This window comes from Streptomyces sp. NPDC006691, assembly GCF_042869955.1.
Taxonomy (GTDB): domain Bacteria; phylum Actinomycetota; class Actinomycetes; order Streptomycetales; family Streptomycetaceae; genus Streptomyces.
The window spans coordinates 169,880-361,946 of the sequence record NZ_JBIAGW010000007.1 but is presented as its reverse complement, the minus strand read 5'-3'; the positions used below and the strand labels follow the sequence as shown (position 1 = coordinate 361,946).

Sequence of the window (192,067 nt, the reverse complement as noted above, 5' to 3'; positions counted from 1 at the left end):
GGGCCCCGGCCCGGGGGGGGGGCGCCCCGCCCGCCCCCCCCCCCCCCGGGGGCCCCCCCCCCGGGGGGGGGGGGGGCGGGCCGGCCGGGGCCCCCCGGGGGGGCGGGCCCCCCCGGGGGGCCCCCCCCCCACGACTGGTGGGGAGAAGGCCCGGCCGGCTAGCGGCGGGCCACGCCCTCGGCGCGGGCGGCGGCCGCGACCGCCGCGGTGACGGCGGGGGCGACCCGCTCGTCGAACGGGGACGGGATGACGTAGTCCGCGGCGAGCTGGTCGCCCACGACGTCGGCCAGCGCGTTCGCCGCGGCGATCTTCATGCCCTCGGTGATCCGGGAGGCCCGGACCTGGAGTGCGCCCGCGAAGATGCCGGGGAAGGCCAGCACGTTGTTGATCTGGTTCGGGTAGTCCGAGCGCCCGGTGGCCACGACCGACGCGTACTTGTGCGCGATGTCGGGGTGCACCTCGGGGTTCGGGTTGGCCATCGCGAAGACGAAGGCACCCGGCGCCATGGAGGCGACCGCGGGCTCGGGGACCGTACCGCCGGAGACGCCGATGAAGACGTCGGCGCCGGCCAGGGCCGTCTCCAGGGAGCCGGTCAGGCCCGCCTTGTTGGTGAGCTCGGCGAGCTCGCGCTTGACGTCCGTCAGGTCCGTACGGTCGCTGCTGACGATGCCCTTGCGGTCCGCGACCGCCACATCGCCGAGGCCCGCTTCGAGCAGGAACTTGGCGATGGCGACACCGGCCGCACCGGCGCCGGAGATGACCGCGCGCAGGTCACCGAGGGTGCGTCCGGTGAGCTTCGCGGCGTTGCGCAGGGCGGCCAGGGTGACCACGGCCGTGCCGTGCTGGTCGTCGTGGAAGACCGGGATGTCCAGGGCCTCCTGGAGCCGGCGCTCGATCTCGAAGCAGCGGGGGGCGGAGATGTCCTCCAGGTTCACCCCACCGAAGGACGGGGCGAGCCGGACCACGGTCTCGATGATCTCGTCCGTGTCCGTGGTCGCGAGCGCGATCGGGACCGCGTCGACGCCGCCGAACTGCTTGAAGAGGATGGCCTTCCCCTCCATGACCGGGAGGGATGCCTCCGGGCCGATGTCACCGAGGCCGAGCACCGCGGTACCGTCCGTCACGACGGCGACCACCTGCGACTTCCAGGTGTAGTCGTGGACCAGCTCCGGGTTCTCCGCGATCGCGCTGCACACCTTGGCGACGCCGGGCGTGTACGCGAGGGACAGGTCGTCCCGGTCCCGGATCGGCACGGTGGCCTGCACGGCCATCTTGCCGCCGCGGTGGAGCGCGAAGGCCGGGTCGAAGGGTTCGTCCGAACCCTCCGTGCTGCTGTCGCTGCGAGGATTGACGATCTCCGCTGCCATTGTGTTTTACCCCTTAAGTCTTCATCAGTTGAGGGTGGCCACTCCTTGTTGAGGAGGGGTGGGCGGACCCGCGTACGTTCCCCGCTGAGGGCGGTTGGCCCGCCCCGCGGGGTGGAGGTACGTACGCGCGGGCGCGCCGCACACGCGCCCTGAGCCCCGGATGAGGGGTGTAAGGATCCTTCTTACCGGACAGAAGCGTCCGCCGACGAGTCCATATTGGCTCAGCGGGGCCGCCCGGTCGGAGCCGGCCTCCGTACCGTGACACGACTCTTGGTGGGATGTCACGACAAGTCGGCTACGCGGCACGAAACGTGTCCAGAACCCGAGATGAACCGGAGGATCTCCGGCCTGTGGGGACGGTTTCCGCACATGGTCCGGCCCGGTGTGCCTTGGGGTAGCGGGCTTGTGGGCTTCGGGGGGTGACCCGTTATCCGATTTTGACATGGCTGCGACCCTGAATTCAGAGGTCCGAATGGCAAGATGCGACTTCACACGCGGTTCACACCGCGGTCGCGACACCCGAGGATGCGTGCACGACCACCGCCCAGGACCTGTGCGTTCGTTGTCCGTACGCACTCCATGGCCACTCCACTCAACACCTGCCGGAGGAACCCGACCATGACCGCAAGCACCACCCGCCGTACGACCGCCTCCAAGTCCCGGATTGCCGCGGTCGGCGCGATCGCGGTCGCGGGCGCCCTGCTGGTGACCGGCTGCGGTGACCAGACGAAGAAGGGCTCGGCCCCCGAGTCCTCGGGCTCCAGCTCCGCCCCGCTCTTCTCGAAGCTGCCCGCGAACATCCAGAAGGCCGGCGTCATCAAGGTCGGTACGGACGCCACGTACGCGCCCATGGAGTTCAAGCAGGGCGAGACCATCGTCGGCATCGACCCCGACATCGCCGCGGCCCTGGGCAAGCAGCTCGGCGTGAAGTTCGAGTTCACCAGCGGCACCTTCGAGACCCTGCTCGGCGCGCTGCCGACCGGCCGCTACGACGCGGTCATGTCCTCGGTGAGCGACACCAAGAAGCGCCAGCAGGGCCTTGACGACAGCGGCAAGAAGACCGGTACGGGCGTCGACTTCGTCGACTACTACACGGCCAGCACCGGCATCCTGGTCAAGAAGGGCAACCCGGAGGGCATCAAGTCCACCGACGACCTGTGCGGCAAGACGATCGCCGTGCAGCGCGGCACCACCTACGAGCAGGCCGCCAAGGACCTCGTCGCCAAGTGCGCGAAGGACGGCAAGGGCAAGCTCACCGTCGAGGCCTTCGCCAGCGACGCCGAGGCGCAGACCCGCGTCAAGGCCGGCGGCGCCGTGGCCGACCTGAACGACTCCCCCGTCGCCGCGTACATCGCGAAGACCGCGGGCGGCGGCGCCGACTTCGAGTCGGTGGCCAACCCCTCGGACGCGGGCCCCTTCGGCATCGCGGTGGACAAGAAGAACACCCAGCTGCGCGACGCCCTCTCCCAGGCCCTCGACGCGATCATCAAGGACGGCTCGTACAAGACGGCCATCGACAAGTGGGGCGGCGCGCAGGGCGCCGTCACCAAGGCAGCCATCAACGGCGGCTCCTGACCCGCGCACCACTGAAGGGCAGTCGCTGTGACTGACAAGCTCGACAAGACTCCGGGCCCGGCGGACGCCGCCCCGGAGCAGGTCCCGCCGGACATCATCCGCGCCATCCCGGTGCGCCACTACGGCCGCTGGGTCAGCGCCGTGGTCGTCGTCGCCGTGCTCGGCGCACTGGTCTACGCGTTCGCCCAGGGCAACGTCCGCTGGGCGACCGTCACGGACAAGCTGTTCGACGGCAGCATCCTGACCGGCCTCTGGCACACCATTCTGATCAGCGTGGTCTCCATGGCCGTGGGTCTGGTCCTCGGCGTGCTGTTCGCCGTGATGCGGCTCTCGAAGAACCCGGTGACCAGTTCGGTCGCCTGGCTGTACATCTGGTTCTTCCGCGGCACCCCGGTCTACGTGCAGCTGTTGATCTGGTTCAACCTGGCGCTGATCTTCCCGATCCTCAACCTCGGGTTCTACAAGGACTACATGACCGCGGTCATGACTCCGTTCCTCGCCGCCCTGCTCGGCCTCGGCCTCAACGAGGGCGCGTACATGGCGGAGATCGTCCGGGCCGGCATCCAGTCGGTGGACGAGGGCCAGACCGAGGCCTCGCACGCGCTCGGCATGACCCAGATGCAGACCATGCGCCGCGTGGTGCTCCCCCAGTCGATGCGGGTGATCATCCCGCCGACGGGCAACGAGTTCATCAACATGCTGAAGACCTCGTCCCTGGTCGTCGCCGTCCAGTACCAGGATCTGCTGCGCAGCGCCCAGGACGTCGCGGCGACCTCGTTCGCGGTGATGGAGATGCTCTTCGTCGCATCGATCTGGTACCTGGCCCTGACCAGTGTGTTCAGCGTCGGCCAGTACTACCTGGAGCGCCGTTTCGCCCGTGGTTCGCTGCGCGCCCTGCCACCCACGCCGTTGCAGCGCATCAAGTCGAACCTGCTCTCCCTCTCCCACTGGCGGCGGTGACCCCATGACTGCACAACCGATGGTCAAGGCGGAGGGCGTCCACAAGTCGTTCGGCCCCGCCCACATCCTCAAGGGCATCGACCTGGAGGTGGCCGAGGGCGAGGTGTTCTGCCTGATCGGCCCCTCCGGCTCCGGCAAGTCGACGTTCCTGCGGTGCATCAACCACCTGGAGCAGATCAACGCCGGTCGTCTGTACGTGGACGGCGAGCTGGTCGGGTACCGCCAGAAGGGCGACAAGCTCTACGAGCTGAAGGACAGCGAAGTCGCCCTGAAGCGCCGGGACATCGGCATGGTCTTCCAGCGCTTCAACCTGTTCCCGCACATGACGGCCGTCGAGAACGTCATGGAGGCGCCGGTCCAGGTCAAGCGCGAGCCGAAGGCGGTGGCCCGCGAGCGGGCCCTGAAGCTGCTCGACCGGGTGGGCCTCGCGGACAAGGCGGGCAACTACCCCTCGCAGCTCTCCGGCGGCCAGCAGCAGCGCGTGGCGATCGCCCGCGCACTGGCGATGGACCCGAAGCTGATGCTCTTCGACGAGCCGACCTCGGCGCTCGACCCCGAGCTCGTGGGCGACGTCCTGGACGTCATGCGCGGCCTCGCCGAGGACGGCATGACGATGATCGTGGTCACCCACGAGATGGGCTTCGCACGCGAGGTCGGTGACTCGCTGGTCTTCATGGACGACGGCGTGGTGGTCGAAGCGGGCAATCCGCGCGATGTCCTGACGAACCCTCAGCACGACCGGACGAAGTCGTTCCTGTCGAAGGTGCTGTAACCAGCCCATGGACAAGGGGGGTTACGGGCCGATGCCCGCAACCCCCCTTTCCCGTGCGCTACTTCAGGGCGAGCAGCAAGGTGTCCGAGGGCGAGGCCCAGACCGGGCGGGCCTCGGCGAAGCCGGCCGCACGCAGGGTCTCGGCGTGCCAGCCGGGGGCGGGCATGTCGCCGTCGGCGTGCTCGCCGTAGATCTCGTACCGCTTGGCGGTGGGCCCGGCGAGCACCGGGTCCTCGGCGGCGCGCGCCCACCAGTCGGCCCAGTCGAGGGCGCCCCCGGCCTTGGCGCGGTCCATCAGGGCGTGCCGGTGGGCGCGTTCGGCGGCGTTGATGCGCGGGGTCGCGGGGTCGATCATGTGGTCGGCGTTCATGAACACGCCGCCGTCCCGGACGAGCCCGGAGATCTGCCCGTAGAGCGCGGCGAGCGGCTCGGCGTGCAGCCAGTGCAGGGCGGTCGCCGTGAGAACGGCGTCATAGGAGTCGTACGGGAGCTGCGCGATCCAGTGCGGATCCTTGAGGTCGGCGGTGACGAAGGTGACCCGGCCGTCGCCCGCGAAGGTGCCCTCGGCGATGGCGAGGAGCGCGGGGTCGAGGTCCACCCCGGTACTGACCGCGTCCGGGAACCTCTGGAGGAGCCGGTCCGTAATACTCCCCGTACCGCACGCGAGGTCGAGCACGCGCGGCGCGGGACCGACGCAGGCCTCGACCATGTCGAGCATGACCCGGAAGCGCTCCTCGCGGTCCGGCATGTACCACTCCTGCTGCCGGTCCCAGCTGTTCTGCCAGCCCCGCCAGTCGGTGCCCGTACCGGCCCCAGTGACAGTCTCCGACACCGCGATCCCTCCCATACAGCCAGTCTGTAATACCCTCAAAGGGTATCCAGTCGTTACTTATGAACACCTCAGACCCTAGACCGCCGCCGTAAGGACTACAAGTGGAACTGGCCTATTACTCGGACTACGCCGTGCGCCTGGTCAACACCGAGGAGCCGGCCCGCAACAAGGACGCCCTGACCTCGGTCGAGGCGGTCCGGGACCTGTTCGGCGGGAACCAGTCGGCGGCCCGCCGGGCGACGGACGCGGACGTCACGCGCTTCCGTTCGGTACGGGCCCGGCTCCGGGCGGTCTTCGAGGCGGCGGACCGGGGCGAGGAGGTCCAGGCGGTCGACCTGCTGAACTCGCTGCTGCTCGAATTCCCGGTCAGCCCGCAGGTGTCCGGCCACGAGCACCGCGACGAGGACGACCGCCCGCTGTGGCACATGCACCTCGCCGACCACCCCTCGAACGCGACGGCGGGGTACGCCGCGATCGCCTCCATGGGGCTCGCCTTCCACCTCACGGAGTACGGGGTCGACCGGCTCGGCCTGTGCCAGGCGGCGCCCTGCCGCAACGCCTACCTGGACACCTCGACCAACCGGTCGCGCCGCTACTGCTCGGACCGCTGCGCCACCCGCGCCAACGTGGCCGCCTACCGGGCCCGCAAGCGTCTGGAGACCGAGCGGTCGGACAGCACCGGCCGCACCGAGGAGACCACCCAGGACGCCAGGTAGCCGACCGTGCGCCGGCGCCCCGCCGTCATCGGCCGGTAGCGCCCGCGCACCCGGCCGAGCACGAGGTCGACCGGCACCGCGCCGAAGGCACGGCTGTCCACGACCTCGTCGTCCGTGTTGTCGCCGAGCACCCACCAGCCGCTCTCGCGCAGCTCCATGAGCCGCTTGACGATGAGCAGATCCTGCTGCAAGGGGTGCCGCAGCACGGCCACATCCCCGGTCCGCAGCTCCGCGCCGTAGTGCACGAGCAACTGATCCCCGTGCAGCAGCGTGGGAACCATCGAGGTTCCCAGCACCTCGGCGATCCCCAGCGGAACCCTCGGCTCCCGCCCCTCATCCGTCATACCTCACCCACCTCCAGGCCACCGGCACCCCTCCGCCGATCCCACGGTACGTTCCGCCACGAGTCCCGGGGTGCCCCTGGACTTTTGACCTAAGCCCATGGGGGCACCCGCGAAATACCGCCTCTCACCGAGTAATGTCCCACCTGAGAAGACGATCACGAGGAAGGACAGCTCAATGCTTTCCCGCCTGTTTGCCCCCAAGGTGAAGGTCAGCGCCCACTGCGACCTGCCCTGCGGCGTGTACGACCCGGCCCAGGCCCGCATCGAGGCGGAGTCGGTCAAGGCCGTGCAGGAAAAGTTCCAGGCCAACGAGGACGCGCACTTCCGTGCCCGTGCCGTGGTCATCAAGGAGCAGCGCGCGGAGCTCGCCAAGCACCACGTGTCGGTGCTGTGGAGCGACTACTTCAAGCCGCCGCACTTCGAGAAGTACCCGGAGCTGCACCAGCTGGTGAACGACACCCTGAAGGCCCTCTCGGCCGCCAAGGCGTCGACCGACCCGGCGACCGGCCAGAAGGCGCTCGACCTCATCGCCGAGATCGACCGCATCTTCTGGGAGACCAAGAAGGCCTGATCCAGGCCGAGTTCGCGGACCGGGCGCCTTCGGGCACCCGAGCACCGGCGAATCGAGAAGGGCCCGACCGGGGTTGCCCGGGCGGGCCCTTTCGGTGTCCGCCGGCCGGTGGGGGGGGACGCTGTGTGCGGGGGGGGGCGGGGCGGCCGGATTCGAACCGGCGTCCTCCTCCATGATGTGCAGGCGCACTACCTCTGTGCTACGACCCCGCCTTGATCGGCATCGTAGGCGGCACGCAGTGCACCGCCTAGCGGATTTCGAGCGTGCTCAGCCACCTCCGCGTCTCGCGCGGCTCCGTGAAGCGGAGGGTGTGCAGCGGGGTGAAGGCGGGGTCGGTGGTCAGGGCGGTCAGGGTCGCTCTGCGGGGGGCGTACTGGGACCAGGCCCAGCGGGCCGGGTGGTCGGGGCGGAACCACTCCGTCAGGGTCTCCCGGTTCCCGTTGAAGATGCGCTCGCGCCGTACGGTCCGGCGCAGCGAGCGGCGCAGGACGCGGAGCATCACGACGCGCCTGGGGTAGTCCAGCCAGAGCACCGTGTCGGCGCGCTCCCACAGCAGGGGGCGGACCTCGGGAGTGCCGTACGAGTCGAGCACCCACGCCGAGGTGGCCGCGATCTCGGCCACCCGGGTCGCGAAGTGCGGGTCCTCGGCCCAGCCCGGGCCGGCGAAGTGCAGCGCGTCCAACTCGTGGTACGGCACATCGAGCCGCTCGCCCAGGGCGCGGGCCAGGGTGGACTTGCCGGCTCCGGTGCTGCCGACCACGAGAACGCGCCGCATCGGGGCAGGCTATCCCGCGCGGAATTCGGTTGGCCGGGGAGGGGCCCGCGCCTACTGTGGCGCGCGTGACGGATCAGATGCGTACGCCCCGGTGCCGGGTGATCGTGCTCAACGGCGGGTCCAGCTCCGGCAAGTCGGGGATCGTCCGGTGCCTCCAGGCCGTGCTGCCCGGCGCCTGGCTCGCCTTCGGCGTGGACTCGGTGGACGCGGCCATGCCCGCCTCGCTCCGCGGCGAGGGCGGTTTGGAGATCGGCGCGGACGGCACGGTGACCGTGGGCCCCGACTACCGCAGGCTCTCGGACGCCTGGGCGCGCGGGGTGGCCGCGATGGTACGGGCCGGCGCCCAGGTGGTGCTCGACGAGGTCTTCCTGGACGGCGCCGACGGCCAGAAGCGCTGGCAGCAAGCCCTGGACGGACTCGACGTGCTCTGGGTCGGGGTGCGCTGCGACCCCGATACGGCCGCCGGCCGCGAGACCGCCCGCGGTGACCGCGTCCCCGGCATGGCCCGCGGCCAGGCCGAGTTGGTGCATGTGGGAGTGCGGTACGACATCGAGGTGGACTCGGCGGGCGCGGAGTCCATGGCGTGCGCCCTGCTGATCGCCGATCGGTACGCCCGGCACACCTGAGTCAGCCACCGAGTCCGCCGAGTCCGCCGCGCGGGCTCAGGGATGGTCGACGCCAGGGACAGCCTCGATCCGGCCGCCGTGGCGCGGCGCTTCGTCAGCGCCTGGGAAGCGGGCTGGGCCCGGCACGACGTGGACGCCGCCTTGGCCCTGCGCTCCGAGGGAATCGTCCACACCTCCCTGCCGTTCCGGCCGCCGCACCGGGGCCTGCCGGAGCCGGCCGCCCATCCGCGCCGGCCGTTCGAGGGGGAACGGTCCAGGAGGTGCGGTTCGGCGAGCCCGTGGTGGGCCGCGAGGGCGTGGCCGCCGCCGAGTTGCGCGTACTCGCCTTCGAGGAGGACACCCCCCGGTCTCCCTCGCGGGCTGTGTCTTCGTACGCTTCGGGGCGCACGCGTACGCGTGCGGGACGCGTGACCACCGGCACACCGCGGAGGGTCGTCTTCCGGGTTAGGTTCGAGGGCATGGACCCTCTGGAGCCTCCGTACCCCCGGCTTCTCGTCGATCCCTACGAGCCGGCGTTCCGCTTCTACGAGGCCGTGCTGCCGGACCTCACCGGCTGCACCCTGGCCCGCGGCAACTCCGTCTCCGGCTACGCCAGTTGGGACACACCCGGCGGCCGCACCGCGCTCGCTCTGTTCACCCGCTCGGCGATGGTCGACGCCCTCGGCGAGGACCGGGTGCCAGGCGGGGGCGCGTCCTTGGTGATCCACGTGGCCACGCGGGACGCCCTCGACGCCGCGGTCTCGCTGTGCGCGAAAGCGGGCGGCACCGTGGCCGCCCCCGCCCGCGACCTGCCGCAGTGGGGCCCGGGAATGCGTGCCGCTCATGTCCTGGACCCGGCCGGGAACCTGGTGGAGCTCCAGACGTACTGACCGCCTCGCGCCGGCGGGACACCGGCGCGGGGCGGGCGCCCCTCAGGCAAGGCCCTGCCGCACCAGACCCACCACTTCTTCCTCCGTCAGCCCCAACTCCCTTGCCTGCTGGACCAGTTGCCGTACCTGTTGCATCAGCGCCGCCCGGCGCCGCGCGCCCCCGTCGTCGACGACGACCGCGCCACGGCCCCGGCGTAGCTCGATCAGCCCCTCCTCGCGCAGGCGCTGGTAACCCCTGAGCACCGTATGGAGGTTGACGCCCAGGGAGTCCGCGAGGGAGCGGGCGGAGGGCAGGCGTTCGCCCGGGGTCACCTTGCCCTCGGCGATCGCCCCGCGCACCGAGGCCGCGATCTGGTCGCCGAGCGGCTGGGGCGATGCGGGGTCCACCCGGAAGAGCATCAGCCACTCGCCCTCTCGCGCCGGGCCAGTGTGTTCAGGAGGGCGGCGGCCGTCTCGGCGTCGTCCACCGTCACCGCGAACTCCCGCCCGTCCGTGCGCCGTATGACGATCGCGTCACCGGAGCGCAGCATGAGGCCCGACTTGCCCGGACGCATCCGGTAGCCCCAACCCCCGTACTCCGCCGTGACCTTGATCTCGCGGCTGACCGCCCGGGTCACGTCGGACAGCGGGATCCGGATCCGCGGCCAGGGCAGCACGGTGGGCCGCGCGGTCAGGCCGCGCCGGTCGACCGTGACGTACGGGCACGAGAAGGCGAGGCACACCACGGCGCCGAAGAGCGCGCCGACCGCATGGCTCCAGCCACCGGCGTACAGCAGGACGCTTCCCGCGACGAGCAGCACCGCCCCGCAGCCGAGCAGCACGCGCGAGGGCGCCCGCCGCATCCACCCCGCCACCTCACCCTCGGCGAGGTCGAGGCGCGGGGCCCCGCCCGGGGCCGCGTCCCGCACGGAGGACGGACCCGAGGAAGGCGCGGAGCCCGGCGGGGGCAGGGGCACGGGCAGCAGCCGCCCGAGAGCCGCCGCGAGCGCCGCCACTCCCACGCCGACGGCGAGCTGCCACAGCGGCAGCCGCACCCGCGTCGGGTCCGTCGCGTCCACGTTGGCGAGGAGCGTGGCGGCCAGGAGGTAACCCACGAGCCCGGCGACCGCGTACCCGGCGGCGTTCAGCCACCGGAGCCGGCGTACGGCGGGCTCCCCGGCAGCCATCAGGGCGGCCCACAGCGCGCCGAGCCCGAGGTGCAGCACGCACACGAAGAGCACGGTGGAGCCACGGCTCTGGGTGCCGTCGGAGCTGCCGTTCGCGGCGAAGTGACTGGCCAGCGGGTCGGGCAGCCGGTCCCGGAGAAGTGCGTACAGCGTCAGGTCGACGGCCAGGGCGAGCAGGAACGGCAGCACGGCGAGAGCCATCAGGCGGTGGCGGACACGGTTCATCGAGGCCTCCTTGTTCGCATAACAGTAGAACAATGCGCGAGCGCGCACGGACCCCGACCCGCCGTGATCCGGGTCCTGACGGAACACCCCGCACCATGGGAGCGGCCGCCGTGCACCGGGGAGTCGGACGGACTCCCCGATGCGCGGCGGCCGCGGGAGAAGGGACGAGTGGGTGGGGCTATATGGCGTCCAGGGCGGACGGCTGGAGGCTTGAACCGGACGGGAGTTGGCGCCGGATGTCGGCGAGCACCGAGCCGAAGTCGACTTCGGCCCGCCCGCTGGCGTACACCGCTCCCCCGAAGTGCAGGGCGACCCCGAGGTCGGGTTCCGGCGGCTTCAGGGAGAGCAGGCAGCTGAGGGTGGCCTCCTGGACGGCGCCGTCGTCCGAGGCGATGGGAACGGGCATGTCCCATTCGAGTACGAAGTCACGGAGGTTCCCGCCGTCGAGCGCGAACGTGCCGCTCTCCGTCGGTATCCCCGGCACCTGGCCGAGCGAGTCGAAGCTGGCTCCGGCGAAGTCGACCCCCCTGATGCGGGTCCGCAGTTGCGTCCCGTCAGTGGTGATCGTCAGCGCTTCTGATCCTAGGCGGTCTCGATACCAACCCGCCCATGACTGTGGTGTCATGGGCGGAGATTAGCGGCGCACCCTGCTGTTCGTCACAGGGGGTGACCGAAATGAGTGTTACCGCTTCCTTGCGCACTTCGACACGACCGCCCCGTTGTCGAACGAACGGGTATCGGTCAACTCGAAGCGCCGAGGGACGAATTCGGCGGAGATGACCGGGATTCCGACACCTGCCGGCACCGGGTATGCCTTGATGACCAGCTCGTCGATCTCCTCGGCGAGCCGCCCGGCGAGGCTGCCCCCACCGCACAGCCAGATTCGGGCTCGCGCCGCACGAAGGGGAGCAGCCGTACGCCGCCGCGTCCGCCCGGCTCACTCGCTCCGCATGCCCGTCTCCGCCGCCCCCGGCGAGCGGCATCGCCTCAACCCACCGTCACAAGAACGGAGTTGGACCTTTCGGCCCACCGCACGGCCGGGCCCAGCGCGAGGCCGGCACCGAGGAACAGCGTGCCGAGCAGCAGCCAGCCCGGCACGCCCCAGTCGATGACGAGCGCGGTGAGCAGCAGCGGGCCGAGCATTCTGGCCAGCGGCACACCCATGCCGAAGAAGCCCTGGTACTGGCCCTGCTGGTCGGCCGGGGCGAGGTCGAAGCCGATCTGCCAGGCGCCCGCGGACTGCATCATCTCGCCCGCCACTTGGAGCCCGCCCGCGACCAGGAGCACGGCCACGGCGCCCCAGGGGGACGCCCCGGCGGCGCTGAGCGCGAACACCGCGCACGAGGCCAGCATCAGCACTCCGCCGCGCGCGACGGTCCGCCGGGCGCTGGACAGGTCGCGGACGGCGGAGGCGGTCCGCACCTGGAAGAGCATCACCGCACCGGTGTTGAGCACGAGCAGCGCGGACACCAGCCAGCCCGGGGCGTCGGTCCGGGTGACCGTCCACAGCGGGACGGCGAGACTGATCAGCGGCATCCTCAGCAGGAGCAGGGTGTTCAGGAGGGTGATCACGGCGTACGGGCGGTCGCGCAGCACGGCGAACCGCGGACTCCCGCCGGGCGCCACGGGCGTGGGCGGCACCTGGGGCAGCCGCAGCAGGGCGAGGGCGCAGAACAGGAAGGCCACCGCGTCCAGGGCGAACACGGCGAGGTAGGCGGTGCGGGTGCCGTAATGCAGGGCCACCCCGCCGACCGCGGCGCCGACGGCGAGCCCGGCGTTCAGCGTGGACTGGAGGTGCGCGAGGACCCGGGTGCGGTCCCGGCGGTCGACGACCGCGGACAGGAGCGCCTGGCGGGCGGCGGAGAGCCCGGTCTGCGCGGTGGCGTAGCAGCACGCGGCAAGGACGAAGGGGAGGAAGCCGCGGACGAACAGGAAGGACGCGACCGAGGCGCCCGTGGCCACGGCCAGCAGGACGGCGACGCCCCGCGGGCCGCGCCGGTCGGCGAGCTGCCCGAGCGGCACCCCGGCGAGCGCACCGACCGCCCAGGCGAGGGTCAGGCCGAGGCCTATGCGGGTGGCCGGAAGGCCGACGATCCGGCTGAAGTACAGCGCCGAGGTGACCAGGAAGGCGCCGTCGCCGAGGGAGTTGACGAGCTGAGCCGCGGCGAGACCGCGGGCGGGGCCTGCGGGCGGAAGGAGGCGGGAGGTCATGTGCTCATCAAACCAAGCCCAATGGCCCACGGGTGGGGCCACTTGGCATCGGGTTCAGTGGGCCACTTTCGGCTCCGGCGGGCCGCTCCCGACCTGGGCGGGCCGCCTCCGGCTCCGGGCAGGCCACTTTCGGCTCCGGTGGCCCGCCTTCGGCTCCTGGAGGCCGCCTCCGGCCTCCAGCGGGCCGCTTCACCCCGCCCGCGAGACCGGCCGCTTCATCCCGCTCGCGAGACGGCCGCGATATCGCCCGCTTCGGAGGTTCAGCGGGTCCGGCGGGTCACGAACTCGGCCAGGGCCAGCAGTTCGCCCGCGGCGGCGAGGTCGGGCACCGCCCGCGAGAGGTGGTCGACGGCCCTGGCCATCCGGTCCGCGGCATGCATCTGGGCCCAGTCGCGGCCGCCGGCGCGGTCCACCGCGTCAGCCGCTCTGCGCACCGCGTCGGCCCCCATCGGGCCCCGGTACAGCTCGGCGAGCTCGGCCGCGGCCGGAGTACCCGAGTTGAGGGCGGCGACGACCGGGAGCGACTTCTTGTGCGCGGCGAGATCCGCGCCCGCGGGCTTCCCGGTGCGCCCGGGGTCGCCCCAGATGCCGATGAGGTCGTCGATGAGCTGGAAGGCGAGCCCGGCCTCCCGGCCGAACGCGTCCATCGCCGCGACCTCCTCGTCGCCCGCGCCCGCGTACAGCGCGCCCAGCGCGCACGCGCAGCCGAGCAGGGCGCCGGTCTTGGCCATCGCCATGGCGAGGCACTCGTCGAGCGAGACGTCCTGCGGGCCGCGCCCCTCGAAGGCGCAGTCGGCCTGCTGGCCCGCGCAGAGTTCGATGACGCAGGCGGCGATCCGCGCGGAGGCCGCCCCGGAGGCCGGGTGGCCGTCGTCGGCGATCAGCCGGAGCGCGAGGGCGAACAGCGCGTCCCCGACGATGATGGCGTCCGGCGTGCCGAAGACGGTCCAGGCGGTCGGGCGGTGCCGCCGGGTGGCGTCCTCGTCGATGACGTCGTCGTGCAGCAGCGTGAAGTTGTGGACGAGCTCGACGGCCGCAGCGGCCCGTACCGCGGCCTCCGGGCGGCCGCCGAGCGCGGTGGTCGCGGCGAGGACGAGGGCCGGGCGTATCGCCTTGCCCGACTGGCCGCCGGACGGGGTCCCGTCCGCGTGCTCCCAGCCGAAGTGGTACATCGCCACCCGTCGCATGGAGCCGGGCAACGACTCGACGGTGGCGCGCAGTTGGGGGTTGACGACGGTACGGGCCCGCTCCAGGAGGTCGCCGGCCTCGCGGCCCTCCATGGCTTCCGGCATGGCCAACTAGGTTGCCTTTCCTCGGAGTTGACGTCGGCACCGGGCGCACCGGGGTCGGCACGCCCGGACCGGGGCTCACCGCCAGCGGCTTACCTCGACGTTCTCCAGGACACCGAGCGCGTCGGGCACCAGGATCGCGGCCGAGTAGTACGCCGTGACCAGGTACGAGATGATCGCCTGCTCGTCGATGCCCATGAAGCGGACCGACAGGCTCGGCTCGATCTCGTCCGGGATGCCGGACTGCTGGAGTCCGATCACGCCCTGCTCGGCCTCGCCGGTACGCATGCAGATGATCGAGGTCGTCCGCGCGTCGCTGACCGGGATCTTGTTGCACGGGAAGATCGGCACCCCGCGCCAGGCCGGGACGTGGTGGCCGGCGACCTCCACCGACTCGGGCACCAGGCCGCGCTTGTTGCACTCGCGCCCGAAGGCGGCGATGGCGCGCGGGTGGGCGAGGAAGAGCTTGGAGCCGCGCCGCCGCGAGAGCAGCTCGTCCATGTCGTCGGGGCTGGGCACGCCGTCGTGCGGCTGGAGCCGCTGCTCGTAGTCGCAGTTGGTCAGGAGGCCGAACTCCCGGTTGTTGATGAGCTCGTGCTCCTGGCGCTCACGCAGCGCCTCGACCGTGAGCCGCAACTGCTGCTCGGTCTGGTTCATCGGCTGGTTGTAGAGGTCGGCGACGCGGCTGTGGACCTTCAGGACGGTCTGCGCGACGGAGAGTTCGTACTCGCGGGGCGAGCCCTCGTAGTCGACGTAGGTGTGCGGGATGATCGCTTCGCCCACGTGGCCGGCGGACAGGTCGATCGCGGCTTCGCCGTAGTTGTTGGTGCGCTGCTCGGGCAGCCCCGAGACCGAGGCGAGGTGATCGTGCAGCGACTCGGAGCGCTCCGCGAGGTTGAGCACGTCGGCCCGACTCAGGACGAGCACGGTGCACCCGGTGGTGGCTCGGTAGGTGCACTCCCAGACGGCGTCGCCGGAGACGAGCGCGTCCTCGCCGAAGTGCGCCCCGTCCGCGAGGAAGCCCAGCTCCGTCTCGTCGCCGTACTGGCCGGTGCCGATCTTCTCGACCCGGCCGTGCGCGAGCAGGTACACCCGGTCGGTCGCATCGCCCGCGGTGGCGATGACCTCGCCCGCCGCGTACTCGCGCTGTTCGCACCGGTTGGCGAGCTCGCCCAGCGCCGCCTCGTCCTCGTAGTCCCGCAGCGCGGGCAGCTCGCCCAGCTCGGCGGGGATGACCGCGACCCGCTCACCGGTCTGGACGAAGGTGATCCTGCCGTCCCCCACCGAGTAGCTGAGGCGTCGGTTGACCCGGTACGTACCGCCCTGCACCTGCACCCATGGCAGCATCCGCAGCAGCCAACGGGAGGTGATCTCCTGCATCTGGGGGGCGGACTTGGTGGTGGTCGCCAAGTTCCGCGCGGCGGCTGTGCCGAGACTCTGCTGGGTGCGGTTCTCGGGACCTGCCTCGACCGACATGTGACTCCTTCTGAGCGCTCTCACGATCTTCAAGCTGACTGCGCCGAGAACACTTCCAGCACGGAGAGTCCCCGCGCCATTACTCAAATGAGTGGGATTAGAACATCGACAGTCCGGGCAGTCGTTCCCGCTTAACTTGCATCAGGGATGACAGTTATCTACGGTTCGGGGCATGCGGCTCACCAGATTCACCGACCTGGCACTGCGCGTCCTGATGCGTCTCGCGGTGATCGAGAACGCGGCCGACCAGGCCCCGCCGACCACACGCGAGGTGGCGGACTCGATGCGCATCCCGTACACGCACACCGCGAAGGTCGTCGCGCGGCTCCAGCACCTGGGTCTGATCGAGGCGCGACGCGGCCGGGGCGGCGGCCTCGCGGTCACCGCGGCGGGCCATCTCGCCTCCGTGGGCGGCCTGGTGCGCGAGCTCGAAGGGCCGGGCGACGTCGTGGAGTGCGAGGGGGCCACGCCCTGCCCGCTGGCCGCGGCCTGCCGCTTGCGCCGGGCCCTGCACCGCGCGCAGGAGGCGTTCTACGAATCCCTGGACGAGCTCACCGTGGACGACCTGGTGACCGCGCCGACCGGCCCGCTGCTGCTCGGCATCACCAGACGCTGACAGCACGCCGGACAGGGGCGGCGCCGCGCGTCCCTGTGTCTTTAAATACGCATCCGATATGCATATTAAGCGGATCCATCAGAGACGTACCCAGCACCAGAGATGTTGACCAAGAGGAGCCCCTCGATGTTGTCCGAAAAGTCGACCGCGACCGTCCGCGCCACTCTGCCCGCCGTGGGGGCGGCCATCGGGACCATCACGGAGCGCTTCTACGAGCGCCTCTTCGCGGACCGGCCCGAGCTCCTTCGCGACCTGTTCAACCGGGGCAACCAGGCGGCCGGCCTGCAGAAGCAGGCACTCGCCGGTTCCATAGCCGCGTTCGCCACGTACCTGGTGGACCACCCCGAGGACCGCCCCGACGTGATGCTGAACCGCATCGCCCACAAGCACGCCTCGCTCGGCGTCACCGCCGACCAGTACGAGCTCGTCCACCGGCACCTGTTCGCCGCGATCGCCGAGGTGCTCGGGGAGGCCGTCACCGCCGAGGTCGCCGAAGCGTGGGACGAGGTGTACTGGCTGATGGCGAACGCCCTGATCGGCATCGAGGCCCGGCTCCACGCGGAGCGGGGCGTGCTCGCCGGGGACGTCTGGCGCGAGTGGACGGTGACCCGCCGCACCGAGGAGACCGCCGACTGCGCCACCTTCCGCCTGCGCCCCGCCGACGGGTTCCCGGCCCCCGCCTTCAAGCCCGGCCAGTACGTCTCCGTCCAGGTCGAACTCCCCGACGGCGCCCGCCAGATACGCCAGTACAGCCTGACCTCGGCACCCGGGGGCGAGCTCCGCTCGATCACCGTCAAGCGCGTCAAGGGCGACCCGGACGGTGAGGTTTCCGGCCACCTGCACACCCACCTCCGCGAGGGCGACCGGCTGCGCGTCTCGGCGCCGTACGGCGATCTCGTCCTCGAAGCGGACGGGGTCCCGCTGCTGCTCGCCTCCGCGGGGATCGGCTGCACGCCGATGGTGGCGATGCTGGAGCAGTTGGCGGCCGACGGCCACCGCGCCCCGGTGACCGTCGTGCACGCCGACCGCTCCCCCGCCGAGCACGCGCTGCGCGAGGCCCACACGTCGCTCACGTCCGAACTCCCGGACGCCACCGCGCACTTCTGGTACGAGACGCCCGAACCGGGCCATCCGGCCGACCGCACGGGCCTGGTCGACCTGACGCGGCTGCCGGTCGCGCCGGGGACCCGCGCCTACCTCTGCGGGCCGCTCCCGTTCATGCGCGCGGTCCGCACCCAGCTCCTCGCCAAGGGGGTCCGGGCGGCCGACATCCATTACGAGGTGTTCGGCCCCGACCTGTGGCCGGCCCAGGACTGACCGCCTTCGGGAGGGTGCGCGGGACTGTCCGGATCGGATCGCACGGCAAACCGAACAGATCGCCCCATAGCGGGAGTTGGGGTACAAGCGGTACGAGATGTTCCGCACCGCTCTGGAAGGAGCCGGCCATGGCCCCACCCATGTCCGCAGACCAATTCCTCGCCGCCCTGCGCGCCGAGGGCCTCCGCGTCGTCGAGGTCGGCCAGTGGCGCACCCACAACCGGGCCGGCCACGGCGGCTGGGGTCCGGTCAACGGCGTCGTGATCCACCACACCGCGACCAGCGGCGCCGACGCCACGGTCCGCATCTGCTACGACGGCTACGACTCCCTGCCCGGCCCGCTCTGCCACGGGGTGATCACCAAGGACGGCACGGTCCACCTCGTCGGCAACGGCCGCGCCAACCACGCGGGCGCGGGCGACGGCAACGTGCTGCGCGCGGTGATCGCCGAGAAGCGGCTGCCGCCGCCGCTGACCAACGACACCGACGGGAACACGCACTTCTATGGGTTCGAGTGCGAGAACCTGGGCGACGGCGAGGACCCGTGGCCAGCGGCCCAGCTCGACGCCGTCGAGAAGGCGGCCGCGGCCGTATGCCGCCACTACGGCTGGACCGAGCGTTCGGTCATCGGCCACAAGGAGTGGCAGGTCGGCAAGATCGACCCGCGCGGCTTCACGATGGACTGGCTGCGGGAGCGTGTGCACGAGCGTCTGAAGTGACGGCAGGTGACTGAGGTGACGGGCGGTCGACCGAAGTGGCGGCAGTTGACTGGAGTGGCGGCAGATGACTGCCGTGACAGCCGGTGACTGATGTGACAGTGAGCGACTGCCATGACAGCGGGTGGCTGACGTGACAATGGGTGCATGACCCCGGAAGCGCTCACCCCCCGCCTCCCCTCCCCCCTCCAGGAGGTGACGGACGAGCGCTTCGCCCGGTACGGGGTGCGGCTGCTGCTCAAGCGGGACGATCTGATCCACCCCGATCTGATCGGCAACAAGTGGCGCAAGCTGGCGCCGAACCTGCGCGCCGCGGCCGGCCGGCCGGTCCTCACCTTCGGCGGCGCCTACTCCAACCACCTCCGCGCGACGGCCGCGGCGGGGCGGCTCCTCGGCTTCCCCACGTTCGGCGTCGTACGGGGGGACGAGCTGGCCGGCCGGCCGCTCAACGCATCGCTCGCACGGTGTGCGGCGGACGGCATGCGGCTCCACTTCGTGGACCGCGCGACCTACCGCCGCAAGTCCGACCCGGCGGTCCTGGCGGGCCTCCTGGACCTCCTCGCGCCCCGGGCGTACGTCGTGCCGGAGGGCGGCAGCAACTCCCCCGCGGTGCGGGGCTGTACGGAGCTGGGGGCGGAGCTGCGCGGTCTGACGGACGTGGCCGCGGTGGCCTGCGGCACCGGCGGAACCCTGGCGGGCCTCGCCGCGGGCCTCGCCCCCGCCCAGCGGGCCATCGGCGTGCCGGTCCTGAAGGGCGGCTTCCTCGATGCGGAGGTCCGCGCCCTCCAGCACGCGGCCTTCGGCGGGCCCCGGGGCGCCTGGAGCCTGGCCGACGGCTTCCACTTCGGGGGGTACGGGCGTGTACCCCCCGAACTCGACGCGTTCGCGCGGGACTTCGAGGGGCGGCACGGGGTGGGGGTGGAGCGGGTGTATGTGGCGAAGCTGCTGTTCGCGCTGCTCGCGCTGACGGAGGAGGGGGTCTTCGCCCCGGGCACGACGCTGGCGGCGGTCATCACTGGCCGCCCGTGAATCGCCCCACCCGGCCGGGCCGGGATGCGCGGGCCGGGATGCGAATTCGGCCGCGGACCGTGCGTGGCTGGTCGCGCTGTTCCCCGCGCCCCTGTAGGTGACCCCCATGCGTCGCCGGGCAACTGGCGGGCGGGTGCGCAGACACCCCCAGGGGGGTCAGGTGTCGGCGTCGCGGTAGGCCGCCGCCTCTTCCAGGTCCAGCCTGCGCAGCAGCGTCCGCATCATCTCGTCGTCAATGCGGCGATCGTCCCGCAGGGCCACGAACACCTTCCGCTCCGCCTCGATCATCTCCCGCGACAACCGCCGGTACGTCGCGTCCGCCGACTCCCCCGTCACCTCATTGACCGCCCCGAGCCGCTCCCACACCGCGTTGCGTCGCCGTTCAAGGACCGTCCGCAGCCGGTCCGCGAGCGGCGGCGGCAGCGTGCTGCGCGGGTCGGCGAGCAGCTCGTCCAGGCGCGCCTCGGCCGCCTGGGACGCCTCGCTCTGGGCCTGCGCCTCGGCCAGCGTCTCGGCCTGGGTGTCCCGCCCGGGCAGTTTCAGGAGCCGGATCAGCGGCGGCAGGGTGAGGCCCTGCACGACCAGCGTGCCGATGACCGTGGTGAAGGTCAGGAACAGCACCAGATTGCGAGCCGGGAAGGCCGAACCGTCCGCCGTCGTCAGCGGGATCGAGAAGGCGATGGCCAGCGAGACCACCCCGCGCATCCCGGCCCACCCCACGATCACCGGCGCCGTCCAGTCCGTCTCCGGCTCTCGGCGCCGGATCTTCTCGGACAGGGCGCGCGGCAGGAACGTCGCCGGGAAGACCCAGACGAAGCGGGCCAGCACCACCAGGACGAACACCCCGATCGCGTACCAGACCGCCTCGCCGACCCCGTACTCCCCAAGTCCCCTGAGAACCACCGGCATTTGCAGTCCGATCAGCGCGAACACCGCCGATTCGAGGAGGAAGGAGACCATTTTCCAGACCGCCTCCTCCTGGAGCCGGGTGGCGAAGTCCACCTGCCAGGACCGGTGGCCGAGGTAGAGGGCGACCACCACGACGGCCAGCACCCCGGACGCCCCGACCTGCTCGGCCGCCGCGTACGCGACGAACGGGATGAGCAGCGACAACGTGTTCTGGAGGAGCGCCTCGCGCAGATGGCGGCGCAGCCAGTGGAGCGGCAGCATCAGGACGAGCCCCACCCCGACGCCGCCGATCGAGGCGAGCGCGAACTCCTTGATCCCGCCGCCCCAGGTGGCGCCCGCGCCGACGGCGGCCGCGAGCGCCACCTTGTACGCGGTGATCGCGGTCGCGTCGTTCACCAGGGACTCGCCCTGGAGGATCGTGGTGATGCGGCTCGGCAGCCGCAGTCGGCGCGCGATGGCGGTGGCGGCGACGGCGTCCGGCGGCGCGATCACCGCTCCGAGCACCAGCGCGGCCGTCAGCGGCAGATCGGGCACGAGGAGGTAGGCGAGATACCCCACCGCCACCGTCGCGAACAGCGTGTAGCCGACCGAAAGCAGCGCCACCGGCCGCAGGTTGGCCCGCAGATCGAGGTAGGAGCTCTCCAGGGCGGCCGTGTGCAGCAGCGGCGGCAGCACGAGCGGCAGCACGACGTGCGGGTCGAGGGTGTAGGCGGGCACCCCGGGCACGTACGCCCCGATCAGTCCCACCGCCACCAGGAGCAGGGGCGCGGGTACCGGCGTCCTGCGGGCGGCCCCCGCGACCGCCGCGCTCGCCGCGATCAGCCCCACCAGCGGCAATGCATCCATCAGATCCGTCCGTCCCCGTCCACCAGCGCCCCGCGCTCCGTCGTAACCTGGCCATCATGAGCGAGTGTCCGCACGTTGCAGAACTGCCGCGCCCCGAGCCGGCCCCGCTGAACGACACCTGCCCGGAGTGCCTGAAGGACGGTACGCACCCCGTGCAACTGCGTCTGTGTCTGGTCTGCGGGCACGTGGGCTGCTGCGACTCCTCGCCGCACCAGCACGCCACGGGCCACTTCAAGGAGACCGGTCACGCGGTGATGCGGACCTTCGAGCCCGGCGAGAGCTGGCGCTGGTGCTTCGTGGACGGCCTGCTGGTGTGAGAGTGACCTCCCGCGTTCCACGTCCGATGCGCGAGGGACGTGCGGGAAGGTTCGAAGCGCCCGGCGCCTGGGTACGTCAACCCGGTCCCGCTTCACCGCAATTGGGCACTGCAAACCTCTAGCCACTGTCCGTACTCATAGGCTTACCATGAGTGACAGCCGCCGGGAGAGCTCCCGGCGACAGGGCACCATGGATCGCGATAGCGTCGCCAGTCCAGGTACGGACCCCGTACCCACGGCCCCGGGACCTCCCCCCTCCTTGGGCCTCGACAGAGCTTGTGCCACCTTGGAGGTGAGGGTGTCCCAGATCGCAGGCGAGCCCGGGAATCAGGACTTCGTGGAAGTCCGGCTGCCGGCCGCGGGTGCCTACCTGTCGGTGCTGCGTACGGCCACGGCCGGACTCGCGGCACGTTTGGACTTCACCCTCGACGAGATCGAGGACCTGCGCATCGCGGTCGACGAGGCCTGCGCGATCCTGCTCCAGCAGGCCGTTCCAGGTTCCGTACTGAGCTGCGTCTTCCGCCTCGTGGACGACTCCCTGGAGGTCACCGTCTCGGCGCCGACCACCGACGGCCGGGCCCCGGAGCGCGACACCTTCGCGTGGACGGTGCTCTCCGCCCTGGCCGGCAAGGTCGAATCCACCGTGGCCGAGGACCGTACGGTCTCCATCAGCCTGTACAAACAGCGCGGCGCGGGACCCGGACCGGCGTGAGCGGGGAGGGTCCGGTGCGGGACGGCGAGCGCACTCCGGAAGCGGTACGCCCCGTGGGCATTCCGGAGCAGCAGGCCCGGCCGCACCCGGTGGACAGCCCTGTGGATGGCCCAGATGGCGTTTTGTACGCGGCGGAGCAGGCAGAGCGGGCGGCCCTTATGAGCGAGCACATCGAGCACAGGCATCACGATCCCCACGATCGCAGCGGGGCGCGGGCGATGTTCATCGAGCTGCGCAAGCTGCCCGACGGCTCGGCCGAGAAGGCGGAACTGCGCAATCAGCTGGTACGGATGCACCTGCCACTGGTCGAGCATCTGGCCCGGCGCTTCCGCAACCGTGGTGAGCCGCTCGACGATCTGACGCAGGTCGCCACGATCGGTCTGATCAAGTCGGTGGACCGGTTCGACCCCGAGCGGGGCGTCGAGTTCTCGACGTACGCGACCCCCACCGTCGTCGGCGAGATCAAGCGGCACTTCCGCGACAAGGGCTGGGCGGTGCGGGTGCCGCGCCGGCTCCAGGAGCTGCGGCTCGCGCTCACCACGGCGACGGCGGAGCTGTCCCAGCAGCACGGCCGTTCGCCCACGGTGCACGAACTGGCCGAGCGGCTCGGCATCTCGGAGGAAGAGGTCCTGGAGGGCCTGGAGTCGGCCAACGCCTATTCCACGCTCTCCCTCGACGTGCCGGACACGGACGACGAGTCGCCCGCGGTCGCGGACACCCTCGGCGCGGAGGACGAGGCGCTCGAAGGCGTCGAGTACCGCGAGTCCCTCAAGCCGCTGCTTGAGGACCTGCCGCCGCGAGAGAAGCGGATCTTGTTGCTTCGGTTCTTCGGCAACATGACCCAGTCGCAGATCGCGCAGGAGGTCGGCATCTCGCAGATGCACGTCTCGCGACTGCTTGCCCGCACACTGGCCCAGCTGCGGGAGAGGCTCCTCGTGGAGGAGTAGCCGCTTGCCGTGGAGCAGCTTGCCGTGGAGGAGTAGCCGCTTGTCGCGGAGCAGCTTGCCGTGGAGGAGCGGCGGCTTCCGGGCCGCTCCTCATGAAGGGCGCGGCGCTTCTCGTGCAGGGCGCGGCCGACCGCTCCTTCACCGGGAGAGGCCGGGGTCCGGGGGCGTGCCCGCGGACCCCTCCGTGCTACGCGTCCCGCATCGGCCCGCGGATGCCCAGCGCCTGCGTGGTCGCCGGGTTCACCAGGAGCACAAGACCGGTGACGGCGACAGCGGCGAGCGCGATGCCGGCCGGGATCCAGGGCGCCCCGTCGGAGTTGAGGAACATCCAGGCCACGGGCAGCGCCATGATGTGGGTGATCATGGCGGGGCCCCGGCTCCAGCTGCGACGGCGCAGCAGCCCGCGGGCGGCGATCAGCGGGATCAGGCCGAGCACCACCAGCGTCAGGCCGCCCATTTCGGCCTGGGTGGGCTTGTCGGGCTTGCCGGTCAGGCCCAGCACGAGCATGAAGAGGCCACCGGCGACCAGGGCGAGCCCTTCCAGCGCGGACACTGCCGCCGCGGCGGTCAGCCGGCCGGGGCGCGGTTCGGCGGGGGCTTCGGGGGTCTGCTCAGTACTCACCCGGCCAGGGTAGCCCGGTCGCGGGGGCCCGCCCCGGGGCGGGCGGTCCGGCCCAGGTGCGCCTCGGTACCCCTCGGTAGGTAGTCTGGCGCCCATGCGTGCACTTCTCGTGGTCAACCCGGCGGCTACCACCACCAGTGCGCGTACGCGTGACGTCCTGATCCACGCGCTGGCCAGCGAGATGAAGCTGGAAGCGGTCACCACCGAGTACCGCGGGCACGCGAAGGACCTCGGCCGGCGGGCCGCCGAGAGCAATGACATCGATCTCGTGGTGGCGCTCGGTGGTGACGGCACGGTCAACGAGGTCGTGAACGGTCTGCTGCACAACGGGCCGAGCCCCGAACTCCCCGAATTCGCCGTGGTTCCCGGCGGGTCGACGAATGTGTTCGCGCGGGCACTCGGTCTGCCCAATGACGCTGTGGAGTCGACCGGTGTCATTCTCGACGCGCTGCGCGAGGACCGCAGCCGCACGGTGAGTCTGGGTCTCGCATCCGGAGTGGCCGGCACCGTCGACGAGGGCGTACCGGAACGCTGGTTCACTTTCTGTGCCGGGTTCGGATTCGACGCGGGTGTGGTGGGCCGGGTCGAACAGCAGAGGGAGCGCGGCAAGCGCTCCACACACGCGCTCTATTTGCGCCAGGTGGCGCGCCAGTTCTTCGGCGAACCCCATCGCAGACACGGCCAGATCACGCTGGAGCGGCCCGGCGCCGAGCCCGTCGAGGATCTTGTCCTCTCGATAGTCTGCAACACCTCCCCCTACACCTACCTGGGCAATCGTCCGCTGTACGCGTCCCCCGAGGCCTCCTTCGAGGCGGCCCTGGACGTCCTGGCCCTGACGAAGATGACCACGCCCACGGCGACCCGTTACGCGACCCAGCTGCTCACTTCGACCCCCGATCGGGGTCCGCACGGCAAGCACGCCGTATCACTGCACGACCTGACGGACTTCACCTTGCATTCCAAGGCCCCGCTCCCCTTCCAGATGGACGGCGACCACCTTGGTCTGCGTACGAGCGTGGCGTTCACAGGCGTACGCCGTGCACTGCGTGTGATTGTGTGAGTGGAAGGGCCCAAAGTCCTTTCACTCGAACGTTTAGGCTGGCATCCACCCCATGGAAGTACGACTGTGACCCAGTCGACACCGAGGAATCCAAAAAAACTTTCCTGAAGGGGTTGTATCCGCCGCCGAGGTTTGCGAATCTCTACATGGCGATCGGGACGGCCCGCAACACCGGCCTCCACTGAAAGCCAGAACCCCTCCTCAATCAAGGACCACCACCAGTCCAACTGGAAGATGGCCCTTCCCTTGTTGAGGGATTCGTGAAAGCGTTCACATTCACAAGCACCCCCCTGCACGTAACACCAAGAGAGGTAGCAGCCATGGACTGGCGTCACAACGCCGTTTGTCGTGAGGAAGACCCCGAGCTGTTCTTCCCCATCGGCAACACCGGTCCTGCGCTGCTGCAGATCGAGGAAGCCAAGGCCGTCTGCCGCCGCTGCCCCGTCATGGAGCAGTGCCTGCAGTGGGCGCTTGAGTCCGGCCAGGACTCCGGCGTCTGGGGTGGCCTCAGCGAGGACGAGCGCCGCGCGATGAAGCGCCGTGCCGCTCGCAACCGGGCGCGCAACGCGACCGCCTGAGCCCCCACTTCCCGCCTTAGCAACGCGCGGCGCGTACAGAGCGTACGCACTCACCGCCCCCCGAGCCGCAGCGCGCAGCAGTAACCCACAGCATTCGAGCCCCGAACCGTGTCTCACGGTTCGGGGCTCGCTGCTGTGTGCACGCCGGTGCGGGTGAGCCGGTGGGTGTACGCCGTGGGGCGCGGGGTACCCGCTACTTCTCGGGGCCCACCGGGATGTCGAGCACGACCTTCGTGCCGCGGTCGGGCGCCGGCACCATGTCGAAACTTCCGCCCAACTCCCCTTCCACCAGCGTCCGTACGATCTGCAGGCCCAGATTGCCGGTGCGCTGGGCGTCGAATCCGTCGGGCAGTCCCCGGCCGTCGTCCCGCACGGTGATCAGCAGCCGGGACTCCTCGCGGGTGCCGCCGCGCAGCGCCGAGACCTCCACCGAACCCTGCTCCCCCGGCGCGAACGCGTGCTCCAGCGCGTTCTGCAACACCTCGGTCAGGACCATGGCCAGCGGGGTGGCGACCTCGGCGTCGAGTATGCCGAAGCGGCCGGTGCGGCGGCAGTTGACCTTGCCGGGCGAGATCTCGGCCACCATGGCGAGGACCCGGTCGGCGATCTCGTCGAACTCGACGCGCTCGTCCAGGTTCTGCGAGAGCGTCTCGTGCACGATGGCGATCGAACCGACGCGCCGGACCGCCTCGTTGAGGGCCTCGCGGCCCTGGTCGGAGTCCATCCGGCGGGCCTGGAGGCGGAGCAGGGCCGCGACCGTCTGGAGGTTGTTCTTCACCCGGTGGTGAATCTCCCGGATGGTCGCGTCCTTGGTGATCAACTCCCGCTCGCGGCGGCGCAGTTCGGTCACATCGCGCAGCAGCACGAGGGAGCCGATGCGCGTGCCCTTGGGCTTCAGCGGGATGGCGCGCAGCTGGATCACCCCGCCGTTGCCCTCGACCTCGGCCTCCCTCGGCGCGTATCCGCTGGCGAGCTTGACGATGGCCTCGTCGACCGGGCCGCGGGCGGGCGCGAGGTCGGAGGTCAGCTGGCCGAGGTGCTGGCCGACGAGGTCGGAGGCGAGGCCGAGCCGGTGGTAGGCGGAGAGCGCGTTGGGCGAGGCGTACTGGACGATGCCGTCCGCGTCCAGCCGGAGCAGGCCGTCGCCGGCGCGCGGCGAGGCGTCCATGTCGACCTGCTGGCCGGGGAACGGGAAGGATCCGGCGGCGATCATCTGCGCGAGGTCGGAGGCGGACTGAAGGTAGGTGAGCTCCAGGCGCGAGGGCGTACGCACGGTGAGCAGGTTGGTGTTGCGCGCGATGACGCCGAGGACCCGCCCCTCCCGGCGCACCGGGATCGACTCCACGCGGACCGGCACCTCCTCGCGCCACTCCGGGTCGCCCTCGCGCACGATGCGGCCCTCGTCGAGCGCGGCGTCCAGGAGCGGGCGCCGGCCGCGCGGCACCAGGTGGCCCACCATGTCGTCCTGGTAGGAGGTGGGGCCGGTGTTGGGCCGCATCTGCGCGACCGACACATAGCGCGTGCCGTCCAGGGTGGGCACCCACAGGACGAGGTCGGCGAAGGAGAGGTCGGAGAGCAGCTGCCACTCCGAGACCAGCAGATGGAGCCACTCCAGGTCGGACTCACTCAGAGCGGTGTGCTGGCGTACGAGGTCATTCATGGAGGGCACGCTGTGAGCGTACCCGCGTACCAGGACAAGAAATGACTGCGGGCCGCGGCGCCAGGACAGGACCCTCAGCCCGTCCGGGCACCGCAGCCCGATTGCCGGCCGGCGGGTGTGCGGTCCCTCCGGCCTCAAGAGAGGTCACGGCGCGGTCAGGGCAGAGAGCGCCGGGGCCTCGGTCCCGCCCGCCTGTGCGGGGTGGGCGGAAGCTCGATGTGTTCATTGTGGACTAGACCATTCTGCCCTGTCCATCCGTCTGCACCCCGCAATATTCCGCGCCGGGCCGCCTCCCGCAACCCTCAGTGCGTCCGTGTCCGCTCGGAAGGCCAGGCCAGCATGGCGGCCTCGGCCACGGCTTCGAGCTCGGCGCGCCCGGCCCCGTCGCGGGCCTGCTGGGACATGCCCTGGAAGACCGCTCCGCTGAACCGGGCGAGCGCGCGCGCGTCGGTGCCCTCGGGCAGGTGCCCGGCGGCGATGTCCGCGGCGATCCGGCTCTCGATGACGTCCAGACTGGCGTTCCGCTGCTCACGCAGGCCCGCGCTGACGGCGTCCGTGGTGCAGTTGGCCGCGGCACTGATGACCAGGCAGCCGTACGGGTGCGCCGGGTCGGTGAACTCGGCGGCGGCCTCGCGGAGCAGGCGGGCGACGGCCCGGCGGGCGGTCGGCTCCTCGGCCAGGGCCCTCGCCGAGAAAGCGCCGTAGGTCGCCCCGTAAGCGGTCAGGACCTCCTCGAAGAGGGTCCGTTTGTCGCCGAAGGCGGCGTACAGGCTGGGTGCGCCGATGCCCATGGCCCGGGTCAGATCGGCGACCGAGGTCACCTCGTACCCGTGCCGCCAGAACTCCATCGTGGCCTGCTCCAGGGCCTTGTCCCGGTCGAAGGAGCGGGGGCGGCCGCGCTGTTTCGTCGCCATGCGCCGATCCTACCCCGCTTCTGTAGCGCCCACTAAAGAATGTGCTAGGTTCATTTCCGTAGCGACCGCTACATAAATCTTCGGGGTGGAAGGAGCGCGGCCATGGGCTCGCTCGACGGAAAGACGGCACTGGTCACGGGCGGCAGCAGGGGCATCGGGCGGGGGATCGCCGAGCGCCTCGGCCGGGACGGGGCGCGGGTGGCCGTGCACTACGGCACGAACGAGGTGGCGGCCAAGGAGACGGTCGCCGCCATCGAGGAGGCGGGCGGCTCCGCCTTCGCGATCGGCCAGGAGCTGGGGGTTCCGGGGGACGCGGCCGCCCTGTGGGAGGCCTTCGACCGGCAGGCCGACGGGGTCGACATCCTGGTGAACAACGCCGGGGTGGGGTACCCCATACCGTTCGGCGAGGTCTCCGAGGAGGCCTACGACCGGTTCTTCGCGGTCAACTCCAAGGCCCCGTTCTTCGTGACGCAGCTCGGCCTGACCCGGCTGCGCGACGGCGGCCGCGTCGTCAACATCTCCAGCGGGCTCTCGCGCGCGGCCCTGATGCCGGAGACGCTCACCTACGCGATGACCAAGGGCGCGCTCGACGTGTTCACCCGGAACCTGTCGAAGCTCCTCGGCCCGCGCGGGATCACCGTGAACTCGGTGGCGCCCGGGGTCGTCGACACCGACGTCAATGCGGGCTGGCTGCGCGGCAACGACGACGCCTGGGCGGCGACGGCCGCCATGTCGCCGCTCGGCCGGGTCGGCGAGGCGTCCGACATCGCGGACGCCGTGGCGTTCCTGGCCTCCTCGGACGGGCGCTGGATCACCGGCCAGTGGCTGGACGCGACCGGTGGCGTGATCGCCTAGGACCGGGTGCGTCGGCCGGCGGGACCGGGGGCACCACCGGCCGACGGGCCGGCGCCGGGGTGCCCCTCCGGCCGCACTCCGGACATGTGCCATGCCTCCGAATGGCCGTCTTCGTATGCGTTCCGGCAACCCGGGCGGCCGACCATGGGAGCAGGCGCCAGCCTGCTCCTCGGGGCCGTCACTCTGCTAGATTGGTCTATACCACGCCCGTTGTAGTTTCACGTCTCCAGATCGGCAGGCCCACGTGGAAGTTGTCATCGTCCCGGACGCCAAGGCAGGCGGCGAGCTCATCGCGGAGTCGATCGCCGCCCTGTGGCGCCGCAAGCCCGACGCGCTGCTCGGGGTGGCCACCGGCTCGACCCCGATTCCGATCTACGACGCGCTGACCGCGAAGGTCTCCGCCGGTGACGTGGACGTTTCGCGGGCCCGTGTGTGCCAGCTCGACGAGTACGTGGGGCTGCCGGCCGGGCACCCCGAGTCCTACCGCGCCACCGTGATCCGCCAGGTCGTCGAGCCGCTCGGGCTCGGCGCGGACTCCTTCATCGGGCCGGACGGCTCCGCCGAGGACGTCCAGGCCGCGTGCGAGGCGTACGACCTGGCGCTGGCCTCGGCCGGCGGGGTCGACCTCCAGATCCTGGGCATCGGCACGGACGGGCACATCGGCTTCAACGAGCCCTGCTCCTCGCTCGCCTCGCGTACGCGGATCAAGACGCTGACCGAGCAGACCCGGGTCGACAACGCGCGCTTCTTCGACGACGACATCGAGCAGGTGCCGCACCACGTGATCACCCAGGGCATCGGCACGATCCTGGAGGCGCGGCACCTGGTGCTGCTCGCGACGGGTGAGGGCAAGGCCGAGGCGGTCGCGCAGACCGTCGAGGGGCCGGTCGCCGCGGTGGTGCCCGCCTCGGCGCTCCAGCTGCACCAGCACGCGACGGTTGTCGTGGACGAGGCGGCTGCGTCCAAGCTGAAGCTCGCGCCGTACTTCCGGCACACCTTCACGAACAAGCCGGTGTGGCAGGGGCTCTAGCCCCCGCCCGGGCCCGGGGCCGCCTTAGGCGCGGCCCCGCGCCCCTGAACCCGGCTTCACCCTTGCACCGCGCGTGGCTGATCGCGCAGTTCCCCACGCCCCCAAAAGCCCCGACTCCGCCCGCGGACCGTGCTGGGCCGTTCGCGCAGTTCCCCGCGCCCCCAAAAACAGGCCTTCATCCCCGGGCCGCGCGTGGCTGATCGCGCAGTTCCTCGCACCCTCAAAAGCCCGACTTCGACCTCGGACCGCGCTGGGGCGCTCGCGCAGTTCCCCGCGCCCCAAAAACAGGCCTTCCTCCCCGGGCCGCGCGTGGCTGATCGCGCAGTTCCTCGCACCCTCAAAAGCCCGACTTCGACCTCGGACCGTGCTGGGCCGTTCGCGCAGTTCCCCGCGCCCCAAAAACAGGCCTTCATCCCCGGGCCGCGCGTGGCTGATCGCGCAGTTCCTCGCACCCTCAAAAGCCCGACTTCGACCTCGGACCGTGCTGGGGCGCTCGCGCAGTTCCTCGCGCCCCTCAAAGCCCCGATGCCGCCCCCGGACCATGCGCCGCTGGTCGCGCACTTCCCCGCGCCCCTTCAGGGCGCTTGCGCATCCCAGGGGTGCGGGGAAATGCGTGGCCGGGCCACGCCGGGCCGCAGGCGCGCCCGGAACCGTGGACCGGCGGGGCCGTTACGCCGTGGTCAGGGCCGGGAAGCGGATCCGGGTGCTGCACAGGGCGACGACCAGGGCCGAGGCCGCCACCGCTCCCATCCCCCACGCCAGACTCGTACCGTTCGCGATGAAGCCGATCACCGCGGGGCCACCGAGCAGCCCCGTCGTGCCCATCGCGGCGACCAGCGCCAGGGCGTCCGAGCCCTGGCGGGCCGCGGCCACGTACACGCACGGCGTCACCGCCGCGATGCCGAGCCCGACGCAGGCGAACCCGAGCAGGGCCGGGACCACCCCACCGGCCAGTAGGGCGAGGGCGAGGCCCGCGCCGGCCAGCACGCTGCCGACCCGCACGATCCGCTCGTCGCCCCACTTCGTGCGCCAGCCGTCGGCGAAGAGGCGGGCCAGGACCATCATCACCGAGACCACGGCGATGCCCAGCGGAGCCAGCTCCGCCGCCGCACCCGCCGTGTCCTTCAGATAGAGCGCCGACCAGTCGTTCATGGCGCCCTCGGTCACCGTGCCGAACGCCATCGCCAGCCCCATCCAGATCGTCACCCGGGTCGGCAGGGTCAAGCCCTTCCGCTTCTCTCCGGTCGGGCTGGGATTCGGCGATTCAGCTGTACCTGAGGAGAGTTGATCCTCCGTCAGCAGATTTCCGCGCGCGGCGAGCACCAGCGCCGCGAGCAGTGCCGTCGCCGTGAGGAAGTGGGCCGGCAGCGCCGAGGAGAGCGAGGTGACGCCGGAGGCGAGCAGCGCGGCGAACAGCGACCCGGCGCTGAACGTCGCGTGCATCTTCGCCATCGTGGTCCGCTGGTACTTCACCTCAAGCGCCGCCGCCTGCGCGTTCATCGCGACGTTCAGACAGCCGACCGCGACCCCGTCGCAGCAGACGATCAACAGCGTCACCGCGTAGTTCGGCGTGACCGACAGGGCCAGCAGGACCGCCCCGAGCGCGAGGGCGGACCCGACCGCGAGCCGGCGGGAGCCGAACCGCCTGGTGAGGACCGCCACCAACGGGAAGGAGATGGCCGCGCCGGCCCCGCAGACCATGAGGAGCAGGCCCAGTTCCGCCTCAGACAGGTCGAGCCTCGTCTTCAGCGCGGGAATCCGCGAGACCCAGGTGGCGTACTGGAAACCGAGACAGCAGAACAGTGCCGCGATCGCCGCCTGTGACCGCCGGTATTCATCGCGAAGGCGATACATGCGCGTTTCAGCCTACTTCCATGGACATGTACATCGCGTTCGTGCCGTAGCTCTCCGGCAGTTCGACCTCGGGGTGGGCGCGGTAGCCGAGCTGGGCCCACAGGACGTGGGCTCCTCTGACGGCCACCAGGGAGATCTGCTCGTAGCCCAACTCCCGCGCGGTGTCGCGGAGATGGGTGAGCAGGCGGGGGCCGAGACCCCGGCCGCGCAGGTCCTCGGCGATGACGAGGTCATGTGCGTGGAGGTTCGGCGAGGGGTGGCCCGACCCCTCGGCGCGGCTCAGGTCCGGGCTGGAGAAGGGCGGGTAGGGCAGCGCCAGGAGGTAACCGCCGACTCGGCCGGACTCCTCAAGGACGAAGCAAGTACCGTCGAAATAACGGGACTTGAGGGCTTCACTGCCCTCGGACAGGCCGTCCTCGGTGTAGGCGTCCGCTTCCAGGGCCACGATCGCGTCCCAGTCGCGCTCGGCCAGTGGGCGGACGACGACGTCCGTGTCCGGCAGCAGCCCGGTGTTCGACGGAGGCATCCGCTCCGCACCTCCGATGCAGGTGTAGGGCAGCGGGTCGAAGCCGTTGAAGCCCTGGGTGGTGTAGCCCACGGCGTACGCGCCGCAGGAGTGGATCCAGACCGGATCGCCGGAAGCCGCCCCTGCGGGGACCTGGACACGTCCGGACTCGTGGTCGTAGGCGTCGTCGCTGTCGCACGTGGGGCCCGCGATCACGGCCGGCACATGACGGTCCCCGGCGTGGCCCGGGAACTCCAGGCGGTACTGCAACTCGTCCATCTCGTACAGGCCGTTGAACTTGCCGCAGCTCAGGTAGAGCCAGCTCTGCCGCTCGCCGTCGCGCTGGCGGCGGGTGGAGAGGCGGGAGACGCGGGCGCGGATGGCGCCGTGGTCGGCGACCAGATGGCGGCCGGGCTCCATGAGGAAGGCCAGCGGTGACGCCGACTCCTCGCGCAGGCGCTGCATGCCCTCGCGGAGCACCGCGAACATCTTGTCCAGCGGCGGCTCCAGCGGCCGGCCCCGCTTGTCGAGACAGCCGAGGGCGGGCAGCCCGCCGCCGAGGTTGATGTGGTCGAGCAGGATGCCGCGGCCGCCCAGGACCGCCACCAGGTCGACAAGATCGTCCAGCGCGCCCCGCCAGGCCTCCGAGGTCATCTGCTGCGAACCGACGTGCACCGACAGGCCCGCCGGGGTCAGGCCCGCGTCGCGTGCCGCTTCCAGGACGCGTACGGCGTCGTCGGCCGAGCAGCCGAACTTCTGGCTGAGGCCCCACAGCGCGCCTTCGCCACTGGTGGCGAGACGGCAGAACACCCTTGCTCCGGGGGCGTGTTGGGCGATCGCCGCGACATCCTCGACGCTGTCGGTCGCGAAGTCACGGATGCCCATCCGGAAGGCGTCGGCGATGTTCTCGTCCGACTTGATCGTGTTGCCGTAGTGGATCCGCTCGGCCGGCACACCCGTGCCGAGGGCCTGTTCGATCTCGCGGGGGCTGGCCGCGTCGAAGCCCGCGCCCTGGCGGGCCAGGGCGCCGAGCACCTCGTCCACCGGGCACGCCTTCATGGCGAAGCGGACCGCGATGCCCGGCAGTTGCCGCAACAGGGCCGCGTACTGGGCCTCGATGCCGCTGAGGTCGAAGAAGATCCGGTCGTCGGTGGCGGCGGCCAGGGCCGCTCTGAGGGCCGCGCTCTCAGGCATCGTCGACACCCCGGGCCGGGCTCTCGGATCTGCTGGCCGCCACCAGCGGACCCCATGCCTCGATGAGCAGCGCGAAGTCCTCCATGTCGGCCTGCGCCTCGTCGAGCAGCCGCTCGCGCAGCGGCAGGATGTGGTCGGCGAACTCCGCGTATCTGCCGCCCAGTTGACGGTAACAACGGTCGACCACGTCGAGCCTGCGGATGTTCTCGGCCCGGTCCGTGCCCGTGCTGCGCCCGACGAGCTCGCCGATGGCGGCGGCGCGTACGTGGTGGTTCTCGTCGAGCAGTGACCCGCGGGCCTCCTCCATCGCCGTGTAGACGGGGTAGAGGTAGAGCATCGACAGGAGGAACTTGACGAACCGCAGCTGGTAGGCGGTGAACCCGGCACCGGTCCGGCGCTCGGGGGTGTAGTAGTTCACGATGTTCCGGTTGTGCACCACACCCGGCAGCGTCGCGTCGCGCACCAGGTGCAGCAGGAAGTAGTCGCTGCCGATGGTGCTGGTCGCGGGCGGCAGCGGCACCCGCTCGTAGACCTCGTGGTCGAGGCCGATGTTGCACATGTCGATGCGCCAGATGTCGGGGGTGCCCAGGGTCGACTCGTCGTGGGTGAACGGGTCGGTGCCGGCCCCGACGAAGGACTCGTCGACCAGCTCGCGCCGCTCCTCGGCGGACGCCCCCTCCTCGGCCCACAGGCCGACGACCTCGTAGTAGAGGGCCGGGTCGAGCTCGCGTATCTCGCCGATGTCCACCGACAGCTCGCCCACGAAAGAACTGCCCACCATGGCCACCGGCTTGTGGATGTCGGCCGGGTCGAGCCGGGTGCGGGTCACGTCGGGGACGGCGTCCACCGCGCGCTTGCCGAGCGAGAGGAGCTCGTGGTGAATGGGGTGGACGGGCTCGCCGTCCAGGACCTGGTAGACACTGTCGGAGTCGCGGCGGTGCACGGAGGAGCAGCCGAGCGCGCTCGCGATGAGGAACGCACGGTTGGTGCAGGCCCCGTACGACACCTCGGCGGGCAGCATCAGATCGAGCAGCAGATCGGGCTTGGTGACACCGGCGCGTTCGATGACGCGCTGGAGGAAGTCCCGCTGCCGCGCCTCGTCGAGGTGGTGCATGACGATCCGCTCGTGCGGTGTCAACTGAGCCATGGCCGCGGCGTGTTCGGCGCGTATCGACTCCGCGCACGAGTCCAGGACCAGCAGGTGGACCTCGACGTCGAAGTGCTCGACGGCGTACGCGGCCTCGTCGGCGAGTGCCGTGATCGTGGCGGCGCAGGGCCGGTTGGTGGGCAGGGTCAGGCAGATTGCGCGCATGACTGGTCTCCGGTCGGCCGCTCGGTGTCCTGTCCTGCCGCGTCCTGTGCGTGCCAGGATTCGAGGCCGAGCAGTTTGGCGCCGAGGTCGTTCAGGGTGGCGGTGGGGTACCTGAGGGACTCGTGCCGCCGGGCGTCGCCGACCAGCGTCTTGTTCCAGTCCGGGGTGCTGAGGCTGCGCCAGGATTCGACGCGGGACTTGCGCACCTCTTGGTCCGACTCCAGGGCGGGCATCATCGAGAGGTACTGGACCGCGCGGACACCGTTGTCAGAGGTGTTCCGGGCCACGCCGTGCGCGAGCAGGCCGTTCCAGATCAGCAGGTCACCGGCCTTGAGCCGAGGCCGGACGACCGGGAACTCGGAGCGGTCGGCGTCGGGCCTGATGGGGTCCCGGTCGGCGGGCTGGCCGATCCTCCACTCGTCGAAGCGGCGGAACAGCTCGGGCGAGCACTGGAAGCCGCCGTGGTCGTCCTGGGTGTCGTTGAGCGCGATGATCCCCTGCACGCGCTGGGGCAGCACGCCGAGCGTGGTGTCGACGTCCCAGTGCAGCTCGATGTCGAAGCCCTTGTCGGTGGGTTCGATCAGCGCGCGGTCGCGGTCCTTGATGTTGGGCGGGTTCAGGTTGAGCCGGTCGAGGGTGACCCAGAGCTCTTCGCAGTCCCACACGTCGGCGAACGCGTCGTAGACCCGCTGCGACTGACGGCTGTCCCACAGGAGCTGGTGGTGGTAGGCCTCGACGAACCCGTAGACGTGCAGGTGCTGTTCGAGCTCGGTGGCGAACTCGCGGTCCTCGGAGTACCAGGTCTCGGGCCGCTCGGGGTCCAGGCCCTGGAAGTCCCAGGTGAAGTCGAGCAGACGCCGGGCGGCTTCGGCCGGGATGGCCTCCTTCACGACGACGTAGCCGTACGTCTGCCAGAACGCGAAGTCCTCCTCGGACAGGACGCGCAGCGGGCGGGACTTCTCGATGTCCCGCAGCGGGGTGCGGGCGAGGTAGGTCTCGCCGCCGTCCGAGCTGAAGTAGGGGACGTCCGAGGCGGCTCGGAACAGATATCGGTCGGGGGCCGTCATGCGATCACTCCAGGGTCAGGATGGCCGGTGGCTGAGCGGGTCCCCGGCGGCGCGGGGAGGCGGCCCGGGCGCGGGCGTGCCGAGGACGGGGGCGAGTGCGGGAAGGGTGCGGCCGCCGGAGCGGATCGCGCGGGCCGGGTGAGGTCACGGTCGGCGGCGAAACGCTGCGGGCGGATGGGTTCGGCGGACGGGGTGCTCGCGTCCGGCTGCGCCGTGCGGCCGTCCGGGGCCGGGGGTGCGGGGTGCCGGGCGATGCGGGGCGCCCTCGGCACGGTCCTGCGCCGACCGGTTCTCGGCCGGCATTGCAAGGGCAAAGAGGCACGGAGGGAACGGAGTTGGCGACATCGGCGCACCGTCGCGCCGGCCGGTCAACCGGTGGAGCACGTACGTCTCCACGAAGACTGAGCCGGGGTTGCCACCTCCTTGGACCCGGTGCCGCTCGTGAGCCGGGGACACCTGCACCGATCTTGCGTACCTCAAAGGTGGACTAGACCAACTTCCGGTGTCAAGCCCCAAGTTGACGGGGTGCAAGGCGCAAAAGGGACGGGTTCACGCACCGGACACACAAGGGATACGTACTGTCAAGTAGACCTCCCCAAAGTCGAGTTGAGGCCCGTCGGGCGGGCCAAGCGGAGTTCCTCACTCCGGGGTGCTGGCACAAGTCGGCCCTCCCGGACATCGGAACTCGGCCCCTTCGTACACCTCCTCCACGCGGCCTTGGCCATACCCGCACATGCAAACGTGGCGGGGTGACGGCCCGCCGGCCGTCACCCCGCCACGTGATCGTGGGGCGTGTCAGACTCCCGCGATGGCTTCCGCCGCCGCCCGTCCGCACACGCGTGCCGCGCCGTGCGTGGCGATGTGCAGGGCGCCGCGCGGGGTCGCCCGCGGCACGCCCATCTCCACCACGACCGTGTCCGGGCGCGCCGCGAGCAGCGCGTCCAGGGCCGCCGCCATCCACGGGTGGCGGTGCTCGTCACGGACGACCGCGACGATGCGGCGCTCCCCCGCGGCCGCGAGCACGTCGGCCGCGCCGGCGTCCGTGCCGAAGGTGCCGCTCTCGGTGCCGGGCAGCAGCCCGTCGAGTTCGGCGCCGATGCTCCAGGGGGTCTCGCTGCTCACCGCGATGTTCATGACGGGCGTGAACGTGGCCACGTACGGGGCCTGCTCCAGCGGGCGCCACGACGGCGACGCGGTGACCTTGGCCGCCCGGCGCGCGGCCACCAGGCCGATGTCACCGGAGACACCGGTGCCGGTGCCGGGCGCGGTCCCCTCCTGCACCGCCGCGCCCGGAGCCGTCACGTCCCCCCTGGCCCGCTGGGCCCACGCGGCGAGCGCACGGACCCGTGCGGCGGCGTCGGCCAGGCGTTCCTCGGCCAGCTCGCCGTCGCGTACCGCCGCGACCAGCGCGTCGCGCAGCCGCAGTACGGTGCCCTCGTCGGACAGGCCGCCGCCGACGCACAGGGCGTCGGCGCCCGCCGCGATCGCGAGGACCGAGCCTCGCTCGATGCCTACCGTCCCCGCGATGGCCTGCATCTCCACCGCGTCCGAGACGATCAGCCCGTCGTAGCCGAGCTCCTCGCGCAGCAGTCCGGTGAGGATGCGCGGGCTGAGCGTGGCGGGACGGGCGGGGTCGAGCGCGGGAAGAAGGATGTGCGCGCTCATGACCGACTTGGAGCCCGCGGCGATCGCGGCCCGGAAAGGCACCAGTTCACGAGCGTGCAGCGTGTCGAGATCGACGTCGATGCGGGGCATCGCGTGGTGCGAGTCGACGTTGGTGTCGCCGTGGCCGGGGAAGTGCTTGGTGCAGGCGGCGACGCCGGACGCCTGGAGGCCCTCGATGTAGGCGGCGGTGTGCCGGGCCACGAGCTCGGTGTCGGCGCCGAAGGCCCGGACGCCGATGATCGGGTTGTCCGGGTTGGAGTTCACGTCCGCGGACGGGGCCCAGTTGAGGTTGACGCCGCACTCCGCGAGCCGCCGGCCCAGTTCGCGGGCGACCTCGCGGGTCAGGTCCAGGTCGTCGACCGCGCCGAGTGCCAGGTTGCCGGGGAAGGACGAGCCGGTGCGCACCTCGATGCGGGTGACGTCACCGCCCTCCTCGTCGATGGCTACCAGGAGGTCGTCCCGCACGCCCCTCAACTGGGCGGTCAGCGCGGCCACTTGGGGGGCCGAGACGATGTTGCGGCCGAACAGGCCGACGGAGGCGAGGCCTTCGTCGATGCGGCGCAGCAGCCAGTCCGGCGCGGTGGTGCCGACGAACCCGGGCTGGAGCACGGCGAGGGCGTCGCGGGTCAGAGTGTCGGAACCCGTGGTCATAGTCGTCATGGGGCGGGGTTATCCCTTCACTGCGCCGGCCGTCAGACCCGCGGCCATCTTGCGCTGGACGAGGAGGAAGAGAATCACGATGGGGACGGCCATCATGGTCGATCCGGCCATCATCGGGGCGTACTCGGTGCCGTGCTGGGTGGTGAAGTTGGAGAGCCACACGGTCGCCGTCTGATGATTCTGGCTCATCAGCATGAGGGCGTAGAGGTACTCGTTCCAGGCCTGGATGAAACCGTAGACCGAGGTGGCCACCATGCCGGGGGCGAGCAGCGGGAAGACCACGCGGAGGAAGGCGCCGGTGCGGGTGCAGCCGTCGACCATGGCCGCCTCCTCCAGCTCCTTGGGGACGTTGACGATGAAACCGCGCAGCGTCCACACCGTGAAGGGGAGGATAAAGGTCAGGTACGTGATGATCAGGCCCGAGAGCTTGTCGTACTGACCGAGGTCGTTGAGCAGCAGGAAGACCGGGATGATCATGGCGACGAGCGGGACCATCTGGACCGCGAGGATGCCGATGATGACGATCTTGCGGCCGCGGAAGGCGAACCGGGAGATGGCGAGGGCCGCGAGCAGCCCGACGACGATCCCGATGAGCACCACGACGACCGAGACGATCAGGGACCGGCCGATCGAACCCCAGAAGTCGCCGATCTGGAGCGCCCGCCTGAAGTTGTCGAGCGTGAAGTGCGTGGGGAACAGGTGCGGATCGGGGTCGATCGCTTCCTTGGCGGGCTTGAACGCGGTGTTCAGCATCCAGTAGACCGGGAAGCCCGCGGTGACGAAGACGAGCAGGCCGAGCAGGTTCCAGCCGAGCCTGGTCTTCTTGCGGGTGGGCTTGGCGCGCAGCGCGGCGGGCGCCGTGGCGGTCGAGGCAGCCATCGTTACTCCGTCTTGTCCGTTCGCGATGCTCACTCGACTTCCCCGATCTTGAGCATCTGGCGCATGTACACCGCGATCACACCGAGCAGCAGGAGCACGGTGAGCAGGGCGATCGCGGAGCCCTGCGAGTAGTCGTTGACGACGAAGGCCTTGTCGTACGAGTACGTGGTGAGGAGTTGGTACTCCGGCTCGGGGTGGCCGCCGCGCATCACGAAGACCTGCGGGAAGACACCCATGTCCCAGATCACCGAGAGCGTCGCGAGCATCACGATGATGGGCTTGAGGATCGGCAGCGTGACGTGCCGGAACACGCCCCAGGAGCCGGCGCCGTCGAGCCTGGCGGCCTCTTCCAGCTCCTTGGGGACCTGGGTGAGACCGGCGCTGAGGGTGATGACCACGAACGGCACCGCGCCCCAGACCACGAGCAGCATGATCACGGCGAGGCCCTGGGTGCTGCTGATGAACCAGTTGTGTCCGGTGACATCGACCCCGGGCAACTGGCTGAGCAGCCAGTTCAGCACGCCGTAGTCGCTGTCGAACATCCACTTGAAGATGGTGATCGCGACGACGATGGGCATGCCCCAACTCGCCACCAGGGCAATGTTGATGAGGGTCTTGACCCAGCCCGAGACCCGCTGGAGCAGCAGGGCTATGAACATGCCGATGACCATGGTCAGGACGACCGCGGTGGCGGCGAAGACGACGGTGCGCACGACGACGCGCCAGAACTCGCTGTCGCCGAGGACGTTGGTGAAGTTGTCGAGGCCGACCGACTCGGCGGCCTGGAAGCCCCACAGCTGCGGCTGCCCGAACTTCTCGAAGGACAGGGTGACGAGCCGTACCAGCGGATAACCGAGGACGAGCGCGAGGACGATCAGACAGGGCGCGAGCAGTGCCCAGGGCACCGCCGCTCCTCCGCCCGTGCCGCGCTTCTTCCCCGGCTTGCCGGGATGACCGGATCCAGCACCCGGTAGTGGGTCGCGCCGCGCCGGCGGCACCTTGGCGGTGGTTGTCTCTGCGGCACTCATCGCGCGCTCCTGGTGATCCCTCTCTGGAACTGGCCAGGCAGGGCCCCGTCACCGTGACGGGGCCCTGCCCAAAGGTCACTTGTTGTTGATGACCTTGTCGATCGCGGCGTCCGCGTCCTTCGCGGCGGCCTCGACCGTCTTCTTACCGGTGCCGATGGCCTGGAGCATGTCCTGGAGGATCTTGGCCTTCTCGACCTGGCCCCAGCCCGCCGCCATCGGGACGAACCAGCTGGACTCGGCCGCGGTGGCCGGGACGGCCGTCTTCGGGTCCGACTTCAGCGGTGCGAGGTCCGTCTTGTTGTTGGGCAGGTTGCCCTTGGCGATCAGGCCCTTCTGGCCCTGGGTGCCGGTGAACGCGTTGATCCACTCGGCGGCGAGCGCCTGCGCCTTGGACTTGACCGGGACCGCGAGGTCCGAGCCGCCGAGGAAGACCGGCATGGCCTTGCCGGACGGGGCCGGCATCACGAAGGACTCGATCTTGTCGGCGAGCTTGCCGACCTTGTCGTTCTCCGGCAGGGCGGCGTTGGCGCCCTCCCAGGCCGGGCTGAAGACGAGGAAGGACTTGCCCTGGCCGTAGACGATCGGGCGGTCCGCCTCGTCCTTGGTCTTGTCGCCCTTCATGTACTTGTCGACGACGTTCTTGAACTCGGTGAGGCCCTTGATGGACTCCGGCGAGGACAGGTTGGCCTTGAACTTGTCGCCGTCCTGCTTGGCGATGGAGCCGCCGGCGTCGTACACGAAGGACATGGCCGCGTACCAGTCACGGGTGGGCTGGTACCAGGCGCTGAACTTGTCGCCCTCCTTGGCCTGCACCTTGTCCAGGTCGGCCGTCAGCTCGGCGTAGGTCTTCGGCGTCGCGGTGATGCCCGCGTCCTTGGCGATGTCCTTGCGCCAGGTCGCCGTGCGGCCGCCGGCGTAGTAGGGGACGCCGTAGGTCTTGCCGTTGGACGTGACGGACGCCTTGAGGGCGTCGAGCCAGGTGGCCGAGTTGTCGAACTTCGACGGGTCGACCTCGGCGAAGGCGCCCTTGCCGGTGTAGGACGGCATCTCGGAGTTGCCCATCTCCACGACGTCCGGCGCCTTGTCGGTGGCGAGGACGGCGTCGAGCTTGGCGTTCTTGTCCGGCCAGCCGTAGTACTCGTGGTTGATCTTCAGGCCGGGGTGCTTGGCGACGATCGCGTCGTCCGCCGCCTTCACCAGCTCGGGCCAGTTCTTCTGGGCGTCGACCGTGAGCCAGACCGTCAGCTCCTTGGCGTCGCCCCCCGCGGCGCCGTCCTTCTTGTCACTGCCGCCGCATGCCGCGGCACCGATCATGATGCCCGCGACGCCGATCGCCGCGATGAGCTTGCGCTTCACGCCACTCTCCTCAGGGATGACTGAAACCCCCCGCCCACCGCGATGCCACATACGACGAGTACTGCCCGTGGGGCTGGGATCTGGTCTTTAATGGTTTAGACCAGTACCGGGAGCTTGGCCTAGACCTATTGGGGTGTCAAGAGTCGATAAGAACGCTGAGACCGTCCGTTATCGGACCGACACCTCACCGCCCCGGACGCCCCTCAACTCCGCCCCCACGCGCCCGATCGGCCCCACCGCGGGCCGCCCCGGAGAGCCGGCTGGGCTTTAATGGTTTAGACCAACTTGCACACTTCCCCGCACGTCCGCCGCGCGGCGGTGTATAAGAAGGGCTTGTCGATCGCGTTACCGGACCGACACCCTGACGGAGGGCGACGACCCGTGACCGGTCCGTGCCACCATGTGAGCCGCGACAGACGGAGGAGCCGGTGACGGCAGCAGCGCAGCACTCGGGAAGGCAGACCATGGCCGCCGACGCGGGCGGGAACGAGACGGACGCGGGCGCCGGCGCCCGGACCGCTCGCGTGCCCAAGTACTACCGCCTCAAGCGCCACTTGCTGGAGATGACGGAAACCCTTCCGCCCGGCACCCCGGTGCCGCCCGAGCGGACGCTGGCCACCGAGTTCGACACCTCCCGCACCACCGTGCGCCAGGCCCTCCAGGAACTGGTCGTCGAGGGCCGCCTGGAGCGCATCCAGGGCAAGGGCACCTTCGTCGCCAAGCCCAAGGTCTCCCAGCCGCTCCAACTCTCCTCGTACACCGAGGACATGAGGGCCCAGGGCCTTGAGCCGACCTCCCAGCTCCTGGACATCGGGTACGTCACCGCCGACGACACCCTCGCCGGGCTGCTCGACATCGGCGCGGGCGGCCGGGTCCTGCGCATCGAGCGGCTGCGCCTGGCGAGCGGCGAGCCGATGGCCATCGAGACCACCCACCTGTCCGCCAAGCGCTTCCCGGCGCTGCGCCGCTCCCTGGTGAAGTACACCTCCCTCTACACCGCGCTCGCCGAGGTGTACGGGGTGCATCTCGCGGAGGCCGAGGAGACCATCGAGACCTCGCTCGCCACCCCGCGCGAGGCCGGGCTGCTCGGCACCGACGTGGGCCTGCCGATGCTGATGCTGTCGCGGCACTCGCTCGACGGCCAGGGCGAGCCGGTGGAATGGGTGCGCTCGGTCTACCGCGGCGACCGGTACAAGTTCGTGGCCCGCCTGAAGCGCCCGACCGACTGAGCCACCCGCCAAGCACCGACCCGCCGAGCACCGCGGAAAACGGCCACGCCCCCCGGGGCGTGGCCGTTCGGCGTTCCGGAGCCATCGGCTCCAACTCCAGCCCGTCTCAGGCACGTTGTGCCTGGCAGCAAGGTGCCCGCACGGGCATATCCGCTGCTCGGCGCGGGGCCCGCGGCGCCGGAGGGGGCAGGGGGTGCTGGCACCGTCCTGCCGCGCGGATGTGGCCACCCGTTTTCCGATGACACCCCGCCCGGTGTCGGCCAGTCTTGAACTCGCCAAAGGAAATCCGATCGGCCCGAAACTCCCGCCGAAACCCTCACCAAAAGGTGGTCCTCATGCGTGCCAGATTCCGTTCGATCGCGGCTCTTCTCCTTCCGGTCGCCGCCTCGGTCGCCTGCGTACTGACCGCACAGGGAAACACCTCCGGGCCGGCCCACCAGATCGCCGATCCCGCCGCCACCGCCGTCACCGCCCCCGCGCCCGTTCCGTCCGGTGACTCCGGCGACGGATTCTCCTGGGGCTGACCCATCTATCTCGTCGGCATTTCGATGACCGCCGCTCCCGGGGACGACGCGGAACCCCCGACGAAGTCACAGGTGATCGAAACGCTCCGGCGCATCGACCCGCCCCGGGAACACGACGGGCCGGCCCGTGCGCTCGTCATCGGGCGGTCGATCCGGCTGGCCCTCTACCTCAGGAGTCCGGACGAGAGCGAGGCCGTGAGCCGCGCCCTGGACATCTGCGCCCGACTGCTCACCGCGTCGCCGGAGTTCGCCCGCTTCCACATCACGGACTTCAGGCTCCTCTGACACCGCCGTATCGCCGGCGCCTCAGAAATACGGCACCCGGTATCCCCCGCGCCTCCGTACCCTCCCCGTACTCCGGAAATGGAATCGCCATGCCCAGGGCCCGCCCGAGCGTGTCCGTCATCATCCCCAATTTCAATTACGAGAAGACCCTGCGGGCCTGTCTGGAATCGGTGTTCGCCCAGACCTGCGCGCCGCTCGACGTCATTGTCGTCGACGACGCGAGCACCGACCGGTCACGCGACATCGCACGGGAATTCCCCTGCGTGCTCATCGCCAGTCCGCGCAACGGAGGCGTGTCCGCCGCCCGCAACCTCGGCGCGGCGGCCGCCCGCGGCGAGGTCCTCTTCTTCCTCGACTCCGACACCGCGCTCGCCCCGGACGCCGTGGCGAACGCCGTCGACCAGCTCCAGGCCGACCCCGGGCTCGGCTGTGTGCACGGGGTGCTCGACCCCGAGCCGCTCTTCGACGACGGCCCCGTCGAGCGCTACCACGCCCTGCACGCCCACTTCTGGCGCCGCCGCGGCGCGGGGGAAGTGCGCACCGCGTTCTTCGCGCTCGGCGCGATCTGGAAGCACGTCTTCGAGGAGATCGGGCCGTTCGACGAGAACCTGCGGGATTCCGAGGACGTCGAGTACAGCGGCCGGCTCGTCGAGAAGTACCGCATCCGCATGTCGGAGACCGTCACCGGGCGGCACGACGACGTCGACCGGCTCGGGCCGATGCTGAGCGAGCAGTACCGGCGCTCCCAGCTCCTGGTCGCGGCCGTCGGGCAGATGCGGGCGGGCGGGCTCAGCGCCAACCGGCCGCTCGGCGTGCTCGCCACGGCCCTCGTGCCGCCCACGCTGCCGCTCGGCCTGCTGTCGCCGTGGCTGCTGCTCGTGCCCGCCCTGTGCGTCCTGGTCTTCGCCTGCGCCGACCCGGGGCTCAGCCGGTTCGTCCTGCGCACCAAGGGGCCCGGGTTCCTGCTGTGGTTCACCGGCGTCCACTTCGTACTGCACCTCGCCCTGGTCCTCGGCGCGGCCCGCGGGGTCGTGCGCTGGCTCACCGAACCGGACTTCGGGCCCACCGTGCGCCGCCGGACCCCGGTCCCCGCCGCCGGCCGCAGGTGAGCGACCGCCCCGCGCGTCACGTCCGCCTCCCCACCCGGCGTCCCCCCGCCACCGCCCGTCAGCAACTGGAGCCTGTCCATGGCCACTCTCGGCCCCACGCTCGCCCAGCAGCCGGCCCGCACCCAGCAGGCCCGGCCTCCCGGCCTCCTCCGTGATCTCCTCTCCCTCGTCCGGCCCGGCCAGTGGTCCAAGAACCTGGTGGTGGTGCCGTTCGGACTGCTCGGCGCCCAGCGCCCGGCCGGGCAACTGCTCGGCGGCGCCGCCGCGGCCGTCCTCGCCTTCACCCTCGCGTCCGCGCTCGTCTACCTGGTCAACGACATCAGCGACCGGGACCGGGACCGCAGCCACCCGCAGAAGCGCAACCGCCCCATCGCCGCGGGGCGGGTCGGGGTGGGCACGGCCGTCACCTTCGCCGCGGCGCTGGTCGTGCTGCTCGGTGCGGCAGTCACCGGCTGCGCGCTGCTCGGCGTGACCCCGGTCGCCGCCTGGTGGCCGGTCGTCGCCTACCTCGGCCTCAACGCGGCGTACAGCAGGGGCCTCAAGCACGTGCCGCTGCTCGACGTCTTCATCGTCGCGCTCGGCTTCGTCCTGCGACTCGTCCAGGGCGCGCTCGCCGCGTCCTCGCCCGTGCCGAACTGGCTGGTGCTGTGCGTGTTCTCGCTGTGCCTGATGCTGATCCTGGGCAAGCGGCGCCACGAGATGACCGTGGGCGGCGTGCTGCACCGGCCGGCGCTGCGCGGCTACACGGTCGGCTTCCTCGACCAACTCCTCGGATTCGCGGCCGTGTTGACCGCCATCAGCTATGTGCTCCAGGTGCAGGGCAGCGCGATCTTCGGGCACCACGGCACCGCCGTCGCGATGCTCACGGCGCCGTTCGCCCTGTTCGGGCTCGCCCGCTACCTCCAGCTGCTCATGGTCGACTCGGGCGGCGGCAACCCGTCCCGGGCCCTGTTCCGGGACCGCGTGACGGTGTCCAACGCGCTGCTGTGGTCCGCTCTGGTCGGCGGCTCCGCCCTGTTCGTGCACACCGCGTCATGACGGCCGCCGAACTCGCCCCCGCCGCCCCGCGGGGCCCGCTGCGCCGGGCCGTGCCCGTCCTGTTCCCGCTCGCCGTCGCCACCGGCATCGGCTTCGCCCTGCACGACCGGATCGGCGACCTGGCCGACCTGGTGGTGCGCCCCGGGGCCGTGCCCTATCTGCTCGGCGCGCTCGCCGCCAACGCGGGCGCCGTGCTCCTGTCCATGGCCACCTGGCGCACCCTGCTCGGCGACCTCGGCCCGAGGATTCCGGGCCCGGTCGCCACCCGGATCTTCTTCACGTCCTTCCTCAGCAAGTACCTGCCCGGCGCGGTGTGGGGGGTGCTCGCCCAGGTCAGGATGGGCCGCGCGGTGGGCGTGCCGGGGCCGGTGGTCGTCGCCGTGTTCCTGCTCAACCTGATGGCGGCCGTCCTCACCGGCCTCACCATCGGCCCGGTCGCGGCGCCCTGGACGCTGGGCGGCGACGCCTGGTGGCTGCTGCTCCCGGTCGCGGTCACCCTCGCCTGCGCCGCCCGGCCCGGCCTCATCAACTCCCTTGCCGCGCTGGGTGCCAGGCTCGCCCGGCGCCCCGCACCCACCGCCACCGCGAGCGATGCGGGGATGCGCCGGGCGATGGCCTCGGCGGCCGCGTCCTGGGCGGTGTCCGGGCTGCATCTGTGGGCGCTCGCCGTGATGCTCGGCGCGCCCGCCGCCAAGGCGCTGCCGGTGTGCGTGGGCGGGTTCGCGCTCGCCACCGCCGCCGCGAGCCTGGTGGTCGTCCTGCCGGACGGCTGGGGCGCCCGCGAGGCCGTCCTGATGCTCGCGCTCTCCGCGGTGCTGCCCTGGCAGGCCGCCGCCGCCGCGGCCGTCGCGAGCCGGGTCGTCTGCACCCTGAGCGAGGTCCTGGTCGGCGGGGCCGCGCTGCTCCTCACCCGCACCTCCGGCCGGCCCGCCGCCCTGGCCACGTCCACCTGACCCCCGCCGCCGCCCAGCTCCCTGAACGTCACGAACCTCATGAACCTCCACGAAGAGGGACCGATCACATGCCCCAGCTGTACTCCGTCGACGACTGCGAGTCGCTGACCACCAAGCAGGTCCACGGCCTGTACAAGGACCACGTCAACCGCAGCCAGGTCTCGCTCATGACCTCCTTCGGCTTCGGCCAGGAGCTCGTGGAGCGCGCCGAGGGCGCCTACATCCACCAGCGCGACGGCCGCCGCGTCCTGGACTTCACCGGTGGGGTCGGGGTCCTCAACCACGGCCACAACCACCCCCGCATCCTGGCCGCCCGGCAGCGCTTCCAGGCCGAGCGGCGGATGGAGGTCCACAAGACCTACTTCTCGCCCTACATCGCCGCCCTCGGCCACAACCTGGCCGAGCTGCTGCCCGGCGACCTCACCATGTCGTTCTTCCCCAACTCCGGTGCGGAGGCGGTCGAGGGCGCGGTCAAGCTGGCGTACAAGTACCACGGCGGACGCCGCTCCCGGGTGCTGCGGGCCGACATCAGCTTCCACGGCAAGCTGCTCGGCTCGGGCAGCCTGACCGGGCAGAACCAGTCCACCTTCCAGTTCCCCGGCATCCCCGGCGTCGGCGTCTTCCCGTACGGCGACCTGGCGGCCGTCGAGCGCGAGGTCGCCAAGTCCCGTACGGCGAAAGGGGATTCGGACGTCTACTGCATCCTGATCGAGCCGCTCAGCGCCTCCACCATGAACGTCTGCTCGGAGGAATTCCTGCGCGGACTGCGGGAGTTGTGCACCCGCGAGGACATCGTGCTGCTCTTCGACGAGATCTACACCGGCTGGGGAAAGACCGGCAGCCTCTTCTACTTCATGCGCTACGAGGGTCTGGTCCCGGACATCCTGACCACGTCCAAGTCGTTCGGCGGCGGCAAGTCCTCCATCTCGGCGTTCATCGCCCGGGAGCCGGTCTTCCGCAAGGCGTACGACAACCTCACGGACGCCCTGCTCCAGTCGACGAGCACCACCTACTACGGCTTCGGCGAAGAGGCGGTCACCGCCATCGAGGCGGTCAACATCGCCGTCGAGGACGACTATCCGGCCCGGGCCCGGGCCATCGAGCGCATCCTCGGGCCCGGCCTGGAACGCATCGCCAAGGAGCACCCGGACACGGTGTCCGAGGTGCGCGGCGCGGGCGCGCTGCACGGGGTGTTCCTGCACAAGGGACCCAAGGTCCTGGAGCTGGCGACCAAGCTGGTGCCGGGCGCGATGACCAAGGACCCGCGCTTCCGCACCAAGCTGATCACCTCCTCGGTGGTGAACGCGCTCTACCGCGACCACGGCATCTACGCCTACTACACCCTCAACGGCGACAACCCGCTGATGGCGGCCCCCTCGCTGATCACCGAGGACCACGAGGTCGAGTACTTCCTGGAGTCCCTGGACGCCACCCTCGCGCAGGGCCTGCCGCGTCTGCTCACCCGTTTCGTCAAGGAGAAGGTGTCGTCGCTGTGGTGACCAGGACAGTCGTGACCGGCGGTGCCGGGATGCTCGGTTCGACGCTCGTACGCCGGCTGCTCGCCGACGGGCACGAGGTGCACTGTGTAGACCTGCGGGCGCCGGCCACTCCGCACGACCGCCTCACCCACACGGTCACGGACGTACGGGACGCCGTCGCCATGAAGCGCGCGACGGCCGATGCGGACGTGGTGGTGCACTGCGCGGCCGCGCTGCCCAGCTACCCGGCAGAGCAGATCCGCTCGGTGATAGTCGGCGGCACCGAGTCGGTGCTCGGCGCGGCCGAGGCCAACGGCGTACCGCGCTTCGTGCACATATCGTCGACGGCCGTGTACGGGCTCCCCAAGGTGGTGCCCACCCCCGAGGACTATCCGCGCGAACCGGTCGACACCTACAGCGCGGCCAAGGCGGAGGCCGAGGAGGTGGCCGAGCGGTTCCGGGGCCGGGAGATGTGTCTGCCGATCCTGCGGCCCAAGACCTTCCTCGGGCCCGGCCGCATGGGCCTGTTCGCGATGCTCTTCGAATGGGCCGAGGAGGGACGACACTTCCCCGTCCTCGGCAAGGGCGACGTCCGCATCCAGATGTTCGACGTGGACGACCTGGTGGACGCGGTCGTCACCGCGATGGAGGCGCCGGCCGAGCGCGCGGACGGCACCTTCAACCTGGGCGCCACGCGATTCGGCACCCTGCGGGAGGACTTCCAGGCCGTGCTCGACGCGGCCGGGCACGGCAAGCGGGTCCGCTCGCTGCCCGCCAGGCCCGCGCTCGCCACGCTCAACGCACTCCAGCGCACCCGGCTCTCCCCGGTCTACGGGCGCCTGCTGCACAAGCTGCTCGACGACTCGTACGTGAGCACCGAGCGGGCCCGCGAGCAGCTCGGCTTCAGCCCGCGCCACTCCAACCAGGACGCCATCCTGCGCACCTACGCCTGGTGGCGGGAGCAGCGGCGGACGAAGCGCGCCCCGGCCAAGGGGCAGGGCGTCACCAGTGTCGAACCGTGGCGGCAGGGAGCCCTCTCCCTGGCCAAGGTGCTGTTCTAAACGATCCGAGGAGTAACGACCGTGTCCAGCGACCACCAGCCCTTGGTCTCCGTCATCATCCCCAACTACAACTACGGCCGCTCGATCGGCCTGTGCGTGGAAGCCGCGCAGAACCAGACGTACCCGCACACCGAGATCATCGTCATCGACGACTGCAGCACCGACGACTCCGCCTCGATCGCCGCCGCCCTCGGCGCCCGGGTGGTGAGCACCGGCCGCAACAGCGGGGTCGCGGTGGCCCGCAACCTCGGGGCGGAGCTCGCCCGGGGCGAGGTGCTCGTGTTCCTCGACTCCGACGTGGCGATGCACCCGGACGCCGTCGAGCGCTCGGTCGCCCTGCTCGCCGATGGCCTCGACGGCGTCAAGTACGGTGCGGTGTGCGGGACTTACGAGCCCGAGCCGCTGATCCGGGACAGCCTGATCGAGGAGTACCGCTCGCTCCAGCAGTACTACCTGCTGCTGAGGTCCGAGGGTGTCATCGACACCGTGCACACCGCGATCCTGGCGATACCGCGCGCGGTCTACGACGAGGTCGGCCCGTTCAACCCGCTGCTGCGGCACACCGAGGACCAGGACTACGGGCGCCGGATCTCGGAGCACCACAAGGTGCTCAGCTCCCTTGAGGTGCGCGGCCGGCACGACCACGACGACACCGTGCGGATCGTCCTGGACAAGGTGTTCAGCCGCGCCCGGCTCGCGGTGCCGCTGATCCTGAGCCGCCGTGCCCTTCAGGGCGGCTTCGTGACCGGTCCGCGCGCGGGCGCCAGCCTCGCGGCGCCGCTCGCGGTGGCCGCCCTGGCCGCGCCGCCGCTGTGGGGCGCGGTGTGGTTCTGGCTCCCGGCGGCCCTGTTCGCCCTGTCCGTCCTGGGCGATCTCGACATGTACCGGGTGGTCCGCGGACACCGGGGGCGCCTCTTCCTCGGATACTTCGTGGCCGTCAACTTCCTGGTGAACCTGACGGTGTTCGCCGCCATCGGGGTGGCGGGGGTGCAGTGGTTGTTCTCGTCCCGCTTCCGGCGGCTCTACGCGCCCCGGCCCCGGCCGTCGCAGAGCGCGGCACTCGGCTCGGCGGTCGGTGTTCCCGGTGTCTGACCTGCGGACCGCGTCCGCCGAACCCCTCACCGGGCCGGCCCCCGCCGGCGCCGCACCCGTCCGGCAGGCCCGGCGCCGGGCGGGGCGCCTGGTCTGCTGGGCGGCGCTCGGCTGGCTGGTGTACCTGGTGCTGGAGTGGTGCGTCGACGGCCGGTACTGGTTCGGTGAACTGGCCGGTGCCGTACCCCCCTTCCTGTTCGTGCTGCTGCCGCTGCTGCTCGCCGCGCTGATCCCGCTGGCGCGCGGCGCCGACCGGTGGCGTACGGGGGCGGCGGTGGCCGTGGCCCTCGTGGTCGGTACGGGCCAGTCGGGGATCAACTTCGGTGCCCTGTGGTCCCCGGACCACGAGCCCGGCCCGGACTCGGTGCGCGTGGTCGCCTGGAACACCAACTCGTGGAACCAACTCCTGGGCACTCAGGACCACTTCTACGCCTTCCTGAAGTCGAAGAAGGCGGATGTGTACCTGCTGCATGAGTACCAGCACCTGACCCCGGACCGCGAGAACCGGCAGCCCGTCGACGATCTCGCACGGCTGCACGCGGAGTTCCCCGGGTACGAGGTCGCCGTCCAGGGCGAGCTGGTCACCGTCTCCCGCTTCCCCGTCGTGGCGAAGCCCGCGGTCGGGCCGGCTCGCGCCATCGCGCCGGACGCCGACTGGGACACGCGCTACCGGCAGGCCAAGGTGCTGCGCACCGATCTGCTGGTCAAGGGCCGGACGGTGTCGTTCTACAACCTGCACATGCCGGTCTGGAACAGCATGACCGACGGCCCGCTCTCGGGCGCCTTCTACCGCCACATGCGGGAGGGCTTCGCCCCCCGCGAGGAGCAGTACGCCGGTCTTGAGGACGATGTGGCCCACAACCCCAACCCGGTCGTGGTGGCCGGGGACTTCAACACCACGGCCGCCATGTCGGAGCTCGACGGGATGCGGTCACGGCTCACCGACGCGGTGGGCGCGAGCGACGACCTCTACCCGACGAGCTGGGAGGAGGGCGGCTGGAAGCCCTTCTGGCGTACGGACTGGGCGTTCACCGGCCATGGCGTGACGGCGGACAAGTACGCCTTCGACCCGCCGGAGAAGCTGTCCGACCACGCGGTGCAGGACCTCTGGGTGACCGTGCCGCCGCCGCCGGGTCCCACGGACGCGTCACCGGCGGGGCCGGCCCGGCCGAAGGCGGCATCGGGCCCCCCGAACACGTCACAGACCAAGAGCGAAAGGTAAGTCCACCGTGTCCCCCGCTACCGCCGTCGCCCTCTGCGCCCTCGCGTGGGCCGTCTTCCTCGGCGCGCATCTGGCCCTCAACGGCCGCTGGTGGCCCTGGCTGGCCGTGTCCCTGCTGCCCCCGCCGCTCTTCGCCGCCGCCCCGCTCGCCCTGCTCCTCGCGGCGGCGGCCTCGGGAAGCGTGCCCGGGGCGGTGCTCGCGGCCGGGTGCCTGCTCGCCGGGTGGCGGCAGAGCGGCGTCAACCCGTCCGCTGTGCGGCGCGGTTCGGCGGGGCGGGCGGGGATCCGGGTGGTGTCGTGGAACACCCAGCACTGGAACCAGGGCCGCGAACCCGACCGGTTCTACGCCTTCCTGCACTCGCTGCCCGCCGATGTCTACCTGCTCCAGGAGTACCTGAACGGGTTCGAGGGCGGCGAGGTGTGGGACATCGACGACGAGGAGCGGCTGCGGCGGGAGTTCCCCGGCCACCACCTGTCGGTCGACAACAACTCGGTGACCCTGTCCCGGTTCCCGCCAGCCGGTCCCCCCGTGCCGGTCGGCGCCTGTTCGCTGCGGGTCGATGTACGCACCCCGGACGGCATCCTGTCCACGTACAACGTGCACATCCCCGTGCAGCTCACGGTGATGAACCCGCTGAGCCGGGCGTTCTTCGCGGACATGCGGCGCCGGCACGAGGCGCGGCGGCGCGAGTACGACGCGCTGGTCGCCGATCTGCGCGCCAACCCCCATCCGTTCCTGGTCTCCGGGGACTTCAACACCAGCGCGGCGATCGGCGACATCCGCCGGATGCCGAGGACCGCGCACGACGCCATCGGGGCCAACCGCTCGCTCTTTCCGGTGAGTTGGCATGCTCGATGGAGACTGCGGCTCTGGCGCATCGACTGGGTGTTCACCAGCACCGGGGTCCGCGCCGAGCAGTACGCGTTCCGTGACCCGGGCGGTCTCTCCGACCACCTGGCGCAGGACGTCACGATCACCACCACCGCTATCGAGGAGATGAACCGTTGATGCAGTACCGACAGCTGGGCGGCAAGGACGGCCTGCGGGTGAGCACCCTGTGCCTGGGCACCCTCCCCTTCGGCACCCGGATCGACGAGGCGACCGCCTTCTCCGTCCTGGACCGCTTCTACGAGGCGGGCGGCACCTTCCTGGACACCGCGAACACGTACGCCTTCTGGGAGCCGGGCGCGACCGGTGCCGAGAGCGAGCTGGTCATCGGAAAGTGGCTGGCCAGCCGGGGCGTCCGGGACGAGATCGTCCTGGCCACCAAGGTCGGCGCACTGCCCGAGCCGCTGGACGCGCCGTGGCCGGAGGCCGCCGAGGGCCTGTCCGCGCCGGTGCTGCGCCGCCAGGTGGAGGCCAGCCTGCGCAATCTGGGCACCGACCGGATCGACCTCTACTACGCGCACATCGACGACCGGAAGACGCCGGTCGAGGAGACGATGGGCGCCTTCGCGGACCTCGCCGACGCGGGGAAGATCTCGCTCTCCGGGTGCAGCAATTTCGCGGCCTGGCGCATCGAGGAGTCGCGCGCCGCCGCCGAGCGGGCGGGCGGTCCGGCCCATGCGGCGGTGCAGCAGCGCTACACCTACCTCCAGCCGCGCCCCGGCGCCGAGTTCGGGGTGAACCCGCACGCCTCCGAGGAACTCCTCGACCATCTGGCCGCCCGGCCGGAGCTGACCTTCGTCGCCTACACCACCCAGCTGACCGGGGCCTACAACAACCCCGCGAAGGAGATCCCCGAGCAGTACCGGCACGCCGGTTCCGCCCGGCGGCTCGCGGTGCTCGGCGAGGTAGCCAAGGAGCTCGGGGCGACTCCCGGGCAGGTCGTGCTCGCCTGGGCGCTCGGCGGGCGGCTGCCCGTCCTGCCGGTGATCGGGGCGAGTTCGGTGGGTCAGCTGGAGGAGTCCCTGGACGCGGTGGACCTGGTCCTGGCCGACGAGGTGAGGGCCCGACTGGACGCGGCGGGTGTCGATGCGGCGAGTTTCGACCGTGCGGGGTTCGACACCGCGAGGCCCGATGCGGCGGGGTTCGATGCGGCGGGTTGAGCGGTACGCCGTCGGTCTCGTCCGCCGCTCCGTCGGTCATCGCAGGCTCGTGTGCCTGCTGTGGCTGGCGGTGCTCCTGGCGGGCGGGGCCGCGACGGCGGCGAACCTCGGGCGCCTGGACCAGAGCTTCACGGCCTCCGGCCAGGACGGCTCCCGGGCCAACGCGGCGATCACCGAGCGGTACGGGGCCGGCGCGGGCGTCGCCCCGCTGGTGGCCGTGGTCACCTGGCCGGCCGGCACCAGCGGCCGTTCGGCCGGCGCGGTGGCGAGTCTGAAGTCCGGCCTCACCGCCGCGACGGCACCCGGCACCCGGGTCCTCTCGTACGCCGACACCGGCGACGCGGCGTTCCTCTCGCCCGACGGCCGCACCACGTACGCCCTGGTCTATCCCCGCTCCGGCAAGCCGGACCTGGCCGGGCTCTCCGCCGTGCGGGATGCCACCGAGCGGCTGCGCACGGGGCTGCGTGCGGCGCTGCCCCAAGCGCGGGTGGAGGTGACGGGCGTGCTGCCGCTGCAAGAGGACAGCGCCGCCTCCCGGCCGGGCCTGCTGCTCCAACTGGCCAGGACGGCCTGCGCGTTGGCGGCCGGCCTGCTGCTTCTGCGGACCTTCCGGCCGCTGCTCTCGCTCCTCCCGCTCGTCCTGACGGCCGTGTCGTCGGTGGCCGCTCTCACCGTGGTCGTCGCGCTCGCGGGCTCCATGGAGCTGAGCTTCTTCGTGGTGTACCTGATCCCGGTCACGGCCCTCGCGCTCTCGGTGCGGCGCTCGGCGACCCTGGTGACGGCCTGGCGCGCGGAACTCTCCCACGGCCGCGACACCCGGCTCGCCCCACTGCTGGCCGGATCCGTGCTGGCGGGCCCCGCGACGGCCGGCGCGCTGGCCGGGGCGGCGGCCCTGGCGGGACTCGCCCTGTTCCCCGCCCCCTTCCTGCGCTCGGTCGGCATCGCGGGGGCCACGGTCTGCCTCACCACCACGCTGGCCACCCTGACGCTGGGCCCGGCGCTCCTGTCGTGGGCACCCGGCCGGCCCCGGGAGCAGCGGACGGGCAGACGGGCTCGGCTCCAACTGGCTGTCTACGCCGGGAGGTTGGACGCCACGGCCGCACTTCCCCACGCACCGCGCCTGCTTGCCGTCACCGCCCTTGTCGCCGTCGCCCTCCTCACCGGCACGGCCGGGTTCCTGACGGCAGGGAATCCCCGGGCCGAGGCGCTGGTGCGCGGCGGCCCGGCCCGGGACGGGCTCGACCAGCTGACCGCCGCCGGGTTCCCGGCCGGCGTCCTCAACCCCCTTGAGGTGCTTGTCCCTTCGGGTGTCGATCCCGCCGGGGTGGCGTCGAGGGCGGCCCGGGTTCCCGGAGTCGTGACGGCCGCCGCACCCGATGCCGCCGCGTGGCACCGCGGGGGAACCGCGCTGATCGCCGTGGTCCCGTCCGGCGAGCCCATGACCGGCTCCGGGCGCCGCGCGATGACGGACCTACGGTCCGCGCCGGCCGGCACGGGGACGCGGATCGGCGGCTCGGGGATGCCCGAACTCGACCTGGTCCAGGGCGTGTACCGCCTGGTTCCGTTCTCCCTCGCGGTCATGGCCCTGCTCGGCTTCGCCGTGGCCGCCCGGCTGCGGTCCGCCGGGGCGGCCGTGCGGGCGGTGGTGTGCGCTCTGGTGTCGGCGCTCGCGGTGAACGGACTCCTGGTGCTCGTCTGGCAGTACGGTCCCGTCGCCCGGCTGCTCGGCGGGGTCGCGGCGACGGGGGCGGTGACCGGGTGGATTCCGCTGGTGGCGGGTGCCCTGGCGTTCCTCGACGCGCTGGACCGGTCCGTGACGTCCGGCGCGGGACCCCGCGTCCGGGCCGGCCTCGGCCCGGTGACGGCCCTGTCACTTTTGGCCATCGGGCTCGGGCCGCAAGTGGAACTGGCCATTCTGGCCACGGGACTTGGCGGAGCCGTGCTGCTGAGCACTGTGCTGCTCCGGGCCCTCGCGGCGCTGCCCGCAAGGCCACGTCCACACGGAGGCGAACGGTCCGCGGAACCCGTCGCCGGTGCCCTTCCGGCCATCCCGGCGTCACCTTATTGGTCTAGACCTAGATTGCCGCTCGGCCATACGATCCCCCTGGCCGAACCGTCGGACCACGCGCAGTGACATCACGGCATACGCGAACCTGGGGGAACCCGCATGCTAGAGGCACTCGGAATCCAGCAGTCCACCGAAACCGTCTACCGGCTCCTGCTTGAGCAACCCACGTATGGCATACCGGAGTTGGCCGGGCAGCTGGGGTGGTCCGAGAGCGAGGTCCGGTCGGCCCTCGCCCAGCTCGCCGATCTGCGGCTCGTCCTCATGGACGACGCCTCGCAGCCGGTCGCCCCGTTCAACCCGGACGTCGGCTTCGCGTTCCTGCTGTCGCGGGCCGAGGCCGAACTGACCAAGCGCAGACGCCAGGTCGAGGTGGCCCAGCAGGCGGTGGCCGCGATCCTCGCCAAGTTCAGCGAGCGCGGCACCTTCCGGCACGACGTGGTCGACCGCATCCAAGGAGTGGACGCGGTGCGCGAACGCCTGGAGGACCTGGCCTCCAGCGCCCGCGCCGAGTGCCTCTCGCTGCTGCCCGGCGGCGCCCAACTGCCCGACACCATGGACGCGAGCCAGCCCCTGGACCAGTTGGCCCTCGAACGCGGAGTGCGGATCCGCAGCATCTACCAGGAGAGCTTCCGCAACGACGCGCCCACCCTGGAATACGTGCGCTGGTACTGCGATCTGGGCGGCGAGGCGCGTACGGTGCCCATCGTCCCGATGCTCATGGTGATCGTGGACCGCAGCGCCGCCCTGGTCCCGGTGGACCCGGAGGATGCCCGGGCCGGCGCGCTGGAGGTGCGCAGCCGGGGACTGGTCAACGCACTGGTCGTCCTGTTCGACCATCTGTGGGAGTCGGGCACCCCGTTCGGGGAGGCCCCGCGCCGCAACGAGCACGATCTCTCGCCCCAGGAAAGGGAGTTGCTCCTGCTGCTCGGCATCGGCTGCACCGACGACATCGCCGCCCGGCGGCTCGGGGTGTCGCTGCGGACCGTACGCCGGATGAGCTCGGAGCTCATGTCCCGCCTGGGTGCCCGCAGCCGCTTCGAGGCGGGCGTCCGGGCGGCCAAGGAGGGCTGGCTCTGACACTCCGTCAGGTCAGGACGAACGCGCTCGCACCCCGTCCGGATTCCGGACGGGGGTTCCCTTGGCCGGGTCTCTCCCCTAGATTTCCTGCGCATTGCCAAGTGATCCGCAATGCCGAGAGATCCACCGCGCAGGTGATCGTGAGGGGACGGAACCACCCATGCCGGAATCGACGGAAGTGAAGAGACCGGTGATCACGCCCTTGCGCGTGGTCATCGCGCTCTGCCTGATCGCGCCCTTCGTGGCCATGCTGTGGGTGAGTTCGTACGCCAAGACGGATCCCGCGCTCGGCGGCATCCCGTTCTTCTACTGGTACCAGATGCTCTGGGTGCTGATCTCGACGGCGCTCACGATGATCGCGTACAAGCTGTGGCAGCACGATCAGCGTTCGCGCACCGCGTCCGCCTCCGGCACCTCCGACGACACCAAGGGGGGTGCGTCCCAGTGAAGGACGGCGTGAACGGCGTCGCACTCGGCGTCTTCATCTTCTTCTTCCTGGCCGTCACGGTCATCGGCTTCATGGCCGCCCGCTGGCGCAAGGCCGAGAACGAGGCGAGCCTGGACGAATGGGGCCTGGGCGGGCGGTCGTTCGGCACCTGGGTCACCTGGTTCCTGCTCGGCGGCGACCTCTACACCGCGTACACCTTCGTGGCGGTGCCCGCGGCGATCTACGCGGCGGGCGCGGCCGGGTTCTTCGCGGTGCCCTACACGATCCTCGTGTACCCGCTGATCTTCACCTTCCTGCCGCGCCTGTGGTCGGTGTCGCACAAGCACGGCTATGTCACCACCTCGGACTTCGTGCGCGGCCGGTTCGGCTCCAAGGGTCTCTCGCTCGCGGTCGCGATCACCGGAATCCTCGCGACGATGCCGTACATCGCGCTCCAACTGGTCGGTATCCAGGCCGTGTTGGACGTCATGGGCGTGGGCGGCGAGTCCGGCAACTGGTTCGTCAAGGACCTGCCGCTGCTCATCGCGTTCGCGGTGCTCGCCGCGTACACCTACTCCTCGGGCCTGCGCGCCCCCGCACTGATCGCGTTCGTGAAGGACGGCCTGATCTACCTCGTCATCGCGGTGGCGATCATCTACATCCCGATCAAGCTGGGCGGCTTCGACGCGATCTTCAGCGCCGCGCAGCACAAGTTCGCGGGTCCGCCCGGCGGCAAACCTACGGGGGCCCTCGCACCGGGAGCGTCGAGCCAGTGGACGTACGCCACGCTCGCGCTCGGCTCGGCCCTCGCACTGTTCATGTACCCGCACTCGATCACGGCGACGCTGTCCTCGCGCAGCCGCAACGTGATCCGCCGCAACACCACGATCCTGCCGCTGTACTCCCTGATGCTGGGGCTGCTCGCGCTGCTCGGCTTCATGGCGATCGCGGCGGGCGTCAAGGTGAGCAACGGCCAGCTGGCCATCCCGCAGCTCTTCGAGGACATGTTCCCGGACTGGTTCGCGGGCGTCGCCTTCGCGGCGATCGGCATCGGCGCGCTGGTCCCGGCGGCGATCATGTCGATCGCGGCCGCGAACCTTTTCACCCGCAACATCTACAAGGACTTCCTCAAGCCGGACGCGTCGCCCGCGCAGGAGGCCAAGGTCTCCAAGCTGGTCTCGCTCGTGGTGAAGGTCGGCGCGCTGGTCTTCGTCCTGACCATGGACAAGACGGTCGCGATCAACTTCCAGCTCCTCGGCGGCATCTGGATCCTGCAGACCTTCCCGGCCCTGGTCGGCGGCTTGTTCACCCGCTGGTTCCACCGCTGGGCGCTGCTCGCCGGCTGGGCGGTCGGCATGGTCTACGGCACGCTCGCCGCGTACGGGGTGGCCTCGCCCACCCAGAAGCACTTCGGCGGCTCCTCCAAGGAGATCCCCGGCATCGGCGAGATCGGCTACATCGGCCTGACGGCCTTCGTGATGAACGTCGTCGTCACGGTGGTCCTGACCTTCGTCCTGCGCGCCGTGAAGGCCCCCGACGGCATCGACGAGACGTCCCCCGCCGACTACACGGCGGATGCCGGCGACCCGGGCGTCGCCGTCGAGCTCCCCCCGGCGACAGCGGGCTCGGCCCACTGATCCCGGGCCGCAGCCAGTACGGCCAAGGGCCGCCGCATCCACCAGGGTGCGGCGGCCCTTCCGCATGGCGACACAACATGTGGGGGGTGCTTCATGAAGCACCCCCCACATGTATGCTCGTCCTCGCTGTCGCCGCAGGGGAATCCGGTGGGAATCCGGAACTGTCCCGCAACGGTATGACCTGTACGTATCTGTACGGGTCGAGTCCGAGCACCTGCCGACGGTGCGTCCGGGTCGTCCGAACCGGATGCCAGACGTCCGGGCCTCGCGGTTGGGCCGGCGGACGACGCGCTGCGGGCTGCCCCGACGCGCGCCGACGCCTCCCCCGTAGGCCCCGTGCCGAGCGAGGGAGTGCCCCCACGTGACCATCGCCCCAGCGGATCCCGCTTCAGCGATCACCGAAGAGCTCGCGGATGCCCCCGGGACCGCGTTGCTGCGGACCCTGACGGAGCTCACCGCCGATCTCGCGGACACCGACCCCGGCCGGGTCGCCGCCGCCGCGCTGCGGGGCCGCAACGCCCGCTCCGACGAGGGCGAGCTGCGCGAGCTGGCCACCGAGGCGGCCGCGGGGCTCATCTCCGAGGACCCGGCGTACTCCCGGCTCGCCGCCCGGCTCCTGACGATCACCATCGCCGAAGAGGCCGCCACCCAGGGCGCGGTGTCCTTCTCCGACTCGGTCGAGGTCGGCCACCGCGAGGGCCTGATCGCCGACCGGACCGTCGCGTTCGTGCGCGCGCACGCGGACCGTGTGAACGCCCTGGTGGACGCGGCCCTCGCCGACGGCGCCGACGACCGCTTCGGCTACTTCGGCCTGCGCACCCTCTACTCCCGCTACCTGCTGCGCCACCCGATCACCCGCAAGGTCGTCGAGACCCCCCAGCACTTCATGCTGCGCGTGGCGTCCGGCCTCGCCGAGGACGAGTCGGTGCGCGCCCTGGACGAAGTGGCGTCCCTGTACGGCCTGATGAGCCGCCTGGACTACCTGCCGTCGTCCCCCACGCTCTTCAACTCCGGCACCCGGCACCCCCAGATGTCGTCCTGCTACCTGCTCGACTCGCCGCTCGACGAGCTCGACTCGATCTATGACCGCTACCACCAGGTGGCCCGGCTGTCGAAGCACGCCGGCGGCATCGGCCTCTCGTACTCCCGCATCCGCGGCCGCGGTTCGCTGATCCGGGGCACCAACGGCCACTCCAACGGCATCGTCCCGTTCCTCAAGACCCTCGACGCCTCGGTGGCCGCGGTCAACCAGGGCGGCCGGCGCAAGGGCGCGGCCGCGGTCTACCTGGAGACCTGGCACTCCGACATCGAGGAGTTCCTTGAGCTGCGCGACAACACCGGCGAGGACCAGCGCCGCACGCACAACCTGAACCTCGCGCACTGGATCCCCGACGAGTTCATGCGCCGCGTCGACGCCGACGGCACGTGGTCGCTGTTCTCGCCGGCCGACGTGCCCGAGCTGGTCGACCTGTGGGGCGACGAGTTCGACGCCGCCTACCGCAAGGCCGAGGCCGCGGGGCTCGCCCGGAAGACCATGCCGGCCCGGGACCTGTACGGCCGCATGATGCGCACCCTCGCGCAGACCGGCAACGGCTGGATGACCTTCAAGGACGCCTCCAACCGCACCGCCAACCAGACGGCGGAGCCCGGCCACACGGTCCACTCCTCCAACCTCTGCACCGAGATCCTGGAGGTCACGGACGACGGCGAGACGGCGGTCTGCAACCTCGGCTCGGTGAACCTGGGCGCGTTCGTCGTCGGCGACGGCATCGACTGGGAGCGCCTCGACCAGGCCGTCCGCACCGCGGTGACCTTCCTCGACCGGGTCGTCGACATCAACTTCTACCCGACCGAGCAGGCCGGCCGCTCCAACGCCCGCTGGCGGCCGGTGGGCCTGGGCGCGATGGGTCTCCAGGACGTCTTCTTCAAGCTGCGGCTGCCCTTCGACTCCCCCGAGGCGAGGGCCCTTTCCACCCAGCTGTCCGAACGGATCATGCTGACCGCCTACGAGGCCTCGACCGACCTGGCCGAGCGCAACGGGCCGCTGCCTGCCTGGGACAAGACCCGCACCGCGCGCGGTGTGCTGCACCCCGACCACTACGACGTCGAGCTGACCTGGCCGGAGCGCTGGGCGGCCCTGCGGGAACGTATCGCCAAGGTCGGCATGCGCAACTCGCTGCTCCTCGCGATCGCCCCGACCGCGACCATCGCCTCCATCGCGGGCGTGTACGAGTGCATCGAGCCGCAGGTCTCCAACCTCTTCAAGCGCGAGACGCTCAGCGGTGAATTCCTCCAGGTGAACGGCTACTTGGTGGAAGAGCTCAAGAAGCTCGGCGTGTGGGACGCGCAGTCCCGCGAGGCGCTGCGCGAGGCCAGCGGCTCGGTGCAGGACTTCGGCTGGATCCCGGCCGACGTGCGCGCCCTGTACCGCACGGCGTGGGAGATCCCGCAGCGCGGCCTGATCGACATGGCCGCGGCCCGCACCCCCTTCCTCGACCAGTCCCAGTCGCTCAACCTGTTCCTGGAGACGCCCACCATCGGCAAGCTGTCGTCGATGTACGCGTACGCCTGGAAGCAGGGCCTGAAGACGACGTACTACCTGCGCTCGCGCCCGGCGACCCGGATCGCCCGCGCCGCCCAGGCCGCCACCATCCCCGTCCAGCAGGCGGCCCCCGACGCCGACGCCGACGCGATCGCCTGCTCCCTGGAAAACCCCGAGTCCTGCGAGGCCTGCCAGTAATGTCCAGCACCACCGACAAGAACCTGCTCGACCCGGGCTTCGAGCTGACCCTGCGCCCCATGCGCTACCCGGACTTCTACGAGCGCTACCGGGACGCGATCAAGAACACCTGGACCGTCGAGGAGGTCGACCTCCACTCCGACGTCGCCGACCTCGCGAAGCTGACGCCGGGCGAGCAGCACATGATCGGCCGGCTGGTCGCGTTCTTCGCGACCGGTGACTCGATCGTCTCCAACAACCTGGTGCTCACGCTCTACAAGCACATCAACTCCCCCGAAGCGCGGCTCTACTTGAGCCGTCAGCTCTTCGAGGAGGCCGTGCACGTCCAGTTCTATCTGACGCTGCTCGACACCTATCTGCCCGACCCGGAGGACCGCGCGGCCGCGTTCGACGCGGTCGAGGAGATCCCCTCCATCCGCGAGAAGGCGCAGTTCTGCTTCAAGTGGATCAACGAGGTGGAGAAGCTCGACCGGCTGGAGACCAAGGCCGACCGCCGCCGCTTCCTGCTCAACCTGATCTGCTTCGCGGCGTGCATCGAGGGCCTGTTCTTCTACGGCGCGTTCGCCTACGTCTACTGGTTCCGCAGCCGGGGTCTGCTGCACGGCCTCGCCACCGGCACCAACTGGGTGTTCCGCGACGAGACGATGCACATGAACTTCGCCTTCGAGGTCGTGGACACCGTCCGCAAGGAGGAGCCCGAGCTCTTCGACGACGAGCTGGAGCAGCAGGTCACCGACATGCTGAAGGAGGCCGTCGCCGCCGAGCTCCAGTTCGGCCGCGACCTGTGCGGCGAGGGCCTGCCGGGCATGAACACCGAGTCGATGCGCGAGTACCTGGAGTGCGTCGCGGACCAGCGGCTGACCCGCCTCGGTTTCCCGGCGGTCTACGGCTCGCAGAACCCGTTCTCGTTCATGGAGCTCCAGGGCGTCCAGGAACTGACGAACTTCTTCGAGCGCCGCCCGTCGGCCTACCAGGTCGCGGTCGAGGGCTCGGTCGGCTTCGACGAGGAGTTCTAGGCTCCTGGCCCATCACGTGCGAGGCCCCGCTCCCTCGGGGGGAGCGGGGCCTCGACGCGCTGGTGGTGTACGTCAGTCGTTGGGCACGGTCTCGTAGCGCGGGGTGCCCTCCGCCATCTGCTTCAGCGCGTCCTTGCGGTCGCGCTTGGAGAGGCGGTCGATGTACAGGTAGCCGTACAGGTGGTCCGTCTCGTGCTGGAGGCAGCGCGCGAAGTAGCCGGTGCCGCGCACCTTGATCGGGTTGCCCTCGGCGTCCTGGCCGCTGACCACCGCGTAGTCGGGGCGGGCCAGCTCGGCGTACGCGGTCGGCACGGACAGGCAGCCCTCGTTGGACTCGTCCAGGACGCGCTGCTCGGCCGGGAGCTCTTCGAGCACCGGGTTGCAGACGACGCCCACGTGCCGCACGCCGTCGTCGTCCGGGCAGTCGTACACGAAGACCTTCAGGTCCACGCCGATCTGGTTGGCCGCGAGGCCCACGCCCTCGGCCGCCTTCTGGCTGGCGAACATGTCGTCGATGAGCCGGGCCAGCTCGCCGTCGAAGGCGGTGACGTCCTTGCACTCCTTGTGGAGCACCGGGTTGCCGACGACCGTGACCGGGCGGGCGGTGCCGCGCTCGCGGTAGGCCAGCTCACGCGCCTCGCAGTCCTCCGTGTCCACGACGAACCCGTCGTTCGCGACCTGCTGGTCCGTCTCCTGCTGCGCCATGTCCGCCGTACGCCTTCCTGAAAACCCGATTCGATCCGTACAAGCCTAAGGCCGGTTCAGCAGACTTCTTCCAGATCACGCCACTCCCGGCTGTCCGGGTTGTCCGCCACCCAGCCGTCGAGCAGGCCGCGCACCAGGCCCGCGGGGGCCGCGATGCCGCATTCGCGCTCGGGGACCCACAGGTCGCCGTTGGTGCGGTGGCCGAGCGGTCCGGGGTGGCCGGGCTCGCTGTGGTCGTGCGGGTCGAGGTGCTCGCCGTCGCCCTCGTCGCTGGGCATCTCCGACTCGGAGCAGGCCCGGCACAGCAGGCGTACGGAGGAGGACCAGTCCTCGGCGGCGAAGCCGGCGTCGGCCGCGAGGCGCTCCAGGGCGTCCCGGTCGGTCTCGGTGGCGGCCTCCAGGAGGACCACCCAGGTCGGCACCGGTGAGGGCGCCCACAGCTCGATCTCGTCGAAGACCGGGAAGGACGGCCCGGCGGCGGTGACGCGCTCGCCGTGCGGGACGCCGTCGTGCAGCACGACCTCGCCCCAGCGGCGGCCCGAGGAGGGCAGCGGGATGGAGAGGACCTCCATCCGGGCCGGGTCCAGCCTGCGGCCCCACACCACCTCGGCCTCGCCCTCGGGCGACAGGCGCACGGCGGCGCTGCCCAGCTCCATGCCGACGGGCTCGCCGCTGCCGGTGGCCTCGCCCGGCACCTTCAGGCCGTAGGCCTGCCAGGCGCGGCGGGCCAGCGGCCAGTCCTGGAGGGCGGTGGCCGCGATGCCCACGTTCCACCAGTCGGGGGCGCCGCTCTCCTTGTCGAGCAGGGCCACGGCCCGCAGCCCGGCGGCCCGTGCCTGCTCCCAGTCGTGCCGGAACTTGTGCAGGAGCGCCAGGTTGAACCAGGACTCGGACAGCCAGGGCTCCAGGTCCGCCGCGCGCGTCAGCAGCGCCCCTGCGTCCTCGTACCGGCCGTCGCCGATCAGCGTGAACGCACGGTCTGTGGCCTGCCGCCACGAGGCGGAGGGCCGGTGCCGTCCCTTGCCGAAGATCCTCACGATTCCCGCCTGCCCAGACCGGCCCCGACTACCGGGTCGGTCTTACGGTCTCCCAGTTTTCTGGGTTCTTTTCGCATCCAACCATGCCCGGCCGGAAGGCCGCTCATTACTCCTGGGTTACCCAGGAGGCACCCGGGTCAGACAGCCTCGGGCCAGCACGCGTGCCAGGGATTCGACAACCTGGGGATGGTAGTCGTGGCCGGTGCCCAGACGCAGCTGTTCGAGTGCGTTCAGGGACCCGCCGGGCCCCTCCGCACCCTCCGCCAGATCGTCGTAGGCGTTCACCGCCCGGACGATCCGGGCGGGCAGCGGCTGCTCCCGGTACGGGTCGGCCTGCCGCTCGACGATGAGGGCCACGTCGGACGGCACCCCGGTCTGGCGCACCACCGCGCCGCCGAGCAGCGCGATCCGGCGCTGTTCGGCCGCGGGAAGCCGGGCGGTGGCCCCGGCGGGGACCGGGTCGAGCAGCGAGAGCTGCCCGATGTCGTGCATGAGGGCCGCGTACTCCAGGACGGTCAGCTCGCCCTCGGACAGGCCCAGCTCGCGTCCGACGGCCCGGCTGAGCTCCGCGACCCGGCGGGCGTGGCCCGGCTCGGTGTACCCGGCGATCTCGGTGGCGCGGGCCAGTGAGGTGATGGTCTGGCGGTAGGTGGTCCGCACGGCCGCGTACCGCCGGAAGGCCAGCTGGGTGAGGAGCAGCGGCACACAGAACACCGGCAGCGCCCACAGCCCGGCGACCGCGACCGCCAGGGCGATCACGGTGCCGGTCGCACACACCGCGGAGGCGATGCCGAGCAGTCCGCGCAGCTCGTCCCGGAGCAGCGGCCCGAAGGGGTAGCGCGTACGGGCGCGCAGGAGCAGCGCGGCCACCACCGCGTCGCACAGCGCGGTGAGCAGGAGCAGCAGCAGGAGGACGAACGCGAAGTACGGGCCGCGCCCGAACCAGTCGTCGAGCAGTCCGGAGTTGTACAGCGGCTGGAAGCAGACCGCGGCGAACGCGACGGTGAGCACCCGCCGGGCCGCCTGGTCCGGGCGCGGCCCGCGTCCGGCGGCCACGTGCGGTACGGATCCCAGCAGCGCGGAGGCGACCACCACGGCGATCACCTGGAGCACCCCGTGCCCACTGGCGCGCCCGGCGTTCTCGCCGAGCAGCGCGTAGCCGAGCGCTCCCGCGGAGGCGAGCGGCGCCGGATCCCGCTCGCCCTCCCGCGCGCCCCAGCGGGCCAGCTCGCCCACCGCGATGAGCGTGCCGAAGGCGGCCGCGGTGCCGGGGTCGGCGAGCCCGTCGCGCAGGGTCGCCCAGATCGCCCAGACGCCGAGCGCCCCGGCGAGGGCGTGGACGGCGAGCGCGGTGGCCGGCGGCCGGGGCGCCATGTCAGGCCCCCCGGACGTCGGAGGGGCGGGGCTCGGGGCGCCGCGCGGGTCCGGCGGGGCGGTCCGGACCTGGACCCGGACCCGGGTCAGCCTCGGGGGCGTGGGCCGGCCGGGGTGGAGGCACGTTTCCGCGCGCGGCCGAAGGTGCGGGCCGGTCCGCGGTCACCTCCGCGTGCCAGCCGTACCGGGACAGCGCCCGCACCAGGCCCGCCACCATCCGGGGGTCGAACTGCGCGCCCGCACAGCGCTCCAGCTCGGTGACGGCGGCGGCGACGGGCCTGGCCCGCCGGTAGGAGCGGGTGGAGGTCATCGCGTCGAACGCGTCGGCCACCGCCACCACGCGCGCGGCCTCGGGGATCTGGCCGCCGGCCAGGCCGTAGGGGTAGCCGCTGCCGTCGAGCCGCTCGTGGTGGTGCAGGATCGCGCCGCGGGCCTCGCCGAGGAAGCCGATGCCGCGCACCATCTCGTGGCCGTACTCGGGGTGCAGTTCGATCACCGCCCGCTCCTCGGGGGTGAGCGGCCCGTCCTTCCTGAGGACCCGGGTCGGCACCCCGAGCTTGCCGACGTCGTGCAGGATCCCGGCGAACCGGATGACCTCCAACCGCCCTTCCTCCATGCCGAGTTCGCGCGCGATCATCTCCGAGGCGCGGCCCACGCGTTCGCTGTGGCCGCGGGTGTAGCGGTCCTTGATGTCGACGGCCTGGACGAGGGCGCGGATGGTGGCCTGGTGGGCGGCGCGCTCGCGCTGGTACTGGGCGAAGACCCAGCAGGAGATGTACATCGGCAGCAGCACGAACAGCGCCGCGGGCGGCCCGAAGCGGCTGCGCCACAGCACCGCCATCATCAGTCCGGCGAGCCCGTGCACACAGTGCGGGGCGAGCGAGCGCAGCAGGAGACCGCGCCAGGCGGTGCGCACCGGGCGGCGCTCGGCGGTGGCCAGGATGAGGCCGTCGAGCGCGGTCAGGACCAGGCAGAAGACGAGGGCGGCGGCGGCCGCGGGCAGCAGGGCGTACGGAAAGTCGGGGGCCGCCGCCGAGCTGCCGCCGCCCAACGCCTCACGCCCGCCGAGGAGTTGATGGGTGCGGGCCGCCGCGGCGGCGGCGATGGCGAGCTCGGCGGCCCGCCAGGCCCGGCGCACCCGACGCGGCTCGTCCTCGACGTACGCGATGAGCGCACCCGGCACCGCCACGAGGGCGGCGGCGGGCGGCGGGAGCAGGAAGACGGCGGCGAGCAGCACCGGGAAGAACGAGCCGGAGGCGATCGGCACACTGACCCGGCCGGCCAGGATCGGGCAGCGGGCCGGCCATTCGCAGAGCGCGTACAGGCCCGCGAGCAGGGCGACGGCCGCCCAGGGCACGTCCCCGCGCACGACGGGCAGGGCGCAGGCGCCCGCCCCCACGGCTGCGCCGGCGACGGCGAGGCGCGCGCCGACCGGAACGTCCCGCAGTCCCCTCGACTCCGCCATGGCCCCCACCTCCCCATCCGCCCGGGCAGTCCATTGCGTACGGCTTCGCGAGGATAGGCCCGTGGGCGGCGGCGTTCAGGCGCATGGTCGGAATAGGCCGTTTCGGGCCACCCGGATTAGCACCTTCGGGTGACGCGTCGCGGGGAAAGCGGAGAGCGGCCCGGGCCGATGGCCGGGGCCGCTCTCAACTGTCCTGCCGGGGGCGGCAGTTCACCGTTCTTGATCGTCCGCGTCACAGCGGCGGACGGCCGGGGCACTCGGGACCCGGGTCACTCGGGACGCAGCGTCGGAACCTCTCCGGTGACGACGTCCTGCTCCGGCACGGCCTGGCCGGAGCGGATCAGATCGATCCGGCCCATCACCTTGGACCGCAGGTCACTCGGCACGTCGTCCGAGCCGCAGCAGCGCTTCACCAGCTTCTTCACGGCCTGCTCAAGACCGTACTTCTCCAGGCACGGCGAGCACTCCTCGAAGTGCACCTCGAACTTGTCGCAGTCCGTGGGGGGCATCTCGTGGTCGAGGAACTCGTAGAGATGGTCCAGGACCTCAGAGCAGTCCGTCTCGTGCGGCTCTCCGCAGCTCATGAGCCCGAGCCTTTCGCTTCGTCCGACTCGCCGGCGCCGGCCGGGACGAGCCCGCGGTCACGGGCGTAGTCCTCCAACATTCCGCGCAGCTGGCGGCGGCCCCGGTGCAGTCGGGACATCACCGTACCGATGGGTGTACCCATGATGTCGGCGATCTCCTTGTACGCAAAGCCCTCTACGTCCGCGAGATACACGGCGATGCGGAACTCTTCCGGGATGGCCTGGAGGGCCGCCTTCACGTCCGAGTCGGGCAGGTGGTCGAGTGCCTGCGACTCGGCTGAGCGCAGACCTGTGGACATGTGCGACTCGGCGCGTGCGAGCTGCCAGTCCTCGATCTCCTCGGCGGCGCTGCGCTGGGGCTCGCGCTGCTTCTTCCGGTAGGAGTTGATGAACGTGTTGGTGAGAATCCGGTAGAGCCAAGCCTTCAGGTTGGTGCCCTCGCGGAACTGGTGGAAGGACCCGTACGCCTTGGCGTACGTCTCCTGGACCAGGTCCTCCGCGTCGGCCGGGTTGCGCGTCATGCGCAGGGCCGCGGAGTACATCTGGTCGAGGTAGCCGAGCGCGTCCCGCTCGAAGCGCGCGTTGCGCTCGGCGGTGGTCTCTTCCACGTGGCCGTCGTCGGTCCCTGTGACCGGACCCACCTCCTCGAACGGTGTGACGGGTCCGAATGCGGACCCACTCGAATCGGAGGATAGACGACGATCCGCTCCGCCCGCCGCTCGAACAGGAGCGGTCCTGGCCGCGGAAAGCACCGTCCACTCCAGGTCAGAGGCGGCCTTGCGGCTCGGGCAGATGGTCGAACCCATGCGACGGACTCCCTCTCCACAGCTGGTCTGCGTATCCCTTACGTCCGCCATAACAGCGGCCCCGCACCGCGCATTCCCGGGGCCGACGGAGGGTCAGAGGGGCAGACCGGCGAGCCATGCGCCGACCGACCCGGTGATCACGTCCAGCGCTTCCCGCTGGGTGAGGGTGGCGCGCTTGGGCACGGCGAACCCGTGGTCGGCGAACGGCACTTCCACGAGCCCGTACGCCCCTTCGGGGAATTCGGCGGGCTTCCCGAAGGGGTCGTTGCCGCCCTGCACCACGAGGGTGGGCGCGCCCGCGCCGAGCAGCTCGGGCGCCCGGGACTTCTCCGGCCTGCCCGGCGGGTGCAGCGGGAAGCTCAGGGCGAGGACCCCGGCCGCGCCCAGCTCCGCCGCGGTGCGGCAGGCCACCCGCGCCCCGGCGCTGCGGCCGCCCGCGACGACGGGCAGGCCCTTCTTCGCGACGGCCGGCCACAGCTCCCGCCACCCGGTGTCCAGCGTCTTCGGGGCCGGGGCCAGCCTCTTGCCGGCCACCCGCCAGGGCTGCTCCACCAGGGCCACGCTCACACCGAGCGGCGGCAGCGCGCCGGCCAGTGCCTGGAGGTCACGGGCCTCGATGCCGCCGCCCGCGCCGTGGCTCACGGCCAGCACGAGGCGGGCCTTCTTCGCGGGGTGCCAGGTGATGCGCGCGTCCCCCGCGCCGGTCTCGATGATCTCGCTGTCGGTCACGGGGCCATCCTGCCCCGCGCGACAGCCGGGCCCGGGCAGGGCGGTCAGAACAGCGTGCCCTCCTCCGGGCCCGCCAGTTCCGTCAACAGCTCCGGCCCGTTGTTGCGGACGTTGCTGACCGCCGTCGAGACGGGGTAGGCCCGCATGAGGCCCTCGGGCGGCGGCGCGAGCAGTCCGCGCAGCTCCTCGGTGTCGACCCGGGCCGGGTCGAGCCACGACGACCAGCGGTCCGGCGTCAGCATCAGCGGCATCCGGGGATGGATCTCGGCGAGGGAACCCGGGCCCTCGGCGGGCGCCACGGCCAAGGGGCCCGTCTCGGCCTCGGTGGTGATCACCGAGCAGGTCACCCACCAAGCGGAGGGGTGGTCGTCGGGCAGGGTCCGGTCGCGCCAGAACTCGTACAGACCCGCCATCGCGAAGACCGATCCGTCGGCCGGGGTCACGAAGTACGGCTGCTTGCGGGGCCGCTTCTTCTTCCCCTCGACCTCCAGCTCGCGCTCCCCGGCGCCGGTGACCCATTCGTAGTAGCCGTCCGCCGGGATGATGCAGCGGCGCGCGGCGAAGGCCTTCTTGAAGGACGGCTTCTCATGGATCGTCTCGGCCCGCGCGTTGATCAGCCGGGCCGCACCCTCGGGTGATGTCGCCCACGAGGGGACGAGCCCCCACCTGAGCCTGCGCAGCTGGCGCACCGGACGGGGATCGTCGGCGTCCTTGAGGGGACGCTCCAGCACGACGTAGACCTCTTTGGTCGGAGCCACGTTGAAGTCGGGCTCCAGGGCCTCGGCCGGCTCCCTCCCCCCAGGGCTCGGCTCCGCCCGGCCAGAGGGGACCCCCATCTCTATCTCGAAGATGCCCGAGAGGTCCTCGGGACTCCGGCTCGCCGCATACCTGCCGCACATCTGGGGCTTCTCCCCTCCGGGCCGCGTCCCGTTCGGTCGTGCGGCCGTGTCGCCGTGTCGCCCGTCCGCGCCGCTGGGCCGGCCCGGACACGTCCCAGGGTGGCAGACCGGGGCCGGGGGCCGACGGCGGGAACCCCGGGCACCGCACCGTTCGTCCTACTCGCCACACGCCAGCGCGGTGCCCGGTGCCAGACTGCCACGGCGTCCGTCCCCCGTGAGGAGCCGTCCCAGACATGTCCGCCCTGCAAGACTTCCAGCTCTTCGGCACCCAGAGCGCCCCGGCCCCGTGGCTGGTGGTCGCGACCGGCATAGCCGCACTCGTCTTCGTCGTCCCGCACGGCCTGTGGCGGCTTTCGCGGAACGCCATCACCATCGCCCACGAGGGCGGCCACGGCCTGATGGCCCTGGTCACCGGGCGCCGCCTGGACGGGATCCGGCTGCACTCCGACACCAGCGGCCTGACCGTGAGCCGGGGCAAGCCGCACGGCCTCGGGATGATCCTCACGGCCGCCGCCGGGTACACCGCTCCCCCGCTGCTCGGCCTCGGCGGCGCCTGGCTGCTCGCCGCGCACCACGTCACGCTCTTCCTGTGGCTGGCCACCGCGCTGCTCCTGGCCATGCTGGTGATGATCCGCAACGCGTACGGCGTCCTGACCGTGGTACTCACCGGCGCCGCGTTCCTGCTCGTCTCGTGGCTGACCGGACCGGACGTCCAGTCGGCGTTCGCCTACACCGCCGTGTGGTTCCTGCTGCTCGGCGGGGTGCGCCCGGCGTTCGAGCTCCAGCGCAAGCGGCGCCGGTACAACGACGGGGACTCGGACGCCGACCAGCTCGCCCGGCTCACCCACGTACCACCGGCGCTCTGGCTCTTCCTCTTCCACGCCGTCTCGGTGTGCTCCCTGATCGGCGGCGGCCGCTGGCTGCTCGGCCTCTAGTGCGCGGCCCCACTAAAGTAAGGGCCATGACCGAAACGCCCGTGCACCCCGCCCTCTGGCCCGCCCCCCTCGCGAGCGGAACCGTCGACGCGACGGTCACCGTGCCCGGATCGAAATCGGTCACCAACCGCGGGCTCGTCCTGGCCGCGCTTGCCGCCGAGCCCGGCTGGCTGCGCCGCCCCCTGCGCTCGCGCGACACCCTGCTGATGGCGGAGGCGCTGCGCACCCTCGGCGTCGGCATCGAGGAGGGCGTGGGCCCGGACGGCTCGGGCGAGGCCTGGCGCGTGATCCCGGCCGGCCTGCACGGCCCGGCCACGGTCGACGTCGGCAACGCCGGTACGGTCATGCGCTTCCTGCCCCCGGTCGCGACGCTCGCCGACGGCCCGGTCCGCTTCGACGGCGACCCGCGCTCCTACGAGCGCCCGCTGGGCGGTGTCATCAACGGCCTGCGCGCGCTCGGCGCCCGCATCGACGACGACGGCCGCGGCGCGCTCCCGATGACCGTGCACGGCGCGGGCGCCCTCGAAGGCGGCCGGGTGGAGATCGATGCCTCCTCCAGCTCCCAGTTCGTCTCGGCCCTGCTGCTCTCCGCGCCCCGCTTCAACCAGGGCGTCGAGGTCCGGCACGTGGGCGCCACGCTGCCCTCCCTGCCGCACATCCGGATGACGGTCGACATGCTGCGCTGCGTGGGCGCCCAGGTCGACGAGCCGGAGACGGGCGGTGAGCCGAACGTGTGGCGGGTCTCGCACTCGGCGCTGCTCGGCCGCGACCTCACCGTCGAGCCGGACCTGTCCAACGCCCAGCCGTTCCTGGCCGCGGCCCTCGTCACCGGCGGCACGGTCGTCATCCCCGACTGGCCGGCCCGCACCACCCAGCCCGGCGACCAGCTGCGCGGGATCTTCACGGAGATGGGCGGCACCTGCCAACTGGCCGACCGCGGGCTCGTGTTCAACGGTTCCGGGCGCATCCACGGCATCGACGTGGACCTGAGCGAGGTCGGCGAGCTGACCCCGGGCATCGCGGCCGTCGCGGCTCTCGCCGACTCCCCCTCGACGCTGCGCGGCGTGGCCCATCTGCGGCTGCACGAGACGGACCGCCTGGCCGCGCTCACCAAGGAGATCAACGAGCTCGGCGGCGATGTGACGGAGACCGCGGACGGTCTGCACATCCGCCCCCGCCCGCTGCACGGCGGTGTCTTCCACACCTACGACGACCACCGCATGGCCACCGCCGGCGCGATCATCGGCCTCGCCGTCGAGGGCGTCCAGATCGAGAACGTGGCGACCACGGCCAAGACGCTGCCCGACTTCCCCGACATGTGGAGTTCCATGCTGGCGGGGTCCGGAAGCTGAGCGGGACTTAAGATCATGCGCCGCTACGGCAAGAACCCCGACGAGGACGACATCCGCGTCCGCCCCAACCCCAAGGGCAACCGCCCCCGCACCAGCATCCGCCCCAAGCACGAGGACGCGGCCGAGGGCATGGTCCTCACCGTCGACCGGGGCCGGCTGACCTGTCTGGTCGGGGACCGCACGATCCACGCCATGAAGGCCCGCGAGCTGGGCCGCAAGGCGGCGGTGGTGGGCGACCGGGTCGACATCGTGGGCGACCTGTCCGGCAAGAAGGACACGCTCGCGCGGATCGTACGGATCGGCAAGCGCACCTCGGTCCTGCGGCGCACGGCCGACGACGACGACCCGTACGAGCGCGTGGTGGTCGCCAACGCCGACCAACTCGCCATCGTCACCGCGCTCGCCGACCCCGAGCCGCGCCCCCGCCTCATCGACCGCTGCCTGGTGGCCGCGTACGACGGCGGGCTCACCCCGCTCCTGGTCCTGACCAAGTCGGACCTGGCTCCGGCCGACGAACTCCTGGAGATGTACGGGGCGTTGGGCGTCCCGTACGTGGTCACCTCGCGCGAGGAGCTGTACGAGGGCGACGCGGCGGACCGGGTGCGGGAGCAACTGCACGGCAAGGTCACCGCGTTCGTGGGCCACTCCGGCGTGGGCAAGACGACCCTGGTCAACGCGCTGGTCCCGGAGGCGCGGCGGCGCATCACCGGCCATGTCAACGCGGTCACCGGGCGCGGCCGGCACACCACCACGTCCGCACTCGCGCTGCCCCTGGACAGCGCGGACGGCGGCTGGGTCGTCGACACCCCGGGCGTGCGGTCCTTCGGGCTTCACCACGTCGACCCGTCCCGGGTGATCCTGGCCTTCCCCGACCTCGTACCGGGCACCGAGAACTGCCCGCGCGCGTGCAGCCACGACGAGGCGGAGTGCGCGCTCGACCAGTGGGTGGCGGACGGCCACGCCGATCCGGCCCGGCTGTACTCGTTGCGCCGACTGCTCGCCACGAGGGAGCGACGCGAGGGCGACTGACCCGTTTCCAGGGGCGTGGGCAGGGCCTCCGTTGCATAATCGCACCAAGTGTTGACCATGCAGTCAGCGACGACGATGCGTTGTGGAGGCCCTGGACATGGCGTGGCTGCTGGTCGTGGTGGCGGGAATCCTGGAAACGGGCTTCGCCGTCTGCCTCAAGCTGTCGCACGGTTTCACCCGGCTGTGGCCGACGATCGCCTTCGCCGCGTTCGCGCTCGGCTCGTTCGGTCTGCTCACTTTGTCGCTGCGGAAACTGGACGTGGGTCCGGCGTACGCGGTGTGGACCGGCATCGGCGCCGCCGGTACCGCGATCTACGGCATGGTCTTCCTCGGTGACGTGGTCTCCACCCTCAAACTGGTGTCCATCTCGCTGGTCATCATTGGCGTGATCGGGCTCCAGATCTCCGGCTCGGCCCACTGATCCGCCCCCTCAAGCAAGTTGAGGGAGCGTCAGATCCCGTAGTCGGCTACCCCACCGCACGTACCGGGAGCCGCGCGAGCACCGCGCGGATGTATCCGGCGTGCCCCTCGCCGCGCCCGGGCGGGGCCACCACACAGGACAGGCCGAGCCGCACCGCCGTCTCGCAGTACCGGCCGAGCTCCACCGGGTCCGCGCCCGGCACCTGCTGCTCCAGGGCCGCGAGCGCCCGGTCCCGTACGACGGCCACGAGTTCGCCGGGGCCCGGCACCCCGGCGTCGGCGCGGCGCTGCGCGGGTACCGGCGAGACGGCCACGACGGCCCGGTCGGACGGCGCGGGGAGGCGCTCGCTCCAGCAGCCCGTGAGCAGCGCCCGCACCAGAGCGCTGGAGCGGGCCGAGCCGAGCGTCCACTCCGCGACCTGGACCATCCGCTCGGCGGGGCCGCCCCGCTCGGCGAGCGCCCGGTCGACGCCCCGCAGGTAGACATCGGCCTCCCGGCGCACCAGCGCCCTGGCCAGGCCCTCCTTGCTGCCGAACTCGTTGTAGAGGGTCTGCCGCGAGACCCCGGCGGCGGACGCCACGTCCACCATCCTGACTCCGGACCAGGGCAGCCCCGCGAGCGCCGAGAGAGCGGCGTCCAGCAAGGATTCCCGCGCTGTGGGCATGGTCGCCTCCCGAGCCCCCGCGGCCTTGCGAGCGGCTCCGCGTTCAGAGTTGACGTGCCCGGCGGGAGTGTCAAGGGGCGCCGGGGGCGGGCGCGGGGGCGTTCCGGAGTGCGGGCGCCGTGGCCCGCACCGCGGACGGTCGCTACGGTGGTGACCATGCCCGACTATCACGACGATCTGCGTCTCGCCCACGTCCTCGCGGACGCCGCCGACGCCGCCACCATGGACCGGTTCAAGGCACTCGACCTGGTGGTCGAGACCAAGCCGGACATGACACCGGTGAGCGAGGCCGACAAGGCGGCCGAAGAGGTCATCCGGGGGCATCTCCAGCGCGCGCGGCCACGCGACGCGATCCTCGGCGAGGAGTACGGCCTGGAGGGCACGGGCCCGCGGCGCTGGGTGGTCGACCCGATCGACGGCACCAAGAACTACGTCCGGGGCGTGCCGGTGTGGGCGACCCTGATCTCGCTGATGGAGGCGGGCGAGAACGGCTTCCAGCCGGTCGTCGGCGTCGTCTCCGCGCCCGCCCTGAACCGGCGCTGGTGGGCCGCGAAGGGCCACGGCGCGTTCACCGGTCGCAGCCTGACCTCGGCGACCCGCCTGAAGGTCTCCAGCGTCTCCAAGCTGGCCGACGCGTCGTTCGCGTACTCCTCGATCGGCGGCTGGGAGGAGCGGGGCAAGCTGGACGACTTCCTGGACCTGACCCGGGAGTGCTGGCGGACCCGGGCGTACGGCGACTTCTGGCCGTACATGATGGTCGCCGAGGGCTCGGTGGACTTCTGCGCGGAGCCGGAGCTGTCCCTGTGGGACATGGCGGCGAACGTGATCGTGGTGCAGGAGGCCGGTGGCGTCTTCACCGGCCTCGACGGCCGGCCGGGCCCGCACAGCGGCAACGCGGCGGCCTCCAACGGTCTGCTCCACGAGGAACTGATCGGCTACCTCGGGGACGCCCCGCAGTCCTGACGAGTCGTCATCAGGCGTACGCCGGGGCCGAGTTGGACCTCGTCGCGGCAGGCACACCTCATCACTGAGGCGCACGAGGGGCGTGAGTCGTACTTTTACGCGCCCCTCAACTGGCCTCTACCAGCCCCTTGTTGACGGGCGGTCCGGATGCAACTCTAGGAGTTCCCCCACTTGTGAACTTGTGAATTCCTTCCGGAGCGGGCTCGGTTCGCCGCGCCGGGAGACGAATCCACCAAGGAGGTGGCTCCCTTCATGCTCGTCCGTGACGCCATGAGCACGGTGGTCCTCACCATCGGTCCCGCCCACACCCTCCGCCAAGCAGCCCGGCTGATGTCCGCACGCCGGGTCGGCGCGGCCGTCGTGCTCGACCCCGACACCAGCGGGCTCGGCATCCTCACCGAGCGCGACATCCTCAACTCCGTCGGCCTGGGTCAGAACCCGGACCACGAGACGGCCAGCAAGCACACCACCACCGACGTCGTCTTCGCGGCGCCGTCCTGGACCCTGGCCGAGGCCGCCGACGCGATGACCCACGGCGGCTTCCGGCACCTGATCGTGCTCGACGACCACGGACCGGTCGGTGTCGTCTCGGTCCGCGACATCATCCGCTGCTGGGCCCCGGCCCGCCGCGAGAGCGCACTGGCCGGCTGAGGCCACCCCCGCGACCGGGGCAGCCGCGGCCCGGCACGCCAGAAGGCCGGACCCACGACGGAGTCCGGCCTTCTGTCCACCTTCGGCAGGCGACCGCGTATCAGCCGCGGAGGGCCTGGACCGCGGCTTCGAGCCGCTTGCCGAAGTCACCGTCCGCCTGGCGGAAGTTGTTGATAGCGCGCTCGGCGATGTCGTCGCGCGAGACCTTGGCGATGAAGCCCGCCAGGTTGTCGATCAGCCGGGCCTTCTCGTCCTCCGAGTACAGCCGGTAGAGGTTGCCGGCCTGCACGAAGTCGTTGTCCTCGGCGTGCACGGGGGCCGCGATGGTGCCGGTCACCCCGGTGACCTGGCTGCCCTGCCACAGCGGGCGGTCGGTCTGGAAGGGGCCGCCGAAGCTGTTGGGCTCGTAGTTCTTCGCGCCCTTGTGCCGGCCGTCGTACAGGTAGCCGTCACGGGAGTTGGTGCGCGCCTCGGTGGCGTGCGGACGGTTCACCGGCAGGTGGTCGGCGTTGATGCCGACGCGGTAGCGGTGGGCGTCGCCGTACGCGAAGAGCCGGCCCTGGAGCATCTTGTCCGGCGAGGGACCGATGCCGGGCACGAAGTGCGCCGGGCTGAAGACGGACTGCTCGACCTCGGCGAAGATGTTCTCCGGGTTGCGGTTGAGCTCCAGCTTGCCGATCTCGATCGGCGGGTAGTCCTCGTGCGGCCACACCTTGGTGAGGTCGAACGGGTTGAAGCGGTACGTCGCCGCGTCCGCCTCCGGCATGATCTGCACCTGCACGGTCCAGGACGGGAAGTCCCCGCGCTCGATGGCCTCGCGCAGATCGCGCTGGTGGCTGTCCGGGTCCTCACCGGCGAGCTTGTTGGCCTCGTCCTGGGTGAGGTTCTTGATCCCCTGGTCGGTCTTGAAGTGGTACTTGACCCAGAAGACCTCGCCGGCCTCGTTGTTCCACTGGAACGTGTGCGAGCCGTAGCCGTTCATGTGGCGCAGGGTCGCCGGGATGCCGCGGTCACCGAAGAGCCACGTCACCTGGTGGGTGCTCTCGGGGCTCAGGCCCCAGAAGTCCCAGACGTTGTCGGCTTCCTGGCTGCCCGTGTACGGGTCGCGCTTCTGGGTGTGGATGAAGTCGGGGAACTTGATGGCGTCCTTGATGAAGAAGACGGGCGTGTTGTTCCCGACCAGGTCGTAGTTCCCCTCCTCCGTGTAGAACTTCAGCGCGAAGCCGCGGGGGTCGCGCACGGCGTCGGCGGAGCCGAGGTTGCCGGCCACGGTGGAGAACCGCAGGAACGTCTCGGTCTGTTTGCCGACCTCGGAGAGGAACGCGGCGCGCGTCCACTGGGTCACGTCACGGGTGACGGTGAAGGTGCCGTACGCACCGGCGCCACGGGCGTGGACGATGCGCTCCGGGATGCGCTCGCGGTTGAAGTGGGCGAGCTTCTCCAGGAGCGACTGGTCCTGGATCAGGACCGGACCGCCGGCGCCCGCGGTCGCGCTGTTCTGGTTGTCGGCGACCGGCGCGCCGGCCTCCGTCGTAAGCGGTCCCTGTGTCACGTGCGCCTCCTGCGTCATTCCTGCGAGTCCTGTCCCTCGGCCTGAGCCTGGGCTCGATCCTACAATGGACATTGTCTAAGTCAAGCAAGCATCCAAACCCACACCGATTCGGGACTGGCCCTTCCCCCTGTTAGGCTGATGTCCATGAGTGACCTGTTGGAGCGACTGCGCGGCCGCGGCTGGCGCATGACCGCACAGCGCCGCGTGGTGGCCGAGGTCCTCGACGGCGACCACGTCCACCTGACGGCGGACGAAGTGCATGCCCGAGCCGTGGAACGGCTGCCCGAGATCTCCCGGGCGACGGTCTACAACACCCTGGGCGAGCTGGTGACGCTCGGCGAGATCCTGGAGGTCTCCACGGACCGTCGCGCCAAGCGCTACGACCCGAACGCGCACCGGCCGCACCAGCACCTGGTCTGCGCCCAGTGCGGCGCGATCCGCGATGTGCACCCGCAGGGCAACCCGCTGGCCGACCTCCCCGACACCGAGCGCTTCGGCTTCACGATCGCGGCCGTCGAGGTCACCTACCGCGGCACCTGCCCGAACTGCGCGGCGGCCTGACCCCTGCGGCCTGATCCCACCACGCGAAGAAGCCCTCCGGCCGGTGGCCGGAGGGCTTCTTCTCTGCCGCCTCGTCGACGACGCACGCATACGACCGAGGCCCGAATCCCCCAAAGGATTCGGGCCTCAGCCTGCAAGTAGCGGGGACAGGATTTGAACCTGCGACCTCTGGGTTATGAGCCCAGCGAGCTACCGAGCTGCTCCACCCCGCGTCGGTGAACACAACCTTACGGGACGCCGTGGACCAGCGCAAATCTGTCCGCCCGGCCACCGGAGCCCCCGCCAGGACTAGGCCGTGAGCTCCTGGTGGAGCGCCTCGCGCAGTCGGGCCGCCCGTTCGGCGACCTCCGCCGGGCCCAGCTCGACCGCCCTCGCGCACCAGCGCTGCCCCTCGGACAGCTCACCGTGCCGGGCGGCGAGCAGGGCGAGGCGCAGCGCGGCCCGGCCGTGTCCGGCATGCGCGGCCCGGGTCCACCACAAGGCGGCCTCGCGCTCGCGGCCCTCGCGGGCGAGCAGAAGGCCGAGGTTGAAGGCGCCGTTGCGGCTGCCCGCCTCGGCGGCCTCCCCGTACCAGCGCGCGGCCGCCTCCAGGTCGTTGCGGGCGGCCGCGAGCATGCCGACCCGCACCTGCGCCCGGCGGTGGCCCTGCTGTGCGGCCCGCTCGTACCACTCCTCGCACTCGGTCTTCTCACCCAGCGGCTCACCGAGCACCGGCGGTCCGGGCGGGGGCTGGCGGGCGTCGAGGAGGCTGGCGAGCCGGAACGCGGCCTCCGCGCTGCCGCCGCCCGCCGCGCAGCGCAGGTGCCGCTCGGCCGCCTGCTCCTCGCCGTCCCGCAGCAGCGCGATGCCGACCTGGAGGGCGGCGTCGGTATGCCCGGCGGCAGCCGCCCGCTCGTACCACTTCAGGGCCGTGCGGTCGTCGTCGCGGCCGGCGAAGAGGATGCCGAGGTTGAAGGCGGCGTCCACACTGCCGGCCTCGGCGGCCTTGGAGAACCAGGGCTCGGCACCGGTCGCGTCGCCGGCCTGGAGCAGCAGGATGGCGAGCGCGTTGGCGGCCTCGCGGTGCCCGGAGTAGGCCGCCCTGCGGTACCACTGCTCGGCCTGGGCCGTGCGGTTCTGGGCGGCGCAGAGCAGACCCAGGTTGTACGCGCCGTTCACGTCCCCCGCGCTCATCGCGGCCCGGTACCAGCGCTCGGCGGTCTGCTGCTCACCGCGTGCCGCGTGCAGCGCGCCGAGCGCGTTGGCCGCGTTGCCGTCGCCGTCCTGGGCGGCGCGCAGCCACCACACGGCGGCGCTCTCCTCGTCGCCGGCGTCGCGCAGCAGGAAGCCGAGCGCACAGGCGGCCTTGGCCTCACCGTCCTTGGCGGAGGTCAGGTACCAGCGGCCCGCCTCCTTCAGCTCGCCGCGCTTCTCCAGGATCGCGCCGAGGTGCAGGGCGGCCCTGCGGTGGCCGCGGGCGGCGGCCTGCCGGTACCAGGGCTCGGCCTCGTCGGACGCGCCCTCCTCCTCCGGCACCTGTTCGACAGCGATGTCACCGGGGCCCTCGCCGGACGCCTCGCCGCCGCTACGCCCGTCGAGCAGCCGGGCGAGCCGGTAGGCCGCCTCGCGGTGGCCCTGCTCGGCGGCGGCGCGCAGCCAGCGCTCGGCGCCGACGTCGCTGCGGTGCTCCAGGAGGTCGGCGAGCGCGTACGCGCCGAGGGCGTGGCCCTGCTCGGCGGACTGGCGCAGCCAGTACTCGGCGGCGGGTTCGTCGCCCCGCTCGCGGTAGTGGCGGCCGAGCGCGTGGGCGGCGGCGGCGGATCCGGCGACGGCGGCGATGCGCCACCAGCCGGCCGCCTCGTCGGTGTAGCCGCGCTGGTGGAGCAGGACTCCGAGGTTGTTGGCCGCGGCCCGGTCACCCTCCGCGGTGGCGCCGCGCAGATAGGGCTCGGCGCCGTCGAGGTCACCGCGGCGCAGCAGCAGGGCGCCGAGGACGCTCATCGACTCGGCGTCGCCGTTGTCGGCGCCACGCCGGTGCCGCGCCTCGGTCTCGGCGTCAGCGGTGTCAGCATCCTCATCGGAGCGTGTCTGCACAAACCGCCCTGTCTCCAACAGAGTTGCCCTGTCCCCCATAAATACCATCGTCGCACCACCCGCAACCCGCGTACACCTGGTATACCGCAGCCAGTGAGGTCACTTCAGCGTTTTGTCGACATGCCCACAGAGAGACACACCAAACCCCTTTGGTGCCAACTCCCTTGGACAAGACCGGTTTTCACGCCGAAGGGTTCCAGCCACCGGCCGTCGGACAGCCTCGGTGACCTTGACGCGAACGCGACGAGGGCCCGGATCCTTGAAAGGATCCGGGCCCTCGTCGGTGAGTAGCGGGGACAGGATTTGAACCTGCGACCTCTGGGTTATGAGCCCAGCGAGCTACCGAGCTGCTCCACCCCGCGTCGGTGAACCCAACGCTACCACGGTGGAGGCGGCCGCCTGACCGGGGCCGATCCGGCCGGCCCCGGTCAGGCGGTCCGGCCGGCCCCGGTCGGGCGGGTCAGCTCTTCGGCCTGGTCGCGTTCGCCTCCGCGTCGGCCGCCTTCTTCAGCGCGTCCTGGAGCGCCTTCTGGGCGTCGCCGTAGGCCTTCCAGTCGCCCTTGGCGAGCGCCGCCTGGCCGTCGTCGTACGCCTTCTGGGCGTCGCTGATGGCCTGGTTCACATTGGCGTCGCCGGTGGTCGGGGGCGTGGTGGGGGGTGGGGTGGTCGGGGGCGTCGTCGTGGGCGGCGGGGTGGCCCCGTCGGCGCCGAACACCGCGCTGAGCGCGTCCGCGAGGTTGTCCTTGAAGGCGGTCTTGTCCCCGTACGCGACGCCGACCTTCTTCAGGAGCGGGTAGTTGGCGCTGCCACCGCGTGCGTACACCGGCTCGATGTACAGGAAGCCCCCGCCGAGCGGTACGGTCAGCAGGTTCCCGTAGTCGATCTCGGAGTCGGTGCCTCTCAGGTTCCGTACGAACTCGGCGACTTCGGGCAGGCCGTTCAGCTTGCTCTGCACCTGCTGCGGGCCCTGCACGTTGTCGGTGACCTGGAGCAGTCTGATCTTGCCGTAGTCCTTGCTCGCGGCATCCGCGTCGACCGCCATGAACCCGCCCAGGTTGGGCCGGCCGTTGGGCGTGAACGTCGTCGTCAGGGAGAACATCTTCCCCTGCGACTCCGCCCCCGGCATCTTCATGGACAGGTAGTACGGCGGAACCGCGTTGTTGTCCTTGTTGGTCGGGTCGTCCGGGACCTGCCAGGCGTCACTGCCGCTGTAGAACTGCGCGGGGTCGGTGACGTGGTAGCGGGTCAGCAGCTCGCGCTGGACCTTGAACATGTCCTGCGGGTAACGCAGGTGCGAGAGCAGCTCGTCGGGGATGGCGGACTTGGCCTTCACCGTGCCGGGGAACGCCTTCATCCAGGTCTTGAGGACCGGGTCCTTGTCGTCCCACTGGTACAGCGTGACCGTGCCGTCGTACGCGTCGACGGTCGCCTTCACCGAGTTGCGGATGTAGTTGACCTGGTTCTCCTGGGCCACCACCGCCCGCTGGTTGTTGGTCAGCGAGTCCGTCGTGGTCTCACCGAGCGTGGTGCGCGAGGCGTAGGGATAGCCGTTGGTCGTCGTGTACGCGTCGACGACCCACTGGATGCGCTTGCCCACGACCGCGGGATAGGCGTCCCCGTCGATGGTCAGCCAGGGGGCGACCGCCTCGACACGCTCCTTGGGGGTGCGGTTGTAGAGGATCTTCGAGCCCTTGCCGATGGCTCCCGAGTACAGGATCTGCGGCTCGTTGAAGGTGACCGCGTACGCGGCCCGGTTGAAGGGGTTGGAGAGGCTCACGCCGCCCTTGCCCTCGAAGCTCGTGGTGACCTGGCCCTTGCCCTCGCTCTCGTAGTCGAGCTCCTTCTGGGGCCCGCCGACGATCGAGTACTGGTCGGTCTTCTCGCCGTAGTAGATGCGCTGCTGGTAGTCGGAGGCGAGCTGGCCGCTGGTGGGCAGCCCGGACTCGGTGAAGTCGGGCGCGCCGTTGACGTCCACGCTGGTGCCCTTGGCCGCGATCGCGCCGAAGCCGTGGGTGTAGGTGAAGTGGTCGTTGATCCAGTTGCGCTTGTCGATGCCCTTGAGATTGAGCTCGCGCAGCCCGATGACCGTGTCCTGCTCCTTGCCGTCCTTGTCCTTGTACCGGTCCACGTCCAAGGTCGAGGGGAACTGGTAGTACTTGCGCTCCTGCTGGAGCTGCTGGAAGGCGGGCGAGACGACGTTCGGGTCGATCAGCCGGTAGCTGGCCGCCGAGTCGGCGTCCGAGCGCAGCTTCGGGTTGTCCTTGGCGGCGGTGGTGCCCTTGTACTTCTGCACGTCCGTGTTGTCGATGTCGTACGCCTTGCGGGTGGCATCGATGTTCTTCTGGATGTACGGGGCTTCCTTGGCCTGCTCGTTGGGCTCGACCTGGAACTTCTGCACGATCGCCGGGTAGAGCCCGCCGATCAGGATCGCCGAGAGCACCATCAGGCCGAAGCCGATGACGGGCAGCTGCCAGGTGCGGCGCCACAGCGTCGCGAAGAACAGCACGGCGCAGATGACCGCGATGCAGAACAGGATGGTCTTGGCCGGCAGATAGGCGTTGGCGTCGACGTACCGGAGGCCCGTCCACTTGTTGGTCGCCTTGAAGTCACTCGACTTGACCGCGAGTCCGTACCGGTCCAGCCAGTACGCCACGGCCTTCAGGATCACGAAGACGCCGAGCAGCACCGAGAGGTGCCCGGTGGCCGCGCCCGTGGCGCGCGCGCCGGGGCTGGTGATGCGCAGCCCGCCGTACAGGTAGTGGGTGAGGGCTGCGGCGATGAGCGACAGGACGGCGGCGGCGAAGCCGAAGCCGAGCATGAAGCGGTACCAGGGCAGGTCGAAGGCGTAGAACGACACGTCCAGCTTGAACTGGGGGTCCTTCTGGCCGAACGGCACCCCGTTGACCCACATCAGCCAGGTGCGCCACTGCCCCGAGGCGGAGGCGCCGGCGATGAGCCCGATGAGCGCGGTGATCCCGAGCAGCATCCACTTCTTGTACGGCGCGATGCCCATCCGGTAGCGGTCGAGGCTCTGCTGCTCCAGGGACATCGCGCTGAGCGGCGGCCGAAGCCGGTGCGCCAGCCAGATGTTGAGGCCGACGGCGAAGGCCATCAGCAGTCCGAAGACGAGGAACAGTCCGATCTTCGTCCACAGCTGGGTGGTGAAGACCGACGAGTAATGGACCGAGCGGTACCAGAGCCAGTCGGTCCAGAACCCCGCGAACATGACGAAGGCCATGGCGAGCACGGCCAGAATGCCCAGTGTCATGAGCAGGGTCCTGGCCCGGCGGGACGGCCGGCCGACTCTGATCCGTGGCCCGGACGGGCCTGAGCCGCGGTCCGGCATCTGGAAAGCCAAGGTGCGCACCTCGAAGTTCGCTGTCGTATGGGCGGGCCCCGCGATCGTAGAGCCCACTCATGCAACTTACTGAGGCTTTACTCAGTTCCCGATCGGGGGGTGAAAGAGGGCAGGATGTTGTCCATGTCCAACGTTTCCCCCTCCGGTCCTCCGATGGCCGCGAGCCCGCTCACCCGCGCGGTGCTCGAAATCGACGAGTACGTATCCGGTCTGGGCTGGGACAAGCCGGCCCGCCTCTTCGCGCTCGTCGACACCGCGAAGCTCCGTGCCCAGGCGCCGAACCTGGTCTCTCCCGCCGACGACGCCCAGGTCTCCGGCCTGACCCCCATTGAGCAGGAGGAGATCCCTCGGAACAAACCGCTGGACAAGTTCCTCGGCACCATCGCCTGGCCCGACTCGGTGGCCGGCTGCGCGCTCACGGTGGAGCGCATGATGCTGCCGCCGTCCGCCGAGGCCTCCGTGCCGGAGGGTCTCAGCGACAAGGAGCTCGCCAAGTGGGTGGCCGCCCACCCCGACCGCCAGGAGGTGCGGATGACGGTGGCGGTGCTGCGCGGCGGCGCCCGCGAGTCCGCCATCCGGCTGCGCGAGAAGGACTCCGCCACCGAGGTCCTGACCGGCCCCGACCTGGTCCCCGGCCTCGCCGAGGCGTTGGCCGCTACCTTCGCCTAGCGGCCCCTCGGGGGCGCGGTCGGCGTTACGTGGCCGAGCAGCTCGGCAGGCCGGCCGTGTCCCCCGTGCGGATCTTGTCCAGCGCCTGCCGGGCGTCGTGGATGGTGTCGACCTTGACCAGGGTCAGTCCCGAGGGGATGTCCGAGGCGGCCGCGGCGCAGTTGTCCTTGGGCGTCAGGAAGTAGCGGGCGCCCGCCTGGCGCGCGCCGATCAGCTTCATCTCGATGCCGCCGATCGGGCCGACCTTTCCGGCGTCGTCGATCGTGCCGGTGCCCGCCACGAACTTTCCGCCCGTCAGGTCCTCCGGCGTCAGCTTGTCGACGATGCCGAGCGAGAACATGAGGCCCGCGCTGGGGCCGCCGACGTCGGCGAGCTTGATGTCGACGCTGAACGGGAACGCGTGGTCGGTCCCGGCCTGGATGCCGACGATGGCCCGGTTGCTGTCGGCCGCCTTCTCCGTGGTGATGGTGAGCTTCTCACCGCCCTCGGGTGCCTTGCCGGCCTTCTTGGCGGCGGCGGTGTCCTTGGCAGGCACGATCGTGAAGACCACGTTCTGGCCGGGCTTGTGCTTGGTGACGAGCGCCGCGACATCGCCGGGCTTGGTGACCGCGGTGCCGTCGACGGCCTTGATCGCGTCCCCGGCGTGCAGCTTGCCCTCGGCCGGGCTGCCCTTGACGACGGAGGAGACGATGACCCAGCTCTTCACCGGGATGTGGAGCTCGTTCAGGGCCGCCACCTTCGCGCTCTCCTGGGACTGGCTGAACTCCTCGGCGTTCTCCTGGTTGGACTGCTCGTCCGTCTTGCCGTCCGGGTAGAGCGTGTCGTGCGGGACGACGACGCTGTCGTGCGCCAGCCAGCCGTACACGGCCTCGACGAGGTTCATCCGGTAGTCCGCCCCGGTGACCCTGACCGTCGTCATGTTGAGGTGACCGGTCGTCGGGTACGTCTGGTGGCCGGAGATCTGAAGCACCGGCTCGCCGCCGGAGTCGCCGAGGGTGTTCACGGTGGGGCCGGGAGACATCTCCGCGTACGGCACTTTGATGAGCACCCCGGCGCAGAGCAGCGCGATCAGCACGAGGGTGGAGGCGAGCATCGTCGCGGTGCGGCGTGGCATGGAACGACAGTACGGGACCGATCTGTGGGCCCACCCCTGGGGCCGGTCCGTACGGGGGCCGTTGGCGAACGCGTACGGGCAAAGACCGGTGTGCGCCGACGGTCGGGAGTCAGAGGGCGTCGGATCCGGAGCGGGATTTGTCCATCGCTTCACGGAACCGGCTGTATCCGGCGAGTTCGGCCACATCGCCGGAGGTGCGATCGCGGGCGGCCCAGCTCGCCCATATCGCAGCGCCGACAGCAGCGAAAAGCGGAATCAGCAGCCAGAGGAGTACAGCCATTCCGACCTCCCGTCCCCAAATGAGCGACCGCAACCGACAGATCAGCAGATTAGCCATCCGCTGGTTCAACGCTTGCGCCAGGGGTGCGGTTACGCAAATCGGGGCGCATGGCACCCGACGGGGTTTCAGATACGGAGGCCGCGTCAGCAGGCCCCGACCCACTCCTCCGTACCGTCCGAGAATCGCTGGTGCTTCCAGATCGGGACCTCGTGCTTGAGGTCGTCGATCAGCTTGCGGCAGGCCTGGAAGGCCTCCGCGCGGTGCGGGCAGGACACCGCGACGACGACCGCGATATCCCCGACCTCCAGATCACCCACACGGTGGACGGCGGCCAGCGCGCGGACCGGATAGTCGGCGACGACCTTCTCGGCCACCCGGCGCATCTCCGCCTCGGCGCTCGGATGGCAGGAGTAGCCGAGCCTGTCGACGTCGGTGCCGCCGTCGTGGTTGCGCACGGTGCCGACGAAGAGCGTCGTGCCACCCGCCGCGAAGTCGCCCGAGGCCGTGAAGACCTCGTCGACCGAGAGCGGGGTGTCACGGATCGCGAGCAGGCGGATCGGGTCGTGCGCCGCCTGCTCGCCGGGGTGGTCGGGGTACGTGCGTGCCATGGTTCCATCGTGCCGTACGGGAGTGACATCCCGGAATAGCTCTTTCGACCGGGCGCCGCGACCCTCCGTAGGAGGGTCCTACAGGCCCGGGCCCGAGGTCCTAAAGGCCCCGGCGCTTCCGGGCCCGGCGCACCACGGCGGCGGCGCCGAGCAGGGCGACGGTGGCGCCGGCGGCCCCGGCGGCGGTGGCGTCCTTGCGGCCGAGCCTGCGGCCCGCGACGGTGTGCCGGCCCGCGACCTCTTCGAGGAGCTCGGCGAGCACCTCCTCATTGGTCCACTGCGGCCGCCAGCCCGCGTCGTGCAGCCGCCCCACGCTGACCACCCACGGGTGCATCGTGTACGCGAGATCGCCCGCCGGCGAGGGCGTGAGCCCGATCCGGTGCAGCCGGGCCGCGGCCCCCAGGGCGACCGCCGAGGGCAGCTCCATGCGGCGGATGCCGCTGAGCTCCTCGACCTCCTCCTGCTCCAGCCAGCCGTCGCAGCCCACCGCGAACTCCCCGTCGGCCTTCTCCAAGGCGGCGTACTCCAAGGCGCTGCACAGGTCGTCGACATGGCAGAACTGCCAGGTCGGACGCGATCCGGCGACGACCAGGAGGCGCGGCGACTCGAAGTAGCGGGTGAGCGCGGTGTCGGTGCCGCCGACCAGGACGGCCGGACGCACCACGGTGACGTTGAGGCCGGGGTGGGCGCGCGGGGCCCGCCGTCCCAGGCGCTCGATCTCCAGCAGGTCGCCGACGCCGGTGGCTTCCGCGGTGGCCCGCAGCTCGGCGTCCTCGGAGAGCGGGATGTCGTTGTCGGGCAGCGCCCCGTAGACCATCGCCGAGGTGCAGAGCACCACCCGGTGCACGCCGGCGGCGGCCGCGGCGGTCAGCACGGTCTGGGTGCCGCGCACGTTGTAGGCGGTGCGGGCCGCCGCGTCCGTCTCCAGGTCGAGGTCGAGCGCCAGGTGCACGACGACGTCGGCGCCGCGCAGCTTCTCGGCGATCGCCGGGTCCCGTACGTCCAGGATGTGCCAGGTCGCCTCGGAGACCTCGCCCCGGCGCTCGTCGAGGGCGATGACCTGCTTGACCTCGTCGGATGCGGCGAGCCGCGCGGTCAGCAGGGCGCCGATCCCGGACGCGGCACCGGTCACGGCGACGACGGGACCGCGCGATGTCGGGGTTGAGAGGTTTCGCGCTGCGCGAACCTGCGGATCTGGGGAACTCACCGGGCGTCTCCAGCGGTTGTCTTCAGTACGTACGTTAATGACGCGTACGTACCAGGTGGCGTCCATCCTGCCGCAGCCCGCGAGGCGGCGGAGCACCGAGCCCTTATCCCGCTCGGATGTCTACGCTGGTGGTGTTGTGGGGAAGCCGCCGTCGGCAGCAGCCGGCGGCCTGACGAGCCGAGGAAACCCGTGAGTGACACCCCATTCGGATTCGGCCTTCCGCCGGAGGAGCCGGAAAACGGCGACGGCAAGAAGAAGGACCCTGCCGGAGGTGGTCAGGGTGCCGGCGGCCAGGGCGGCAACCCCTTCGGCTTCCCGGGAGGCTTCCCGGGAGCGGGCGGCGGCGGGGACAACCCGTTCGCCGCGATGTTCGGTTCGATGAACCCGAACGACCTGGGCGCCGCCTTCCAGCAGCTAGGCCAGATGCTCAGCTACGAGGGCGGTCCCGTGAACTGGGACATGGCCAAGCAGATCGCCCGCCAGACGGTCGCCCAGGGCACCGCCGACGGCACCAAGGACGAGAGCGTCGGCCCCGCCGAGCGCGCCGCCGTCCAGGAAGCCGTGCGCCTGGCCGACCTGTGGCTCGACGACGCGACGTCGCTCCCCTCGGGCTCCACCACCGCGGTGGCCTGGAGCCGCGCGGAGTGGGTCGAGGCCACCCAGCCGGCCTGGAAGGAACTGGTCGACCCGGTCGCCGAGCGTGTCGGCGCGGCCATGGGCGGTGTGCTGCCCGAGGAGATGCAGGCCATGGCGGGCCCGCTGATCGGCATGATGCGCTCCATGGGCGGCGCCATGTTCGGCCAGCAGATCGGGCAGGCCGTGGGCACGCTCGCCGGCGAGGTGGTCGGCTCGACCGACATCGGCCTTCCGCTCGGCCCGGCCGGCAAGGCCGCGCTGCTGCCGCTGAACATCGAGGCCTTCGGCAAGGACCTCGGCGTCCCCAAGGACGAGGTCCGTCTCTACCTGGCCCTGCGCGAGGCCGCCCACCAGCGGCTCTTCGCCCATGTGCCGTGGCTGCGCTCGCATCTGTTCGGCGCCGTCGAGGGCTACGCGCGCGGCATCAAGGTCGACACCGCGAAGCTGGAGGACGCGGTCGGCCAGCTCGACGTGTCCAACCCGGAGCAGCTCCAGGAGGCACTCCAGCAGGGCATGTTCCAGCCGGAGGACACCCCGGAGCAGAAGGCGGCCCTGGCCCGTCTGGAGACGGCCCTGGCGCTGGTCGAGGGCTGGGTCGACGCGGTGGTCCACGCGGCCGCCAAGCCCCGGCTCACCTCGGCGGACGCGCTGCGCGAGACGCTGCGCCGGCGCCGGGCGACCGGTGGCCCGGCCGAGCAGACCTTCGCCACGCTGATCGGCCTGGAGCTGCGGCCGCGCCGGCTGCGGGACGCCTCGCGCCTGTGGGCCTCGCTCACCGACGCGCGGGGGGTGGACGGCCGGGACGACCTGTGGGAGCACCCGGACATGCTGCCGACGGCCACCGACCTGGACGACCCGGACGGCTTCGTGCACCGCGAGCACCTGGACTTCTCGGAGCTCGACAAGATGCTGGGCGAGGCCGCCGAGCAGAACGGCCCCTCCTTGAAGAAGGAGTCTTCGGAGAAGGCTCCCTCGGAGAGGGAGTCCTCTAAGAGGGACGAGCAGCCGGGCACGACCGGGGAGGCCGACGACAGCGACGAGACCGGCGGCACCGGCGAAGGCAAGGGCGAGTCCGACAAGTGAGCCTGCACGACGACGCCGTCCTGGTACTGAAGGCGTACGAGGGCCAGCCCGAGCTGCGCCAGGCCTACCTGGACCATCTCTCGGCGCACCCCGACGGCATGTGGAAGGCCTGCGGGGCGGGCCATCTGACGGCGAGCGCGCTCGTCATCGACCCGGAGCGGGAGCGGGTGCTGCTCACGCTGCACAAGAAGCTCAACATGTGGCTCCAGATGGGCGGCCACTGCGAGCCGGGCGACGCCTCGGTGGCCGCCGCCGCGCTGCGCGAGGCGGAGGAGGAGTCCGGTGTCGCCGGGCTCGCGCTGCTCGCGGGCGGCCCCGTCCGTCTCGACCGGCACCCCATCCCGGCCCCCTGCCACTGGCACCTGGACGTCCAGTACGCGGCGCTGGCCCCGGCCGGTGCGGTCGAGGCCATCAGCGACGAGTCCCTGGACCTGCGCTGGTTCGGCTATGACGAGGTGGCCCGGGTTGCCGACGAGTCGGTGGTCCGCCTCCTGGAGGCGACTCGGGCACGGCTGTAGCCGAGGCCGGACGGGCAGGCCGGCAGCAGCGGCCCGGCCCTCGACGAAGCCGACCCTCAACGAGCCGACCCTCAACCGGCAGTGAAGTAAGGGGCGTTCGCCATGGGCGGGCGCCCCTTACCCGTGCCCTCGAAGGGCAGCCGGCTAGCTCCAGGCGTTGCCCTGGTTCTGGGCGTGGGCGCCCTGCTGCCCCATGCCGTACTGGGCGCGCACCCCCTGCCCGATCACCGCGTTCTGCGGGGGCAGCACCTCGCTGGGCTGGACGAGGGCGAAGCCCTGGCCGAGGAAGCTCAGCTCCCAGCCCTCGCCGGTGTTGCCGCGGCGGCGCCACACGCCGGTGGAGTGCGTCTGCGCCTGCATCTGGACGCGCAGCGACGTCGACCAGGCGACGATCGCGTCCGCGTCCGCGTTGACGTACTTGTCCGGCGTGACCTGGAGCATCAGCGGCTGGCCCGAGGTCATCAGGACGACCTTGCCGGTGCCGGTGATGTTGAGCTGGTACTTGCCGGTGCCGGAGACCCCGTACTGGCTGTCCACGGCGATGACCTCGTGGTGCAGCGAGGAGTCCATCGCGAGGACGTAGCCGCTGTCCACGGTCAGGCCGTCCCGGTCGACGTCGACCACGTGGACGTGCTGGGCCAGATTGGCGAAGTAGACCGTGCCCTGACCCGAGACGCGCATCAGGTCCAGGCCCTCGCCGGTGCGGGCGCGGGCGTTGTGCTGGGCGTTCGACTGGTACTCGCCGTCGAACTCCATCAGACCCTGATAGGCGACCATCGACCCCTTGCGGGCCAGCAGGTCGTCATGGCCGGTGAGCACGGCCCGCAGCAACTGCGGGTTCTGCGCCGTGTACCGCTCCTGGGACTGCTGCTCGGTGTAGCTGAAAAGCGGGCTCTGCATGGTGTCTCTCCCCCTCAGCCCCGGGCCCGCAGGCGGTCCGTGCTGTCCTCACTCGGCTGTACCACGACGACGCCCTTGCCCGAGAAGGCCATCTGGTACGCCTCTCCGCTGCCCCGGCCGATCAGCGAGGACGCCTTGAAGCTGCGCTTGCCCTTCACCTTCAGGTTCGGGGACCAGGCGACCAGTGCGTCCGGGTCGACGTACGTCTCGTCCTCGCCGCTTCCGCAGTCGACGACGACCGGCGTGCCGCGCGAGGTCAGGGCGACCCAGCCGGTGCCGGAGATCTTCACGTTGAACAGGCCCTGGCCGGCGAACTTGGCGAGTCCCTTGACCCGTTCGACCCCCCATTGCAGGCTCGCGTCGAAGGCGAGCACATTGGTGCCGTTGACCGAGAGCGCGTCGTTGTCGAGGTTGACGACCACGACGTTGGCCCCGTAGTCGGCGAGGTAGAGCAGCCCGTCGCCGGTGCACTTCATGAGGGGCGCGCCCTCGCCCGTGATCCAGTCCCGGGCCATCTGGCGCACGGCGGGCGGGTTGGGCTCGTACTGGATGAAACCCTCGTAGGCGACCATCGAGCCGACCCGGGCGAACAGGTCCTGGCCGGTGACCATGGCCACCTTGAGCATGGCGCTGCCGTGGTTCTCCATCCGGGCCGCGACGGGGGTGGGGGCATAGCCCGTGAGCTGCTGGTTCATTCTTCGGGCTCCCTCAGACCTCGTACGGCTGGACGACGATGAAGTTGCCGGGGGCGCCCCGGAACTGGAGATTGACGGACTCGCCGCTGTCCCCCGGATAGGCGTTGCGCCGCAGCCGGACCTGGCTGGAGACGATCACCTGGGACGCGGCGGACCAGGCGACGATCGCGTCGCTGTCGGCGAACGTGGTCGGGGTGACCGGCAGCACCACCGGGGTGCCGTGCGTCATCACGACGACGGTGCCGGTGCCCTGGAACAGCATGGTGAACAGGGCGCCGCCGGGGATACCGTGGCCCTCGATGCGGCGGACCTCGTACTGGAGGGACTCGTCGAAGGCCAGGACGTGCTCGGCGGAGACACAGATGCCGTCGCCCTGGAGCTCGATGGGATGCAGATGGGCGCTGTTCTCCGCGAGGAAGACCTGGCCGCGCCCGGTGCAGCGCATCAGCTGCATTTCCTGGCCGGTCGCGTTGCCGACGATGCGGCCCGCGAAGCCGGCTCCCTTGTACCCGAAGTCGACCTTGCCCTGGTACATGACCATGCTGCCCTGGCGGGCCAGGACGGGCTCGCCGCCGGCCCCGAGGTCGACCCGGACGAGCTGCTTGTTCTGCGAGGTCCAGCGCTGGCCGGTGGGCAGTTCCTTGTACATCTGGATGGCCGCGTGCAGACCACCGCCCTGGGGCGCGCCGTGCGGCCGGCCCTGGGCGGTGGTCTGGCCGTACGGAGCCTGCTGCCCGTACGGAGCGGGGGCACCCGGCGGCACCTGGCCCGGAATGTGGCCGGGGCCCTGCCCGAACTGGGGCTGCTGCGGCGGCTGTCCGTAGGGGGGCTGCTGGGGCCGGCCGTACGGCGCGGGCGCGGGCGGCGGCGGCACGCTGCCGGGCACCAGGTGCATCGGCGCGGCGATGGTCGGCGCCGCGTGGATCTGGGGGCTCGGCGCGGGCGCCGGCGCGGGCGGCGGGGTGGAACCCTGGGGCGGCGGAGCGTAGTGCTGCGGGGCGGGCGCGGGCGGCGGCACGTTGAAGGCGGGTGCGGGCTGCGGGACCTGCGGCGGGGCGCCGAACTGCGGCGCGGGCGGGCCGGCTTGGGGCGGAGGAGCGAAACCGGGGGCCGCGCCTCGCGGCTCGGGCTGCGCCGGGGCAGCGGGCTCCTCCTCCAGGACCTCGCCGCCGAAGTTCTTCAGGAGCGCTTCGAGGCCTCCGTCGAAGCCCTGCCCGACAGCGGCGAAGCGCCACACGTCCTTCAGGTAGAAGTCGCCGAGCATGACGGCCCGCTCGGTGCTGAACTCCGCGCCCGTGAAGGCGTACCGGACCACTTCCTCACCGCCGGCGACGACCCGGATGTAGCCGGGGCCCACCTGCGACATCTGGCCCGCGCCGTCGAGGGTCGCGGTGAAGGAGAGCTTGTGGATGTTGGCCGGGACGCGGTCCAGAGTGACGCGGAACGACTCGGTGTCACCGGACTGCGCGCCCAGGAGCTGGATCGACTCCTCGGGGGACTTCGGCTGGTTGAAGAAGACGAAGTAACGGTCGTCCGACAGCTGCTCGTTGGCGTCGAGCCCGAAGCAGCTGATGTCGAAGGTCAGCCCGGGACCGCCGATCTGCACGCCTACGTAGAGATCCGTTCCTGCCGTGAGATCACTGACCTTGGCCTTGTGGCCGCGCTGGAATTCCCTGGCCATGCGTACCGACCGTCCCCCATCCCGAGGTGAATGCGTCGCGCCAGGCTAACGGCTGCCTCGGACAATCGGCGAAGCCGCTACACATTCGGTACAGAACCGTCGACCCGCACCGCGGACCGGCGTTCCTCACTCCTCGCGGGCGCCCGGCAGATGCGGAAGGCGGTCCGCGGAGACCACGCCCTCCAGGTAACCGCGGGCCCGCTCGGTGCGCGGATAGGCCTCCAGGAGCCGCCAGAAACGGGGGCCGTGGCCCGGCACCAGAAGGTGGGCCAGCTCGTGCAGCAGCACGTAGTCGACGACGTACTCCGGCATCCCCTGCAACCGGTGCGAGAGGCGGATACTGCCCTCGGCCGGGGTGCACGAGCCCCAGCGGGTGTTCTGGTTGGTCACCCAGCGCACGGAGGCGGGCCGGGCCCGGCCCGCGAAGTACTGCTCCGACAGCCGCTCGGCGCGCTCGGTCAGCTCGGCGTCGCCCAGCATGCGCTTGCTCTCCTGCGCGGCGAGCTTGTCGAGCATCACCGTGACCCAGCGCTTCTCCTCGGCCTCCGACATCCGGGCCGGGATCAGCACGATGGTGCGGTCGCCCTCGCGGTAGGCGGAGACCGTCCTGCTGCGCCGTGCACTGCGGCGGACCTCGACCGCGCTCGTCGCCGGACCGCGTGGCGGCAGGCCGGAGGGGCTGCGCGGCGGGCTTCCGGCACTCTGCAGTGGGTCGGCGGGCACGCCCCGACGTTACCCGCTGGCAGTGGGGGAAGTCCCGCCTCCGGGACGGTTGAGCCATGATCCATCCGCTGAGGTGCAGCATTCGGATGACTAATACCCCCGGCCTGTGGACAACTTTTCCCACCGCTCGACGCACCCGTGCATCCTGATCCCACGCCGCACGGGAGCCCGCGATCGGGCAGGTTCCGGGGACGTGCGGGCGGTCACGACGACGGGGGTTCTCGCGATGCATCCGATGCTGAAGCCGGCACTGCGCCGGGCCTGGCGCGACCGGGCGACCGTGCAGTTCGGGATCACACCCGCGCAGGCGGTGGTCGTGTCGCCGGTGGACCCGGCGACGGGCCACTTCCTGGACATGCTCGACGGCACCCAGGGCCTGCCGATCCTGTACGAGCGGGCGCGCGCCCTGGATCTGCCACCGGCCCAAGTGGACGAGCTGGTGGCCCGGTTGACGGCGGCGGGCGTGATCGACGACCCGACGGCCGGCGGGCCCGCGGCCGGTACGCTGCGCGACCGGGCGCAGGCGCTGGAGCGATGGAGGCCGGATCTGGCGTCCCTCTCCCTCGTCCACTCCGAGCCGGGCGACGCGGCGGCCAGACTCGCGGCCCGCGGGGCCATACGGGTCCAGGTGCGGGGCGCCGGGCGGGTCGGCGCGAGCGTCGCGGCGCTGCTTTCGGGTGCCGGGGTGGGCCGCGTCGATGTCCTGGACGGGGGTCTGGCACAGCCGGGGGACGTGGCGCCGGGCGGGCTGCCCGACGCGGCGGTGGGCGAGCGGCGCGCGACGGCGGCGGCACAGCTCGTGCGCCGGACGGCACCGGGCGAGCCGCCGCGCCGGGCCCGGGCGGCGGAGCAGACCCCGCTGTCCTTGATCGTGGTCGCCCCGCGTGACCCCCTCGATGTGTACGCGCCCGACGCGGTGGACACCGAGGAGTGGATCAAGGGTGGAATTCCCCATCTCCATGCGGGAGTTGTGGAGACGACCGGTGTGGTGGGCCCGCTGGTCCTGCCGGGCGGCACGGGCTGCGCGGGGTGCCTCTCGCTCGGCCGCGCGGAGCGGGACGCGGGCTGGCCGCGGCTGCTCGCGCAGTGGCGCTCGGGGCGGCAGCGCACCGCCGTACCGGCCTGTGACCTGGCTCTCGCTGCGGCGGTCGCCGGTCTCGCGGCCGCACACGCGCTGGCGTTCCTCGACGGCGATCTTCCGGCGAGCACCGGCACCCGCTGGGAGGCCTCGCTCCCTCAGCTCGACTGGCGGTCGGCCCCGGTCGCGCCCCACCGCGACTGCTTCTGCGGCGCGGTCGGGAACACTCGGGGGGAGGAGGGCTCCGGGGCCGCCCGGGCACACGACACAATGGCCCGGTAACGCCTGCGAGGGCGCTGCTGTCTGGGATTTGGAGGGGCTCATGTCTGATCTTCCCCGGAAGGCGGTCACCCGGACCGCCAAGCTGGCCGCGCTGCCCCTTGGCTTCGCCGGGCGGGCGACCTGGGGCCTGGGCAAGCGGATCGGCGGCAAGTCGGCGGAGCTGGTGGCCCGCGAGCTCCAGCAGCGCACCGCCGAGCAGCTCTTCAAGGTCCTGGGCGAGCTGAAGGGAGGGGCGATGAAGTTCGGGCAGGCGCTGTCCGTCTTCGAGTCGGCCCTGCCCGAGGAGGTCGCGGGTCCCTATCGGGCCGCGCTGACCAAGCTCCAGGAGGCGGCGCCCCCGATGCCGACCCGTACGGTCCACGGCGTGCTGGAGGAACGGCTCGGCGCCGACTGGCGGGAGTTGTTCCTGGAGTTCGACGAGAAGCCGGCGGCCGCGGCTTCGATCGGGCAGGTGCACCGGGCGGTGTGGCACGACGGACGCACGGTGGCCGTCAAGGTGCAGTACCCGGGGGCCGGCGAGGCGCTGCTTTCGGATCTCACCCAGCTGAGCCGGTTCGCCCGGCTGCTCGGCCCGCTGATTCCGGGGATGGACATCAAGCCGCTCATCTCCGAGCTGCGCGACCGGGTCTCGGAGGAGCTGGACTACGAGCTGGAGGCGCGGGCCCAGCGCGAGCACGCCGAGGAGTTCGCGGGCGATCCCGATGTGCTGGTGCCCGCTGTGGTGCACCAGTGTGACCAGGTCCTGGTCACGGAGTGGATCGGGGGGATACCGCTCTCGGACGTGATCAGGGACGGCACGCCGGAGCAGCGCGACCGGGCCGGACAGCTCCTCACCCGGTTCCTGTTCTCGGGCCCGGCCAGGACCGGGCTGCTGCACGCCGATCCGCATCCGGGCAACTTCCGGCTGCTGCCGTCCGAGCAGGACGGCGGCCCCTGGCGGCTCGGCGTGATGGACTTCGGCACGGTGGACCGGCTGCCCGGCGGGCTGCCCGCCACCATCGGTGAATCCCTGCGGATGACGCTGGAGGGCGAGGCCGAGGCGGTGTACGAGCGGCTGCGCGAGGAGGGCTTCGTCAGGGAGTCCATCGAGCTCGATCCGGACGCGGTGCTCGACTATCTGGTGCCGATCATCGAGCCGGCCCAGGCCGACGAGTTCACGTTCAGCCGGAGCTGGATGCGGGGGCAGGCGGCCCGGATCGCCGATCCGCGCTCCCCCGCCCATCAGCTGGGCAAGCAGCTCAATCTGCCGCCGTCGTATCTGCTGATACACCGTGTGACGCTGTCCACCATCGGGGTGCTGTGCCAACTGGACGCGACGGTGCGGATGCGGGCCGAGCTGGAGGAGTGGCTGCCGGGCTTCCTGGCGGACACGTCGCACGACTCGGCACCGGCCGCCGAGGTGGGGGCGCCGGTCGAAGCGGTGGCGGCGGTCGAAGCGGTGGCGGCGGAGGAGGCCTGAGGATGCCCGCCGACGCGAGGCCTACGACGGGACCCCGGGAGCCTGGGGCCGCGAACTGCCGCCAGACGTACGGCAGATGCAGCGGCCGGCCGCGCGGATGACGTTGGTGGTGGCGCGCGGCCGACGTTGGCGCGGGGAGGAGGCCGATGTGGGCTCGGGGGCTGGGGTGGGCGCTACCACCAGGCCGCGTCGAGCCTGCCTTCGATGGCTCTGATGTTGGCGCGGGCGCAGTCGTCGCAGTAGTAGTGGCTGGTGCCGTTCTCGACCGAGTAGGTCCACGTAGGCGGTGGGCCGCCGGCCGGAGCAGGGGTCCCGCAGCGGGAGCACACGATGGTTTCGGCCACCGGCCGATTCTGGTCGTCCACCTCGCGACGATACCGCCGTCCCGGGCCCGCCGGGACCACAACGCACCGCGGGGGCAGGTCCGTTCGGACCTGCCCCCGTCGTGCTGTCAGTGTTCCGGTGGTGCCTGGCGCGCCGGCCGTCAGTGCATGACGGCCATGGCGAGCGCACGGCGGGCGCGCATCGACGCGCGCTCGGCGCGCCGCTGCATCCGCCGCGCGGCGACCATGCGGAGCGCCTGGCGCTCCACCTCGGCCTCCCGCAGTCGCTGATGCATATGCGCACGGGCCAGGGCTTCTGGCATGAGTTGCATTTCAAGGGTCCTGTTCTGGCGCGACTCGTTCGCGCCGGTGGTGGTGAAGTCTGGGGTCGCGGAGCCGGTGGGCTCGCTCGCGGACGTCGTCATCGGGGCCTGCTTCTGGGGGTCGTTCGTTCGGGGGCGGTCAATGGTTCCCGGGCGGTTCATGCGGCGACCGGGTTCTTGCGCGGGCGACCACGCGGCCGCTTGCGGGCAACGACCACACCCTGGACGAAGAGCTCGCCGCCCCAGACGCCCCACGGCTCGCGCCGCTCCTTGGCACCCGCGAGGCAGGCGGCCATGAGGGGGCAGGTCTGGCAGAGCGACTTGGCGTACTCGACGTCGGCCGGGGACTCGGCGAAGAAGACCTCCGGGTCGAAGGAACGGCAGGGGACGGGTACGCCGAGGTTCTCGATGGCGTCGTCGAGCGCGGTGAGCGCGGTGAGGGGAGTCAAGGCGGGGTCCTCCGTGAGACCGGGCGGGGGGAGAGTCGGGGCGGGCGGTACGGACGGGGCGTGCGCTTCGAGTTGCACGGTGTTTTCTTCCTCGTCTTGTCGGCTGTGTCGGTCCGGCCGGTCGGCCGGGTTGCGGCTGGTACCGAGGCCCCCTTCACCCCGTCCGTCCCGTTCGGGACAAACAGAAGGGCCGCGGATCCCTGATGGGGTTCCGCGGCCCTGAAGGCGCCTGCCTGATCCGTATCAGGCTGGATCGCTCCAGGGTTCGAGCCCACGGAAGGCCCACATCATGTGGTGCTGGTACTTCTTCGTCTGCTTCTCGGCTCCTGCACCGGCCGCCGCAAAGGCGTGGGCCTTGGCCCGTCCCTTCGCTACTGCTGCTTCCGGTGCCTGAATCGGTCGCTCATTGCGCTCATCACGCACGGGGAGGCTCGACAGGGAGGCCGGGGCGACGGCGGACGTGCCGACGAGACCGGAGACGCCGGCGAACAGACCGGTGCCCTGAAGCGAGGAGCCGAGCGTGCAGGTGGCGGTGACCGAGCGGTCCGTCACTTTGGTGCTGATGAAGCTGGGGATGAACTCGATGTAGCTGGCCACTGGTCTCGCCTCCTCTCGGCGTCTCGGGGACTTCGGCCTCGCGGCCTGATCCCATGCGTATTCGGATGAGTACAGCTAAGTACAGCACGGAGACCGGGCTTCGGAGAAGCTCTTGTTTCCGTGGTTAAGAACCTATGGGGATTCCCCTGGCGGGCGCAAACTATTTTCTCGACGATTTTTCATGAACCTTCCTCGTCGACTCCTCCAAGCTCCTCACCTGCGCAGATGGCGAGGACATCGGTGCCGAACCGGTTCAGCTTGCGGGCTCCGACGCCGGCGATCACCGCGAGCTCGGGGCCGCAGGAGGGCACGGCCTCCGCGATCGCCATGAGGGTCTTGTCGGTGAAGACGACGTAGGGCGGCATGCCCAGCTCCCGCGCCTGCTCGGCGCGCCAGTCCCGCAGGCGTTCGTACAGCGCTTCGTCCATGTCCGACGGGCAGTCCTCGCAGCGCATCAGCTTCATCTCGCCGGCCTCGGTGAGCGTCTTGCCGCAGACCCGGCAGAGCACCGGCCCCCGCCGGACTCGCTTGGCCACGGCGGGCCCGCGCTCGATGCCGCCGGTTCCGCCCACGGTTGCGCGGGCACGGGAGCCGGAACCGGGGCGCAGGCCGTTCAGGAAGTGGCTGGGGCGCCGGTGGGCGCGGCCGCCGGGAGAGCGGGAGAGCGACCACGAGAGCCCGAGGTGGACCCGGGCCCGGGTCACGCCGACGTACAGGAGCCGGCGCTCCTCCTCGATCTGCTCGTCCGTCTTGGCGTAGGTGATCGGCAGCATGCCCTCGGTGAGGCCGACCAGGAACACGGCGTCCCACTCCAGGCCCTTGGCCGCGTGCAGGGAGGCGAGGGTGACGCCCTGCACGGTCGGAGCGTGCTGGGCGTCGGCCCGGGCCTGGAGCTCGGCCACCAGGTCCGACAGCGTCGCGTCGGGCTTCGCCTTCGCGTAGTCCTCGGCGAGGCGGACGATCGCGGCCAGTGACTCCCAGCGGTCGCGCACCGCGCCCGAGCCCTTCGGCGGCGCCGCCGTCCAGCCCTTGGTGCCGAGCACGGCCCGTACCTGGGAGGGCAGGTCCTCGGCGTCGTCGAGCAGCGCGTCGTTGCGGCCGGCCAGGCGGGCGCCGCTGAGCGCGGTCTTCGCCTCGCGGACCTCGGGGCGCTCGAAGAACCGCTCGGCGCCACGCATCTGGTACGGCACGTCCAGATCGGCCAGGGCCTGCTCGTAGATCTCGGACTGGGCGTTGATCCGGTAGAGCACCGCGATCTCGCCGGCCGGGACGCCGGAACGGATGAGGTCGCGGATGCGCCGGGCCACGCCCTCGGCCTCGGCCGGCTCGTCGCCGTACTCCGTGTAGACGGGCTCGGGGCCCGTGGGGCGCTGGGAGATCAGCTCCAGGCGGTGCTCGGCGGCGCGCCCGCTGGCCTGGTTGAGCAGGCCGTTGGCCAGATGCACGACCTGGGGGGTGGAGCGGTAGTCCCGGACCAGCTTGACGACCGTCGCGCCGGGGTGACGGGTGCGGAAGTCCAGCAGGTGGTCGGGGGTGGCGCCGGTGAAGGAGTAGATGGTCTGGCTGGCGTCGCCCACCACGCACAGGGTGTCGCGGTCGCCGAGCCACAGGTCGAGCAGGCGCTGCTGGAGGGGGCTGACGTCCTGGTACTCGTCCACCACGAAGTGCTGGTACTGGCTGCGGACCCGCTGTGCGATGTCCTCCCGGTACTGGAGGACGCCGACCATGAGGAGCAGCACGTCCTCGAAGTCGATCACCACGCGGTCCTGCTTGAGCTGCTCGTACGTCCGGTAGATCTGGGCGATCTCGGCCGGGGCGCGGGGCGGCTCGCGGTGTGACTTGGCGACCGCCGCCGGATAGTCGTCGGGCACGGTCTGGGTGACCTTCGCCCACTCGATCTCGCCGGTCACATCGCGCAGCTCGTTGCGGTCCAGGCGGAGGCCGCCGCGGGCCGCCGCCTCCGCGACCAGCTGGACCTTGCGGTCCAGGAGGCGGGGCGGATGCTGGCCGCCGACCGCCATCGGCCAGAAGTGCTGGAGCTGGCTGAGGGCCGCGGCGTGGAAGGTGCGGGCATGGACGCTGCCGACGCCGAGCTCGCGCAGCCGGCCGCGCATCTCGGCGGCCGCCCGATTGGTGAAGGTGACGGCCATCACCCCGGCCGGCGGCAGGATCCCGGAACGCACCCCGTACGCGATCCGGTGGGTGATCGCGCGGGTCTTGCCGGTGCCCGCGCCGGCCAGCACGCACACCGGACCGTGCAGGGCCGTCGCGACCTCGCGCTGCTCGGGGTCGAGCCCGTCGAGCACCGCGTCGGCCGTGTCGGGGACCGGCGGGAACAGAGTGGAGTGCGTTGCTGATGTCACCCCGCCATGCTGCCAGGTCGCCCGGGACGTCCGCGCCGCGTTGTCCACAGGTGGCGTCCGCGGTCCTACTAATGCCGGCTGATGCCGGGCGCCTCCCCGGTCGATGCCCGGCCCCCTGCCCGGTCGTGCGGGACGGGGCGGGGCCAGGCCGGCCCGCCGTGGCGATTCCGTCACATGTGAGGGCGGCGCGGGAATGGTGGTCGGCTCCCGTACGTTCCCCTGCGTGCGGAACCGCATTTCGGCGGGGCGCGCACGCCAGTCAGCGATACAGAGGAGCGCGAGACACATGCCGGGCACTGTGACGATGTACAGCACCACCTGGTGCGGCTACTGCCAGCGGCTGAAGAAGCAGATGGACCGCGAGGGCATCGCGTACACCGAGGTCAACATCGAGCACGACCCGGCGTCCGCGGAGTTCGTGGAGAAGGCCAACGGCGGCAACCAGACGGTCCCGACCGTGCTCTTCGACGACGGTTCGACGCTCACCAACCCGTCGCTCGCGCAGGTCAAGCAGAAGATCGGCGTCTGAGACGACCGGCGGGGCGAGCATCCATCGGGAGCCGCTCGCCCAGTCATGCGGAAGGCCCCCCTCCAAGCGTGGACGGGGGCCTTCCGCACGGCCGGGACCGAGGCCGGTCCGAGGGTCAGTGGGACGGCTTCGGCAGCGGCTTGCCGTACCAGAGCTCGATGAGGCGGGCCGCGATCGAGATACCGTACGGGGGCAGGACCTCGCCGGATTCGAAGGCGGCGGCCAGGTCCTCGCGGGAGAACCAGCGCGCCTCGTGGATCTCCTCGCCGTCCACGTTGATCTCGGACGAGACGGCCTTCGCCATGAAGCCGAGCATCAGGCTGGACGGGAACGGCCAGGGCTGGCTCGCCACGTACTCCACCGGGCCGACCGTGACACCGGCCTCCTCGAAGACCTCGCGGCGCACCGACTGCTCGATGGACTCACCGGGCTCGACGAAGCCCGCCAGGGTCGAGAACCGGCCCTCGGGCCAGTGCACCTGGCGGCCGAGCAGCGCCCGGTCCTGGTCGTCGGTGACCAGCATGATCACGGCCGGGTCGGTGCGCGGGTAGTGCTCGGCGCCGCAGACCGGGCAGCGGCGGATGTGGCCGGCCGCCGCGATCACGGTGCGCTCGCCGCAGCGGGAGCAGAAGCGGTGCAGGCGCTGCCAGTTCTCCAGGGCGACGGCGTGCGTCATGAGGCTCGCGTCGCGGGGCGAGAGCAGCAGCCCCGCCTCGCGCAGCCCGGCGGGCCTGGCCGACTGGTCCATGCGGCCGGGCAGCGCGTCCTTCTGGAGGGCGAAGTAGCTGACGCCGTCCTCGTCCGTGCCCAGGAAGTAGCGGTGGGTCTCGGTGACCGGGGCCTCGAAGGCCGGGGTCATCACGAGCTCGGTGCGCCCGTCCGCCCCGTCCGCGGGCTCGTCGATCAGTACCTGGCCGCCGGAGACCACGAAGACCCGGGTCGTCGGATGACTCCAGGCGGCTGCCAGCCAGGCCTCGTCGAGGCGGTGGTGGGCCGCTCGGTCGATGCCGCTCGGCTCGGTCAGACCGATGGGCGTGGCGAGCCCGATCGGCCGGTCCGTGAAGGCTTCACTGCTGGTGGTGCTCACAGGTGCTTCCAACTCCCCCGGGTGGATGGTGTGTTCAGCGATTTCTGTCGGCCGGCGGCCGGGGCCGACGGCTCAGGCTGTGGTGGCGGCGAGGTCGCTCCACAGATGGGCCGTCGTCTCGACGCCCTTGAACAGGAGGTCGAGCTCGACCTTCTCGTTGGGCGCGTGCCAGCCGTCGGAGGGGACCGAGATCCCCAGGAAGAGGACCGGCGCCGCCAGCACGTCCTGGAGGTCGGCGGCGGGTCCTGAGCCGCCCTCGCGGGTGAAGCGGACCTTCGTGCCGAAGGCCTGCCCCATCGCCCGGACCACGGACTTGAGCGCCGGGTGGTCGAGCGGGGTGAGGCACGGCCGGGTGCCGGCGCTCCAGTTGATCTCGTGCCGGATGCCGGCCGGGAGCTGCCCGGCGGTCCAGTCCGTGACGATCTTCTCGATGTGGTTCGGGTCCTGTCCCGCGACCAGCCGGAAGGACAGCTTCACCATCGCCGACGACGGCACGATCGTCTTGCCGCCGGGGCCCTGGTAGCCGCCGCCGATGCCGTTGACCTCTGCCGTCGGGCGGGCCCAGATCCGCTCCAGGGTGGAGAACCCGGCCTCGCCGTGGGCCGCCCGCGACTTGGCGGTGCGCAGCCACTCGGCCTCGTCGAAGGGCAGCTCGGCGAACAGCTCGCGCTCGGCGTCGGTCAGCTCGACGATGCCGTCGTAGAAGCCGGGGACGGTCACGTGCAGGTCGGCGTCGTGCAGGGCCGCGACCAGGCGGGCCGCGGCCGTCGCCGGGTTGGGGACCGCGCCGCCGAAGGACCCGGAGTGGATGTCCTGGCCGGGCCCGTACAGCTGGATCTCGCACTCGGCGAGGCCGCGCATGCCGGTGCACACGGTCGGGGTGTCCTCGGACCACATGCCGGTGTCCGAGACGATCACGACGTCCGCCGCGAGGCGCTCGGCGTGCTCCTCGACGAGGGCGCGGAAGTGCGGCGAACCGGACTCCTCCTCACCCTCGATGAGGAGCTTGAGGTTGACGGCGGGGGCGGTGCGGCCGGTGGCGGCGAGGTGCGCGCGGACGCCGAGGGTGTGGAAGAACACCTGGCCCTTGTCGTCGGCGGCGCCGCGTCCGTACATCCGCCCGTCCGCGATCACCGGCTCGAACGGCTCGGTGTCCCAGCCGTCCTCGCGGGCCGCGGGCTGGACGTCGTGGTGCCCGTAGACCAGGACGGTGGGCGCGCCCGGCTCGCCCGAGGGCCACTCGGCGTAGACGGCGGGAGCGCCCGGGGTGTCCAGGATCTCCGCGACCGGGAAGCCGGTCTCGCGGAGCTTGGCGGCGAGCCAGTCGGCGCTGCGGCGCACGTCGGCGTCGTGGTCGGGCTGGGCCGACACCGACGGGATGCGCAGCCACTCGGCGAGGTCGTCGAGGAAGGCGGCGCGGTGCTGCTCGATGTACGTGCGCACCGCTGCGGTGGCGGTCTGGACGGCGCTGTCCGGGGTCTCGCTCATGCCCTTGAGCCTATCCGGCCGGTGGCGGTGGCCGGTCCGCCGGTCCGCCCTGCGGACTGTGCCCCAGCAGGATCGCCTCCAGCTCGGCCCGGCCCGGCAGCCGGGCCGGACGGACCGTCTCACCTGTGCGTACATACACGAACGCGGCCGTCACCGACTCCAGCGGCACGCCCAGCTGCTCGGCCCAGGCGACCCGGTAGACCGCCAGCTGGAGCGGATCGGCGGTGGCCTGACGCCCGGTCTTCCAGTCGACGATCTCGTACGTGGCGAGCGTGCCGTCGCCCTCTTTGTAGACGGCGTCGATCCGGCCCCTGATCACCCGGCCGGCGAGCGTCAGCTGAATGGGCGCCTCGGTGCGGAACGGAGTACGGACCGCGTACGGGGTGCGCTCGAAGGCATCCTTGAGGGCGGCCAGATCGCGCTCGTCCGCGATGTCGGCCTCGCTGTCGTCGGCGCCGGGCAGTTCGTCGGGGCCGAGCATGGGCAGCGGGAGCTCGTCGTAGCGGGACTCCACCCAGGCGTGGAAGCGGGTGCCCCGGCGGGCGGCCGGCTGCGGGCGGCGCGGCATGGGGCGGGCCAGGTGCCGGGCGAACGCGTCGGGGTCGGCTGCCAGGCTCAGCAGCTCGGACGCGGTGAGCGAGGCGGGCACCTCGACCTCGCGGGTGGTGGCGCGGGCCCGGCGCAGCTCGGTGGTGAGCGCCTCCAGGTCGCGGTCCCAGGAGTGCAGGGTGCGGCGGTCCTCGGAGGTCAGACGCGGGGCGGGGATGGCGACGTGCGGCTCGGCCGGGGTGTGGCCGCGGGCCTCGGAGTCGGCGCGGGGCGGGGCGGTGCGGGTGTGCTCCACGGGCTCCTGGTGCTCGATGCCGTCGCGGTACGCCATGTCGCCGAGGTGCGCCGTGTCGTCGCGGTGCGCCGTCTCGTCGGGGTGCGCCATGTCGCCGAGGTGCGCCATGTCGTCGCGGTGCGCCATGTCGTCGCGGTGCTCGGCAGGCTCGGGCGGGACAGGGCGTTCCGTGGGGAGCAGGTCCCAGTCGTCGGGGGCGAGGGCCCCCGGGTCGCCGAACTCCTCATCTCCATAAGGCTCTTCCGCGTAGCCGTCCCCTTCATAGGGTTCGTAGGGTTCGTAGGGCGCGCCCTCATAAGGTGCGTCCTCATAAGAGGAGGGCGTTGCGTCGCCGGGGGGCGCGGCCCTCTCCAGGTGGGCCAGGACTCGTTCGGCGGCGGCGCGGCGGCGGGCCAGGGACTCCGGGTCGAGCGGGAGGGGCCAGGCGTGCGTGGTCGCGGACTCGTGGAGGGCCGGGTTCTCGGCGTCCTCGGCCGGCCGGTCCGCCCATGCCTCGATCTCGCCGTGGCCCGCCACGCAGTGCTCGTACAGCGCGTGCAGGAAGTCGGAGGGGCCCCGGGGCTTCTTCTGGCTGGGGCCCCACCAGTGGCCGGAGCCGAGCAGCAGGGTGCGGGGGCGGGTGAACGTGACGTATCCCAGGCGGAGTTCCTCCGTGTGCTGGTGGTCCTTCATCGCCTCCTTGAAGGACTTGAGGCCCTTCGCGTCCCACTCCTCGACGACGGGCAGCGTCGGGGCGTCGCCGCGCAGCGCGTGCGGGAGGACCTTCGCCTGGGACGTCCAGGCCTCCCGCGACTGGGTGGAGGGGAACGTTCCGGTGACAAGACCCGGGACCGCGACGACGTCCCACTCCAGGCCCTTGGACTTGTGCGCGGTGAGGACCTTCACGGTGTTCTCGCCGCCGGGCAGCGCGTTGTCCAGGCCCTTCTCGTACTGCGCGGCGGTGCGCAGGAAGCCGAGGAAGGCGAGGAGGGAAGCCTCGCCGTCGAGGGCTGCGAAACTCGCCGCTATGTCGAGGAAACCGGAGAGCGTCTCGCGGCGGCGGGCCGCCAACGCGTGCGGGGACGCGGAGAGTTCGACCTCCAGACCGGTGACGGTCAGGACGCGGTGCAGTACGTCCATCAGCGGGTCGGCGAGCGAGCGGCGCAGGTCGCGCAGCTCGGTGGCGAGGCGGGCGAAGCGGACGCGGGCCTCGGCGGAGAAGGGCAGGCCGTCGTCCTCGGCGCCTTCGAGGAAGGTGTCCAGGGCGTCGGCGAGGGAGATCACCTCGGCCGGGTCGACGCCTTCGACCGCGTCCGCGAGGCGCTGGTCGGGGTCGTCGGAACCGGCGCGCGTGCGCCGCACCAGATCGCGAGCGCGGCGGCCGAGCAGCGCCAGGTCGCGGGGGCCGATGCGCCAGCGCGGGCCGGTCAGGACGCGGACCAGCGGGGCGTTGGCGCCCGGGTCCTGGAGGACTTCGCAGACCGCCACGAGGTCGGCGACCTCCGGCAGATGGAGCAGGCCGGAGAGACCGACGACCTCGACCGGGACGTCCCGGGCCACCAACGCGCCCTGGATCTGCGGGAAGTCGCCGGCCGTGCGGCACAGGACGGCGATCTCGCCGGGCGCCTTGCCGGTGCGCACGAGGTGGGCGATCGAGTCGGCGAGCCACTCGATCTCCTCCTGGTGGGTGTCGAGCAGCGCGATGCGGACCCCGCCGTCCCGCTCGGCGCCAGGTGCCGGGCGCAGCGCCTCGACCCCCTCGTGCATCGAACGCAGCGGCGCGGCAAGGGAGTTGGCGAGGTCGAGAAGACGGCCGCCGCTGCGGCGGTTCTCGGAGAGTGCGTAGCGGGTGGCGGGCCGGCCGTCGCTGTACGGGAAGTGGCGGGGGAAGTCGTCGAGGTTGGCGACCGAGGCGCCACGCCAGCCGTAGATGGCCTGGCAGGGGTCGCCGACGGCGGTCACGGCATGTCCGGTGCCGCCGCCGAAGAGCGCGGCGAGCAGCCGGCGCTGGGCCACGGAGGTGTCCTGGTACTCGTCGAGGAGCACCACCTGGAACTCCTCGCGCAGGATCCGGCCGACCTCGGGGTGGGTGAGCGCGAGCTCGGCGGACAGCGCGATCTGGTCGCCGAAGTCCAGTAGGTCGCGGCTCTTCTTGGCGGCCCGGTAGCGGGTGGTGAGGTCGAGCAGTTCGAGCCGGGCGGCGGCGGCCTCGGGCGCCTTGCGCAGCTCGGCGTTGCTGAGCTTGGCCCCTTCCAGGGTCCGCAGCAGCTCGTGGTCGTACGCGGCCAGGCGCTCCGGGCGTACGAGGTGTTCGGCGAGCTCGGCGTCGAGCGCGAGCAGATCGCTGACCAGGGAGGCGAACGACTTGGTCAGCGTCGGGTACGGCCCCGGGGCCTCGCGGAGCACGCGGGCGGCGAGCTGGTAGCGCGTGGCGTCGGCGAGCAGCCGCGAGGTGGGCTCAAGGCCTATGCGCAGACCGTGGTCGGTCAGGAGCCGGCCCGCGAAGGCGTGGTACGTGGAGATGCCGGGTTCGCCCTGCTCCGGCTCGGGGGCGTCCGGGTCCGTGATGCCGGCCCGGATCAGGGCGGTGCGCACGCGCTCGGCGAGCTCGCCGGCCGCCTTGTTGGTGAAGGTCAGGCCGAGGACCTGCTCGGGGGCGACCTGGCCGGTGCCCACCAGCCACACGACCCGGGCCGCCATGACGGTCGTCTTGCCCGAGCCCGCTCCGGCCACGATGACCTGCGGGGCGGGCGGCGCGGTGATGCAGGCCGTCTGCTCCGGGGTGAAGGGGATGCCGAGGAGCTCCTTGAGCTGCTCGGGGTCACTGAGGTGGGTGGGCACGTCAGGAAGGGTAGTGGGGGGTGCTGACATTGGGGGATTTGTGCTGGCCGTCGCTGGGGGTGCGGGCTGCGGTGGGCTGCGGGCGTGCGGGCTGCGGTGGGCTGCGGGCGTGCGGGCTGCGGTGGGTTGCGGGCGTGCGGCGGGACGCGGGGGTGCGGGTGCGTGCGGCGGGGGTGGGGCGCCTGCGGCGGGCTGTGCCCCTCCCCGCCCCTTCCCTAAACCCTCCGGGGGTGGGGAGGGGACAGGGGAAGGGTGTTTTTTTGGGGGCTGCGCCCCCGGGCCCCCCGCGGGGGCTTCGCCCCCTGCACCCCCTTCGGGGCTCCGCCCCGGACCCCGCTCGGGGGCCAGCTCGGGGGCCAGCTCGGGTCCGGGGGCCCGCTCGGGGGCTCCGCCCCGGACCCCGCTCGGGGGCCTGCTCCGGGGCCCGCTCCGGGGCCCGCTCGGGTCCGGGGTCCCGCTCGGGAGCGTGCCCCGGAACCCCGGGTGCGCCGGAGCCCGCTCGGGCTACGGGCCCCCTACTCCACCACCTGCCGCCCCTCCGGCTGGGCCGTGCACGACGAGCGGAACGTGCAGTGCGTGCAGTGCGTTCCCGGGGTCGGGGTGAAGTGTTCGTCCAGGACCTTGCCCGCGGCCGTGGCCAGGAGGTCGCCCACCCATGCGCCCTCAAGGGGCTGCTGGGACTGGACCTTGGGGTGGGCGTCGCCGCCCTCGCGCTTGGGGGCGGCCTGGCGCAGGTGGACCAGTTCGGCGCCGCCGGAGTCGGGGCGGTGGCCGTCGAAGGCCTCGTCCAGGGCGCCCTCCCTGACCGCCAGCTGGTAGACGGCCAGCTGGGGGTGGGCGGCGACCTCGGCGGCGGTGGGCGGCTGCTTGCCGGTCTTGAAGTCGACCACGTACGCGCGGCCTTCGACGTCCTTCTCGACCCGGTCCATGGAGCCCCGGATGCGGACCTCGTACTCCCCCGCCTCCAGCGTCACGTCGAAGCCGTGTTCCGTGGCGACCGGGGTGCGGCCCGCGCGGTCCAGGGTGTGCCACTGGAGGAAGCGTTCCAGGGCGGCGCGCGCGTTCTGCTTCTCCTGGACGGACTTCCAGGGCGCGTCGAAGGCGAGCGCGTCCCACACCGAGTCGAGGCGTTCCATCAGAACGGCCAGGTCGGCCGGCGTACGGCCGGAGGCGACCTCGTCGGCGAGCACGTGAACGACGTTGCCGAAGCCCTGGGCGGCCGTCGCGGGCGCGTCCGCCTTCACTTCTCGGCCCAGGAACCATTGCAGCGCACAGGTGTTGGCGAGCTGGTCGAGGGCGCTGCCGGACAGGGCCAGCGGCAGCTCGCGGTCGCGCAGCGGGACCTGTGAGCGGGTCGGCTCGTGCAGGCCCCACCAGCGGTCCGGGTGCGCGGCCGGGACCAGAGGCTGGCCCTCGTCGTCGGTGAGCGCGGCGAGCCGGCCCAGGCGTTCGGCGGCGGCCTCGCGCAGCGCGTCGGAGGCCGCCGGGTCGACGGTGGTGGCGCGCAGCTCGGCGACGAGCGCCGCCACCGCGAGCGGACGGCGCGGGCGGCCCGTGGTGTCGCGGGGCTCGACGCCCAGCTCGGTGAGGAAGCGCGACGGCTGGTCGCCGTCGTCCGCCGGAGCCTTGACCGCGGTCACCACCAGACGGTCGCGGGCCCGGGTGGCCGCGACGTAGAAGAGGCGTCGTTCCTCGGCGAGGAGTGCGCCCGGGGTGAGCGGTTCGGCCAGGCCGTCGCGCCCGATCCGGTCGGCTTCGAGGAGCGAGCCGCGGCGGCGCAGGTCGGGCCAGAGCCCTTCCTGCACCCCGGCGACCACGACCAGGCTCCACTCCAGGCCCTTGGAGCGGTGCGCGGTCATGACGCGTACGGCTTCGGGACGGGCGGCCCGGCGGGTCAGGGTGTCGGCCGCTATGTCCTGCGCCTCCACCTCTTCGAGGAAGTTGAGCGCGCCCCGGCCGCCGGTGCGCTCCTCCGCGCGGGCCGCGGTGTCGAACAGGGCGCACACCGCGTCGAGGTCGCGGTCGGCGGCCCGGCCGCCCGCCCCGCCGCGCAGCGCCGCGCGCTCCAGGCGCCCCGGCCAGGGCGTCCCGTTCCACAGCTCCCACAGCGCCTCGGCCGCGGTGCCGCCGCCCGCCAGGAGTTCGCGGGCCTTGCGCAGCAGAGCGCCGAGACGCTGGGCGCCACGGGCGTAGGAGGGGTCGTGCGCGACGAGGCGTTCGGGCTCGGCGAGCGCGCGGGCGAGCAGCACGTCGGAAGGGGCCGGGAGGCGGGTGCCCGCGGCCCGCTCCTCGTCGCGCAGGGCCCGGCCCAGGCGCCGCAGGTCTGCGGTGTCCATGCCGCCGAGCGGTGAGGTGAGCAGGGTGTGCGCGGTCTCGGGGTCGAGCCAGGCGGGGGCCGCGGCGGGCGGGTTCGCCGGGCCCCTTCGGGGGTGGACGAGGCTGACCGGGGCGGGGGCGTCGGGGGCGGAGGCGTCCGGGGCGGCCTCATGCGAGGGGGCGGCCTCCTTCGACGCGGCCTCGGCCACCACGCGCAGCGCCGCGAGCAGCGGCCCGGCAGCGGGCTCGTCGCGCAGCGGGGTGTCCGCGCCGGAGGTGTCCACGGGGATGCCCGCCGTCGTCAGGGCGCGGCGCAGCGCGGGGATCGCGCGGGTGCCCGCGCGGACCAGGACCGCCATCTCCCGCCAGGGGACGCCCTCTTCGAGGTGGGCGCGGCGCAGCAGGTCGGCGATGTTGTCCAGTTCGGTGGAGGCCGTGGGGTAGGTGTACGTCTCGACACGGCCGCCGGTGCGGGTGGGCCGCAGCTCTCGGTGCGCGCGGACCTGCTCGACGGGGAGCCGCGGCAGCGGCATCCGGCGGGTCAGGAGCCGGGTCGCGTCCAGGAGCGCGGTGCCGGAGCGGCGCGAGGTGGTGAGCACCTCGACGGGCGCGGGGCGGCCGTCACCGCGGGGGAAGGCGTCGGGGAAGTCGAGGATGCCGTTGATGTCGGCGCCGCGGAAGGTGTAGATCGACTGGTCCGGGTCGCCGAACGCGACCAGCGTCCGCCCACCTCCCGCGAGCGCCCGCAGCAGCCGCACCTGGGCCGGGTCGGTGTCCTGGTACTCGTCGACGAACACCGCGTCGTAGGAGGGCAGCTCGATGCGCTCGGCCAGCAGCACCGCGCGGTGCACGAGTTCCGCGTAGTCCAGGACGCCCTGGAGGTCGAGCACGTCGAGGTACTCGGCGAGGAACGCGGAGGCCGCCTTCCAGTCCGGGCGCCCCGCGCGCTCGGCGAAGCGGGCGAGCGCGGCCGGGCCGAGGCCGAGTTCACGGCTGCGGGCGAGCACCGCGCGCACCTCGTCGGCGAAGCCGCGCGTGGTCAGGCAGGCCCGCAGTTCGTCGGGCCAGCTCACATGGGCGAGCCCGGTGCGCTGGAGGTCGATCTGCCCGGCGAGCAGATCGCGTACGGCCACGTCCTGTTCGGGACCCGAGAGCAGCCGCAGCGGCTCGCGGAACAGCTCGGCGTCCTGGTGGGCGCGCACCAGGGCGTAGCAGTACGAGTGGAACGTGGTGGCCTGCGGGCTCTTGGCGCCGGCGCCGAGCCGCAGCGCCATGCGGTCGCGGAGTTCGACCGCGGCCTTGCGGCTGAAGGTGAGCACCAGGACGCGCTCGGGATCCGCGCCGGCCGCCACCCGCGCCGCGACCGCCTCGACCAGGGTGGTGGTCTTGCCGGTGCCGGGCCCCGCGAGCACGAGAAGCGGACCCGAGCGGTGGTCAACCACCCTGCGCTGGGGTGCGTCAAGGAGAGGGGGCTCCACCGGGTCCGGCAGGGTACGCACCAGCCGGTACGCGCCGGGGGCCGCCCGGCGTACCTGGTGGTACGCCGTACGCCCGGTGGAGGAGGAGTTCACGTGGATCGCCGGTCCTGGTGGGTGTGCTGGTCGTGATGGTGCTTACGGGGCCCGCGCGGTCGGTGCGGACCCTCGACGGTACGCCGAACCGTGCCCGGAACGCAGCGAGTCATCCGTACGGTCCTCAGGCCGCCCCCGGCGTGGCCGGATGGCGGAAGCTGTCAGGTATGAGCCGCCCCGCCGCCGAGTCCGCCCGCCGCGCCGGAGCCGTCCCAGCGCGCCCGCCGCATGTCGAGCCGCGGCAGATGGCCCTCGGCGGACCGGCCCGCCTCGCGCAGCGGTGTGGTCTCGTCCCGGTAGTGCTCCAGGGCACGCAGCTCGTGCCCGGGCAGCAGGGCGCCGTCCGCGCGCACCACGCGCCACCACGGGACCGCGCTGCCGTACAGCGCCATGACGCGGCCGACCTGGCGCGGGCCGCCCTCGCCGAGCCACTCCGCCACGTCCCCGTACGTCATCACCCGGCCGGGCGGGATCCGCTCGGCGACGTCGAGGACCCGTTCCGCGTACTCGGGAAGCTCGGGCGGTGCCTCGTCCGCCCGCTCCCGCTGCTCCTGGCTCATCCGCTCCATACTGCCGCACGCCACCGACAGTCGCCCCGGCTCCGTCCCCTTGCGGGTGTGGTGCGGTCGCGGAGCGACGAAGGGGCGCAATTCACACCGCGCGCGCCCCGGCAATGCACCCTGATGCCCCCCTGGGATCTCTGGACATGCCACCATCATGCGGGCGGTGAGCGGTGATACGAGACAGAGACAAGACGGACGAGCCAGCGAAGGAGCGGGGCGTGCAGCCACCCGAGGCGGCGGCAAGCAGCACCCCTGGAACGGGGCGGCAGCCCGACTCGTCCGAGGCTCCCGGGCCGGCGGACGAGGCCGGGACACCGGGGGCGCGGGCCGGCCACGGAACCGGTTCCGAAGGCACCGAGAAGGGCACCGAGAGCCACGGCGGGCCGGCGGCCGCCGAACCCGTCGGCCCCTCCGAGCCGCCCGAGGGGCCCGCCGGGCCAGGGCCTGCGGAGTGCGGCACGGGCGGCGGCGCCACCCTGTGCGACGACACCTCCGGCTCCATCGAACGCGTCTCCGTGGACGAACCGCTGCTGCCCGCACGCGTGCACCGTCCCTCGGACCTGCTCCGGCTGCTCACCGGTGTCCTCGCGATCGCCGTCGTCCTCGCCATCGCCGCGTTCGCCCACGGCACCACGTCCGGTCTGGAAGACGACATCACCAAGGGCACCACCGGCACCCCGGACGTCCTGATCCGGCTCGCCGGCCTCGCCTCCAGCATCGCCGTGCTCGTGCTGCCCGTCGCCTTCGCCATCGAGCGGCTCATCAAACGCGACGGCCTGCGGATCGCCGACGGCGTGCTCGCCGCGGTGCTCGCGCACGGCGTGGCCCTCGCGACCGACCTCTGGGTCGCCAAGTCCGCGCCCGGCTCGATCACCGAGGCGCTGACCCGGCAGACCACGTCCGGCGGCCTCACCGACCCCGTGCACGGCTATCTCGCCCCGGTCATCGCCTACATGACGGCGGTCGGCATGGCCCGCAGGCCCCGGTGGCGGGTCGCGCTGTGGGCGGTGCTGCTGCTCAACTCCTTCGCGGTGCTGGTCGGCGCGCAGACCACCCCGTTCTCGATCATCGTCACGATCCTGATCGGCTGGACGGTCGCGTACGGCACGCTCTACGCGGTCGGCTCCCCCAACGTGCGGCCCACCGGACAGACCCTGCTCGCGGGCCTGAGACACGTCGGCTTCGACCCCGTGACCGCGCTGCGCGCCGAGGACGTACCGGACTCCCTCGACCAGGGCGAGCGGGGCCGGCGCTATCTGGTGACCCTGCGGGACGCCCCGCCCCTCGACGTCACGGTCGTCGACCGCGAGCAGCAGGCACAGGGTTTCTTCTACCGGGTCTGGCGCCGCCTCACCCTGCGCTCCATCACCACCCGCCGCTCCATCCAGTCCCTCAGACAGGCCCTGGAGCAGGAGGCGCTCCTCGCGTACGCGGCGATCGCCGCCGGGGCGAACGCGCCCAAGCTGATCGCCACTTCCGAGCTGGGGCCGGACGCCGTGATGCTGGTGTACGAGCACACCGGCGGCCGCTCCCTCGACTCCCTGGACGACCAGGAGATCACCGACGATCTGCTGCGCGAGACCTGGCGTCAGGTGGAGGCGCTCCAGTCCCGGCGGATCGCCCACCGCAGGCTGGCCGGCGACGCGATCCTGGTGGACCGTGCGGGCCGGGTGATCGTGACCGATCTGCGCGGCGGCGAGATCGCGGCCGGCGACATCGTGCTGCGGATGGACATCGCCCAGCTGCTCACCACGCTCGGCCTGCGGGTCGGCGCCGAGCGCTCGGTGGCCTCGGCCCTCGACGTGCTCGGCCCGGACGCGGTCGCCGACAGCCTCCCGCTGCTCCAGCCCATCGCGCTGCCGCGTTCCACCCGTGCCACCCTGCGCAGGCTCGGCCGCGAGCAGGCGCAGCGCGAACGCGAGGCGGTCCTGGAGGCGTCGGACGCGGCCAGGGAGGCGAAGGCCGCGGAGGCAGCCGCCGCGAAGGAGGCGGCGGCGCACCCCGAGGCCGTGGCCGCGCCGGACGACCGCAAGGCGGTCAAGGCGGAGAAGAAGGCCGAGAAGGTGGCCATCGACGAGGCGCTCGACGAGGCGCACGAGGACGATCTGCTCACCCAGATCCGCCACCAGGTGCTGCTGATCCGGCCGCAGGCTCCGGTGGAGCCGGTCCGTCTTGAGCGCATCAAGATGAAGACGCTGATCAGCTTTGTGGCGGGAGCATTCGCCGCGTACTTCCTGCTGGTGCAGCTCACCAACATCAAGTTCGGCGATCTGGTCGCCAACGCGCAGTGGGGCTGGGTGGCGGCGGCCGTGCTGTTCTCGGCGCTGTCCTATCCCGCCGCCGCGGCCAGTCTGCTCGGCTTCGTGCCGGAGCGGGTGCCGTTCTGGCGGGCCGTGGTGGCGCAGGTGGCGGGCTCCTTCGTGAAGCTGGTGGCGCCGGCCGCGGTCGGCGGTGTCGCCCTCAATACGCGCTTCCTCCAGCGCGCGGGGGTACGGCCGGGGCTCGCGGTGGCGAGCGTGGGCGCGTCGCAGCTGTTCGGACTCGCCTCGCACATCTCGCTGCTGCTGATCTTCGGCTACGTGACCGGAACCGAGCAGACCTCGGAGCTGTCCCCGTCCCGCACGGTGATCGCGGGGCTGCTCACGGCGGCCGTCCTGATCCTGGTCGTGACGGCGGTCCCGTTCCTGCGGAAGTTCGTGGTCAGCCGGGTCCGCTCGCTGTTCGCGGGGGTGGTGCCGCGCATGCTGGACGTACTCCAGCGGCCGCAGAAGCTCATCACCGGGATCGGCGGGATGCTGCTCCTGACCGGCGTGTTCGTGATGTGCCTCGACGCGTCCATCCGGGCCTTCGGTACGGGGAGCGAGCACACGCTGAGCTACGCGAGCGTGGCGGTCGTCTTCCTGACGGCCAACGCGCTCGGTTCGGCGGCGCCGACGCCGGGTGGTGTGGGGGCGGTCGAGCTGGCGCTGTCCACGGCGTTGACGATCGCGGGCATGACGGCCGAGACCGCCACCTCCGCGGTGCTGCTGTACCGCCTGCTCACCTTCTGGCTGCCGGTGCTGCCGGGGTGGCTGTGCTTCAACTACCTCACGCGCAAGGGCCAGTTGTAGGGCCAGCGGCCCGCACGGGAAGCGGACCACCCCTAGAAGGCCACCAGCACCGCCCCCAGCAGGGCCAGCGAGCAGAGGACCTCCACCGCTCCCACGACGCCCACCTTCAGGCCCCGGCCGGGCAGCAGGGCAGCGCGCAGCAGGTAGACCGCGAAGGGGGCCGCCAGCCAGGGGGTCAGCAGCGCCGCCACCACCACCGCCACGCAGTGGTACGCCACCGAACCCCGGTAGTACGCCCGCGAGTTCCGCTCCCTGATCATCGTCTTCACGTACGGAACCGTGCCGCCGAAGTACAGCAGGCACGCCAGCGCCGGGGCCACCCCCGCACCCCACGAGCCGCCCCCGAGCCGCAGTGCGACCAGCAGCATGCCGCAGGCCGGGATCACCGCCGCCACCCCGTTCAGCAGGGACCGTTCCCGATTGGCGTACGCGTAAAGGGAGTTGATGGCGATGAAGGGGGTCGCGCAGGCGCCCGCCAGGAGCAGCCACGGGTGCGGGGCGGCCGACCAGAGGCCGAAGGCGGCCCCGGCCGAGCCGAAGACCCACGCCGGGCGGACATGGCGGCGCGGCGCCTTCGGGTTGCGCGAGATCCGGGTCAGCCGCAGCCACTGCTGGGCGTGGTACACCGCCAGGTAGCCGAGGAGCCAGGCCGCGAGCAGGGGCAGATGCGCCCGGCGCGGGTGGCCCAGGAACGTACCGGCCAGGAACGGCACGGCGAGCATCGCCCACGCCCCGTGCTGGTTCGGCAGCCACCGGCTCCGGCTCACGCGTTCGCCCCGTCCACGACACGCACGACGGTCACGACGGCCCGCCTTTCCGTTTTCCCGAAAATGACCAAAAGTACTAGGCGCTCCGCGGATCCGGCGCCGTAATCAGTTTCTCAGGCCACCCCCGGGACATTTGCGGAATTAGGTCACCGCCCACTGGGACCAAAGTCCCCGGGTTCCAAGAAATGGCGGGCGTAGGCTCGTTGGTGGCCGTCCGGAGGCGTCCGCATTTCCCGACAACCCGTCCGGAAAGGCCCGCCACATTCTTTTTCCGGGCCGGAGGAGTTTCCGTTGCAACAGAAGCCGCAGCAGAAGGAACAGCGCGACCGCGGCGTTGCCGACGCACTCGTGCGGGCGGGCAGCTTCTTCACCCGCGCCGAGGTCTCCGACGACCTGCGGACCGTGCACCGCACCGGCGGCCGGGAGGCCGAGGCCTTCTACCGGGACCGGTGGAGCCACGACAAGGTCGTGTACTCGACGCACGGCGTGAACTGCACCGGCTCCTGCCGCTGGAAGGTGTACGTCAAGGACGGCATCATCACCTGGGAGACCCAGGCCACCGACTACCCCTCCGTCGGCCCCGACCGCCCCGAGTACGAACCGCGCGGCTGCCCGCGCGGCGCCTCCTTCTCCTGGTACAGCTACTCCCCCACCCGCGTCCGCTACCCGCACGTCCGCGGCGAGCTCCTCAAGATGTACCGCGAGGCCAAGGCCCGCCTGGGCGATCCGGTGCTGGCCTGGGCCGACATCCAGGGCGACCCCGAGCGGCGCCGCCGGTACCAGAAGGCGCGCGGCAAGGGCGGCCTGGTGCGGGCGAGCTGGGAGGAGGCCGTCGAGATCGTCGCGGCCGCCCACGTCCACACCGTCAAGGAGCACGGCCCCGACCGGGTCGCCGGCTTCTCCCCCATCCCCGCCATGTCGATGGCCTCGCACGCGGCCGGCGCCCGCTTCCACTCCCTCATCGGCGCGCCGATGCTCTCCTTCTACGACTGGTACGCGGACCTGCCCGTCGCCTCCCCGCAGGTCTTCGGCGACCAGACGGACGTGCCGGAGTCGGGCGACTGGTGGGACGCGGCCTATCTGATGATGTGGGGCTCCAACGTCCCCGTCACCCGCACCCCCGACGCGCACTGGATGACCGAGGCGCGCTACCGCGGCCAGAAGGTCGTCACCGTCTCCCCGGATTTCGCGGACAACACCAAGTTCGCCGACGAGTGGATGCATCCGCACCCGGGCACGGACGGCGCCCTCGCCCTCGCCATGGGCCATGTCGTCCTCAAGGAATTCTTCGTAGACCGGCAGACTCCGTTCTTCACGGATTATGTGCGGAAGTACACCGACCTTCCTTTCCTGGTCTCCTTGAAGGAGACCGAGGAAGGCCTTGTTCCGCACAAGTTCGTGACCGCCGCCGATCTCGGCGAGGACTCCGAGAACGCACAGTGGAAGACCGTGCTCATCGACGACGCCACGGGTCGACCCGTCGTCCCGAGCGGCACGTTGGGTCACCGCTGGGGCTCGACACCGGAGTGGAACCTGGACCTCGGCGACACCGTGCCCCGGCTCACCCTGCTGGGCGAGAGCGGGGGCGAGACCGCCGAGGTCGTGCTGCCCCGCTTCGAGGAGACCGCCGAGAACGCCGAGGGCGTCGTACGCCGCGGGGTCCCGGTCCGCCGCGTCGGCGGCCGCGCCGTCACCACCGTGTACGACCTGATGCTGGCCCAGTACGGGGTCGGCCGCGCAGGTCTGCCCGGCACGTGGCCCGCCTCGTACGAGGACGCGAGCACCCCGGGCACGCCCGGCTGGCAGGAGACCCTCACCTCCGTACCGGCGGCCCAAGTGGCGCGCGTGGCACGGGAGTTCGCGGACACGGCGGAGAAGTCCGAGGGCCGCTGCATGATCCTGATGGGCGCCGGCACCAACCACTGGTTCCACTCCGAGACCATCTACCGGGCCTTCCTCGCGCTGCTCACCCTGACCGGCTGCCAGGGCCGCAACGGCGGCGGCTGGGGCCACTACGTCGGGCAGGAGAAGTGCCGCCCGGTCACCGGCTGGGCCACCCTCGCGAGCGCCTCCGACTGGACCCGGCCGCCCCGGCACATGATCGGCGCGGGCTGGTTCTATCTGCACACCGACCAGTGGCGCTACGACACGCTGCCCACCGAGGCGCTGGCCTCGCCCCTCGGCGACGGCCGCTTCGAGGGCATGACCGGCGCCGACTGCCTGGCCGCCTCGGCCCGCATGGGCTGGATGCCGTCGTACCCGACCTTCGACCGCAACCCCCTGGAGCTCGGCGAGGCCGACGACCCCGTCCAGCACGTGGTGGACGAACTCAAGGCGGGGCGGCTCGGCTTCGCGGGCGAGGACCCGGACGCCCCGCACAACTGGCCGCGCGTCCTGAACGTATGGCGCGCCAATCTGCTCGGCTCGTCCTCCAAGGGCAACGAGTACTTCCTCAAGCACCTGCTCGGCACGCACTCCAACCTGCCGGACGACGGCCCCCGTTGCGCCCCGCGCGACGTGACCTGGCACCAGGAGGACGTCGAGGGCAAGCTCGACCTGCTGCTCGCCATGGACTTCCGGATGACGTCCACGACGCTGCTCAGCGATGTCGTGCTGCCCGCCGCCACCTGGTACGAGAAGCACGACCTCTCCTCGACCGACATGCACCCGTTCCTGCACGCCTTCACCCCGGCCGTGGACCCGCCGTGGCAGGCCCGCTCGGACTACGACGCCTTCCACGCGATGGCCGCGCGCTTCGGCGAGCTGGCCAAGGAGCACCTCGGGGTGCGCAGGGACGTGGTCGCGACCGCCCTCCAGCACGACACCCCGGGCGGCGAGATGGCCCAGCCCGGCGGTGTGGCGCTCGACTGGTCGAAGGGCGAGTGCGAGCCGGTGCCGGGGCGCACCATGTACAACCTGGCGGTCGTCGAGCGGGACTACGGCGCGGTCGGCGAGAAGTTCGCCGCGCTCGGCCCGCTCGTCGACAGGCTCGGCGTCACCACCAAGGCGATCACCTTCGACGTGGCCGAGGAGATCGCGTACCTGGGCGAGAAGAACGGCCTGGTGCGCAAGGGGGTCGCCGAGGGGCGGCCGCGTCTGGACACCGCCCAGCACGCCTGCGAGGCGATCCTGTCGCTGTCCGGCACCTCCAACGGGCGCCTGGCGACCCAGGGGTTCGAGACCCTGGAGAAGAAGACCGGGCAGCACATGGCCCACCTGGCCGCCGAGGCCGAGGGCAAGCGCATCACGTTCGCGGACACCCAGGCGCGGCCGGTCCCGGTGATCACCTCGCCGGAGTGGTCGGGCAGCGAGTCCGGCGGGCGGCGCTACACCGCGTTCACCGTCAACACCGAGCACCTCAAGCCCTGGCACACCCTCACGGGCCGCCAGCACTTCTTCCTGGACCACGACTGGATCCACGAGGTCGGCGAGGCGCTGCCGGTCTACAAGCCGCCGCTGGACATGCACCGCCTGTACGGGGAGCCCGAGTTGGGCTCGACGGACGGCAAGCAGGTCGCCGTCCGCTATCTCACCCCGCACAACAAGTGGGCGATCCACAGCCAGTACCAGGACAACCTCTACATGATGACGCTGGGCCGGGGCGGCCAGACGATCTGGATGTCGCCCGAGGACGCGGACGCGATCGGCGTGCGCGACAACGACTGGATCGAGGCCGTCAACCGCAACGGCGTGGTCACCGCCCGCGCGATCGTCTCGCACAAGATGCCCGCCGGCACGGTCTACATGAACCACGCCCAGGAGCGCACGGTCGGCATGCCGAAGACGGAGAAGACCGGCAGGCGCGGCGGCATCCACAACTCGCTGACCCGGATCATGCTCAAGCCCACCCATCTCGTGGGCGGCTACGCCCAGTTGACGTGGGCGTTCAACTACCTCGGCCCGACCGGAAACCAGCGCGACGAGGTCACCGTCATCCGCCGCCGCGACCAGAAGGTGGAGTACTGAGATGCGCGTCATGGCTCAGATCGCGATGGTCATGAACCTCGACAAGTGCATCGGCTGCCACACCTGCTCGGTCACCTGCAAGCAGGCATGGACCAACCGGCAGGGCACCGAGTACGTCTGGTTCAACAACGTCGAGACCCTCCCGGGGCAGGGCTACCCGCGCCGCTGGGAGGACCAGGAGAAGTGGAAGGGCGGCTGGGAGCGCACCCGCTCCGGCAAGCTGCGCCTGCGCGCGGGCGGCCGTCTCAAGCGCCTGGGCCAGGTCTTCGCCAACCCCGAACTCCCCGGGATCGACGACTACTACCAGCCCTGGACGTACGAGTACAAGAACCTGATCGACGCCCCCGCGGGCGACGACCTACCGGTCGCACGGCCCGTCTCCAGCCTGACCGGAGAGCCCGTCGACAAGATCGAGTGGGGTCCCAACTGGGACGACAACCTGGGCGGCGCACCCGAGAACGCCCCGCTGGACCCCATCGTGGAGAAGATCCGCGACGAGGTCGGCGAGAAGATCCGCTTCGAGTTCGAGCAGAGCTTCATGTTCTATCTGCCGCGCGTCTGCGAGCACTGCCTCAACCCCGCGTGCGTCTCCTCGTGCCCGTCGGGCGCGATGTACAAGCGCGAGGAGGACGGCATCATCCTGGTCGACCAAGACCAGTGCCGCGGCTGGCGCATGTGCGTGACGGGCTGCCCGTACAAGAAGGTCTACTTCAACCACGCCACCGGCAAGGCCGAGAAGTGCACGTTCTGCTTCCCGCGCATCGAAGTGGGCCTGCCGACGATCTGCTCCGAGACCTGCGTCGGGCGGATGCGCTACCTCGGCGTGATGCTGTACGACGCCGACAAGGTGGCCGAGGCGGCCGCGGTCGAGGACGAACACGACCTGTATCCCAGCCAGTTGGAGTGCTTTCTCGACCCGGGCGACCCGGCGGTCGTCGCCGCGGCCAAGGCGTCGGGCATCACCCACGACTGGATCGAGGCGGCCCGCCGCTCCCCCGTGTACGACCTGATCGCCACCTACCAGGTGGCCCTGCCGCTGCATCCGGAGTACCGCACGATGCCGATGGTCTGGTACGTGCCGCCGCTGTCACCGGTCGTCGAGGCGGTCGCCGCGAGCGGCCACGACGGCGAGGACGCGGGGAACCTGTTCGGCGCGATCGACGCCCTGCGGATCCCGGTGGAGTACCTGGCCGAGCTCCTGACCGCGGGCGACACCTACCCGGTGGAGGCGGTGCTGCGCCGGATGGCCGCGATGCGCGCCCACATGCGGCGGGTCAACCTCGGCGAGGAGCGCGAGGAGTCCATCGCGAGCGCCGTCGGACTGACGGGCACCGAGATGGAGGACCTGTTCCGGCTGCTCGCGATCGCCAAGTACGAGGACCGCTATGTGGTGCCGAGCGCGGCCCGCGCCGACGCCGAGGCCCTCGCCGGATCCCACCCGCTCGACGAGACGTGTCCGGTCGGCGATGCCGGCCAGGTCGGAACGGGCGGCGAAGTCGCCCCGGGGCGCGTCCTGTTGAACCTCTCTCCCACGCGGAGGAGCGCATGATCCCCGAGAGCTCGGCCGTCCTGCGCCTGGTCGCGGCCCGCTGCCTGCGCTACCCGGACGAGTCGCTCCACGACCAACTCCCGCTCCTGCGCGAGGCGTTGCGGCAGTGCCCCGGGGCCGCCGCCGAGCGGCTCCAGGCCTTCGTGGACATCGCGGCGGCCACCGACCCGCTCGACCTGTGCGCGCACTACACCGCCACGTTCGACACCCGCAACCGGCGCTGTCTGTATCTGACGTGGTGGACCGACGGCGACACCCGCCGCCGGGGCCTGTCGCTGGTCCGTATGAAGCGGATCTACCGCGACCACGGCCTGGAGTTCGGCCACGAGGAGCTCCCCGACTTCCTGCCCGCCGCGCTCGAATTCGCCGGGCGGCACGAGGAGTCCGGCACCCGGCTGCTCCAGGAGCACCGCGCGGGCCTCGAACTGCTGCGGCTCGCCCTGACCGAGACCGGCACCCCGTACGCCGACGTCCTCGAAGCGGTCTGCGCCACGCTGCCCGGCGCCTCGCCCACGACGAAGGCCGAGGCGAAGGCGCTGGCCAAGGCCGGCCCGCCGCAGGAGACCGTGGGCCTGGAGCCGTTCGGGCCCGGCGTCGAACTCCCCTGGCCCGGCTTCCCCGAGAGGAAGGCATCCTGATGGATCTGCTCCTGTGGGGCGTACTGCCCTATGTGTCGATCGCCCTGCTGATCGCGGGCACCTTCTGGCGGGCCCGCTACGACCGGTTCGGCTGGACCACCCACTCCAGCCAGGTCCACGAGTCACGGCTGCTGCGCATCGGTTCGCCGCTGTTCCACTTCGGGATGCTGTTCGTGGTGCTCGGCCATGTGGTCGGCCTGGTCATCCCGCAGAGCTGGACGGACGCGGTCGGCGTCAGCGACCACACCTACCACCTGCTCGCCGTGTCGACGGGCGCGATCGCGGGTGTCGCGGCGGCGGCCGGCATCGGCATCCTGGTCTTCCGCCGCTTCAGGGTCCCCGCGGTGCGCAGGGCGACGCTGCGCAGCGACCACCTGATGTACACGTTCCTGCTGGGCGCGATGGTGCTCGGCCTGACGGCCACGATCCTCAACTCGACGGGTGCGACCGGGGACTACAACTACCGCGAGGGCATCTCGATCTGGTTCCGCTCGCTGTTCACCTTCCAGCCGGACTACCACCTGATGGGCGCGGCCCCGCTCGCCTTCCAGCTGCACATCCTGTTCGGCTTCACGCTGTTCGCGCTGATCCCGTACTCGCGCCTGGTGCACATGTTCAGCGCGCCGGTGCAGTACCTGTTCCGCCCGTACGTCGTCTACCGGCGCCGCGACCCGAAGCTGACCGCCGCCCGCGAGGACCGGCGCGGCTGGGAGAAGGTGCGATGAGCGGGCCCACCCTCGTACGCAAGCCCCGGCACGCGGTGACGGAGCGCCCCTTCATCGTCATCTGGGAGGCCACCCGGGCCTGCCCGCTCGCCTGTCTGCACTGCCGCGCCGAGGCCCAGCCGGACCGCGACCCGGGCGAACTCGACGCGGTGGACGCCCGGCGCCTGATGGACCAGATCGCCGCGTTCGGCAGGCCGAGCCCGCTGTTCGTCATCACCGGCGGCGACCCGTTCCAGCGTGCGGACCTCAACGACCTGGTGGCGTACGGGACTTCGCTCGGACTGCGGGTCGCGGTCTCGCCGTCCGGCACCCCGACCCTGACCCGCGCGAACCTGACGGCGGTGCGCGACGCGGGCGCGGTGGCGCTCTCCCTCTCGCTCGACGGGTCGACGGCGGAGCGGCACGACGCCTTCCGGGGTGTCGACGGCGTCTTCGACTGGACCCTGGACGGCTGGCGCACGGCCCGCGAGCTCGGCCTCAAGGTGCAGATCAACACCACCGTCACCCGCACCAGCCTGGCCGACCTCGCCGACATCGCGGCCCTGGTGCGGCGCGAGGGCGCCATGCTGTGGTCCGGGTTCATCCTGGTGCCGACCGGGCGCGGCGCGGGCCTCGACGCACTGACCCCGGACGAGATCGAGGACGTGCTGCACTTCCTGTACGACTGCGGCTCGATGATCGCCACGAAGACGACCGAGGGCCACCACTTCCGCCGCGTCGCCCTCCAGCGCGCGGTCCTGGCCCGGCACGGCGAACACCCGGAGCTCGGCCCGCTGCACCGTCAGCTCACGCGCAGGGCAGGGGAGTTGGGCTTCTTCGAAGGAGAAGGGCGGCCGGTGCGGCGGCCCCCGATGGACGTGTCGTCGGGCCGGGGCTTCGTCTTCGTCTCGCACACCGGCGAGGTCCACCCCAGCGGCTTCCTGCCCGTCTCCGCGGGCAATGTGAAACACCATCCGCTGACCGACATCTACCGCGGCTCGGCCCTGTTCGCCACGCTCCGCGACCCCGCGCTGCTGCGCGGCAAGTGCGGGCGCTGCGAGTTCAACACCGTCTGCGGCGGCTCGCGTTCCCGCGCGTACGGACTGACCGGCGATGTGCTCGCCGCCGACCCGTGGTGTGCGTACGAGCCCGGCAGCTTCCCCCATCGCGACGACCTCCGAGAGCTGGCCCCATGACATCGAAGCGATCGGTCGTCATCGTCGGCGGCGGCATCAGCGGCCTCGCCGCCGCCTGGCAGTTGCGCGGCCGGGCCGAGGTCACCGTCCTGGAGAGCGGGCCGCGGGTCGGCGGCAAGCTCCGCACCGGCACGCTGGCCGGGGTCGCCGTCGACGAGGGCGCCGAGTCCGTGATGGCGCTGCGGCCCGAGGCGGTCGACCTCGCCGAGGCCGTCGGCCTCGGCCGGGCCCTCGCCGACCCCGCGGCCGCGCCGGTGACCGTATGGACGCGGGGCGCGCTGCGTCCGATGCCGGCCGGTCATGTGCTCGGCATCCCGTCCGACCCGGCGGCCCTCGCCGGTACCGGGCTCCTGTCGGAGGAGGGTCTCGCCCGGCTCCGCCAGGAGCCGTCACGGCCTGCCGCCCCCGTCACCCAGGACATCGCGATCTCCGCCTACCTCGCCGAGCGCATCGGCCGGGAGGCGGTGGACCGCCTGGTGGAACCGCTGCTCGGCGGGGTGTACGCGGGCAGCACCGACACCCTGTCCCTGCGCTCGGCGATGCCCGGCATCGCGGGCATCGCCGAGCGCGGCGGGCCCCTGCTCCCGGCGCTGCACGGCCGCCCGCGTCCCCAAGGTTCCTTCGTACGCGGCATCGAAGGCGGCACCGGCCGGCTGCCGCTCGCCGTCGCCCGGGCCAGCGGGGCCCGCGTCCTGACCGGGACGACCGTACGGGCGCTTGAGCGCACCCCGTCCGGCACGTGGCGGGTCCAGGCGGTCACCGCCGACGGCCCGCTGCTGCTCGCGGCGGACGCGGTGATCCTCGCGGTGCCCGCCTTCGCGGCGGCGGCCCTGCTGCGCCCGCACGCGCCCGTCGCGCACACGGACCTGGCCGCGGTCCCGTATGCGAGCACCGCCGTGGTGACCATGGCCTTCGCGCGCGACCGGGCCGCGCTCGGCGGGCTTCCGTCCGGCAACGGCTTCCTCGTGCCGCCCGTGGACGGGCACACCGTGAAGGCGGCCACCTTCCTGTCCAACAAATGGCGCTGGCAGGCGGACGCGGCCCCGCACCTCTTCCTGCTGCGCGCCTCGATCGGCCGGGCCGGCGAGGAGCACCTCCTCGACCGCGCCGACCGTCACCTCGTGCGCGCCGCCCTGAACGATCTGCACCACGCGGCGGGCCCGATCGGCGAGCCGCTCGCGGCCCGGGTCAGTCGCTGGGAGCGGGGCCTGCCCCAGTACACGGTGGGTCACGCCGCGCGGCTGGCCCGCATCCGCGAGGACATCGCCCGGCTGCCCGGCCTTGAGGTGTGCGGCGCGGCGTACGAGGGCGTCGGCATCGCGGCCTGCGTGGCGACGGGGTTCGCGGCGGCGGACCGGGTGGCTCGGGCGACCCCGGTGGCCCCGGTGGGCGTTCCCGGCTGAGGGGCAGCGCGGGGCCGGAGCCCAGGGGCCGGAGCGCGACCGGCGTGCAGGCGGGCGCGCCACCCTGATGGGCCGCCCCGCTCGCGCGCCCCCCGGTGCGGCGCCGCAGGATGGGGGGATGGAACACCACCGTGCCCCGCGAGGGCGGAACCGGGCCGCCGCGATCAGCGCCGCCGCCGTACTGCTCGCCGCCGTCGGCTGTTCCGGCGGAGCGAAGGACGACGGCGGGCTCACCTCCGGCACCGCCGACGTGTCCAAGCTCGCCACCCAGAAGCTGAACTGGAAGGCGTGCGCGGCACCCACCGCGGCGGAGGGCACGGGCTCGGCGCCCTCGCCGCCGCCCGGCGGCGGCGAGTGGAAGTGCGCCACCATGAAGGCACCGCTCGACTACGCCGACCCCAAGGCCGGCACGATCGACATCGCCCTCATCCGCGCCGAGGCCACCGACAAGGACCACCGCATCGGCTCGCTGATCTTCAACTTCGGCGGCCCCGGCGGCTCGGGCGTCACCACCCTGCCCGCCGCGTCGAGCGACTACGGAGCCCTGCGCGCCCGCTACGACCTGGTCAGCTTCGACCCGCGCGGGGTCGGCGCCAGCGCGCCCGTCCAGTGCGAGAACGACTCCCAGCTCGACACCTACTTCGCGCAGGACGCCACCCCCGACGACGCCGCCAAGGAGCAGGCGTACGTCGCCGGACTCAAGTCGTTCGCCGGCGCCTGCGAGGACAACTCCGGCAAGGTCCTCCCGCACGTCGGCACGACCAGCGCCGCCCGCGACATGGACCTGCTGCGCCAGGTCGTCGGCGACCAGAAGCTGTACTACATGGGGATCAGCTACGGCACCGAGCTCGGCGGGGTCTACGCCCACCTGTTCCCGAAGAATGTCGGGCGGGCCGTGTTCGACGCGGTCGTCGACCCCACCAGCGATGTGGAGCAGGGCGCGATCGGCCAGGCCAAGGGCTTCCAGCTCGCCCTGGACAACTTCGCGCAGGACTGCGTGAACCGCGGCGACAAGTGCTTGCTGCGCGGCGCGAACGTCAAGGAGGTCGAGGACGTCATCGTCAAGCTGCTCGCCCAGCTCAACACCAAGCCGATCCCGGCCGGCAACAGCGGGCGTCAGCTCGGCCAGACCCAGGCGACGAACGGCATCGCGCAGGCGCTGTACTCCAAGGAGTACTGGCAGCTCCTCGAACAGGGCGTCGACGAGGCCGAGGGCGGCAACGGCGCGCTGCTGCTCGCCCTGTCGGACGCGATGAACGGGCGCGGCAAGGACGGCACGTACAGCAACATCCAGGCGGCCAACGCGGCCATCAACTGCGCCGATTTCAAACAGCGTTACACGCTGGAGCAGACGAAGGCCAAGCTCCCCGAGTTCCACCGGGCCTCGCCGGTCTTCGGCGACTTCATGGGCTGGGGCCTGATGGGTTGCTCCGCGTGGCCGGTCGCCGGGCAGTGGACCACCCCCGACGTGAGCGCGCCGGGCGCGGCCCCGATCGTGGTCGTCGGCAACACGGGCGATCCCGCCACGCCGTACCAGGGCGCGAAGAACATGGTGGACAAGCTCGGCCCCGGCGTCGGCGTCGAGCTCACGTACAAGGGGCAGGGGCACGGGGCGTACAACAGCGGCAACACATGTGTGCAGAGCGCCGTGAACGCGTATCTCCTGGACGGAAAGGTGCCCGCTGCCGGGGCGGTGTGCCAGTGAACGGGTTTCTTGCTTCTCGGCTGCGGGCCGGTGGGGGCTGGTCGCGCAGTTCCCCGCGCCCCAAGCAGGGTTGACGCCGAAGCACGGCCGAAGGGGCGGCCCCGCGCCATGCGTGCGGGGCCGCCCCTTCGGCCATGATTTTTGGGGGCGCGGGGAACTGCGCGAACGGCCCACGACGGCCCGCAGTCGAAAACCACGCCTCAGTAAATCGGCTTCTCCGGTTCGATCTGGTTGACCCAGCCGATCACGCCGCCGCCCACGTGGACCGCGTCGGAGAAGCCCGCGGACTTGAGGACCGCGAGGACCTCCGCCGAGCGGACGCCCGTCTTGCAGTGCAGGACGATGCGCTTGTCCTGGGGCAGCGACTGGAGGGCCGTGCCCATCAGGAACTCGTTCTTCGGGATCAGCTTCGCGCCCGGGATCGAGACGATCTCGTACTCGTTCGGCTCGCGGACGTCGATGATCTCGATCTTCTCGTCCGCGTCGATCCACTCCTTGAGCTGCTTGGGAGTGATCGTCGAGCCCATGGCCGCTTCCTGGGCCTCCTCGGACACGACGCCGCAGAAGGCCTCGTAGTCGATGAGCTCGGTGACGGTCGGGTTCTCGCCGCAGACCGCGCAGTTGGGGTCCTTGCGGACCTTCACCTGGCGGTACTGCATCTCCAGGGCGTCGTAGATCATCAGGCGGCCGACCAGCGGCTCCCCGATGCCCGCGAGGAGCTTGATGGCCTCGTTGACCTGGATGGAACCGATGGACGCGCACAGCACGCCGAGCACACCGCCCTCGGCGCAGCTCGGGACCATGCCCGGCGGGGGCGGCTCCGGGTAGAGGCAGCGGTAGCAGGGGCCGTGCTCGGACCAGAACACCGAGGCCTGGCCGTCGAAGCGGTAGATCGAACCCCACACGTACGGCTTGTTCAGGAGCACGCACGCGTCGTTGACGAGGTAGCGGGTCGCGAAGTTGTCCGTACCGTCGACGATCAGGTCGTACTGGCTGAAGATCTCCATCACGTTCTCGGCTTCGAGCCGCTCTTCGTGGAGGATCACGTTCACGTACGGGTTGATGCCCTTGACCGTGTCCCGCGCGGACTCGGCCTTGGAGCGGCCGATGTCGGCCTGGCTGTGGATGATCTGCCGCTGGAGGTTCGACTCGTCGACCTCGTCGAACTCCACGATGCCGAGCGTGCCGACACCGGCGGCGGCCAGGTACATCAGGGCCGGGGAACCGAGACCGCCGGCGCCCACGGCGAGCACCTTCGCGTTCTTCAGCCGCTTCTGCCCGTCCATCCCGACGTCGGGGATGATCAGGTGGCGCGAATACCTGCGGACCTCGTCTACGGTGAGCTCAGCTGCTGGCTCGACCAGGGGTGGCAGCGACACGGAAACTCCGTCGGTCGGTAAGTCAGTACGGTTGTTCTCTCCGTAACACTGCCACGCTCCCCCTCATTCCGAGATAGCGGGTCCGATCCGCGAGACGATTTCGTCCCAGTAGCCGGGCAGCGCCTCGAATGGGTTGATCTGTCCGTTTCGGCGGCGGGGGCGGTCGGCGCGGTCCGTGAAGTAGATCGTGCCCGCGCCCTGCCAGCGGGCGATCCGCAGCGCCTCCTCCAGATGTGTCCGGGGCACCCCGTGCACCAGGTGGCAGAAGCTCTCCGGCGGATAGTCCGCGGTCCATTCGGCCACCTGGGACCAGCGGTAGTCGTGCCAGGCACCGCTGAAGGTGATCAGCTGGTCGGCGGTCTCCGCATAGCCCGGGTACGGGTGCGTTCCATGGCCGAGGACCAGGTGGGCGCCCTCGCGCAGGGCCCGGAGGGTGTCGGTGGTGCGCCGCGTCTCGGGAAGCGCGTCTCGCTCTGTGGGACAGCGGTCCAGGAGGAAGCCGTCGACCCGGTACCAGTCGAGATAGCGGTGGGCCTCGGAGATCCGCTCGCCGAAGGGGCGGGTGCCGTAGGCCGTGTCGAGATGGCCGAGCACCCGGATCCCCGCGTTGCGGAGCCTGCCGACCGCTTCGAGGCAGTGCGGGTCGGGCCTGCTGCCCGGTCCCCCCGGGCTGCCGCCGGACACATTGAGCACGGCCCAGTGCAACGGCGTTCCGGGACGCGTGAGTTCGGCCCATTCCACCGGGGCGACCAGCGGGTGGGCGTAGCCGGGGACGCCGAGGCCGAGCCGGGTGGAGCCGGTCGCCGCGCGCCGGCTCTGGAGGCGGGTCAGATGCGACATGCCGCCTCCATCCAGATGTCGGCGAGCGACTCCTCCAGATTGATCCGGGGCCGCCAGCCGAGCCGGTCGCGGGCGGTGCGCACGTCCGCCTGCTGCCAGCTGCCGCAGCCGTCGGGGTACGGGGAGGGAGTGGCGAGGTGTTCGAGGGAGGCGCCCTCGCCGGAGCGCGGTGAGCCGATGAGGCCGGGCCGCATGACGGGAGGGCCGTCGAGTTCGTGCAGCGCGCCCGCGTAGCCGGCGACCCTGGCCAGTACGGCGGCCGCGTCGCGGAGCTTCACCGAGCGTCCGGTGCCGATGTTCACCACGCCCTGCGCGGCCGAGAGCGATGCCGCGTGCACGGCCCGCGCCACGTCGCGGACGTCCACGAAGTCGCGCTGCACTCCGAGCCCGCCCAGCTTCAGCTCACCGTCACCGGACTGCATGGCCCGCCGCATCGCCTCGGCGAGCCGGCCGAGGGGTGAGCCCGCGGGGGTGCCGGGGCCGACGGGCGAGAAGACGCGCAGCACGATCGCGTCGAGCCCCGAGCCGAGGACGAGTTCCGTCGCGGCGAGCTTGGAGACGCCGTACGGACCGCCGGGGCGCGGCACCGCGTCCTCGGCGGTGGAGGAGCCGGGCTGCGAGGGCCCGTACTCCGACGCACAGCCGATCTGCACCAGCCGGGCGCCGCAGCCGCTGCGCCGCAGCGCCTCGCAGACGGTGGCGACGGCGACGGTGTTGTGCCGGGTCAGCTCGCGGGCGCCGCCCCGGGTGGCTCCGGCGCAGTTGACGACGACTCCGGGGTGTACGGCGTCCAGGAAGCGGGTCAGGGCTCCCGGGCTGCCGGTGGCGAGGTCGAACCGTACGTCGGCGTCGTCGCCGCGTCCGAGCGCGGTGAGCTGGACGGCGGGGTCGGCGAGCAGGCGGTCGGCGACGAACCGGCCGAGGTATCCGTTGGCTCCGAGCAGCAGCACCCTCATCGCACGGTCCTTCCGTGCGGGCGGCGGGAGGCCGGGGGCAGGGCGGTCATGTGTCGTTCTCCTTCAATTGCCTTGTCGGCCGGCCCTGGTGGCGGGCGGGCGAGTTCGGCGCTTCGGTGGGGTGGGCGCGTCGTTCATCGGGCGCCTCACTGGTCACAGTGGGCCGAGGCGCGGGCCAGTACGGCGGCGGCTCGGGCGAGCAGGGCGAGAGCGGCGGCGCCGCACACCACGGTGGGCACGGCCCCGGGGCCCCAGGCCTGCACGACGGCGTCCACGGGACGGCCGAGGGGGGCGAGGCCGGGCAGTCGGCCGGCGAACACGCAGGCCAGCGCGAGGAGTTCGGTGCCGGCCGCGGCGGCCAGCACCTTGGTGGCGGCGGCGGAGAAGCCGTGCGCGGCGAGCAGCCGGGCGAGCCAGAGCAACAGGCCGAGCGCGACGGGGGACGCCAACTGCTCTGTCCCATAGATGAGTTGAGCGGCCGCCAGACATGCGGTCAGGCCGCCGAGGAACAGCGCGGCGGTCGCGAGCAGCAGGGGCCGCGAGCGTCCCGAGAACTCCGCGAGGCCACGGCTTGAGGCGAGCTTCCCGCGTGCCTGTACGGAGAAGAGGTGCGCGCACCACAGCGCAGGAGCCACGGCGAAGGCGAGGCCGGTGGCCGCCGCCGGGTCGAACGTCCAGAGTCCGTCGGGGCCGCCGCGCAGGGCGTCGCCGAGCAGCCCGTCACCGCCGACCGCGTACGCCATCAGCCAGCCGGCGCAGACACGGCCGAGGGGCCGGGCCCCCCGGCCCGCGCGCAGGGGCCCGCGCCGCAGGGTGAGGGTGAGGGCCACCGCGAAGGCCAGGGCGCCGAGCGCGCCCACCGCCGGGCGGATGCCGCCGGAGGTGAGCCGCACGCCCGTGACGGCCAGGGCGCAGACGGCACCGGGCAGCAGCGCCCACAGCGCCCATCCGGCGGCCGGTCTGGCCAACTCCCTTACTGTGGAGGGGGTTTGGGTGCCACGGGGCACCCGGGCGTAGAGCTCTTCGGCGAGCGAGAAGACATCGCGGTGGCGGAAGCGCGCGGCGGTCCGGTCGGTGACGCCGTGCGCCTCAAGGCCGGCCGCGATCTCCAGGGGGTCGACGGCGCGTTCGCACAGTTCGCGGTGGCGGTGCATGAGCGCCTTGACGGGGTCGGCGGGTCCGCGCCGGGCGGTGGTGGTGGGCAGATCGGTCATGCGCCGGCACCTTCCTCCGCGATGTCCAGTCGCTGACGCGGGTCGAGGCGCTCGCTCGGGCCGGGACGATGGCTCGGGCCGGGACGGTGGCTCGGGTCGGGACGGTCGCGCAGGAGGACGGCGAGCGGCCCGGCCGCCCAGCTCGGCGCGCGTCCGGCCGCGCCCGCCGGGACCCGGGCGGCGGTCGGGGCGGCCCAGCGCCCGGGCACGTGGGACTCGGCCGGGTGGGCGAAGGGCCGGGGTGCCCGCGCCAGGTCGGCGCCCTCGCGGTGAACCGGGTTGTGCGACATGAGCTCCAGGTAAATGCCGCGAAATGCCGCGATGTTCTGCTCGACGGTGAACAGTTCGAGCGCGCGGGCGCGGGCGGCGGCGCCCAGGCGCGCACGCCGCTCGGGGTCGCGCAGCAGGCTCACGCAAGCATCGGCGAGAGCGCGCGGATTGCGCGGCGGCACCACCAGGCCCGTGCCGCCGATGACTTCGACGACGGCACCGGTGTCGGTGGAGACGGTGGCCCGGCCGCAGAACATGGCCTCGACAAGGCTGAGCGGGAAGCCCTCGACGACGCTGGACAGGACCACGACGCTGCCCGCGGCGTACGCGCCGGCCAGGTCGGGAGCCTCGGGGCCGCCGAGTTCCTCGAAGGAGACCGGGTTCTCGCCGACGGCGTGCGCACCGGCCGCCTCGTCCGGGAAGAGCTGGGCGGCGAGCGCCCGGCAGTGCGCGAGATAGCCGGCGGCCCCGGCACTCTCGGTGGGGGCGCAGACGAGGCGCAGCCGGGCCTCGGGTTCGGCCCTGCGGACCTCGGCGAAGGCGTGCAGGAGCGCGACGAGGTCCTTGGCGGGTTCGATCCGGCCGACCCACACCAAGGTGTTCGGTTCGCCGCCGTAGGCTCCCTCGCCCACGGCGTGGAAGCGGTCGGCGGACATGCCGGGGTAGACCGTGCGCAGCTTGGCGCGGTCGGCGCCGCAGCGCTCCTGCCAGCGGCGGGCGTGGGTGTTGCCGGGGGTGACGAGTTCGGCCCGCGCGTACACCTCGGCGGCCAGGCGGCGCTGGTAACCGGCCTGCAACGCCCGTACCGGGGCTGCCAGTTGACGGCTCGCGAGGTACTGGGTACGCAGCTGGACGCCGTACTCGGTGACGAGGAGCGGGACCCCGCAGAAGCGTTTGGCCAGAAGCCCGGGCAGGGCCGCGCTGCCGCCGGACGTGGCGTGGCTGAGGTCGGCCGCGCCGAGGGCGTCGTCGCCGTACCAGTCGAGGGAGAGCGGGCGCAGGGCGCGTTCCAGGAGGCCGGCGAAGGCGAGGTGGTCGGGCACCCGGGCGGCCCGGACGGCCCGGTTCGCGCCGGGCGCGCGGCAGGCGGCCTCCAGGATGCGGACGGCCGTCTCGGAGCGCAGCTCGCCGTCGAGAACGCCGTGCTCCCGGGCGAGAGCCGCGAGCCCGTAGAGCCCCTCGGCGAAGCCTTCCGCATCGCCCGGACTCCCGGTCTCGTCCGCGCACAGGGCGGTGGCCAGACGTCCGAAGTGGGCGGCGAACTCCCGGCGTTCACGCCGGCCGTGGCCGCGTCGCGCGATGCGCCCGCGTCCGACGGGGTGGTGGTCGGGCGCGGCCCACAGCGGGGCGGTGTGGACCCGGCGGACCTGGGGCGGCAGCTCGACCAGGCCCCGCTCCTCCTGCTCCCGGCTGCGGCTCAGCGCGAATATGTCGAACTCGTGCCGCGCGAGCCCGCGCACGAGCCGGTCGCACCACAGCCTCGACTCGCCGGTCGTGTACGGATAACCGCCATCCGTGAGCAGTCCGATCCGCATGTGGGCGCACCCCCGATCTCCCTTGTGGGCGGCCCCCGTCGGCACCGGGGACTCGCAGCGGGACGAACGTAAGCGGAGATGCCGATGGCGCGACGGACGGTTGTCCATCGCGCCACCAGAAGGGGTGAATGCACGTAACTTTCCCGACCCGGGTGCGTTCGGTCGCGCTACGGTGCGGCTCGGTCACATACGGCTACGCCGCCGCCGCTTCCGCCTCCTCGCGCCGGGCCGCGCGGCGGACGGCGGCCAGGGCGGGGTCGAGGGACGGGACGGCGGCGAGCAGCTGCCGGGTGTACGGGTCCTTCGGCGCGCCGTACACCACGTCCACCTCGCCCTCCTCCACGATCCGGCCCCGGCGCATGACGGCGACCCGGTCGCTGACCTGCCGCACCACGGCGAGGTCGTGCGCGACGAAGACCAGCGCGAGGCCGAGCTCTCGCTGCAACTCGGCGAGCAGTGCGGTGACTTGGGCCTGGGTGGTGACGTCCAGGGCCGATACGGGCTCGTCGCAGACGATGAGCTTCGGCTCGGCGGCCAACGCCCGTGCGATGCCCACGCGTTGGCGCTGTCCGCCGCTGAACTCGTGCGGGTAGCTGTCGTAGCGGTCCGGGTCGAGCCCTACGCGCGTGAGGAGTTCGGCGACGCGGGCCCGTATGCGGGTGTCGTCGCGCTCGCCCGCCGCGCGGAGCGGGTCGGCCACGGATTCGCCGATGGAGCGGCGGGGGTTGAGGGAGGAGACGGGGTCCTGGAACACCATCTGGACGTCGCCGGTGCGGGTGACGCGGCCCTCGCTGGGTTCGAGGAGGCCGACCAGCATGCGGCCCAGGGTCGTCTTGCCGCTGCCGCTCTCGCCCACGATGCCGAGGGTCTCACCCCGGCGCACCCGCAGGTCGACGCCGTCGACTGCGGTGAACGCGGACCGGCCCCGCCCGAAGCGTTTGCCGAGCCCGACGGCTTCGATCACGACGTCCTCGCCTGCGGCGGACCGGATCCCCGCCCCGTCCCTTCCCGAAATCCTCCGGGGGGACGGGACGGCCGCGGACCGCGGTTGGCCGGTCGCGCGGTTCCCCGCGCCGCCGGCGGCACCGGGCTCGGTGGCATCGCTCGTTGAGCCCGGCGCGGTGGGGGAAAGCCTCGGCACCGCCGACAGCAGCGCCTTCGTGTACGGCTCTCGCGGCGACGCGAGGACCGGGCCCACCGGACCCCGCTCCACCTCCCGCCCCGCCCGCATCACCAGGACCTCGTCCACGCTCTCCGCCGCGACCCCCACGTCGTGGGTGACCAGGAGCAGCCCGAGACCGGTGTCGCGCCGCAGATCGTGCAGCAGATCGAGGATCTGCGCCTGGACGGTCACGTCGAGCGCCGTCGTCGGCTCGTCCGCGATCAGCAGGCGCGGTTCGCACGCCAGGGCCATCGCGATGAGCGCCCGCTGCCGCATGCCGCCGCTGAACTCGTGCGGGCGGGAGCGGGACTTGCGCGCGGCGTCCGGAATGCCGACCCGGTCGAGGACCGTGACCGCCCGCGCCCGGGCGGCCCGCCGCGAGCCGCCCCTGTGGACCCGGTACACCTCGGCGATCTGGTCGCCGATCGTGTAGTAGGGGTCGAGCGAGGACAGCGGGTCCTGGAACACCATCGCCGCCACTCCGCCCCGCAGGGAGCGGAGTTCGGCGTCGGACGCGGCCACCACGTCGACCCCGCCCACCCGGATCGTGCCCGAGACCCGCGCCCCGGTACCCCGGTGCAGTCCGAGCAGCGCGTACGCCGACGCGCTCTTGCCGGAGCCGGACTCACCGACCACGCCGAGCGCGGCGCCGGGCTCCAGCGTGAAGGAGAGGCCGTCGACGGCCCGGACATCGCCGAAGGAGATGTGCAGGTCGGCGACCTCCACCAGCGGCGCCCCAGCAGGAACCGGCGTCATGACAGCACCACCCGTCGATCGGCCGTCGCGTACAGGACGTCCGCCACGGCATTGGCAAGCACCACGAAGAATCCGGTGGTCAGGACCACGCCGACCACCACCGGCAGGTCGACCGTGCGCACCGACTCCACGAGCTGGCGGCCGATGCCGGGGATGCCGAAGAGCGTCTCGGTGAGCACCGCGCTGCCGAACATCGTGCCCGCGTCGAGCGCGCTGAGCGCGATGACGGGGGCGACCGCGCCGCGCAGTGCGTGGCGTCCGACGATGGCCCGCTCGGTGAGCCCGTACGCCCGGAACGTCCGCACATGGTCCTCGGCGAGCGTCTCCAGCATCGAACTCCGGGTCAGGCGCGCGTACTTGGCCGATTCGATCAGGGCCAAGGAGAACCAGGGCAGCAGCAGACCCCAGAACCACTGTTCCGGGTTGTCCGTGAACGGCACGTACTGCGGGAACGGCAGCCACTGGAGCGTGGAGCAGAGGATGATGATCAGCAGCAGGCCGATGACGAACACCGGTGTCGACGTGCCGGCCAGGGTCAGCCAGGTGAGCAGCCGCTCCACGGCTCCCCCGCGCTTCCACGCGGAGAGCACCCCGGTGCCGACGCCGATGAGCAGCCACAGCGCGAACGCGCCGATCACGAGCGAGCCGGTGACCGGGAGCTTGCCGAGGATGAGATCGGTGACCTGCTCGTCGGTGCGGTAGGACTGACCGAGGCAGGGTGCGGAGCAGTGCACCACTCCGGTTCCGGAGGAGAAGTCGCGTCCGGCGAAGATGCCCTGGATGAAGTGGCCGTACTGGAGGTACAGCGGGTCGCCGAGTCCCAACTTGTCGTGGACCAGGGCGACTTGCTGCGGTGAGCAGCGCTCGCCGCAGACGATCTGGGCGACGTTGCCGGGGGCCACGTAGAAGACCGCGTACACGACGACGGAGAGCGCGAGGAGCACGAACACGGCTCCGGCGATCCGCCGCAGCAGAAAGCCCGTGAAGCCGTTCAACTTACCTTCTCCTCAGGGGACTTGACGGGATCGATGGCGTGGACGGATGCGGCGGGTTCGGCGGCCTTGTCCTGCTTGCTCGTGCCCACCCGCAGGCGGGACGCCGCCCTCGGGTCGAGCGCGGTGCGGACGCCCTCGCCGATCACGGTCAGGGAGAGGACCGTGATGAACAGGAGCCCGGCCGGCAGGAGCAGATAGGTGGGCGCCGCCTGGTACCAGGTGTTGGCGTCGGTGAGCATCTGGCCCCACGACGGGGTGGGCGGTTTGATGCCGACGCCGAGGAAGGACAGCGCCGCCTCGGCCACCACATTGCTGGGCACGAGCAGGACCGCGTAGGTGATCACGGGCGCGGCGAGCGCAGGAAGCAGCTCGCGGCGGGCGATCGCCCAGGTGCTCCAGCCGCTGAGCCGGGCCGCCGAGACGTGGTCCAGGGTCTTGAGCGACAGGGCGCCGGCCCGCACGATCTTCGAGGTGCCGAACCAGCCGAGCCCGGCGATGATCAGCGTGATCAGGACCGGCCGCGGGATGGAGGCGGGGGCAACGGCGAGCAGGCCGAGCGTGATGACGAGCATGGGCAGGGCGGCCGCGACATCGGTGACGCGGCTGACGATCTGGTCGGCCCAGCGCCCGCCGAGCGCGGCGAACAGGCCGAGCCCGACGCCGAGCGCGACCTGGATGAGGGTGGCCACGAAGGCGACCCCGAGCGAGACCCGGGCGCCGTAGACGATGCGGGCGAACAGGTCGCGTCCGGTCTGCGGCTCGACACCGAGCCAGTGGTCGCCGCTGATCCCGCCGAACGAGCCGATGGGCACGCCGCCGCTGGCCGAGTCGACGAGCGCGGGGTGGTAGGCGTTGGGGTCCTGGCCTTCGAGCGCGGTGAGCAGCGGGGCCGTGAGCGCGACCAGGACGAGCAGGGCGAAGACGGCCGCCGCGGCGGTGACCGCGCGCTGGGCGCGCAGCCGCCGCCAGAACAGGCGACCGCCGGGGGCGGGCGCGTCGACGCCCGCCCCGGTGGTCAACAGGGCTTCGGACATGGCTACTTGACCGCGACCTGCGAGATGTCGAGCACGCCGGTCCAGTCGCTGATGACGACGTTCTTGACGTCCTTGCCGACGAGCCGCTTGTAGACGGGGTGGAACAGCGGCACGACCAGGGCCTGGTCGCCGATCTTCTTGTCGAGCGCGCCCCAGCGCGGGGCGGCGGCGGCCAGGTCCGTCAGCTTGTTGATCTCGTCGATCTCGTTGTTGACGGAGGGGTCGTTCAGGAAGCCGGTGTTGAAGTTGGCGCCGTCCTGGACGATCTGGCGGCCGTCGAAGATCGGCGCGAGGAACGGGCCGCCCGAGGGCCAGTCGGCGCCCCAGCCGCGCAGGAAGAAGCCGGGCTCCTTCTTCACGCTGGCGACGGTGTCGTTGTAGTCGTTGCCTTCGAGACCCTGGAGCTTGACGGTGATGCCCGCCTTCTTCAGGGCGTCCTGGAGGGCGGTGGCGACCTCGGGCCCCCTGGGGCCGCCCTTGGCGTTGGAGTGGGTGAGCGTGACGGTCAGGCCGTCGGCGTAGCCCGCCTCCTTGAGGAGCTCCCTGGCCTTGTCGGCGTTGCCGGACGCGCCCGCCGGGAACGGGTCGTACGGGGTGTAGCCGAAGGCCTTCTGGTTCGGCAGGAAGGTCGTGGCGGGCTCGGCGAGCGAGGAGCCGCCCACGGCGTTGACGGCCGAGGAGCGGTCGACGGCGTAGGCGATGGCCTGGCGGACCTTGGGGTTGTCGAACGGCTTCACGTTCGGGTTGAACGCGATGTAGTTGGTGTAGCCGAAGTGCCCGGTGCCGACCCGCGCGGCGAGCTGCTTGTCGCTGCTGACCTTGGCCAGCTCGGCCGGCCCCAGGTTGGTGTCGGTGGTGACGGCGGCGGCGTCCGGGCCCTGGGAGGCGGAGAGCCGCTGGTTGATGACGGCCTGGTCGAGCCCGGAGCGCACGTCGATGGTGTCCGGGTAGGCCTTGCGCTCGGGGTCGGTCGCCTCGGACCAGTTGGGGTTGCGCTCCAGGACGAGGTGCTCGCCGTCGTTCTCGTTCTTGACGACCTTGTACGGGCCCGAGGAGACGGGGTGCTCCTCGTACTTGGTGCCGTTGTCCTTGGCCTTGGGAACGGGCGCGAACTGCGTCTGGGTGGCCAGGAAGGGGAACTCGCCCTCGGGCTTGTTCAGGTGGAACACGATGGTCTTCGCGTCCGGCGTCTCGATCGAGTCGAGGCCCTTGCCGCCGTCCTTGTAGGGGCCCGTGTACTTGGCGCCGCCGACCAGCCAGTCCCTCAAGTACGGTGCGCCGCCGGAGAGTTCGGCCGCGAAGGAGCGCTCGATGCCGTACTTGATGTCGGCGGTGGTGATCGGGCTGCCGTCCTCGTACGTGAGGCCGTCCTTGAGCGTGTACGTCCACACGGTGGCGTCCGCGTTGGGCCGGCCCGTGTCGGTGGCGAGGTCCGGCACCACCTTCGTGCCCTCGGCGCCGCTCGCGCGCTTGCGGGTGGTCAGGGTGCGGAAGACGAGCGAGGGCAGGTTGCCGCCGCCGGAGGTGTAGAGCCTGGCCGGGTCGAAGTCGGTCTGCGCCTCGTTGTCGAGGACGCTGAGCGTGCCGCCCTTCTGGGGCGTGCCGGACGCCGCGGACCCCGCGCTCTTGGCGCCGCTGTCCTCGGGGCCGCAGGCGACGGCACCTACGGCGAGAACCACGGCTATCGCGGCCGCTCTTGCGACATTCCCTGACGAAATGGACGTGTGACGCATCGGAAGGAGACCTCTCGGTGACTGCGGGGCAGGGCGACGGAAACGGGCGCCCGCAGCACCGGAAGGGAAAAGGGGTGGCTGCGCCCGTGTGCGGAGACCGTGCGGAAGCACGGAAATGCCCGGGCGCAAAAAAGGAAAAGGGAAAAGTCGAACGCGCTCGGGACGGCGTCAGCTACAGAGAATGTCGGCCACGCTGTGCCCGGTCACGCCGATGAGCGCCAGCTCGATGGCGGCGCGTTCGGGGGTGGCGTGGCGGTGCGACATGTCGAGAAATATGAACGAACCGCCGTTCACTGTCAATCGAGAACGAGACGGTCGTCCCACATGCTGGGACACGTCGCACCGGTGCGGCTCAACTCTTCGGATACACCCAGGGGTTGGGCAGACACGCGATCCCGTCGATGTTCAGGGACTTGGTCTGCTGCTGCATCACCGGCGCGAGCGCGCCGGGCGTGCGGCAGCTCACATGGTTGTGCCCGAGCCGGTGGCCGACCTCGTGGTTGATGAGCATCTGGCGATAGGTGAACATCGCCTTGCCCCAGCCGTACGTCACCGAGCCCTGCGCCCAGCGGAACGCGTTGATCATCACGCGGTCGGTGGCGGCCGAGTCGCAGGACACGTTGTCCTCGGTGGTGTCCAGGCCCGACTTGGCACACCAGACCCCGGTGGTCCCGGGGCTCGCCAGGGTGATCACGAAGTCCGGCTTGCCCGAGGAGATCCGCTCGAACGTCATGTCTCCGCCGTGCGCCCAGCTGCGGTCGTCATTCAGGGTCTTCTGCACGGCCTCGGCGAACAGCGCGCCGTCGAGTCCGAGGCCCTGCTCGATGTCCACCTGGTAGCGGTACTTGTGGCCCTTGCCCGGCGCCGCGTCCGACCCGGGCACGGTGTCGAACCTGCCGGACGCCTTGAACTTGGGGTCCATCGGGTACTGCTGGGCCATCTTCTGGTCGTACGTCAGGACCGCGGGCGCGATCTGCGGGGTGGAGCGGCCGCTGCCCCGGGAGGCCGAGCCGTCGTCCTCGCGCCCCTTCTCGTCCGCGGACCGGCCGGCCGCGTCGTGCTTGTCCCCGGCCGAGGTCACCTGCCCGGCGACGACGACCGCGAGCACGGTGGTCACGGCGGCGGCCGCGATCCCGGTGAAGGTCCGCCCCTTGGACACCTTGGAGCCCTTGGGCGCCTTCGGCTTCGCCTCGGGCGCGGGTGCGGGCGGCTCCTCGCGCAGCTGCGCCGGGACGCCGATGGTGCGCTGCTTCCCGGTCTCGCCGGTGCCTGTCCCGGTGCCGGCACCCGTGCCGGTGCGGGGGCCGGACTCGGGGCCCGGCCCGTCGAAGGCCTCGATGGAGGAGCGGCGCGGGCCGGGAATGCGCGGGCCCCCGGTGTTGAGCGGGGTGCCGAGGTGGGCCGGGCGCGGCTTGCCGTGCCAGTCGCCGTAGCGCGGCTTGGCCGCGTTCGTGGGCCCGTCCTCGTCGTGCTGGGGATGTCCGCCGCGCACCCGCGGGGTGCCGAAGGCGGGCGTGCCGGCGCCGTGCCGCTCCTCGGGGCCTTCGTCCGGCGCCTGCCGTCTGCGCCGGCCGCCGCCGGAGGCGACGGCCTGCTCGGCCTCGGGGGCCGGTGGCGCCTGGGATATCGGCGCCGCTTCGCCGGATTCCCTGGGTCGGCTGTGTCGTCCCACGCCCCGGATCAGCTCCTGTTTCCTCGGTCGGCGCCGCGGTGGCCGCAGCCGGCGCTCTCGTCGATCAGTTCCCGTACGGCCTGTGCGACCGTCTCGGGGTACTCCATCATCGCCACGTGCCCGGCATCGGGCAGGGTAAGCAGCCGCGAATCCCGGAAGGCGGCCGCCGCCCGGCGGGCCATCCGGAAGGAGACGAGCTGGTCGCGCGCCCCGTACACGAGCAGCGTCGGCGCGAGCACCCGCTCCGCCTGCCGCCACAGCCCGTGCTGGCCGCCCAGCGTGTACGCGTCCACGATGCCACGGGCCGAGCGGGCCATCGCGTCCCAGAAGTAAGGGAGTTGAAGGCGCCGCTCCATCTCGTGCACGGCGGCCTCGAAGCCCTCGGGGCTGACCCGGCCGGGATCCCCGTAACAGAGGGCCATCACTCCCCGGGTGCGGTCCACGGCGTTCCAGTCCTTGGTCAGCCGCGCGAACAGGGTGGCCACGCCCGGCAGCGCGACGAGCGCGGTGGGCCAGGCGCTGCGCTGGACGCGGAGCTCGGGCAGCGCCGGCGAGACCAGCGTGAGCGTGCGCACCAGGTCGGGGCGGACGGCCGCGACCCGGGTGGCGACCGCGCCGCCCAGCGAGTTGCCGATGAGGTGGACCGGGCCGCGGTCCGAGGAGTCGAGGAGGCGGATCACGGCGCGGGCGTGGCCGGTGACCGAGTAGTTGCCGTCGTCCGGCGGCGGGGAGTCCCCGAAGCCGGGCAGGTCCAGCGCCTCGCCCTCCAGACGGTCGGCGAGCAGCGGCATCAGGGCCGACCAGTTCTGCGAGGAGCCGCCGAGCCCGTGGACGTACAGCGCGGGTTCGAGACCGGGGCGGGCGTCGCCGGGCCGGGACCGGACGGTCAGGCTGAGGCCGGGCAGGCTCACGGAACGCAGTTCCTCGCCCTCCGCGACCCCGACCGCGCCCACGCGTGGTGCCAGCGAGGCGGCGGCGAGGGTTTCCGGCAGCTCGGTCGAAGACATGCGGCAATGTTACGAGACGATCACACCGTGGTTCATGTGTTCGCCGTCACAGGCCGTATAGCGGCTGACGCCGGGAACTCCTAGGCTCTTAGGGAAGCCCCCGAATCACTCGTAGTGGACGAAAAGGGAGCAGTCATGTCCGTCGATCCCAGCGATCCGGAAACCTTCCAGGAAGAAGAGGGCGGCACGGCCGAGCTGTCCGGGGAGACCCCCGAGGCGGACGCGGCCGAGCAGCACACGGACGTACGGCAGGACCGCGACGACCCGCTGAGCGGCGTCGATCCCGGTGCGGCCAACGAGGCGGACATCGCCGAACAGGCGCGCGTGGTCGCCCTGGACGAGGACGACTACCGATGATTTGTTCGGTTTACCTCGGGTATCTCCGGCTGTCCAGCACGTCCGGTCCGTGAAATTCTGCGTTCGCACCGCGCACAGCCGGGTTACCCAAAAGTACGATGGCGGCGCGCGTACATCGCGCACCAGATCAACTTTGGGAGGCGGCGTGACAGCCATCGAGCAGACCGAGGCGGCGCGCCCGCGAGGCACGCGCCTGCCGCGCCGGGCCCGCCGCAATCAGCTCCTGGGCGCGGCCCAGGAGGTATTCGTCGCGCAGGGTTACCACGCGGCCGCCATGGACGACATCGCGGAACGCGCGGGCGTCTCGAAGCCGGTGCTCTACCAGCACTTCCCCGGCAAGCTCGACCTCTACCTGGCCCTCCTGGACCAGCACTGCGAGTCGCTGCTGCACGCGGTACGCACCGCGCTCGCTTCGACGACGGACAACAAGCTCCGGGTCGCGGCGACGATGGACGCCTACTTCGCGTACGTCGAGGACGAGGGCGGCGCCTTCCGGCTCGTCTTCGAGTCCGACCTGACCAACGAGCCGGCCGTGCGCGAGCGCGTGGACCGGGTCAGCCTCCAGTGCGCCGAGGCGATCTCGGACGTCATCGCCGAGGACACCGGCCTGTCCAAGGACGAGTCGATGCTGCTCGCCGTGGGTCTGGGCGGAGTCTCCCAGGTGGTGGCCCGCTACTGGCTCTCCAGCGAGTCGACCATCCCCCGCGACAAGGCGGTGGCGCTGCTCACCTCGCTGGCCTGGCGGGGCATCGCCGGCTTCCCGCTGCACGGCACCGAGGGGCACTGAGCGGCCTTCGACCGGATCATTCCCGGATCCTGTTCGCTCCTGGCGTTCGACGACCGGCCATTTCCGGTCGTCTCCCCGGGCTAATGTGTGCAGCGTACGGCGCGGCTGACCGCGCACCGCACGAGGTCGGAGGGACTTAGCCGTGGAGGTCAAGATCGGCGTGCAGCACGCGCCCCGGGAGATCGTTCTGGAGAGCGGGCAGTCCGCCGAACAGGTCGAGAGCGCGGTATCCGACGCCCTCGCCGGCAAGGCGCAGCTGCTCAGCCTCACGGACGACAAGGGCCGCAAGGTCCTGGTGCCGGCCGACAAGATCGCATACGTGGAAATCGGCGAACCCTCGGTCCGCCGCGTGGGCTTCGGCGCCCTGTAGTACACGGCACGCAACGGAAGGGGGCCACCGGTTCGCACCGGTGGCCCCCTTCCGCATGCCCGGCCGTATGTGCTCGGTCCACATGCCCGTTCCGCGGGTCCCGGGCGGCCGCCCGCCTTGCTTCCTCCCGGTGAGGGGAGGGTTGCGTTCCGCGAGCCTCGGGTAGGACGGCTTGTGACCGATTCCGCCCTGGCCGCACCCCTGGGAGGCGACGTACATGCTGCTGGAAGCCCTTGGCTCCGTACTGCTGGGATTCGCCCTCGCGTGGGCTGCCGTGGCCCGGCTGTCCCACCGGCTGCCCGACCGCCGCACGGTGCTCGGCGTCGGCCCGCTCGCCGGGCTCTTCGGCGCCTTCCTGACCCACTCCGCGATCGGCCCCGGCCACGGGGTGATCACCCTGCTCGGCGCCACGTTCGTCGCGTCCGTCACGCTCTCGCTGCTGCTGCGGCCGACGCGCCGCCTGCGCCGGTGGGCGGCGTAGGCGGCGCTCCCGCCGGCTTCCTGAGCGGGCGTCAGCCGTGCGCGGCCGTCGTCCGCTAGGCGGCCAGGCCCAGCGCGGCCATCCGCTTGGTGTGGGCCTTGGTGATCCGGGTGAACATCTCGCCGACCGCCGCGAGGTCGAAGCCCGCGGCCACCCCGTCCACACCGCCGACCAGCATCGTGGAGAGCGCGTCGCGCTCGGCGACCACGCGCTGGGCCTGCGAGAGGGCCTCGCCCATCAGCCGGCGGGCCCACAGCGCGAGCCGGCCGCCGACGCGCGGGTCCGCCTCGATCGCGGCCCGCACCTTCTCCACGGCGAAGTTGCCGTGTCCGGTGTCGTCGAGGACCGACAGGACCAGGGAGCGGGTGTCGGAGTCGAGGTGGTTGGCGACCTCGCGGTAGAAGTCGCTGGCGATCGAGTCGCCGACGTACGCCTTGACCAGGCCCTCCAGCCAGTCAGACGGGGCGGTCTGCTGGTGGAAGTCGTCCAGCGCCTTGGCGAACGGCTCCATCGCGGCCGTCGGCTCGGAGTCGATGTGGGCGAGCCGGTCCCGCAGCCGTTCGAAGTGGAGGAACTCCGCGGAGGCCATCTTCGCCAGCTCCGCCTTGTCCGCCAGGGTCGGCGCGAGCTTCGCGTCGTCGGCGAGCCGCTCGAAGGCCGCCAGCTCGCCGTAGGCGAGGGCGCCGAGGAGGTCCACGACCGCGGCACGGTACTGGGGAAGCGCGGAGGCCGTCTCCCAGTCCTGGGCGGCGATCCCGGTGCGCTCGGGCTCCGGGGTGATTTCTTCGGCTGCAGTGGCGTTGTCAGACGTCTCCATAAGCCGCACAATAGCCCGCCCGGGGCAGGCTGTAAGGGCCTGCTTGCTCACACCCGTACCACCGGTCCCGCGAATTCTCCCAACACACATGCGCGAATCCGGGGTACAGTGGTAATGCGCCCGGCGAGTATTTCGACGGGCCGCACGAATGAGGATGCCCGGTCGGTTGCTCCGGTCGGCTCCGACCCGACAGCCCTCCGCAGGGTACGTATCAGTACGTGCCACCGAAGAGGGATCCCTCAGCGGCACGAGCGCTTGAGCGACGGCAGTGGTCCCGCGCCACCCGGCAACCCGATCGAATCTGATCCCCCGCCGGATGAAATGGGCACGGTAAGACCCGCCGCGTTCGCCTCCGTACCGCGTCTCACAGAAGAGGCAGCACCCTGACTACGTTCCGAGAGCTCGGGATCCTCCCCGAGACCGCCGAAGCCCTTGAAGCCGTCGGCATCGTGTCCCCGTTCCCCATCCAGGAGCTGACGCTCCCCGTCGCCCTCTCCGGCACGGACATCATCGGCCAGGCCAAGACCGGCACCGGCAAGACGCTCGGCTTCGGTCTGCCGATCCTGGAGCGCGTGACCGTCCCCGCCGACGTCGAGGCCGGCCGGGCCACGGCGGACCGGCTGACCAACACTCCGCAGGCCCTCGTCGTCGTCCCGACGCGCGAGCTGTGCCAGCAGGTGACCAACGACCTCCTCACCGCGGGCAAGGTCCGCAACGTGCGCGTGCTCGCCATCTACGGCGGCCGGGCGTACGAGCCCCAGGTCGAGGCGCTCAAGAAGGGCGTCGACGTGATCGTCGGCACCCCGGGCCGCCTGCTCGACCTCGCCGGACAGAAGAAGCTCGACCTGTCGCACGTCAAGACGCTGGTGCTCGACGAGGCCGACGAGATGCTCGACCTGGGCTTCCTGCCCGACGTCGAGAAGATCATCCAGCTGCTTCCGGCGAAGCGCCAGACGATGCTGTTCTCGGCGACCATGCCGGGCGCCGTCATCGGCCTCGCCCGCCGCTACATGTCGCAGCCCACGCACATCCGCGCCACGTCGCCGGACGACGAGGGCACGACGGTCGCCAACACCGCGCAGTACGTCTACCGCGCCCACTCCATGGACAAGCCGGAGATGGTCGCGCGCATCCTTCAGGCCGAGGGCCGCGGACTCGCGATGATCTTCTGCCGTACGAAGCGGACCGCCGCGGACATCGCCGAGCAGCTCGCCAAGCGCGGCTTCGCCTCCGGCGCGGTCCACGGCGACCTCGGCCAGGGCGCCCGCGAGCAGGCGCTGCGCGCCTTCCGTAACGGCAAGGTGGACGTGCTGGTCTGCACCGACGTCGCCGCCCGCGGCATCGACGTAGAGGGCGTCACGCACGTCATCAACTACCAGTCGCCGGAGGAGGAGAAGACCTACCTCCACCGCATCGGCCGCACCGGCCGCGCGGGCAAGAAGGGCATCGCGATCACGCTGGTCGACTGGGACGACATCCCGCGCTGGCAGCTGATCAACAAGGCGCTCGACCTGAAGTTCCCGGACCCGGTCGAGACGTACTCCACCTCCCCGCACCTCTTCGAGGAGCTGAAGATCCCGGCCGGCACGAAGGGTGTGCTGCCCCGTGGCGAGCGCACCCGCGCCGGCCTCGCGGCCGAAGCGGTCGAGGACCTGGGCGAGACCGGTGGTCGCGGGCGCAAGTCCGCCGCCGCGGCTCCCGTCGTCACCGAGGAGCGTCCGCCGCGTACGCGTACGCCGCGTCAGCGTCGCCGCACCCGCGGCGGCACGCAGCTGGACGGCAACGAGGTCACCGCGCCTCCCATCGCGACCCCGGTGGCCGAGGCCACCGAAACCGAGTCCGTGACCGAGCAGCGCACGCCGCGCCGTCGCCGCCGGACCCGCCCGGGTGCGCCGCCGACCGCGCCGCAGGCCGCGGCCCCGGTGATCGAGGCCGCGCCGATGGCCGTCGCCGTTGCCGAGGCACCCGTCAGGACCGAGCCCGTCCGCAAGGCCGAGCCGACCGTCAAGGCGCAGGCCGTCCGCAAGGCCGAGCCGCGCAGGCGTTCCGCGCCGGTCGCGGCCCCGCCCGTCGTCGAGCCGGTCGAGGCCAAGGCCGCGCGTCGCCGCCGGGTGCGCAAGGCCGCCGAGCCCGAGGTCGGCTTCGTGACCCCCGAGTCGGCCGCGCTGGAGCTGGCCCGGGCCGCGAAGGCCCGCACCAACGCCGCGATGTCCGAGGTCGCGGAGGCTCCGGCCGCCGCGGTCGCCGCGACGGAAGCCCCGGTCAAGCCGAGGCGTACGCGGACGAAGAAGGCCGCCGAGCCCGTCGTCGAGGCGGCGCCGGTCGAGGCCGCCCCGGTCGTGGAGGCCGAGGCTCCCGTCAAGCCCCGTCGTACCCGTGCGAAGAAGGCCGTCGCGAGCGCGCCCGAGGCGGTCGTGGAGACGGCTGTCGAGGCCGAGGCCCCGGCGAAGCCGCGTCGGACCCGCAAGAAGGCCGCCGAAGCCGTCGTCGAGACGGCCGAGGCGCCCGCGATCGAGGCCCCCGAGGCTCCGGCCGCCGAGGCTCCGGCCAAGCCGCGCCGCACCCGCGCCAAGAAGGCCGTGGAGGCCGTGGAGGCCGCCCCCGAGGTGGCCGAGGCTCCGGCGAAGCCGCGTCGGACCCGGGCCAAGAAGGTCGCCGAGGCCGCGCCGGCCGTCGAGGCCGTCGAGGTCGAGGCCCCGGCGAAGCCCCGGCGCACGCGCAAGAAGGCCGCCGAAGCCGTCGTCGAGACGGCCGAGGCCCCCGCGGCCGAGGCTCCGGCCAAGCCGCGTCGCACCCGTGCGAAGAAGGCCGCGGTCGCGCCCGAGGCGTGATCCGCACCGCCTGAAACGGCCCGGTCCCCTGCGGGGGTACCGGGCCGTTCGCGTTCCCGCGCCGGGCTCCCGCGGGGCCGCCGGATACGCTCTACTCATGAGTAAGCCCCGCTCCCTCGACCTGCCCGCCCGTACGCGTGCGTACCGGCTCGACACCCCGCGCCAGGAGTTCGCGGTGCTCGACTCGCGGCCGGAGGGGCCGGTGCGGGGCACCGTGCTCCTGGTGCCGGGGTACACCGGGAGCAAGGAGGACTTCCTCGCGCTCCTCGACCCGCTGGCGGACGCCGGGTACCGGGCGGTGGCCGTCGACGGGCGCGGGCAGTTCGAGAGCCCGGGGCCGCGGCGCAGCTCCGGGTACAGCCCGCGCACCCTCGGCACGGACGTGCTCGCGCAGGCCGAGGCCCTCGGTGACGGGCCCGTGCACCTCGTGGGGCACTCCTTCGGCGGCTTCGTGGCCCGCTCGGCGGCCCGCCTCGACCCGTCGGCCTTCCGCTCACTGACGCTGCTGTCGTCCGGCCCTGGGCGGGTCGGCCCCGATCAGCGCACGAAGCTCCGGATGCTCCGGGCGGCACTGCCGGTGCTGCCTCCGTCGTGGGTGTGGGCGGTGACGCAGTGGCTGGACGGCCGCGATCCGGCGTACGTCGCCGACCCGCCCGAGATCGTGTCCTTCCTCGAACGCCGCTGGTTCGGCACGCAGCGGGCCCAACTCATCGCCACCGGGCGTCAGTTGAGGACCGAGCCGGACCGCACGGAGGGGCTGGCGGGGTTGCCGCTGCCGCTGCACGTGGCATACGGCGAGCGGGAAATGGTGTGGACGGTCGGGGAGTTGGCGCACATGGCGCGCAGCGTGGGGGCTCGGCACACCGTGATCGCCGGGGCCGACCACTCCCCCAACGTCTCCCACCCGGGCGAACTGGCCACCGCCCTCGCGGAGTTCTGGGCGACCTGAGCGTCGCACCCTGCGGGTGGCGGGGGTTGAGCACGGCCCTGGCGACCCGAGCGTCGGGTGCCTTGCGGTGGCGGGCATTGAGCGCCGCGCCGGCGACCTCGGCGTCGGGCGGCCTACGGGTGGCGGCCGCTGAACGCGTTCCGGACGCGCCCGGATGGCCCGCCTTCATCCGCGGAGCGTGCGGGCTGATCGCGCGGTTCCCCGTGGACCGTGCGGGGCTCGTCGCACACTTCCCCGCGCCCCTCAGGCGGCTACGCAATCCGGTACCGAGCAACACCAGCCCTGCCAGGGGCGCGGGGAACCGCGCGACCAGCCACCGGCGTCGCGCGGACGAACGACAAGCCGCCATCCCCAGGGGCGCGGACGGCAGGCCCCGCATCCGGAGGCGGCGGGGCCGCACGGCCCGGGGCGGGCAGGGGGTCAGTACTGGGACTGGAGGTGGTGCCAGAACCCGTCCCGGAGGGAGCGGCGCAGGTCCGCGTGGCCCCGCAGCGAGTACTGGAGGAGGCGTTCCGCCTCGATGAGGAGGTCCTGGTCCACCGGGCCGGGCAGGTAGGGGTGGCCGGGCAGGAGGTCGGCGAGGGCGGCCCGCCCCCGCTCCGAGAGCCACGTCGCGGCGATCCGCGCCCCCACGAACCGGACGTCCTCGCGGCTCGGTGCCGGCCCGTCCTGCTCGTACAGCGTGACCGGCCGCCGCGTCACGTACGGCTTGCAGAAGTCGAGGTCGAACGTGCGCTGGCTGTCGACCTCCCACAGCAGCGGCTCCGCCTGGTTGCGGCCCTCCGCCGCCTCGATGCCCCAGAGATGGACCCGCGCCCCGTACCCCTGCGCGGCCTCGACCGCCGAGACGAGGTCCTCGTCGCCGCCGATCAGGGCCGCGTCGCTGATCGCGCGGTGGCGGGCCAGCGACTCCAGGTCGGAGCGGATCAGCGAGTCGACGCCCTTTTGCTGATTGTTCGCGTTGAGGTTGCCGAGCCTGACCTTGACGTCCGGCAGCTCGGCGATCGACTGCTGCTCGGGGGTGTGGATGCGCCGGCGCGCGCCGTCGTACCAGTACACGCGGAGCAGCCGGCTGTCCGCGAAGATCGTGCGCGCCTTGTCGATGAAGGCCTCGATCAGCCCCTCGGCGTCGAGGTCGAAGGAGCGCCGGTCCTCGGTGCCGGTGACGAGGAGGCCGCCGGCCGCGTAGACGTACCCCGCGTCGACGAAGATCGCGTGTGTGGAGGGCGTCTTCGCGACCTCCGCGAGCATGCGCTGGAGCAGCTCGTTGGTGGCGTCCAGCTTGCGGTCGAGCTGGGCGACGAGGTCATGGGGCACCTGGGCCGGCTGAGGTTCCTGGGTTTCGTCCATACGCTTTCCATTGTCGACTTCGTAACGCAGCGGGCACAACCGGGCACGTGTGGTTGTTTTCTCCCGTCAATCCTTAGCGATCCGAAAAATTTCCTTAGCGTAGGGAATGTTTGCTGGAGGCAACCCGTTGATCCCTACGGAACGCGTTGCACAGTGGCCACGCAATCCACTCTTAACGGGCGGGCAACCGCCCCGACGCCTCGCGGGAGCAGGCTGTGACAGCAGCCCCCCGCACCAGTAGTTCTCCTAGCAGGAGGATCAGACGAAGGGAGAAGCCATGCGCTTCGAAATCATGCGCCTGGACGACGTCGACGGTACCGCCGTTGACAGCACCGTCGTGGACGCCGCCTCCGTCAACCGGATCGTGCAGCAGGCCGCCGCAATGGGTCAGCGCATCTACATCCGCCCGACCGAATCCGCAGCCTCGTAACGCGTAAGAGGCAGTGCCCCCGCGAGCCGTGAACGGCCGCGGGTGCCGTATGTAGAGGCGCCCCCGTACAGACGAGTACGGGGGCGCTTTGGCATGCGGTGGGGCCCCACGGGCCTGCCGGGGCGTCAGTTGGCGTGGATGACCTGAGTGACGCCGTTGATGATCTGCTGCACCGCGAGGGCCGAGAGCATCATGCCCGCGAGCCGCGTGACCAGGACGACACCGCCGTCCTTGATGACCCGGATGATCAGCAGCGAGTACCGCATGGTCACGTAGAGCACGAGGTGGATGGCGATGATCGCCGCCCAGACCGAGATCTGCCCGGACACCGAGTCGTGGTTCTGGACGGCCAGGATGACCTGCACGATCGCGCCGGGCCCGGCGAGCAGCGGCATGCCGAGCGGCACCAGGGCGACGTTGACGTCCTTGGTCTGCTGGGGCTCGTCGGTCTTGCCGGTGAGCAGGTCGAGCGCGATCAGGAGCAGCAGCAGACCGCCCGCGATCATCAGCGCGGGGACGTCGATGTGCAGATACGTCAGGATCTGGTGCCCGACGAGCCCGAAGAGCGTGATCACTCCGAGCGCGACGGCGGCGGCCTGCCAGGCCATCCGGCGCTGGACCTTGGCGGCCCGGCCGGCGGTCAGCGCGAGGAAGATCGGCGTGATCCCGGGGGGATCCATGATGACGAACAGGGTGAGGAAGAGGGAGCCGAAGACGGCAGCGTCGAACACGGTGAGCCTTGCAAGTGAGGGGCGTACATGAGGAGGGCCGGGCGCGGGTGCGCGGGCCGGCCGGGCCCGTCCCCCGGGGCCGCGCGGAAGCCGGCCGGGAAGGGGGTTCGAGGAGTGGGGGTACGGGGGCGGCGCCCCGGGTCGGGAGCGGTGCCCCCGGATCGGGAGAGGCGTGCTCTCCCTACGGGCGGGCGCTTCCGCCCGCGCCCGGCACGGGGAAGGCCCCCGTGGCGCGGCGGGTGATCTCGCCGTAGATCTCGGGGTCGGTGGTGTACTCCCCGAGCCGTACGGGCTTGCGGCTGCCGTGGTAGTCGCTGGAGCCGGTGGCGAGCAGGCCGAGTTCGCGGGCCAGGCCGCGCAGCCGGTCCCGGGTGGGGGCGTCGTGGTCGGTGTGGTCGACCTCGATGCCGTCCAGCCCGGCGGCGGCCAGCTCCGCTATCGCGGACTCGGGCACGACCCGGCCGCGCTTGACGGCGAGCGGGTGCGCGAAGACGGTGACGCCGCCGGCGGCCTTGACCAGCCGGATCGCGTCGAACGGGTCGAGCTCGTGCTTGCCGACGTAGGCGCGGCCGCCGTCGCCGAGCCAGTCCGGCACGAAGGCGTCGGACACCGAGTCGACGACGCCGAGTTCGACGAGCGCCTCGGCGACGTGGGGGCGGCCCACCGAGCCGTCGCCCGCGATGCGCGCGACCTGCTCCCAGGTGATGGGCACGCCGAGTTCGCGGAGCTTGGCCACCATGCCCTGGGCGCGCGGCACCCGGTCGTCGCGCACGAGCTCGCGCTCGCGGGAGAGCTCGGGCTCCTCGGGGTCGAAGAGGTAGGCCAGCAGGTGCAGGCCGATGCCGTCGATGCGGCAGGAGAGTTCGGCGCCGGTGACGAGGGTGAGCCCGGCCGGGAGCGCGGCGATGGCCTGCGCGTATCCACGGGTGGTGTCGTGATCGGTCAGTGCGACGACGTCGAGCCCGGCGGCGGCCGCGTTGGCGACCAGCTCGGCGGGGGTGTCCGTGCCGTCCGACGCCGTGGAGTGGGTGTGCAGATCGATGCGCACGACGCGTACTCCAGGGCATAAGGGACGGATCAGGGGACGCTCAAGGATAACCGCCCGGCCGCGCCCCGCGGTCCGCCCGGCCGAGCCCCGCAGTCCACCCGGCCACACCCGCACACCCCGCAGTCCGCCCGCTCCGCTCCGCCCGGTCCGCTCGCGGATCGCCGGGTCAGGACAGGATGCGCGGGGTCAGCGCCCCGCACGGGACCAGTTCGACTTCGGCGCCCGCGTCGCGCAGGTCGGTCAGGACGAGCTCGTCGTACATCAGGAGGCCGGACTGTTCGGGCCACACGATGGCCCACAGCCACAGGCCGCGGGCCTCCCCCGCGAAGACCGCGCGGTCGTCCGGGGTGCGGGTGACGTGCCACAGCGGGGTGGGCCGGCCGGCCGCGAGGACCTTGGTGTGCGGGGGCTTCTCCACGCTCATGAACGGGCCGGGGTCGGGCCCGTCGATGCCCGCGTACCGTGCGCCGAGCCCCACGCCGAGCTCCTCGGCGACCAGGATCAGCTCGCCGATGCCGCCGAGCGGACCGGGGCCCGAGCAGGCGACGGCGGTCGCGCGGCCGCCGCTGCGGTCGTCACCCGCGTACGCGACGCCGGTGAACAGCCAGCCGACCGGCAGCGGCCAGGGCATCCAGGCGGGCACCTGGGCCCGGCGCACGACGACCTCAAGGGCCTCGACGCTGGGCGGCACCACCGGCTGGAGCGGATACACCGGCCCGTGCGCGTCGCACTGCCAGGTGTCGGCAAAGAGACCGGGCGCCCTGACCCGGCCTCCACACTTCGGGCAACTGGGTTCGCCCCTCATAGAGCCCCACGGTCCTCCCCGCCCGTCGCCCCGTCAAGGACGATCACCCGTCCGGAGTGCGGCCCGCCCGCCGGCCCCGGACGCGGAGCCGGAGGCAGGGGCCCGGAGGCCGTGCGACACCGGAGGAAAAGTAGTTTCATATTGCATCCATTAGCCTCGCTAAGTTATTATGTGTATCGCACAACGATCTTGGGTCACCCATCGAGCGGGGGCCCTCCGACGGGAAGCGGGAGCAGCCATGCGGCAAGGAAAGGACCCTCTCGACGAAGGTGCGGGGGCAGGCGGTCTGCTGCGTCAGCCCAAGGCGGTCTGGGCGACCGCGGGCGCGTCCGTCGTCGCCTTCATGGGCATCGGCCTGGTCGACCCGATCCTGCCCTCCATCGCCAAGGGCCTGGACGCCACGCCCAGCCAGGTCTCCCTGCTCTTCACCTCGTACTTCCTGATCACCGCTGTCGCCATGCTGGTCACCGGCTTCGTGTCCAGCCGGATCGGCGGCAAGAAGACGCTCCTGGCGGGCCTCGCCCTGGTGGTCGTCTTCGCCGCGCTCGCCGGCACCTCGAACTCGGTCGGCGAGCTCGTCGGCTTCCGGGCCGGCTGGGGGCTCGGCAACGCGCTGTTCGTCTCGACCGCACTCGCCGTCATCGTGGGCGCGGCGGCCGGCGGAAGCGCGGCCGCGATCCTGCTCTACGAGTCCGCGCTCGGGCTCGGCATGGCGTGCGGGCCGCTGCTCGGCGCGATCCTCGGCGACATGAAGTGGCGCTACCCGTTCTTCGGCACCGCGGCCCTGATGGCGATCGGCTTCATCGCGATCACCGCGCTCCTCAAGGAGCAGCCCAAGCCGGCCCGCAAGACCTCGCTGCTCGACCCGATCAAGGCGCTCGGCCACGGCGGGCTCGCCTCGGCGGCGGCCTCCGCGTTCTTCTACAACTACGCGTTCTTCACGGTCCTCGCCTTCACCCCGTTCGTCCTGAACATGTCGCCGTACAAGTCGGGCGGCGTCTTCTTCGCGTGGGGTGTGCTGCTCGCGGTGTTCTCGGTCCTCGTCGCGCCGCGGCTCCAGGAGCGGTTCGGCTCGCTGAAGGTGCTCGGCGGATCGCTGGTGCTGCTCGCCGCGGACCTGATCGTGCTGGGTTACGGCAACCACGCCACGGCGGTGGCCGCGACGATCGCGTCCGGCGCGTTCATCGGCCTCAACAACACCGTCTTCACGGAACTGGCCCTGGGCGTCTCGGACGCGCCCCGGCCGGTGGCGAGCGCGGGCTACAACTTCGTGCGCTGGTTCGCCGCCGCCGCTGCTCCCTACTTCGCGCCGAAGATCGAGGAGTGGAGCAACATCCACATCCCGTTCGTGGTGGCGGCCGTCGCGGCGGTGCTCGGCGCGCTGATCGTGTGGGTGCGGCGGGCTTCGCTCACGCACGAGGCGGAGGAACTGCGGCCGGCGCACGCCGTGGAGGACGGGGTGTCGGTCTTCGCGAACTGAGCGGGTGGCCTCCGGCGGGGGCGGCTCGGGACGGCGCGGGGTGCCTGCGGCCCCGGCCGCCCCGCCTCCGGGTGCGGACCGTGCGGGTTGCTCGCACCCCCCAGCCCGCTCGCCTTCGGGTGCGGACCGTGCGGGGTTGCTCGCGCAGTTGCCCGCGCCCCTCAAGCCTGTTGTCGTCCGCCCGCCGTGCGTGGCTGGTCGCGCAGTTCCTCGCGCCCCTGGCGGGACCGGTGCTGGGGCACCTTCAGCCCGTCATGGGGGTCCCCCCTGGACCTTAAGGCCTTGGGGGAGATTGAGGACGAGCGCCGTTCAGGCGCGAACGGGGTCCGGGGCGCAGCCCCGGGGTGGGTGGTCAGTCCAGTGCGACGGACTTGCGCAGGGGGTCCCTCAGGTCCGTGCCCCGGGTCAGCCAGCGCTCCTCCAGCTCCGCCGCGCCGCGCACCCGCTTCCACGCCGCCTCGTTCGAGGTCATCGGGAGCAGCGGCAGGAAGCGCACCGGGTCCAGCGGCCCGTCGAGCTCCAGGTCCTCGACCAGGCCGCCCGGCTCGGCGACGAGCACGGAGGCGAACGGGGCGCCGGGCCACAGCGGTTCGCCCAGGTCGAGCGAGGCGCCCGGGGCCACCACGAGGCCCTCCACCTGCGGGGAGGCGGCCAGCACGGCGAGCGGGCGGAGCACCTTGTCGGTGTCGGCGAGCCCGGCCCGCACCGACAGGACCAGCTCGGCCCGCGGGCCCTTCACCGGATCGGCGAGCGCGGCGGTGGGGTCGGCCATCGGCTGGGCCGACATGCCGAGGGTCGCGTACCGGACGATGTCGCCCTCGGTGAACCGCAGCACCTCGATGCGGTCCGTACCGAGAAAGGTGACCGCCGCGCGCGCGTCCGGCTCGCCCAGTGCGGCGCGCAGCCGGGCCTCGACCAGAGCAAGAACATCAACCATGGGCCGAGCATAGAAGGCGTATGCAAGCGGCAAAGAGGGGGCTTGACGCAACAGTGGGCTGATAGTCTTGGCCGCTGTTCGGGACAGCAGGAAGTCCCCCACGGGGGACCGGCTGGAGGAGGTGGGGCTGCGATGGATCGAAGTCGGCCTGGCAGTACCAACCGCTCTTCCGCACGGCTGCGTTGTCCCCGGTGATCTGAACTCTCGTCGATCCGAGAGCGTGCATACCCGGCCTCCGTGCCCGGAAACACCTGAGTCTCATGGCGTTTCGCCAACGGAAGAGCATCTCGCCTTGCGTTGTCCGTTTCAGTAGCGAACGCCGTCCCCGCGTGCCCCTGTGGTGCCGCCCGCTGTGCGAACGTGTGCGATGAATGCCTTTCGAGGTCGATTCGACCCCTTGGCCCCCTTCTTTGCAGAACGTCCCCATTCGGGCAGTTCCAGAGTGTCACGCCCCGACGGCCCCTCCGTGAAGGAGTCCTGCCATGTCGATGATCCGTGACCTGCGTGCCGTGGTCCGCCCCGCACTGCGCAAGACCAGCACCCCGTACAACGGCTACGACACCACCCGCGACCCGTCGGCGAGCAGCGCCGTCGTGGACTGCGCGGTCTACCGCGACGGACGGCGGCTGCGCTCCGTCGAGGAGAACACCTGCCTCACCCCGCGCGAGGCGATGCGCCGGGTCCGCGAGGACGGCGGCTTCGCGTGGATCGGTCTGCACGAGCCGACCGAGGCCGAATTCGCCGGTATCGCGGCCGAGTTCGGGCTGCACCCACTCGCCGTGGAGGACGCGGTCCACGCCCACCAGCGGCCGAAGCTGGAGCGTTACGACGACACCCTGTTCACCGTCTTCAAGACCATCCACTACGTGGAGCACGCCGAACTCACCGCGACCAGCGAGGTCGTGGAGACCGGCGAGGTGATGTGCTTCACCGGGCCGGACTTCGTCATCACCGTCCGGCACGGCGGCCAGGGCTCGCTGCGCGCGCTGCGCAAGCGCCTCCAGGACGACCCGGAGCTCCTCGCCAAGGGTCCCTCCGCCGTGCTGCACGCCATCGCCGACCAGGTGGTCGACGGCTACCTCGCCGTCGTGGACGCCGTGCAGGACGACATCGACGAGGTCGAGATCGAGGTCTTCTCGGCCCCGGCCAAAGGCAGCCCGCGCGGCGTGGACGCCGGCCGGATCTATCAACTCAAGCGCGAGGTACTGGAGTTCAAGCGCGCCGTCTCGCCGCTGCTGCGCCCGATGCAGCTCCTGAGCGAGCGCCCGATGCGGCTCGTCGACCCGGACATCCAGAAGTACTTCCGGGACGTGGCCGACCACCTCGCCCGCGTCCAGGAACAGGTCGTCGGCTTCGACGAACTGCTCAACTCGATCCTCCAGGCCAACCTCGCCCAGGCGTCCGTCGCCCAGAACGAGGACATGCGCAAGATCACGTCCTGGGCGGCGATCATCGCCGTGCCGACGATGGTGTGCGGGGTGTACGGCATGAACTTCGAGTACATGCCGGAGCTGCACTGGAAGTACGGCTACCCGGTCGCGATGGGCCTGGTGGCCGTGGCCTGCTTCGCCATCCACCGCACCCTCAAGCGCAACGGCTGGCTCTGACCGGTCAGTTGGCCCGGTTCGCCCGGACGACCAGGGCCAGCCCGGCCAGGATCACCAGGAGCGCCGGGTAGGCGAGGACCGGCGGCTGCTGGCCGAGCCAGAGCGCCGCGATGAGGGCGGCGCCGGGGGTCTCCAGCAGGATCGCCGTCGACGTGACGGACGGCCCGAGGCTCGCCACCACCCGGTTCAGGAGGGAGTGGCCGAGCAGCTGCGCCGCGAGCGTGAGCACGGCGAGCTTCACCCACGTCTCCGCGTCGTACGAGGTGAGGTCGGCCCCGCTGACCAGCGAGGCCGCCAGCAGCCCGACGGCGGCCGTGCCGTAGCAGAGGTAGGTGTACGGGACGGTGTCCACGCTTCTGCGGACCTCGGCGCCGAGCAGCACGTACCCCGCGGCCGCGATGCCGCCGCCGAGTGCCAGCGCGTCGCCCGCGAGCGCGCGCGACGACAGGCTGAGGTCGACGCCGGTGAGCAGCAGGACCCCGACGCAGGCGGCCAGGGTGCCGCTCCAGACCAGGGCCGGCGGGCGGTGGCCGCGCAGCCGCAGCGCGAGGGTGGTCCAGATCGGGGTGGTGGTGCACAGCGCGGTGGACGAGGCGACGGACGTCATGCTCAGGCTCGGCAGCCATAGCCCGAAGTGCAGCGCCAGCAGACCGCCCGCGCCGAGCGTGAGGCCGACCTCGCGCCGGGTCAGCGCGCGCAGCCGCGACCGGTACGTGAACCAGGCCACCGGGCTCAGCGCGCCGACCGCGAGGGCGTTGCGCCAGAACGCGATGGCGAGCGCGGGCGCGGCGGTGGCCGCGATGAGCGGCGCGGACAGCGAGACGCTGGCGAGGGCGACACCGAGCAGGACGAGGTCGGCGCGCGGGTGGGCGGCGACGGCCGGCGCGGGGGTGGTGGCAGTGGTCACGGCGGCAGCGTAAGGGGCATGGCCGGATTACGGAACTGACTATTCCCGGGGGCCTCTACTGTGGTCCCATGACGCAGACGTTGCTCGACCAGGCCCTGGTCGAGGAGGCCACGAAGAAGTCCGGGCTCATCTGGGTGCGCGGCACCGGGGGGAGCACCGAGCGCGCCCTGTGGCACGCCTGGCTCGACGGGGCCGCGTACGTCGTCGGGGGCGGTCCCGGTGAGCAGCCCCTCGAAGGACTGCCCGACGGTGGCACGGCGACGGTGACGGTCCGCTCCAAGGACAAGGGCGGCCGGCTCGTCGCCTGGACGGCTTCGGTGTCGGAGGTTCCGGCGGGCTCTGAGGCGTGGGACACGGCCGTGGCCGAGCTCAAGGGCAAGCGCCTGAACGCGCACGACGGCGAGGCGATGCCGGCCCGGTGGGCCGCGGAGTGCCGCCTGTTGCGGCTGGCGCCGACGGGCCCCTTGGACCCGGCACCGGAGTCGTCCTTGGCCGCCGCACCCGTGCCCACCGCGGCGACCACCCGGCACCCGGTACCGGCTGCGCTTCCGCGGCTGCTCCTCAAGCGCAAGCGGCGCTGACCCCGCCCCCGGCGGCCGCCCGCATCACGTCGTCGGAAGCTGGTGGCCGTAGTCCACTGTCGCGCCCTTCGCCGGCGGCGCGAGCGTGAAGTCCTTGTTCCAGTCCGCGAGTTCGAGGACCCCGGCGCCGCCCGCGCGCTCGAAGCGCAGCGGGTAGGGGGTGCCCTGGAGGGAGACGTCGAGGGTGCCGCCCTCGCCGTCCTTGCCCGCCTCGATCCGGACCGTACGGACGTTGCCGACCTCCGACCGGTCGCCCTTCGACAGCGTGCCCTGTAGCCCCAGCATCCCCTTGAGCAGGACCGACTTGTCGGTGAAGCCGCGCAGTTGCTGGTAGGCGGGGTCGCCCGAAGGCACCTTGACGTACTTGTCGTCGAGCTTGCCCGCGGCCTGGGACGCGCCGCCCGACTCGCTGTGCGACCAGAACCCGGCGCCCGCCTTGAGGAACAGGTCGTCGCCCACCCGCAGCAGCCCGAACGTGCTCTTCTGCGAAGTGACCGTGCCCGACCCGCCGCTGCTCTTCAGCTTCATGTCGATCCGGTACGAGCCGCCCTTGCTGACCAGCGTCCCCGAGAGCCGGACCGCGTCGGCCCCGTCGGCCGCCGTGCGCGCCTTGTTCTCGATCTCGGGGGCGGACAGCTTGCCGACCCCGTTGGTCCCCTCGTCGGGATCCGAGCCGCAGGCGGTGAGCGCCGCGGCGAGACCCGCGCACAGCGCGACGGGCAGCACGGCCCGGCGGGCCCGGCCCCGCACCCGTACGGACAAGGGGGATGAGGTCACCTGCGCACTGCCTCTCACATGGATGTAGGGGGTCGGCAGACCGCACCCTACCCGCAGTGCATACGCTGCTCGGCAGAGCTCCGGACGGACGACCCGCAAGGGCGTACCCCGCCGCCACCGGCTAGCCTGAAGCCCTTGTCCCGCAGCGATCGCGGTGGTGCGGAGCAACCCTGAACAGTAAGGAGGCGCTCGTATGGCGGCAGGCGCCCCCCGGGTCTTCGTATCGCACCTCTCCGGCGTGGCCGTCTTCGACCCCAACGGCGACCAGGTCGGCCGGGTGCGCGACCTCGTGGCGATGCTCCGGGTCGGCCGCAGGCCTCCCCGGCTGCTCGGCATCGTCGTGGAGGTCGTGAGCCGGCGGCTCATCTTCCTGCCCATGACCCGGGTCACCGGAGTGGAGTCGGGCCAGGTCATCACCACCGGCGTGGTCAATCTGCGCCGCTTCGAGCAGCGCCCCACCGAGCGCCTGGTCCTCGGCGAGCTGCTCGACCGCCGGGTCACCCTGGTCGAGACCGGCGAGCAGGTGACCGTCCTGGACGTGGCGATCCAGCAGCTTCCGGCCCGCCGCGACTGGGAGATCGACAAGGTCTTCGTCCGGCGCGGCAAGTCGGGCGCGCTGCGCCGCAAGGGCGAGACGCTGACCGTCGAGTGGTCGGCCGTCACCGGCTTCTCCCTGGAGGAGCACGGGCAGGGCGCCGAGAACCTGGTCGCCACCTTCGAGCAGCTGCGCCCCGCCGACCTCGCCAACGTCATGCACCACCTCTCCCCCAAGCGCCGGGCCGAGGTGGCCGCCGCCCTCGACGACGACCGGCTCGCGGACGTCCTGGAGGAGCTGCCGGACGACGACCAGGTGGAGATCCTCGGCAAGCTGAAGGACGAGCGGGCCGCCGACGTCCTGGAGGCGATGGACCCGGACGACGCCGCCGACCTGCTCTCCGAGCTGCCCGAGGAGGACAAGGAGCGCCTCCTCACCCTGATGCAGCCCGACGACGCGGCGGACGTGCGAAGGCTGCTCTCGTACGAGGAGCGCACGGCGGGCGGTCTGATGACGACCGAGCCGATCGTGCTGCGGCCCGACGCCACGGTCGCCGACGCGCTGGCCCGGGTGCGCCAGCAGGACCTCTCGCCCGCGCTCGCCGCGCAGGTGTACGTCTGCCGCCCGCCGGACGAGACGCCGACCGGCAAGTACCTCGGCATGGTCCACTTCCAGCGGCTGCTGCGCGAGCCGCCGTTCACGCTGGTCAGCTCGGTCGTGGACAGCGATCTGAAGCCGCTGCCGCCGAACGCCTCGCTGCCCTCGGTGACCAGCTTCCTCGCCGCGTACAACATGGTGGCCGCGCCCGTGGTGGACGAGAGCGGTTCGCTCCTGGGCGCCGTGACCGTCGACGACGTACTCGACCACCTGCTGCCGGACGACTGGCGCGAGACGGAGTTCCACGGGCCTGAGGGGGTTCCCGATGGGCAGCACTGACCGCGCGGAGGAGCGCAGCCGGGCGGGCGGGGCGAGCGCCGTGGCGCGTGGCCGCGCCCGGCTCGACCAGCCGCGCTCGGGACGCGTACGGCTGCTGCCGGAGTGGGACCCGGAGGCGTTCGGGCGGTTCAGCGAGCGGATCGCGCGGTTCCTGGGCACCGGACGGTTCATCGTCTGGATGACCCTGATCATCATCCTGTGGGTCGCCTGGAACATCTTCGCGCCGAGCAGCCTGCGCTTCGACAACTACCCGTTCATCTTCCTCACGCTGGCCCTGTCCCTCCAGGCCTCCTACGCGGCCCCGCTGATCCTGCTCGCGCAGAACCGGCAGGACGACCGCGACCGGGTCACCCACGAGCAGGACCGCAAGCAGAACGAGCGGTCCATCGCCGACACCGAGTACCTCACCCGGGAGATCGCCGCGCTGCGGATGGGCCTCGGCGAAGTGGCCACCCGCGACTGGATCCGCTCCGAACTCCAGGACCTGGTCAAGGAGATGGAGGAGCGCCGGCATCTATTCCCGCCGGAGCGGCCGTACGGACGTGACGAAGGCGACCGCTGACAGGGCTTTCCGTACCGTGCGGTAAGCGCCGTACCATCGACCGTATGGCTACGGAAGACGCGGTGCTTGAGGCACTGGCGACGGTGAACGACCCCGAGATCCACCGACCGATCACTGAGCTCGGCATGGTCAAATCGGTGCAGATCGGCGAGGACGGGGCAGTGGCCGTCACGGTGTACCTGACCGTCTCCGGCTGCCCGATGCGCGAGACCATCACGAAGAACGTCACGGAGGCGGTCGAGCGGGTCGAGGGCGTCACCCGTGTCGACGTCACGCTCGACGTGATGAGCGACGAACAGCGCAAGGACCTCGCGTCCGCGCTGCGCGGCGGCACCGCCGAGCGCGAGGTGCCGTTCGCCCAGCCCGGCTCGCTGACCCGTGTGTACGCGGTCGCCTCCGGCAAGGGCGGCGTCGGCAAGTCCTCGGTCACGGTCAACCTGGCGGCCGCGATGGCGGCGGACGGCCTGAAGGTCGGCGTCGTGGACGCCGACATCTACGGCCACTCGGTGCCGCGCATGCTGGGCGCCGACGGCAAGCCCACCCAGGTCGAGAACATGATCATGCCGCCGTCCGCGCACGGCGTGAAGGTCATCTCCATCGGCATGTTCACGCCGGGCAACGCGCCGGTCGTCTGGCGCGGCCCGATGCTGCACCGCGCGCTCCAGCAGTTCCTCGCGGACGTGTACTGGGGCGACCTGGACGTCCTGCTGCTCGACCTGCCGCCGGGCACCGGCGACATCGCGATCTCGGTGGCCCAGCTGGTGCCCAACGCCGAGATCCTCGTCGTGACCACCCCGCAGCAGGCCGCCGCCGAGGTGGCCGAGCGGGCCGGTTCCATCGCCGTGCAGACGCACCAGAAGATCGTCGGCGTCGTCGAGAACATGGCGGGCCTGCCCTGTCCGCACTGCGACGAGATGGTCGACGTGTTCGGCACCGGTGGCGGCCAGAAGGTCGCCGACGGCCTGACCAGGACGACCGGTGCCAACGTGCCCGTCCTCGGCTCCATTCCGATCGACGTCCGCCTGCGCGAGGGCGGCGACGACGGCCGGCCCGTCGTCCTGTCCAACCCCGACTCCCCGGCCGGCGCCGCCCTGCGCGCCATCGCCGGCAAGCTCGGCGGTCGCGCCCGCGGCCTGTCCGGCATGTCGCTCGGGATCACGCCGCGCAACAAGTTCTAGCCGGTCGGCCGGGGCGTCGCCCGGCGCCCCGGCCCCCCGCGCTGCGCTCCCCCGCTACGCCCGGGCGGACAGCGCCGCGAGGTACTCGGCCAGCGCCTCCTTCGTCCGGTGGAGGGGGAAGCGGGCCCCGAGCTGACCGTCGGGCCGGACGATGAAACCGGTCGGGCCCTGGGGGCGGTAGAGCCGCGCGAACTCCCCTGCCGTGTCCAGGTATCCGGGCACCGGCAGCTCCACGAGGGCCGACAGACCGGCCGGGCCCGGCAGCGGCGAGCGGGCCGTCGGGGTGCCGGGCTCAAGGGGTTCGATGCCCTGGCCGACGACCGCCACCGTCCGCGGCCCCGGTGTCTGACCCGGTGCCGCCGTCCCGAGCGCGTGGGCGTCTTCGAGTTCGGCGGCGGCCTGGGCCGCGACCGGATCGGTGGGGTCGGTCAGATAGAGGATCACGGCGTGCCCCGGGCAGCCGCGCAGCACGTCGAGCAGCCGCATCCGATAGGCGGTCAGCGGCGCGGCGAGGCCGTCGCAGTCCGGGGCGCGATCACCCGGCTGGGGCGCGTCGGCCGGGCCGTACGGGGTCGTGGCGAGCGGGCCTTCGCGGTAGCCGATCAGCAACTGCGCCTCGCGGAGCATCAGCGTCCGCGCGTCGTCCGGGTCGGCCTGGACGCCGTGGGCGGCATGCCGCACCGTCCGCCCCACCACCTCCTCGCCCACCGGGCGGCGTTCGGCGTCATAGCTGGTGAGCAGGGCGGTCCCGGCCGAACCCCGTAGGACGAGGGCGAGCTTCCAGGCCAGGTTGCAGGCGTCCTGGATGCCGGTGTTCATGCCCTGGGCCCCGGTGGGCGGATGGATGTGCGCGGCGTCCCCGGCGACGAAGACCCGGCCCTCGCCGTACCGGTCGACGATCCGGTGGCTGATGCGGAACACCGAGGACCAGCGCATCCGGGAGAGGACGGACGGCCTCGGCGCGAGCCGGTCGACGACGGCCTGGATCTGGGACAGCTCGGGGACCCGCTCGCCGCCCAGACCGTGGGCGATGCCGTCCGCGGGCCCCTCGGTACCGCCGGCGGCCGTGCCCTCGTCGGCCGGGCGTTCCGCGACGAGCTCGGGCGCGGCCGGCATGGACAGGCGGTACCGGTGCACCCCGGGCAGCGGCACACAGACCAGCAGGTCGTCGACCGTACCGTCCGCCGCACGGTGGCTGGCCCGGATGCTGTAGCCGGCCGGCAGGTCCCAGTCCGCCTCCACGTCGGCCAGCATGTACGACGTGGGGAAGGCCCCTCCCTCGAAGGAGAGCCCGAGTCCCTTGCGAACCGCGCTGTGCGCGCCGTCGCAGCCGACGAGATACCCGGCCCGGAGCTCCTCCTCGCCCCCGGCGGCGGTGCGCAGGAGGGCGGTCACCCCGTCCGGGTCCTGACTGAAGGACAGCAGTTCCGTCTCGCGCTCGATGGCCGTGCCCAGACCGGCGAGATACTCCTCCAGGAGGCGCTCGGTCTCGTACTGCGGCAGCGCCGCGAACCCGTACGGCACCTCGGGCGGGAGTTCCAGGTCCATCCGTGGCTGCTCGACACCATTGACATAGGTCAGCTGGCCGTGGAGCGGCACGGCCGCCTCCATGACCTCGCGGACCAGGCCCATCCGGTCCCAGATCTCCAGGGTGCGCGGCTGGATGCCCACCGCCTTCGCGTAGGGCAGCCGGGCCGGCAGCCGTTCGACGAGCCGGACGCGGACTCCGTGCCGGGCCAGCTCGGCGGCGGCGCTCAGGCCGACGGGGCCGGCGCCCACGATCAGTACGTCGGTGCTGCGGGTGTGCGCCACGGGTGCCTCCCAGTCTCGGCCCACGGCCCCCGATCCCCTTCCAGTGTGGCCCTGCGCGACCCGGGCGGCGAGGCAACGGGGATCGTCTCGGTGCGGTCCGCACGAGGCCGACCTATCCTGCTGATGGGGGAGGGATGGGAACCGGTACCTGGCAGACACCCGCCGTCCGTGCGAGCGGACCCAGGGGCTCCGGTCCGGTGCTCGACCAGTGCGCCACTTCCCCGAGGCCACCTGGATGTCCCTATGGATACCTACCCGCCGGCACCCACCGCCCCCGGCCGCCGCCCGGCCGACGGGCCCCGCCGACCGTCCCGGGCCCGGACCGCCCGGACCGCCCGAGTCCGCCCCTGGGCCGCCCTGCTGATCGCCTCCGTGCTGCCGCTGACGCTCGCCGCGCCCGCGATCGGCGCTCCGGCCGGCGGGCAGCGCACGGGCGCGGTGCGCGCCGCGCCGGACCCGCGGAGCCTGACGCCGGATCTGATCGCGATGATGCAGCGGACGCGCATCCCCGGGGCGATCGTGTCCGTCAGCACCCCCGATACGGGCACCTGGACCGCGACCCTGGGCACCGGCGACCTCACGACCGGGGCGCCCATGAAGACCGATCAGCACCTGCGGATCGGCAGCATCACCAAGACGTTCACGGCTACGGTCGTCCTCCAGCTCGTCCAGGAGGGCAAGCTGTCGCTCGACTCCCCGCTGGCGGACTTCCGCCCGGACGTTCCGAACGCCGAGCACATCACCGTCCGCCAGCTGCTCCAGATGACCAGCGGCCTCTACAACTACTCCGAGGACCCCGGCTTCAACCGGCGGCTGGACCAGCGGCCCGAGGGCCGGTGGAGCCCGCAGGACCTCCTGGACGTGGCCTTCCACCACCCCGCGTACTTCCCGCCGGGCAAGGGCTGGCACTACTCCAACACGAACTACGTGCTGCTCGGACTGATCGCCGAGCATCTCACCGGGCAGCCCCTTGAGCAGCTGTTCAAGGAGCGCCTCTTCGACAGGGCCGGCATGGGCGACACCAGCCTGAACAGCGACTCCACCGTGCCGGATCTGCAGGCCAAGGGCTACGAGTTCATCAGCAACCTCGGCAGTCTGACGGCCCCGGTACTGACCGGCAAGGACGCCGCCTGGGCGGACTGGAAGGCCGGTGACCCGAACGAGGTCACGCATGTCAACGCCTCGTGGGCCTGGGCGGCGGGCGCCGCCGTCTCCACCGTCGACGACCTGCGGCGCTGGGCCCCGGTGCTGGCCGAAGGCACCCTGCTGAACCCCCGACTACAGCGGGAGCGGCTGCACTTCATCCCCACCTCGGACCGGCCCGGCAAGCCGACGTACGGACTCGGCGTCGCCGACATCGACGGGTTCATCGGGCACGACGGCCAGATCCCCGGCTACAACAGCTTCGTGGGGTACGACCCCCAGCGCCGGGCGACCGTCGTGGTGCTCGTCAACCTCAACCAGTCCCCGGACGGCACGGCTCCCGCCGACCAGCTGACCAAGTTCCTCATCGCCAAGCTCTTCCCGGCCGGCCGGTGAGCTGAGGCGTCCGTCATGGACGCGTGCGGTCAGCGGTAAGGGGCACCCCGCTATTGCGGGGTGCCCCTTACCGGTACGGCCGTTGGACTCGCCGCGCACTCACCGCGTACCCACGGCGCACCCACGGCGTGCTCACCGCGTGCTCACTCGTACGAGGCGATGTCCTTGACGACGGAGAAGCCGAGCCCGTAGGCGCTCAGGCCGCGACCGTACGCGCCCAGATGCACCCCGCTCCGGGCCGAGCCCGCGAGGATCCAGCCGAACTCGGACTCGCGGTAGTGGAACTCGGTCGGTTCGCCGTCCACGGGGAGCGAGAGCGTCGACCAGTCCGGGCCGGCCAGATCGTCGGCGAGCTCCCACGCCGTCTCGGTCTGCTGGTCCAGCCAGTCGCCGCGCAGGACGTGGTCCATCTGCGCGGGCCAGGTGAAGGAGAGCAGCCCCGAGCCGGCCAGCCAGGCAGCCGAGGAGACCGAGGTGGCTTCCAGGACGCCCGTGCCGTCGCCGCTGCGGCGCACCGGGTTGGCGGGGATGCTCACGACCACCGCGAAGCGCTCGCGCTCGGCCGTGCCGCCCTGCGCTTCGGGCCGTATCGACGGCTCGTCACCGTGGCCGACCGAGCCGTGCTGGACCGTGTCGTCGGCGGCGAGCGCCACCTGCATGAGCCAGCGCGGCCCGGTGAACGCCTCGTCGAGCCCGTACCAGGGGAAGGGCGCGCGGAGATAGCCGTCGACCGTACGCCGGGCACCCGGCACTCCCTCCGGTGTGGCCCCGGCGCCCTCGGGCCCCCCTTGAGGGGACTGCCCCGCTACCCGGCTTGTCGTCTCCATCTGCCCGGCCGCCTCCTAGATCAGTTGCGTCCGGAGCGGCCCGCCCCCCTCGGGCGTCCTGGCATCCGGACAGATGGAGGATAGCCATCTCTTCGGGGCTCGCCGGAAAAGCCCATGTCGGATTGGCGTGTATCAGCGGGTATCGGCGCCTGTCAGGTGGCGTCGGCGTCGAAGGGCGGGCGCTCGCCCGGCTCCAGCTTCTCGCGCTTCTTCAGGAGGTCGGGGGTGCCCGAACCGTTCACCGAGCCGTTGGCGGCCGTGGTGGCGGGGGCCGATTCGCGGCCGTGCACCGCGTCCGCGACCTCCTCCATGTCCTTGCGGAGGTCGAAGCTGTTGCGGATCTCCTTCAGGCCCAGGTCGTCGTTGTCCATCAGCTGCTTGCGGACGAAGTTCTTGGGGTTCAGGTCCTCGAACTCGAAGTCCTTGAACTCGGGGCCCAGCTCGGCCCGGATGTCCTGCTTGGCGCTCTCGGAGAAGCTGCGCACCTTGCGGATGATGTTCGACACGTCCTGGATCAGCTTGGGAAGCTTGTCCGGGCCGAAGATGAGCACGGCGAGGACCACGAGTGTGACCAGCTCCATGGGCCCGATGTCGTTGAACACCCGCTGCTCCTCGTGTTCTCAGTGCTCGCGATCTCGGCGCTTGTCTCTCAGCCCCGCGTCCGGTCATGGACCGCTCCACGGTACCCGGCGAAACTGTCGCCGCGGTACCCGCGGGGTGACCTTTGGGCATCGGCACGGGGCCGGTGGCACGCCGGGCACGGCCGGGGCCCGCCCCGGGGGGGCGATCCGGGCCGGCCCCGTCCCGGGGAGCCCGGACCGGCCCCGTCCCGGGAAGTCCCAGGAGGCGGAGCCGAGCGTCGGGGGACTCAGGAGGCGGAGCCGAGCGTCAGCGTGAGCTCCTGTTCCCTGCCGTCCCGCGTGAGGGCGAGGCGCAGCTGGTCGCCGGGGCGGTGCGCGCGGACCTTCACTATCAATTCCTCGGCGCCGTGCACCCGCTGGCCGTCCACCTTGGTGATCACGTCCTGCGGCCTGATGCCCGCCTTGGCCCCGGGGCCGTCCGCGGTGACGGACGACTTGCCGTCGAGCGCCTTGTCGGCCACGCGGGCGCCGTCGCCGGTGAACTTCATGTCGAGCGTGACGCCGATCACCGGGTGGGTGGCCCTGCCGGTGTTGATCAGCTCCTCGGCGACCCGCTTGGCCTGGTTGATCGGTATGGCGAAGCCGAGTCCGATCGAGCCGGCCTGACCGCCGCCGCCGTCCGCGCCGCCGCTCCCCGCCGACCTGATCGCGCTGTTGATCCCGATCACCCGGGCCTTGGAGTCGACGAGCGGGCCGCCGGAGTTCCCCGGGTTGATCGGGGCGTCGGTCTGGAGCGCGTCGACATAGCTGACGTCGCTGCCGTCGCCGTCCTCGCCGCCCGCCGTGATCGGGCGCTCCTTGGCGCTGATGATGCCGGACGTGACCGTGTTGGAGAGGTCGAAGGGCGCCCCGATCGCCACCACCGGGTCACCCACCAGGACGTTGTCGGAGTTGCCCAGCGCGAGCGGCTTCATCCCCGATACGCCGCTGACCTTGACGACCGCGAGGTCGTATCCGGTGTCCCGGCCGACCACCGTGGCGGCGACGCTCTCGCCGCTGCTGAAGGTCACCGAGATCTTCCCGGAGTCGCCCGCGGCCTTCACGACGTGGTTGTTGGTCAGGATGTGCCCGGCGTTGTCGAGGACGAAGCCGGTGCCGGTGCCGGACTCGGTGGCGCCGGTGACATGGATGGTGACCACGCTCGGCAGCGCGCTCGCGGCGATCCCGGCGACACTGTCCGGTGCCCTGCCCAGCGGCTCCTTGCCGGACTGCGGCAGCTTGACGCCGCTGGTGATGCCGCCGTTGCGCTCGACGTACGCGCCCACACCGCCGCCGATGCATCCGGCGACCAGGGCAAGCAGCACGGCCCCGGCCAGCAGCGCCCCGCGCCGCCCCTTCCTGGGTCCGGGCTCACCCGCCTTGCTGAACGGCTCCCCCGGGGCGCTCCAGGGGTCGTACTGCGTCCACTGCGGGGCGGGGTGTGCGGCGGGAGTGGCGGGCGCGGCGTAAGGGACATCGGATGCGGGTGCCTGGCCGGCGGCGTACGGGGGCTGGGGCGGCAGCGCGGTGCCGCCCGGCGGCGTCGGGACCGGCCGCTGGACGGGCGGCGCCGGTGCCCACGGGCCGGGCCCGCCGTACGGCGGCGTGCCGTAGGGATCGGGAGCGTGCAGCGGCTGACGCGGGGCCGGGTGCACGCCGTCCTCGGCCGGGGCGGCCCGCGGCTCGGGACTGCTCAGCGGCGGGGCCGGGGCCTCGGAGGCCGGGTCGTCGGGTATGGGCTCCGCCCCGTGAAGCGCATCTGACGGTGCGTCAACACCGGCGTCCGGAACGGCCGCCCGCTCCTGCGCGGACTGCGCGGGCGGACCGTGGTGCGCGGGCTCGGGCGCCCCGGCCGGCGGGGCCAAGTCGTAGGCGTCGGCCGGGGGTTCCGTGGCGCGGGGGCGGTCGGTCTGCGGACGGCTCCACCACTTCGGCTTCGGCCCGGTGGGCTGCTCGTTCATGCTCTCCCCGCGACTGGCTTCCCTGCGTGCTCCGACGAGCACCCCTCCCCGGGATTCAACCAGGTCGCCCCGGGTGGCGGCAGAGCGCGGTCAGCGCCGGGCGGCCAGCGGGAGCCCGGGGGCGATCGGCGCGGCGAGCTGCTGCGGCGCCACGGAGGTCGCGGAGGGCGCGGCGGCGAGCACCCCGGGCGTCAGGTCCGTCGTGGTGAGCGGCAGCGTCGCCACCGCGGACCGTATGAGCGGCGGCAGGGCGGAGCCGTTCAGCCGGGCCGCCGGGAACGCGCCGCCCAGCGGCTGGACAGGACCGTTCTGCGCGGGCAGCGCGTTCAGGACGCGCGGGCCCGGCGCGGCGGGCGCCGCGGACTGGGCCGACATCGCCGAGAGGAGGCCCGCCGCCCCACCGCGGCGGCGATCCTCGGCCGAACTCCCGCTCGGGGCAGGGCTGTTGGACCGCATCGGGACGACATTGCTGCCGGTCCCGGCGGCCCGGGCCCCAGGCGTCGAGCCCAACGGGAGGGTGCCGCCGAGCGCGATGGCAGCGAGGGACACGGCACTCGCCGCGGCGAACGCGAACCTGCGGCCGCGCCAGGGCGAGCCCGGGCGGTCCTGCTCGGACCTGCCCACCTCGTGGATGCGGAAGCCGCCGCGCAGCCCGTCGGGGAGCACGGCCGCGTGGGAACCGACCGGAACGTAGCCGAAACCGCCCGGGCGGGGAACGCGCGGGTCCCCGGGGTCGCCGGCCGTGGGGCTCAGCACTCCGGATCCGGCGAGGAACCCGTCGGCTCGGCGTCCCCCGCCGAACGGTCCCCCGGAGCCGTCGTCGTCACCTCCGGTGCCGGCCGGTCCCCCGGGCAGGCCCTGGAGCCTGGCCAGGAAGCCCTCGGAGGGTGGCGGCGGGGCCGCCTGGGCGAAGACGTTCTTCACGTTGCGCTGGGCGTCGGCCTCCGCCTTGCACTTGGCGCAGGTCGCCAGATGGGACAGGACACGCTCACGGGCATCGTGGTTCAGCTCGCCGTCGACCAGGGCCGCGAGCCGGTCCCCGAGATGCTGTTCCGCCGGGGTGGGACTCGAACCACTCACGCCATCCCCTCTCCGGCCACCCCGAGAGCTCCCGGCGCCACCCCCGCCAGCGCACGCTGCTGCTCGGCGCGGGCTTCGGGCGAACGGTGCTGGAGGGCCTTGCGCAGATGGGAACGCCCGCGGTGGATCCGGCTGCGGACGGTACCGAGCTTCACCCCGAGGGTGGCGGCGATCTCCTCGTAGGAGAGGCCCTCGATGTCGCAGAGGACCACGGCCGCACGGAACTCGGGCGCCAGGGTGTCGAGCGCCTGCTGGACGTCGGCGTCGAAGTGGGCGTCGTTGAAGGCCTGTTGGGGGTTGGGCTCGCGGCTGGGCAGTCGCTCCGCCGCGTCGTCGCCGAGCGCGTCGAAGCGGATGCGCTGACGGCGGCGGACCATGTCCAGGAAGAGGTTGGTGGTGATGCGGTGCAGCCAGCCCTCGAACGTGCCCGGTGTGTACGTCGACAGGGAGCGGAAGACACGGACGAAGACCTCTTGCGTCAGGTCCTCGGCGTCGTGCTGGTTTCCCGTCAAACGGTAGGCGAGGCGGTAGACCCGACCGCTGTGCGTGCTGACGATCTCCTCCCACGTAGGGGGAGTCCACGCCTGGGTATCCGCGTCGGCGAAGGTCGCGGTAGTTGCGGAGCTGGTAGCGCGGGAACGGTCAGCAAAGTTGGTCACGGATTTCGGCTCACCCGCCGACCTGAGAAAGCGCCGCAGCACTCCTCCCCGATCCACAGGCGCAGCCGCACCTCCCCTGTCGGCTCTGGTGGTGTCCAGTGGAGCCCCTACCATAGCCACCTCGCCCGTTAGCTCCGGATAAGAATCTTTACGTGCATTTGGGACCGGCTTCCGGCCCTCTCCCCTGAACCCGTCCATGCGCTCCCCCGCTGTTCCCCTGCCCCCATAACGCGCGGTCCCATCTGCGAGTTCCCGACGCCAGCGGATACAGTCACCGTTGCGCCAACCAAGGGGACAGGAGAGGGCCATTACCGCCAACCGGCAGACGAGCTGGGCGTTCGCGGACGCCTTTGTCGCCGAGGACGACGCACTGCACTGGGCCCGTGACCGGTCCCGGGACGCGGGCCTGCGTTCGGTGTCCCCGGGGACAGGCGCCGCGCTGCGGCTGCTCGCTGCCACGGCGGACGCGAAGGCGGTCGCGGAGATCGGCACCGGCACCGGCGTCTCCGGCATCTATCTGCTCCAGGGGCTGCGGCCGGACGGCGTGCTGACCACCGTCGACCCGGAGCCGGACCGCCAGCAGTTCGCCAAGCAGGCCTTCCGCGCGGCGGGCTTCGCCGCCAACCGGGCCCGGTTCATTCCCGGGCGCGCCCTGGACGTGCTGCCCCGGCTCGCGGACGGCGGGTACGACCTGGTGTTCTGCGACGGCGACCCGCTGGAATCGCTCGACGTGCTCGCTGAATCGTTGCGCCTGCTGAGGCCCGGCGGGATCGTCTGCTTCGAGGGCGTCTTCGCCGACGGCCGCACCGTGGATTCGGCGGCCCAGCCGGCCGAGGTGCTGCGGCTGCGCGAACTGCTGCGCGCGGTGCGCGAGAGCACCGAGCTCATGGCCTCGCTGCTGCCGGTCGGCGACGGGCTGCTCTGCGCGGTCCGCCGCGGCTGACCGCCGCCGCGGCCCCCACCTACAACACCGCCCCGGTTCGGCACACATGCTCCTGTGTGCCGAACCGGGGCGGTGAAGAGTCTGGGTCGTGCCGCTAACTCAGCCGACGACCTTCTTCAGGGCGTCGCCGAGGGCATCGGCCTCGTCCGGAGTCAGCTCGACGACAAGCCGACCGCCGCCTTCGAGCGGAACGCGCATGACAATGCCCCGCCCCTCCTTGGTCACCTCGAGCGGGCCGTCGCCCGTCCGCGGCTTCATGGCCGCCATGCTCGTTCCCCTTCCTGAAACCAGCTCATCGTCAGCCGACGGCCCCCGGGATTGGGCACGCGTCACGGCATCGAACACATTGCTTCCAGGTCATTATCCCGCATGGCAGGACCCGATGACCAACATCGGTCCGCATCGCTTGGGCAACGCGCTCTATCAAAACCACTCAATTCGGCGATCCGCCTGCGATACTTCGCCGCCGCCGGTTCCCGACGGTAGCCGGATTGTTAGACGCAGGTCACATGCCCGGCGCTCGTGATCTCCGCCATGCTGAGCGGATACGACGACCGAGAAGCATCCGCGACGGAGGGGATCCCACCATGGCCGACACCGTGCTGTACGAGGTGAGCGACGGGCTCGCGACGATCACGATCAACCGGCCCGAGGCCATGAACGCCATGAACACCGAGGCCAAGGTCGCGCTCCGCGAGGCCGTGCGGGCCGCCGCCTCGGACCCCGCGGTACGGGCCGTGCTGCTGACCGCGACCGGCCGGGCGTTCTGCGTCGGCCAGGACCTCAAGGAGCACGTGGCCTCGCTGACCGCCGACCGCGAGGCGGGCACCGGGCAGACCATGAGCACCGTGCGCGAGCACTACAACCCGATCCTGACGGCACTCACCGAGATGCCCAAGCCCGTGGTGGCCGGCGTCAACGGCGTGGCGGCGGGCGCCGGGCTCGGCTTCGCGCTGGCCGCGGACTACCGGGTGGTCGCGGACACCGCGGCGTTCAACACCTCGTTCGCCGGCGTGGCCCTGACCGCCGACTCGGGCGTCTCGTGGACGCTGCCCCGGCTGATCGGCCAGTCCCGCGCCGCGGACCTGCTGCTGTTCCCGCGTTCCGTCTCCGCCTCGGAGGCGTATGAGATCGGCCTGGTCAACAAGGTCGTACCGGCCGCCGAGCTGGCCTCGGCGGCACACGCGGTGGCCAGGACCCTCGCCGAGGGCCCGACCGTCGCGTACGGGGCCCTGAAGGCGTCCCTGGCCTATGGCGCGGGGCACACGCTGGCCCAGACGCTGGAGAAGGAGGACGAACTCCAGGCGAAGGCGGGCGCGTCCGAGGACCACGCCATCGCGGTGGCCGCGTTCCTCGCCAAGGAGAAGCCGGACTACGTCGGGCGCTGAGCCGGGCCTCCGGAACGGGCGTGCCCCGCGAACGGAAGCCGAGCCCGTCCGCCGGCGCGGGGCGGTGCCTCAGGCGCCGCCCCGCGCCACGCAGTCCGCGAGGTGGTCGTCGACCAGGCCGCAGGCCTGCATCAGGGCGTACGCCGTGGTCGGCCCGATGAAGCGCAGGCCGCGCTTCTTGAGCGCCTTGGACAAGGCCGTCGACTCGTCGGTGACGGCCGGGACCTCGGAGAGCGTGCGGGGGGCCGGGCGGGTGGCCGGGTCCGGCGCGTACGACCAGATGAGGTCGTCGAGCTCGCCGGGCGACCAGCCGGTCAGGGCCTGTGCGTTGGCCACCGTCGCCTCGATCTTGAGGCGGTTGCGGATGATGCCCGCGTCGCCGAGCAGGCGCTCCTTGTCGGCCTCGGTGAACTCGGCCACCGCCGCGATCTTGAATCCGGCGAAGGCCCGCCGGAAGCCCTCGCGGCGGCGCAGGATCGTGATCCAGGAGAGACCGGACTGGAAGGCCTCCAGGCAGAGCCGTTCGTACAGCGCGTCGTCGCCGTGGACCGGGCGGCCCCACTCGGTGTCGTGGTAGGCCACGTAGTCCTCGGTGGAGAGCCCCCAGGGGCAGCGCAGGCGTCCGTCGGGGCCGGGGATCGCGTCGCTCATCGCCGGGGCTCCTCGTCGGTCGGCTCGGCCCGGTGAGGGGGCTTCACCAGGTCCTGAGGGGGCGTCATCAGGTCCTGGCCGGCGCCCGGGAGCGTGTCCTCGCGGGCTCCGGGGGCGGCCGTCCCGGGCGGTGCGGCGGCGACCGGACCCGACGGCGGTGTCTGCGGGTCGTGGGCCGCCGGGCGCGCCGCCGACCGGAGCTCGGCGATCCGCGCGTCCCGCTCGGCGAGCTCGGCGCCGAGACGGCTCAGGACGTCGTCCACGTCCGCCATCCGGTAGCCCCGCAGGACCACCGGGAGGCGCAGCGCCTCCACGTCGGCCCGGACCACCGGGCGGTGCTCGGGCAGCGGGTCCACCAGGTGTTCCGGCTCGGCATCGGACAGCACCGCCGACTCGTCTCCGCCGCCGCCCACCACGGCGAGGGTCACCGCGGTGACCACGACGACCATCGCGATCAGCAAGAACCAGAACACGAGCGAGCCTTCCCGACGCCGGAAACTGTCGGGTCCGATCGTGCCATGCGGCACTGACGGTTAGGGTCGCAGGCGAACAACGGCCGGACCCACAGCAAAGGATCAACAGGGGATGCACAGCGGAACGGACCGCGGCACGCTGCGGCTTGGCCGGCGCGAATTCACCGCGTACGAACCGGTGATCATGGCCATCGTCAACCGGACCCCCGACTCCTTCTACGACCAGGGCGCGACCTTCCTGGACGAGCCCGCGCTGGCCCGCGTGGAGCAGGCGGTGGCCGAGGGCGCGGCCATCATCGACATCGGCGGGGTCAAGGCGGGCCCCGGCGAGGAGGTCACCGCCGAGGAGGAGGCGCGGCGCACGGTCGGGTTCGTGGCCGAGGTCCGCCGGCGCTTCCCCGAGGTCGTCATCAGCGTGGACACCTGGCGGCACGACGTGGCCGCGGCGGTCTGCGAGGCCGGCGCGGACGTCCTGAACGACGCCTGGGGCGGCTTCGACCCGAAGCTCGCCGAGGTCGCCGCGCGGTACGGGGCCGGTCTCGTCTGCACCCACGCGGGCGAGGTGGAGCCGCGCACCCGGCCGCACCGGATCGCGTACGACGACGTCATGGCGGACATCCTGCGGGTCACGCTGGGCCTCGCCGAGCGGGCCGTCGAGCTGGGGGTGCGACCGGACGGGATCATGATCGACCCGGGACACGACTTCGGGAAGAACACCCGGCACAGCCTGGAGGCGACCCGGCGCCTGCAGGAGATGGCCGACACGGGATGGCCGGTGCTCGTCTCCCTCTCCAACAAGGACTTCGTGGGCGAGACGCTGGACCGGCCGGTGAAGGAGCGGGTGATCGGGACGCTCGCGACGACGGCGGTGTCCGCCTGGCTGGGCGCCCGGGTGTACCGCGTCCACGAGGTGGCGGAGACCCGTCAGGTCCTGGACATGGTGGCCTCGATCGCGGGCCACCGTCCCCCGGCGGTGGCCCGCCGGGGGCTCGCCTAGGGCGCGTTCAGCGCCCGGACTCCTTGGTGACCAGGGCGATCGCCTCGTCCACGTCGTCCGTGACGTGGAAGAGCAGGAGGTCGCCCTCGGAGGCCTTGCCCTGGCCGACCACGGTGTTGCGCAGCCAGTCGACGAGGCCGCCCCAGTACTCCGTGCCGAACAGGACGATCGGGAACCGGGTGACCTTGCGCGTCTGCACCAGGGTCAGCGCCTCGAACAGCTCGTCCAGGGTGCCGAGTCCGCCCGGCAGCACCACGAACCCCTGGGCGTACTTGACGAACATGGTCTTGCGCACGAAGAAGTAGCGGAAGTTGATCCCGATGTCGACGTGCGGGTTGAGCCCCTGCTCGAAGGGGAGCTCGATGCCGAGGCCGACGGAGATGCCGTTGCCCTCCCGCGCGCCCCGGTTCGCGGCCTCCATCGCGCCCGGGCCGCCGCCGGTGATCACGGCGAAGCCCGCGTCGACCAGGGCCCGGCCGATCCGCACGCCGGCCTCGTAGTCGGGCGAGCCGGCCGGGGTACGGGCCGAGCCGAACACGCTGATGGCGCTGGGCAGTTCGGCGAGCGCGCCGAACCCCTCGACGAACTCGGACTGGATGCGCATGACCCGCCAGGGGTCGGTGTGCACCCACTGCGAGTCGCCCTCGGAGTCGAGGAGCCGCTGATCGGTGGTGCCGGCCTGGACCTGATCGCGGCGGCGCAGCACCGGTCCGAGCCGCTGTTCGAGCCGCTGCTCCGCCGGAAACGGGCTTCCCTCGGGGTTGGCCATGCCGTGCTCCCTCCGCTGACGATGTTGCGCGTGCTCAGCCAGGGTAGGTCGGCGAACATGACGAATGGCGGAATTCCGGCAGGCCACACCGCTACCGACGGCTGGAAAGAAGGGCCCGCCCGGCGTGCGCGGGCCCTCGGGAGCGGGGCTCAGTCGGTCAGCCAGGCCCGCAGGCGCTGCTCGCACCGGGTGATCCGCTCGACGACGACGTGCTCGTCCCGCTTGTGGGCCAGGAGCGCGTCGCCCGGCCCGTAGTTGACCGCGGGGATGCCGAGGTCGCCGAAGCGCGCGACGTCGGTCCAGCCGAACTTGGGCCGCGCGGTGCCGCCCACCGCCGCCATGAACGCGGCCGCCGCCGGGTGCGAGAGCCCGGGCAGGGCCGCCCCCGAGTGGTCGTCGACGACGAACTCGGCGATGTCGCAGTCCGCGAAGACCTCCCGGACGTGGGCGAGGGCCTGCTCGCCGCTGAGGTCGGGCGCGTACCGGTAGTTGACGACGACCGTGCAGGCGTCCGGGATCACGTTGCCGGCCACGCCCCCCTCGATCCGTACCGCGTTGAGGCCCTCGTGGTACTCCAGGCCGTCGATGACCGGGCGGCGCGGCTCGTAGGCGGCCAGCTTCGCGAGGATGGGGGCGGTCTTGTGGATGGCGTTGGAGCCCATCCAGCTCCGGGCGGAGTGGGCGCGCTCGCCGCTGGTCCTCAGAAGCACCCGCAAGGTGCCCTGGCAACCGCCCTCGACCTCGGTGTCGGAGGGTTCGAGCAGCACCGCGAAGTCGCCGGCCAGCCACTCGGGGCGGGCCTCGGCGATCTTGCCAAGGCCGTTGAGGTGCGCGGCGACCTCCTCGTTGTCGTAGAACACGAAGGTCAGATCGCGGTTGGGCTCGGTCACCGTCTGCGCGATGCGCAGCTGAACCGCCACGCCCGACTTCATGTCGCTCGTGCCGCAGCCCCAGAGCACGCCGTCCCCGTCGAGGCGGGAGGGCACGTTGTCGGCGATGGGCACGGTGTCGATGTGCCCGGCCAGGATGATCCGCTCGGCCCGTCCCAGATTCGTGCGGGCCACGACGTTGTTGCCGTGCCGGTCGACGGTCAGGTGGGGCAGCTTGCGCAGCTCGCGCTCGATGGCGTCGGCCAGCGACTTCTCGTCGCCGCTCACGGAGGCGAAGTCGACGAGGCGGGCGGTCAGCGTGGGCGCGTCCGCGGTCAGATCCAGGGTGGTTTGGGCCATGCGTCCGACCCTAACGCCAAGGCCGGGGGGCCTTCGCGCTCCAGTACGGTGGGCTCCGTGTCCGAGCTCAGCGACCCCCCGCGCCCCTCCCGACGCGGCCGCCTCCTGCGGATCGGAGCGGCCGTCGCCGTGCTGCTCGCGCTCGCGGGCTACCTGGTGGTGCAGTACGTGAGCGGGGGGCCCGGCGCGCCCAAATGCGTGGCGGGGGCGGGCGGAGGGCAGGGTTCCACCTTCGGGATGAGCCCGGAGCAGGCAGGGAACGCGGCGACGATCACGGCCGTCGGGCTCGCCCGGGGAATGCCGGAACGGGCCGTGACCATCGCCCTGGCGACCGCCCTCCAGGAGTCGGGTCTGCGCAACCTCGACCACGGCGACCGGGACTCGCTCGGCCTCTTCCAGCAGCGGCCCTCGATGGGCTGGGGCAGCGCCGAGCAGATCATGGATCCGGTGTACTCGGCGGGGAAGTTCTACCAGCACCTCGCCGAGGTCCCCGGCTACTCGCGCCTTCCGCTGACGGTGGCCGCGCAGAAGGTGCAGCGCAGCGGCTTCCCGCAGGCGTACGCGAAGCACGAGCCGGACGCGGCGGTGCTCACGGCGGCGCTGACCGGCCGCCAGGCGGCGTCGCTGACCTGCACGGTGGCCAAGAACGTACGGCCCGGCGACCCCGTGGAAGTGCGGACGGACCTGACGAAGGCGTTCGGTGAGGGCGTGGTGGCGGCCCGGCAGCCGGCCGGGGCGGGCAAAGACGTGGCCGTGCCGGTGCGGGTCACCGAGAGCGCGGCGGCCTCCGGCACCGGCCCGGAGCAACGCGGCTGGGCCCTGGCGCACTGGGCGGTGGCGCAGGCGGAGGCGCTGCACATCGCACGGGTCGCTTACGCGGGCCGCGTCTGGAGCGCGGACGAATCGGCCCGGGGCTGGACCACCGCGTCGGCCGGCGCCTCCGCTTCCCCCGGCCCGGGCACCGCCGTGGGCGCCCCCGCCGACGGCACGCGCGAGGTCCTGATCACCCTCCAGCCCTAGACCGGCCCCGCGTCACGGCCCGGTCACCCATCACACCCCGGTCACGCGTTCGGCCGGGCACTCGACCGAAGTACCGCCGCATTCCCGGTTCCGGGTTTCGCACCCGCGTCCGGGTGCCGTCGGGCAGAACCGTCAATTCCCTTGAGAACAAAGGGATCTGACGGTTCGTCAGCTTTTGGGTCAAGGAATCAATTGCCCGCTTTTATCCAGAGTAGATAATGCGACGCATTGGGAACTCTTTACCCGGGCCCACCGCAACCTCCCCTCCCCTCACGACGGTTGTCACTGCGTCCGAACGCCGGACAGCGACACATTTCCAACCCGTCTGAAGGAGCACCATGTCCCTCCCCCTGACCCGTCGGATCGCCCGCGCCGCGCTGCTCATCGCGGCAGGTGCAGCGCCCGTGGTCGGTGCGGCCGGCTCCGCAAGCGCCGTGGACGTCCCCCAGGTCGCCCCGAACCTCAGCGGCCTGACCCAGATGGACCCGAGCTCGGTCAGCAACGCCGTGGACGGGGTGACCCAGAAGACCACCGGCATGGCCGGCGAAACCGGCGCCGAGGCCGTCAAGAAGGCCGTACCGGCCGCGGGCAAGACGGTCGGACAGACCGGCAAGGTGGCGACCCCGGCCGCGCAGAAGGCGGCCGGCGACGCGGCGGGCAGCGCGGGCGACATCCTCGGCTCGGCCGCCAAGACCGCCACCCAGAGCGGTCTGCCGGGCGGCAACCTGCCCACCCAGGGCGTGCCGAGCACCGACCAGCTCCCCCTGAAGGGCCTGCCCCTCGGCAGCTGACCGGGACGCGGGTGATGCGAAGGGGCCCGGGGAGCACACGCTCCCCGGGCCCCTTCGCGTACGCCTGCGTACGACGGCCGCCGTTACCGGGCGCGGCGCCGCACGGGACGCCCGGCTACTGCGCGAGGCGCTTGACGGCCGCCTCGACGCGCTCGTCGGTCGCGGTGAACGCGACCCGCACGAACCGCTCCCCGGCCTCGCCGTAGAAGTCGCCGGGCGCGACCAGGATGCCGAGCTCGGCGAGGTGGGCCACCGTCTCCCAGCAGCCCTCGTCGCGGGTCGCCCACAGGTACAGGCTGGCCTCGCTGTGCTCGATGCGGAAGCCGTGGCCCTCCAGGGCCTCCCGCAGCGCCGCGCGCCGCGCCGCGTACCGCGCGCGCTGCTCCTGCACGTGGGTGTCGTCGCCGAGCGCCGCCACGGTGGCCGCCTGCACGGGCGCGGCGGTCATCATGCCGCCGTGCTTGCGGATCTGGAGCAGCTCGCCGAGCACCTCGGCGTCACCCGCGACGAACGCGGCCCGGTAGCCGGCCAGGTTGGAGCGCTTGGAGAGCGAGTGGACGGCCACGATGCCCTCGTAGCCGCCCCCGCACACGTCCGGGTGCAGCACCGAGACGGGCTCGGCCTCCCAGCCCAGCTCCAGGTAGCACTCGTCGGAGAAGACGAGCACGCCGTGCTCGCGGGCCCACGCCACGATGCGGACGAGCTCGTCCTTGGCCAGCACCCGGCCGGTCGGGTTGGACGGCGAGTTGAGCCAGAGCAGCTTCAGGTGGGTGGGGTCGAGTTCGGTCGGGTCGTCGTAGACGACCGCCTCCGCGCCGCACAGCCGCGCGCCGACCTCGTACGTCGGGTACGCGAGCCGCGGGTAGGCGACCTGGTCGCCGGCGCCGAGGCCGAGCTGGGTCGGCAGCCAGGCCACCAGCTCCTTGGAGCCGACCACCGGCAGGATGTTGGTGTGCCCGACCGAGCGCGCGCCCAGGCGCTTCTCCAGCCATCCCTTGATCGCGTCCCGCAGCGCGGGCGTGCCCCACACCGTGGGATAGCCCGGCGAGTCCGCGGCGCCGGTCAGGGCCTCCTGGACGAGCGCGGGGACCGGGTCGACGGGCGTGCCGACGGAGAGGTCCACGATGCCGTCCGGGTGGGCCGCCGCCGTCGCCTTGTACGGCTCCAGCTTGTCCCAGGGGAAGACGGGAAGGCGTGAGGAGACTGCGCTCACGGAAGTGCTCACTTTCTCGTACGTACGGTGCTGTGCGAGCCGCGCCGGGAAACACCGCGGCCCCGTACGGCGACTGTGCCGTACGGGGACCGGGGAAGCGCGATCAGCCGTTCTGCGGCGGCAGCGCTGCGATGAAGGGGTGGTCCCGCTCGATCAGGCCGAGCTTGGAGGCGCCACCGGGCGAGCCGAGCTCGTCGAAGAACTCCACGTTCGCCTTGTAGTAGTCCTTCCACTCGTCCGGGGTGTCGTCCTCGTAGAAGATCGCCTCGACCGGGCACACCGGCTCGCAGGCGCCACAGTCGACGCATTCATCCGGGTGGATGTACAAGGACCGGGAGCCCTCGTAGATGCAGTCGACCGGGCACTCTTCGATACACGCCTTGTCCTTGACGTCGACACAAGGCTGCGCGATGACGTAGGTCACGCTGTCGTTCCTCCTCGATAGGGCGCGGCGGGCCGATCTGCGGCTCCGTCCACGTGGCGCGCGGGAGCGCGGCGTCGTCGATGCCCGCACCTAGTATCTCCGGTTCGGGGCACGATCCGAACAGGAGGGGCGGAGAGACCTGTGGAATTCACCACCGGCGGACGGCTTGAGGTCCGAATTACGGCGGCCGATACGGGCAAACGCGTATCAGTCCGGCGTCTGAGCTCCGGCGGAACTCCGGGCTCCCGCTTCACGGACACGGTCGGCGTGCTCACCTCGTGGGACAACGGTGTGTTGTCGATCACACGAAAGAGCGGTGAGACGGTGCTCGTCGACGAGACGACGCTCGTCGCCGGCAAGGTCGTGCCGGCCGCCCCGGCCCGCCGCCGCGGTCCGGCCGCCTCCTTCGCGGAGCTCGCGCCGGTGCTCGCGCGCGCCTGGCAGCCCGTGGAGAGCGAGCCGCTCGGCGCGTGGACGCTGCGGGCCGCGGGCGGTTTCACCCGACGGGCGAACTCGGCCCTCCCCCTCGGCGACCCGGGCCTGCCCCTGCCCGACGCCCTCGACCGCGTACGCGACTGGTACGCGGCCCGGGGCCTGCCCGCCTACGTCCAGACCGCGACGGGCGCCGAAGGGACCCAGGAGGTGCTCGGCGCGGAGCTCGAACGGGCGGGCTGGGAGCGGGAGGTGAGCGCCGAGGTGCGGATCGCGGCGCTCGCGCCGATCGGCGACACGGAGGCGGACGTGTCCGTGGTGCGGCTGGAGCGCGGCGTCGACGAGGCCTGGCTGAGCCGTTACCAGCGCTCCGCGGACCCGGGCGAGCACGTCCTGAAGGTCCTGGGCAGCGGGCCCTCCGTGTGGTTCGCCTCGGTCACGGGCGAGGGGGCCGTGCCGACGGCGATCGGCCGCTTGGTGGTGGACGGGCGCTGGGCCGGGTTCATGGCGGTCGAGGTCGACCCGGCGCGGCGCCGGAGCGGTCTCGCGACGGCCGTGATGGCGGCGCTCGCCCGCCGGGCCCTGGACGAGGGCGCGTCGGCGGCCTGGCTCCAGGTCGAGTCGGACAACGAGGGCGCCCGCGCGCTCTACGACGGCCTGGGCTTCGCGACGCACCACAACTACCACCACTTCCGCGCCCCTTCCGGCGCCGGCACCGGCCCCGGCCCCGGCTGACCGGCAGCGAAGCCGACGACATGAACGACCCGAACGACATGAACGACATGAACGACCCGGATAACCCGGATGACCCGGATGACGTAGATGATCCGGACGAAATGGATGACATGGATCCGGAAACCCCCGACTGGCGGCGGGAGTTCGCCGAGGAGGCCCGCTCCGAGCGTCCCGACGTGGGAAGGCTCTGTCTGCTCATCGCCGCGGTCGCGGACCCCGCACTCGGCCAACGCGGCATCGACGCGGCGCAGATCGAACTGGACCGGCTGGCCGGGCTGCTCCCCCACGGTCTCGCGGGCGCCCGGGCCTGGGCCGCGGCCACGGCCGAACTCCTCGGCTCCGCCTGCCACTTCCGGGGCGCCGCCGCCGACTACGAGCGCCTGGAGTCGTCCCTGCTGCCCGAGGTGCTGCGCCGCCGGCGCGGCCTTCCCATCCTGCTCTCGGTGGTGTGGATCGAGGTGGCCCGGCGGGCCGGGGCGCCGGTGTACGGGGTGGCTCTGCCCGGGCACTTCGTGGTGGGGTTCGGCCCGCGCGAGGACCGGGTCCTTGTCGACCCGTTCGACGGGGGCCGGCTCCTGACCGGCACGGACACGGAGCTTCTGGTGGCCGGGGCGACCGGGGCGGGCCTCGACGAGTCGATGCTGAGCCCGGCCGCGCCGCTGGAGACGGTGCTGCGCATCCTCAACAACATCCGCGCCTGGGCCGCGGCCCGCCCCGAACACAGCGCGGTCGCCCTGTGGGCGGTGGACCTGTCCCTGCTACTCCCCTCCCACCCGGCCGCCCTACGCCTGGAGCGGGCCGAACTCCTGGTCCAGCGCGGGGAGTTCGTGGCCGGGGCGACGGAGTTGGAGGCCTACGCGACGGTGCTGGATCCGGTGAATCCGGCTGCGGCGGCCGCGATCCGCCGCCGGGCGTTCGCCGCGCGAGCCATGCTCAACTGAGGGCCGGGCCCCTCTGCCTCACCCCTTGGGCCGCGGCTCGCCCTGCTCGCGCAGTTCCCCGCGCCCCCAACCCCGCCCTCGTCCGTCCATCGTGCGTGGCCGTTCGCGCAGTTCCCCGCGCCCCCAACTCCCGCTTCACGTAAGGGCCGTACGTGGCCGTTTGCGCAGTTCCCCGCGCCCCCAACCCCGCCTCCGCCTCCGCCTCCGCCTGCGGACCGCACTCGCTTCTCGCGCAGTTCCTCGCGCCCCCCAACCCCCCAACCCCGCCCTCGTCCGTCCACCGTGCGTGGCCGCTCGCGCAGTTCCCCGCGCCCCTGAGGGCCTCGCTGGTGGCCCGTGTCAGGGAATTCAGCCCGTCACGGGGGTCCCCCTGGCCCTTAACGCCTTGGGGTAGTTGAGGACGAGCGGCGTTCAGGCGCGAACGGGGGTGCAGGGGGCAGAGCCCCCGCAGGGGGTCTGGGGCGCAGCCCCAGGGCTCAGCTTGTCCGACCCCCGTCACGGGCGGGAGGGTGGGCAGCCCCCTCGGGGTCAGGGGCGCAGCCCCAGGGCTCAGCCGATGCAACCCGCCGCACGGGTGGGCGGGTGGGCGAACCCCGGGGGTCTGGGGCGCAGCCCCAGGGGCCGGAACCCACCGACCCCGAGCCACGGGCGGGCGGGTGGGCAAAACGCCCCCGGGGCAGGGGCGGAGCCCCAGGGGGTCTGATTCGGCCAATCCGGCGGGGCGGGGGGAAACGCCTGCCGAGGCGCCCGACAGCGGTCACAATCTGTGGGCGCGGCCTCAACAGGGCGTACGGAAGGCCCTGTTGAGCGGGCGCAGCCATGCCACGTCGACCTCCCCGGGAGTCACCTTGCCACGCCTCAGACCCATAGCCGCTCGCCTCGCCCCCGCCCTCCTCCTGCCCCTCCTCGCCCTCGGCTCCGCCGCCCCCGCCGGCGCGGACACCGGCCAGGCCGATCTGGCCGTCTCGCTCGACGCCTCCCCGAAGGGCCTCGGCATCAACGCGGCCACGTTCACCGCGAGCGTCACGAACGCCGGGCCCTCGGCCGTCAGCGCCGCCCGGGTGTGGTTCAGCTATCCGGCCGGGTTCACGGCCCCCTCCGCGTCCGGCTGCACGATCGACCGAACGAACCGGACCGCCGTCTGCGCGCTCGGCGCGATCCCGTCCGGCGCCACCGTCACGAAGAAGCTGACGCTGCACGCCGGCCTCCTGACGATGAGCGGCAACCTCCCGGTCACGGCCGCCCTGGTCGACCTGACCCCCGCCGACCCGGACCCGGGCAACAACTCCGCCGTCCACGTCTGCTCCGCGCTGACCCTGCTGCTCGTGAGCTGCTGAGAGCACGCCCGGCCGGTGGGCGCACCCCGCCGGCCCCCTCAACTCCCCTACAGCCAGCCCTTCTCGCGGGCGATGCGGACCGCCTCCGCACGGTTGCGGGCCGCCAGTTTCTGGATGGCCATGGAGAGGTAGTTGCGGACCGTGCCCTGGGAGAGGGACAGCGCCGTGGCCAGTTCCGCGTTGGTCGCCCCGCCCTGCGCCGCGCGCAGCACGTCGCGTTCGCGGTCGGTCAGGGGGTTCGCTCCCTCGGCCAGCGCGGCAGCGGCGAGCGTCGGGTCGATGACCCGCTCCCCCGCGAGCACCTTCCGCACCGCCGTGGCGAGTTGGGCCGCCGGAGCGTCCTTGACGAGGAAGGCGTCCGCGCCCGACTCCATCGCGCTGCGCAGGTAGCCGGGCCGTCCGAAGGTGGTCAGGATGACGATCTTGACGGCCGGCAGCTCGCGGTGCAGTTCGGCCGCCGCCTCGATGCCCGTGCGGCCCGGCATCTCGATGTCGAGCAGGGCGACGTCCACGTCGTGGGCGCGGGCCGCGTCCACGACCTCGTCCCCCCGGGCGGCCTGTGCGACCACCCGCATGTCCGGCTCCAGGCCGAGCAGCGCGGCGAGGGCCTCACGGACCATGGACTGGTCTTCGGCCAGGAGAAGTCGGATCATGGGCCGGATACTAGAGGGATTCCGGACGCGTCCGGAATCAGCGGGATCCGGGCGGTGAGCGTGAACCCCTTGCGTCCCGCTTCCGTCTCCAGGACACCGGACACCTTCTCCAGGCGCTCCCTCAGCCCGGTGAGGCCGTGGCCCGGGTCCGGCGCCGGCGCGCCGGGGCGCGGCCTGCCGTCGTCCCGGACGCGCAGTTCCAGGAACCGTCCGTCCAGCGTCTGGCAGACGTCGAGCGTGACCGTGCAGTGCCGGGCGCCACTGTGGCGTACGACATTGGTGGCGGCCTCGCGCAGCACCCAGGCGAGCACTTCCTCCTCCGCCGCGGGCAGCCCCCCGGGCGCCTCGGTCGGCACGTCCGCCTGGATGCCCGCGGCGTTCAACACCGTACGGGCGCCCGCGAGTTCGGCCGGCAGGGTCATCCGGCGGTAGCCGCTCACGGCGGCCCGTACGTCGGCCAGCGCCTGGCGGCCGACCTGCTCGATGTCGGCCACCTCCTTGGCCGCCTGCTCGGGGTGGCCGGGCAGCATCCGCCCGGCGAGCTCGCTCTTGAGCGTGATGAGCGAGAGGGAGTGTCCGAGCAGGTCGTGCAGATCGCGCGCCATCCTCAACCGCTCCTCGTTCGTGGCGAGTTGGGCCACGGTCGCCCGCGCCTCGCGCAGTTCGACGGAGGTGCGGATCAGATGGCGTACGCCGGTCATCGCGAAGCCACCCAGCAGGGCCGGGACGACGAGACCCGGCACGACGTCGCCGACATGGGCGGTATGCGTGCCGATCACCGTCATCGTCGCGGTCGTCACGAGGATCGCCCAGCTCGCCAGGGCCGGCGACAGGGTCGCCCCGCACGAGACGGACACGTACACGAAGAGTACGAGCCAGGGCGAGCCCAGGGTGAGGGAGAGCGTGAGGGCGAGGACCGCCAGGAAGCCGAGCAGGCCGTAGACCGTCGCCGTGGCCATCGGGCGGGCGGTGTGCCGCAGCACCAGGGCCAGGTAGACGGTCACGAAGCCGGCCAGGCCGAGCCAGCCGAGCACGGTCGGCACGGTGGTGTGGTTGCCGTCGAGCAGATCGCCGATCGGGGCGCCCATGAAGGCCAGCCAGATTCCGACCCACATCAGCTTCTGGAGCATCTGGCGGCGCGTCTCGGGACTCAGCCCGATCCGCACCGCCGGCGCCTTGCTGTGGCCCTGGTTCACGGGACTCACGCCTTCAGGGTGTCCTTCCGGTACAGCCATGCCGCGCCGCCCGCGAAGAGCAGGAAGTAGAAGACGAGGATGGCGAGGTCCTTGCCGTGCGGGGCGTCGCCCAGCTCGATGGCCTGTCCGAGGGCAGCGTACGCGTGGGTGGGCAGCCACTCCGCGATGTTCTGGAGCCACTGCGGGAAGACGGTGCTGGGCATCCACAGCCCGCCCAGGATCGACAGACCGAAGTAGATGATCATCGTGATCGGGCGGACCGCGTCACCGCTGGCGATGTAGCCGATGGCCACCCCGAGCGCGGCGAAGCAGAGCGAGCCCGCCCAGATGGCGACGGTCAGGGCGCCCCACTGCCAGGCCTCGAACCGGACGCCCTTGGTGACGGCGGCCACCAGGAAGACGACCACGATGCACGGCAGGGTCACGACCCCCGCGCTGGCGATCTTGGCCAGGACGTAGCCCCGGCCGGGCAGGGTGGTCAGACGCAGCTGGCGCACCCAGCCCTTCTCGCGTTCCTTGGCGATCTTCTCGCTGTTGCCCATGAGGACGGCCGTGATCGCGCCGAAGGACGCCATCGAGACCATGTACAGGGCGGGGAAGGTCAGGTCGGTCCCCTTGACCTTGTCGGTGCCGTTCTGCGAGGCCGCGAACAGCAGGTAGAGGGCCGAGGGGTAGATCACCGAGAAGAACATGAACTTCTTGTTCCGCAGGGTGCGGGTGATTTCGAGCTTGATCAACGTGTTCATGCTGCGTTGGCCTCCTCGGCCGAGGTGATGGCGACGAAGGCCTGCTCCAGGCCGAGGCCCGCGACTTCGAGGTTGCGCGGGTAGAGGCCGAGCCCGTACACGGCGTGCATCGTGGCGTCGGCGTCGTGCGACTGGATGCGGACGGTGCGGCCGGAGATGTCGATCGTGGAGAGGAAGGGCAGCCCGCGCAGGGCGGCCTCGTCGATGGCGCCCTCCAGGTCGAAGCTGACCCGGCGGGCGCCCGCCTTCGCCTTGATCTCCGCCGCGGTGCCGTCCGCGAGGAGCCGGCCCTTGTGCAGCACGAGCACCCGGTCGGCGATCGCGTCGGCCTCTTCCAGGTAGTGCGTGGCGAACAGGACCGTACGTCCCTGCGCCGCCTGCTCGCGCATGGTCGCCCAGAACGCCTGGCGGGCGGTGACGTCCATGCCGGTGGTCGGCTCGTCGAGGACGATCAGGTCGTTGGCGCCGACGGTCGCGAGCGCGAAGCGGACGCGCTGCTCCTGGCCGCCGGAGAGCTTGTTGACCTTGCGGTCCGCGATCTGCGCGATCCCCGCGCGGTCCATGACCTCGGCCACCGGGTGCGGCTTGGGGTGCAGATCGCAGCCGAGCTTGACCAGCTCGCGCACGGTCACGTCCTCCATCAGGCCGCCGCTCTGGAGCATCGCGCCGACCTTGCCGGCGTCGATGGCCTGGGCGGGCGTCATGCCGAAGAGGCTGACGGTGCCGGAGTCGGCGTTGCGCAGCCCGAGCAGCAGATCGAGCGTGGAGGACTTGCCGGCGCCGTTGGGGCCGAGCAGGGCGACCGTCTCGCCGGGGTGGAGCCGCAGCGACAGGTCGGCCACGGCACGGACCTCGCCGTAGCTCTTGTTCACGTTCTCGAAGCTCACCACGGACTGTGCGGTCCGCTCGGCGGCAGGTGCTGTCTGCGTCATGCCCCCAGGTTCGCGCAGCCCCCGTGCACGACGGCAGTGGCGTGCGTCGTGACTCCCGCATGACGGATGTCATGCCCGGCGGCATGACATCCGGTTGCCCCGCGGGGACACGGGGCAGCCACCCTCCACCCCACGACACGACACCGGGCGCCCTACAGGGGCGCGGGGAACTGCGCGACCAGCCCCTCACAGCCCGCACCCACAAACCAACCCAGGGGGCGCGGGGAACTGCGCACAACCGGCCGGCACCTGCCAGCACCGGCCGACACAGGCCGGCACCGGCCGGCAAACCGCACACCCGCAGCCCACCCAGCCCCGCACGGGAACCGGCCCGGGTTCAGTCGATCGTCACGGTCCGCTGAGCCGTGGTCTTCCCCCGGAGGGCCGTCTTCATGGCGACAGCCACGTCGTCCGCGGACACCTCGTGCTTCTGGCCGCCCTGGGTAACCATCACACCCTTGAAGGTGCTGCCGATCAGCTCGGTGATGGCGGCCTTGTCGTAGACCTCCACCAGCTTCCCGTTGTCCGCCTTCATCGAGAGGATCTTGGGGAGCGACTTGAGCGGGCCGAAGGGGAGCGACTTGCCGCCGGCCTTGATCGTCACGTTCGCGGACATCGCGGGCTTGGCGAACTCGTCCATCGCCCGGTCGATCTCGGCCTGGCCGACGGTCGGCTGACGGACCGCGACGGGCAGCGGCACCGCGTCCGCCTTGCCGGTCTGCACCAGCGTCCGGTACGCGTCCTTGACCGCGATCATCGAACGGTTGACGTCGAGCGACTTCCCCGCCTTGCCCGGCACGGCCACGGCCTTGCCCGGGACGAACTTGATCGTGCCCTCCGACGCGGAGCCCGAGGCCCCCGCGAGGTCGGTCAGCGCGACACCGAGCTTCTCCTCGTCGACCGGGATCACCGGCTCGGCGACCCGCTTGCCGCCGAACAGCGAGCCGATGACGGACACCGGGTTGTAGTCGCTGCCGGCCGCCGCCCGGACGGTCGCCTGGCTGTCCAGGGACAGGCCCGCGATCTCCGGCTTCAGCTGTTCCTGCTTGCCGTCGACGGTGAGGTGCAGCGGCTGGTTGGCGCGCTTGCCGAGCGTCTGGTCGAGCTTGGAGACGGCCGCCTCCTTGGTGCCGCCGCCGATGTCCACGCCGAGGACGGTGGTGCCCTTGGGGACCTCGGAGTGGTTGAGGACCAGACCGGCGCCGTACGCGACACCGGCCAGGACGATCACGCCGCCGCCGAGCAGGGCCAGCTTGGAGCGGCCCTTCTTCTTGGCGGGCGCGGAGGTCTTCTTGGGCGCCGCCGGGGGCTCGGCCGCGTCCTGGCCGGCGGCCGGGGGCGGGGTGAGCGTCGGGCCGCCGGGCGACATGGCGGGCCCGGCCGGGAAGGACGCCCCCCGGTGCTCCGGCGGGATCACCGGAATGCCGCTGGTGAGGGTGTCGCCGGAGACATGGCCGCCGGGGGCGGGCGCCGCCGGGTTGACCGCCGGATTCGCCAGCGGGTTGCCCACGGAGTGCGTGAGCGGGCTCGGCGCCGGGGTCTGCGGGGTGAGGATCGCGGTGTCGTCCGACAGGGCGGGTGCCGGGCCCGGTCCGCCGGGCGCGAACGGGTGGCCGCCGCCCGGGGACGTCAGGGGGTTCTGGCCGGGCCGGGCGGCCTCACCGGGACGCGGTCCTTCGTCGAAGCCCAGGTCGGCTCCCTGACGCGGCCTTTGGTCCGGACCACGTCCCAAGTCGGCCGCAGGAGCCGGGGGTTGACCCGGCGCGGCGCCGAACAGCGAGGGCTCGCCGGGCCGCGCCTCCGGGCCCGGCCGGGCACCCGGCCGGTTGCCCACGGGCCGGACGGGCAGCGCCGCGTTCCCGGTGACGGGTCCCGTGGTCGGTCCGGAGGGCTCGCCGGGAAGCGAACCGTCGGAGCCACCGAGGCCGTTCGCTCGGTCGGTGGTGGCGGGGCCGTTCGGGCCGGCGCCGGTGCCGCCGTTCTGCGCCGCGGCGCCCGGTCCGTCCGAGAAGTACGGAAGGTCCGGCCGCGGGGTGCCGCCCGGCGGGGTCGCCGAAGAGCCGGGCGCCGAGGCGGACTTGCGCGGGGCGAACCAGTCGCTGGCGGGCCGCTCCCCGGCGGCCGGCTCCTCGGGCTCCGGCGCGGGGGCGTCGGGCCGGGGCACCGAACCGGTGCGCTCGCCCTCGCCGTCCGCCTCGGGCGCCTTGGCGATGTCGCTCATCGGCGTACGCATCACGACGGGCGGAATGGGGCGCGAGCCCGGGATGTTGATGCGGATCCGCGTCGTCAGCGTGGTCTCGGTCTTCGGCTCGTCCGGTTCGCCGGTGGCCTCAGGAGTGTCCTGGCCCGGTGACGACGGGGTTCCGTAGGGCGGGGTACCCGACGGATACCCGGCTGTGCCCCGGCCCTGGCGGCCGGAGGACGAACTGTCAGTTTCACGACTCAAGGCTGGTTCTCTCCCGATCGGCTCCGCCACCCGGTCTCGTTCTTGTGGTGCCTCTGTACGGGCGGCTCGGCGGCGCGCACCACCATACTGGCCGTCGCCGCCGCGTACGGGGCGGCCCCGAGAAGGCGTACCCCGTCCCCCTCTACTGCGTCGCGGCGGCCGTGCACGTCACTTGCCAAGTCGGGCGGCCGGGGCGCCGGGTTGCGCGAATCCGCCGATCGTGGCGCAGATCACAGCGGCGACCATCCCGCCGAGCAGGAAGACGTACGAGCCCATTCCGGCGCCGAACACGAAGTCGCCCTCGGGGCGCGAGGCGGTCAGCAGGACGACCGTGACCAGCCAGCCGGCCGCGGGCGCACCCACTCCGCCCCGGGCGCCGGTCAGTTGCGTACCGGAGTAGAACAGGCCGACCGCGCCGGCGAGCGCGAGGACGAGGCCGCCCGGGAACCAGGCCGCCTGGACGAGCGCCCCGGCGGCGGCGACGAGGGCGCCGAGGACGGCGAGCCCCGCGTACAGCGCGATGCGGGCGGCCCTTGAGGGCGTCCTCGTGTCGTCCATGGCCGTACGCGTACTCATTCGCCCACCCCTTCAAACACATCGTGCTCGCGCTGCCCGGGCTCGACGGCGGGCACGCCGGAGGCCAGTTGGTAGTACTCGGTGGTGAAGATCGGCTGGCCGAGGCCGTTGGAGAGCGCGAAGTAGGGCCCCTGGACGGCGATCTGGGTCGCGTGCGCGCGCATCGCCGCGCTCTTGGCGGCGGCGTAGGCGGTGCCGTCGATCTCGGCGGTGATGTCCGACTCGCCCACTACACCCGGTACGTCGTCGATGGCGGCGATGCCGGGAAAGTCCGTTCCGGCGGCGCGCAGCTCGGCGAAGGCGCGCTCGGCGACCGGGCGGGGCACCCGGTTCCAGTAGATCTTCGCGATGGCGTGCGGCTCGCCGAGCTCGGTGCGGTATCCGGGCTCGGCGGCGAGTTCGGCGGCGCGCATGGCGACCCGGTGCGCCTGGATGTGGTCGGGGTGGCCGTAGCCGCCGTCGGGGTCGTAGGTGATCAGGACCTGCGGGCGGAGCGAACGGATCACCTCTACGAGGTACCCGGCCGCCTCGTCCACGTCCGTGTTCCAGAACGCGCCCGCGCGGTGGTTCTGCTCGGCACCCATCATCCCGGAGTCGTGGAAGCGGCCGGGGCCGCCGAGGAAGCGGTGGTCGGTGACGCCCAGGTGCTTCATCGCGGCGGCGAGCTCGCCGATGCGGTGGGCGCCGAGGCCGCCCTCCCGGTCGGGCGCGAGATGGGCGAGATCCGGCGGGATGACCTCGCCCTCCTCGCCGAGCGTGCAGGTCACCAGGGCGACGTGCGCGCCTTCGGCGGCGTACTTGGCCATGGTGGCGCCGTTGTTGATCGACTCGTCGTCCGGGTGCGCGTGCACCAGGAGAAGACGGCGGGCGGGGAGTTCCGACATGGGGCAAGCCTACGAGGCCGGGCCCGGCCCGCGCCCCGGCCACCGGGCCGCCCGGCCGCCCGCGGCGTTCAGGGGCGGGCCGCGGCCCGCCGGGGCCCGCCCGGCGGACCCTGCCCTAGAACTTGATCCCGCCGATCATCCCGGCCACGTTGCTGGTCACTTGGCTGATGGTCGGGGCGATGGACGAACTCGCCAGGTAGAAGCCCAACAGGACGCAGATCGCCGCGTGTCCGCCCTTGAGCCCGGATTTCCGGACCAGCAGGAAGACGACGATCGCCAGCAGCACCACCGCCGAAATCGAGAGTGCCACGGCGGTTCACCTCCATCTGTTCCGGTGGTCGGACGGACCCAGCAACGCGTGTACGGCAGCAGGTTGATACCCACTGAGTGCTACGGATCATAACTATCCGTGGGACCGCATTGATCGGGGCACGGGCGCACAAGGGGCGCACGTGACTCGCAGCCGAGCGGGTCGCACAGCCTGCGGCTAGGTTCCCCTCATGACGACCACCGCATCCCAGCACCCGGAGGACCCCGGGCAGCTCTCCTTCCCCAGGCAGTCAGCACGCACCCAGCGCTTCACGCTCGGTGCGCCCCGCGCCGTCACCGTGTCGCCGGACGGGGAGCGGATCGCCTTCCTGCGCTCGCCGTCCGGCACCGAACGCACCCACGCACTGTGGGTGCTCGACCTGGCGCGCGATGGCAAGGAGCGGATCGCCGCGGACCCCGAGGCGCTGCTCGGCGGCGCCGAGGAGCGGCTCTCCGCGCAGGAGCGGGCGCGGCGCGAACGCAGCCGGGAGGGTTCGGCCGGAATCGTCGGCTACGCCACCGACGCGGCCGTGGAGCTCGCCGCCTTCGCCCTGTCGGGGCGGCTGTTCACGGCGGAGCTGCGGGCCGGCACCGCGCGGGAGCTGCCGGTGCCGGGCCCGGTGCTCGACCCCCGCCCCTCCCCCGA

174 protein-coding genes, 3 tRNA genes, 1 pseudogene and 1 riboswitch (1 of these 179 only partly in view) are annotated in these 192,067 nt (G+C 71.9%); of the genes and pseudogenes, 80 read left to right on the top strand and 98 right to left on the bottom strand.

Annotated features, from left to right (window positions below; genetic code table 11):
- Positions 1-158 precede the first annotated feature (158 nt).
- The gene (locus tag ACFYNP_RS19120; RefSeq protein WP_388406805.1) at positions 159-1,367 is read right to left on the bottom strand and encodes an NADP-dependent malic enzyme; all 1,209 of its coding nucleotides are present in this window, start codon (positions 1,365-1,367) and stop codon (positions 159-161) included.
- Between the two features lie 618 nt (positions 1,368-1,985).
- On the opposite strand from ACFYNP_RS19120, the gene ACFYNP_RS19115 reads away from it, so the two are divergent.
- The 3 genes from ACFYNP_RS19115 to ACFYNP_RS19105 are packed head-to-tail and all read left to right on the top strand — an operon-like array spanning position 1,986 to position 4,674.
- Complete coding sequence (locus ACFYNP_RS19115; protein ID WP_388786603.1) at positions 1,986-2,942, top strand: ABC transporter substrate-binding protein; 957 nt, start codon at positions 1,986-1,988, stop codon at positions 2,940-2,942.
- A 27-nt stretch (positions 2,943-2,969) separates the two neighbouring features.
- On the top strand, positions 2,970-3,902 hold the full coding sequence (locus ACFYNP_RS19110; RefSeq protein WP_388406799.1) for an amino acid ABC transporter permease: 933 nt from the start codon (positions 2,970-2,972) through the stop codon (positions 3,900-3,902).
- A 4-nt stretch (positions 3,903-3,906) separates the two neighbouring features.
- Entirely contained in the window at positions 3,907-4,674 is a 768-nt protein-coding gene (locus ACFYNP_RS19105; RefSeq protein ID WP_388406796.1) for an amino acid ABC transporter ATP-binding protein, read from the top strand.
- Between the two features lie 58 nt (positions 4,675-4,732).
- On the opposite strand, the gene ACFYNP_RS19100 is transcribed toward ACFYNP_RS19105, so the two are convergent.
- Positions 4,733-5,521: a class I SAM-dependent methyltransferase gene (locus tag ACFYNP_RS19100; RefSeq protein WP_388786600.1), complete on the bottom strand. Its 789-nt coding sequence runs from the start codon at positions 5,519-5,521 to the stop codon at positions 4,733-4,735.
- 86 nt (positions 5,522-5,607) lie between these two features.
- On the opposite strand from ACFYNP_RS19100, the gene ACFYNP_RS19095 reads away from it, so the two are divergent.
- Entirely contained in the window at positions 5,608-6,222 is a 615-nt protein-coding gene (locus ACFYNP_RS19095; RefSeq protein WP_100579598.1) for an ABATE domain-containing protein, read from the top strand.
- Here the strand turns inward: ACFYNP_RS19095 and sodX are convergent.
- Positions 6,141-6,566 carry a nickel-type superoxide dismutase maturation protease gene (gene sodX, locus ACFYNP_RS19090; RefSeq protein WP_388406771.1) on the bottom strand — a complete coding sequence of 142 codons (426 nt, stop codon included), beginning with the start codon at positions 6,564-6,566 and terminating at the stop codon, positions 6,141-6,143. The genes ACFYNP_RS19095 and sodX overlap by 82 nt on opposite strands.
- A 175-nt stretch (positions 6,567-6,741) precedes the next feature.
- On the opposite strand from sodX, the gene sodN reads away from it, so the two are divergent.
- A complete protein-coding gene (sodN, locus tag ACFYNP_RS19085) occupies positions 6,742-7,137 on the top strand; it encodes a superoxide dismutase, Ni (RefSeq protein ID WP_053730656.1) in 396 nt (131 codons plus the stop codon).
- Between the two features lie 136 nt (positions 7,138-7,273).
- On the opposite strand, the gene ACFYNP_RS19080 is transcribed toward sodN, so the two are convergent.
- Both ACFYNP_RS19080 and ACFYNP_RS19075 read right to left on the bottom strand, forming a co-directional pair.
- Positions 7,274-7,348, bottom strand: a tRNA-Asp gene (locus tag ACFYNP_RS19080).
- 36 nt (positions 7,349-7,384) lie between these two features.
- Positions 7,385-7,912 (bottom strand): adenylate kinase, encoded by a 528-nt coding sequence (locus ACFYNP_RS19075; protein WP_388786597.1) that lies wholly within the window; start codon positions 7,910-7,912, stop codon positions 7,385-7,387.
- 98 nt (positions 7,913-8,010) lie between these two features.
- On the opposite strand from ACFYNP_RS19075, the gene cpt reads away from it, so the two are divergent.
- Entirely contained in the window at positions 8,011-8,538 is a 528-nt protein-coding gene (cpt, locus tag ACFYNP_RS19070; RefSeq protein ID WP_388407033.1) for a chloramphenicol phosphotransferase CPT, read from the top strand.
- 458 nt (positions 8,539-8,996) lie between these two features.
- On the top strand, positions 8,997-9,407 hold the full coding sequence (locus ACFYNP_RS19065; protein ID WP_388406765.1) for a glyoxalase/bleomycin resistance/extradiol dioxygenase family protein: 411 nt from the start codon (positions 8,997-8,999) through the stop codon (positions 9,405-9,407).
- Between the two features lie 42 nt (positions 9,408-9,449).
- On the opposite strand, the gene ACFYNP_RS19060 is transcribed toward ACFYNP_RS19065, so the two are convergent.
- The 6 genes from ACFYNP_RS19060 to ACFYNP_RS19035 form a co-directional block, all read right to left on the bottom strand.
- Entirely contained in the window at positions 9,450-9,806 is a 357-nt protein-coding gene (locus ACFYNP_RS19060) for a GntR family transcriptional regulator (protein WP_388406762.1), read from the bottom strand.
- Positions 9,806-10,798 (bottom strand): DUF1648 domain-containing protein, encoded by a 993-nt coding sequence (locus ACFYNP_RS19055; RefSeq protein ID WP_388786595.1) that lies wholly within the window; start codon positions 10,796-10,798, stop codon positions 9,806-9,808. The genes ACFYNP_RS19060 and ACFYNP_RS19055 overlap by 1 nt, the downstream gene beginning before the upstream one ends.
- 178 nt (positions 10,799-10,976) lie before the next feature.
- The gene (locus tag ACFYNP_RS19050; RefSeq protein ID WP_388786593.1) at positions 10,977-11,423 is read right to left on the bottom strand and encodes a DUF6304 family protein; all 447 of its coding nucleotides are present in this window, start codon (positions 11,421-11,423) and stop codon (positions 10,977-10,979) included.
- Positions 11,424-11,785: 362 nt separating this feature from the next.
- On the bottom strand, positions 11,786-13,009 hold the full coding sequence (locus tag ACFYNP_RS19045) for an MFS transporter (RefSeq protein ID WP_388786590.1): 1,224 nt from the start codon (positions 13,007-13,009) through the stop codon (positions 11,786-11,788).
- A gap of 260 nt (positions 13,010-13,269) precedes the next feature.
- Positions 13,270-14,301: a family 2 encapsulin nanocompartment cargo protein polyprenyl transferase gene (locus ACFYNP_RS19040; RefSeq protein ID WP_388786587.1), complete on the bottom strand. Its 1,032-nt coding sequence runs from the start codon at positions 14,299-14,301 to the stop codon at positions 13,270-13,272.
- 75 nt (positions 14,302-14,376) lie between these two features.
- Positions 14,377-15,774, bottom strand: coding sequence for a family 2B encapsulin nanocompartment shell protein (locus ACFYNP_RS19035; RefSeq protein WP_388406745.1), 1,398 nt, complete (start codon positions 15,772-15,774; stop codon positions 14,377-14,379).
- A 172-nt stretch (positions 15,775-15,946) separates the two neighbouring features.
- Between ACFYNP_RS19035 and ACFYNP_RS19030 the strand changes: the two genes are divergently transcribed.
- The 4 genes from ACFYNP_RS19030 to ACFYNP_RS19015 all read left to right on the top strand — a co-directional run bounded on the left by ACFYNP_RS19030 (position 15,947) and on the right by ACFYNP_RS19015 (position 19,452).
- Positions 15,947-16,390 (top strand): RrF2 family transcriptional regulator, encoded by a 444-nt coding sequence (locus tag ACFYNP_RS19030; protein ID WP_388786584.1) that lies wholly within the window; start codon positions 15,947-15,949, stop codon positions 16,388-16,390.
- 126 nt (positions 16,391-16,516) lie between these two features.
- The gene (locus tag ACFYNP_RS19025) at positions 16,517-17,707 is read left to right on the top strand and encodes a globin domain-containing protein (protein WP_388786582.1); all 1,191 of its coding nucleotides are present in this window, start codon (positions 16,517-16,519) and stop codon (positions 17,705-17,707) included.
- Positions 17,708-17,835: 128 nt separating this feature from the next.
- Positions 17,836-18,426 carry an N-acetylmuramoyl-L-alanine amidase gene (locus ACFYNP_RS19020; protein ID WP_388406737.1) on the top strand — a complete coding sequence of 197 codons (591 nt, stop codon included), beginning with the start codon at positions 17,836-17,838 and terminating at the stop codon, positions 18,424-18,426.
- A 144-nt stretch (positions 18,427-18,570) separates the two neighbouring features.
- Positions 18,571-19,452: a 1-aminocyclopropane-1-carboxylate deaminase/D-cysteine desulfhydrase gene (locus ACFYNP_RS19015; RefSeq protein ID WP_388786580.1), complete on the top strand. Its 882-nt coding sequence runs from the start codon at positions 18,571-18,573 to the stop codon at positions 19,450-19,452.
- A 156-nt stretch (positions 19,453-19,608) separates the two neighbouring features.
- On the opposite strand, the gene ACFYNP_RS19010 is transcribed toward ACFYNP_RS19015, so the two are convergent.
- A complete protein-coding gene (locus tag ACFYNP_RS19010) occupies positions 19,609-21,207 on the bottom strand; it encodes a Na+/H+ antiporter (RefSeq protein WP_388406731.1) in 1,599 nt (532 codons plus the stop codon).
- A gap of 56 nt (positions 21,208-21,263) precedes the next feature.
- Between ACFYNP_RS19010 and ACFYNP_RS19005 the strand changes: the two genes are divergently transcribed.
- From ACFYNP_RS19005 to ACFYNP_RS18995, 3 genes are all read left to right on the top strand, one after another.
- The gene (locus ACFYNP_RS19005; protein ID WP_100575047.1) at positions 21,264-21,524 is read left to right on the top strand and encodes a UBP-type zinc finger domain-containing protein; all 261 of its coding nucleotides are present in this window, start codon (positions 21,264-21,266) and stop codon (positions 21,522-21,524) included.
- A gap of 298 nt (positions 21,525-21,822) precedes the next feature.
- Positions 21,823-22,236: an anti-sigma regulatory factor gene (locus tag ACFYNP_RS19000; RefSeq protein WP_161258184.1), complete on the top strand. Its 414-nt coding sequence runs from the start codon at positions 21,823-21,825 to the stop codon at positions 22,234-22,236.
- Positions 22,233-23,183 (top strand): RNA polymerase sigma factor SigF, encoded by a 951-nt coding sequence (locus tag ACFYNP_RS18995; RefSeq protein WP_388786577.1) that lies wholly within the window; start codon positions 22,233-22,235, stop codon positions 23,181-23,183. Before ACFYNP_RS19000 ends, ACFYNP_RS18995 begins: the two co-directional genes overlap by 4 nt.
- A gap of 187 nt (positions 23,184-23,370) precedes the next feature.
- On the opposite strand, the gene ACFYNP_RS18990 is transcribed toward ACFYNP_RS18995, so the two are convergent.
- Positions 23,371-23,805 carry a hypothetical protein gene (locus ACFYNP_RS18990; RefSeq protein WP_388406727.1) on the bottom strand — a complete coding sequence of 145 codons (435 nt, stop codon included), beginning with the start codon at positions 23,803-23,805 and terminating at the stop codon, positions 23,371-23,373.
- A gap of 94 nt (positions 23,806-23,899) precedes the next feature.
- Between ACFYNP_RS18990 and ACFYNP_RS18985 the strand changes: the two genes are divergently transcribed.
- Positions 23,900-24,865, top strand: a complete 966-nt coding sequence (locus tag ACFYNP_RS18985) for a diacylglycerol/lipid kinase family protein (RefSeq protein WP_388406724.1) — start codon at positions 23,900-23,902, stop codon at positions 24,863-24,865.
- Positions 24,866-25,185: 320 nt separating this feature from the next.
- On the top strand, positions 25,186-25,443 hold the full coding sequence (locus tag ACFYNP_RS18980) for a WhiB family transcriptional regulator (protein WP_004937597.1): 258 nt from the start codon (positions 25,186-25,188) through the stop codon (positions 25,441-25,443).
- Between the two features lie 193 nt (positions 25,444-25,636).
- Here ACFYNP_RS18980 and ACFYNP_RS18975 read toward each other — a convergent pair whose 3' ends face one another.
- Both ACFYNP_RS18975 and ACFYNP_RS18970 read right to left on the bottom strand, forming a co-directional pair.
- Entirely contained in the window at positions 25,637-27,103 is a 1,467-nt protein-coding gene (locus ACFYNP_RS18975; RefSeq protein ID WP_388786640.1) for a sensor histidine kinase, read from the bottom strand.
- Between the two features lie 302 nt (positions 27,104-27,405).
- Positions 27,406-28,017 (bottom strand): TetR/AcrR family transcriptional regulator, encoded by a 612-nt coding sequence (locus tag ACFYNP_RS18970; protein WP_388406721.1) that lies wholly within the window; start codon positions 28,015-28,017, stop codon positions 27,406-27,408.
- Positions 28,018-28,119: 102 nt separating this feature from the next.
- On the opposite strand from ACFYNP_RS18970, the gene ACFYNP_RS18965 reads away from it, so the two are divergent.
- Positions 28,120-28,872, top strand: coding sequence for an SDR family oxidoreductase (locus ACFYNP_RS18965; RefSeq protein WP_388406718.1), 753 nt, complete (start codon positions 28,120-28,122; stop codon positions 28,870-28,872).
- Between the two features lie 244 nt (positions 28,873-29,116).
- Complete coding sequence (gene nagB, locus ACFYNP_RS18960; RefSeq protein ID WP_100575040.1) at positions 29,117-29,902, top strand: glucosamine-6-phosphate deaminase; 786 nt, start codon at positions 29,117-29,119, stop codon at positions 29,900-29,902.
- Between the two features lie 669 nt (positions 29,903-30,571).
- On the opposite strand, the gene ACFYNP_RS18955 is transcribed toward nagB, so the two are convergent.
- The 9 genes and pseudogenes from ACFYNP_RS18955 to ACFYNP_RS18915 form a co-directional block, all read right to left on the bottom strand.
- Entirely contained in the window at positions 30,572-31,756 is a 1,185-nt protein-coding gene (locus ACFYNP_RS18955; RefSeq protein ID WP_388786574.1) for an MFS transporter, read from the bottom strand.
- 7 nt (positions 31,757-31,763) lie between these two features.
- Positions 31,764-32,282 carry a GNAT family N-acetyltransferase gene (locus ACFYNP_RS18950; RefSeq protein WP_388407027.1) on the bottom strand — a complete coding sequence of 173 codons (519 nt, stop codon included), beginning with the start codon at positions 32,280-32,282 and terminating at the stop codon, positions 31,764-31,766.
- Positions 32,283-32,291: 9 nt separating this feature from the next.
- Positions 32,292-33,455, bottom strand: a pseudogene (locus tag ACFYNP_RS18945) (type III PLP-dependent enzyme); the annotation flags it as partial.
- Positions 33,448-34,767: a DUF6271 family protein gene (locus ACFYNP_RS18940; RefSeq protein WP_388786571.1), complete on the bottom strand. Its 1,320-nt coding sequence runs from the start codon at positions 34,765-34,767 to the stop codon at positions 33,448-33,450. The pseudogene ACFYNP_RS18945 and the gene ACFYNP_RS18940, both read right to left, overlap by 8 nt.
- On the bottom strand, positions 34,749-35,834 hold the full coding sequence (locus tag ACFYNP_RS18935) for a phytanoyl-CoA dioxygenase family protein (protein ID WP_388406710.1): 1,086 nt from the start codon (positions 35,832-35,834) through the stop codon (positions 34,749-34,751). Before ACFYNP_RS18935 ends, ACFYNP_RS18940 begins: the two co-directional genes overlap by 19 nt.
- 795 nt (positions 35,835-36,629) lie before the next feature.
- Positions 36,630-38,159, bottom strand: coding sequence for a glycoside hydrolase family 3 protein (locus tag ACFYNP_RS18930; RefSeq protein ID WP_388786569.1), 1,530 nt, complete (start codon positions 38,157-38,159; stop codon positions 36,630-36,632).
- 9 nt (positions 38,160-38,168) lie between these two features.
- Complete coding sequence (locus ACFYNP_RS18925) at positions 38,169-39,038, bottom strand: carbohydrate ABC transporter permease (protein ID WP_388786566.1); 870 nt, start codon at positions 39,036-39,038, stop codon at positions 38,169-38,171.
- A gap of 29 nt (positions 39,039-39,067) precedes the next feature.
- On the bottom strand, positions 39,068-40,066 hold the full coding sequence (locus ACFYNP_RS18920) for a carbohydrate ABC transporter permease (RefSeq protein ID WP_388406700.1): 999 nt from the start codon (positions 40,064-40,066) through the stop codon (positions 39,068-39,070).
- Positions 40,067-40,141: 75 nt separating this feature from the next.
- A complete protein-coding gene (locus ACFYNP_RS18915; RefSeq protein WP_388786564.1) occupies positions 40,142-41,422 on the bottom strand; it encodes an extracellular solute-binding protein in 1,281 nt (426 codons plus the stop codon).
- 464 nt (positions 41,423-41,886) lie between these two features.
- Between ACFYNP_RS18915 and ACFYNP_RS18910 the strand changes: the two genes are divergently transcribed.
- The 18 genes from ACFYNP_RS18910 (at position 41,887) to ACFYNP_RS18825 (ending at position 62,427) form a co-directional block, all read left to right on the top strand.
- Positions 41,887-42,651 carry a GntR family transcriptional regulator gene (locus ACFYNP_RS18910; protein ID WP_388407024.1) on the top strand — a complete coding sequence of 255 codons (765 nt, stop codon included), beginning with the start codon at positions 41,887-41,889 and terminating at the stop codon, positions 42,649-42,651.
- Positions 42,652-42,986: 335 nt separating this feature from the next.
- Entirely contained in the window at positions 42,987-43,175 is a 189-nt protein-coding gene (locus ACFYNP_RS18905) for a hypothetical protein (protein WP_388406694.1), read from the top strand.
- Positions 43,176-43,247: 72 nt separating this feature from the next.
- Entirely contained in the window at positions 43,248-43,460 is a 213-nt protein-coding gene (locus ACFYNP_RS18900; protein WP_388786561.1) for a hypothetical protein, read from the top strand.
- A gap of 89 nt (positions 43,461-43,549) precedes the next feature.
- Positions 43,550-44,569 (top strand): glycosyltransferase family 2 protein, encoded by a 1,020-nt coding sequence (locus ACFYNP_RS18895; RefSeq protein ID WP_388786559.1) that lies wholly within the window; start codon positions 43,550-43,552, stop codon positions 44,567-44,569.
- Positions 44,570-44,647: 78 nt separating this feature from the next.
- The gene (locus tag ACFYNP_RS18890; protein WP_388406685.1) at positions 44,648-45,607 is read left to right on the top strand and encodes a UbiA prenyltransferase family protein; all 960 of its coding nucleotides are present in this window, start codon (positions 44,648-44,650) and stop codon (positions 45,605-45,607) included.
- The gene (locus tag ACFYNP_RS18885) at positions 45,604-46,560 is read left to right on the top strand and encodes a lysylphosphatidylglycerol synthase domain-containing protein (protein WP_388786556.1); all 957 of its coding nucleotides are present in this window, start codon (positions 45,604-45,606) and stop codon (positions 46,558-46,560) included. Before ACFYNP_RS18890 ends, ACFYNP_RS18885 begins: the two co-directional genes overlap by 4 nt.
- Before the next feature lie 68 nt (positions 46,561-46,628).
- Positions 46,629-48,059, top strand: coding sequence for an aspartate aminotransferase family protein (locus ACFYNP_RS18880; protein ID WP_388406679.1), 1,431 nt, complete (start codon positions 46,629-46,631; stop codon positions 48,057-48,059).
- On the top strand, positions 48,053-49,099 hold the full coding sequence (locus ACFYNP_RS18875; protein ID WP_388786553.1) for an NAD-dependent epimerase/dehydratase family protein: 1,047 nt from the start codon (positions 48,053-48,055) through the stop codon (positions 49,097-49,099). Before ACFYNP_RS18880 ends, ACFYNP_RS18875 begins: the two co-directional genes overlap by 7 nt.
- A 21-nt stretch (positions 49,100-49,120) precedes the next feature.
- A complete protein-coding gene (locus tag ACFYNP_RS18870; protein WP_388786550.1) occupies positions 49,121-50,191 on the top strand; it encodes a glycosyltransferase family 2 protein in 1,071 nt (356 codons plus the stop codon).
- Positions 50,184-51,413, top strand: a complete 1,230-nt coding sequence (locus tag ACFYNP_RS18865) for an endonuclease/exonuclease/phosphatase family protein (RefSeq protein WP_388786548.1) — start codon at positions 50,184-50,186, stop codon at positions 51,411-51,413. The genes ACFYNP_RS18870 and ACFYNP_RS18865 overlap by 8 nt, the downstream gene beginning before the upstream one ends.
- 7 nt (positions 51,414-51,420) lie before the next feature.
- Positions 51,421-52,422 (top strand): endonuclease/exonuclease/phosphatase family protein, encoded by a 1,002-nt coding sequence (locus tag ACFYNP_RS18860; protein ID WP_388786546.1) that lies wholly within the window; start codon positions 51,421-51,423, stop codon positions 52,420-52,422.
- Entirely contained in the window at positions 52,422-53,462 is a 1,041-nt protein-coding gene (locus ACFYNP_RS18855) for an aldo/keto reductase (protein WP_388786543.1), read from the top strand. The genes ACFYNP_RS18860 and ACFYNP_RS18855 overlap by 1 nt, the downstream gene beginning before the upstream one ends.
- On the top strand, positions 53,449-55,596 hold the full coding sequence (locus ACFYNP_RS18850; protein ID WP_388786540.1) for an MMPL family transporter: 2,148 nt from the start codon (positions 53,449-53,451) through the stop codon (positions 55,594-55,596). The genes ACFYNP_RS18855 and ACFYNP_RS18850 overlap by 14 nt, the downstream gene beginning before the upstream one ends.
- A 33-nt stretch (positions 55,597-55,629) precedes the next feature.
- Complete coding sequence (locus ACFYNP_RS18845; RefSeq protein WP_388406659.1) at positions 55,630-56,607, top strand: LuxR C-terminal-related transcriptional regulator; 978 nt, start codon at positions 55,630-55,632, stop codon at positions 56,605-56,607.
- Between the two features lie 160 nt (positions 56,608-56,767).
- Positions 56,768-57,055, top strand: a complete 288-nt coding sequence (locus ACFYNP_RS18840) for a DUF3311 domain-containing protein (RefSeq protein ID WP_388406656.1) — start codon at positions 56,768-56,770, stop codon at positions 57,053-57,055.
- Entirely contained in the window at positions 57,052-58,671 is a 1,620-nt protein-coding gene (gene mctP, locus ACFYNP_RS18835; protein WP_388406653.1) for a monocarboxylate uptake permease MctP, read from the top strand. The genes ACFYNP_RS18840 and mctP overlap by 4 nt, the downstream gene beginning before the upstream one ends.
- A 96-nt stretch (positions 58,672-58,767) precedes the next feature.
- Positions 58,768-58,908, top strand: a riboswitch (cobalamin riboswitch).
- Positions 58,909-59,032: 124 nt separating this feature from the next.
- Positions 59,033-61,411, top strand: a complete 2,379-nt coding sequence (locus tag ACFYNP_RS18830) for a ribonucleoside-diphosphate reductase subunit alpha (protein ID WP_388786537.1) — start codon at positions 59,033-59,035, stop codon at positions 61,409-61,411.
- Complete coding sequence (locus tag ACFYNP_RS18825; protein ID WP_388406648.1) at positions 61,411-62,427, top strand: ribonucleotide-diphosphate reductase subunit beta; 1,017 nt, start codon at positions 61,411-61,413, stop codon at positions 62,425-62,427. The genes ACFYNP_RS18830 and ACFYNP_RS18825 overlap by 1 nt, the downstream gene beginning before the upstream one ends.
- Before the next feature lie 72 nt (positions 62,428-62,499).
- On the opposite strand, the gene def is transcribed toward ACFYNP_RS18825, so the two are convergent.
- From def to ACFYNP_RS18785, 8 genes are all read right to left on the bottom strand, one after another.
- Complete coding sequence (def, locus tag ACFYNP_RS18820) at positions 62,500-63,132, bottom strand: peptide deformylase (RefSeq protein WP_388786535.1); 633 nt, start codon at positions 63,130-63,132, stop codon at positions 62,500-62,502.
- A gap of 56 nt (positions 63,133-63,188) precedes the next feature.
- Positions 63,189-64,169 carry a hypothetical protein gene (locus ACFYNP_RS18815; RefSeq protein WP_100575012.1) on the bottom strand — a complete coding sequence of 327 codons (981 nt, stop codon included), beginning with the start codon at positions 64,167-64,169 and terminating at the stop codon, positions 63,189-63,191.
- A gap of 117 nt (positions 64,170-64,286) precedes the next feature.
- Positions 64,287-65,543, bottom strand: a complete 1,257-nt coding sequence (locus ACFYNP_RS18810; protein ID WP_388406642.1) for an HD-GYP domain-containing protein — start codon at positions 65,541-65,543, stop codon at positions 64,287-64,289.
- A 1-nt stretch (position 65,544) separates the two neighbouring features.
- Positions 65,545-66,990, bottom strand: coding sequence for an HD-GYP domain-containing protein (locus ACFYNP_RS18805; RefSeq protein WP_388786637.1), 1,446 nt, complete (start codon positions 66,988-66,990; stop codon positions 65,545-65,547).
- 287 nt (positions 66,991-67,277) lie between these two features.
- Complete coding sequence (gene rsrA / locus ACFYNP_RS18800; RefSeq protein ID WP_100575009.1) at positions 67,278-67,592, bottom strand: mycothiol system anti-sigma-R factor; 315 nt, start codon at positions 67,590-67,592, stop codon at positions 67,278-67,280.
- Entirely contained in the window at positions 67,589-68,233 is a 645-nt protein-coding gene (locus tag ACFYNP_RS18795; RefSeq protein WP_167157084.1) for a sigma-70 family RNA polymerase sigma factor, read from the bottom strand. Before ACFYNP_RS18795 ends, rsrA begins: the two co-directional genes overlap by 4 nt.
- Before the next feature lie 258 nt (positions 68,234-68,491).
- The gene (locus ACFYNP_RS18790; RefSeq protein WP_388786532.1) at positions 68,492-69,127 is read right to left on the bottom strand and encodes an alpha/beta family hydrolase; all 636 of its coding nucleotides are present in this window, start codon (positions 69,125-69,127) and stop codon (positions 68,492-68,494) included.
- Between the two features lie 44 nt (positions 69,128-69,171).
- Entirely contained in the window at positions 69,172-70,026 is an 855-nt protein-coding gene (locus ACFYNP_RS18785) for an SOS response-associated peptidase (RefSeq protein ID WP_388786529.1), read from the bottom strand.
- Positions 70,027-70,259: 233 nt separating this feature from the next.
- On the opposite strand from ACFYNP_RS18785, the gene ACFYNP_RS18780 reads away from it, so the two are divergent.
- The 4 genes from ACFYNP_RS18780 (at position 70,260) to ACFYNP_RS18765 (ending at position 73,763) form a co-directional block, all read left to right on the top strand.
- Entirely contained in the window at positions 70,260-70,961 is a 702-nt protein-coding gene (locus ACFYNP_RS18780; protein ID WP_388786526.1) for a M50 family metallopeptidase, read from the top strand.
- Between the two features lie 26 nt (positions 70,962-70,987).
- The gene (gene aroA / locus ACFYNP_RS18775) at positions 70,988-72,313 is read left to right on the top strand and encodes a 3-phosphoshikimate 1-carboxyvinyltransferase (protein ID WP_388406631.1); all 1,326 of its coding nucleotides are present in this window, start codon (positions 70,988-70,990) and stop codon (positions 72,311-72,313) included.
- A gap of 15 nt (positions 72,314-72,328) precedes the next feature.
- Positions 72,329-73,342: a ribosome small subunit-dependent GTPase A gene (gene rsgA, locus ACFYNP_RS18770; protein WP_161252297.1), complete on the top strand. Its 1,014-nt coding sequence runs from the start codon at positions 72,329-72,331 to the stop codon at positions 73,340-73,342.
- Between the two features lie 97 nt (positions 73,343-73,439).
- On the top strand, positions 73,440-73,763 hold the full coding sequence (locus tag ACFYNP_RS18765) for a multidrug efflux SMR transporter (RefSeq protein ID WP_100575099.1): 324 nt from the start codon (positions 73,440-73,442) through the stop codon (positions 73,761-73,763).
- A gap of 46 nt (positions 73,764-73,809) precedes the next feature.
- Here the strand turns inward: ACFYNP_RS18765 and ACFYNP_RS18760 are convergent, their stop codons facing one another.
- Complete coding sequence (locus ACFYNP_RS18760; RefSeq protein ID WP_388406627.1) at positions 73,810-74,427, bottom strand: TetR/AcrR family transcriptional regulator; 618 nt, start codon at positions 74,425-74,427, stop codon at positions 73,810-73,812.
- A gap of 156 nt (positions 74,428-74,583) precedes the next feature.
- On the opposite strand from ACFYNP_RS18760, the gene hisN reads away from it, so the two are divergent.
- Both hisN and ACFYNP_RS18750 read left to right on the top strand, forming a co-directional pair.
- Positions 74,584-75,390 (top strand): histidinol-phosphatase, encoded by an 807-nt coding sequence (gene hisN / locus ACFYNP_RS18755; protein WP_388786523.1) that lies wholly within the window; start codon positions 74,584-74,586, stop codon positions 75,388-75,390.
- Between the two features lie 252 nt (positions 75,391-75,642).
- Entirely contained in the window at positions 75,643-76,041 is a 399-nt protein-coding gene (locus ACFYNP_RS18750; RefSeq protein WP_388406621.1) for a cyclic nucleotide-binding/CBS domain-containing protein, read from the top strand.
- A 100-nt stretch (positions 76,042-76,141) separates the two neighbouring features.
- Here the strand turns inward: ACFYNP_RS18750 and ACFYNP_RS18745 are convergent, their stop codons facing one another.
- Positions 76,142-77,611, bottom strand: a complete 1,470-nt coding sequence (locus ACFYNP_RS18745; RefSeq protein WP_388786520.1) for a catalase — start codon at positions 77,609-77,611, stop codon at positions 76,142-76,144.
- A 126-nt stretch (positions 77,612-77,737) separates the two neighbouring features.
- Here ACFYNP_RS18745 and ACFYNP_RS18740 point away from each other — a divergent pair, with 126 nt between their 5' ends.
- Positions 77,738-78,154, top strand: coding sequence for a Fur family transcriptional regulator (locus ACFYNP_RS18740; protein WP_053729883.1), 417 nt, complete (start codon positions 77,738-77,740; stop codon positions 78,152-78,154).
- 138 nt (positions 78,155-78,292) lie between these two features.
- On the opposite strand, the gene ACFYNP_RS18735 is transcribed toward ACFYNP_RS18740, so the two are convergent.
- The 4 genes from ACFYNP_RS18735 to ACFYNP_RS18720 form a co-directional block, all read right to left on the bottom strand.
- A tRNA-Met gene (locus ACFYNP_RS18735) sits at positions 78,293-78,366 on the bottom strand.
- A gap of 76 nt (positions 78,367-78,442) precedes the next feature.
- Positions 78,443-80,275, bottom strand: a complete 1,833-nt coding sequence (locus tag ACFYNP_RS18730) for a sel1 repeat family protein (protein WP_388786517.1) — start codon at positions 80,273-80,275, stop codon at positions 78,443-78,445.
- A gap of 240 nt (positions 80,276-80,515) precedes the next feature.
- Positions 80,516-80,589, bottom strand: a tRNA-Met gene (locus ACFYNP_RS18725).
- Between the two features lie 98 nt (positions 80,590-80,687).
- Positions 80,688-83,573: a UPF0182 family protein gene (locus ACFYNP_RS18720; RefSeq protein ID WP_388786634.1), complete on the bottom strand. Its 2,886-nt coding sequence runs from the start codon at positions 83,571-83,573 to the stop codon at positions 80,688-80,690.
- Between the two features lie 135 nt (positions 83,574-83,708).
- Here ACFYNP_RS18720 and ACFYNP_RS18715 point away from each other — a divergent pair, with 135 nt between their 5' ends.
- Positions 83,709-84,254, top strand: coding sequence for a PPA1309 family protein (locus ACFYNP_RS18715; RefSeq protein WP_388406613.1), 546 nt, complete (start codon positions 83,709-83,711; stop codon positions 84,252-84,254).
- Between the two features lie 25 nt (positions 84,255-84,279).
- On the opposite strand, the gene ACFYNP_RS18710 is transcribed toward ACFYNP_RS18715, so the two are convergent.
- The 4 genes from ACFYNP_RS18710 to ACFYNP_RS18695 all read right to left on the bottom strand — a co-directional run bounded on the left by ACFYNP_RS18710 (position 84,280) and on the right by ACFYNP_RS18695 (position 87,463).
- On the bottom strand, positions 84,280-85,368 hold the full coding sequence (locus ACFYNP_RS18710) for a PDZ domain-containing protein (RefSeq protein ID WP_388786515.1): 1,089 nt from the start codon (positions 85,366-85,368) through the stop codon (positions 84,280-84,282).
- Positions 85,369-85,477: 109 nt separating this feature from the next.
- Positions 85,478-85,648 carry a hypothetical protein gene (locus ACFYNP_RS18705; protein ID WP_388406607.1) on the bottom strand — a complete coding sequence of 57 codons (171 nt, stop codon included), beginning with the start codon at positions 85,646-85,648 and terminating at the stop codon, positions 85,478-85,480.
- Positions 85,649-85,791: 143 nt separating this feature from the next.
- Positions 85,792-86,256, bottom strand: a complete 465-nt coding sequence (locus ACFYNP_RS18700; RefSeq protein WP_388786512.1) for a molybdenum cofactor biosynthesis protein MoaE — start codon at positions 86,254-86,256, stop codon at positions 85,792-85,794.
- Positions 86,257-86,356: 100 nt separating this feature from the next.
- Positions 86,357-87,463 (bottom strand): SDR family oxidoreductase, encoded by a 1,107-nt coding sequence (locus tag ACFYNP_RS18695; RefSeq protein ID WP_388406601.1) that lies wholly within the window; start codon positions 87,461-87,463, stop codon positions 86,357-86,359.
- Between the two features lie 189 nt (positions 87,464-87,652).
- Between ACFYNP_RS18695 and ACFYNP_RS18690 the strand changes: the two genes are divergently transcribed.
- On the top strand, positions 87,653-89,182 hold the full coding sequence (locus ACFYNP_RS18690) for a zinc-dependent metalloprotease (RefSeq protein WP_388786510.1): 1,530 nt from the start codon (positions 87,653-87,655) through the stop codon (positions 89,180-89,182).
- Complete coding sequence (locus tag ACFYNP_RS18685; RefSeq protein ID WP_388786508.1) at positions 89,179-89,700, top strand: NUDIX hydrolase; 522 nt, start codon at positions 89,179-89,181, stop codon at positions 89,698-89,700. Before ACFYNP_RS18690 ends, ACFYNP_RS18685 begins: the two co-directional genes overlap by 4 nt.
- Positions 89,701-89,844: 144 nt before the next feature.
- On the opposite strand, the gene ACFYNP_RS18680 is transcribed toward ACFYNP_RS18685, so the two are convergent.
- The 4 genes from ACFYNP_RS18680 to ACFYNP_RS18665 all read right to left on the bottom strand — a co-directional run bounded on the left by ACFYNP_RS18680 (position 89,845) and on the right by ACFYNP_RS18665 (position 93,699).
- Positions 89,845-90,600 carry an AIM24 family protein gene (locus tag ACFYNP_RS18680; protein ID WP_388406594.1) on the bottom strand — a complete coding sequence of 252 codons (756 nt, stop codon included), beginning with the start codon at positions 90,598-90,600 and terminating at the stop codon, positions 89,845-89,847.
- A gap of 14 nt (positions 90,601-90,614) precedes the next feature.
- Entirely contained in the window at positions 90,615-91,295 is a 681-nt protein-coding gene (locus ACFYNP_RS18675; RefSeq protein ID WP_388786505.1) for an AIM24 family protein, read from the bottom strand.
- A 13-nt stretch (positions 91,296-91,308) separates the two neighbouring features.
- On the bottom strand, positions 91,309-92,976 hold the full coding sequence (locus tag ACFYNP_RS18670) for a TerD family protein (protein WP_388786502.1): 1,668 nt from the start codon (positions 92,974-92,976) through the stop codon (positions 91,309-91,311).
- Between the two features lie 126 nt (positions 92,977-93,102).
- A complete protein-coding gene (locus ACFYNP_RS18665; RefSeq protein ID WP_388406587.1) occupies positions 93,103-93,699 on the bottom strand; it encodes a M48 family metallopeptidase in 597 nt (198 codons plus the stop codon).
- Positions 93,700-93,925: 226 nt separating this feature from the next.
- On the opposite strand from ACFYNP_RS18665, the gene ACFYNP_RS18660 reads away from it, so the two are divergent.
- On the top strand, positions 93,926-95,059 hold the full coding sequence (locus ACFYNP_RS18660) for a ThiF family adenylyltransferase (RefSeq protein WP_388786499.1): 1,134 nt from the start codon (positions 93,926-93,928) through the stop codon (positions 95,057-95,059).
- 40 nt (positions 95,060-95,099) lie between these two features.
- Positions 95,100-96,518: an ABC1 kinase family protein gene (locus ACFYNP_RS18655; RefSeq protein ID WP_388786496.1), complete on the top strand. Its 1,419-nt coding sequence runs from the start codon at positions 95,100-95,102 to the stop codon at positions 96,516-96,518.
- A gap of 173 nt (positions 96,519-96,691) precedes the next feature.
- On the opposite strand, the gene ACFYNP_RS18650 is transcribed toward ACFYNP_RS18655, so the two are convergent.
- The 5 genes from ACFYNP_RS18650 to ACFYNP_RS18630 all read right to left on the bottom strand — a co-directional run bounded on the left by ACFYNP_RS18650 (position 96,692) and on the right by ACFYNP_RS18630 (position 100,573).
- Complete coding sequence (locus ACFYNP_RS18650) at positions 96,692-96,883, bottom strand: hypothetical protein (RefSeq protein ID WP_388786494.1); 192 nt, start codon at positions 96,881-96,883, stop codon at positions 96,692-96,694.
- Between the two features lie 119 nt (positions 96,884-97,002).
- A complete protein-coding gene (locus ACFYNP_RS18645) occupies positions 97,003-97,326 on the bottom strand; it encodes a hypothetical protein (protein WP_388786491.1) in 324 nt (107 codons plus the stop codon).
- Complete coding sequence (locus tag ACFYNP_RS18640; RefSeq protein ID WP_053729898.1) at positions 97,323-97,691, bottom strand: WhiB family transcriptional regulator; 369 nt, start codon at positions 97,689-97,691, stop codon at positions 97,323-97,325. The genes ACFYNP_RS18645 and ACFYNP_RS18640 overlap by 4 nt, the downstream gene beginning before the upstream one ends.
- A 165-nt stretch (positions 97,692-97,856) precedes the next feature.
- Positions 97,857-98,189: a hypothetical protein gene (locus ACFYNP_RS18635; RefSeq protein ID WP_388786631.1), complete on the bottom strand. Its 333-nt coding sequence runs from the start codon at positions 98,187-98,189 to the stop codon at positions 97,857-97,859.
- 200 nt (positions 98,190-98,389) lie between these two features.
- Complete coding sequence (locus ACFYNP_RS18630; protein ID WP_388786489.1) at positions 98,390-100,573, bottom strand: ATP-dependent DNA helicase UvrD2; 2,184 nt, start codon at positions 100,571-100,573, stop codon at positions 98,390-98,392.
- 286 nt (positions 100,574-100,859) lie between these two features.
- On the opposite strand from ACFYNP_RS18630, the gene ACFYNP_RS18625 reads away from it, so the two are divergent.
- Positions 100,860-101,102: a mycoredoxin gene (locus ACFYNP_RS18625; RefSeq protein ID WP_161254295.1), complete on the top strand. Its 243-nt coding sequence runs from the start codon at positions 100,860-100,862 to the stop codon at positions 101,100-101,102.
- Between the two features lie 115 nt (positions 101,103-101,217).
- On the opposite strand, the gene nudC is transcribed toward ACFYNP_RS18625, so the two are convergent.
- The 5 genes from nudC to ACFYNP_RS18600 form a co-directional block, all read right to left on the bottom strand.
- On the bottom strand, positions 101,218-102,189 hold the full coding sequence (nudC, locus tag ACFYNP_RS18620) for an NAD(+) diphosphatase (protein ID WP_388786486.1): 972 nt from the start codon (positions 102,187-102,189) through the stop codon (positions 101,218-101,220).
- 72 nt (positions 102,190-102,261) lie between these two features.
- On the bottom strand, positions 102,262-103,677 hold the full coding sequence (locus tag ACFYNP_RS18615) for a dipeptidase (protein WP_388786483.1): 1,416 nt from the start codon (positions 103,675-103,677) through the stop codon (positions 102,262-102,264).
- 10 nt (positions 103,678-103,687) lie between these two features.
- The gene (locus ACFYNP_RS18610; RefSeq protein ID WP_388786480.1) at positions 103,688-107,371 is read right to left on the bottom strand and encodes an ATP-dependent helicase; all 3,684 of its coding nucleotides are present in this window, start codon (positions 107,369-107,371) and stop codon (positions 103,688-103,690) included.
- Between the two features lie 485 nt (positions 107,372-107,856).
- Positions 107,857-111,228 carry an ATP-dependent helicase gene (locus ACFYNP_RS18605; protein WP_388786478.1) on the bottom strand — a complete coding sequence of 1,124 codons (3,372 nt, stop codon included), beginning with the start codon at positions 111,226-111,228 and terminating at the stop codon, positions 107,857-107,859.
- 161 nt (positions 111,229-111,389) lie between these two features.
- Positions 111,390-111,788, bottom strand: a complete 399-nt coding sequence (locus tag ACFYNP_RS18600) for an MGMT family protein (RefSeq protein ID WP_388406558.1) — start codon at positions 111,786-111,788, stop codon at positions 111,390-111,392.
- Between the two features lie 221 nt (positions 111,789-112,009).
- Between ACFYNP_RS18600 and ACFYNP_RS18595 the strand changes: the two genes are divergently transcribed.
- The gene (locus ACFYNP_RS18595; protein ID WP_388786475.1) at positions 112,010-114,901 is read left to right on the top strand and encodes a YbhN family protein; all 2,892 of its coding nucleotides are present in this window, start codon (positions 112,010-112,012) and stop codon (positions 114,899-114,901) included.
- A 32-nt stretch (positions 114,902-114,933) separates the two neighbouring features.
- Here the strand turns inward: ACFYNP_RS18595 and ACFYNP_RS18590 are convergent, their stop codons facing one another.
- On the bottom strand, positions 114,934-115,668 hold the full coding sequence (locus ACFYNP_RS18590; protein ID WP_388406555.1) for a YwiC-like family protein: 735 nt from the start codon (positions 115,666-115,668) through the stop codon (positions 114,934-114,936).
- A 291-nt stretch (positions 115,669-115,959) separates the two neighbouring features.
- On the opposite strand from ACFYNP_RS18590, the gene ACFYNP_RS18585 reads away from it, so the two are divergent.
- From ACFYNP_RS18585 to ACFYNP_RS18555, 7 genes are all read left to right on the top strand, one after another.
- Positions 115,960-119,634: a nitrate reductase subunit alpha gene (locus ACFYNP_RS18585; RefSeq protein ID WP_388786472.1), complete on the top strand. Its 3,675-nt coding sequence runs from the start codon at positions 115,960-115,962 to the stop codon at positions 119,632-119,634.
- A 1-nt stretch (position 119,635) separates the two neighbouring features.
- Positions 119,636-121,183, top strand: coding sequence for a nitrate reductase subunit beta (narH, locus tag ACFYNP_RS18580; RefSeq protein WP_388786469.1), 1,548 nt, complete (start codon positions 119,636-119,638; stop codon positions 121,181-121,183).
- Positions 121,180-121,821, top strand: coding sequence for a nitrate reductase molybdenum cofactor assembly chaperone (narJ, locus tag ACFYNP_RS18575; protein WP_388786466.1), 642 nt, complete (start codon positions 121,180-121,182; stop codon positions 121,819-121,821). The genes narH and narJ overlap by 4 nt, the downstream gene beginning before the upstream one ends.
- The gene (gene narI, locus ACFYNP_RS18570) at positions 121,821-122,546 is read left to right on the top strand and encodes a respiratory nitrate reductase subunit gamma (protein ID WP_388786464.1); all 726 of its coding nucleotides are present in this window, start codon (positions 121,821-121,823) and stop codon (positions 122,544-122,546) included. The genes narJ and narI overlap by 1 nt, the downstream gene beginning before the upstream one ends.
- Positions 122,543-123,721 (top strand): TIGR04053 family radical SAM/SPASM domain-containing protein, encoded by a 1,179-nt coding sequence (locus tag ACFYNP_RS18565; protein ID WP_388786461.1) that lies wholly within the window; start codon positions 122,543-122,545, stop codon positions 123,719-123,721. The genes narI and ACFYNP_RS18565 overlap by 4 nt, the downstream gene beginning before the upstream one ends.
- The gene (gene hemG / locus ACFYNP_RS18560) at positions 123,718-125,124 is read left to right on the top strand and encodes a protoporphyrinogen oxidase (RefSeq protein WP_388406540.1); all 1,407 of its coding nucleotides are present in this window, start codon (positions 123,718-123,720) and stop codon (positions 125,122-125,124) included. Before ACFYNP_RS18565 ends, hemG begins: the two co-directional genes overlap by 4 nt.
- A gap of 118 nt (positions 125,125-125,242) precedes the next feature.
- Positions 125,243-126,829 (top strand): alpha/beta hydrolase, encoded by a 1,587-nt coding sequence (locus tag ACFYNP_RS18555; RefSeq protein WP_388786459.1) that lies wholly within the window; start codon positions 125,243-125,245, stop codon positions 126,827-126,829.
- A 200-nt stretch (positions 126,830-127,029) separates the two neighbouring features.
- Here ACFYNP_RS18555 and moeZ read toward each other — a convergent pair whose 3' ends face one another.
- From moeZ to ACFYNP_RS18495, 12 genes are all read right to left on the bottom strand, one after another.
- Entirely contained in the window at positions 127,030-128,208 is a 1,179-nt protein-coding gene (moeZ, locus tag ACFYNP_RS18550) for an adenylyltransferase/sulfurtransferase MoeZ (protein ID WP_388406535.1), read from the bottom strand.
- Between the two features lie 63 nt (positions 128,209-128,271).
- Entirely contained in the window at positions 128,272-129,048 is a 777-nt protein-coding gene (locus ACFYNP_RS18545; RefSeq protein ID WP_388406533.1) for a spherulation-specific family 4 protein, read from the bottom strand.
- Positions 129,036-130,004 (bottom strand): NAD-dependent epimerase/dehydratase family protein, encoded by a 969-nt coding sequence (locus ACFYNP_RS18540; protein ID WP_388786457.1) that lies wholly within the window; start codon positions 130,002-130,004, stop codon positions 129,036-129,038. The genes ACFYNP_RS18545 and ACFYNP_RS18540 overlap by 13 nt, the downstream gene beginning before the upstream one ends.
- Before the next feature lie 146 nt (positions 130,005-130,150).
- The gene (locus ACFYNP_RS18535; protein WP_388786455.1) at positions 130,151-131,218 is read right to left on the bottom strand and encodes a hypothetical protein; all 1,068 of its coding nucleotides are present in this window, start codon (positions 131,216-131,218) and stop codon (positions 130,151-130,153) included.
- Positions 131,215-133,023 carry a DUF3492 domain-containing protein gene (locus tag ACFYNP_RS18530; RefSeq protein WP_388786453.1) on the bottom strand — a complete coding sequence of 603 codons (1,809 nt, stop codon included), beginning with the start codon at positions 133,021-133,023 and terminating at the stop codon, positions 131,215-131,217. Before ACFYNP_RS18530 ends, ACFYNP_RS18535 begins: the two co-directional genes overlap by 4 nt.
- Before the next feature lie 193 nt (positions 133,024-133,216).
- Entirely contained in the window at positions 133,217-134,941 is a 1,725-nt protein-coding gene (locus tag ACFYNP_RS18525; RefSeq protein WP_388786452.1) for a dipeptide ABC transporter ATP-binding protein, read from the bottom strand.
- Positions 134,938-135,936 (bottom strand): ABC transporter permease, encoded by a 999-nt coding sequence (locus tag ACFYNP_RS18520; RefSeq protein ID WP_388786450.1) that lies wholly within the window; start codon positions 135,934-135,936, stop codon positions 134,938-134,940. The genes ACFYNP_RS18525 and ACFYNP_RS18520 overlap by 4 nt, the downstream gene beginning before the upstream one ends.
- Positions 135,933-136,970, bottom strand: a complete 1,038-nt coding sequence (locus ACFYNP_RS18515) for an ABC transporter permease (protein WP_388786449.1) — start codon at positions 136,968-136,970, stop codon at positions 135,933-135,935. Before ACFYNP_RS18515 ends, ACFYNP_RS18520 begins: the two co-directional genes overlap by 4 nt.
- A gap of 2 nt (positions 136,971-136,972) precedes the next feature.
- The gene (locus tag ACFYNP_RS18510) at positions 136,973-138,703 is read right to left on the bottom strand and encodes an ABC transporter substrate-binding protein (RefSeq protein ID WP_388786448.1); all 1,731 of its coding nucleotides are present in this window, start codon (positions 138,701-138,703) and stop codon (positions 136,973-136,975) included.
- Positions 138,704-138,871: 168 nt separating this feature from the next.
- On the bottom strand, positions 138,872-138,967 hold the full coding sequence (locus ACFYNP_RS18505; protein ID WP_317617795.1) for an Ms4533A family Cys-rich leader peptide: 96 nt from the start codon (positions 138,965-138,967) through the stop codon (positions 138,872-138,874).
- An 88-nt stretch (positions 138,968-139,055) separates the two neighbouring features.
- Positions 139,056-140,375 carry a DUF3152 domain-containing protein gene (locus tag ACFYNP_RS18500; RefSeq protein ID WP_388786446.1) on the bottom strand — a complete coding sequence of 440 codons (1,320 nt, stop codon included), beginning with the start codon at positions 140,373-140,375 and terminating at the stop codon, positions 139,056-139,058.
- 8 nt (positions 140,376-140,383) lie between these two features.
- A complete protein-coding gene (locus tag ACFYNP_RS18495; protein WP_388786445.1) occupies positions 140,384-141,382 on the bottom strand; it encodes an alpha/beta fold hydrolase in 999 nt (332 codons plus the stop codon).
- Between the two features lie 135 nt (positions 141,383-141,517).
- Here ACFYNP_RS18495 and ACFYNP_RS18490 point away from each other — a divergent pair, with 135 nt between their 5' ends.
- The 4 genes from ACFYNP_RS18490 to ACFYNP_RS18475 all read left to right on the top strand — a co-directional run bounded on the left by ACFYNP_RS18490 (position 141,518) and on the right by ACFYNP_RS18475 (position 143,377).
- The gene (locus ACFYNP_RS18490; protein WP_388406506.1) at positions 141,518-141,739 is read left to right on the top strand and encodes a hypothetical protein; all 222 of its coding nucleotides are present in this window, start codon (positions 141,518-141,520) and stop codon (positions 141,737-141,739) included.
- 145 nt (positions 141,740-141,884) lie between these two features.
- Complete coding sequence (locus tag ACFYNP_RS18485; RefSeq protein ID WP_388406503.1) at positions 141,885-142,526, top strand: TetR/AcrR family transcriptional regulator; 642 nt, start codon at positions 141,885-141,887, stop codon at positions 142,524-142,526.
- A gap of 142 nt (positions 142,527-142,668) precedes the next feature.
- Positions 142,669-142,896, top strand: a complete 228-nt coding sequence (locus ACFYNP_RS18480) for a DUF3107 domain-containing protein (RefSeq protein WP_100574953.1) — start codon at positions 142,669-142,671, stop codon at positions 142,894-142,896.
- Between the two features lie 217 nt (positions 142,897-143,113).
- A complete protein-coding gene (locus tag ACFYNP_RS18475) occupies positions 143,114-143,377 on the top strand; it encodes a hypothetical protein (protein WP_100575091.1) in 264 nt (87 codons plus the stop codon).
- A 55-nt stretch (positions 143,378-143,432) separates the two neighbouring features.
- Here the strand turns inward: ACFYNP_RS18475 and ACFYNP_RS18470 are convergent, their stop codons facing one another.
- A complete protein-coding gene (locus ACFYNP_RS18470; protein WP_167157155.1) occupies positions 143,433-144,194 on the bottom strand; it encodes a ferritin-like fold-containing protein in 762 nt (253 codons plus the stop codon).
- Between the two features lie 383 nt (positions 144,195-144,577).
- Here ACFYNP_RS18470 and ACFYNP_RS18465 point away from each other — a divergent pair, with 383 nt between their 5' ends.
- Positions 144,578-147,025, top strand: a complete 2,448-nt coding sequence (locus tag ACFYNP_RS18465) for a DEAD/DEAH box helicase (protein ID WP_388786629.1) — start codon at positions 144,578-144,580, stop codon at positions 147,023-147,025.
- 97 nt (positions 147,026-147,122) lie between these two features.
- Positions 147,123-147,974 (top strand): alpha/beta fold hydrolase, encoded by an 852-nt coding sequence (locus tag ACFYNP_RS18460; RefSeq protein ID WP_388786443.1) that lies wholly within the window; start codon positions 147,123-147,125, stop codon positions 147,972-147,974.
- Between the two features lie 420 nt (positions 147,975-148,394).
- Here ACFYNP_RS18460 and ACFYNP_RS18455 read toward each other — a convergent pair whose 3' ends face one another.
- Entirely contained in the window at positions 148,395-149,324 is a 930-nt protein-coding gene (locus ACFYNP_RS18455) for an NYN domain-containing protein (RefSeq protein WP_388406496.1), read from the bottom strand.
- A gap of 277 nt (positions 149,325-149,601) precedes the next feature.
- On the opposite strand from ACFYNP_RS18455, the gene ACFYNP_RS18450 reads away from it, so the two are divergent.
- Positions 149,602-149,754, top strand: a complete 153-nt coding sequence (locus tag ACFYNP_RS18450) for a hypothetical protein (RefSeq protein ID WP_167157160.1) — start codon at positions 149,602-149,604, stop codon at positions 149,752-149,754.
- 125 nt (positions 149,755-149,879) lie between these two features.
- Here the strand turns inward: ACFYNP_RS18450 and ACFYNP_RS18445 are convergent, their stop codons facing one another.
- The 3 genes from ACFYNP_RS18445 to ACFYNP_RS18435 all read right to left on the bottom strand — a co-directional run bounded on the left by ACFYNP_RS18445 (position 149,880) and on the right by ACFYNP_RS18435 (position 152,338).
- Positions 149,880-150,485, bottom strand: coding sequence for a MarC family protein (locus ACFYNP_RS18445; RefSeq protein ID WP_388786442.1), 606 nt, complete (start codon positions 150,483-150,485; stop codon positions 149,880-149,882).
- Between the two features lie 181 nt (positions 150,486-150,666).
- Positions 150,667-151,533 (bottom strand): PHP domain-containing protein, encoded by an 867-nt coding sequence (locus ACFYNP_RS18440; protein ID WP_388786441.1) that lies wholly within the window; start codon positions 151,531-151,533, stop codon positions 150,667-150,669.
- 166 nt (positions 151,534-151,699) lie between these two features.
- Positions 151,700-152,338: a DUF6758 family protein gene (locus ACFYNP_RS18435; RefSeq protein WP_100574947.1), complete on the bottom strand. Its 639-nt coding sequence runs from the start codon at positions 152,336-152,338 to the stop codon at positions 151,700-151,702.
- 238 nt (positions 152,339-152,576) lie between these two features.
- Here ACFYNP_RS18435 and ACFYNP_RS18430 point away from each other — a divergent pair, with 238 nt between their 5' ends.
- Positions 152,577-153,818 (top strand): MFS transporter, encoded by a 1,242-nt coding sequence (locus ACFYNP_RS18430; protein ID WP_388406487.1) that lies wholly within the window; start codon positions 152,577-152,579, stop codon positions 153,816-153,818.
- Positions 153,819-154,170: 352 nt separating this feature from the next.
- On the opposite strand, the gene ACFYNP_RS18425 is transcribed toward ACFYNP_RS18430, so the two are convergent.
- On the bottom strand, positions 154,171-154,755 hold the full coding sequence (locus tag ACFYNP_RS18425; protein WP_388786439.1) for a suppressor of fused domain protein: 585 nt from the start codon (positions 154,753-154,755) through the stop codon (positions 154,171-154,173).
- A 482-nt stretch (positions 154,756-155,237) separates the two neighbouring features.
- Here ACFYNP_RS18425 and ACFYNP_RS18420 point away from each other — a divergent pair, with 482 nt between their 5' ends.
- Positions 155,238-156,362 (top strand): magnesium and cobalt transport protein CorA, encoded by a 1,125-nt coding sequence (locus ACFYNP_RS18420; RefSeq protein ID WP_388406482.1) that lies wholly within the window; start codon positions 155,238-155,240, stop codon positions 156,360-156,362.
- A 4-nt stretch (positions 156,363-156,366) separates the two neighbouring features.
- Here ACFYNP_RS18420 and ACFYNP_RS18415 read toward each other — a convergent pair whose 3' ends face one another.
- Positions 156,367-157,269, bottom strand: coding sequence for a DMT family transporter (locus tag ACFYNP_RS18415; RefSeq protein WP_388786437.1), 903 nt, complete (start codon positions 157,267-157,269; stop codon positions 156,367-156,369).
- 68 nt (positions 157,270-157,337) lie between these two features.
- On the opposite strand from ACFYNP_RS18415, the gene ACFYNP_RS18410 reads away from it, so the two are divergent.
- Positions 157,338-157,850: a hypothetical protein gene (locus ACFYNP_RS18410; RefSeq protein ID WP_388406476.1), complete on the top strand. Its 513-nt coding sequence runs from the start codon at positions 157,338-157,340 to the stop codon at positions 157,848-157,850.
- 24 nt (positions 157,851-157,874) lie between these two features.
- Here the strand turns inward: ACFYNP_RS18410 and ACFYNP_RS18405 are convergent, their stop codons facing one another.
- The gene (locus ACFYNP_RS18405; protein WP_388406473.1) at positions 157,875-158,627 is read right to left on the bottom strand and encodes a hypothetical protein; all 753 of its coding nucleotides are present in this window, start codon (positions 158,625-158,627) and stop codon (positions 157,875-157,877) included.
- A gap of 193 nt (positions 158,628-158,820) precedes the next feature.
- Here ACFYNP_RS18405 and ACFYNP_RS18400 point away from each other — a divergent pair, with 193 nt between their 5' ends.
- Genes ACFYNP_RS18400 through ACFYNP_RS18390 form a run of 3 tightly spaced genes read left to right on the top strand, consistent with a single transcriptional unit; the run spans position 158,821 to position 161,838 of the window.
- On the top strand, positions 158,821-160,098 hold the full coding sequence (locus tag ACFYNP_RS18400; RefSeq protein ID WP_388406471.1) for a magnesium transporter MgtE N-terminal domain-containing protein: 1,278 nt from the start codon (positions 158,821-158,823) through the stop codon (positions 160,096-160,098).
- Entirely contained in the window at positions 160,085-160,660 is a 576-nt protein-coding gene (locus tag ACFYNP_RS18395; RefSeq protein WP_388406469.1) for a DUF1003 domain-containing protein, read from the top strand. Before ACFYNP_RS18400 ends, ACFYNP_RS18395 begins: the two co-directional genes overlap by 14 nt.
- 44 nt (positions 160,661-160,704) lie before the next feature.
- Positions 160,705-161,838 carry an Mrp/NBP35 family ATP-binding protein gene (locus ACFYNP_RS18390; RefSeq protein ID WP_388786435.1) on the top strand — a complete coding sequence of 378 codons (1,134 nt, stop codon included), beginning with the start codon at positions 160,705-160,707 and terminating at the stop codon, positions 161,836-161,838.
- A 54-nt stretch (positions 161,839-161,892) separates the two neighbouring features.
- On the opposite strand, the gene ACFYNP_RS18385 is transcribed toward ACFYNP_RS18390, so the two are convergent.
- Positions 161,893-163,650 carry an FAD-dependent monooxygenase gene (locus ACFYNP_RS18385; protein ID WP_388786433.1) on the bottom strand — a complete coding sequence of 586 codons (1,758 nt, stop codon included), beginning with the start codon at positions 163,648-163,650 and terminating at the stop codon, positions 161,893-161,895.
- Positions 163,651-163,893: 243 nt separating this feature from the next.
- Here ACFYNP_RS18385 and ACFYNP_RS18380 point away from each other — a divergent pair, with 243 nt between their 5' ends.
- Positions 163,894-165,189: a serine hydrolase domain-containing protein gene (locus tag ACFYNP_RS18380; protein ID WP_388786431.1), complete on the top strand. Its 1,296-nt coding sequence runs from the start codon at positions 163,894-163,896 to the stop codon at positions 165,187-165,189.
- Between the two features lie 143 nt (positions 165,190-165,332).
- On the opposite strand, the gene ACFYNP_RS18375 is transcribed toward ACFYNP_RS18380, so the two are convergent.
- From ACFYNP_RS18375 to sigE, 5 genes are all read right to left on the bottom strand, one after another.
- The gene (locus tag ACFYNP_RS18375) at positions 165,333-166,016 is read right to left on the bottom strand and encodes a hypothetical protein (RefSeq protein WP_388786429.1); all 684 of its coding nucleotides are present in this window, start codon (positions 166,014-166,016) and stop codon (positions 165,333-165,335) included.
- A gap of 152 nt (positions 166,017-166,168) precedes the next feature.
- On the bottom strand, positions 166,169-166,618 hold the full coding sequence (locus ACFYNP_RS18370) for a sec-independent translocase (protein WP_388406455.1): 450 nt from the start codon (positions 166,616-166,618) through the stop codon (positions 166,169-166,171).
- A 266-nt stretch (positions 166,619-166,884) separates the two neighbouring features.
- Complete coding sequence (locus ACFYNP_RS18365) at positions 166,885-168,597, bottom strand: trypsin-like peptidase domain-containing protein (protein ID WP_388786427.1); 1,713 nt, start codon at positions 168,595-168,597, stop codon at positions 166,885-166,887.
- Positions 168,598-168,687: 90 nt separating this feature from the next.
- Complete coding sequence (locus ACFYNP_RS18360; RefSeq protein WP_388786425.1) at positions 168,688-169,677, bottom strand: anti-sigma factor family protein; 990 nt, start codon at positions 169,675-169,677, stop codon at positions 168,688-168,690.
- Positions 169,674-170,450: an RNA polymerase sigma factor SigE gene (sigE, locus tag ACFYNP_RS18355; protein ID WP_388406447.1), complete on the bottom strand. Its 777-nt coding sequence runs from the start codon at positions 170,448-170,450 to the stop codon at positions 169,674-169,676. Before sigE ends, ACFYNP_RS18360 begins: the two co-directional genes overlap by 4 nt.
- Positions 170,451-170,613: 163 nt before the next feature.
- Between sigE and ACFYNP_RS18350 the strand changes: the two genes are divergently transcribed.
- Positions 170,614-171,279 carry an O-methyltransferase gene (locus ACFYNP_RS18350; RefSeq protein ID WP_388406444.1) on the top strand — a complete coding sequence of 222 codons (666 nt, stop codon included), beginning with the start codon at positions 170,614-170,616 and terminating at the stop codon, positions 171,277-171,279.
- 99 nt (positions 171,280-171,378) lie between these two features.
- Here ACFYNP_RS18350 and ACFYNP_RS18345 read toward each other — a convergent pair whose 3' ends face one another.
- Positions 171,379-171,546, bottom strand: coding sequence for a DUF3117 domain-containing protein (locus tag ACFYNP_RS18345; protein ID WP_003966491.1), 168 nt, complete (start codon positions 171,544-171,546; stop codon positions 171,379-171,381).
- A 320-nt stretch (positions 171,547-171,866) separates the two neighbouring features.
- On the opposite strand from ACFYNP_RS18345, the gene ACFYNP_RS18340 reads away from it, so the two are divergent.
- Positions 171,867-172,667: an enoyl-CoA hydratase/isomerase family protein gene (locus ACFYNP_RS18340; protein WP_388786424.1), complete on the top strand. Its 801-nt coding sequence runs from the start codon at positions 171,867-171,869 to the stop codon at positions 172,665-172,667.
- A gap of 69 nt (positions 172,668-172,736) precedes the next feature.
- Here the strand turns inward: ACFYNP_RS18340 and ACFYNP_RS18335 are convergent, their stop codons facing one another.
- Both ACFYNP_RS18335 and ACFYNP_RS18330 read right to left on the bottom strand, forming a co-directional pair.
- Positions 172,737-173,318 (bottom strand): DNA-3-methyladenine glycosylase I, encoded by a 582-nt coding sequence (locus ACFYNP_RS18335; protein WP_388786422.1) that lies wholly within the window; start codon positions 173,316-173,318, stop codon positions 172,737-172,739.
- Positions 173,315-173,791 (bottom strand): DivIVA domain-containing protein, encoded by a 477-nt coding sequence (locus tag ACFYNP_RS18330; protein ID WP_388786420.1) that lies wholly within the window; start codon positions 173,789-173,791, stop codon positions 173,315-173,317. Before ACFYNP_RS18330 ends, ACFYNP_RS18335 begins: the two co-directional genes overlap by 4 nt.
- A gap of 112 nt (positions 173,792-173,903) precedes the next feature.
- Between ACFYNP_RS18330 and folP the strand changes: the two genes are divergently transcribed.
- The gene (gene folP, locus ACFYNP_RS18325) at positions 173,904-174,788 is read left to right on the top strand and encodes a dihydropteroate synthase (protein WP_388786418.1); all 885 of its coding nucleotides are present in this window, start codon (positions 173,904-173,906) and stop codon (positions 174,786-174,788) included.
- A gap of 7 nt (positions 174,789-174,795) precedes the next feature.
- Here folP and ACFYNP_RS18320 read toward each other — a convergent pair whose 3' ends face one another.
- Positions 174,796-175,557, bottom strand: a complete 762-nt coding sequence (locus ACFYNP_RS18320; protein WP_388406431.1) for a TIGR00730 family Rossman fold protein — start codon at positions 175,555-175,557, stop codon at positions 174,796-174,798.
- Positions 175,558-175,706: 149 nt separating this feature from the next.
- Entirely contained in the window at positions 175,707-176,786 is a 1,080-nt protein-coding gene (dapE, locus tag ACFYNP_RS18315; protein ID WP_388406428.1) for a succinyl-diaminopimelate desuccinylase, read from the bottom strand.
- Positions 176,787-176,834: 48 nt separating this feature from the next.
- Between dapE and ACFYNP_RS18310 the strand changes: the two genes are divergently transcribed.
- Together ACFYNP_RS18310 and ACFYNP_RS18305 are read left to right on the top strand one after the other, a co-directional pair.
- Positions 176,835-177,806, top strand: a complete 972-nt coding sequence (locus tag ACFYNP_RS18310; RefSeq protein WP_388786417.1) for a hypothetical protein — start codon at positions 176,835-176,837, stop codon at positions 177,804-177,806.
- Positions 177,807-178,144: 338 nt separating this feature from the next.
- Positions 178,145-178,597 (top strand): ATP-binding protein, encoded by a 453-nt coding sequence (locus tag ACFYNP_RS18305; protein ID WP_388406420.1) that lies wholly within the window; start codon positions 178,145-178,147, stop codon positions 178,595-178,597.
- Positions 178,598-178,712: 115 nt separating this feature from the next.
- Here ACFYNP_RS18305 and dapC read toward each other — a convergent pair whose 3' ends face one another.
- Together dapC and fdxA are read right to left on the bottom strand one after the other, a co-directional pair.
- Positions 178,713-179,810: a succinyldiaminopimelate transaminase gene (gene dapC, locus ACFYNP_RS18300; protein ID WP_388786415.1), complete on the bottom strand. Its 1,098-nt coding sequence runs from the start codon at positions 179,808-179,810 to the stop codon at positions 178,713-178,715.
- 103 nt (positions 179,811-179,913) lie between these two features.
- Positions 179,914-180,234, bottom strand: a complete 321-nt coding sequence (gene fdxA, locus ACFYNP_RS18295) for a ferredoxin (RefSeq protein ID WP_018845645.1) — start codon at positions 180,232-180,234, stop codon at positions 179,914-179,916.
- A gap of 141 nt (positions 180,235-180,375) precedes the next feature.
- On the opposite strand from fdxA, the gene ACFYNP_RS18290 reads away from it, so the two are divergent.
- From ACFYNP_RS18290 to ACFYNP_RS18280, 3 genes are all read left to right on the top strand, one after another.
- Positions 180,376-181,401: a GNAT family N-acetyltransferase gene (locus ACFYNP_RS18290; protein ID WP_388786413.1), complete on the top strand. Its 1,026-nt coding sequence runs from the start codon at positions 180,376-180,378 to the stop codon at positions 181,399-181,401.
- Between the two features lie 110 nt (positions 181,402-181,511).
- Positions 181,512-182,342, top strand: a complete 831-nt coding sequence (locus ACFYNP_RS18285) for a tetratricopeptide repeat protein (RefSeq protein WP_388786412.1) — start codon at positions 181,512-181,514, stop codon at positions 182,340-182,342.
- Between the two features lie 848 nt (positions 182,343-183,190).
- Complete coding sequence (locus tag ACFYNP_RS18280; protein WP_388406412.1) at positions 183,191-183,679, top strand: hypothetical protein; 489 nt, start codon at positions 183,191-183,193, stop codon at positions 183,677-183,679.
- Between the two features lie 47 nt (positions 183,680-183,726).
- Here the strand turns inward: ACFYNP_RS18280 and ACFYNP_RS18275 are convergent, their stop codons facing one another.
- The 8 genes from ACFYNP_RS18275 to ACFYNP_RS18240 form a co-directional block, all read right to left on the bottom strand.
- Entirely contained in the window at positions 183,727-184,332 is a 606-nt protein-coding gene (locus tag ACFYNP_RS18275) for a response regulator (RefSeq protein WP_388786410.1), read from the bottom strand.
- On the bottom strand, positions 184,329-185,462 hold the full coding sequence (locus ACFYNP_RS18270; protein ID WP_388786626.1) for a sensor histidine kinase: 1,134 nt from the start codon (positions 185,460-185,462) through the stop codon (positions 184,329-184,331). The genes ACFYNP_RS18275 and ACFYNP_RS18270 overlap by 4 nt, the downstream gene beginning before the upstream one ends.
- A 71-nt stretch (positions 185,463-185,533) precedes the next feature.
- On the bottom strand, positions 185,534-186,274 hold the full coding sequence (locus ACFYNP_RS18265; RefSeq protein WP_388406406.1) for an ABC transporter permease: 741 nt from the start codon (positions 186,272-186,274) through the stop codon (positions 185,534-185,536).
- On the bottom strand, positions 186,271-187,206 hold the full coding sequence (locus ACFYNP_RS18260) for an ABC transporter ATP-binding protein (protein WP_388786408.1): 936 nt from the start codon (positions 187,204-187,206) through the stop codon (positions 186,271-186,273). Before ACFYNP_RS18260 ends, ACFYNP_RS18265 begins: the two co-directional genes overlap by 4 nt.
- Before the next feature lie 337 nt (positions 187,207-187,543).
- A complete protein-coding gene (locus tag ACFYNP_RS18255) occupies positions 187,544-189,652 on the bottom strand; it encodes a hypothetical protein (protein ID WP_388786407.1) in 2,109 nt (702 codons plus the stop codon).
- Between the two features lie 168 nt (positions 189,653-189,820).
- On the bottom strand, positions 189,821-190,228 hold the full coding sequence (locus ACFYNP_RS18250; RefSeq protein ID WP_388786405.1) for a DUF6113 family protein: 408 nt from the start codon (positions 190,226-190,228) through the stop codon (positions 189,821-189,823).
- On the bottom strand, positions 190,225-191,112 hold the full coding sequence (gene mshB, locus ACFYNP_RS18245) for an N-acetyl-1-D-myo-inositol-2-amino-2-deoxy-alpha-D-glucopyranoside deacetylase (RefSeq protein WP_388406395.1): 888 nt from the start codon (positions 191,110-191,112) through the stop codon (positions 190,225-190,227). Before mshB ends, ACFYNP_RS18250 begins: the two co-directional genes overlap by 4 nt.
- Before the next feature lie 115 nt (positions 191,113-191,227).
- Entirely contained in the window at positions 191,228-191,422 is a 195-nt protein-coding gene (locus ACFYNP_RS18240) for a hypothetical protein (RefSeq protein ID WP_100574914.1), read from the bottom strand.
- Positions 191,423-191,612: 190 nt separating this feature from the next.
- On the opposite strand from ACFYNP_RS18240, the gene ACFYNP_RS18235 reads away from it, so the two are divergent.
- Positions 191,613-192,067, top strand: the 5' portion of a protein-coding gene (locus tag ACFYNP_RS18235; RefSeq protein WP_388786404.1) for a prolyl oligopeptidase family serine peptidase. The gene runs 1,717 nt beyond the window's last position; the window shows 455 of its 2,172 coding nt (coding positions 1-455); the start codon lies at positions 191,613-191,615; the stop codon falls past the right edge of the window.

Coding starts and splice junctions, on each gene's coding strand:
- ACFYNP_RS18270 (WP_388786626.1), bottom strand. CDS start 185,462: ATGCTCCAGAAGCTGATGTGGGTCGGAATCTGGCTGGCCTTCATGGGC.
- ACFYNP_RS18380 (WP_388786431.1), top strand. CDS start 163,894: ATGGATACCTACCCGCCGGCACCCACCGCCCCCGGCCGCCGCCCGGCC.
- ACFYNP_RS18970 (WP_388406721.1), bottom strand. CDS start 28,017: ATGGCGACGAAACAGCGCGGCCGCCCCCGCTCCTTCGACCGGGACAAG.
- ACFYNP_RS18495 (WP_388786445.1), bottom strand. CDS start 141,382: ATGTCTTCGACCGAGCTGCCGGAAACCCTCGCCGCCGCCTCGCTGGCA.
- ACFYNP_RS18655 (WP_388786496.1), top strand. CDS start 95,100: ATGTCTGATCTTCCCCGGAAGGCGGTCACCCGGACCGCCAAGCTGGCC.
- ACFYNP_RS18730 (WP_388786517.1), bottom strand. CDS start 80,275: ATGGTATTTATGGGGGACAGGGCAACTCTGTTGGAGACAGGGCGGTTT.
- ACFYNP_RS18365 (WP_388786427.1), bottom strand. CDS start 168,597: ATGAACGAGCAGCCCACCGGGCCGAAGCCGAAGTGGTGGAGCCGTCCG.
- ACFYNP_RS18545 (WP_388406533.1), bottom strand. CDS start 129,048: ATGTCGCATCTGACCCGCCTCCAGAGCCGGCGCGCGGCGACCGGCTCC.
- ACFYNP_RS18510 (WP_388786448.1), bottom strand. CDS start 138,703: ATGCGTCACACGTCCATTTCGTCAGGGAATGTCGCAAGAGCGGCCGCG.
- ACFYNP_RS18460 (WP_388786443.1), top strand. CDS start 147,123: ATGAGTAAGCCCCGCTCCCTCGACCTGCCCGCCCGTACGCGTGCGTAC.
- ACFYNP_RS18450 (WP_167157160.1), top strand. CDS start 149,602: ATGCGCTTCGAAATCATGCGCCTGGACGACGTCGACGGTACCGCCGTT.
- ACFYNP_RS18435 (WP_100574947.1), bottom strand. CDS start 152,338: ATGAGGGGCGAACCCAGTTGCCCGAAGTGTGGAGGCCGGGTCAGGGCG.
- ACFYNP_RS18275 (WP_388786410.1), bottom strand. CDS start 184,332: ATGATCCGACTTCTCCTGGCCGAAGACCAGTCCATGGTCCGTGAGGCC.
- ACFYNP_RS19015 (WP_388786580.1), top strand. CDS start 18,571: ATGACCCCGGAAGCGCTCACCCCCCGCCTCCCCTCCCCCCTCCAGGAG.
- rsgA (WP_161252297.1), top strand. CDS start 72,329: ATGCGCCGCTACGGCAAGAACCCCGACGAGGACGACATCCGCGTCCGC.
- ACFYNP_RS18750 (WP_388406621.1), top strand. CDS start 75,643: ATGCTCGTCCGTGACGCCATGAGCACGGTGGTCCTCACCATCGGTCCC.
- ACFYNP_RS18645 (WP_388786491.1), bottom strand. CDS start 97,326: ATGAACCGCCCGGGAACCATTGACCGCCCCCGAACGAACGACCCCCAG.
- ACFYNP_RS18430 (WP_388406487.1), top strand. CDS start 152,577: ATGCGGCAAGGAAAGGACCCTCTCGACGAAGGTGCGGGGGCAGGCGGT.
- ACFYNP_RS18720 (WP_388786634.1), bottom strand. CDS start 83,573: ATGCCGGACCGCGGCTCAGGCCCGTCCGGGCCACGGATCAGAGTCGGC.
- ACFYNP_RS18625 (WP_161254295.1), top strand. CDS start 100,860: ATGCCGGGCACTGTGACGATGTACAGCACCACCTGGTGCGGCTACTGC.
- ACFYNP_RS18940 (WP_388786571.1), bottom strand. CDS start 34,767: ATGCGCGCAATCTGCCTGACCCTGCCCACCAACCGGCCCTGCGCCGCC.
- ACFYNP_RS18975 (WP_388786640.1), bottom strand. CDS start 27,103: ATGAATGACCTCGTACGCCAGCACACCGCTCTGAGTGAGTCCGACCTG.
- ACFYNP_RS18400 (WP_388406471.1), top strand. CDS start 158,821: ATGGCGGCAGGCGCCCCCCGGGTCTTCGTATCGCACCTCTCCGGCGTG.
- ACFYNP_RS18530 (WP_388786453.1), bottom strand. CDS start 133,023: ATGCGGATCGGACTGCTCACGGATGGCGGTTATCCGTACACGACCGGC.
- ACFYNP_RS18705 (WP_388406607.1), bottom strand. CDS start 85,648: ATGGCTGTACTCCTCTGGCTGCTGATTCCGCTTTTCGCTGCTGTCGGC.
- ACFYNP_RS18985 (WP_388406724.1), top strand. CDS start 23,900: ATGCGTGCACTTCTCGTGGTCAACCCGGCGGCTACCACCACCAGTGCG.
- ACFYNP_RS19075 (WP_388786597.1), bottom strand. CDS start 7,912: ATGCGGCGCGTTCTCGTGGTCGGCAGCACCGGAGCCGGCAAGTCCACC.
- ACFYNP_RS18250 (WP_388786405.1), bottom strand. CDS start 190,228: ATGAGTACGCGTACGGCCATGGACGACACGAGGACGCCCTCAAGGGCC.
- ACFYNP_RS19045 (WP_388786590.1), bottom strand. CDS start 13,009: ATGACCTCCCGCCTCCTTCCGCCCGCAGGCCCCGCCCGCGGTCTCGCC.
- ACFYNP_RS18700 (WP_388786512.1), bottom strand. CDS start 86,256: ATGGCACGCACGTACCCCGACCACCCCGGCGAGCAGGCGGCGCACGAC.
- ACFYNP_RS18305 (WP_388406420.1), top strand. CDS start 178,145: ATGTCCCTCCCCCTGACCCGTCGGATCGCCCGCGCCGCGCTGCTCATC.
- ACFYNP_RS18840 (WP_388406656.1), top strand. CDS start 56,768: ATGCCGGAATCGACGGAAGTGAAGAGACCGGTGATCACGCCCTTGCGC.
- ACFYNP_RS18885 (WP_388786556.1), top strand. CDS start 45,604: ATGACGGCCGCCGAACTCGCCCCCGCCGCCCCGCGGGGCCCGCTGCGC.
- rsrA (WP_100575009.1), bottom strand. CDS start 67,592: ATGAGCTGCGGAGAGCCGCACGAGACGGACTGCTCTGAGGTCCTGGAC.
- ACFYNP_RS18340 (WP_388786424.1), top strand. CDS start 171,867: ATGGCCGACACCGTGCTGTACGAGGTGAGCGACGGGCTCGCGACGATC.
- dapE (WP_388406428.1), bottom strand. CDS start 176,786: ATGGCCCAAACCACCCTGGATCTGACCGCGGACGCGCCCACGCTGACC.
- ACFYNP_RS18845 (WP_388406659.1), top strand. CDS start 55,630: ATGCTAGAGGCACTCGGAATCCAGCAGTCCACCGAAACCGTCTACCGG.
- ACFYNP_RS18525 (WP_388786452.1), bottom strand. CDS start 134,941: ATGACGCCGGTTCCTGCTGGGGCGCCGCTGGTGGAGGTCGCCGACCTG.
- ACFYNP_RS18935 (WP_388406710.1), bottom strand. CDS start 35,834: ATGACGGCCCCCGACCGATATCTGTTCCGAGCCGCCTCGGACGTCCCC.
- ACFYNP_RS18345 (WP_003966491.1), bottom strand. CDS start 171,546: ATGGCGGCCATGAAGCCGCGGACGGGCGACGGCCCGCTCGAGGTGACC.
- ACFYNP_RS18890 (WP_388406685.1), top strand. CDS start 44,648: ATGGCCACTCTCGGCCCCACGCTCGCCCAGCAGCCGGCCCGCACCCAG.
- ACFYNP_RS19065 (WP_388406765.1), top strand. CDS start 8,997: ATGGACCCTCTGGAGCCTCCGTACCCCCGGCTTCTCGTCGATCCCTAC.
- ACFYNP_RS18670 (WP_388786502.1), bottom strand. CDS start 92,976: ATGGCCAGGGAATTCCAGCGCGGCCACAAGGCCAAGGTCAGTGATCTC.
- ACFYNP_RS18710 (WP_388786515.1), bottom strand. CDS start 85,368: ATGCCACGCCGCACCGCGACGATGCTCGCCTCCACCCTCGTGCTGATC.
- ACFYNP_RS18505 (WP_317617795.1), bottom strand. CDS start 138,967: ATGTCGCACCGCCACGCCACCCCCGAACGCGCCGCCATCGAGCTGGCG.
- ACFYNP_RS18825 (WP_388406648.1), top strand. CDS start 61,411: ATGTCCAGCACCACCGACAAGAACCTGCTCGACCCGGGCTTCGAGCTG.
- ACFYNP_RS18600 (WP_388406558.1), bottom strand. CDS start 111,788: ATGAGCCAGGAGCAGCGGGAGCGGGCGGACGAGGCACCGCCCGAGCTT.
- mshB (WP_388406395.1), bottom strand. CDS start 191,112: ATGTCGGAACTCCCCGCCCGCCGTCTTCTCCTGGTGCACGCGCACCCG.
- ACFYNP_RS18335 (WP_388786422.1), bottom strand. CDS start 173,318: ATGAGCGACGCGATCCCCGGCCCCGACGGACGCCTGCGCTGCCCCTGG.
- ACFYNP_RS18535 (WP_388786455.1), bottom strand. CDS start 131,218: ATGACCGATCTGCCCACCACCACCGCCCGGCGCGGACCCGCCGACCCC.
- ACFYNP_RS18810 (WP_388406642.1), bottom strand. CDS start 65,543: ATGGCGCCCCGGCCGCCGGCCACCGCGCTCGCCGTCCACGCCCTCGCC.
- ACFYNP_RS18660 (WP_388786499.1), top strand. CDS start 93,926: ATGCATCCGATGCTGAAGCCGGCACTGCGCCGGGCCTGGCGCGACCGG.
- hemG (WP_388406540.1), top strand. CDS start 123,718: ATGACATCGAAGCGATCGGTCGTCATCGTCGGCGGCGGCATCAGCGGC.
- ACFYNP_RS18850 (WP_388786540.1), top strand. CDS start 53,449: ATGCGGCGGGTTGAGCGGTACGCCGTCGGTCTCGTCCGCCGCTCCGTC.
- ACFYNP_RS18680 (WP_388406594.1), bottom strand. CDS start 90,600: ATGCAGAGCCCGCTTTTCAGCTACACCGAGCAGCAGTCCCAGGAGCGG.
- ACFYNP_RS18515 (WP_388786449.1), bottom strand. CDS start 136,970: ATGTCCGAAGCCCTGTTGACCACCGGGGCGGGCGTCGACGCGCCCGCC.
- ACFYNP_RS18905 (WP_388406694.1), top strand. CDS start 42,987: ATGCGTGCCAGATTCCGTTCGATCGCGGCTCTTCTCCTTCCGGTCGCC.
- ACFYNP_RS18265 (WP_388406406.1), bottom strand. CDS start 186,274: ATGAACACGTTGATCAAGCTCGAAATCACCCGCACCCTGCGGAACAAG.
- sodN (WP_053730656.1), top strand. CDS start 6,742: ATGCTTTCCCGCCTGTTTGCCCCCAAGGTGAAGGTCAGCGCCCACTGC.
- ACFYNP_RS19030 (WP_388786584.1), top strand. CDS start 15,947: ATGCGGCTCACCAGATTCACCGACCTGGCACTGCGCGTCCTGATGCGT.
- ACFYNP_RS18880 (WP_388406679.1), top strand. CDS start 46,629: ATGCCCCAGCTGTACTCCGTCGACGACTGCGAGTCGCTGACCACCAAG.
- ACFYNP_RS18475 (WP_100575091.1), top strand. CDS start 143,114: ATGCTGCTGGAAGCCCTTGGCTCCGTACTGCTGGGATTCGCCCTCGCG.
- ACFYNP_RS18260 (WP_388786408.1), bottom strand. CDS start 187,206: ATGACGCAGACAGCACCTGCCGCCGAGCGGACCGCACAGTCCGTGGTG.
- ACFYNP_RS18785 (WP_388786529.1), bottom strand. CDS start 70,026: ATGTGCGGCAGGTATGCGGCGAGCCGGAGTCCCGAGGACCTCTCGGGC.
- ACFYNP_RS18425 (WP_388786439.1), bottom strand. CDS start 154,755: ATGGTTGATGTTCTTGCTCTGGTCGAGGCCCGGCTGCGCGCCGCACTG.
- ACFYNP_RS19060 (WP_388406762.1), bottom strand. CDS start 9,806: ATGCTCTTCCGGGTGGACCCCGCATCGCCCCAGCCGCTCGGCGACCAG.
- aroA (WP_388406631.1), top strand. CDS start 70,988: ATGACCGAAACGCCCGTGCACCCCGCCCTCTGGCCCGCCCCCCTCGCG.
- ACFYNP_RS18610 (WP_388786480.1), bottom strand. CDS start 107,371: ATGTCAGCACCCCCCACTACCCTTCCTGACGTGCCCACCCACCTCAGT.
- ACFYNP_RS18740 (WP_053729883.1), top strand. CDS start 77,738: ATGAGTGACCTGTTGGAGCGACTGCGCGGCCGCGGCTGGCGCATGACC.
- ACFYNP_RS18950 (WP_388407027.1), bottom strand. CDS start 32,282: ATGCCTCCGTCGAACACCGGGCTGCTGCCGGACACGGACGTCGTCGTC.
- sodX (WP_388406771.1), bottom strand. CDS start 6,566: ATGACGGATGAGGGGCGGGAGCCGAGGGTTCCGCTGGGGATCGCCGAG.
- ACFYNP_RS18320 (WP_388406431.1), bottom strand. CDS start 175,557: ATGGCCAACCCCGAGGGAAGCCCGTTTCCGGCGGAGCAGCGGCTCGAA.
- ACFYNP_RS18565 (WP_388786461.1), top strand. CDS start 122,543: ATGAGCGGGCCCACCCTCGTACGCAAGCCCCGGCACGCGGTGACGGAG.
- ACFYNP_RS19040 (WP_388786587.1), bottom strand. CDS start 14,301: ATGCCGGAAGCCATGGAGGGCCGCGAGGCCGGCGACCTCCTGGAGCGG.
- ACFYNP_RS19025 (WP_388786582.1), top strand. CDS start 16,517: ATGTTGTCCGAAAAGTCGACCGCGACCGTCCGCGCCACTCTGCCCGCC.
- ACFYNP_RS18540 (WP_388786457.1), bottom strand. CDS start 130,004: ATGAGGGTGCTGCTGCTCGGAGCCAACGGATACCTCGGCCGGTTCGTC.
- ACFYNP_RS18760 (WP_388406627.1), bottom strand. CDS start 74,427: ATGCCCACAGCGCGGGAATCCTTGCTGGACGCCGCTCTCTCGGCGCTC.
- ACFYNP_RS18780 (WP_388786526.1), top strand. CDS start 70,260: ATGTCCGCCCTGCAAGACTTCCAGCTCTTCGGCACCCAGAGCGCCCCG.
- folP (WP_388786418.1), top strand. CDS start 173,904: ATGCACAGCGGAACGGACCGCGGCACGCTGCGGCTTGGCCGGCGCGAA.
- narI (WP_388786464.1), top strand. CDS start 121,821: ATGGATCTGCTCCTGTGGGGCGTACTGCCCTATGTGTCGATCGCCCTG.
- ACFYNP_RS18715 (WP_388406613.1), top strand. CDS start 83,709: ATGTCCAACGTTTCCCCCTCCGGTCCTCCGATGGCCGCGAGCCCGCTC.
- ACFYNP_RS18965 (WP_388406718.1), top strand. CDS start 28,120: ATGGGCTCGCTCGACGGAAAGACGGCACTGGTCACGGGCGGCAGCAGG.
- ACFYNP_RS19050 (WP_388786593.1), bottom strand. CDS start 11,423: ATGACACCACAGTCATGGGCGGGTTGGTATCGAGACCGCCTAGGATCA.
- ACFYNP_RS18615 (WP_388786483.1), bottom strand. CDS start 103,677: ATGAGCGAGACCCCGGACAGCGCCGTCCAGACCGCCACCGCAGCGGTG.
- ACFYNP_RS18955 (WP_388786574.1), bottom strand. CDS start 31,756: ATGTATCGCCTTCGCGATGAATACCGGCGGTCACAGGCGGCGATCGCG.
- sigE (WP_388406447.1), bottom strand. CDS start 170,450: ATGGTAGGGGCTCCACTGGACACCACCAGAGCCGACAGGGGAGGTGCG.
- ACFYNP_RS18395 (WP_388406469.1), top strand. CDS start 160,085: ATGGGCAGCACTGACCGCGCGGAGGAGCGCAGCCGGGCGGGCGGGGCG.
- ACFYNP_RS18745 (WP_388786520.1), bottom strand. CDS start 77,611: ATGACGCAGGAGGCGCACGTGACACAGGGACCGCTTACGACGGAGGCC.
- ACFYNP_RS19055 (WP_388786595.1), bottom strand. CDS start 10,798: ATGAACCGTGTCCGCCACCGCCTGATGGCTCTCGCCGTGCTGCCGTTC.
- ACFYNP_RS19120 (WP_388406805.1), bottom strand. CDS start 1,367: ATGGCAGCGGAGATCGTCAATCCTCGCAGCGACAGCAGCACGGAGGGT.
- ACFYNP_RS18410 (WP_388406476.1), top strand. CDS start 157,338: ATGACGCAGACGTTGCTCGACCAGGCCCTGGTCGAGGAGGCCACGAAG.
- ACFYNP_RS18855 (WP_388786543.1), top strand. CDS start 52,422: ATGCAGTACCGACAGCTGGGCGGCAAGGACGGCCTGCGGGTGAGCACC.
- ACFYNP_RS18555 (WP_388786459.1), top strand. CDS start 125,243: ATGGAACACCACCGTGCCCCGCGAGGGCGGAACCGGGCCGCCGCGATC.
- ACFYNP_RS19115 (WP_388786603.1), top strand. CDS start 1,986: ATGACCGCAAGCACCACCCGCCGTACGACCGCCTCCAAGTCCCGGATT.
- ACFYNP_RS19010 (WP_388406731.1), bottom strand. CDS start 21,207: ATGGATGCATTGCCGCTGGTGGGGCTGATCGCGGCGAGCGCGGCGGTC.
- ACFYNP_RS19100 (WP_388786600.1), bottom strand. CDS start 5,521: ATGGGAGGGATCGCGGTGTCGGAGACTGTCACTGGGGCCGGTACGGGC.
- ACFYNP_RS19005 (WP_100575047.1), top strand. CDS start 21,264: ATGAGCGAGTGTCCGCACGTTGCAGAACTGCCGCGCCCCGAGCCGGCC.
- ACFYNP_RS18490 (WP_388406506.1), top strand. CDS start 141,518: ATGTCCGTCGATCCCAGCGATCCGGAAACCTTCCAGGAAGAAGAGGGC.
- ACFYNP_RS18285 (WP_388786412.1), top strand. CDS start 181,512: ATGGATCCGGAAACCCCCGACTGGCGGCGGGAGTTCGCCGAGGAGGCC.
- ACFYNP_RS18765 (WP_100575099.1), top strand. CDS start 73,440: ATGGCGTGGCTGCTGGTCGTGGTGGCGGGAATCCTGGAAACGGGCTTC.
- ACFYNP_RS19020 (WP_388406737.1), top strand. CDS start 17,836: ATGGCCCCACCCATGTCCGCAGACCAATTCCTCGCCGCCCTGCGCGCC.
- ACFYNP_RS18920 (WP_388406700.1), bottom strand. CDS start 40,066: ATGAGTGCCGCAGAGACAACCACCGCCAAGGTGCCGCCGGCGCGGCGC.
- ACFYNP_RS18895 (WP_388786559.1), top strand. CDS start 43,550: ATGCCCAGGGCCCGCCCGAGCGTGTCCGTCATCATCCCCAATTTCAAT.
- ACFYNP_RS18375 (WP_388786429.1), bottom strand. CDS start 166,016: ATGGAGACGACAAGCCGGGTAGCGGGGCAGTCCCCTCAAGGGGGGCCC.
- ACFYNP_RS18390 (WP_388786435.1), top strand. CDS start 160,705: ATGGCTACGGAAGACGCGGTGCTTGAGGCACTGGCGACGGTGAACGAC.
- ACFYNP_RS18420 (WP_388406482.1), top strand. CDS start 155,238: ATGTCGATGATCCGTGACCTGCGTGCCGTGGTCCGCCCCGCACTGCGC.
- hisN (WP_388786523.1), top strand. CDS start 74,584: ATGCCCGACTATCACGACGATCTGCGTCTCGCCCACGTCCTCGCGGAC.
- ACFYNP_RS19035 (WP_388406745.1), bottom strand. CDS start 15,774: ATGTCGGTCGAGGCAGGTCCCGAGAACCGCACCCAGCAGAGTCTCGGC.
- ACFYNP_RS18910 (WP_388407024.1), top strand. CDS start 41,887: ATGGCCGCCGACGCGGGCGGGAACGAGACGGACGCGGGCGCCGGCGCC.
- ACFYNP_RS18980 (WP_004937597.1), top strand. CDS start 25,186: ATGGACTGGCGTCACAACGCCGTTTGTCGTGAGGAAGACCCCGAGCTG.
- def (WP_388786535.1), bottom strand. CDS start 63,132: ATGGCGCAGCAGGAGACGGACCAGCAGGTCGCGAACGACGGGTTCGTC.
- narH (WP_388786469.1), top strand. CDS start 119,636: ATGCGCGTCATGGCTCAGATCGCGATGGTCATGAACCTCGACAAGTGC.
- ACFYNP_RS18925 (WP_388786566.1), bottom strand. CDS start 39,038: ATGGCTGCCTCGACCGCCACGGCGCCCGCCGCGCTGCGCGCCAAGCCC.
- ACFYNP_RS18470 (WP_167157155.1), bottom strand. CDS start 144,194: ATGGAGACGTCTGACAACGCCACTGCAGCCGAAGAAATCACCCCGGAG.
- narJ (WP_388786466.1), top strand. CDS start 121,180: ATGATCCCCGAGAGCTCGGCCGTCCTGCGCCTGGTCGCGGCCCGCTGC.
- ACFYNP_RS18455 (WP_388406496.1), bottom strand. CDS start 149,324: ATGGACGAAACCCAGGAACCTCAGCCGGCCCAGGTGCCCCATGACCTC.
- ACFYNP_RS19105 (WP_388406796.1), top strand. CDS start 3,907: ATGACTGCACAACCGATGGTCAAGGCGGAGGGCGTCCACAAGTCGTTC.
- ACFYNP_RS18930 (WP_388786569.1), bottom strand. CDS start 38,159: ATGACGACTATGACCACGGGTTCCGACACTCTGACCCGCGACGCCCTC.
- ACFYNP_RS18675 (WP_388786505.1), bottom strand. CDS start 91,295: ATGAACCAGCAGCTCACGGGCTATGCCCCCACCCCCGTCGCGGCCCGG.